Source organism: Rhizobium etli CFN 42 (genome assembly GCF_000092045.1).
Lineage (GTDB): Bacteria > Pseudomonadota > Alphaproteobacteria > Rhizobiales > Rhizobiaceae > Rhizobium > Rhizobium etli.
In genome coordinates this window covers 57,672-282,580 of sequence record NC_007766.1, presented here as the reverse complement: position 1 = coordinate 282,580, position 224,909 = coordinate 57,672, and the positions used below count along the sequence as shown (strand labels likewise).

Sequence of the window (224,909 nt, the reverse complement as noted above, 5' to 3'; positions counted from 1 at the left end):
ATTCCGTCCTAACGTCGCCGAAGGCTTCCCTTGACCAAAATGATATTCGGCCCCGCATTCACCGAAGATGGCGTTCTGTTTCGCCTTTGGGCTCCTCTGCATGAAAGCGTTTCATTGAAAATCGAAGGCACTGATCCGCGCCCGATGCAAGCGGCTGAAGACGGCTGGCATCAATGCACGGTCGCGGACGCGGGTCCCGGTACGCAGTATCGCTTCATCCTGCCGGACGGTCTTCAAATTCCCGATCCTGCCTCGCGCTTCCAGCCGCAGGATGTGCATGGTGCAAGTGAAGTGGTCGACCTTGCTGCCTATCGCTGGAACACGCGCGAATGGACCGGCCGGCCCTGGGAGGAGATGGTCATTTACGAACTGCATATCGGCTGCTTCACACCGCAGGGGACTTTCAAGGCCGCGATCGATCGTCTCGATCATCTGCGGGAACTGGGCGTCACGGCGCTGCAGATCATGCCGCTCAGCGACTTCCCCGGCCGCTATAACTGGGGCTATGACGGCGTGCTTCCCTATGCACCCGACAGCACTTACGGCCGGCCGGAAGATCTTATGGCGCTGGTGGATGCGGCGCACGAGCGTAGCATCTCGGTTTTCCTCGACGCGGTCTACAACCACTTCGGACCCGACGGGAACTATATTCCCTCCTACGCGCCGCTCTTTACCGATCATCACAGGACGCCCTGGGGCCACGGCATCAATTATGACGGCGACGGCTCTGAGATGATCCGCGAATTCTTCATCGAGAACGCCACCTATTGGATCAACGAGTTCAGGCTCGACGGTTTTCGCTTCGACGCCGTCCACGCCATCAAGGACGATAGCGCTGAGCATCTTCTTCACGCGCTGGCCCGCCGCGTCAGGGCTGCGGCCGGTGACCGGCATGTTCATCTGATCGTGGAAAATGAGGCGAATGACAGCGACCTTCTGAAACGTGACGCAGACGGCGAGGCAAGGCTGTTCACGGCCCAATGGAACGACGATGTCCACCATGTGCTTCATATTACCGCCACGGGTGAAACCTTCGGTTACTATGCCGACTATGCAGGTGACGCCGGCAAGCTCGGCAGGGCGCTGACGGAAGGCTTCGTGTTCCAGGGCGAGCACATGCCGTATCGCGGCCGAAGCCGAGGTCGGCCGAGCGGCCATCTGCCGCCCACCGCCTTCGTGTCCTTTATCCAGAATCATGACCAGATCGGCAACCGGGCGCTGGGGGACCGGATTATGGCTTCGAGCCCGACCGACGCCGTCAAGGCTGTCACATCAATCTACCTGCTGGCACCGCAGATACCGATGCTGTTCATGGGTGAGGAATGGGGTGCGCGAGAGCCTTTTCCGTTTTTCTGCGATTTCGACGAGAGCCTGAACGAGAAGGTCAGGAAGGGCAGGCGCGAGGAGCTTTCGCGCCTGCCGGGTTTCGACTCTGACGAGCTTCTAGATCCGACGGCGCCGTCGACCTTTGCGGCCGCCAAGCTCGACTGGTCGAAACGTACCTCGTCGGAAATGCTTGAATTCTACAGAATGCTTCTCGACCTCCGGCATCAAAGGATCGTGCCCCTGCTGAAGGGCGCCGGCGGCGGAAATGCGGTCTCTCGCTCCGCGGGTTCGACGCTTGTGGTGGATTGGGCCCTGGCCGGCGACCGGCGCCTTCATCTGGATGCCAATCTCGGCAGCGAGGCGGCGCCGCTTCTCCAGCAGCGCAACGAAGGGGAGATGATCTTCCGCCTCGGCGGCAGCGATGGAGGCAAACTGGCGCCCTGGACGGTGATCTGGAGCATTTCGAAAGGTGAGGGCATGAAGGCGATCGGACGATGAAATCTGCCGAGCTCGACAAGCTCGCCCGGCGATACGGGATCAGTCCGACCAGGCCCAGTCCCGAGGATCGTGAGGTGACGATTTCCGCCGACACCAAACGCAAGATACTCTCGGCTTTGGAAGTTGAACTTTCGGCAGATCGCGAGACGAGGGGACCGCGACGGGGGCAGGAGTCGGAGCGGGCGGATCAGACGATCCCTCAGTCATTTCTGCCGGACTTCCTGCTCAAGACGCGGGTCTGGGGGATCAGCTTGCAGCTTTACGAACTGCGTTCGGCGCGAAACTGGGGCATCGGAGATTTTGAGGATTTGTCCGATGCGGCCGACCTGGCGGGGAAGCTTGGGGCTGATTTCATCGGCCTCAATCCGCTTCACGCACCATTTCTTGCCGATCCCGATCGCTGCAGCCCCTATGAACCTTCAAGCCGTCAGCATCTCAACCCGCTCTATATCGCGGTCGACCGATTGCCAGGTTTTGTCGGTAGTGCCCAACTCGAACGGCAATTGGAGGGACTTCGCCGAAGCAACCTCGTCGATTATGCCGGAGTTGCGAGGGCCAAGCTTGGAACTCTGCGGGATCTCTGGCGCGCCTGGCTGCAGGCGGGCGCCGCCGATGAAACCTACGATCGCGTCGATTTCGATGCCTTCGTCGCGCGAGGCGGCAACAGCTTGCGGCGCCATGCGCTCTTTGAATGTCTTTCGCTTTTCATGGTGGAGCATGGGGCAGGCGCCGGCTGGCAGGCATGGCCGGCAGATTTCCGGCGCTTCGACAGCGCTGCCGTCGCCGAATTCGCGCGTGAGCATGAGGACGAGGTCCGTTTTCATATGTGGCTGCAGTGGCTCGCCCACGGGCAGTTGCTGCAGGCGGCGGACCGGGCGCGCGAAGCCGGCCTGCGGATCGGGCTTTATCTCGATCTTGCCGTGGGCGAGGCGGTCGACGGATCGGCGACATGGAGCGAGCCGGATGTCTATATCTCGAAGGCGACCATCGGCAGTCCTCCCGATCCGTTCGCGGTAGAGGGGCAGGACTGGCATCTCGCCGGATATCTGCCGTCGGCGATCGCTGCGGGAGACAGTTCTCCTTACCGGCGCATGGTGAGCGCCGCCATGCGATATGCCGGTGCGATCCGTATCGATCACGCCCCGGCGCTCCGGCGCCTCTTTCTGGTGCCTCTCGGCAGCAGGCCGGATGGCGGCGCCTATGTCCGCTACCCCCAGCATCGGCTTCTGCAGATCCTGGCCGAGACGTCCGCCGAGTATCGATGCCTCGTCATCGGTGAAGCGTTGGGAATGATCCCGCCCGATTTGCCTGACGAGCTCGCGGCGGCGCAGATCCTTTCGTATCGCATTCTCTCCTATGAACAAGACGGGAAAGGCTTCAAGCCGCCGGATGCCTATCCCGTTTTCGGCCTGACCTGCATTTCGACGCACGACCATCAGACGCTTGCCGGCTGGTGGCGCAGCGCCGACATCCAGGATCGTCGCGAGCACGGAATCGTGCCGCCCGATCTCACGGCAAAACATCTCCAGCAGCGCCGGCGCGAGCGACGAAGTCTGAAGGCGGCGCTCCGCGCTGCCGGCATCGATGTGCCGACTCGTCTCGGTGCAAGAGCAAGTCGGGAGACCTTGAGGGACTTGACTGTCAGCGCCTACCGCTTCATCGCCCGTACTCCATCGCTTCTCGTCGCGGTTAGGCTTGCCGACCTGACTGACGAGAAAAGGCCCACCAACATCCCTGGCACGAGCGATAGCTACCCCAACTGGAAGCCGAAGCTGTCGGTGTCGCTGGAGGGCCTGGCGTCGAACCCACTGCTGGATCGCATTACGGCGGCGATGCGGGAGGAAAGGCCACGGATTCACGCGGCAGGGGAACGATCAGGGAGCAGGCGGATTTCGAAGAGACAGGGATAAGGATCGCCGAGATGAAAGCCAAAGACCACTTGTCGAAGTCCCCGTAGAAATCGAGGAAGGACGAGTGCCCCTGGGCATCATGAACGCCACGCAGGCATTGTCGCTTCCCGACGATCTCCATGTGAAGGTATCGCATCCCGGAACCTCCATCTGCCTGGCGTGTTTGACTCCATAAATGGAAGGAGAAAATCATGGCACATGCCGACCGGAAACATATTGGCGCGAAGGGGAAGGGGGACGGAAGTGGCGCGATGACCAATCTCGACGGGGAAAAGCTTCCCGAGAACACGGTTCTTTCGAACCGCGACAAGAGCCGGCACTCCAAAGAGCGCGGCCTCGACGGCAAGACGGTGCAGACCGAGCAATACTCGGATCACAGCTCCAATCGGAATCCCAAATGAGGACAAGGTGATGAGCAGCAGATTACCCCCCCATTCCCGCCGACAACGTCAGCAACAAGGGAGCCGGCAAGCAGGCGCGGACCCAGGCAGAGGATCCTGCGATGGCAGTCGGCAGCGAAAACCCTGAAAAGAAAGGTCAACAAGGAAATACCAAAGTCAACACAACCCATCAGGGTTACCAGCAGGACAGGTAGGAGGCATTGATGTCTACCTCGAAGAAGAGCCCGTCGACTATCCGCCAGGGCGGCCCAGGCGCATCCCACGAAAACGCCAAGGCGCCGCTTGAGATACCAAAGCCGGCAGCCGAGCCCGACAGACGTACGCGAAGCAAGATTTCCGGCGGCGGCGGCGAGCATGATCGCCACCACACCCACGACGCAAGACAGAAGTGAGGAACCGACCTGGCGGTGGAACCTGATGAGCCCAAGGCACGAGGTCCACCGCTTCACATGATCAACATGACGGAAAACAGACCATGACGACCGCATTCATCCTTGTTGCACTGGCTCTCATCTTCATCTACGCCGGCCCGACATTGCTTTATCTCTGCGTCGGTTATGCTGACTACATGATCGAACGGCGCCGACATTTGCTGGCTTTAAAACACGCGGTAAAGCGTCGCAGCGACGAGCTTTAGCTGTCGGGTTGATGGCGGGTCAGGATTTCATTCACGCTTGGGATGCCGATGTCTTCGGCCGCCGCAGCGTCACTCGATTTCGTCGGCACGCTGGGTGATCGCGAAGTCCTGAAGGATGCCGCCCTTTTCGGATCCTGTTCTTTCATCCGATTTCGCCCGGACCCCTGTCTCAGATTTCCTCGAGATCATACTGAGGCGAATGGACTGCTTTACTTCCTCGATCGCGACAGCGACGCCTCTCCTTGTCGGCCCCGGCCGCACTTGGGCTGGGACAGTACGCCTTGCGGTTTTGCGCAAGTGAGATTCCACCTTTCGAGCAGACGTTAGTGGATCGACTGCGAGGTAGGAGCGTTAATCTTGAGCAGATCCGGGGCGGGAAACATCTCGATCAATCCTGCGGCGAGGTCATCGACATCGGTCTTCCCTTCATTGAAGAGCTGGATGGCGGCGCTGCACAGGATCTGGCTGTCGTGTTCGCTCACCGAGACGCCGAAATGGCGATACCAACTCATAACGGCCTTCGACAGGCATCTGAAATCCTGCGGTAGTACCGGTCTGTTGAAAATCACCATGAACGCCCGCCACGATTGCCGCTTGATGTCGTCCCCTTTACTTAATCAAGATAATGCCCGCCCTTTTTGATACCAAGCGGCTTGTTTCCTTGGTGCGTTAGCGCACGGACGAGCTACGTCGAAGCGGCGGGCCGAGCCTCTTTTGCCTCAGGCAAGAGCACCCGCGGCAATGGCGGCCTGGATGAAACGTTGGCGCGCCAGCTCGGCGCTTCCGCTTCGGCGAAGCGCATCGACGCAGCGCCGCAGAATGGTCTTTCGGAGGGGCGGCCCCTGGTCGAGCGACGCATGGCACGGTTGTTCCTGTTCTAAGAAGAACTCCTTCCTGGTGCCACCGGATTCTGGAACAATGTCCGCCGCGCCTTGTTACTTGTGCGACAGGCGAATGCCGAAGCAGCCGGAGGATTCGATGAGGCGGAGCATGGGGCTTGTGCTGGTTCTGGCCATCGCGCTGACGGATTGCACGACCAGCGCAGGCAGCTACTCGTCGCCGGGGCTGGCCCCAGTTCCAGGCAGCATTACCTATCAGGGGCAACCGCGCACAAAGTTGACGAGATCGCCGGTCGGTTCATCCTTCCCGCACACCTTCACGGATCAATGGGGGCGGCAAGTCGAGGAGATCTACATTATCCGGCCCGACCGGAGCTTGCTGATCGCCGAGCGCCATTACCGACCGGTTTTTTTGCTCGACGACGACTAGGAAGGAGACCTGATCATGCCGCGCCGCAAGAACACAGTGGGGACGACGCTCGACACCGAGGGAGCCAAGATCGGCGAGCCGGTTCCGAAAGGGATCGTCGATATCAACACCGCCGCTGTCGGGGTTCCCCGCCAGGCCGAGGACGATTTGCGCACAGAATTGAGCGCTCTGCGGCAACAGGTTGATAGGCTACAGCAACAGGTCATCAGTGCCGGGCGATCGGCGAAAGTTGGCGCCGGAAAGGCGGTCCTCGAGACCGAGGCTCTGGTGAAACATTATCCGCTCTCAACGTTCGTTCTTATGGCTGCTATCGCGGGTTTGTCGGTGTTTGCATCACGCCAGCTCTCCTCGCCGCGCCAGCGTGGACCGTCGGCCTTGCGCGATCTCAGGGATTTCTACGACAGGATGCGCGAGCGGATCTGACAAGATTTTAGGATTGCCAGCATCCCGATTCTGCCCGACTCTCAGTCAGGCAAGGAGGGACATGGATGCTCGACGTCCTTATACGAAGCGCTCTCGATATTGTCCGGCGCGCGGAGCGCTTGATCGAGGCGGCGAGAGGGCTGCTTGACAGGCATGATCTTGGTGAGGCCGAGCGACATGAACTCGACTATGAGATCGAGCGGCTGAGGGACGCGGTTCTTGCCGTGGAGGAGGCCGTCCGGTCGCTCGCACGCAGGAGCGAACGCTGGCCGCAGACCGCTCGTGTCCATGCGTTACAAACGACATTGCACTAAATGCGTGACTTTCGTAGGCGCTCGCCGCCTCCACAAGTAGCTTGGGGCTTCGCGATGATTTTGAAAACCTCCGGACAAATATCCGAGCCCGACGAATTCGTATTTCCGGTTCACACCCGGACGATCGCTGAGATACGCTATGGTATGCTCAACCAGGTCATGACGGTCGTTTATCACGACGGCCGCTCGCGCACGACAACCGGCATACAGGGCCCGGCGATGCTTAAGATCCTCGCCCAGCGTCCGCTGGAGCGTTCCCCGTTCCTGCTGCAGACGGTCATCTGATCGGGAAAGCAGGCGCATCCGCTGCTAAATCGTGTTGGTGGTGCATCCATTTCGGGGGAGCTGCGTTCATCCTGGGTAGCCAGACCATGAAGGGAACGCCGATGACCTTTCCACCGCCAAAAGCCGAGGCTCCCGCTCAGCGCTTCGAAGAAGCGAGCGCTGCTGCGCGCGACGCTTTGGAGAGGCTGATCGCCGCCGCTAACGAAGCCGGATGGGGAACCGAGGAAATCTCGGTCGCATTCCTCGAGGCGGCGCGGTTTCTAACCGAAGCCAACAGAAAAGATCCCGATCCTGCCGACGACCCCGCGATTAGCGACGTGCCAGGCAAGCGGGAGCAGATTGGCCACGGTGAACTTTTCGATTAGACCTCGCTTCACATCCTGCTTAGGACCAAACTCACCGGCCAATCCTTGCGACCGAACTGCGTATGACGAGGCTGGTGCTGACTCGCAGCCGTTCAACGGCAAGGGGGATCTGTTCAATGCGGGCGACGAGCCGCTCGCCGGCGAGTTTGCCCATCTCGTAAACGCGCTGATCGACGACGGTAATCGGGGGAACGGTAACGCTTGTCCAATCGGCATCCAGGAAGGAAATCATCGAGATATCGTCGGGAATTGAGAGGCCGAGTGATTGCAGCGACTTGAAGACGCGCAGCCCCACCAGGCTATCCGATGCGAGGATCGCCGTTGGCGGCGATGGGTCCGAGAGCAGACGTTTCATCACGGCGTCCGTCTGCGCTTGGTCGGTCGCACCGAGCCGCACATAGTGAAGGGGACTGGGCAAGCCTGCCTCCGTCAGGACGCTGACGAAGCCCTCCACGCGTTCACGCACGGCAGAATTCGATATCCGCGTGAGATCGGTGAGGCCGTCGCCTTCGGGGTCCATGGCCGAGACGTAAGCGAGACGTCGATGTCCCGCCTCGACCATAAACCGGGCGGCGGCGATGGCGGCCTCGCGATCATCGCCGGTCACGGCGTCGACAGCGAGCTCCGGGATACTCCGGTCGAAGAGGACCAGCGGCATACCGGCGCGGCCGACATGCCGGAGATGTTCGATGCTGTCGCAGCGGGCGGGCGTGACAATCAAGCCATCGACACGCTTGCCGATCAGGAGGTCGACGGCTGATTTCTCCGCTTCGAGCTTCTCGCCCGAATTGGAAATGATCACGTCGAAGCCTGCGAGCCGAGCCGCATCGCTGATGCCGCGCACTGCCAGACTGAAGAACGCATTTTCGATATCGCCGACGACGATCCCGATGATGCCGGACCGGCCAGTGCTCATGCTTCGCGCAAGTTCGTTCGGCCGGTATTCGAGTGCGGCCGCCGCCGCCATGACCTGATCCTTGATCTTGTCGCTGACGACGCCGTAGCCTCCAAGCACGCGGGCGGCCGTCGCTTTCGACACCCGTGCCGCCTTCGCGACGTCGGCGACCGTGACTGAACGTTTCGGACCAGCGGAATCTTCCATGCCGCAGCACTACAAGAGTTGTTGACGGGCGGTCAATTGACAGTTATCAAATCTGTCGTGAGACCGGTCTCTTTTGATTGGAGACCGGTATCATTGCGGGCCGACTTGCCGCGAAACGGCGGCAGGGGCGGATAAACAGCTAATGCCGACAAGAGCATTCCTTCCGGAGCGGAGAACGAACATGAAGATTTTTGAATCACTGCCGGCAGTCATTGCGCCTCTGCAAGCCGGCCTCGCGGCTTGCTTTCTGGCGATGGGAGCGGGTTTCGCAGCGGCGGCCGACAATCCCTATAATCTGATCGAGCCCGACGTCATCAGTGTCGGCACGATGGGCGATGCCAAGCCCTATACATTTGCGACCGCGGATGGCCAGTTCACCGGTTTCGACATCGAACTATTTCTCAACGTCGTGTCTCGTCTCGGCTTTGCAAAGGACAAGGTGACGTTCACCGGCCAGGAATTTTCTGCGCTCCTGCCATCGGTTGCAAACGAGCGGTTCGACGTTGCCGTCGCTGCGATCGGAACCACCGAAGCCCGCGAGAAGACCGTCGATTTCTCCGACGGCTATCTCGCCGGTTATCTGTCCGTGCTGACGCCGGACGCGGCCATCAAGGACGCGGCCGGGCTGAAGGGCAAGCGGCTCGGCGTCGTGCAGGGAACCTTGCAGGAAGTCTACGCCGCCAAGAATTTTGGCGAGACCGATCTCGTGAAATTTCCCGACAACAATTCCGCCGTCGCCGCACTCAACAACGGCACGATCGACGCGCATTTCCTCGACTACGAAGCGGCCAAGCAATATGGCGAGCGCTATCCCGCGCTGAAGGTCGCCGTCAACATTCCGTCCTTCGATGCGCCGGCGGGCTTCGTGGTCAGGCAGGGAAACGATGCCTTCCGCACGGCGTTGAACGGCGCCCTTCATGACGCGATGCAGGACGGCACCTGGAAGACGCTCTATGAGAAGTGGTTCCCCGGCTCACCGATGCCGGATCAATATCTCCCCAAGAAATGAGCCTACGGCCGTCCGCCGACCGCGGACGGCCGAGTCTCGGCGGTTGGCGTACCCGGCAAGGGTTTCATGGGGATCCCGATGAACTGGATAGACAATCTGCGCCGCAGCTTCTTCGATTGGAGCGCGATGGCGGACGTGCTGCCGAGCATGATCAGCATCGGTCTGAAAAATACATTGATCCTGGCCGCGGCCTCGACCGTGCTCGGCGTCATCATCGGCATGGTTCTTGCCGTGATGGGTATCTCCCAGTCTCGCTGGCTGCGGCTGCCGGCGCGCATCTATACCGATATCTTTCGCGGGCTGCCGGCGATCGTCACGATCCTGATCATCGGCCAGGGCTTTGCCCGGATCGGACGGGATATTTTCGGCCCGTCGCCATTCCCGCTCGGGATATTGGCGCTCAGCCTGATCGCCGGCGCCTATATTGGCGAAATCTTTCGCTCGGGCATCCAAAGCGTCGAGCGTGGCCAGATGGAGGCCTGCCGGGCGCTCAGCATGAGCTACGGGCAAGGCATGCGCCTGATCGTCATTCCGCAGGGTGTGCGGCGCGTGCTGCCGGCGCTGGTCAACCAGTTCATCGGCAACGTCAAGGATTCGAGCCTTGTTTATTTCCTCGGATTGCTCGCCTCCGAGCGGGAGATTTTCCGCGTCGGGCAAGACCAAGCGGTCGTGACCGGCAATTTGTCGCCGCTGCTTCTGGCAGGTGTTTTCTACCTCGCGATCACCGTGCCCCTGACCCACTTCGTCAATCATATCGACGCGAGGCTGCGATTGGGAAAGCAGGGGCGCGGTCCCGGTCCGGCGAGCGGATTGGTCGAGGTGAGCGAGCTTGCGGCGGCGCCATCGGGCCCCCACTCCATCACCGGCGTCGCGAACTGCGATAACCGGCATTTCAGGGGCGGGACCCTGCAAATCCGGGATTTGAGCATGGCCTACGGCGAGCTCGAGGTACTCAAGGGTGTCGATCTCGATATCCCCGCCGGAACCGTCACTTGCATCATCGGCCCTTCCGGTTCGGGAAAATCGACCCTGCTGCGTTGCATGAACAGGCTCGTCGAGCCGAAGGGCGGCGACATACGGCTCGACGGCGAGAGCATTTTGGCGATGAGGCCGGAAAAGCTCCGCCGCCGGGTCGGCATGGTATTCCAGCACTTCAACTTGTTTCCCGACCACACCGCTCTCGAAAACGTCATGCTTGCGCTGACGAAGATCAAGAAGATGCCGAGGCAGGAGGCGCGGCGCGTCGCCGAGGCCCGCCTGGCAGATGTCGGTCTGGCCGCACGCCGGGACCACCGGCCGGCAGGCCTCTCCGGTGGGCAGCAGCAGCGCGTCGCGATCGCGCGGGCATTGGCCATGGATCCGGAGATCATCCTGTTCGACGAAGTGACGAGCGCGCTTGACCCCGAACTGGTGAAGGGCGTGCTCGACCTGATGGCGACGCTCGGCCGCCAAGGCATGACAATGGCCGTCGTGACGCATGAGATGGGATTTGCCCGCCGCGTGGCCGACCAGGTGGTCTTCATGGATGAGGGCCGTATCGTCGAAGCCGGCTCGCCGCAGCAGATTTTCGACGATCCGCAAAGCGTGCGGCTGAAGCGCTTCCTTGCGGAAGTTCTCTGAGGCGCCAGCCCGTAACGCGTGCAATTCGGTTCGATCAAGCAAGAGCAGAAACAGGGTACCCGACATGAATGCATCCAGCAAACCTTCGAAGGTCGTTGTCATCGGCGGCGGTATTTTCGGCGTCTCGACCGCGCTCCATTTGGCGCGGCTCGGGGCTGATACCCTGCTTGTCAATGATGGCCCGCTTGCCAACGGTGCGTCCGGCCGGTCGCTCGCTTGGTTGAACTCGGCGCGAAAACGCTCCGATGCCTATCACCGGCTGCGTCTCGCAGGCATTGACCGCTATCGCACGCTAGCTGCTCGATATCCCGATGCGCCGTGGCTGCGCTTCGACGGCGGCCTGACCTGGGACGCGGACGACGCCACCAACGAGATCGCTGAAATCTTCGACTATGAGCGTAACCTCGGCTATCACGCGCAATGGCTCACGCCGGAGAAGATCGCTGCGGTGACGCCCGGCGTCGATCCAAGCACCGTGACGCCGCAAGGCGCAATCTTCAACCCCGGGGAGGGGTGGGTCGATCTTCCATCTCTGATCGGCAGGCTTGCGGAAGAATTCAGCGCGTTGGGCGGTGAGATCATCAGGGATGCCGGACGCGCGGCGGTCGATGTCAGGAATGCGCGTGCCCGCGGCGTCATCACGGCGGACGGCACGCGTCACGACGCCGACGCCGTGCTGCTCGCTGCAGGCAGCGAGGTTCCCGCAATTGTTGCGAAGGCTGGCCAGCAGATCGAGGATGCGACATCCGTCGCCCTTCTTGTCAGGACAAAGCCGATCCGCCACCCGCTCAAGGCCGTCCTCAACACCCCGCGCGTCGCCATTCGACCGATGCCCAATGGCGGCTTCGCACTGGATTCCGCCTGGTCGGAGGAAGAGGTGAGCGCCAACCCCGATGGTAGCTACAATGTCAGGCAATCGACGCTGCAGGGACTGCTGCGAGAAGCGTCGAGAGTCCTCGAAGGCAATCCGGTGCTTGAGATCGAAGATTATGGGATCGGGCCGAAACCTATTCCGGGTGATGGCGACCCTGTTTTCGGCGAGCTGTCATCAATTCAGGGTTATTTCGTCGCCTTCAGCCATAGCGGGGCCACCCTCGGCCTGATCGCCGGCGAGTTGTTGGCGGACGAGATCGCAATGGGCTGCCGCCACCCGCTGCTTGCGGACTTCCGCCCCGAGCGGTTCAGTACAGCGTCCTGATGACCGCCACGAGGTGGTCGTCCGCCTGACCGGCACGGATCAATTAGAGCTATCGAGCGTTCTGCCGGGAGGAACCAAAGGGAGACCCATCATGTCCAAGGATCAAGCCGCCTTCGACGCCGAAGATAACCGCGGCGATGCCGCCGCTTCGCTGCCGAATGGAGAAGAACCGACCATCAATCCGGATCTCATTCGGCGTGAGGGGTTCGTGAGCGAGGCAGAATACCGGGCCTACTTTGCCGAATTGGGCAGAGATGTGTCCGCTCCGACCGAAGATCAGGTGGGCGAACCGGTGCGGAGCTCCGGGGAGCGCATCCTGGAAAACCGGATGCAGGAATTGAGGTGGGAACTCGAAATACTTCGGGCTCGCCTTCATGGAATCCGACGCCAGGCCGCGACCGTCGTGACCGAAAACGTCCGATGGGCTGATTCAAGCGCCCATGCCCAACTCGGCGACCAGCCCTGGCTGAAGCTCGCCGGCGCGATGGCGGGTGCCTTCGTCATCACAAGGGGGCTGAGACGGCTGCCGTGGGGAACGGTCGTGACAACGGCGCTGCCCCTGGCGGTCGCTGCGATGAATCGAAAGCCTGCCCGGCGGTGACGGCGCGCGGATGGTTCTGCGTGAGATCGCGCGTCGGATTCTTCACCCTGGAACGGACGCCATCATCTCGCCGAAGTGTTCGTGACATGCTACTGCTTTAAACGGAGGCGAACATGGCTGGACATGACGATCGCTACGTCGAGATTACGACGCGTCTTCGCTCGGTACGGTCGTTCTGCGACTTCCTCTCGCAGGGCGGAACTGTCCGCGTCGCCGTATCGGAGAGCGAACCGTACAAGGATGTTACTGCAGTGCTGCTGGAGCGGAACCGCCGGGAGGCGGAATCGCTCGCCCGCACGCGCAGACATCTTTACCCGGAACTCGCCGATGAAGAGGTCGCGCCGCCGCTCTACAGCCATCACTGACGCACCCGCACACGTTTGAACATGGCAACGAAGGCGGAGAAACGCTCTAAGCGGCGGCAACGCGGCCTGCGCCGGCTTGATCCAGCTGGAACTGGTCGATCAGTTGCAGGAGCGTTCTGGTCTCATCGGCAAGTTCCTTCGTCGCTGCGCTGGTTTCCTCGACCATGGCGGCATTCTGCTGCGTCATATGATCCATCCTGTTGACGGAAGAATTGACCTCGTGCAGCGCGTTGTACTGCTCCCGGCTCGAGCGGGCGATGACATCCATCTGCTCGGATGCGGTGACCACTTTTGCGGAAATGCTTCCGAGGACTTCACTCGTTTCGCGAACGACCCGCGTCCCATTGGTGATCTCCGCTCGCGAACGCCCGATGAGTTCCTTGATCTTTTGGCCGGCCTCCGCGGAGCGCTGCGCGAGATCGCGGACTTCCTGGGCCACGACCGCAAAACCTTTGCCGGCCTCGCCCGCGCGGGCAGCTTCGATGCCGGCGTTGAGCGCGAGCAGGTTCGTCTGGAAGGCGATGTCATCGATAACGCCGATGATCTGCACGATCTCGTCTGAAGCCGCTTCGATCTTGCTCATCGCCTGGATGGCGCTCGCAACTACTTCGGATGAAGAATCGGCCGTCTTCTTGGTATTGGTGATGATCTCACGGGCATCGTCGGCGCGGGCCGCCGACGAACGAACCGTAGTGGTGATCTCCTCGATGGCGGCGGCGATCTCTTCGAGCGCTACGGCCTGCTGTTCCGTGCGCTTCGCGAGGTTGCTGGCGGACAGATCCATCTGACCGGCATTGCCCTCGATCATCCGCGTGTTGGTGCGAATCTGGTCGATCGTTTCCTGCAGACGAAGCAGCGACGAGTTGAAATCGTTACGAAGTTGCTCCAACCGGCCGAAGAAAGGCGTTGCGATCGTCTGGGAGATGTCGCCACGCGCCAGGCGCCCGAGCCCCTCGGCCAGTGCCGTCACCGCAAAATCGATCTGCTGCTCGACCGCGCGTTTCTCCTCGTCATTGCGGTGCCTTTCTTCCTCGGCCCTCGCCCGTTCGATCTCGCTGCGCTCCTCGATCTCGACCTTGGCGATCGCATTGTTCTTGAAGACACCAAGCGCACGAGCCATGTCGCCGATTTCATCGGCGCGGCTTTCGCCGACGATCGACGTTTCCAGCCTGCCGTCCGCCAGTCGCCGCATTGCCGAGGTGATCTGATTGATCGGCCCTTTCAGCGTCACGGTCAGGCCGATGCCGGCGAGAATTGCGCTCACCACGCCGAGGATCGTTGTTCCGAGCGACATGGAGTTGGCGTCGTCGCGTTCGTCGGCCGCGTTCTGCCGCTGCATTTCGGCGAAAGCCGTCAGCTGGGACCACATCCGATCCACGTCGGCGGCGGCGGCACGGAATTCGTCCTGGCGCTGCCCGCTGATACGGACGAGGTCGGCAGCGGATGTCTGCATCTTGTCCAGCGCCGGCAGAAGCTTCGGTTTGAGATTGTCGAATTGTGCAACGCCGCCGGCATTGGAAATCAACATGTCCAGCCCTTTTCTGACGGCGGTGATCTCCTGCGAAAGCCGCTGGAGATTTGCGTCGGTCGGGGCCAGCGTCAGCTTCGCCAGGACGATCTGGATCACGTAAGCCGAGGTCGTCAGCTTCTGACCGTCTCTCTGACTGGTCTTGGCGCGCTCGACCGTTTTGGCTGTCTCGGCCGCCTTGTCGGTCACCGCCTTCATCCGTCGCGTGGCGACCACCTGCAATTCGGGCAGCCTGCCGACGATCTGGCCAGTTTTATTGCTGAGCGGGGCTGCACGTTCATCGGTCTGGCCGGAGGTTTCGACGAGCAGCTTCAGGGAAGCGACGGCGTCGTCGATCGCCTTTTTGGCATCCGGCGCTTCGCCGCCCAGGGCCATTCCCACGATGCGCTGCTGCCGGGCGAGTTCCTCCATATCCGGGCCGGCAATGGTGCCCGCTGCCTGGACCTTGTCGTTCAGCGATTGGGCGAAGGACGCGAAGTCCGAAATACGCTGTGCGTCGGCGCGGGTGTTGCGGGATTCATCCTCCTGCAGATCGGCGTTACGCTGGAGAGCCTTGGTCCCTTCGACAATATCTGTCTGAGACGATACGACGACGCTCTGGGCTTTCTGAAGATCGGTGAGCAGCGCTGCCCTGCTCTCGTGAAACTGCCACAGCAAATTCATGCGGGCTTCAATTCCGTCAATGGAAGAGAGCGCCTGCTCCAGTTCCTCCCGGCCACTGCGATCTGCGCTGAGCCGCTCGATGCCGGATTTTAGAAGCCTGCGCTGGTCGGCAAGCCTGGTGTTGACCGCCTCCCGGTTTTCCTGCGTGGCATTGGCGAGGAACTCGGCCATTGCCGCCGACAGATTGCGAAAGCCGCTCAAGGATTGCAGGACGGAGTTGGAAATATCCATCCGTCCCTGAAGCAGACTTGATGCATAAAAACCCGTCGCGCCCACGGCCAGGATGCTCAAGACGAACGGAATGATGAACAGCATCACCTGCGTCTGGATGCGAACCCGCGATAACAGCCTTCCCAACATCAACCCCTCCACCCCTCCAGGAAGCAGCCGATCTCGAGTGAAGGTCCCGATCCGCTCGAATCGACTCTATCCGTCTCCGTCCCGACACATATTGACGGAATAAACATTTCATAATGCATAATTCGTGAAATATTCGTTTCAGTGTCGAGGGGCGCGTTGAATGTCGTTTTCTGCCGGAGACACCGGGGCCGCTCGGCGCCGGCGAGTGATCAGGCGAAACTGATTTCCGCAAGGAGAGGGAGGTGGTCGGAGGCGACCCTCGTCAGCCGGGTTTGGAGCACTGTTGCCCGTTGGACGACAAGGCCTTCGGTGACGAAAATGTGGTCGAGGCGCATCAGCGGATAGCGGGAGGGGAAGGTCGCTCTCGGCGCCGCGCTGCCCGCGAGCTGGGCGTCGGTCAATGAACGCGCGGCAAGCCGGTAAGTCGCCGATGAGGGAATGGCATTGAAATCGCCGCAGAGAATGCCTGGAACTGGTTCGTCCGACGGACCGCGCAGCCAGCCTGAATTCAAGAGCGTCGTCATCTGCCGAATGCGCTCGCGCCCTCGAAGGCCGAGATGAGTATTGACCACGAGCAACTTCCTGTCGCCGACCAATATTTCGATGGACAACGCGCCCCTCGCCTCGCCGATGGACGGCAGCGGACCGGCCTTGACCGCGCCGGTTGGCAACGCGGTGATGATTGCGTCGCCATACTGCTCCTCGGCAATTGAGAGCGCCGGGTGAAAATGAGCCTGCATCTTTAGAAGAGAGGCGATCACATGGGCCTGGTCGACGCCGCCGGTCCTACGCCTGAGGACGTCGACCTCCTGCAGAGCAACAATATCGGCTTCAGCCTCGGCGATAACCGAAGCGATCCGCCCGGGGTCGAGCTTCCGGTCGTTGCCGATGCAGCTATGCACATTATAAGTCAGGAGTTTGATCGATTTATCCGGCATAGGTTTGCTGAAGCTGATCTCCCCTCGAGAGACAGGACTCATTCTCCCCGAGGGGAACACAGAACTCTTTTGATCGTTCCAGATGATCGAGCCGTGGGGCTCGCACTTCGGAAACGGACAATCGATGAATCTGAAACGCATAATCTGGAATGGATTTCTCGTTGCCGCCCTTTGCGTCGCGGGCCTTCTTCTCTACCGAATCTTCCGTCAGTACAGCCTGGAGCAGATCGTCCAATCGGTCCGCAGCATACCTTTTGCAGCCTTCTGCACCGCACTTCTCTTCGCGGCGGCATCGTATCTATGCCTGAGCTGTTTCGACTTGCTGGCGATCCGTTCGCTCGGCAAATCCTTGCCTTACCGGAAGATCCTGCTCGCCTCCTTCATCAGCCTTTCGCTTGGCCACAATATCGGATTTGCGGGCTTGAGCAGCGGCGCCTTCCGCTATCGTTACTATTCCCGGTGGGGGCTGACGATCGAAGACGTGGCGAAGATCATCCTGTTCTGCGGTGTCACAGTGGGGCTCGGCCTCACGACACTTGCCGGCCTCGCCTTGGTCGTCAATCCGGATGATGCCGCACGTCTGCTACGCATCGACCCGGCGGGCACCCGCCTTTTCGGTCTGCTGGCGCTCGCCGTGCCGGGCGTCTATGCGGTGCTGGCGTTTTTCATCCGGGGCAGGCTGAGGCTCTGGCGCTGGTCGTTTCAGTTGCCCCGATTTCCGATTGCGGTTGCGCAGGTCGGGGTCGGGACGATCAATTTCGTGCTCGTGTCCGCTTGCCTGCACCAGATGCTCTCGGTCTTCGGCGACGTTGCCTTCTTCAGGTCGGTAACGGCTTACGTGCTCGCCAACTCCGCAATCCTCGCGACGCATGTTCCCGGCGGTCTCGGGGTCCTCGAGGCGACGGTCTCGTATGCCGTGCCGCAGGAGGCCTCGATCGGCGCGCTGATTGCTTTCCGCTGCACCTATTTCTTCCTCCCGCTCGCGCTCGGCGCCGCGCTTTTCATCGTCAGCGAAGTAATCTTCCGCCGCCAGTCACGCGGGGCGGACGAGGAGGCGGAAGAGCGCGCCGAGGCCCAGTCGGTTTAGCAGCTTGACGGGCCGCGTCGGGTCGAAGAACCCGGTGCCCCTTATCGGCGAAATACTGCCCGACAAATCAACGGCAAATTCCCGCAAGCCCCGAGGCCCATCATTGAGCATGTCGATTGCCTGGATGATCGAGCCGCTCTGCGCAAAGGCTGCGGCAAAGGTCTCGGTGGTCGTGCCGAGATATTCGGCCAGCAAATGGTGACGCAGATCCGCTATTCCGTCGCGCTGCTCGTCATTGACGGCCTCAAGAAGCATGTCGCATTCGGAATCCAATCCCTCCGAACGATTGTTGAGATTGGAGGAGCCGATGCGGATCAGTTCGTCATCTGCGATGATCAGCTTGGAATGGATGAGCACCTCCACCTCGTCGTTCTTTCCGGGCGCTGCCGGCCCGGGCACTGGCGGCCCGGGCACGACGGGATAATAGACCCTGAACCGGTCGGCACGATCGGTGCGCTTGAGACGGCGGATGACGCGGTCTCGATTGCCGCCCATAAAGAGCTTTTCGATCAGCCCATGAGAACGACGAGTGCAGATGACGATGATCTCGGGGCCATCTTCCTCTTGCAGTCGCGCGGCGAGAGCGTCGGCGACGCGGAAGGAGGCAAGATATTGCGCTTCGATGAAAAGCTGCCGCCGTGCTCGGGCGATGATGCCGAGTGTCGAGGCGATGCCATCGCTGATGCCGGCGCGCAATGTGGTTGCCGGCTCCGTCAGCACAAAGCTCACGGGGATATGCATCAGCGAAACGGCAAGATCGCGCGGCCATGTGAAGGAAGAGGTTTCGGCAAGCGCGTTATGCTTTTCGCCGGTGGCGCTTTGCCAGCGCCGCCGCGCGATATCCCCGATCAGTCTGGCCGCGTCGCCGGTGACCATTGCCTGAACGTCATGCAGCGGATCGTAGGACGCGCCTTCGGGGTCGCGTCGCAATGCGTCCCAGGCGCGGTGGCGTCTCGTATCCCATCGCCGCGACGTCAGGTCCATGCCGCCGATGAAGGCGACGGCGTCGTCGATGCAAACGAGTTTCTCATGGTGGCAGCCGCGCACCGTGCTTTGAAGATCGAAGCGCAGATCGATCCTGGCGTTCCTCGGGAAGTTTTTCTTGCGGAGCACCTGCAGGGATTTTTCCGAATAGATCGGCCCGAGGGCCCAGATGAGGATGCGTATTTCGAGTGTCGGATTTGCCGCTGCCAAGGCATGCAGCAGATCTGCCAATGTTTCGTCGGATTTTTCCGGCTCCATCCGGATGTCCGGATTGAAATCCCACCCGACGATCCAGACACTTCGCCGTGCCTGCCGCAGCGTGCGCGCCACCTCGGCGAAATATCGGTTGCCATTGATCAGGAAGGCCGCTTTTTCGGCGTAGCCTTCCAGTTCCAGGTTTTCACCGTCGCCTGGCTGTTGCGCTTTTGTTCTAAGCAGGTAGGGTTGATTGAGCATGGTTTCTAACGCGGTCATGGTTGCCTCAGCCTTTTGACTGAAAGCAAACGCCCGGAACTTTCGCGGGTTCCCGATCGCCGCCGGCGATGGAAAATGTAAGGAAAAGAAATGTCACAGCGAGCAGGTAGCGCCGATCTTCCCCTCCACGGGGGACGTGTGCCGCATTGGCTCGGCGAACGGATGACGCGGCTCGGCACGCTGATCACCGAGGCAATCATTCACCATTACGGGCGCGATGAGTTTCTGCGCCGGCTCGCCCATCCCTTCTGGTTCCAGTCCTTTGGTGCCGTCATGGGTATGGACTGGCATTCCTCCGGCATCACCACAAGCGTTCTCGGGGCCCTGAAGCGCGGGCTGAAGCCGCGCGCCGGCGAGCTCGGCCTGCATGTCTGCGGCGGACGCGGCCAGCACTCGCGCAAGACGCCGCAGGAGCTCGTCTCGATCGGCGAGCGCGTCGGCCTTGACGGGGAGGGGCTGGCGACGACCAGCCGTCTGATCGCCAAGGTCGACAGTGCCGCTCTTCAGGACGGATTCGACCTTTATCTCCACGGCTTCATCATTGCCGACGATGGGCATTGGGTGGTCGTACAGCAGGGCATGAACGGCGACCGGCGGCAGGCCCGCCGCTATCATTGGCTATCCGAAGGGCTGGAGAGTTTCGTCGATTCGCCGCATGCGGCGATCGAGGGACGGAACCAGGGCGAGATCGTCAATCTCGCCGACAGGCGCGCCGAGCGCTCGCGGCGAGGGCAGCTCGATCTGCTGGCGACCCTCGGTCCCGACAGGATCGTCCGCGAGGCGGCCGCGCTGCAACGCGCCGAGCAACCGGAGCCCGAGCCCGCCGAACAGCCGATGCTGCCGCATCTGATCATGCCCGCCCATCACGATGTCCGCGAGAGCGATGTCAATATGCGCCGCCTGCATGGAAATCTCGCCGCCGCGGCCGATCGCGGACCAGCTGATTTTCAGGAACTGCTGCTCGTTCCCGGTGTCGGCGCACGCACAGTGAAGGCGCTGGCGATGGTGGCGGAAGTCGTCCACGGCGCGCCCTGTCGTTTCTCCGACCCGGCGCGCTTCTCGGTTGCCCATGGCGGCAAGGACCGCCATCCGTTTCCTGTCCCGCTCAAGGTTTATGACGAGACGATCGGGGTGATGAAATCGGCGGTGCTGAAGGGCAAGCTTGGGCGCGAGGAGGAGTTGCAGGCGCTGAAACGCCTCGACGAACAGTCCCGGCAGATGGAGCGCTATGTGACCGGCCCCGACCTCAAGGAGATCATTGCCGGCGAGTTCCGTCAGTCCGCCGATTTCGGCGGCCGCAGCGTCTTCGGCTGGGAAGCGCCGCCGTCTCAGGACGATTGATCTCAATGGCCGTCGGGTGGGACCGCTTCGGCCGGCACCGTTTCCTTCAGGTTCTTCCGATGGAAGATGAAGAGGCCCGCAAAGACGATGATGGACGCGCCGATGACGATCTGCAGGTCGGGAATATCGTTGAAGAAGATGTAACCCAGCACGATCGCCCAGAGCAGCAGCGTATATTGCAGCGGTGCCAGCAGCGATGCCGGTGCGAGCTTCAGCGAGCGGGTGATAAGCAGATGCGCGCATGTGGCGACGACACCCAGCAGCAGCATGCCGGACCAATCGATCGGTGTTGCCGGCTGCCAGTGGTCGATGCTTAAGGCGATGCCGGTGGCGAGGGCTGCGACCGTCTGCCATGTCACCAGCGTCGTGTCGCTGGTGGAGCGCAGATAGCGGCTCATGACCAGCGAGAGCGCGAAGGAAAAGCTGCCCGCGAGGCCGAAGAGGGAGGGAAGCGAGAGCATCGCAGTCGACGGGCGAAGCGCAATGACGACGCCTGCGAAGCCGACCAGAACGGCGAGCCAGCGCCGCCAGCCGATCTTTTCTCCGAGGAAGAAGTGTGAGAGTGCGGCAATGTAGATCGGCCCGGCCATATAGAAGGTCATGACATCGGCGAGCGGCAGATAGGCGACGGCCGCATAAAACAGGGCGACGTCACCGGTCGCCATGGCCACACGCATGAACTGAAGACCTTTCTGTTCGACGCGGAACAAGGCCATCGGCCCTTGCCGTGCGATCATCGGCCCGAGCAAGATGAAAGCGCCGAGCGAGCGGATCACCAGCACCTGGCCGACGGCAAAGCTGGTCATCAACCACTTGCCCATCGCATCGTTCAGCGCAAACAGCAGATCGCCGAGCAGCATCAGCATGACGCCCGTCATGATCAGGTTGCCTGTATTGGCGACGGCCGTCTTGGTCTTCATTCCCGAATCCTCGCAAAAAAGGCCGCGCATGCGCGGCCGAGCGCGGCTTCGACCTTAACAAGGCCGATGTCAAGTGTTCACTTGTGTACAGACGTGGCGGACGGCCTGGCGGATCAGCCCCTCAGGGATGCCGATGCGGAAGACTCGCTGAAGAGCCTTCAGTATTTCCAGCTCGTAAAATCGTCTGCAACGCATCCAAACGGAGCGCGATCCTGGCCGAACCGCTTGCGCAATTGCATGCATCCCCATTTGTTCAATGGCGCCGGCATGAGATTGTTGATGTCCATCCCCGGCGACTGAAACGGTGTGCTGGCACTGGTCACATACCACAGCCAGAAACCGACCAAACCGCCGAATATCAAGAGCAGGGTGCCGAAAAACAGCCGTAGCCGCCCGCCGATCGACATCGTTTTTCTGGGGTGCTCGATCAACATCGGCGCGGCCTGGTCGGCGTCGGACCGGGCGAAGGGGGCAAGCGCAAGGTTTCGTTCGGCCTCCGTCAGTCCGACACGCTGCAGCCGATCGTCCAGAAGCACAGGCAGGGCTGTCTTGCCATGCCGGACGGCCAGCCCAACGGCTTTGCCATTTGCTTCACCGACGATCAAAGGCTCCTCGCCCTTTTTCATCCGTGTGTATGCTGATCGACCGGTTCTGTCGTTGGCGATTTTGTCGTTATAAGTAACAGAAAGAATGTTGCGCTTGCGATCGAAGGCCGTGATTTCAACCGGGATGGCGTTCAACAAGGCCGGCTGGCGTAGATGCCGTTTGACACGCCATATCCGCACAGCCTGGAACAGTGTTCCAAGGCTCATGCCGCCAAGCAACAGGGCAAATATGCTGAGGGTGATGATCCGGTTCCAGAGTTTGTCCAGACCGAGGCTGATCGTTGCCAATTCCGGATGGTCGGCCGAGATCACGACACCGGTTTCATAATCGCCGGTATGAAAATCGACAAACATCACCTCGACTTCCGTGTCATAGTTCCGTCCGCCGTAACTGTAGACGAGGCGCGCGCTACAGTCGGTAAAGAAGAGCTTGCGTGTCGTGCATCGCCCATTTTGGACATCGCCGTCGTCGAGAGCCAGGGGATTTTGGCTGATCTGAAAATCCCTGATGACGCCGGGTGCTTCCCAGACGAGCATCAACACCGTCAGTGCCAGCATGAACGGCGCGGCCCAAAAATAAGCTCGCGGTGTGGAGATCACATCGGGTGCAAGCGATAATGGGCGGCTGGGAAGAACGAGAGCGGGCACGAGGATGACGCCTTTCGAATATACGAGCTGACAACGGGCCGGGAAGATGTTTGATCGAATCGGGATAATGGCTTCAGTGCAATGATCGTATTGATACATTGTCCGCCAGCCAAATGTCACTCTGGTTGTATCGCGAGGATGGCGCGTGCTCACAAAAAAGAGCGCGCTATGGCTGAACCGCCGGCGGTCGTCATCGAAGCGGTCGTTGCCGGGACTTCCGGCGGTGACTGACAGGAGCGGGGCTAGCCCCTGCCGTACATCCTGCTCGCCCGCAGCAGTCGTTGCGAATAGGGATGTTCGACCGCGCCTCTTCTCAGTGCCTCGATATCGACCTCTTCGACGATCTCGCCCGCCTCCATGATGGCGACGCGGCTGCACATGTGGGAGACGACGGCGAGGTCGTGGCTGACGAGGAGGTAGGTGAGGCCGCGCTCCTTGCGCAGGTCCTGCAGCAGGTTGAGGATCTCGGCCTGGACCGACACATCGAGCGCCGAGGTCGGCTCGTCCAGGAGCAGGACGTCGGGATTGAGCATCAGGGCGCGGGCGATCGCGACGCGCTGCCGCTGCCCGCCGGAGAGTTGATGCGGAAATCGGTAGCTGAGCCCCGGATCGAGGCCGACCGATCTGAGAACCGTATTCACATCGATGGCGTTCCTGTCCAGCCCCTGGTTGCGCAGCGGCTCCTGCAATTGCGAGCGGATGGTCTTGCGCGGATGGAGCGATCCATAGGGGTCCTGGAACACCATCTGCACCCGCCGATAGAACGGCCGGCCGCGCTGGCGGTCCAGCGCCTCGCCGTTAAGGGCGATCCGGCCGTCATAGTTGGCGTTGAGGCCGGAGAGCGCCCGCAGAACCGTGGACTTGCCGCAGCCGGATTCGCCGACGAGCCCGAAGGCCGTGCCGCTGTCGATAGCGAGGTTCACGTCCCTGACGACAGGGCGCTGGCCGTGTCCGAAGCGGATGGTGAGATTGTCGATCCGGATCATCGCGGCGTCTCCGCTGTCAGGTCATTCAGCCAGGCGGGATCACGCTTCAGGATCGGCAGCCGCGCGGGCGGATCCTCGATTCTCGGCAGCGATGCCAGCAGACCTTGCGTATAGGGGTGTTTGGCCTTGTCGAGATCGCGTGCCTCGAGCACTTCCACGACGCGGCCGGCATACATGATGAGGACGCGATCGCAGAAATTGCGGATGAGGTTGAGGTCGTGGCTGATGAAGATGAGGCCGAGATTGCGGCGGGAAACGAGTTCATCGAGCAGCGCCAGGATCTCAAGCCTCACGGTGACGTCGAGCGCTGAGGTCGGCTCGTCGGCGATCAGCACCTCGGGTTCGGCGATCAGCATCATGGCGATCATCACGCGCTGGCCCATCCCGCCGGATATCTCATGCGGATAGAGGCGGGCGACGCGTTCGGGATCGCGGATCTGGACGGCTTCCAGCATGTCGAGCGCTTGGCCATAGGTCCTTTTCGCGCTGACCTTGGGATGATGGAAGCGGTAGGTCTCGGCGATCTGTTCGCCGATCCGCATGACGGGGTTGAGCGAGTATTTCGGGTCCTGCAGGATCAGTCCGATCCGCCGCCCCCGGACTGCCATCATCGTCCGCTCATCCGCTTTGATGAGGTCGATGTCGTGAAAGGCCATGCGCTCGGCGCTAACCATCGCCGTCGGAGGCAGCAGTTTCATGATCGCTCTGCCGACAGTGGATTTGCCCGACCCGGATTCACCGACGATACCGAGCTTTTCCTGGCCGAGCGCAAAACTGACGCCGCGCACGGCGCGCATGTGGCCGCCGCCGTAGGCGATTTCGAGGTTGCGGATATCGATCAGGGGCTCTGTCATTCCGAACCTCTCGGGTCGAGTACGTCGCGCAGCGCATCGCCGACGAGATTGAAGGCGAGGCTGACGAGCGCGATGGCGATGCCGGGCGCGGCGATCACCCAGGGGCTGTCGAGCATGAATTCGCGGCCGCTGGCGGCCATCGAACCCCACTCCGGCCATGGCGGTTGCGCGCCGAGGCCGAGAAAGCCGAGACCGGCGGCGGTGATGATGATGCCGGCCATGTTGAGGGTGACGCGCACGATCACCGAGGGAATGCACATCGGCAGGATCTGGCGGGTAATGATTGCGAGCGAGGTCGCGCCCTGCAGGCGCACGGCGGCGATATAATCCGCCTTGCGCAGGCTGAGCGTTTCGGCGCGTGCGAGGCGCGCGATCGGCGGCCAGGCCGTCAGCGAAATGGCGATGATCGCATTGGTGATGCCGGGGCCGAGAGCGGCGGCAAAACCGAGCGCCAGCACGAGGCCCGGGAAGGAGAGGAAAATATCGGTGATGCGCATCAGGATCTCGTCGACGATGCCACCGAAATAACCCGAGAAGGTGCCGATCAGCAGGCCGAGCGGAGCGACGATGATCGTCACCAGCATGATGATGTAGAGCGTCGTACGGGCGCCGTAGATCACCCTAGAAAAGACGTCGCGGCCGAAATTGTCGGTGCCGAGCCAATGCTCCGCAGAGGGCGGCGCAAGCCGCCCCGCCATGTCCTGAACGATCGGATCGTAGCTCGTGAGCAGGGGAGCCGCCGTTGCCACCACGATCAGCAATACGATAATGACGAGACCGGCGAGGCCGAGCGGGTGGAGGCTGAACTTATGCCAGCCCTGATGGATCTGTTGCGCCGATGATTGGAACCAGCCTTGTGGCTCGGACGCGTGCAGCCAATTGCGAAAGCCGCTGGCATGGGTGCTGTCTGCGTCTTCGGTGGAGATCGTCATGGCGTTACCGTGTTCTCGGATCAAGGATGCGATAGAGGACGTCGGACAGGATGTTGATCGTCAGGAAGACGGCGCCGATCGTCAGTACCGACCCCATGACGACGTTCATGTCGTTCATCTGCAGCCCGCGGGTGAGGTACTGACCGAGGCCCGGCCAGCCGAAAACCGTCTCGATCAACACCGCGCCTTCGAGCAGCCCGCCGAAGGTCAGCGCCAGGATCGTCAGGAGCTGCACGCGAATATTGCGGAAGGCATGGCGCCAGACGACCTTGCGGGTGCCAAGCCCCTTTGCTCGCGCGGTGATGATATATTCCTGGCTCAGCTGCTCCAGCATGAAGCTTCGCGACATGCGGCTGATATAGGCAACGGAGTAATAGCCGAGGATTGCCGCCGGCAGGATGATGTGGCCGAGCGCGTTCTGAAACACGTCCCATTGGCCCTGGATCGCCGCATCGATCAGCAGAAAACCGGTCATAGGTGTGACTAAGCCCTCGTAAAAGACGTCGACCCGGCCCGATGCGCCGACGAGCTTCAGCTTGGCGTAGAAGAGGAAGAGCGCCATCAGGCCGGTCCAGAAGATCGGGATGGAATGGCCGGCAAGCGCGACGATCCGGGCGATATGGTCGATCATCGTCCCGCGCCGGACCGCAGCGGTGATGCCCAAGGGAATGCCGACGATCGCTCCAATGATCATCGCAACGATGGCAAGCTCGATGGTCGCCGGAAAGATCGTCATCAGATCGGTCAGGATCGGCTGGCCGGTCGTCGCCGCCATGCCGAGATCACCGGTGGCGATCTTCCCGACATAGGAGAGGAACTGCATCCAGATCGGCTGCCCAAGGCCGAGCTCGTTATAGACGCGGTCGTAAACCTCCTTACTGACCTCCGCCCCGGTGATCGCGAGCACCGGGTCGGCAGGCAGCAGGCGGCCCATCGAGAAGGTCAGGAAGAGCAGGCCGAGCAGCGTCGTCACGACGGCCACCGCGCGTCCCGCCAGCCGCCGCAGCAGGCTCAGCAGAGGGTGCGGAGCCGCCTCGGCGAACCCGCTCCCATCCGGCTTCGATGTCAGATCGGCGCTCGCCACGCGCTCTACTCCTTGGTCACATCATGCCAGCGCGTCGACCAGGTCGTGTGCCCGTGATAGCCCTTCACGTTGGCGCGCATGACATAGGGGTCGGTTCGCTGGAAGAAGATGACGAGCGGGGAAGCCATGCCGGCATAGATGCCGTCCATCTTCTTGAAGATATCGGTGCGTTTGCCCGTGTCGCGCTCCTTCATCGATTGATCGATGAGCGTGTTGAGCTCGTCCACCTTCATGCCGGTACGCCAGAGATAATAGCTGCCGAGGCGTGCCTCGTCGCTATTGTCGGGATTGAAGGCATATTGCGTGGCGACGGCGAAAGGATCGGGCAGGCGGGCGCCGGAATTGCCGAGCAGCACTTCGAATTTGCGCTCGCGGAAGGCGGGCGTGAATTCGCCGGGCACGAGATCGAGATCGAAGCCGGCGGCCCGTGCGCTCGCCTGCAGCGCTTCCGCGAAGGGCAAGGTTGGTGCTCCCGAGGGATTGAGCACTTTCTTCAGGCCATTGGGATAGCCGGCCTCCACCAGCAGCTGCTTCGCCTTGGCGGGATCGTAGTTATAGCGAACATCAGCCGCTTCGGGAGCGCCGATCATCCCGCGCGGGATCATCGACTGCCAGGGAAAACCAGTGTAGCGCATGATGTTGCCGGAGATCGCCTTCCAGTCGAAGGCATGCTGGAAGGCCTCGCGAACCTTCGGCTTCTGCAGGTCGGGATCTTTCTGGTTGAGGGCGATATAATAGAAGCCAAGACCCGGAACGTTCTCGATGACCATATCCTTGTTGCTGGAGAGGGCATCGAGATCGCCGCTCGCCACGTACTGGCCGACATCGACGTCGCCGGCCTCCAGCTGAAGCCGGAGATTGCCGGATTCCGGGATGTGGCGGGCGACGACACGCGCCATGGCCGGCTTGCCGCCCCAATATTTTGGCTGGGCATTGAAGATCGCCACGTCGTTCGGACGCCATTGCGCCAGGCTGAACGGACCGCTGCCGGCGGAATTGGCCGAGAGCCAGGCGCCGCCGAAATCGCCGTTCGCCTCATGCGACAGCACCGTCTTTTTGTCGACAATGCCGATCGAGGAGCCTGCCAGCGAATAGAGCACAAGGTCGGTATTCACCGCCTGCGGCAGCTCGATCTCCAGCGTGTGTTCGTCCTTGGCGCGGACCAGCTTTTCGACATTATCGGCCGTGAAGCCCCAGAGCGCGACGTCCGTGGAGCCGACCTGACCCATCTTGATGACGCGCTGGATCGACCAGGCCGCATCCTCGGCGGTCACCTTGTTGCCGCTCTGGAAGACCGCATCGTCGCGCAGGGTCAGCGTGATGATCTTGCCGTCGTCCGATACGCTCCATTGCGTCGCCAGCATCGGCTTCAGCGTCTTCAAATCGTCCGGGGACAGTTGCACGAGGTTGTCGTAGAGGTTCGAGATCAGCTCGGAGACCGTGCGGGCATTGTTCTGGGCCGGATCGAGCGTGCGGATGCCGGTCAGATTCGTTCCAATCACCAGCATATTGGGCGGCGATGCCGCCAGGCTCGGCTGCGCGGCCATCAGGGCGCCGGTAACTGCGATTGTCGTCAATAGCTGTTTCAGCATCTCAAGACCTCCCAATCTCGTGGCGCCATCCCGCGCCGGTTGCTTGCAGAAGAATGTTCGAACTCAGCCGGCAGCCTTCACGGCCTGCCGGTCCTGCTGCGTTTGAATGTCGCCCTCGGCCTCCCAGCCTCGAAGCAGGCGGTGCAGCTCCTCGCGGTCCTGCTGATCGAGCTGCGGCAATCCCGGCACGCGCACCGGCCCGACATCGAGGCCGGAATAGGTGACGGCCTCCTTCACGACCGTGACGTTCGCGCCGTTGCGGAATTTGGTCCGCATCCGCTCGAAGGGTTCGAGCTTGCCGACGATTGCTCTCGCCGCGGCGAAATCGCCCTTTTCAAGCGAGTCCTGGACGGCGAGCGAAAGCTTTGGCGCGACGTTGACGAGGCCTGACGTGAAGCCGCGCGCGCCGGCTGCGGTGAATGTCGGCGCCCAGCTTTCTGCCAGGCCGCAGACGAACAGCGCGCCATTCGGATCGGCGGCGGGGATCGCGCGCGACAGCAGCATCAGGTCGGTCGTCGCGAATTTGATGCCGGCAATATTTCCGTGATTGGCGAGGCGGACGATCTCGGCGACGCTAAAACCCTCGGCCCTGACATAGGCGACGAGCGGCAGGGCGGACGCATCGGCGAGATTGCAGAAATAATCGATCTGGGCCGAAGGTGCTGCGAAGGGGTCGACGGGTTGGTGCGACATGACGGCTGATGCCCCGATCGCAGCCGCATCCTTAGCCATGCCGATCGCCTCGCGTAGCGACCGGCCGACCGCCGCCGTCACCGGTGCTTGCCCGTCGACGCCCGCGACCGCCGCTTCGTGGACGATGCGGATCTCTTGCGGCGTCAGCGCGTAGAATTCCCCGGTATTGCCGGCTGCGACGATGTTGTGAATGCCCGCCGCCGCCACCCGCGCATAAACCTTCGCGGTAATCCGGGGTTCGACTTCGCCCCCGCCGTCATAAGCCGTGACAGGCACGCCCGATACGCCCGTAAGCGCCTTGCGCATGATCGCGATGCTCATTTTTCTCCCCCGTTCGCTTTCCATCAAGATGATTGCTTGCCGAAGCGGAAAGGCGGCAGCCCCTCCGCATCCACGTCGAAGGCGATGACCGTGCCCGCCTCGAAACGGCCGGTCCGGTCGGTCGACAGGCTCGTGACGTAGAGGGTGTTGAAATCGGGCCCTCCGAAACACGGCATGGTCGGTGCTGCGACCGGCAGAATGTAGATTTCGACGATCTCGCCTTCAGGCGATATTCTGTTGAGGCGGCCGGCGGAAACGCCGGCGCTCCAGTAGAACCCGTCGCGATCGGTCGTCGCGCCATCAGGCCGTCCCTGTTCTTCAGTGAAGCTGCGAAGACGGCGTCCTTCGCCGAGTTCTCCCGTCCCGGGATCGAAATCGAAGGCCTGCAGGAAGCATTGCCGGCTGTCGGAGTGATACATGCGTCGCCCATCCGGCGACCAGGCGAGGCCGTTGGAGCTTGTCAATCCCGTCGCGATGGTCCGCGTGCTGCCATCGGCGCCGACACGGAACAGCGCCGCGTCGTTCACCTGCGGCTTGGCTTCGCTGATCGAGCCGACCCATAAATGCCCGTCCGGGCCGACCTTGCCGTCGTTGAGGCGGCCGATCAACTCGCGCCCGGTTGGATCGCAGAGAAATTCGAGATGACGATTAACCGGGTGAAAGATGTGGACTCCGGTCTGGAGACCAACGACGATCCTGCCGTCGCGGCAAAGCCCCAGGCAGCCGACCGCCGCCGGCATGTCAAACCGATCAGCCTTGCCCTCTGCCGAGATACGGACAATCGCCGGCGCCAGGATGTCGACCAGCCAGAGCGCGCCGGTCTTTTCGTCCCACACCGGCGATTCACCGACCGTCAGCGGCTGCTGCAGCACCGAACGGATCTTCGGTTCAACGATGCGGGGCGCCGTCACGATGCCGTCTCCAGGTCTTTGATGAGACCCTCGGCATCGCGCATGCGGATGTTGCCGTCATGGTTGAATTCGCAGAAACCGCCGCCCTGAAAGGCACGGGCGACCCGTCCCTCGGCGCCGTTCTCGATACGGGCGTGATCACGCGGCCGATCCTGCGGCTGGTAGCCGAGCCGCCTCGCCAGATCGTTGTCCCACCATTTTTCGTCCGTATCGGATACGCCGTAGACCACCGTCGCGGCGATCGAGGGATGGGTGAGCCCGATCTGCACCAGCTGCGCGAGATCCCGGGCGCTGATCCAGATCGCGATCGAGCGCTCGCTGTTGGGGTAGCTGCCGGCATTGCCGATGCGGATGGAAAGGGAGCGGATGCCCGATGTGTCGTAATAAAGCCCCGCCACCAGCTCGCCCCAGCATTTGGAAAGTCCGTAGGGACTGTCCGGTCGCATGGGATCGAGCGGCGAAATGACCTCGCCGCGGGGATAAAAGCCGGTCGTATGGTTGCTTGAGGCGTAGACGACCCGCTCGACCTTGTTGATCCGGGCGGCCTCGTAGAGATTGTAGGTGCCGAGCACATTCGCCTGCAAAATCGCGTTGATATCAACGCCGCCCGCAAGACCAGCCAGATGAACGACACCGTCGATGTCGCCCAAAGCGGCCTTTGCCTCTTCGAGCTTTGACAGATCGGCACCAAGGAAGCCTTCATTCTCGGCCAGATCCGCGGGCTCATGAATATCGATCAGGCGGAGATGCTCAAAATGCTGCCGCAGAAACGGGCGCAGCAGCGTCCCGACACGTCCGGCGGCACCCGTCATGGCAATCCGTCTCATCGTCCTTCCTCCCATTGTCGCTCAAACCCCCTGAAACATGCGGGCACGCGCATTCAGTATGTGTTTCTTCATCGCATCATGCGCTTCGGCTTCCCGCCGCGCGAAGATCGCCTCGACGATGACCGCATGCTCGTCCTGAACGCTGCGGATCTGCTCCGGAGTCCGTTTCAGGCTCAGGCTTCGCGTTACGGAATGGCCGATGGCGAAATGCGGCTTGAACCATTCGCGCACGGTGATGTGAAACTGATTGCCTGTCGCCATCGCGATCGCGTCGTGCAGGGCCTGGTCTTCGTCGGCGCCGAGTTCGCCGTTCCTCAGACATTGTTCGATCGCAAGAAGCGCCTCAGTGATCCGCTCCTTGTCAGCCGGCTGCCAGTTTCGCGCGGCAAGCTCCGCAGCTTCGGCCTCGAGACCGGCGCGGAATTCGAAGAACCGCTGGACATCGGCAAGCGAGCCGACCGGGACCATCTTCAGCATCGACGAATCCGGCCGCTGCCGGACATAGGAACCAGAGCCCTTGCGGGAAACGACGAGGCCATCGGCTCTCAGTCGTTCGAGCGCTTCTCGCACAACGGGTCTCGATGCGCCAAAATCGGCTGCAAGCTTGGTCTCCGACGGCAGCCGCTCGTTGACAGGAAAATTGCCGTCCGCGATCATCCCCACGATCTTCTCGTAGATGATGTCGCTGAAGCGCGTTGCGCCCCGGTTTGAAACGGCATCGACTGCAAACGTCATTATCGCTCTTTTCTCCCCCGCCAAGTGGCGAATTCGCCCCGTCGGCTCTTCGTCCGGCGAGCAGAAGCCGGATATGCCTTCTCGACCATGCGCCGGGATGGCGCCACGCCATCACCGGCCGCGACGCGGCCTGTATACAGCTTCTGACAGGTCTGTCTTCTTTCCCTATCCAAGGCAGGATTGCCAATAGCTTGGCGTTGTGTCTGATACGGCATGGCTATCGAATCTGTAATTATCTGTCAACTCTTGTAATCATTTGAGAACGTGTCTATGGTTTCGTTCCAGCGCCGAGGAGGGCGCAAAACGGCAAGTCGCGAGCCCGCCTGTGCCGGCATAAAAGGGGAGGAATCGATGCCCAATGAAATTCTGTCTCGCGGTGTCACCCGCCGCGCCGTTCTCGGCGGCATGGCTGGTGCTGCAGCACTGTCCATCGCCGGTCGTGCCTTCGCCGCCGACGGGGAAGCGCCTGCGCTGGCGCAACTGGTCAAAGACGGCAAACTGCCGCCGCTGGCCGAGCGCCTGCCGAAGAAGCCGATGGTGGTAACGCCGTTCGAGAAGGTCGGCACATATGGCGGGACGTTGCGCCGCGGCCTGCGCGGTTCATCCGACCATAACGGCATTCTGCGCATGGTCGGCAACCAGAGCCTCGTGCGCTGGAATCTGGAATTCACCGCCGTGCAGCCGAACCTCGCCGAGCGCTGGGAAGTCAGCGACGACGCGACGCAATTCACCTTCCACCTGATCGAAGGTGTGCGCTGGTCGGACGGCCACCCCTTCACGGCCGACGACGTTGTTTTCGCGATCGAAGACTGCGTGAAGAACACCGAGCTTTACAGCGCGACGCCGGCGCAGCTAGCCGTTGCCGGCAAGCCGGTCACTGTCGAAAAGATCGACGATTATACGGTGAAATTCACCTTCGCCGCGCCGAACGCGCTTTATCTCGAAAACCTTGCCACGCCGCTCGGTCAGCATCCGACGCTCTTCCCGAAGCATTACTGCAGCCAGTTCCTGCCGAAGTACAATCCCAACATCGAGGCCGATGCCAAGAATGCAGGCGTCACCAGCTGGACGGAGCTCTTCCGCAACCGCTGCGGCGACATCGAAATTCCGACGCGCTGGGGCAATGTCGTCAAGCCGACACTCGATCCTTGGGTCGTCAAGGAACCCTATGTCGGCGGCGCCACGCGCGTCGTCATGACCCGGAACCCCTATTTCTGGCAGGTCGATACGGCAGGCAACCAGCTTCCCTACATCGATGAGATCAATTTCGGCATTTCGCAGGACGTCGAGTCGCTGATGCTGAACGTCATCTCAGGAAAGATCGACATCCAGGAACGTCACATCAGCGTGCTGGCCAATAAGCCGACTCTCTCCCAGAACATGCAGAAGGGCGATTATCGTCTGCTGACGCTCGTGCCTTCCGCCTCACAACAATGCCAGATCTACTTCAATATCACCCACAAAGATCCTGCCATGCGCAAGATGTTTGCAGACAAGTCCTTCCGGCAGGCGCTCTCGATAGGCATCAATCGCCAAGAACTCATCGACATCGTCTATTTCGGGCAGAGTGAGCCTTATCAGGCCGGGCCGCGTCCGACCCATCCGTGGTATCACGAGAAGTACGCGCGTCAATTCACCGAATACGACGCCGACAAGGCAGGCGCGATGCTTGATCAGGCCGGCTACAAGAAGGGGCCTGACGGCTTTCGCGTGCGGCCCGACGGTCAGAAGGTGTTCTTCTCGGTCGACGTCATTCCGACGCTTTATCCCGATCTCGTCGATGCCCTGGAGCTGGTCAAGACGCATTGGTCGCAGATTGGCATCGACATGAAGGTCAATACGATCGAGCGGGCGCTCTATTATACCCGCGGCGATGACAATGCCCATGATGCGCAGGTGTGGCCGGGGCCGGGTGGTCTCGATCCGATGCTCGACCCTCGCGATTTCTTCGCCTTCCATCCGCAGGGGTCGCGTTACGCCATTCCGTGGACGCTCTGGTATACGTCTAACGGCGCGCGTGGCGAGGAGCCGCCGGAAAGCCAGAAGAAGCGCATGAAGCTGTTCGACGAAGCGCGTTCGACGGCCGATCTCGACAAACGCGGCGCGACCATGAAGCAGATCTTCGACATCGCCGCGGAGGAATTCGAGACCGTGGGCCTTTGCCTCGCGGTCGGCGGCTTCGGCATCATCCGCAATAATCTGCGCAATGTTCCCGAGAAGCAGCCGGATAGCTGGTCCTGGCCCAATCCGGGGCCTTCGATGCCGCAGCAGTTCACCTTCACGAGCTGATTTTGATCGAGCGCCGTACCGACGGTACGGCGCTTTCTTCGGTTCGCCTTCCGATGCCTCGCCGGCGATGAGATCCGGCAAGGCCCGGAGGGCGGGACTCAATGCAAGAGGCGCCCATGCTGGTCTTTATCGCCAAACGACTGCTATGGATGATTCCATCGCTCTTTGCCGTCAGCTTTCTCGCTTTCGTGCTGATCCAGCTGCCGCCGGGCGACTACGTCACGACCTATATTGCTACGCTGGCGGCCTCCAATGAAATCGTCGATCAGAACACCGCTGCACAATTGCGCGAACGCTTCGGACTCGATGACCCCATGCTCATCCAATATTTCAAATGGATTTGGGGCATCCTCTCGCGCGGCGATTTCGGCATCTCCTTCGAATGGCAGCAGCCGGTCTCCGACCTGATCTGGGAGCGAATGGCGCTGACCCTTGTTCTGGCTCTGGCGACATTGATTGCCACCTGGGCGATCGCGCTGCCCATCGGCGTCTATTCCGCCGTGCGCAAATATTCGATCGGCGACTATTTCTTCACAGCCTTCACTTTCTTCGGTCTGGCCGTTCCGTCCTTCCTGCTGGCGCTGGTGCTGATGTATGTCGCGGCGGTCGAATTCGGCCAGGATGTCGGCGGGCTGTTTTCTCCGCAATATGAGAATGCGCCCTGGAGCTTCGCCAAGATGGTCGATCTGTTCTCGCATCTCTGGCTTCCGGTCATCATTCTGGCCGTGTCCTCGACGGCGAGCCTCATCCGCGTGATGCGGGCCAACATGCTCGACGAACTGCCGAAGCCCTACGTGACGACGGCGCGGGCAAAGGGGCTCTCGGAATTCCGGCTGCTGATGAAATACCCTTTGATGATCGCGCTCAACCCGTTCATCTCGACGATCGCCTGGCTGCTGCCTAATCTCATCTCCGGCTCGGTCGTCGTCGCCATCGTACTCAATCTGCCGACGGCAGCCCCTTTGCTGCTGCAGGCATTGATGGCCCAGGACATGTATCTGGCGGGTGCCTTCGTTCTGCTGATCTGCGCGCTGACGCTGATAGGCTCTCTGATCAGCGACATCCTGCTTGCGCTGGTCGATCCCCGCATCCGGTTGGAATAGGAGCCTGATATGGCCGACATCGCCGTTACAAATATTCAGCCGGATCGCGCCGCCGTCGCATCGCAGTGGCAGCTGATCTGGTGGGCCTTTCGCCGCCACAAGCTGGCCATGGTGGCGCTCGTCGTTACCGTGCTGATGTATGTCGTTGCCTTGGTTCCGGGCTTCTTCGCCATCAACGATCCAAATTTGCAAAATGCGCGGGCGACCTTTCATCCGCCGCAGAAACTGCATCTGATCGATACCGAGAACGGGTTTTCATTCGGTCCGCATTATTATCCGATGAAGCTGACCCGTGATCCGGAAACGCTCGCCGCCATCTTCAAGGAAGACACGACGAAGCGCGTCGACGTCCAATTCTTCGGACGCGGCTACGAATATTCCGTTTTTGGCCTGTTCAACACCAACATCCATCTGATCGCCTCGCCCGACAAGACCACGCCGCTGCTTCTCTTCGGCGCCGACCGGCTTGGGCGTGATGTTTTCAGCAGGACGGTGCAAGGCTCGCAGGTTTCGCTGTCGATCGGCCTCGTCGGCGTCTTCCTGTCGTTGATGCTCGGCATCGTGATCGGCGGCATCTCCGGATATTACGGTGGCCGCATCGATTTCTTCATGCAGCGTGTAATCGATTTCGTGCTGTCGCTGCCGACGATACCGATCTGGCTCGCCATGGCTGCGGCCCTTCCGCAGGATTGGCCGGCGACGCTGCAATACATGATGATCACAATCATCCTGTCGCTGACCGGCTGGGCCCAGCTTGCCCGCGTCGTTCGTGGTCGTTTCCTGTCATTGCGCACCGAAGAATTCGTCGCTGCCGCCAGACTGGATGGCGTTCGCGAAGGCCGCATCATCTTTCGCCACATGCTGCCGAGCTTTGCCAGCCACATCATCGCGTCGATCACGCTCGCAGTGCCGGCGATGATTCTGGCCGAAACCTCTCTTTCCTTCCTGGGGCTCGGGCTGCAGCCGCCGACCATTTCCTGGGGCGTGCTGCTGCGCGAGGCCCAGAACATTCGTTCGATCGCCACGGCGCCCTGGCTCTTCCTGCCGGGCTGCGCCGTCGTGGTCGCCGTCATGGCGCTCAATCTCCTCGGCGACGGTCTGCGCGACGCGGCCGACCCCTACAACAAATGAGGCCGGCATGACCGACATCGTACCCATTGCCGGCAGGCCGCTTCTTGAGGTGAAGAACCTCACCGTCGAATTCCCGCTGCGCACCGGCGTCTTTCGCGCCGTCAGCGACCTGTCCTTTACAATAGAGCCGGGCAAAACGCTCTGCGTGGTGGGTGAAAGCGGATCCGGAAAGTCGGTGACGGCGCGCTCGATCCTGCAGATTGTCGACACGCCCGGCCGTATTGCCGGTGGTTCGATCACACTGAACCACCCGAAGGGCGGCTCGATTGATCTGACCAGCCTCAATCCGCGCGGGCGACAGATCCGGGCGATCCGCGGCCGCGATATCGCGATGATCTTCCAGGAGCCGATGTCGTCGCTGTCGCCCATCCATACCGTTGGCAACCAGATCATCGAGGCGCTTCGCCTTCACACCAGGATGAGCAAGGCGGAGGCGCGCGTCGAGGCCATATCGCTGCTCAAGCAGGTCGAGATCCCCGCGCCGGAGAAGGCGTTGGATCGCTACGCCTTCCAATATTCCGGTGGCATGCGCCAGCGCGCGATGATCGCCATGGCGCTCGCCTGCAAGCCGCAACTGCTGATCGCCGACGAGCCGACCACGGCCCTCGACGTGACGACGCAGGCCGAGATTCTCGACCTGATTGCCCGCCTGCAGAAGGCCAACGGCATGGCCGTCCTTTTCATAACGCATGATATGGGTGTCGTGGCGCAGATCGCCGATGACGTTCTGGTCATGCATAACGGTGTCGCCAAGGAATATGCGCCGGTCGAGCAGATCTTTCACGCCCCGAAGGACGATTATACCCGCATGTTGATTGGCTCGGTGCTGAAGCTGGAGCAGAAGGCGGAGATTCGCCTGGCACGGGCGCCGCTCGATCGGGCGGCGGCGCCGATCCTGGAATTGCGTAATCTTTCGATGGATTTCGGCGAGGTAAAAGCACTCGACGACGTCTCCATTTCGCTGCTGCCGGGCGAAACCCTCGGCATTGTCGGAGAGAGCGGGTCCGGTAAGACGACAATGGGCCGCTCGATCATGCGGCTGATCGATCCGACATCAGGCGAGATCCTCTATCGCCGCGCTGATGGCGGCATCATCGACCTGGCTACGGCAAAAGGCCAGACGCTTGCGGCCGCGCGGCGCGAATTGCGTATGGTGTTCCAGGATCCCTTCGGCTCCCTCAATCCGCGCATGACCGTCTCCCAGATCATCGGCGAACCGCTGCTGGTCAACGGCATCGCCAAGGGACGGGCGCTGGACGAGCGCGTCTGCCACCTGATGGAGCAGGTCGGCCTTGATCCAAGGGCGCGCGAACGTTATCCGCATGCCTTCTCCGGCGGTCAGCGCCAACGTATCGGCATTGCCCGCGCCATTACGCTCAATCCGCGCGTCATCGTCGCCGATGAGGCGACTTCGGCGCTCGACGTCTCGGTGCGTTCGCAGGTGCTCGATCTCCTGATGCGCCTGCAGGACGAACTCGGGCTCGCCTATATCTTCATCAGCCACGACATCGGTGTCATCCGCTACATGTGCGACCGCGTCGGCGTCATGTACAAGGGCCAACTCGTCGAAATCGGCGAGGCGGAGAAAGTCTGCCGCACGCCGGAGCATGCTTACACACAGGCGCTCATATCGGCCATTCCGCGGCCCGATCCACGCGACCGCGATCATTCGCGGCGCTTCCGCTACGTCGCTCCCGATAATCTGAAGAACGGGAGCTCTCAGCGATGAAGATCACCGGCATCAGAACGTTTCTCATGCACGCCGGTCAGCCCGACCCTTCGAAATGGGCTTCGGATGAGCGGTCGGGGGACGGGACATCCACGCAGCTGCGGGGCACCAGGAATTGGTTGTTCTTGAAGATCGACACCGATGAGGGCATCACCGGCATCGGCGAATGCTCCGGCTGGCCGCGCGTGATTGAAACGGCGATCAATGATCTGGCGCCGCTGCTGATCGGCGAAGATCCGGCTCATACCGAACGCCTGTGCCAGAAATTGCATATTGCGATGATGGGTCACGGCATGCTCGGCACGGTCGGTGGCGGCGCGATGACCGGCATCGACATGGCGCTTTGGGACATCAAGGGCAAAGCGCTCGGCGTGCCTGTCTGGATGCTGCTCGGCGGCAAGGTGCGCGACAGGATCCCGATCTATTCGCATGCCAATACGCCGGAACGTGCGCTTGCAGTCAAACAGCGCGGCATAAAGGCGATCAAGTGCGGTGGTGTGGCCGATCCGGTTCGCAAGGTCGCAGCACTGCGCGAGGCGGTCGGCGACGATATGGACATCGCCATCGACCTGCATGGGCCGCCATGGCTGACCCCTGCGGACGCCTGCCGCCTGGTGCGGGCGCTCGAACCCTATGAGCTGATGTGGGTGGAAGATCCGATCGCGCCCGACAATCTCGACGGCTACAAGCGCATTCGCGACGCCGCTGATGTGCCACTTGCCGCCGGCGAACGCTCGGCAACGATCTTTGGCGAGCGCGAGCTCATCGAACGAGAGCTGGTCGATGTCATTCAGCCCGATACCGGCCGGGCCGGCGGCATCACCCAAATGAAGAAGATCGCGGCCATGGCCGAAGCCCACCACGTCCAGATGGCACCGCATTCGGGCTCGCTCGGACCGGTGGCGGAATATGCGGCACTGCATTTGCTTGCGGCTATTCCGAACGCGCTGATCCTCGAGCGGCTCGACGACGACTGGGACGGCCGTCGCCGGACGATCGTGCCGCATCCCGAGCAGGTCGACGGGCTGATCACGGTGCCCGACGCCCCCGGGCTCGGCTGCGATATCGACGAGGAATTCGTCGGTCGGTTTCCAAGCGGCGGCAATGTCTCCGTTCCTGTGCCGGAGGCCGCCGACTCCTACAATCCCGGAACCTACAACGAGCATCTCTACGTGCAGACGCGCGTGGCGCGCCGCAGCTATTTCAATCGCTAGAAGGACAGAATGATGAAGATCGACAGAATGCGAGTGTTCATGACCCGCGATAAGGACCGTCCCCGCGTGATCGTCGCACTCGATACCGATGATGGGCTGACCGGCTGGGGTGAGTGCTACAACCACGGCCCTGACAAGGCGCTGCCGCCGTTGCTCGATTATCTCTACGGATTTCTCTCCGGACAGGATCCGACACGCGTCGAATACCTCGTCAATCTGCTGATCCAGCAAAGTCGATTCCCGCCCGGCGCGCTCGGCCTTGCCGCAATCTCCGCGCTTGATCATTGCCTGTGGGATCTGGCGGCCAAGGCTGCGAACGTGCCGGTTTACAAGCTTCTCGGCGGCGAGGTCCGTGACCGCATCAAGGTCTATGCCGGAGTCTACACCGCGCCCGACGCGCCGGCCGCCCGCGACGAATTCGACCGCCTGAAGGAGGAGTGGGGTTTCACCGCCTTCAAGCTCAGCCCCTGGCGGATCGACATGCATGCCCATCGCTGGGGGAATGTCGTGAAGGCGTCAGCGGATTATTTCCGGTCGCTGCGCGAGACGGTGAATGACGAATACGAGATTGCCTTCGATGCTCATGCCAAGATTTTCGAACCGATCGCCGCAAGGCAACTCGGCAATGCGCTGGCGCCCTATGACCCGCTGTTCTACGAAGAGCCGCTGCGTCCTGAGAATATCGAGGCCTGGGGCGATCTGAAACAGGGGCTCAATTGCGTGCTCGCAACCGGCGAGTCACTCTATAACAGGAACGAATTCCTGCGGCTGCTGCAGGTCAAGGGCGCCGACCTGATCCAGCCCGATATCTGCGTCGTCGGGGGAATCAGCGAAATGCGCCGCATCGCCACGCTGGCCGAAGCCTATTTCGTCGGCGTCGCTCCGCACAACCCGATGGGGCCGCTGGCGACGGCGGTCAATGTGCATTTTTCGGCCGCGGCCCAGAATTTCCGCATCCTCGAATACCGGCTGCCAAAGGGCCAGGCCTATGTCTATGGCGGCCTCGACATCGAGAAGCGGCAGGGGGAAACACGCTACGTCGTGGACCCCTATCTGCCGAAAGACGGTTATCTCGAACTGCGCCCCGACCGGCCCGGATGGGGAGTCGAAATGGATGAAAAGGCGATGGAGGAGGAAGGCTATATCCATTGGCAGCGGCGCGTGCCGAAGCGGCCGGACGGCTCTTATGCCTTCGCCTGAGGGTGTTACACGCTAAACCAGAGCTGGCCGCCGGAATGAGGCAGCCAGCTCCTGGGCGAAGTTTGCAGGCATTGTAGGAACATCGCGATCCCATGCCAAGCGCCCTTAGGCATCTTTCGGCAGCACTGAGCGAACCCTCGCGATGAAGAGATGGAAGTCCTGCATGAACTTGCGGAGGAATTCTGCCGTGGCCTCGTTCGTGACCTCGCCGTCATCGGTGATCAGCCCCGGAGTGAACTGGATGTAGGCTTCCGGAGCATTCATCTGCGGAGAGTTGCAGAAACTGAGCACGCTGCGCAAATTCTGCTGGGCGACGGCTGTGCCGATGGCGCCCGGCGACGTGCCGATCACCGCCGACGGCTTACGTGTGAATGAGTTGGTGCCGTAGGGGCGGCTCGCCCAGTCGATTGCGTTTTTCAGCCCGCCGGGAATGGATCGATTGTATTCGGGCGTCACGAAAAGCACGGCGTCGACGGCCGCGATTGCCGCCTTGAATGCCCTGCCGGCCGGAGGGTAATCGGCGTCGTAATCGTAACTGTAGAGTGGCAGGTCCTTGAAGGATATCTCTGACATTTCAAGTTCCGGTGGGGCGACGCGCACCAGCGCCTTGGCGAGCTTGCGGTTGATCGAGCCCTTGGCCAAGCTGCCGATAAGATAGCCTACTTTATGCGTGGTCATGGCGTTCTCCAGTATCCCGCATGATAGAAAACCTATCATACGCGGAATTCTCGACGGGGTCTCTGTCCTTTGGGCGCAAGCAACTATTCGCCGATAAACGTGACCGTCTCAGCCAGCGGGGCGCGGCCCGTACGGGCGTAACTTACCGCAGGGTCTTCGTAGCCGATCGACATGCCGCAGAAGAGGATCAGCCCATCGGGCGGCGACAGGACCTCGGCGACCGTCTCGCGAACCTGCGACCACGCCATCTGCGGGCAACTGTGCAGTCCTTCGGCGCGGAGTAGCAGCATCACGGTCTGCAGATACATTCCGACGTCGGCCCATTGGGGCAGACCCAAGTCGCGGTCGATGTAGCAGAACAGGGCGGCGGGCGCGCCGAAGCAATTCCAGTTGGCGATTGCTGCCCGCTGGCGCGCCTCCCAGTCCTCGCGCGCAATGCCGAGCGCGCTGTAGCGCTCCTTGCCGAAGGCGGAGCGGCGCTCGCCGTACGGCGGCTTCAGCACGGACGGGTACATCTCATACTGCCGCTCGTCCCAGGCCTCGCCATGCGCCACGCGCTCGACAGCTGACGTCTTGAGTTCGGTCAGCGGCGCACCGGTCATCACGTAGGTATTCCACGGCTGGATGTTCGATCCCGACGGCGACCAAGCCGCGGCGGTCAGCACGCGCTCAAGTATCTCCATCGCCACAGGCTGGTCTTTAAATCCGCGCACCGACCTCCGGCTTGTGACTGCCTCATATACGTCCATGACCGCCTCCATGCGCCGGGCCGTTCGTTCCGTTCCTGATGTGGTTCATTATCGCCATTCGCAATGGAGGCGTAATCACACCGTGGTCTAGGAGGCGTACATCAAACGTACATCAGCGCTCGATGTGGTCGAGGGGCATGTCAGCAGAATTGGAGACCAATCATGAGCGGCAGCATCAGCGTTCCGCCATTGGCGTTAGGTGCCCACGGCTCGGGTAGGTTCAGCCGCCGTACGGCGATGCGATCCGAAAATGTCCGCGAGCGTATCGAGCATTGCCCTGACCCCGTCCGATTGAAGTGAATAGTAGATCGTCTGCGCAGCCCTTCGCGTCTGCACGAGTTCCTGTTCTCGAAGAATTGCCAGATGCTGAGACGTCGAAGATTGGCTCAATCCCACTTCGTCAGCCAGGACGGTTACGGACATTTCTCCTTCGGTCAACAGATGCAGAATGTGAAGCCGTTTGGAATTCCCCATAGCCGACAGGAAGTTTGCTTCGTTGTCGAAGGCATTGGTTTTAGGGGAAGGCGCGACTGACGATTGATTGTTCAAGGCGAGATCTCCTTTGGGGAACCAAAGCCGGGTACGATGTCATATCCCCGAACTTTAATTTAGAGATAACGCAAGCGTGCGGAGCCGAAACCCATTGCCGGCGCCGCATCGTCTTTTTTGGCGTGAATCGGATACGGCGTGCATCAAATGGACAGCCGGCGCTCTTGGCTCCTTGATTAGACGCTATCGCGCCCCAGCCTGACGCATCTGCGCCGGCAATGTTTCCCAGGCCCGGATCAGTTCGCCGATCGAGGCGGCCTGCATCTTGTGCATGACATTGCTGCGATGTAGCTTGACGGTCACTTCGCTGATGCCAAGGTCGAAGGCGATCTGCTTGTTGAGGCGCCCGCGTGCCACTTGGTGCAGAACTTCGCGCTCGCGCTGCGTCAGCGTCTCCAGCCGTTCGATATTGCGATTGGCGATCGCCGCTTCCGCTCGTCGTTCGCCGTCCATGACGATGGCTGCTGTCACGGCATCGAGCAGCGTCTGATCCCGCGCCGGCTTGGTGAGGAAATCCACGGCGCCGGCTTTCATCGCCTGGACAGTCATCGGGATATCGCCATGGCCGGTCAGGAAGATGATCGGCTTGGCAATGCCGTTCTCGGCCAGATGGCTCTGCAGGTGGAGGCCGCTTGCCCCCGGCATGCGCACATCGAGGATCAGGCAGCCGGGTCTGTCCAATATATCCGCGTCGAGCAGTTCGCGGGTCGAAGCGAAGCTGACCGGCTGAAAACCGGCCGACAGGATCAGCTCCGACAGCGCCTCGCGAACGGATGCGTCGTCGTCCACGATCATGACGAGCGGCTGATCCTCTTCACGTTCACGCTGCGCTGACAAAGGCGCCGATCTACGAACGAACGGCTGGTCAACCCTCATGTCACCCTCCATCTCTCGATTTGTGTAAGGCATTGGCGATGGCCGCGATCAGGGCCTGGGCATCGAATGGCTTGCGGAAGAATCCGCCGGCGCCTTGAGCGCGGCCCTGATCCGCGATCTCGTGGCGGCCCGTGATCAGGAAAACCGGCAGCTCCGGACGTGATTTCCTGACGAGGTCACGAAGTTCGAAGCCGTCTATGCCGGGCATTCCGATGTCGGTGATGAGCAGATCCAGGTCCGACAGCCCGTTGACGAGCAGCGAGCCTGCCGACGAGAAGGCGCGGGCGACATAGCCCGCCGATTCCAGAAGGTCGCTCATCGATTCAAGGAGTCTTGGATCGTCGTCGACAATTGCCACGACATGTCTTGTCTTGTTCATGTTCAATTCCCTCCCACCCGGCGCGAGTGGGTTATCGGTATTTCCAGTTTCTCCGCGATGCGCACGAGGTCGGCGAGCGATGCCGCCGCCATCTTCTGCATCACGTTTCTTCTGTGGATCTGCAGCGTGACTTCGCTGATCCCCAGTTCTGCCGCTGCCTGCTTGTTGAGAAGGCCGCTGACGACGAGCGGCAACACCTCGCGTTCACGCGGTGTCAGGTCGAGATAGTGCTGCTTCAGCATGCCGAGTTCGGCGCGCTCGGTCCTCTTTTCCCGATCCTGGGCGATCGCCGCCTGGATCGCCGCCATAAGGTGCTCATCGCTGAAGGGCTTGGTGAGAAAATCGACCGCGCCGCGCTTGATGGCGCGCACGGAGGAGGGGATGTCGCCATGTCCGGTGACGAAGACGATCGGCGGATGATCGCCGTCGGCGATCTGCCGCTGTAGGTCGAGGCCGTTGATATCGGGCAGTTCGATATCGAGGATAAGGCAGGCCGGAACATCCGGCTTATCCGCTTGCACATAGTCGCAGGCCGACTCGAAGGCGATGGCGCGTATGCCATGCGAGTCCAGCAGCTCGCCGAGAGCCTCCCGGATGCGTTCATCATCATCTACGATGAAGACGATATGGTCATCGGTCGTCATGACGCCGCCTTCGTTTCAACCGGCAATGAAAAGATCAACGTCGCTCCGTGCGGTTGGTTCTTCTCCGCCCACAATCGTCCGCCATGCAGCTCGACGATCGAGCGGCAGATCGCCAGCCCCATGCCCATGCCGCTTTCCTTCGTGCTGAAGAAAGGCTCGAACATCTTTTCGGGAAACTCGATGCCGCGCCCCCGATCGCGGATCTCGGTCTGGACGGCATTGCCGACTAGGTGCGAGCGTATCTCGACCACCCTGTCGCTTGTCGTGGCGTCCAGGGCCTCGATGCCGTTGCGGATGAGATTGATCAGAACCTGCTGGATCTGGATGCGGTCGAGCGCGATGGACGGCAAGCTGTCGTCAACGTCGACGTCGATGCGGACGCCCCGCCGCCAGGCTTCGTCGGCGATCAGGCTGCGCACTTCGTCGATGACGTTGGAAAGCGTCGTCTGAACCCTTTTGTCCGCGGATTGTTTGAACAAGGCGCGAATGCGGCCGACGACCTCAGCCGCCGAATTGGCGTCCCGGATGATGCGCTCGACGGTTCTCTGCGCCCGCTCCATATTCGGCGGATCGGCCGTCAGCCAGCGCTGGCAGGCGTGGGAATTCGCCACGACGGCCGCCAGGGGCTGGTTCACCTCGTGCGCGATCGAGGCGGAAAGCTCGGCGAGGCTTGCTGCCTGGCTCGCCCGGGCAAGTCCTTCTTGCGTCAAGCGCAGTTCTTCCTGCGCCCGAACCTCGCCGTCGATATCGAGGCATATGACGTTCCACTGCACGATCGCGCCCTCGCCATCGCGCATTGGTGCGGCCCGCGTCTCGACCCAACGATAGTCGCCGTCGAACCGCCGCAGGCGGTGCCGGCGCGCATAGGGTTCGCCGGTGGCGAGCGAATGGGCGTATTTCTCCTTGACATCGGCGAGGTCGTCGGGATGAACGCCGGCATCGAGCGTGCCGGCCAGCCGTGACTTGCCGGTTCCATCAAGGTCTTCGAGTTTGTATCCTAGAAAGTCGCGAAGCTGCGGATTGCGATAGACCGGCTCGCCGTCGGGAGCCGCGCAGTCGATCATGATAGGCAGCGTTTCGACGATCTGCCACAGAGACCGTTCCCGCTCTCGCAGCGCCTCTTCGATGCGCAACTGGTCGTCAATGTCGTGCGAGAGACCGTACCACTGAACGATCCGCCCGCTTTCGTCTCGCAGCGGCTCGGCGCTGCCTTTCAGCCAGCGGTAGACGCCGTCGGCGCGCCGCAGGCGATATTGCTTCGAGAAGCGTTCGCCGGTGGCGAGGGAATGGTTGAGCGCTTCGGCTAGGCTCTCCGCATCGTCTGGATGGACGGCGACATCGATGAGGGCCGCCAGCCGACTCATGCCGGGTTTCTCCGTCTCGGCAACATCGAGACCGAGGAAATCGATCAGGCGTTTGTTGAAGAAGGTCGGGGCGCCTTCCGGATTGAGCCGCCAGAGCAGGCTCGGGACCATGTCCACCAGCTGGGAGAGCTCGTGCTCCCGGTTGCGCAGGGCTTCCTGCGCGCGCATCTCATCGTCGATGTCGACCGATATCACATACCATTGCACGATCGCGCCGTTCTGGTCCCGCAGCGGCTCGGCGCGGCCATCGACCCAGCGATAGGTTCCGTCGAAACGGCGCATGCGGTATTTTATCGTGAAGGGATCGCCGCTGGCGAGGGAGCGGTGGACCGTCTCGAGCAGCCTCGGTGCGTCGTCGGGGTGGACGAGCGTATGAATGACCGACGAGAGACGGCTCATGCCCGCCCTATCCATATCGCCGACGTCGACACCGAAAAAGTCGATCAGGCGCTTGTTGAAGAAGACCGGCTCGCCTGTCGGCGTCAGGCGCCTGATCTGGACCGGCACCATATCCACGAGCTGCGAGAGTTCGCGCTCGCGATCGCGCAAGGCCTCCAGCGCCCGCACCTCGTCATCGATGTCGAGGGAAACGCCGTACCATTGCACGACCTTGCCATCCTCGTCCCGCCGCGGCTCCACCCTGCATTCCGCCCAGCGATAGATGCCGTCCTTTTCAAGCCAGCGAAACCGCATCGCGGCGCCGCCGCCGCTTTCGAAACAATTGCTCAGCGTGCGCTGAACGTCGGCCGCCTCATCGGGATGGATCAGCTGCTGCAGCAACTCGTCGATGCGCGGTTCGCCGTCGGCGTCGAAATCGTCAATGACGGCGCGGAAGTGATCCTGATAGCGTTTGTTGAAGTAGATCGATCCGCCCGCCGGCTCCACGCTCCAGATGCGGACAGGAACGGCGTCGATCATCTGCTGCAACTGCTGTTCGCTCCGGCGTAAGGCCTCTTCGGCGTGGACTTGATCGTCGATATCGTGACAAAGCCCGTACCACTGAACGATGTTTCCCGCCTGATCGCGCATCGGCTCGGCGCGACTCGACATCCAACGATAGACGCCATCGGCGCGGCGCAGCCGATACCGCATGGCGAAATTCTCGCCCGTGACGAGGCAATGGCTGAGCGATTCTCTGAACGCCGCGGTATCATCGGGATGAACGATGGCTTGAAGGACTGCCTCCAGCCGGCTCATATCAGGCCGGTCTGAATCCGCGACGTCGATGCCGAGGAAGTCGATCATGCGTTTGTTGAAGAAGGTCGGCTCGCCGTTGGGTCTCAGGCGCCAGACGTGGCTCGGCACCATGTCCACGAGCTGCGACAACTCCCGCTCCCTTTCGCTGAGCGCGTCCACGCTCTGACGCAACGAAAGCACCGCCAGCTGATGCTGACGCGATATGGCGGCGACGATCAGCGCTGAGAATGCCGAGATCGCCAGAAAAAGCTGCAGCATGACCTGATTGTGTTTCTGGGACTCCGGATCGCCGGCGAATTGGCTGGCGCCGGTTATCGTGAAGACGGCGGCGATCAGGGCGAGGAGAGCGAGCGACACCGCGGCTCCCTTGAATTCGAAGCGGACCGCGGCCCAAAGAAGAGGCGGCATGATAATATAGGCGAAGGGAAGGTAGCCGCTCAGCGAAAGCACGGCGACGCCGAGAAAGATCAGCGCCAGTACGGCTGCTTCCACCCATTGCCCGGTCGAAAGCTGGGTCTTGCCGCGCCAGCTGTGGAAAAGAACCAGCGCCAGCGGCGCCACGATCAGGACACCGGTCGCGTCTCCGATCCACCATAAGGGCCAGGCCGTCAGAAAGGATTGCGACTGGATGCTGAACCAGGCAAGCGTGGCGCTTCCGATGGTCGCGCTGACGGCTGGCGCAATTCCGGCGCTGATGATGACGAATGCGGTCACTTCCTGCAGGGTTTCGAGCCGAACCGGGAGCTTCAAAGTCCGGTTGACGAGCCATGCCGCGACCACAGCTTCGAGAGCGTTGCCGACATAGATCAGGAAGGCCGCAGCTTGCGGACTATGGAACCATAGGACGTTACTGAACATCTCTCCCAGGCAGCCGGCCAGTATCCACCAGGGCCAGCTGGGTCGGGAGGCGAGGATCAGGGTCGCGATGAACAGCCCGGCCGGAGGCCAGATGGAAATACCGGTTCCCGGCACCACCGCGAGCGACTGGGCGAAGCCGCAGGCGAGCACATAGGCGAGGAAGAAAAGCGCCAGACGCAGGATTGGGGGGCGGTGAGACCAGACGCTTTCCATCCCTCGCTCCGGCCGGGCAGGCAAAGCCGGGGAATCGTCAGCATGTCCTGCAGCGGTTGTTTTCCATTTCGGGGCCGGCGCGCTCATGTTGAAACCGTAAACTTGCTGCACCACAACCGCAACTCATGGAAACCCATGCATTGCGCGGGAATGGAGCCGATTTTTCGGTCCCCGGCGTAGCCTTTTGTGTTTCCGATGAGGCTTCCTAAACGTTGGGCTGGCTTCCCTATGCCCTGCGTCTCGGACGTTTGACCTCAGGCATGATGGAAGGCGCTCGGCGTTCCGGTCATTCTGCGTCCGCGCAAGCACGAGGACGATGCAACAGAGGTGGCCGATATGAAAATAGTGGTAGCGGGAGCAAGCGGCCTTATCGGAACGCAACTGGCGGCGGATCTGCGGCGCTCGGGCCACGACGTCGCGGCCGCATCTTTGTCGCTCGGCGTCGATACGGTTACCGGCAAGGGCCTGGCAGCGGCAATGACAGGTGCCGAAGTCGTTGTCGATGTGACCAATGCCGCCTCCTTCGGCGACAATTCGGCGCTCGATTTCTTCAAGGCATCGACGAAGAACCTGATCGCAGCCGCGGCGGAAGCCGGCGTCCGGCATTATCTCGCGCTTTCTGTAGTTGGCACGCCGCGCCTCGTCGAAAGCGACTATTTCCGCGCGAAAGCGGTGCAGGAAAATCTCGTTCGGGCCTCGGCTCGCCGCTACACGATTCTCCGCTCGACGCAGTTCTACGAATTCATCAACGGCGTGATCGACATCGGCGCCGAGGGCAACGTCGTTCGTTTGCCTCCGGCCTCCGCGAGGCCGGTGGCGGCTCATGAAGTCGCCGCATTACTGGCGGAACTGGCGACAGGAGATCCCTTGGGCAACATCATCGAGATCGGCGGCCCCGAACAGTTCGGCATCGATGAAATCGCCCGCATCATCTCGCCGCCAACGAAGACCAGCGGCAGGTGATAACCGACCCCATCACCTCGTATTTCGGCGTCGAACTGAGCGGTGACGTATTGCTTCCGGGTGTTGGAGCGCGCATGGGGAGCCAGACGCTCTCCGACTGGCTCTACAAGTCGATGGCGGCTTAGTGCCCACTTTGAATTTTGCCGAATGTAGCAATACCTTCTGCCAAGAGAGTATTACAAAGGCGTCTGTTATGCCCACGACAGTTACCGCGAAAGGCCAAGTCACCAATTCGAAGCCCGTACGCAATATGCTCGGCATCGTTCCCGGCAGCCAAGTCGATTTTCACCGTGCTGCCGACGGAAGCGTGGTTCTGACGCGCGCCGACAAGAAACGACCTGCGAGCCGCTTCGAGAAGCTGCGCGGCCATGCCGGCAAGGGCCTCGACACGAACGCCATCATGGCTTTGACGCGCGGCGAAACGTGACACTCGTCGATACCAATGTGCTCCTGGACCTCGTGCCAAACGACCCGGAATGGGCGGACTGGTCTATCGCCCAGCTCGAGACGGCAAGTATAGAAGGCCCCCTCCTGATGAACGATGTAATTTAGGCCGAACTTGCGGTTCGATACGAGAGAATCGAGGCGCTGGAGGCTTTTGTGGAAGAGGCTGGGCTCGAGATGATCTCGATGCCGAAACCCGCTTTGTTTCTTGCCGGCAAGGTCTTCAGGCAGTATCGCAAGGCAGGAGGGACCCGAACCGGCGTGCTTCCTGATTTCTTCATGGGTGCTCACGCTGCCGTGCAAGAACTGCCACTCCTGACACGAGACCTCGGCCGCTATCGCAGCTATTTCCCCTCATTGAGATTGATCGCGCCCGGGGCCTGAGGCGAAGACTTGGATTATGCCAGGCTCCAACAAACCTTCCTGAAGCAGCGGCTCGAGAAGCTTTTGCGCGGCTCCAACACTGTCGGCGACAGCCGGTTCGGCCTTCGCACCAAAGGGTGAATCCTGTTCTATTGAATAACTAGAGAATGATGCCGACCGAGACGGGGATTATGCTCCAGCCGTGCGGTGCCCCGCCGGCTCGACCTCCAGTCTATCGCGGCCCATGCGCCCCATCGAAAATATGCCGCGCCTTGGCCCTCGGCGCAGCGACGGAATGACGATTGACCAGCGAGCATTCGAGCTTCGTAATTGGATAGCGCTTGCCGGGCATGGTCTGCAGGTTGAGATGTTCAATCGCCCACTGACCCATGGCGAGGTGCGGAAGGACCGAAGTGGTCAGTGCCGGTACCAGATGTCTCGAAATTTCTTCGTCGTCGTAACCGACCACCGACATGTCCTGGGGAATGCGAAGGCCAGCATCTTTGAGCGCTTCGTAGCATCCCACTGCCGTGCGATCGTTCTGGCAGAAAATCGCGGTCGGAGGGTCCTGCAACGCAAGCAATTGCATCGTAGCGGCGTAGCCGGCACCGGCCGACCAGTCGCCTTCAACGACTAATTCTGGATCGAAGGGTATATCGGCAGTCGCTAGTGCACGGCGGTATCCCGTCAGCCGGTCTTGTGCAGCCTGCATCCAGATTTCACCAGTGATCGTCCCTATGCGATGGTGGCCATGCGTGATCAGATGCCGGGTGGAGCTCTGGCCTCCGGCGATTTCACTTGGGACCACGGCTGGAAAGGCATGATCCGCCGTGTAGCAGTTCAACAATACAGTCGGCATGTTGAGTCCACAGACATAAGAAGGGAGTTGGACCTCTCTGGTATAGATTGTCATGTATATGAGTGCGGATATGCCCCCGTTCGTCAGGGCCCTGATTGCTTTTGGCTCCATGACGGGATCGCCTAGCGTTTGGGTAACCAACAGCACGTTGCCCGTATTCCACGACGCTTGGCGGGCGCCTTCGATCGCAACGATCGCTTCCGGGCTGGTAGCGAGCTGATCCACGGCGAAGCCAATCACGTTGTCCAGGCCCGAATAAGAGGCCTTCATGGTATAGCTTGTCCCCGTGTAGCCGAGGGCGCGCGCCGCCTCCAATACCCGGTCGCGAGTCTGCTGTGAGATGCGGGTGCCGGGCGTGTCGTTGAGCACGAAGGAAACAGCAGCCTGTGAGCAGCCGGCCGCCGCGGCGATGTCCATCATGGTCACGCGGGCGGGCTTATCAATTTCAGCATTCTTTTGGGTCTTAGGCTTTCGCATTCGGGGGAATGATCTCCGGATCTTGGAAGAAGTTGCGTGTTAGGTAATTAATATTAGCATTCGTCCGAAAGTGCTGGCAATTGCGCGAACGCCTACAATGCTTACGAATCCTCACTGTAAAACTTCATTCTCACTCTCCCGCGATGAAATGTTTTGATGTGCATTGATAATACTATTTACTAATTAAGATTCTTGTATACCGTCAGGGAGCGATCGGAACCAATGCCACTCGTCGCTTTTGCGGCGGCCCTAGGAGGGGGCGCGCATTCGGCCGGCCGCAATTCGCAAACGGGGCCATGCGACTGCGGCCCCTCGGGAGGTATATTATGAAACAGCTGAAACGGAATGCAGCCTTGTTCCTTGCCGGGCTGATACTGAGCGCGGCGCCGATTGCAGTATCCGATGCCGCCGACAAACCGACTCTTGCTTTCGTCGTCAACGGAGCGTCTGACTTCTGGAAAGCTGCGGAAGCGGGCGTGAAGAAGGCCCAGGCCGAATTGCCGGATTACCAACTGGAGCTGAAGTACCCTGAGCAGGCATCGGTAGCCATCCAGCAGCGCCTGATGGAAGACCTAGTCAGTGCTGGCGTAAAGGGGATCATGGTTTCCGCAGTCGACCCCAAAACTCAGACCGAGGGCTTGAACAAGATCGGCTCACAAACAGCTCTCTTCACGACCGACAGTGACGCGCCGCAGACCAACCGCGTCGCTTATATCGGCTCATCCAATATCGACGCCGGTCTGCAGGCGGCCGAAATCGCGAAGAAGGCAATGCCGGATGGCGGCAAGTGCATCGGTTTTGTCGGGCTCCTCGGAGCCGATAATGCCAAGGAACGCATTCAGGGCATGAAGGATGGTCTTAAGGGCACGAAGATCGAGCTGACAGATGTGCGCGGCGACGATATCGACCAGACGCGCGCAAAAAAGAATGTCGAGGATGCACTGGTGGCCAGTCCGGACGTGACCTGCATGGTCGGCTTCTACTCTTATAACACGCCACGCATCTATGAGGCGCTGCGCGACGCCGGAAAGCTCGGCCAGATCACTGTCGTCGGCTTTGACGACGATCCGATCACGCTCGGCGGCGTCAAAGAAGGCACGGTCGCGGCAACCGTCGTGCAGCAGCCATTCGAATGGGCTTATCAGGGGATGAAGCTGATGGCCGCCTACCTCAAGGGCGACAAGTCCGGTGTTCCCAGCAACGGCTTGATCATCATTCCGACAGTGATCATCGGCAAGGATGACGTCGACAAATATGCCGCTAACCTGAAGGCGATGGCTGGAAAGTAATTCTCGTTCGCGGCGGGGGTACTCCCCGCCGCGAAAGACGTTTCATGCCGCAGCACCCGCAGTCATGGACAGGCAATGAATCATAGCTCAGACATCCCGTCACCGGACGCGCCTGCAACGCCGTTCCTTTCGCTTTTCGGCGTTGGCAAGACTTTTCCAGGCGTTGTAGCGCTTGAGGGGTTGTCGCTCGACATCGTGCCGGGAGAGGTTATCGGCTTGGTCGGCGAGAACGGGGCCGGCAAATCGACGCTGATGAATATTCTTGGCGGCGTGATCGCTCCGGATCGGGGCACGATCCTGCTCGATGGCGCAGAGCTTCGCCACCTCACTGTGGAGTCGAGCATCGCATCCGGCATCGCCTTCGTGCATCAAGAGCTCAACCTCTTTGACAATCTCGACGTTGCCGCCAATATTTTTCTGGGCCGCGAGCCGCTGAAAGCGGGACCTTTCAAGTTTGTCGATCGCGCACGGCTTCGAGAGATGGTGACCCCGCTCTTGAAGCGGGTAGGGGCACATTTTTCCGCCGACACACCCGTTGCGTCGCTTTCCCTTGCCGAGCAACAGATGGTGGAAATCGCCAAGGCGCTGTCCATCAAGGCTCGGCTTGTCATCTTCGACGAACCCACTTCCAGCCTGCCGCTGGCCGAAACCGAGCGGCTGCTGAACATCATCAAATCGCTGAAAGCGGATGGTATCAGTGTAATCTTCATCTCGCACCGCCTCCACGAGGTTGAGTGCGTAGCAGACCGGGTGGTCGTCTTGCGCGACGGCACGCTCGTGGGTACGCTCGCCAAGAAGGACATTGGCCATGATCAGATGGTCAAGCTGATGATCGGCCGGTTGCTCGCAGCACGAACGGCAAAACCGCAGCGTTCGCCAGGCCCGGTCGCATTGAAGGTAAACGGCGTGCGCACCGAGGCCTATCCCAGCCGCCCCGTTGACCTGGAAATCAGATACGGAGAAATCCTGGGGCTTGCAGGCCTCGTCGGGTCGGGCCGCACCGAGCTTGCAAGGGTACTCTTCGGCATCGACCGGAGTTACGGCGGAGCCATTCTGCAGGACGGACGCCAAATCGCGATCGGTTCTGCTCGGGACGCTGTCGCCCGCGGCATCTTTCTGGTGCCGGAGGATCGCAAACGCAATGGCATTCTTCTTGATCTTCCGATCGCCCAGAACATCACCCTTGCCGATCTCCCCAGGATTTCCAGCCGCTTCATGGTCTCCGCTGAACGGGAGATCGAGGCCGCTGAAAAGCAGCGTGTTCGTCTCGGTATCAAAGCGCCGTCGGTTTCGACGCGAACCGGCACTCTGTCCGGCGGCAACCAGCAGAAGGTGGTTCTGGCCAAATGGTTGTCGATGAGCCCGAGGGTAATGATCTTCGATGAGCCGACACGCGGCATCGATATCGGCGCGAAGAACGAAATCTACGGCATGATGCGAGCGCTTGCCGATGCCGGTGTCGCGATCCTGATGATCTCCAGCGACATGGAAGAGGTGATCGGCGTTTCTGACCGTATTGCCGTCATGCACGAGGGCCAGATCGCCGGCATTCTCGAAGAGGACGAATTCAGCCAGGAAAGCGTCCTTTTGCTTGCTGTCGGCAAAAGCGTAAAATAGCGGCTGCGGCCATTAGGGTATCGGAGATGGGCCTCAAATGATCAAGAAAGATCTTGGACTGCTGCTTTTGATCGTCGTTGTCGGCGTCGTGGTCGCCATCATCAACCCGCGCTTCTTGCTGCCGATCAACCTTGCCAACACCGCCAACCTGATCGGTCTGTTCGGCATCCTGTCGATGGGCCAGGCCTTTGTCATCATTACGGGCGGTATCGAGCTTTCGGTGGGCTCGCTCGTAGCGCTTCTTGGCGTTTTATTCGTCGATTTCATTGCGGTACAATATATGCCCTGGACGCTGGCACTGCCGCTCATTCTCCTGCTCGGCGCAGTCATGGGCGCCGTCCACGGGTGGCTCATCACCCGGCTCAACTTGCAGCCCTTTGTCGTCACTCTTTGCGGCCTCCTGATCTATCGCGGGGCAGCGCGCTTCTATACGGCCGACGGGACGGCGGGATTTGCTTTCGGCCAGAATTTCCCGGAGCTCGAGTTTCTGACCGCCGGACGGTTCTATGGCATTCCGAGCACCTTCATTGCTATGGTCGTCATTGCCGTGGCCATGTGGCTGGTGCTTCATCGCTCTGTCTTCGGACGTTATCTTTACGCGGTTGGAAAAAACGAAGAGGCGGCTCGCTATTCAGGTATCCGGACTGACCGTTTGGTTATGACGGCCTATGTCATCTGCGGACTGCTTACGGCGCTTTCGGCGATCTATTTCGCCATGTACACGCGCTCGATCTCGCCGGCGAGCCATGGCCAGTTCTACGAGCTCTACGCGATCGCCGCCGCCGTGCTCGGCGGCTTTTCACTTCGCGGCGGTGAGGGATCGATCGTCGGGGTCGTGCTGGGCACAGTCCTGCTGCAAGAGTTGCAAAACCTTGTGAACCTGCTCGGCATTCCCTCGTCGCTGAACTTCGCCGTCATGGGTGGCGTGATCCTCATGGGAGTCCTGATCGACCAACAATGGCATTCGATCCGCGCAAAGCGACGCCTCGTCTCCGCCGCACGGCAGACTGAATCCCGTCTTCCAAACGAAGGAAGCTTGCCGGTGGTTGCTAATCGGGACTAAGAAACAGGCAGGCGGCTTGTCGGCTGCTCATAGGGCATAGTGCGATGACCATCGGCATGTCACCGAAAGACGGCAGTGGCTGACACTATTTGGACGGAAGCGATCGCGCATCGCCGCGGTGAAATTGCTCGGCTGCCGTACGAACCGCAGCCTAAGCATTCTCGAACCGAACAAAGGGTTTTGACGGGTCGTGATGACCAACGGCGACAACACCTGAAGGATGACGGGCCATGGTTACCTTGAGCCTGTCTGTGCCGCTGTGCCGCAAAATCGCAATGAATTTCACATGTATAATGAGAATCGAGGCCTTGCCTGTCGGCATCTTGCGCGGTGCGAATCACCGCCGTTCAATCCGTCAAACCTCCGGTTTCCGGAGCCCGTTTTGCCGGCTCTGATGCGCGTTCTGGTTAAGCATTTGTAATTCGGTCACGAATCGCGGCATATAGTAACTGCGCAACTGAAGCGCTTTCGTTCAAAATTGCGCAGTTACGCAGGAAAGAGATCATGCAGCCGAGTCTTGCTCTTCAAGATGATCAAGAGCACCTTCCGTCGCTTCTGGCAACGGATGCGAAGGAGTTGTCCTATCAACTTCAGCAGCATCAGGCCAAAATCTTTCCTCCGCTATCGCAAAAGACGATCAGGACATTTTCTCCGGCAGAGGCCGCGGCCTTCATCGGCATCGGCGAAGGTTATCTCCGGCAGGTGGCGGCCGACGGCCATGGTCCGGATCCGCTGGCAAACGGACGACGGCTCTATAGCGCAACCGACATGGATCGGATCCGCCGCGTCCTCGACGAGCGGAACGGAACGCCGAAATATGTGCCGGCCCGCAGGCCGGGCGAAAAGCTCCAGATCGTCTCCGTGATGAATTTCAAGGGTGGGTCGGGCAAGACCACGACCGCGGCCCATTTTGCGCAGTTCATGGCGCTCCGGGGCTACCGCGTGCTTGCCGTCGACCTCGACCCGCAGGCCTCCTTGTCCGCGCTGTTCGGCCATCAGCCGGAATTCGACGTCGGCGAGGGCGAAACGATCTACGGCGCAATCCGCTATGACGATCCGCGCCCGATCGCCGATATCGTGCGCGCCACCTATACGCCGAACCTGCATCTCATTCCCGGCAATCTGGAATTGATGGAATTCGAGCACGAGACGCCGAAGGCCATGGCATCGGGCACGGCGGAGACGATGTTCTTTGCCCGTATCGGCGAGGTGCTGACCGATATCGAAAGCCTCTACGACATCGTCGTCGTCGACTGCCCGCCGCAGCTCGGCTTCCTGACGATGTCGGCGCTCTGCGCGGCGACTTCGGTGTTGATCACCGTTCACCCGCAGATGCTCGACGTCATGTCGATGTCGCAGTTCCTGACGATGACGAGCGAACTGATGTCGGTCGTCGAGAGGGCCGGCGGGCGCACCAGCTATGACTGGATGCGCTATCTCGTGACCCGGTTCGAGCCGAATGACGGGCCGCAGAGCCAGATGACCGGCTTCATGCGGGCGATCTTCGGCAATCGCATGCTCCACAATGCCATGGTGAAATCGACGGCCGTTTCCGATGCCGGCGTCACCAAGCAGACACTCTACGAAGTCGAGCGGTCGCAGTTCACGCGCGGAACTTATGATCGGGCGCTGGAGTCGCTGAACCTCGTGAATGGCGAGATCGAAGCGCATATTCGCTCCACCTGGGGAAGGAGATAGAAATGGCGCGCAAGAACCTCATCGAAATCTCCGCTCCGAGCGCGGCAAGGGTGGAAGCGATCGCCCCCCGCGACAATCGCCCGATCGCCGGGTTCGTGCCGCAGGAACGTGTCGGCGTGCCGGTCGGCGGCATTACGAAGACGCTCGGCAACATTACCGAGAAGATGGAGCGGGCGGGTGAGCTGGAACGGCAGCTCGCGGCGGGCCAGATGATCATCGAACTCGACCCAAGCCTGATCGACGCCTCCTTCGTCAGCGACCGCCTGGCGATCGACGCTGCCGAACTGGCCGATCTCGTCGAGCAGATCCGCGAACACGGGCAGCAGGTTCCGATCCTCGTGCGTCCGCATCCTGAAGCCAAGGGTCGTTATCAGGTCGCCTACGGCCATCGACGGCTCGCGGCCATCAGGGACATCGGCATCAAGGTTCGTGCGGTCGTGCGCGATCTCACGGATGACCAGCTGGTCGTCAGCCAGGGACAGGAAAACAGCGCCCGTACCAATCTCTCCTATATCGAGCGCGCGCTCTTCGCGTCGCGGCTCGAGGAACGCGGCTTCGGCCGAGATGTCATCATGGCGGCGCTCAGTGTCGACAAGGCGGCGCTGTCGAGAATGCTGATCGTCATGCGGCAGGTGCCGCTCGACCTCATCAACGCCATCGGTGCCGCGCCCGAGATCGGCCGCCGCCGCTGGCTGGAGCTGGGCGATCGGCTGGAGAAAGCCGACGTCCGGACGATCATCGCGGAGTTGTCCGCGGACGACGCACGCAGGATTTCGAGCGACGAACGCTTCCACCGGGCATTGGTTCTGGCGACGAAGAAGACGGCCGCGCCAAAGCCGGCGGTGGCCAAAACCGAAGTCAACGGCGTGCCTGTGATGATCAAAAAGACAGCAGCCGGCGCTACTTTCGTCTTCGACGGCAAGACGGCGCCGGGGTTCGATCGATTCGTCCAGGAACGGCTCCAGGGCCTGTTCCAGGAATTCAAGAAGCACAGAGGAGCGTAGCGCGCAAAAGAAAAAGGCCCCCAACGACGCCGTCGTGGAAGCCCTTCTCAGATCTTAAGCACATCGAGAATCGCATTTCCACGAATCACAGTCAAGCGTCTTAGGCACCAAATTGGTGGATGGTTTTCTTTTGCCTGAACGAAGGTGAAGGCAATGGAGAGTGGTTATGTGACGACGCCCTTCGGGCGGCGGCCGATGTCGCTTGGCATGCTGGCAAGCCAGCAGCAGGCCGGGACGATCGAGCCGGGGATGATGCGCAGCAAGTGGAAGCTGTTTCGGGCAATTTGCGAGGCGCGACCGGCGCTCGGCGTGACCGATCGGGCGCTGACGGTGCTTGATGCGCTGCTGACCTTTTATCCCGACGATGAAATTTCCGAGGAGAAGGGCCTGATCGTCTTTCCCTCGAATGCACAGCTATCGCTGCGCGCCCGCGGCATGACGCCGGCGACGCTGCGGCGGCACTTGGCCGTCCTGGTCGAGGCTGGCCTGATCTTGCGCAAGGACAGTCCGAACGGGAAACGCTATGCCCGCCGCGACAGGGCAGGGGCCATCGGCGAAGCTTACGGCTTCAGCATCGCGCCGCTTCTGGCCCGTGCGGTCGAGATTGAAAATCTGGCAGCCCAGGCAGTTGCCGACCGGGAACTGCTCCGGGCGACCAGAGAACGCCTGACGATCTGCCGGCGCGATATTTCCAAGCTGATTTCGGCGGCCATCGACGAAGCGGTTCCCGGTGACTGGGAGCAGATGACGGTGATGTTTCGTGCTCTTGTCGCACGGATCCCGCGGGTGGCGAGCACCGAAGAACTGGCATCGCTGCTCGAAGAAATGGGGCTGCTGCGCGACGAGGCCGTCAACCTGCTGGAAAGACAGATAAAAAGAGAAAAATTGGACGCCAATGAATCTCAAATTGAGCGCCACAAACAGAATTCAAACCCCGACTCCACTATTGAACTTGAACCAAGCTTCGACACGAAGCAGGGCGAAAAGGCAGCGGCAAACAATGAAGGGGTGGCCGAGCCGTCGGATTCGCAAAGGCTGAAATTGCCGAGGCCTTCTGCCGGATCTGGTGGCAAGGCGCCGAATGCCGCCAATCCTATCGCCGGCCACAGCCTGAAATCCTTCCCGCTCGGCCTTGTCCTGCAGGCCTGCCCCGCCATTCTCGATTATGGGCCGGGTGGCGCGATCGCCAATTGGCGCGACCTGATGTCGGCCGCCGTCGTCGTGCGCTCGATGCTCGGCGTCAGCCCCTCGGCCTATGAGGAAGCCTGCGCCGGCATGGGGCCGGAAAACGCCGCGACCGTGATCGCCTGCATCTTGGAACGGGGAGGACACATCAACTCGCCCGGCGGCTATCTCCGCGATCTCACCCGCAGGACCGAAAGGGGCGAATTCGCGATTGGCCCGATGCTGATGGCGCTCGTCAGGGCGAATGGTGGGGCGAAGCGCCATGCCGGATAAAGGCCCCAGCTACAGCGCAGTTGCGCCGTTGCCTCATCTGGTAAACTCACCTGCTTCCAGTCCGATTGGCGGCTGGACGAAAGGTCTCGGCGACAGGAGCCGCCCAGTCAGCGCGGCGGCGCAGTGCTTTCTCGTAGGATCAGCTCGACCGGCCATAATTCATGGACCTCCTCAGCGGCGCGTCCGGCGATCAGCTGCAGCGTCAGTTCGGCGCAGCGTGTGCCCGCAGCACGCATGGAAGATCGGGTTGTCGAGAGCGACGGCACCATGTTTTCGGCCGTCAGATAAGGGAAGACGTCGTCATGGGCGATGACGGAAACATCCTGTCCCACCGTCATCCCGAGCGAGCGGACGGCGCGGTAAACCCCAAGCGCCGTCATCGTGGAACCGGCGACGATGGCGGTCGGTGCATTTGCTCTCTCGAGGAAGGAGCGGGCATGGCGAAAGCCGCTCTCGTCGGAGAATTTATCGCAGATCATCATGTTGGGGTCGGCGATGAGTCCACGCTCCTGATGGGCGAGCCGAAAACCCTGTTCGCGATGGATCGAATAAGTCTTGCCCCTGAGGCCATTGATCATGGCGATGCGGCGGTGCCCGAGATCGAGCAGGTGTTCGGTGGACCTGCGCACCGCATTTTCATTATCGATATCAAGCCAGGCGTGAACGTGCTCCGTCTCCGACCGGCCGTGAACCAGGAAAGGCAGACGCAGGCTACTCAGCATCTCGATCCGCGGGTCCCGAGGACGAGGTGAGTGAATGATCACTGCATCCACGCGGCGGCTTTCGACCAGGCGTCTGTAGGCCTGGATCTCGTCGTCGTCATTATGCGCGGTGATGGGCGTGATGAGAATATCGGTATCGGCCGTTTCCAGGCGCTGCGCCATGCCCGACATGAATTCAGCGAAATGGATTTCTCCCGACCGCGCCATCATCACGCCGATCGCTCCGGCTCTTCCGGTCTTTAGCCGCACGGCATTGATATCGGGGCGATAGCCAAGCCGCGTTGCTTCGCTTGCAACCCGGGCACGCGTGGCTTCGCTGACCTCCGGGTAGCCGCTGAGCGCACGGCTGACCGTCGTCGGAGAAAGCCCAAGCTGCTTTGCAAATTCACGAAGTTTCATCGGATGTCTTCTTTGTCCAGGCAATCAATGGACGATGCGTTGGCGATGCGCAACGGGCACGTGGCCAATCAGATGATAATTGAAATCGATTTCAATTAAGTCTGCCTGAGACGTGGCCTTGTGGGGCCTTCAATTTTCCTCTTAAGCTGCATATGACCCCAATTTGGCCAATAACTCACAACTGTGAAGGGTTCATTTGGCGGCTTGACGCCCTTCAAGCCTTCTGCAATGTTCTGTTGTCCAAATCGATTTCAATTTCTGGGAGGAGATCATGAAAAAGTTTGCTTTAGGCTTGTCGGCGCTCGGCCTGGCCATCGCCATCGCTGGTTCGATCCATGCCGCCGAAATTTCATTTGCCGCCAACACCACCGGGAAAAACGTCGAATTCCTCAATAAGCAGCTGGCGATTTTCGGGAAGGAGACCGGCAATCAGGTCAAACTCGTCACCATGCCCTCGTCGAGCAGCGAGCAGTTCTCCCAATATCGCCTGTGGCTAGCCGCCGGAAACAAGGACATCGACGTCTATCAGACCGACGTTATCTGGGCGCCGCAGCTTGCAGACCAGTTCATCGATCTGAAGGAAGCTACCAAAGATGTAGCAGGCCAGTTCTTCCCGTCGATCATTGCCTCGCAGACGGTCAACGGCCGACTGGTGGCGCTGCCGCTGTTTACAGATGCTCCCGCGCTGTTTTACCGGAAGGACCTGCTTGAAAAATACGGCAAGCTGCCGCCAAAGACCTGGGACGAGATGGCCGCGACCGCCAAGGAAGTTCAGGATAAGGAACGCCAGGCCGGACAGAAGGACCTTTGGGGCTACGTCTTCCAGGGCAACTCCTATGAAGGGCTGACCTGCAACGCGCTGGAATGGGTAAAGTCGTCGGGCGGCGGCCAGATTGTCGAGCCAGACGGGACAATTTCGATCAACAACGAGAAGGCGGCGGCAGCGCTTGAACGCGCCAAGGGCTGGATCGGAACGATCTCACCGCCGGGCGTGCTCGCATATCAGGAAGAAGAATCGCGCGGTGTTTGGCAGACAGGCAACGCCGTCTTCATGCGCAACTGGCCCTATGCCTATGCCCTCGGCAATGGTGCCGACAGTGCCGTGAAGGGCAAGTTCGACGTGATGACGCTGCCGGTTGCGGCCGCCGGGGACAAGCCATCCTCGACACTCGGCGGTTGGAACCTGGCGGTGTCGAAATATTCGGAAAAACAGGAAGCAGCCATCGCGCTCGTCAAATTCCTGGCGTCGAAGGACGTGCAAAAGGCGCGCGCCATCGAGCTGTCCAATCTGCCGACACTGACCGACCTTTATGACGACAAGGATATTGCCGCCGCGCAGCCCTTCATGCCCAACTGGAAGCCTATTTTCCAGAACGCGGTGCCGCGTCCTTCGGCGACCGCCAAGGTCAAGTACAACGAAGTGTCCTCGAAGTTCTGGACGGCCGTGCACAACACGCTGTCCGGCAGCGGCTCGGCCGCCGAGAACCTCGAGCTTCTCGAAGCCGACCTGACGACCCTCAAGGGCGACGCCTGGTAAGAACCGGGCCGGCGGCTGTGAAGCCGCCGGCCCGGTTTCGGACGAGCAACCGGGGAGGCGTTTCATGACTGAAATCGTAGTTTCGCAAGCAGTTGAACCAAGGATTTCCAAGCTCAGAGCTTCTACGGAGCTGCGATCCGAGCGTATTCGATCGGCCTGGGTGTTTCTGGCGCCGACGCTGTTGAGCCTGGCAATCGTCGCTGGCTGGCCGCTCTTCAGAACGATCTATTTCAGCTTTACGAATGCGTCGCTCAACGACCTTGGCAATGCGCAATTCGTCGGCTTTGCCAATTATCTGTCGTGGGTGACGCTGAAGAGCGGGAAGACCGTCTATCGGGGTCTGCTTGCCGATCCGGTCTGGTGGAATGCCGTCTGGAACACGGCCAAATTCACCGTCCTTTCCGTCGCGATTGAGACGATGCTCGGCTTGATCGTCGCGCTGGTGCTGAACGCTCAGTTCGTCGGACGTGGAATCGTTCGGGCTGCAATCCTCATTCCCTGGGCGATACCGACCATCGTTTCGGCCAAGATGTGGGCCTGGATGCTCAACGACCAGTTCGGCATTCTCAATGATATTCTGCTCGGCTTCGGCCTGATCACCGAGAAGATCGCCTGGACCGCTAATCCCGAAACGGCGATGGTCGCCGTGTTGATCGTCGACGTCTGGAAGACGACGCCCTTCATGGCGCTTCTGATCCTTGCCGGGCTGCAGATGGTGCCCGGGGATATCTATGAAGCGGCCAAGATCGATGGCGTCAATCCGATCAAGGTTTTCTGGCGTCTGACGCTGCCGCTGATCCGGCCTGCCATCATGGTTGCCGTGATTTTCCGGATGCTGGATGCGATGCGCATCTTCGATCTGATCTATGTTCTGACGCCCAACAATGCCCAGACGAAGACCATGTCGGTCATGGCGCGCGAGAACCTGTTCGACTTCGACAAGTTCGCCTATGGCGCCACCGCGTCTACGGTGCTTTTCCTCATCATCGCCTCCGTCACCGTCTTCTATATCTGGCTCGGCCGCGTCAAGCTCGGCGGGGAGGAACGCTGATGCTGCTTTCGATCACCAAGAACACGCTCTTCTACCTGCTCGTTACGATCATCGTCATCATTGCGGTTTTCCCATTCTATTATGCGATCCTCACCAGCCTGAAGACCGGTACTGCGCTTTTCGAAGTTGATTACTGGCCGACCTCGATCTCCTTCGGCAACTACGCTTCGGTGATGGGCCAAGGCAGCTTCGTCCGCAGTCTTGCCAATTCCGCGATGATCGCCTGCATCGTGGTTTCAACATCGCTGTTACTTTCGATCACCGCTGCATTCGCTTTGGCGCGGGTGAATTTCCGTGGGCGGGCACTGTTGATGCTGACAATCCTCTCGGTGTCGATGTTTCCGCAGATTGCTGTTCTTGCCGGCCTCTTCGAACTCATCCGCTGGATCGGCATCTTCAACACGCCCTTCGCGCTGATCTTTTCCTACGTGATCTTCACGCTGCCCTTCACCGTCTGGGTGCTGACGACCTTCATGCGGGAATTGCCGATCGAGATCGAGGAGGCGGCGATCGTCGACGGCGCTTCACCATGGGTCATCGTCACCCAGGTGTTCATGCCGCTGATGTGGCCGGCGCTGGTGACGACCGGACTGCTCGCCTTCATCGCCGCCTGGAACGAGTTTCTTTTCGCGCTGACGTTCACATCGTCCGATACGCAGCGGACCGTCCCGGTTGCCATCGCGCTGCTGTCGGGCAACAGCGAATTCGAGATTCCCTGGGGCAACATCATGGCCGCTTCGGTGATCGTCACTGTCCCGGTTGTCGTGCTTGTTTTGATATTCCAGCGCCGGATCATCTCGGGGCTGACCGCCGGCGGCGTCAAGGGTTAAGGGAGTAGGACATGGCAGAGATCCGACTGGAGAATATCCGCAAGAGCTTCGGCGCTTTCGAGGTGATCAAGGGCGTGACGATGGACATCCGCAGGGGCGAGTTCATGGTGTTCGTCGGGCCGTCCGGATGCGGCAAGTCCACACTGCTGCGGCTCATCTCCGGGCTCGAGGATATCACCTCGGGAACGCTTTCCTTCGACAACGAGACCGTAAATCGGCACGCGCCGTCGAAGAGAGGGATTGCGATGGTGTTCCAGTCCTATGCGCTCTACCCGCATATGACTGTCTTCGACAACATGTCTTTCGGCATGAAGCTTTCCGGGAGCAACAGAGACGAATGCCGCCAGCGCGTTGAGCAGGCGGCCGGTATGCTGCAGCTCTCATCCTACCTGGACCGCTTGCCGCGACAGCTTTCCGGCGGACAGCGTCAGCGCGTCGCAATCGGCCGGGCGATCGTGCGCGATCCCAAGGTCTTTCTCTTCGACGAACCGCTGTCTAACCTCGATGCGGCGCTTCGAGTCGCGACGAGGCTTGAGATCGCCAAGCTTCATCGCAGCATGCACGGCACGACGATGATCTATGTCACGCATGATCAGGTCGAGGCCATGACGCTGGCCGATCGGATCTGCGTGCTGAGGGATGGCGTCGTCGAGCAGATCGGCACGCCGCTGGAGCTTTACGAAAACCCGAATTCGGTCTTCGTTGCCGGCTTCATCGGTTCGCCGAAAATGAACTTTCTATCTGGCGGGCTGGCGCAGCCCTATGACAGCCATACGATCGGTGTACGCGCGGAGCATGTGCGCATAACGGCCGAGTCGCCGGTTTGGAGCGGCACGGTCATCCATTCCGAAATTCTCGGCTCGGATAGCTTCGTTTACTTGGATATCGGGGCGGATGAGCCGCTTGTCGTGCGGGAGGCCGGCGTCTCGCGTCATGAGCCGGGCCAGACGCTTGGCCTCGCGCCACTTGCCGGTCACATCCACCGTTTTGACCGGTCGGGCCGGGCGCTCGAACGTGAATCCATGCGGGCTGCCTGATCTTTCAGGCATCGATGTCCCGTCCGGGCTCGATCCGCTTTCAATACAAGGAGAAAAGACGTGACCATACGCACCGTTGTGTGGGGTGAAAACATCCACGAGAATACCAATGCGATCGTCCGGGGCATTTATCCGGAAGGCATGCATACGACGATCGCCAATGCGCTGAATGCCGATCCTGGCATCTCGGCGACCACGGCGACACTGCAGGAGCCGGAGCACGGATTGAGCGAAGCCCGCCTTGCCGAGACCGACGTCCTGACCTGGTGGGGCCACAAGGATCACGGCGCGGTCTCCGATGTCGTCGTCGAGCGCGTCGCCAAGCGCGTCTGGGAGGGCATGGGCCTGCTGGTGCTGCATTCCGGTCATTTCTCAAAGATCTTCAAGCGGCTGATGGGCACGCCCTGCGCGCTGAAATGGCGCGAGGCGGGCGAGCGCGAGCGGCTGTGGACGATCAACCCGCGCCATCCGATCGCCGCCGGCATCGGCGAGCATTTCGAGCTGGAGAACGAGGAAATGTATGGCGAGCAGTTCTCGGTGCCCGAGCCGCTCGAAACGGTGTTCATCTCCTGGTTCCAGGGCGGGGAAGTGTTCCGCTCGGGCCTGACCTGGCGCCGCGGCGCCGGCAACATTTTCTATTTCCGCCCGGGCCATGAGACCTATCCGACCTATCACGACGCTACGGTGCAGAAGGTGCTGATCAACGGCGTCAAGTGGGCCTACAACCCTGAAGGCGCGTTGACTGGCATTACCGACGCTCCAAATGTGCCGGTGGAAAAGGCATTGGAGCCGATCGTCGAACGCGGCCCCAAACTGCACCAGGCCGGCGAAGCCGGCTACCGATAACAGATGAATGCCGTGGGCACGGGGCCGTTTGGCCCCGCAAGACGCCGCGATGATCTCGCGGCCGCTCACGCTTTGATGGATAACGATGAGGACATAAGAATGCGCTTGATCATTCTCGGTACTGGAGGATGGGCAAATACCCATGCCATGCATTTTTCGGAGATCGCCGGCGTCAAAATTGTTGCTGCCGTCGATACGGACGAGGTTCGGCTGCGGGCCTTCGCGCTCAGGCATACTATCCCGCTGACGTTCACGTCGCTCGATGACGCCCTTGCCTGGGGAGAGTTTGACGCCGTCACCAATGTCACGCCGGATCGCGCGCACTATTCCACGACGATGAAGTTACTCGCCGCAGGCAAGCATGTCCTCTGCGAGAAGCCGCTGGCGGTCAACTACCGCGAAGCCAAGGAAATGGCCGATGCGGCCGCGGCATCCGGCAAGGTCACGATGGTCAACCTGACCTATCGGAACGTGGCGCCGCTGCAAGCCGCGCGCAAGATGGTGCTTGACGGGCGTCTCGGCGCGATCCGCCACTTCGAAGCGTCCTATCTGCAGAGCTGGCTGGTCTCGAAGGCCTGGGGCGACTGGACCAAGGAATCGCAATGGCTCTGGCGACTGTCGACGAAGCACGGCTCCAACGGCGTGCTGGGCGATGTCGGTATCCACATTCTCGATTTCGCGGTTTTTGCCGCGGGAAGCGACGTCAAGGCGGCGGCATCGCATCTCAAGGTGTTCGACAAGAGCCCCGGAAACCGCATCGGCGAGTATGATCTCGACGCAAACGACAGTTTCCTGATGATGGCCGAACTCGAAAACGGTGCCGCCGGCGTCATCCATGCGACGCGCTGGGCGACCGGCCATCTGAACGAACTGCGCCTGCGCCTGCATGGAGACAAGGGTGCCCTGGAGGTGGTGCACACGCCTGAAGGCTCCACCCTCAGGACCTGTGAAGGCGCAGATGCCGACAAGGCGATCTGGCGTACGATTGAAGTCAAACCGGTCCTCACGAATTTCCAGCGATTTGCAAACGCCGTGCAAAAGGGGCAGCCGGATGAGCCGGGCTTCGGCCACGCCGCCAAGCTGCAGTTCGTCCTTGATCACGCCGTGAAGACGGCGGGCGCTTTGACCGATCTTTAGGCAAAGACGCTACGGTCATGGGCGGCTTCTGCAGATTGCTCGGCGTCAGATCCGCCGGTTCAGATCGTCCTCGCTCACCCCGAAGTGGTCGAGGATGATGCCGACGTTGCGGCGGTGAGATTTGAAATAGACGTCGAAAATATCGCCGATCAGGGGAACCGTGCCGCAGGCGGCGTCGACGCCGAGGTTAACCGCCATGCGGGCGAGTTTGTGGGCGGGAAGGCCGAGCCGCCTTGCCTCGTCGATGATGAAAAGACCGATCAGGGATCCGGCAATGTCGCCGACAGCGGGGATAAGGCCGAGGACCGAGTCCGCGCCGATCCGCACGCCGACGACCGGCAATCGGACGGCGGTATCCATCAGACGGGCTATGCCAGCAGCGCGGCGAATTCGCGCGAGTTCGGCAGGGGTGAGATATGTGGTTTTGGCGGTGTCCATGGCCGTGAAACGCCGCTAAACCGATAAGGTTCGCCGGCGGCGTGATCGGGGAAGCGCACTATCTCTGGTCGGGTACCACGACCAATTTGCCGACGAAGTTCTTCGCCATGAAATCGGTCTGGGCGCGATGAAATTCCGACAGCGGATAAACACCGCCGACGAGCGGCCGGATCTTGCGGTTTTCGATATAGCCGACCAGCCGGTGGAAGTCGGCGCGGCTTCCCTGGCTCGATCCATGCAGTTCCAAATGCTTCAGGTACATGGTCCTGAGGTCGAGCTGGACGACGGGCCCGGCGATCGCGCCGGCCGTCGTGTAACGGCCCTCGGGACGCAGGATCTTCAGGAGATCGTTGAACAGCGGCCCGCCGACGAGATCGGCGACGACATCGATCGGCTGTCCGCGGCTTGCCGAATGGACGGCTTCGACCAGATCGCCCTTGCCGCGAGTGACGACCGCTTCGGCGCCGATCTCGAGCATCGCCGCCTCTTTGCCTGGGCCTGCGACCGCGATCGGGATGGCGCCGCGGGCACGGGCGAGCTGGATGATCGCTGAACCGACGCCGCCGGAAGCGCCGGTGACGAGAACGCGTTCGCCGGCGGCAAGCCTTGCCCGTTCCAGCATCCGTTCGCCTGTGAGATAGGCGCAGCAGAAAGTGGCGAGCTCGATATCGGTCAGATCGGTCGCGACGACATGGGCGTTCTCGGCAGGCAGCACCATATATTCGGCGTAGCCGCCATCCCGCCCGTGGCCCATGTAATCGATGTCGGCAAGACTGTCGTCGTCGCGATTGTAGATCGAGAAATCGACCATGACGCGTTCGCCGATGCGCTTCGGATCGACGCCTTTGCCGGCACCGACGATATGACCGACCGTATCGGTGCCCTGGATGCGCGGGAAGGTCAGCGTGTTGCCCTGCCTGCGCCAGGTGGAGACGGCGGAGGGATCATCCTCTGTGCCGTAGGCGCCTTGGCGCACCCAGACGTCGGTATTGTTCATGCCGCAGGCGGTAACGCGGATCAGCACCTCGCCCTCCGCCGGTGTCGGAACAGGAAAGTCCCTGTCGTAGACGAGCTTTTCCAGGCCGCCATGGCCGGTGAGCAACACCGCCGCCATCTTTTCCGGGATCGTCATGCGGCTCTTCTCCTCAGATGGTTTTGAAAACACTTTCGATCGCGTCCGCAGCCGCCTTGACGACGACGTCTGCTTCTTCGCGGGTGAGGCAGAGTGGTGGAGCGAAGCCGAGAATATCGCCCTGCGGCATGGCGCGGCCGATGACGCCACGTTCGAGTAGGGCGGATGCGACCTGCGGACCGATCTTGCGGCCGGGATCGAAGAACCGGCGGTCGTCCCTGTCCTCGACGAATTCGACAGCGGCCATCAGACCGTCGCCGCGGACTTCACCGACATTCCGATGGCCGCCAACCGCCTCTTGCAACTGCGACCGGAAATAGCTGCCGGTCGTGCCGGCATTGTCGACGATGCCGAGTTCGTCGATTAATTCCAGATTGGCGATACCTGCGGCAGCGCAGATCGGATGGGCGGAATAGGTCCAGCCATGGCCGATTGCGCCGAGCTGATCGGAGCCCTGCACCAGCACCTGCCATATTTTGGTTGAAACGATCGAGCCGGAAAGCGGAGCATAGGCCGAGGTCAGGCCTTTGGCGATGGTGATCAGGTCCGGCTTCATGCCGTAGTGATCCGAGCCGAACATCGTGCCGAGACGGCCGAAGCCGGTGACGACCTCGTCGGCGACCAGCAGGATATCGTATCTGTCGAGCACGGCCTGGATCTTCGGCCAGTAGCCCTGGGGGGGCGGGACGATGCCGCCGGTGCCGAGGATTGGTTCGCCGATGAAGGCGGCGATGGTGTCAGGCCCCTCGGCGATAATCATCTCCTCCAGTCTGTCGGCGCAATATTGCGAGAATTGCTCCTCGCTCATCGAGCGGTCAGGCCGGCGGAAATAATAGGGCGCTTCGGTGTGGAGGATCGGGGCGCGCGGCAGATCGAAGGCATTGTGAAAAAGCGCAAGACCGGTGAGGCTGCCGGTCATGACACCGGAGCCGTGATAGCCGCGCCAGCGCGAGATGATCTTCTTCTTTTCCGGCCGGCCGAGAATGTTGTTGTAGTACCAGATCAGCTTGATGTTGGTCTCGTTGGCATCCGAGCCGGAAAGGCCGAAGTAGACGCGGCTCATGCCCGCAGGTGCGCGGTCGATAATCATTTTCGCAAGCGTAATCGATGCTTCCGTGCCGTGGCCGACATAGGCGTGGTAATAGGCTAGGTTCTTCGCCTGTTCGGCGATAGCGTCGGCGATCTCCTGGCGGCCGTAGCCGACATTGACACAATAAAGTCCGGCAAAGGCATCGAGGCTTTTGCGGCCGCTCGTGTCGGTGATGTAGACGCCTTCCCCTTCGGCGACGACGCGCGTCGGCGTCTCGCCGCGCGCATGCATGCCCATGTGGGTGGAGGGATGGAAGAAATGATCGCGGTCCCAGGCGGTAAGTTCATTGCTTTTGTCGAGCATGTCCTGTCCTCTTCTTGAAATGGTGCGGTTAGTGCATGTCGCCCGGAAGTGTGCCGCGGTTCCGGGATAACGACATGCATAAAAACAAAGAGCTTTAAGCGGCGGTGTCGATGCAGAGATATTTGAGCTCGGTGAAGGCTTCGAGCCCGTGGCGTGAGCCCTCGCGGCCAAGACCGGATTGCTTCCAGCCGCCGAAGGGGATCGGGCCGCCGGTGATCTTCACGCGGTTGATCGCCACCATGCCGTATTCCAGCGCGCGCCCGAGGCGCATCTGCCGCGCGCCATTTTCCGTGACCACATAGGCGACGAGGCCATATTCGGTATCGTTGGCGCGGGCGACGACCTCGTCTTCGGTGTCGAACGTGGTCAGTGCCGCCACCGGCCCGAAGGTTTCCTCGCGCATGATCAATGCATTCGCCGGCACATCGGTCAAAAGCGTCGGCTCGTAGAACAGCCGGCCGGCCTTATGGCGCCTGCCGCCGGTGACGAGCCGGGCGCCGAGCGCCAGCGCGTCGGCGACCTGTTCCTCGACTTTGACGACGGCGCGCTCATGCATCAGCGGCCCGATCTCCGCTCCATTTTCAAGCCCGACGCCAACCTTCAGCGCGCCGATGCGGGCGGCAAAGGCCTTGGCGAAGGCATCGGCGATCTGGCGCTGAACAAAGATGCGGTTGGCAGCAAGGCAATCCTGGCCTGATGTGGCGAACTTGGCGTCGACGGCGATCTCGACCGCTTTGTCGACGTCGGCATCGTCGAAGACGATCAGCGGCGCGTGACCGCCGAGTTCCATGACCAGTCGCTTCAGGGTGGGCGCGCATTGGCTGACAATAAGCTTGCCGATGTTTGTCGAACCGGTAAAGCTCAATGCCCGTACCCGGATGTCTTCACAGAGAACGCCCACAATCGGCGCGGCTTGGCCGGTAACGACATTGAAGACACCGGCAGGAATGCCGGCCCGTTCGGCGAGCTCGGCAAGGGCAAGCGCGGAAAGCGGTGTCTCGGAGGAGGGGTGAGCGACGACCGTACAGCCGGCTGCAAGGGCTGCGGCAGCCTTGCGTGTGACCATGGCAGAGGGAAAATTCCAGGGCGTGACGATGCCGACAACGCCGAGCGCCTCGCGCCGCACGATCATCTCCGCGTCCGGCAGATGGCTGGTGACGCTTTCGGCATTCAACCGCTTGCCTTCCTCGGCATACCATTCGAGGAAGGAGGCGGCATAGTCGATTTCGCTGCGCGATTCTGAAAGCGGCTTGCCCTGCTCGAGCGTCATGATCAGCGCCAGATCCTCCTTGGCCGCGAGCATCAGCTCGTGCCACTTCCACAGGATCACCGCCCGGTTCTGCGGCAGCATGGCGCGCCAGGCGGCAAAAGCCTCTGACGCGGCATCGACCGCCGCCTCTGTCTCGTCCGTGCCAAGGCTTGCAACCCAAGCCAGCGTCGCCGAGGAGGCCGGATCGGTAACCTCGACACTTTCGCCGGTTTTCCCAGCGATCCAGCGGCCGCCGACATAGGCGAGATCGCGCAGGAGATGGCGGTCGGAAAGTCGCGACAGCGCATCATGATAGGCGGGGCGGGCAAAAACGGCGGTCATGTCCAATCTCCTCGTGGCGGTGACGCAAGTCTTCCACAGGAGCGGACGAGAGATTGTCCTTTGGCGATCGCGATAAGAGAGAAACGGTCTAAAGCACAGCCCCCGGATAGAGAGATTGTCTACGACGCGCTCTGGTCCTCGCCGGATGCGGCGAAGGAAGAGACAGGAAGCACCGTTTCCTCCTTCACCGTCTTGGTGACGATGTAGGTGAAATAGCGGTCGATGCCGAGTTCGCGGTCGAGAAGCCCGTCGACCAGCCGCTGATAGGCGTCGATATCGGCCGCCATGATTTTCAGGATATAGTCGACGCCGCCGCCGACCGACCAGCAGGCGACGATCTCGGGGGTTGCGGCAACGGCGCGCTCGAAGCGCTCGAAATCGGCCTGGCGATGATTGGCGAGCGTTACTTCCATCATCACGCTGGCCACCGGCGCAATGCGCCGCGGGGCGATGCGGGCGTGGTAGCCGGTGATCACGCCAGCCTTTTCGAGTTTGCGCAGCCGCATCCAGCACGGGGTCGGCGACAGCCCGGCCTTTTCGGCCAGTGCCAGTTTGGTGATGCGGCCGTCGCGCTGGACGGCGTCAAGAATGCGCAGGTCGATGGCGTCGAGCTTCATCCCACCTCCCCAAGATCAGCAGCTGCGCTCGTCAAATGCCCGACAACGTCACGGCCTTTTCCGCTTCCATCTCTGCGATATCCTGGAAGCGGTCGGCGATGCGCGCATGGGCGCGACCGCTATCCGAAGCGCCGATCGCCACGATGATCTCGTCAGGACCAGGCGCATCGGCAATCTGGAAATTGGCAGTCAGAAAATGCGATCGCTTGCCGTTTTCGCTCTTGTGCATCATCGGCAAGGAAAGGAGCGCCCCCGGTGCATTGCGCGTGTTGGCAAATTCAAGATAGTTCGTGCCACCGATCGCTTCGCGGAAAGGATTGCCGAAACGCAACGTGTGAATCATTGCCGAGGCATGCTCGATTTCGCCATTGATTCCGACCGCCGCCGCTTTCCCACAAGCCTCGATCTGCTCGGGGCCAATCTGGCGCAACAGCCGATTGGTCATTTCGTGGCTGAGCTCCCCGGCAATGCGGATGATCTCCGGCCTGAGATCTTCGACAAAGCCGCGGCCGGCCCAGGGATTTTGGATCACGGCTGCGACCACGACGATATTGACGGGGCGTGACGCTGCCCTGCCGCCTTCGACGAGGGTCTCTTCCAGGAAGGTGGTGAATTTTCTGATGCCGAGGGTCATGTGAAAAACCGCTAAAAATGAAAACTTGCGCTAGGCTACAGCGGCGTTGGAAAATTTCTTCCTATGTCCGAAGGAAGAGCTTGCGGAAAGATCCTGCGAAAGCAAGCAGGCTCCAGTGCTGAGGCTTGCTGCACCGGACAATGCCTTAGGTCAAAGGGAGAAAAATTGGCTTCGCTCTTCCTCCGCATGGAGCAATGCCCTGCCGCCGCCGAGATCATGGGCCGTCTACAAAACCGGATCGTGGGGTAAGGCGGTCCTACTTTTCGCCGGAAGATAAATCAGCGGCTTCCTATGGATCCAAGTAGATTTGTCCGCTGAGGGCGCGCATACTCGCTGACGGATGTCAACGAGGCGAAACGATTGGATCAGAGGTCCCGTGTACTGTCGCTACGAGACGTCGCCAGTCAGATCAACAGCGGCGGCGATCTTCAGGCCGTTCTGCAGCAACTGATTGCCGCCGCCTGCCGTCATGCGGACTGGGCGTTGGGATCGATCATGAGCATCGATGCCGCCCATGGTTACGCCTACGTCATCGTACGCTACGATCCGACACTGATAGAACGGCAGCTGCCGGACAAATGGGAATTGGCGACAAGCCCGTCCTTAATCGCTCTGCAGCGAAACGAGCCCGTCTATATCCCCGATGCACGCCAGTCTGCCGAGTTTCCCGGCTATCGGGCGGAGGCCTTCGATCGTGACTACCGCACCGTCTTGGTCTTGCCCATGAATTGCAAGGATGCGGAAGGCCGGCCGATGGTCCTCAGCGTCATCGCCCGACAGATCACCGAAGTATCGGAGGACGATCTTGCCTTCCTCGGCACCATCATCCATCTGGGTGCAATCGCCGTGGAGCGCGAACACCGGCTTGAAGCCGAGAAGCGGTCGGCGCAGCGGCTCGAGCGAGCCCTGAAAGCGCATACGTCGCTGCTCGAGCATGTGCTCAGCGACGGGTCGGTCGCACCGCTTTCGGCGATGGTTGGAATGATGCTGCCGAACCCGACGGTGGTGATCGACTTTACCGCCAATCAGGTGATCGCCGGGCGCCCGCCGAACGCACTATACGACGAGACCTCCTGGCCGGAAGCCGCTTCCACGACTCTCGCCCGGCCGTTGATGAAGGCGGCGCGTGATGCGATCGAACACGGCACGACGAATGCGGCCAACCTTTTTCTCGACGACGGCACACAACGTTTCCGGATCTCCGCCCGCATCGAGGAGCTGATGGTCGACAATCAGCTGGTCGGTGCGTTGATCATCTTCCCAACCGCCCGCGAATTCAGCGATCTCGACTTGCTGATGCTCGACAGCGCCAAATTCGCGCTGAGCGTCCAGATGATGCGTAGCTTCATCCGGTTCCGGTTTGAAACCCGGACGCAGACCGAACTGTTCTTCGAAATCGTCGAGGCCCGTTGGCGCGACGCCGGCGATATCGCGCAACGGGCTCAGCGGCTCGGATTGAGCTTCGCCATCCCGCAGCAGATGATTGTCGTCGATTTCCCCGATAAGACAAAGGCTTTCGGTGGGGCTTCCGTAGATGTCGAACACACGCTGACGCGCATCATGCAACAGGCCTCGGTGCAGGCGAACCTGATCGCGATCGACGGTGGTGTTGTTTGCCTCATGCCCTATGACACGAGCAAGCGTCAGGAGCGCACGGCCAAGCTCACCCGCCGCATCGCCGAGGAACTCGGCCGCTATTTCGGCGAGGCGCCCGTTGTCGTCTCAGGCAACCGCTGTGATGCGCTACCCGACTACTCGGCGGCTTGGGAGCGGTGCGGTCGCATGATCCGCATCGGCCGTTCCTTTGGATTGACCGGTGCTATTTCAGCTCAGGACTTCGGGCCGCTTCCGATGTTGGTTGCGGCCTCGGAAGCCGGCGACGTGCGTAGTTTTGTCCAGGAAAGTGTCGGGGCTATCGCCGAGCACGATCGCGAAAACGGGACGCCCTATATGGAAACGCTCTCCACCTATCTGCAGGAGGGGTGCCGCAGCCAGGCCTGCGCCGATACGATGGGCCTGCATGTTACGACGCTGCGTTACCGGCTCTCGCGCATTCAGGAGCTTTTCGGCGTCGATGTCGAGACTCCGGAAAAGCGCTTTGCCGTCGAATTGGCAATCCGTCTGCACGGCGTCATTGACAATCGCTCGACCGCCCAGAGATAGTTCTCCAGCCCTCATATACGCTCGTTCGAGGCTCTGCCCCCTCGCGCCGTTTTGTCTCCTCTGGATCGAGGCAGAAGTTTTCCACCCCATCCTACGATGCCAGGGAAGAACGGCCGAAGCGGTAGCGATAGCCTCCTTTCAACAAGCAGAGGAGGCTCGAAGGCATGGCGGAGACAGCGGCAAGGACGGATGCACCGATCGACCCGATCGCACTGCGCCGGGCCTTCGGAACCTTCGTGACAGGTGTGACCGTCATCACCACGCGCGACGAGGACGGCAGCCCGCGCGGAATGACCGCGAATTCGTTTACCTCAGTGTCGCTCGATCCGCCGTTGCTTCTCGTCTGTGTCGCGAAGGCGGCCTCCAGCCATCAGGCCTTCACCAATGCCGGCTGCTTTGCGGTCAATATCCTTCATGAAGGCCAAGTCGATATCTCTGGCACCTTCGCCTCGAAGTCTCCCGACAAGTTCCAGTCGGTCACCCACGATCACATCCATACCGGCGCGCCGGTTCTGACCGACAGTCTCACATGGTTCGACTGCACCACCCACAGCGCCGTCGATGCTGGCGACCATACGGTTCTCATCGGCCAGGTCCGCGCCTTCGGCACCAGCCCGACCGCACCGCTCGGCTTCTGCCGCGGCCGTTACGCCAGCGTCAAGGATCCGCTGCCGGCGGGCTGGCTTGCCTCGCACGGGGTGATCATCGGCTACTTGATCGAGGCCGGCGACGGCCTGCTGCTGCGCTCGGACGGGAGGGGCGGCTGGGTGCTGCCATCGGCACGCCGCCGCAAGGCCGACAGCCAGCTGGTGGTCGAGGGCGGCGATGCGCTGCGCCTCGTACCGGAAGAGACCTTCCTCTATTCCGTCTTCGACGTTGCCGATAGCGATCCCGGCTATCTCGTCTATCGCGCCCGGTTGGCAGGCGAGGGGGAAGAGGTCAACCTGCCTGCCGATCTCCGCTTCTTCGGCATCGACGATCTGCCCTACGAGGCGATCGCCACCCATGAACTGCGCTCCATGTTGCGCCGCTATGTGCGCGAGCGGCAGGCGGGCCGCTTCGGCATCTACATGGATTCCGACGACGGCGGCCGCGTCGCGATGATCGACGGCGAAGCCCGTGCCTGGATCCAAGCCTCCCAAGACCAAGGACAGTGACATGAAGACGACAGTCAGCTCCATCGAAGGTTCGCGACAGGGCCTGTTCATCAACGGCGAATTCGTGGCGCCGAAGGCCGGCAACTACATTGCCAGCTACGACCCGACCACCGGCGAGCGCTGGTACGATCTGGCCGCAGCCGATGCCAATGATGTCGCGGCCGCTGTCGCCGCAGCGAATGCCGCCTTCCGCAATCCCGCCTGGCGGCGCATGACGCAGACCGACCGCGGCGCGCTGGTCCGCAAGCTCGCGGAACTCGTCCGCGCCAATGCCGATACGCTTGCCGAAATCGAGACGCGCGACAACGGCAAGCTGCTGAAGGAAACCCGGGCGCAGATGCGCTCGATGCCGGATAGCTACCACTATTTCGCCGGCATGGCCGACAAGCTGCAGGGCGATACCATTCCGATCAACCGGATGGATACGCTGAACATCAACCTGCGCGAACCGCTCGGCGTCGTCGGCATGATCACGCCGTGGAATTCGCCGCTGATGCTGCTGACCGGTACGCTGGCGCCATGCCTGGCGATCGGCAACACCGTCGTCATCAAGCCATCGGAACATGCGACTGCCTCGACGCTTGCGCTGGCCGAACTCATTCACGAGGCGGGCTTCCCGGCGGGTGTCGTCAATGTCGTCACCGGCACCGGCAAGAGCGCCGGCGAGGCGCTGACCCGCCATCCGGGCGTCGCCAAGTATGTCTTCACCGGCAGCACCGCGACCGGCCGCCGCATCGCCGGCAATGCCGCGCAGAACCTCGTGCCCTGCTCGATGGAACTCGGCGGAAAGTCGCCGCATGTTGTGTTCGGTGATGTCGAGCTCGAGCATGCCGTCAACGGCGTCGTCTCCGGCGTCTTCGCCGCTGCCGGGCAGACCTGTGTTGCCGGTTCGCGCTGCTTCGTTGAAGCCAGCATCTACGACAAGTTCATCGATGCGCTGATTGCTCGTACCGCCCGCATCCGCGTCGGCCTGCCGACGCTCGATGATACCGATATCGGTCCGCTGGCGCTCGCCGACCAGCTCTCCAAGGTCGAGGGTTACGTCGCCTCGGGCGTCAAGGATGGCGCCAAGATCGCCGCTGGCGGGCGCCGTCCGCGGAAGGAAGATCTCTCAAACGGCGGCTGGTACTACGAGCCGACGGTCATGGTCGATGCGCAGAACGACATGGGCTTCATGCGCGACGAGATCTTCGGCCCTGTCGTCGGCGTCATGCCGTTCCGCGACGAGGCGGAGATGGTCGCTCTCGCCAACGATAGCCATTACGGCCTCGCCTCCGGCATCTGGACCAAGGATATCGACCGGGCGCTGCGCTTCGCCAACCAGATCGAGGCCGGCACCGTCTGGGTCAATACCTATCGCTCGGCCTCCTTCATGTCCGCCAATGGCGGCTTCAAGGAAAGCGGCTACGGCCGGCGCGGCGGCTTCGAGGTGATGCATGAATTCTCGCGCCTGAAGAACGTCATCATCGATTATTCCGGGGCGATGCAGGACCCGTTCGTCATCCGTCTGAAGTGACGGCACGCACAAAACTGAACCCGAAAGGGAGGCAAGCAGATGAAATTCGCAGTATCGCTGACCATGGAGCGCTTCTCGTCCGACATTCCGATGTCGACGGTCAAGAACAATCTCCTGCAATTGGCACGGATGGCCGACGAAGGCGGTTTCGAGGCGCTGTGGACCGCCGAGCACCACACGATCGAATGCACGATCTCTCCCAATCCGTTCCAGACGCTGGTCTGGCTGGCGCAGCACACGCAGCAGATCCGCCTGGGCACCTCGACGCTGGTTGCGCCCTACTGGACCCCGATCCGTCTCGCCGGTGAATCCGCGCTCTGCGATCATCTGACCAACGGCCGCCTGGAATTCGGCATCGCCCGCGGCTCGTACCAGTATGAGTTCGACCGGATGGCCGGCGGCATGCCGCAGCAGGAAGGCGTCGCCTACATGAAGGAGATCGTCCCGGCTGTGAAGAAGCTCTGGGCCGGCGACTACGCCCATGACGGGCACTACTGGAAATTCCCGACCGCCACGTCTGTGCCGAAGCCGCTTCAGCAGCCGCATCCGCCGATCTGGGTCGCGGCCCGCGATGCCGGCTCCTTCGACTGGGCGATCGCCAATGGCGCCAGCATCCTCTCCACGCCGCTCTCGCAGCCGGCAGCCGAGATCCAGGTCCTCGCCGACAAGTTCAACAAGGCGGTTGCCGATCATCCCGAGGTACCGCGCCCGCGCTTCATGATGCAGCGCCGCACCTGCGTCTACGACAAGGCTGACGGCTGGGAACTGGCGGTCAGGCACAGCATGGACTACGGCCGCGCCTTCGAAAATCTGATGCAGAATATCGGCATGGTGCGCGAAGGCTTTCCGGAGGCTGTGCCCTACGATGCGGTGAAGGGCAAGGACAACTACAATCCGGACAATATCCGCAGGAATCTGATGTTCGGCACGCCCGACGAGGCGATCGAGAAGCTGCTGGTCTATGAAGAAGCCGGTGTTGATCAGTACTGTCTCGGCCTGACCTTCAACCTGCCCTTCGAGCTGCAGAAGCGGACGATCGAGCTGTTCGTCGAGGAAATCATGCCCTTCTTCGCCGCGCGCGAAAAGGACAAGCAGCGCAAGGCGGCGGCAGGCTGACATGGCAGAGGCACAGCGCTATACCGTCGGAGACGTGACGCTCAACTACCGGATCGACGGTAGCGGCGAGCCTCTGGTCTGCATTCACGGCGTCGGCTCCTATCTGGAGGCTTGGTCGGGTGTGGTCGAGCGCCTGAAGGACAGCTTCACGATCCTGACCTTCGACCTCCGTGGCCACGGCCAATCGAGCCGGGTGAAGGGCCGCTACGAGATCGACGATTTCGTCAACGAGGCTCTGGCGCTCGCCGACAAGGCAGGCTTCTCGACCTTCAATCTCGCCGGCTTCTCGCTCGGCGGGCTGATCGCCCAGCGCCTGGCGCTGACCCACCTCGACCGGCTGCGCAAGCTGGTGCTGCTCTCCACGGTGGCCGGCCGCACGCCGGATGAGCGCACGCGGGTTCTGGAGCGCCTCGCGGCGCTGCGGGCCGGTACGCCCGCCGATCACCACAACGCCTCGCTGTCGCGCTGGCTGACCGAAGAATTTCAGGAGAACAACCCCGCGGTGATCGCGCGGCTTCGTGAGCGCGATGCGGAGAATGATCCGGACTGTTACGCCGCCGCCTACCGGGTGCTGGCGGAGACGGATTTCGGCGGCTTCCTCGACCAGATCCGCTGCCCCACGCTGATTGCAACGGGCGAGGAGGATGCCGGATCCAATCCACGCATGGCCCGCTACATGCACGAGCGCATCCCGGGCTCGACGCTCAGCATCCTGCCCGGATTGCGCCACTCCATCCTGATCGAGGCGCCGGAAACGGTTGCGAATTTGATCCACGGCTTCCTGACTCGCGAGGAGACGAACCATGGATGAGGCGCTCAGAAAGAGCGGCGAGGCCGTTAGGCGCAAGGTTCTGGGCGACGACTATGTCGATCGCGCCATCAGCGGTGCCGACGGTTTCTCGGCACCTTTCCAGGACGTTCTCAACGAATATTGCTGGGGTGCGGCCTGGACCGACGAAGGGCTCGATCTCAAGCAGCGTAGCCTTCTCAATCTCGGCATGCTGGCGGCGCTCAACCGCATGCATGAATTCGGCATCCACTTTCGCGGCGCCATTCGCAACGGGCTGACGGACGACGAATTGCGGGCCGCTCTCGTGCAAATCGCAGTCTATTGCGGCATTCCCGCCGGCGTAGAAGCCTTCCGGGTTGCCCGCTCCATTCGCGACGAGATGCGCCAGAAAGGAGAGTTCTGACTTCCCCGGTTTGAAGGAACGAGCGGTCTGCCGCTGCTTCCGATCGCCGGAAGACGAAAAGTCTCTTCGACTGCAAGATTGCATGACGGTACGGGAATGAGCCCGGACCAAAACCAAGAATGACAATAAAGGGAACCATCGCATGAACAGATTGACCAAGATGACTGCAGCCGCCGCGTCGCTCGCTATTGTGCTGGCTGCCGTTCCGGCCAATGCCGGCGCCGTGCTCGACCGCGTGATGGCGGACAAGGACCTGAAGGTTGCGACCGACGCCAACTGGGCGCCGCAATCCTTCATGAACGACAAGAACGAACTTGACGGTTTCGACATCGACGTTGCCAAGGATATCGGCAGGCGTCTCGGTGTGAAGGTCGAATTCGTAACGCCCGGCTGGGACATCATCACAGCCGGCAATTGGGCGGGCCGCTGGGACATGCATGTCGGTTCGATGACGCCGACCAAAAAGCGTGCCGAGATCTTTGACTTCCCGGCCGTTTATTATTACACGCCGGCTGCTGTCGCCGCGCACAAGGACAGCAAGGCGACGAAGCTCTCCGATCTTGACGGCAAGGTCGTCGGGACCACGGCCACCTCCACGTTCGAAGCCTATGCGAAAGGCGACTTGACGCTTGATGCCGCCGGCGCGCCTGCCTTCAAGTACGAGTTCAAGCCGAAGGAAGTGAAGTCCTACGCCAACTCGTCCACCGCCTTCGATGATCTGCGTCTCGGCGACGGCACCCGTCTCGATGCCGTCGTCTCGTCGCTGCCGAGCATTCTCGACGCCGTCAAGGCCGGTTACCCGATCAAGCAGATCGGCGACCCCGTCTTCTACGAGCCGCTTGCCGTTGCCATCGAGCATGGCGACAAGGAATTCAACGACAAGATCGCCGAAGCCGTGAAGGCCATGCAGGCGGATGGCACGCTGAGCAAGCTTTCCGTGAAGTGGTATGGCGTAGATTATACGGTCGTAAAGTAACCACCGCCAGAAGCGGGCGGTCCGAGCAACCGGACCGTCGATTTGCCGCAAGGGACAAGAGATGCTTTATCCCGATACCGTCGAGTCTGAAGTGCTCGTCCATAAGCCGTGGTTCATCGCGACGATGTTTGCGGTCGTGCTGGTTTTCTTCATGATGTTCAACCTGACCGGCACGGCGATGGGCGAATTGATGCGCCCCGTGATCGGCGATCCCTCTGCCAGCGGCATGTATGGACGTTTCGCGATCGCCTTCGTCATCGCCGTCATGTTCGTGCTCAATGTCGTGCTGATCGGCTTTGCGCCGCTCAGGGTGCAGATCGCCGTCGTCTGGCTGGAACTGCTGCTTCTGTTCCTCGCCTTCTTCGCGACATTTCATCTGAGCCTGCCGTTCATCGTCGAAAAGCTGCCCTTTATGATTAGCCAGGGCCTGATGACGACGATCTATGTGTCCGCCGTTTCGATCGTCATCGCCTCGGCGATTGCCATTCTCGGCGCCGTCGCCAAGCTGTCGACCAATGGCTTCGCCTATGCGATCGCCAGCTTCTACACGTCGTTCTTCCGCGGTCTGCCGCTCCTCATGCAGGTCTACCTGATCTATCTCGGCCTGCCGCAGCTCGGCTTCGTCATCGATGCGGTGCCGGCCGGTATCCTCGCCCTGTCGCTCTGCTACGGCGCCTATATGACGGAGATCTTCCGCTCGGGCATCCAGAGCATCGACCGCGGCCAGTGGGAAGCTTCGCGCTCGATCGGCTTCGGCTTCGGCATCACCATGCGCAAGATCATCCTGCCGCAGGCGCTGCCCGTCATCATTCCGCCGACCGGCAACCAGTTCATCTCCATGCTGAAGGACAGCTCGCTGGTCTCCGTCATAGGCGTCTGGGAACTGATGTTCCTGGCCCGCACGCTGGGCCAGAAGACCTTCCAGCACATGGAGATGCTGATTTCCGCTGCCATGCTCTACTGGATCATGTCGATCGGCCTTGAACTTATCCAAGCACGCATCGAACGTCATTATGCCAGGAGCAAAGTCCGATGAACGGTGACAAGATCATTGAAGCGAAAAATGTTTCGAAGTGGTACGGCGCCTTTCAGGTGCTGAAGGATATCAATCTCACGGTCAGCAAGGGCGAGCGGATCGTCGTCTGCGGTCCTTCGGGATCCGGCAAGTCAACGCTGATCCGCTGCTTCAACCGGCTCGAAGCCCATCAGGAAGGGGAGATCACCGTCAACGGCATCACCCTGCACGATAAGATGCGCAAGATCGGCGAAGTCCGGAAGAACGTTGGCATGGTGTTCCAGCACTTCAATCTCTTCCCGCATATGACGGTGCTGATGAACTGCATGGTCGGGCCGATGTGGATCAAGGGGGTGCCGGCGGCCGAGGCGAAGAAGACGGCGCTGAAATTTCTGGAGCGCGTGCGTATCCCCGAACAGGCCAACAAATATCCGATCCAGCTATCGGGTGGCCAGCAGCAGCGGGTGGCGATTGCCAGGTCACTCTGCATGCAGCCGGCGGTCATGCTGTTCGACGAGCCGACCTCGGCGCTGGATCCGGAAATGGTATCGGAGGTGCTCGAAACCATGACCGGCCTTGCCAAGGACGGCATGACCATGGTTTGCGTCACCCACGAAATGGGCTTTGCCCGCGCCGTTGCCGACCGCGTGATCTTCATGAACACAGGTCAGATCGTCGAGCAGGGCGCGCCAGAAGAATTCTTCGACAATCCGCAGCATGAGCGCACCAAGCTGTTCCTCAGTCAAATCCTTAAGCACTAGCAACATACGGCGGCAGCGCGGCCTGTCCGAGACTTTTGAGCGATCATCCCGTGCCGCGCTCCTTGCTGCAGATTACGCCTCACGCGGCGTCGGCCGATTAGGATCTCGTCACGATGTGGCTTGGCGACGGGCACGCTTGCCGTTTCCACCCTGACTGGCAGAGAGATTGTCTACGACGCGCTCTGGTCCTCGCCGGATGCGGCGAAGGAAGAGACAGGAAGCACCGTTTCCTCCTTCACCGTCTTGGTGACGATGTAGGTGAAATAGCGGTCGATGCCGAGTTCGCGGTCGAGAAGACTGTCGACCAGCCGCTGATAGGCGTCGATATCGGCCGCTATGATTTTCAGGATATAGTCGACGCCGCCGCCGACCGACCAGCAGGCGACGATCTCGGGGGTTGCGGCAACGGCACGCTCGAAGCGCTCGAAATCGGCCTGGCGATGATTGGCGAGCGTTACTTCCATCATCACGCTGGCCACCGGCGCAATGCGCCGCGGGGCGATCCGGGCGTGGTAGCCGGTAATGATCCCTGCCTTTTCGAGTTTGCGCAGCCGCATCCAGCACGGCGTCGGCGACAGCCCGGCCTTTTCGGCCAGCGCCAGCTTGGTGATGCGGCCGTCGTGCTGGACGGCGTCGAGGATGCGCAGGTCGATGGCGTCGAGCTTCATGGAGCTTTCTTTAGAAAGAAATCATTTCAAACGAGGCGAAAAGACAATGGAAGCGCATTTTGGCATTGTCAATTGAACTGATTTTCAGCAGTGTTGAAATCATGACAAATTGGCGCCCTGATCCCTCGCAACTCCGTCGGCCTGCCTATCTCTCGCTGGCCGAGCAGATCGCCAATGCGATCACCGACGGCAAGCTCTCCGACGGCACGCAGTTGCCGCCGCATCGCAAGCTGGCGGATGATCTGCATCTTTCCGTGCAGACGGTCAGCCGCGCCTATGACGAACTGAGCCGCCGGGGGCTGATATCGGGTGAGATCGGACGCGGCAGCTTCGTGCAGACGCGGCCGCGCGAGCCGGAGCCGCCTTATCTGCCGGAACGACTGGGGGAGGTGATCGATCTTTCGATCCTGAAACCGGTGTGCGAGCAGATCCATCTGGAAAGGCTGCGCCAGGCCTTTGGCTGGCTCTCCGAGAATCTGCCGTCCAGCTCGGCCCTGTCTTTCCGGCCGAACATGGTCTTTCCTCGCCATCGCGTTGTTGCCACGGAATGGTTGGCGCGCTGCGGGATCGACGTATCGCCGTTGAACGTCAGCCTGACGAATGGCGCGACCTCGGGCATGACGGTGGCGCTAATGAGTGTCGCCCCGCCCGGTTCGACCATTGCCACCGAGGCGATCAGCCATCATACGCTGGTGCCGCTGTCCACCTATCTCGGCCTGCATCTCGAGGGGCTGGCGATCGACGAGGAGGGGATGATCCCCGAAGCGCTGGACGAGGCCTGTCGGACGGGGCCGATCCGGGCGATTTTCCTGCAGCCGTCGGTGATCAATCCGATGGCGGCGCTGATGAGCGCAGAGCGCCGGCAGGCGCTCGCCACAGTCGCCGCCAAGCACGACATAGCGATCATCGAAAACGACATTCTCGGGCCGATGGTCGAGGACCGCGCGCCGCCAATGGCCGCCTTCGCGCCGGAGCGGACGCTCTATGTCACGAGCTTCACGAAGATCACCGTTCCCGGCCTCAGGATCGGTTATCTCGTGGCGCCCGACCGCTATGTCGCCGCCGTTGCCAACCGCCATCTCGTCTCCAGTTGGATGGCGACGCCGGCTATGGCCGAAATCGCCACGCGCTGGGTCAGCGACGGCACGGCGATGGAACTGGTCAACTGGCAGCGCCGCGCTCTTGTTGGGCGCCATGCGATCGCGGCGGAGATGCTGGCCGGCCTGTCCTATCGAACGCACCCGCAAAGCCTACATGTATGGCTGCCGCTGTCCGGCAGCCATACGGAGGATGGTTTCGTGTCACAGGCAAGGCTGCGCGGCGTGGCGATCGCGCCGGGCAAATCCTTCCACACCGCCGATCACGGCTGGACGCCGGCGGTGCGCATCTCGCTCGGCTCGACGACGGAAGGCGAGCTGCGAACCGGACTCGGGATCGTTGCCTCACTGGCGCAGGGAAATCCGGAAGAGCTGCTGCTCGCGATTTGAGGCGGGCGCCTCATTTGCCGGCAGGTGCAGAATAATTGTCATGATATTATTTTACGAATTGACATGATTTTCGTGGACCGTCATCGTTAGGTCATTGCTTGTCTCAACAAGGAGAGACATGAATGCCTTCGCCCATCATCCGCATCGACAACATCGTCAAGAAATACGGCCCGCTGACCGTGCTCGACGGCCTGTCGATGAATGTCATGCCGGGCGAGAAACTGGCGCTGATCGGGCCGTCCGGCTCCGGCAAGACGACGATCCTGCGCATCCTGATGACGCTGGAGACGATCAGCGGCGGCCATATCGAGGTCGATGGCGAACAGCTCTATCACATGCCGAACGGCGGCGGACTTGTGCCGGCCGATGAGCGCCACCTGCATCGCATGCGCGAAAAGATCGGCATGGTCTTCCAGCACTTCAACCTGTTTCCGCATAAATGCGTGCTCGACAATGTGACGCTGGCGCCGATGTTGACCAAGGGTATCAAGCGGCCGCAAGCCGAGAAGCGGGCGATGGAGCTTCTCGATATGGTCGGCCTTGCCGACAAGGCGAGTAGCGTCCCGGCGCAGCTTTCCGGCGGCCAGAAGCAGCGTGTCGCCATTGCCCGGGCGCTGGCCCTGTCGCCGAAGATCATGCTGTTCGACGAGGTGACCTCGGCACTCGACCCGGAACTCGTCGAGGAGGTGCTGAACGTCATGCGGAAGCTCGCCTCCGAGACCGATATGACGATGCTTCTCGTCACCCACGAAATGGGCTTTGCCCACGACTTTGCCGACCGCGTGCTGTTTTTCGATCGCGGCAGGATCGTCGAGGAAGGCAGGCCCGGCGACATCTTCCGCAATCCGACGCAGGAAAGGACGCAGACATTCCTGCGCAAAATCATCGCGGCAGGGCACCGCGTCTGACCTCAGACATTGCCCGCGAACAACAAAACGCAAAGAGAAAGCCACAGGAGTTGGGAACGATGAAAGCAGGATATTTTTTGAGCGCCGTCAGCCTGTCGGTGCTTCTGGTTACGGCGGCCGCTCCGGTATCCGCCGCCGATGACAAGCTCGAACAGCTGAAGGAACAGGGTTTCGCCCGCATCGCCATCGCCAACGAGCCGCCATTCACCGCCGTCGGCGCCGATGGCAAGGTTTCGGGCGCTGCCCCCGACGTGGCTCGCGTGATCTTCGAAAAGCTCGGCGTCAAGGAAGTGGTCGCCTCGATCTCGGAATACGGCGCGATGATCCCCGGCCTGCAGGCCGGCCGACACGACGCAATTACCGCGGGCCTCTTCATGAAGCCCGAACGTTGCAATGCCGTTGCCTATTCCGAACCGATCCTGTGCGACGCTGAAGCCTTTGCTCTCAAGAAGGGCAACCCGCTGAAGCTGACGAGCTACAAGGATATCGCCGACAATCCGAACGCCAAGATCGGCGCGCCGGGCGGCGGCACGGAAGAGAAGCTGGCGCTGGAAGCCGGCGTGCCGCGTGACCGCGTCATCGTGGTTCCGGATGGGCAGAGCGGCATCAAGATGCTGCAGGACGGCCGCATCGACGTCTATTCGCTGCCAGTTCTGTCGATCCACGACTTGTTGACCAAAGCGAACGATCCGAACCTCGAAACCGTCGCCCCCGTCGTCAATGCACCGGTCTATTGCGACGGTGCTGCCTTCCGCAAGCAGGACGTCGCGCTGCGCGACGCCTTCGACGTCGAGCTGAAGAAGCTGAAGGAATCGGGCGAATTCGCCAAGATCATCGAGCCCTACGGCTTCTCGGCCAAGGCGGCGATGTCGACGAGCCGCGACAAGCTCTGCGCCGCAGCCAAGTAACCTGATGTGAGCACACCGGCCATGCGCCCTGCCATGGCCGGTCCGCCCGCACGATCTCCAGAGAAGTGAGTTGCCGATGTCGGTATGGTCCGGCTATCTGACACTGATCCTTCAGGGCGCCCTGGTGACGCTCGAACTGACGGTCATAGGATCGGCGCTGGCGCTCGTCATGGCCTTCCTGGCCGGCCTCGGCCGCCTGTCGCGCTTCTTTGCCGTTCGGGCTCTGGCGACCGCCTATATCGAATTCTTTCGCGGCACCTCGATCTTCGTCCAGCTCTTCTGGGTTTATTTCGTGCTGCCCTTCGCAGGCCTGACGCTGACGCCGCTGCAGGCCGGCGTGCTGGCGCTCGGGCTGAATGTCGGTGCCTATGGCGCGGAGGTGGTGCGCGGCGCCGTCAAGGCCGTCGGGCGCGAACAGTCGGAAGCCTGCATCGCGCTCAACCTGTCGCGCTACCAGCGCATGCGCCACGTCATCCTGCCGCAGGCGCTGCCGCTGATGCTGCCGACCTTCTGCAACAACGCGATCGAGCTCTTGAAGGGCACGGCCGTCGTGTCGTTGATCTCGCTGACGGACATGACCTTCCAGGCGCAGGTGGTGCGGGCGCAGACGGGCAATACGCTGGTGCCTTTTGCGGCGATCCTCATCCTCTATTTCCTCATGGCCTCCGCCATCTCGGCGGCAATGCGCCTGCTGGAGCGGCGGATGACACGCGGCCTCGACGGCATGAGGACCTGATCATATGGAATGGGATTGGGAGTTCGTCTGGCAGATCATGCCGACCCTTCTCGAAGGGTTCAAGATCACTATTCTTGCCACCATCCTCGGCGCTGCGGTCGCCATGGTTGTTGGCCTCGGCCTCGCCATTGCGCGGCGATCCCCGGTCGCCGCCATTTCCCGGACGGTCGGCTTCGTCTCGGAATTCATTCGCGGGACACCGCTGCTGGTACAGCTCTACTTCATCTTTTATGTGCTGCCCGATATCGGCATCCGGCTGTCGCCGCTCACCGCCGGCGTCATCGGCATCGGCATTCACTACGCCACCTATACCGCGGAGGTCTATCGCGCCGGCATCGAAAACGTCTCGCGCGGACAATGGGAAGCGGCCAAGGCGACCAATCTGACGACGCGCCAGGCCTGGATCCACGTAATCTTGCCGCAGGCGATCCCGCCGATGATCCCGGCGCTTGCCAATTATTTCATCGCCATGTTCAAGGAAACGCCGCTGCTTTCGGCGATCACCGTGCTGGAATTGATGAACCAGGCCAAAAGCATCGCCAACAGCAACTATCGCTACATCGAACCGATGACGCTCGTCGGCGTCTTCTTCCTCGTCATCAGCCTGGTCTCGGTGGTGGGCTTGCGCTGGCTCGAGGAGCGCTACGCCAGGATGGATGACTGAGATGCCCGCAGCAATCGAAATCATTGCCGCCGGCCGGCGGCCACGGCTGGACGACCGGCCGCTCGAAAAGCGCATCGGCCTGATCATCCTGGCGACGGATCACACGACCGAAGTCGACTTCCGGGGCATGGTCGCCGGCGACCGCATCGGTGTCTATGTCAGCCGCATCCATTATGCCAACCCGGTGACACCGGAAAACCTCACGAAGATGCAGCCGTCGCTGACGGAAGGCGCAGGGCTGATCCTGCCGGGTGAGGCGCTCGATGCCGTCATGTATTCCTGCACCTCCGCGTCAGTCGTCATCGGCGACCGCAATATCGAGGAGGCGATCCACGCCTCCAAACCCGGTACTGCCGTGGTAACGCCGACGGCGGCGGCGGTGAGGGGCCTGAAGGCGCTCGGCGCCCGCCGGATTTCGGTGCTGACGCCTTATACGATCGAGACCAGCCGGCCGATGGCGGATTATTTCGCAGCTCTCGGCTTTGCGATCGACCGCTTCACCTGCCTTGGCCTGAGCGACGACCGCGAGATGGCTCGTATCGCGCCGGATGAGATCGCGGCCTTCGCGCGTGAGGCGCTGGCGCCGCAGTCCGAAGCGCTGTTCATCTCCTGCACTGCTCTGCGCGCCGCACAGGTCGCCGCCCGCATCGAAGGCGAGACCGGCAAGCCTGTGGTGACCAGCAATCTCGCAACCGCCTGGGCCTGCCTAAGGCTTTGCGGCGATGATCGGGCGCGGCCCGAGCTCGGTCAGCTGATGACGATGCCCTATGGGGAAGGCTGAGATCATGGTGAGCAGCTTGCCGGTTTCGCTGGAGGATATTCGCGCAGCGGCGCGGCGGATCGCCGGCTGGGTCGTCGAAACACCGATGGTGCTGTCGGCATCGCTTGCCGAGATTTCCGGCGTTCCGGTGTGGCTGAAGCTCGAACATCACCAGACGACTGGCAGCTTCAAACTGCGCGGGGCGACCAATGCGGTGCTGTCATTGTCACCGGTAGAACGCGCGCGCGGTGTCGTCGCCGCCTCGACCGGAAATCACGGCCGGGCGCTTGCTCATGCCGCGAAGGCGCAAGGCGCGGTTGCGACGATCTGCATGTCGCGGCTGGTGCCAGAGAACAAGGTTGCGGAAATCCGCCGTCTCGGCGCCGATGTGCGCATCGTCGGGCGATCGCAGGACGAGGCGCAGCAGGAAGTCGACCGGCTGGTGCGAGAGGAGGGGCTGGTGATGATCCCACCTTTTGACCATCCCGACGTCGTCGCCGGGCAGGGGACGCTCGGGCTCGATATCGTCGACGCCTTGCCTGAGGTGGCAACAGTGCTGGTGCCGCTTTCAGGCGGCGGCCTTGCGGCGGGCGTCGCCGCCGCGATCAAGGGTGTCAATCCCAAGATGAAGGTGATCGGCCTGACGATGGAACGGGGCGCGGCGATGAAGGCGAGCCTCGATGCCGGACGGCCGGTGCAGGTCGAGGAGGTGAGGAGCCTTGCCGACTCTCTCGGCGGCGGCATCGGCCTCGACAATCGCGTGACTTTCACTATGTGCCGGGCGCTTCTTGACGACGTCGTCCTGCTGACCGAGGCGGAGATCGCCGCAGGCATGCGTCATGCCTATGCCTGCGAGCGCGAGATCACCGAGGGCGCGGGAGCAGTCGGCATCGCAGCGCTGCTGGCGGGCAAGATCAGCCCCGGCGGCCCGATCGTTGCGATCCTTTCCGGGCGGAATGTCGACATGGAACAGCACCGCCGGGTGATCAACGGCGAGGGTGCGGCATTCACGGAGGATGGCCCATGAACCGCATGATCATTCTGACGGAAGCGGAATTGCGAGTGATTGTCGGGCTTGATCCCGACGCGGTCGCTTGCGTCGAGCAGGCCTTCGCCGCGCTTGCAACGAAGGCGGTCGCCATGCCGCCGATCCTGCGGCTCGACATTCCCGAGTATCGGGGCGAGGTCGATGTGAAGACCGCCTACATCCCCGGCATCGAGGGTTTCGCGATCAAGATCAGCCCCGGCTTCTTCGACAATCCAAGAATCGGTCTGCCGAGCACCAATGGCATGATGGTGCTGCTATCGAGCCGGACCGGCCTGGTGCAGGCGCTGCTTCTCGACAACGGCTATCTCACCGACGTGCGCACCGCCGCGGCCGGTGCCGTCGCGGCAAAACATCTGTCGCGACAAAATTCCAACGTGGCGGCAATCTTCGGCGCCGGCATGCAGGCGCGGCTGCAGCTTGAAGCGTTGACGCTGGTGCGGCCGATCCGTGAAGCCAGGATTTGGGCGCGGGATACGGCCAAGGCTAAGGGCGTTGCTGCGGAACTGGCGGCAAGGCTCGGCTTTCCCGTCAAGGCGAAATCTGACCCGCGGCAAGCAATGTCCGGCGCCGACATCGTCGTGACCACCACGCCAGCGGAAAAACCGATCATCGATGCCGGCTGGCTCGAACCCGGGCAGCATCTGACGGCCATGGGCTCGGACGCCGAGCACAAGAACGAGATCGATCCGGCGGCCATCGCCGGCGCCGGCCTCTATGTCCCCGACAGCCTGAAGCAGACGCGCCGGCTCGGCGAGCTGCACCATGCGATCGAAGCCGGCCTCGTCGAAAGGGATGCCGATTTCGCCGAACTCGGCCGGATCGTCGCTGGGCGGATGCCGGGCAGGACGGGCGACGACCAGATCACCATCGCCGACCTCACCGGAACCGGCATTCAGGACACCGCCATCGCCACGCTCGCCTTTGCCCGCGCCGGCGCGGCGAATGCCGGCACAACATTCGAAAGCTGACCGGCGCGGCGCCGGAGAAGAAGGGAAGAGACATGACCCAACCCCATCTGAAGTTCTCGCTCGGAGAATATGCCGAGCGCCTGGAAAAGACACGGCGTGCCATGGAGGCGAAGGGTGTCGACCTGCTTATTGTCAGCGACCCCTCGAACATGGCCTGGCTGACCGGTTATGACGGCTGGTCCTTCTACGTGCATCAGGCGGTGATCGTGCCGCCGCAGGGCGAGCCGATCTGGTTCGGCCGCGGCCAGGACGCCAACGGCGCCAAGCTCACCGCCTATCTCGGGCACGACAATATCGTCGGCTATCCCGATCACTACGTGCAATCCACCGAGCGTCATCCAATGGATTACCTTTCCGGCATCCTGACGGAGCGCGGTTTCGCCAAGCTGACGATCGGCGTCGAGATGGACAATTACTGGTTTTCTGCCGCGGCCTTCGCCGCGCTGCAGAGGCATCTGCCGAATGCGCGCTTCGTCGACGCGACCGCGCTGGTCAACTGGCAGCGCGCGGTCAAGAGCGAGACCGAGATCAAATACATGCGCAATGCGGCCCGGATCGTGGAAGCCATGCATGCCCGCATCTTCGACAAGATCGAGGTCGGCATGCGCAAGTGCGATCTCGTCGCGGAAATCTATGACGCCGGCACGCGCGGCGTCGACGGCATCGGCGGCGACTATCCGGCGATCGTGCCGCTGCTGCCGTCCGGTGTCGAAGCATCCGCACCGCATCTGACCTGGGACGACCGGCCGTTGAAGAAGGGCGAGGGCACCTTCTTCGAAATCGCCGGCTGCTACAACCGCTATCATCTGCCGCTGTCGCGCACCGTCTTCCTCGGCAAGCCGACGCAGGCCTTTCTCGACGCCGAAAAAGCGACGCTGGAAGGCATGGCAGCCGGTCTTGCGGTCGCCAAGCCCGGCAACACCTGCGAGGATATCGCCAACGCCTTCTTCGCGGTCCTGAAGAAATACGGCATCGTCAAGGACAACCGCACGGGTTACCCGATCGGCCTTTCCTATCCGCCGGACTGGGGCGAGCGCACCATGAGCCTGCGGCCCGGCGACCGGACGGAGTTAAAGCCCGGCATGACATTTCATTTCATGACCGGCCTCTGGTTGGAGGACATGGGGTTCGAGACGACGGAGAGCATTCTCATCACCGAAAGCGGTGTCGAGTGCCTCGCCGATGTTGCGCGCAAGCTGATAGTCAAGGATTGAGGCTGTCATGACAGAGACTGGCTTGCGGCCGTCGCCGATCAGCGCGACGGTCGATTTCACCGCCGAGGGCGTCCAGCACGGTTTCCTGAGGCTGCCTTACAGCCGCGACGACTCCGCCTGGGGATCGGTGATGATTCCGATAACGGTCGTCAGGAACGGCAAGGGACCGACTGCGCTTCTGACCGGCGGCAATCACGGCGACGAGTACGAGGGACCGATCGCGCTCTTCGATCTCGCCCGCGCGTTGCAGGCAGAGGAGGTGAGCGGCGCTGTCATCATCGTGCCGGCAATGAATTACCCAGCATTCCTTGCGGGAACCCGGACCTCGCCGATCGACAGAGGCAATATGAACCGCAGCTTCCCGGGTCGTCCGGACGGCACGGTGACCGAAAAGATCGCCGATTATTTTCAGCGTGTGCTTCTGCCGATGGCGGATATCGTCCTTGACTTCCATTCCGGCGGAAAGACGCTCGATTTTCTGCCCTTCTGTGCCGCGCACATTCTGCCCAACAAGCAGCAGGAGCAAAAAGCCTTCGACTTCGTCACGGCGTTTGCCGCGCCCTATTCGATGACGATGCTGGAGATCGATGCGGTCGGCATGTACGACACGGCGGCCGAGGAAATGGGCAAGATCTTCATCACCACCGAACTCGGCGGCGGCGGCACCGCGACCGCCAAGAGTGCGGCGATCGCCAAACGCGGCGTGATAAACGTGCTGCGACATGCGAGGATCGTCGCCGGCGCCGTCGATAGCGGTCCGACGACCTGGCTGGACATGCCGGATGGCCGCTGTTTCTCCTTCGCGGAGGAGGGTGGATTGATCGAAGCCGTCATCGACCTTGGTGACGTCGTCACCGAGGGTGCGGTCATCGCTCGCATCTATCCGACCGGGCGGACGGGTGAGGCGCCGCGCGAGATCCGCGCCGCCATGGACGGTATTCTCTGCGCCCGGCATTTTCCGGGGCTCGTCAAACCAGGCGACTGCGTTGCGGTGATCGCGACGGTGACGCGCTGAGATGACGGGCAGGCGCGGCGAGATGCGTTTCGCCGGCCGGCCATCTCAAGCCGCTTTCGGCGATCTCGATCCGGCAGCTGCCGCATCGATCTGGAAGCGGCTGACAACGCCTTCCAGCGTCTGCGTCTGGCCGCCGAGCGCGCGGCAGGCCGAGACGGTTTCCGCAGCCATGGCGGCGTTGCGCTGCGTGACCTCGTCGAGCGCATTGACGGAGGCGTTGATTTCCCCGATCGCCACGGCCTGCTCGGAAGATACCGAAACGATGCGGGCGATCAGGCCGGCAACCTGCTCGACCTGGCCTTCGATCTCCATAAGCGCCTTGCCGGTACGGTTGACGAGCTCCACGCCTGTGGAAACCTCAGACGATGATGTGGAAATCAGAGATCTGATCTCCTTGGCGGCGTTGGCCGAGCGGAGGGCGAGCTCGCGCACTTCCTGCGCCACGACGGCGAAACCCTTGCCCGCCTCGCCGGCCCGGGCGGCCTCGACGCCGGCATTGAGCGCCAGGAGATTGGTCTGGAAGGCGATCTCGTCGATGACGTTGACGATCTCGCCGATCTGGGCGGACGAGCCTTCGATCCTTTGCATGGCGTCGATCGCTTCGCGAACGACGGCGGCCGAATGTTCGGCGCTGCTGCGAGTCTCGGCCATCATTCCGGTCGCCTTGCCGGCATGATCGGAAGCGTCCTTCGTCTTGGCGTTCATTTCGCCGAGCGCGGCGGTCGCCTCTTCGAGCATCGCGGCCTGCTGTTCGGTGCGTGATGCAAGGCTGTCGGCGGCCTCCGTGATGCCGGCGGAAGAGCTGCCCACCTGCCTGGATGTCCGGGAGATCTCCGCCATCGAGGCGCCAAGCGCATTCATGCTGTTGTTGAATTTCGCCCGCAACGTCTCGTAAGCGGGGGCGAAGGCTGTGGTGATCCGGCAATCGAGATTGCCAAGCGAGAGCTGATCCAGGCCGTAGGTCAGCGCCTCGATCACCGCTTCGCGTCGCTGCTCCTCGGCAGCCTTTTCAGCCATCTGGCTACGCTCACGCTGGAATTCCTGATCGCGAAGCGCGGTTTCGCGTTTCTGTGCGTCTTGCCGTTCCAGCGCATTGCGGCGGAACACCGCCACAGCCTTGGACATGGCGCCGATCTCGTCGGAGCGGTTGGCGTAGGGGACTTCGGTTGAAAAATCGCCTTCGGCGAGGTTGCCCATATAGGCCTTCATGCCATCCAGCGGCACGATGGCTCGACGGCGCAAAAAATAGAGCCCGACCAGCAGCAGGGCGAAGGAACCGAAGCCCGCGGCGCCCGCATAGATCGTCCAGGTTATGATTTCCGAAGCGGCATTGCTCTCTTCGCCTTTCAGGAAAGCGTCGGAATTTGCAACGAGTTTCTCCACAGCATCCTGATGCGCATGGAAGGCGACGCGCAACTGCTCGATCGCACCATGCGCCTTACTTTCGTCCTTCGCGTTCAAGGCGGGGATGATTTCGCGGTTCATCACCTGCCAGAATACATCGCCCTTGGCGAGCACATCGTTTTCGAGCTCATCCTTCAAAGACTGCGGCAGCCGGGTGGTTTTCCAATAGGCGCGACGGTCGTCGTAAGCGGCTTTCAGATTGGCGATCTTCCCCAGATTGGTTTCGGTGAGTTCGGGGAATTTGCTGGCCTCGAAGGACAGCATGTAGGATTCGACCACAAAGAGAGGCGGCGGCAATATATCGGCGATGAGATCCTTGCCGTAGACTACCTGCTCGTAAACCGGGCCATTGACTTTCAGCCTTTGAAGCGCCGATTGCTGCAATCCAATCGACATGAAAAGACCGGCTGAAACGGCGATGCCAAACGCCACCAGGCTGCGCGCAATGGTAAATGCCAAGACTCTCTCCAAATAACTTTGGGCTTCTCTTCTTCGAGATGCCTGATCTACGTATGCCATTATTTCTCAAGAACGCTGAAATATGGTTAACTTCTTACCCGGACGCGAAGTCGACTAACTGTCCAGGGTCGAGTAACCGTCCAAAATTGGGGTGATCAGCCCTGTGGCTGTTCAGCTAGCCATCCCCAGCCATCTTGATGGCTGACGCGGATAACATCACCTTCGTTGCAGTGAGATCAGATGGCCGAACCGCAGCTTTCCGTCCGAAGCGCAAAGGCGCGGGATCTAGCGCACTTGTCTAGCCCGCCGCAAAAATCGCTCAACAGCCGACATTGTCGAGCAATCTCTGGAATCCTATGAAATAGGTGAAGCCGGGCGAGAGCCGGCGATGTCCTTCTATGCCCGGCTTTCAAAGCGGGACGGACATCGATCTTGAAGCCGTCATCAAGGACGGCAAGCAGCTTCATAAGGGCATTGAGCTTTGATTTTCCCGATTTCAACATTGTTCGGAAATTTTGGAAAATCGCCAAACGAAGCCGTGATCGCTTGGCTTGTCAGTCATGATTCTGAATTGGCCCTGTCGACCGTGTCGATCGCCTGATTTCTCCATGGGACCTCTGACGTCCCTTACCGGCCCGTCTGCTATGCCAGGCGTTTCAGCATTTCATTCAGGTCGCCGATTTCACGCAGAAGCTCGATCAGCTTATCCGTATCGTCCTGGCTGAGTCGGCCCATTCCGCCGCTTTTATCCCAGAGATCCTGGAATTCTTGGCTCATCTCGCGCGCGCTATGCATGATCTCGATGATTTGCGTGCGGTTTTCCCAGGTTGTGACGATGTTCGGTTCGTCCATCTCCATCGGCATCTCGGGTTTGCGTTCCAGCAAAAGCAATGTCTGTTCCTCTTGAGCGACGAGGGTTTGGTTCGGACGGGCCTTCGGGCGGAGGGAGCCATCCATGGTGAGGTTACTCGGGAACGCGGTGTTTGACGGTCGGGCAATGGGAGATCAACGATTGGCTAGCGGGTGTGGGGCGGTACCCGTTAGCCAATCGGCAAGCCCTATTTCGGAATCACCCGAACGAGAGCTCGCAAAGACAATAAATGGGAAAATTTCCCATTTGTCAAATGCTCAGTCGCGCCGTCAGGGCTGTCCTGGAAAATCCGGTGGCGGTCCCGGTGGCGGTCCCGGCGGCGGACCGTTCGGTCCCGGTTCCGGTCCCGGTCCCGGTCCTGGTCCGCCCGGGCCGGAAAAGCCGTCAGGACCGGCTCTGCCAAAGGGTGGGTGATCATGCGGCGGATCGCCCCAGAAGCCGCGCGGCGGCCGGGAATCGATGCCGCCGGGAGGATGCGGGTTTGGAAAACCGGTCAGTTTGTTCGAATCCCGCACGCCGATATCAACGAAGCCGTGACCATCCTGAGATAGCCGCATCGATCCGAAAGGCGGCGAACCCACGGGGCCTGACCTCGGTCCGTCCTTGTCGCTCGCCCGGAAGGTTTCGATATTGACGGTACCGCGTTTGAGGCCCGGCACTACCGGTTCGGGCTGAATGCGGGTGATCGCCAACCGATCAGCCGCCGTCTTGAGATAAACGACGGTTTGCTTGCCGACCAATTGGCGGTGCGTGCCTCCGAGCGAAAGGCCGCCGATCAGGACGCGATTGCCGCTCTTGACGGGGATCCCGCGGACATGGGCGCCATCCGAGACGGAGCGGGTTTCGATACGCCGGGCAACGATCGTGCCGTCTGGTTTGCGGATGCCGAAGACGGCGACCCGCTTGCCTTTCCGCAGGCCCTTCGTCGCCAGACCGGATATGTCGACGGTTTGCGAAAGGATGGTTATCGAAGCCTTGCTCAACCGGTCGATGCGGCCCTGGACTTCGCTGACGATGGTGATGCGGGCGGCACGCTTTCCCTTCAGCAGCACACGGACGACATGACCGACCTTCATCGCGCTTGCAGGAACATGCCGTCCCTCGATCTCGATCGGCGTGGTCGCGCTGAACGGTATGTGGATGCCGTTGACGATGATGCTGCCAAAACCCTGGATGGTCCCGACGATACCGGTTCCGCCGATGCCGTGGTCTTCATTCTCGCCGCCGCCCTGGTGGATCGAGGTGCCGGACCCGCCGATCCCATGGTCGTAGGTGTTGGTCGACTGCGCGGCGGCAAATCCCGGCTTCAAGATCTGAAGCGCTATGCCAGCCAGCAGAAACTGTCTTCTCGAGATCATCGAGGGGCTCATTCGTCCGCCTCCGTCTTGGAAGCGGCGTCTGCCTGGAGACCCGTCTCACCCTCTTCGGTCATGACATAGAGCCCTGCGATCCAGCGGCTGTTGCCGCCGGGATCGTTCTTGATTGCCTGATGGGCGACCTTGTTGAGCTTCAGGAGCAGCGCCATGGCTTCCTCGCGGGCGAGCGCATCGAGCCGGGCGGCGAGCGCGGCAGATATGCCGTCATAATGAACCGCGCGCTCGAAATAGGGCGGAGGGTCATTCATCAGGTTGGTGACGGAGGCCTGCACGTGGTCGCGAAGGTTGCGGGTGAAATAATGCCGGCGAGCGTCGTCGCCGGCATTCGGGACGATCGACGAGAGGTCGAGCTGGACGCGGCCGTCCTCATCGAGAACGACGATGCCCCTGTCCAGCCAGTCGTCCAAGATGGAGCGGGGGTGGACATCCTTGGTGATATCGCTCACCAGGCTCTCGAATGAAGGGCTGCCGTCGCTTGTGTTTCGGGGCAGGGCGCTCGGCCTGTCCGCGGCATCGCAATAGAGCGGGTCGGCCAGCCATCGGGCAAGGATGCGGCTCGTTTGCGAAACGCCGACAGTCAGCAATGATGTCGAAATCTCCTGTCCGCGCAGCCGGTTGACGTCCTTGCGGTGGACGCCTGTCAGAAGCGAGATGCGGCTGTCCGTCTGCTGCTTGTTCGGCAGCGCGAATTCCTTTTCGGCAACCTCGATATAGAGCCGGCGAAGAATGGCCGAAAAGGCGGTGAAGTTGAAGCCGGAAGCCAGCGCGAGCTTGACCAGCGGGCGCAGCACGCGGACGAGCATGGCCTGCAAGGTCTCTTCGGAGAAGGGTAGCTTTGCGCGCGGCTTCGACATCAAGAACACACTCGGTCTCTGAAAGACCATTGCCGGCAGACTTCGACAGCCGCCTTCACTCTCCTATGGCAAAGTCAGAAATGCCGCAACGGACCAGCGCCATGCAAGATCGACCTACACCCTACGTCCTGCCAACCTGGTCACGATCGTGCCGCCATAGGGAAGATATTTCGCGCCTTCTGTCAATGCGTTACCGGATGCGGCTCGGGCGAGAGCACCGCCCCGTGGCTCCAGTCGATCAGTCGGTCGATCCGCGCAATCTTGTGGAAAACCTCGAAGACGTCGAATGCCGCACCCTTTTCGATATGGCCTGCCAGCAACTCGCAAAGCTCGAATATTTCAGGCGGCGTGGTGGTCATTTCGACGCCGTCATCGGTGAAAACACCTGATCGCGGCCACGCCCGCGCCTGCTGCTCATCGAGCTTGCAACCGACGAATGGGATCGTATCGATGATGCCGGAGGCAAGCGCGAAGGCTGCTTCCGCCACGATTTCGGAGCAGGACGTGTTTGGCTCGTTTCTTAAGGCCGGTATCTGCGGCCGCTTGAGTTCGCGCATTTTCAATCCGTCAGAGATAGTTGACCAGGCTGAGATTCTGGAGTTTCGAGACGAGCGTGTAGGCGGTTTCCAGCTGCGTCTGCAGCTGGTTGACGAGCGTCGAAGCCTCATAGGTGTCGACGCCCTGGAGGTCGACGAGATTTCCCTGCAGCAGGCTCGACTGGGCGTCGAGCGCGTCATTTGCCTTTTCGAGCCGCTCCTGCGAGAGGCCGAGCTCGCTCTGCTGTGTCACGATGCCCGAAGTCGCCTGGGCCGCGTAGCCTATCGCCTTGGATGCGACGGTGCTCTGCGCGTCCGAGCTCAGATCCTGGCCGAAGAGGGCGGAGACGACGGTGGCGGCAAGTGCCAGGTAACGCATGCCTTCGGAATTGGCGTTGGTCGACGAGGTGATGGTCTCCGATGCGCTGACCCGGCTGGTCATGTCGGTGCTCGATGCGCTCGACCAGCCGCTCGAAGCGTCCGTCCAGCTGCTTTCGGAGAACATCGGCTCGACCGTATCTGTGATGAAGCTGCCGATTTCCTCGCCCGTCAGCTCGCTGACGTCTTTTCCGAGACCGGTTGCATAATCGTTGAGCGCCGTGACGATCGTATCCGAGACTGCGGACGACTGATCGGTCAGGGGCTGGCTGTCGAGGTTCGTTCCGCCGAACAGGAACTCGCCATTGACCGAGGTGTTGGCCGTCGAGATCAGCTGCGAAATCGTGGCGTTTGCCGATTGCAGGGCAACAGCAATGCTCGTCGTATCCTGGCTTGCCTGAAGTGCGGTCAGGTTGGAGACCAGGCTGTCGCCGGCATCCTTGAGGCTGGAAAGAGCGGTTTGCGACGCTTCCATACGCAGCGCGACGACGGAATTGCTCGTCTTGAACGAGGCGGCCTGGGCGATCGCGCTGGTGAGATTGATCGATTTTGCGGCGCCGCTTCCGAGGGAGACGCCGATATCGGCGTAAGTTCCTGTGGTCGCCTCCGTCGAGGCCTGCTGCAGCTTGTTTTGGGACTGGCTGATGGTGAGCCGCAAAACATTCTGCATCGCCGATGATGAGACAAAAGATGCTTTCATGACTAGCTCGCTATGTCGAGGAGCGACTGGAACATCTCGTCGATGACGTTCAGGATCTTCGTCGCCGCTTTATAGGATTGTTCGATGTCGAGAAGCAGCGTCAGCTCCTCGTCGAGATTGACGCCGGTTTCGTTGGAATAGGCCTCGTCGGAGCGAGACAGCGCGGCGGCCGTGGTTTCTGAGGCCGACGTCGCGTCGCTTCGATATTGTTCGAGCCAGCCGATGGGGCGCTGGCATAGTCCCTCAGGCTTTGCGTTGTGGAGAGACCGGCGTCGGCGGAGAACGAGCGTTGTTCCGTCAGCGCCTGATAGAGGGCGTCGAGATTGTCGGAAAAACCGCTATCTCCGGAGGTGTTGAGATTGGTGATGCCGCTGATCGTTCCGTCGCGCAGCTTGGTCGCATCGCCGCCTTCGCTCGTGACGACGGCGGGATTGACCGAGATGGTGGAGGCAATCCCGGTAACATCGTCGGTATCAGACGGTGTTTCTCCCGTTGTCCCCGATGCCGTCGTCCAGGTAAAAAGTCCCGGCGCGCTCGTGCTGCCGTCGGTTTCCGAGAAGACCTGGACGAGGGCCTTGGCGATCTGGTCGAGCTGGTCCTGGAATGTCGGGGCGATCTCGTCGCGGAGCTGCAGCAGCGCCTGCAGGCTGCCCGAGGCGCTCGTCGTCGAACCCTCGCCGGCATCGAGCGCCACGCCGTCGATATAGATGGCATTGCCCTCGGTTCCGGCGACATAAGTTGCCGTCGACGCGAATGTGACGGTGCGCGGCATGGTCTCGAACAGCACGGTGCCGTCCGAGGTATAGAGCGCCATGTCGTTATTGTCGCGCACGACGGAGGTGACGCCGACGATCGAGGAGATCTGCTTCAGGAGCTTCTCGCGCGCGTCGAGCGCCGTAGATGTATCGGCGCCGGTCGATGTCGCCAGCTTGACCGCGTTGTTGGCCGCCTCGAACTGCGACAGCAGCGTATTCAGCGTGGAGACCTGTGTGGCGATCTCCGCATCCGCCTCTGCCCTGATCGACTGGACGCCGTCGGTTGCGGTATTCAGCGAATTGGCGAGATCCTGCGCGGCGGTGACCGCCGATTGCGCTGCGGTCGTGTTGCTCGGCGACGTCGCATATGTCTGGAGCGCCTCCTGGAAGGCCGCGAGATAGGTGCTCGGCGATGTCTCGTAGTCATTGCCGCCCATCAGCGACTGCAGGCTTTCGAGACCGGTCACGAGCGTCTGCTGGGCGCTGTCCTTGGCGTTGGATTGCAGGTACTGGGCGAGCAGCGCAGTTTCCTGCGCCCGGCTGATGCTGACGACCTGAGCGCCGGAAAGAGACGTCGTGATCGACGCCTCCCGCCTGACATAGTCGGAATTTCCGACATTGGCGATGTTGGTCGAGACGACGCTGCTCTGCTGGCCGGTATTGTTGAAAATACTCTGCACGCTGTTCAAGGCTGACGTGAGCGACATCCAGGCGTTCCCTCTATCGCTTCAGATTGACGAGGACATCCATGATGTCGGAGCCGGTCTGAAACACCTTCGAATTGGCGGTGTAGCTGCGCTGCGCCTCGATCATCTCCGTCAATTCGCCGGCGAGATCGACATTCGAGCTTTCGAGCGCGCCGGACTGGATGGAGCCGAGCCCGTTCGTCTGCGGAAAGCCGGTGACGGTGACGCCGGACATGCCGTTGGCGGTGTAGACGTTGCCGCTGAGCAAGGTCAGATTGTCGGGGCTTGCGACCGTCGCGAGAGGGATCTGGTACAGGGATTTCGTCGTGCCGTTGGCATAGGAGACCGACACCACACCGTCCGTGCCGATCGAGACCGAGCTCACCGCGCTTGCGGCCTGGCCGTCGGCCGAGCCCGTCGCCGAGAAATCGGAGGCGAGCTGGGTGAAGTCGGAATAGTCCATCGTGATTGTCTTTGCCGTCACCGGATCGACAATGTCGGTGTCCGTCGCCGACGTCAGCTGGCCGTCGGCGTCGAAGGAGAGTGTCGCGACGCTGACGGCGCTGGAGGAGTAGGGGAAGGAGGTCGTGCCGCCGGTCGCCGCATCGGCATTGCGGTAGACCGCGACTTCCCAGGTGCTGCCGGTGACCGCGCCGCTGGCGTCGGTCGTGACACCCGTCTTGGTGAAGTAATAGTCGTACTGGACGGTGGCGCCGAGGCTGTCATAGGCGACCAGCGACATTTTCTGCGTATCGTCGGTGACGCCAGACGTATTGGCGCTCGGTAGCGTCGTCGTATCGGTGACGACGGTTGCCTCGGAATTCAAGTTGCCGCTGAAATAGGCGCTCGTCGAAGCGATCGCGCTCAGGCCCGACTGGGCGACGTTGACCGGCACCAGCCCGTCGAAGCCGTTGACGACAACCGCCGGAACGCCTGAGTCATAAGAATATCCCATCAGCGTGTAGCCGGCGCTGTTGACGAGATTGCCGTCGCTGTCGACCGAGAAATCGCCGGCCCGGGTGAGCACCGGCGTGCCGTCGGCGCTTTCGACGATGAAGAACCCATCTCCGGAGATCGCGAGATCATAGGCCGACGTCGTATAGGAAATATCGCCCTGCTGTGAAATCGCCTGGCGCACGGATGTCTGCACGCCACCGGAATTGTAATTGCCCGAGGAAGAGGGCAGGACAAGCGACGAAAAGGAGGTGGAAACGGCCTTGTAGCCGACGGTGTTGGCATTGGCGATGTTGTCGGAAACCGTGCTCAGCCGGTTTGCCTGCGCGCTCATGCCGGAGACGGCGGTTTTCATGCTTCCAAAAATGCTCATGGCTCGATCCTTAAAGGTTTGGGAACATGCCATGTAACGACAGGCTTCCAGGCCCGGATTGTGGGCGCAAGACATCGTCAGGCGCCGGGCATAAGCCGGCTCCGGTCGATGATCTGATTGTCTGGACTGACCCCGTGATGGCTCTCGTCGCGTCGGTTCATCCGAGCGTGTGACATCGTGCGCCTGATACCGCGCACCATTCGAATAATAAGAAGCGGCCCGGCCGAAGGCTCTGCCGGCTCAACCGCCGGGCCGCTTCAGACCGTCGCCATTGCAGTCCTCCAGAAACCGTAACGGCGACGACGTCTTGCCGGCGTCAGGCCGCGGACTGTGTGGACAATGAACCGGTGCCTGAGGCGTCGAGCAGATCGAAGAGCTTGCTCGCCTGGCTTTCGGTGACATCGTCAGGCTTGCCGGCCATGAATTCGTCAAGGCTCACCACCCCATCTCCATTCGTATCGAGATCGGAAAGCAGGGAGGCGAACTGGTCTTCGTCCTCGGACGGCGGCGGTCCCTGGGGACGTTCCGACTGCTGGGCGGACATGGCCTCGGTCAGCGCATCGACCGACAGCGAACCTGCGCCCTCACTGTCAAAGCTGTCGAACAGCGTTGCTGCCTGATCCTCGCTGACATCGGACGGCCGGGCCGCGACGAATTCGGCCTTGCTCACATAGCCGTCGCCGTCGGAATCCAGATCAGCAACGTCCATGCCTGCGCCGCCGTCGCCTTCGCCGGTTGAGCCGGACCGGTCGAAACGGTTCATCGCCAGCGTCATCAGCTGGGCCATCAGTTTGTCGGCGCTGCTGGACGTGTCTTCGTCGAGCTGCCCGCTTGTGGTTGATTTTTTCGCTGAAACCGTACTACAGGATAGGATGTCCTGGGATGCAGATGTCGAGCTCTTGCTATAGGAATAGGAAGAGACTGACGTGGCGGCCGAAATGGTCGTCATAAGCGCTCCATCGCTAGAGGGTGGGATGCAACGCATTACAGAACTTATGAGTTCTCTAAATCGAAATTGCTAATGCCACAACCGAAAAAATCACCCCTCAGAAATAATAGGCTGCTTTTCAGGGTCATCGGCATGCGTTTCGGCAAAGCGGTCTGATCGTCATGGATATTGCCGACGAGACTGCAGATGAGCCGCGCAAAAGAGGCCGGCCGAAAGTCTCCAGCGACGAAGACAAGCGCACTCATATCGTCGAAGTCGCCCGCCGCGTTTTCGTAAAATACGGCTATGCCGGAAGCACGACCGCGGTCGTCGCCTCGGAGGCGGGTGTTTCCAAGCAGACGCTCTACAAGCTGTTTCAGAGCAAGGAGGAGCTGTTTGCCGCCGTCGTCGGCGCGCATCGGCGGCTGATGCTCGACTTGCCGCGACCTGCGGAAGATATTCCGATCGCGGAAAGTCTAGAGCGTATCTTCATGCTCGACATGGATGAGGACACGGATGCGGAACGCGCCGGCTTCCTGCAGCTTGTCTTTCGCGAAGCCGCGCAGTTTCCTGAGCTTATCGACATTCTCCAGCGCGAAGGCATACTCGCCAGCCGGCAGCATCTCGCCGACTGGCTGAGTGATCGCCGGGCGGAAGGCAGGCTGTCGCTGGATGACCCCGATAGCGGCGCCCGCATGCTGATGGATATGATCTTTGGTGGCATGGGCCCACCGGAAGGCCGCGTGCAAGCCTGGCCCGACCGGGCCCTGATGCTTGCCCATCTTCACCGCTGCATCGCGATCTTCGCCGCCGGCGTCAGGGCCGCTTGAACTGATTGTGGAGACCCCTCCATTTCAAGCTTCCAATTCCCGATTGGATAATTTATAGAACTGTAGAGTTCCGTTAAGTCGATTCGGCCACATGTAAGTGGCTGTGCTTCGCCATGACCGGCGACGACATTCCCGCAAAGACGAAAAGTTCCACCGTGGCTGCCGGCAGGCTTTCGCGCGCGCTGACGCGCCTATAAAGAGGACGGACGTTGGTTTCTACGTATGTAAGCTATCTCGCGGTCGCGCGAAATCTCAACGCCAGTCTCTCCAGCGTGGCTTCGCAGGCAACGGTTGCCCGCGACAGCGCCTATTACAAGGAAAACATCGACAAGGTCACCACCGTCGACGAATTCATGGGCGATTACAAGCTCTATTCCTACGCCATGAAGGCCTACGGCCTCGAAGACATGACCTATGCCAAGGCCTTCATGAAGAAGGTGCTGGAAAGCGACCTCAGCGATTCATCGAGCTTCGCGAACAGCTTGAGCGACGGCCGCTATGCCGAGTTCGCCGCCGCCTTCAAATTCGCCGGCGAGACGAAGACGGCGCAATCGGATGAGCAGCGGGACAGCCTGCTCGACGCTTACGAAGACTCCTTCGATACCGAAGCCGAGAACATCGAGGATGAGACCGATTATTTCGAGGAGAATATCTCGTCGATCACATCAGTCGACGATTTGCTGTCGAGCTCGCGGCTGAAGAACTATGTGCTGACGGCTTTCGGCCTCAGCACCGAATACACCTCGACCAGCTTTCTGAAGGATGTTCTGACGAGCGATCTCGACGACTCCGAGAGTTTCGTCAACCAGCTCGACGACGATGTTTATGTCAGCCTGGCAAAGGCTTTCAATGTCAGCGAGGACGGCTCGACCGACGGCGACGTCATGTCGGAAGACCAGCTATCGCTGGTGACAAGCGCTTATGCCGTGGCTTCGTCGACGCTCGCTTCCACGGAGACCGGGGAGGCTTATGATACTTATTTCGCTGCACAGATCGGAAACATCACCTCCGTCGATCAATTAATGAGCGACGACAAGCTGGTGTCCTATCTCAGAACGGCCTACGGTCTTTCCGATACCGAAACTGACAATTTCATCTCCGCGGCTTTGAAAAGCGCCGATATCGCCGACGCCATCGGCTTGTCCGACCTGCACGACGCCTTCAATTTCGATGAGGACGGCGCGCTTGCAGACGGCGAGACGGCCCAGACGTCGGAACAGACGGCCGCGACGACGGCGGCATTCGATGAAAACTACCAGGTGCTGATCGCCAACACTGAAACGGAAGATGCGGTTGACAACTATACGACACGCATTGCCAGCATCACCTCGATCGATGATTTCCTGGTGTCAAACGCCGATGATGACGATGACGACAACGACGATCTCCCTGAATTGTGGGAAATGGCGCTGCGGGCATTTGGCATAGACTCCGGCGAGGTCTCGAAAAGCGAAGTCCGCAAGATCCTCGAAAGTGATCCCGGCGATCCGAAGAGCTATGTCAACAGTCTGAAGGACGATCGGTTCGAAGCATTCCGCAATGCTTTCAACTTCGACAGCGATGGCGATGTGACCGTTCCCCTACAGGCTATGTCGGAATCCGTCGTCGACGACTATGCCGCTTATTACAAGCAGAACAAGATCCGCTATCTCGAAGGCGACGAGCTGACCGAGGCGACCGACGCCGCGGACGAGGAGATCGAGTATTTCCGCGATCAGATGGCGACGATCACCTCTGCCAGCGAGTTTCTCGCTGACGACCGGCTGGTTGCCTTTGCGCTTGAGGCGAAGGGCTTGGATCCGGAGGACGTCACGTCGGACGACCTTGAGAAGATATTTTCCTCCGATCTCGACGACGAAGACAGCTACGTCAACAAGCTCGAAGACAGCCGCTTCGCCGAACTGGTCGGCTCGTTTAACTTTGACCGGGACGGCAATATCTCGGCTGATCCTACCGGGACGGTGCAGCAGCGCGGCGACGTCCTGGAGACGGTCGACGCCTATGTCAGGCTGACGCTCGAGGATGATCAGGGCGACAGCAACACTGGCGTGCGCCTTGCACTCTATTTCGAACGCGAGGCGCCGGAGATCTCGAGTGCCTATGACATTTTGGGCGACAGCGCACTGTTCGAATTTTTCACGACGAGCTTCAACCTGTCCAGCTATGTCTCGAATATGGACGTCGACAAGCAGGCCGAGATGATCGAGAATTTCATCGACATCAAGGACCTCGCCGATCCGGACAAGGTCGACGACCTGATCAAGCGCTTTACCGCCATGTACGATATGGCCAACGGTACCGGCGGCACGTCGACAGCGCTTTCCATCCTGACCGGCTCGGCGACGATCAGCGCCGATACGCTGCTTGCGATGGCGCAATTGAAAAGCGGCTGAGAAAGTCACTGCTCCGGCGGGTAACGCCTCTTCGAAAGAGACCGCGTGCCTAAACCCATCAAGAGGTCAGTGAATATTCGCGCTGCACGTCGAACTGGCGGCGATGGCACCTGTTGCGGGGCCTGAAAGGCTTCCGCTTCCATATACCCTGCCGCCCGATGTAGGGCGCCGCTGGCGAGGGTTACCGAAAACCGCAAAATGCTGCGCTGCCGAAAAAACTGTCATGCACACCGCTGCGCATTTTTTTGGCATGCCCCATTGACAATTCACCGCCAATGGCACTTGATGCGTTATTCCAGTAAAACAGACATGCGTCCATTATATTGGAATAAAGGAACCATCCATAGGGGAACGCCATGACCATTTCCTTTCGCACCTGCGCGATGTCGCTGGCCGCCGCCGCGCTCATGTCCACGCCTGCACTGGCTGACGGCAGCAAGCTCGACGAAGTGCTGGCCCGCGGCCATCTCGTGCTCGGCACGGGCAGCACCAATGCGCCCTGGCACTTCAAGAGCGCTGACGACAAGCTTCAGGGCTTCGATGTCGACATGGGCCACATCGTCGCCAAGGCCCTGTTCGGCGACCCCGATAAGATCGAATATGTCAACCAGTCCTCGGACGCTCGCATCCCGAACATCACCACTGACAAGGTCGACATCACCTGCCAGTTCATGACGGTTACGGGCGAACGCGCCCAGCAGGTGGCCTTTACTATTCCATATTATCGCGAGGGTGTCGGCCTGATGCTCAAGGGGGACGGAAAATATGCCGATTATGCCGCCCTGAAGGCTGCCGGCTCCTCGGTCACCATCTCGGTTCTCCAGAACGTCTATGCCGAATCTATGGTGCACGCGGCATTGCCGGAGGCGACCGTCGACCAGTACGAATCCGTCGACCTGATCTATCAGGCGCTGGAGTCGGGGCGTGCCGATGCCGCTGCCACGGATCAGTCGTCGCTCGCCTGGTACATGACGCAGAACCCGGGCCGCTACAAGGATGCCGGCTACGGCTGGAATCCACAGACCTATGCCTGCGCCGTCAAGCGCGGTGATCAGGACTGGCTGAACTTCGTCAATACCGCTCTTCACGAAGCGATGACCGGTGTCGAGTTCGACTTCTATGCCAAATCCTTCAAGACCTGGTTCGGCAAGGATCTGGCGCCGCCGCAGATCGGCTTCCCAGTCGAATACAAGTGACCGCGATGCGGGGCGGGAGCTTGCTTCCCGCTCCGCTGGATTAGGATGATCTTGGTCCAGGTCGGGCTAAGATCTAAGTCCACTTCTGACTCGAATGGTTGGACCATGACGTCTTCCGGGCCGCTCGCAGACTCGGCGACATGCTCCGGTCTGAAAGGACCCGTATGGGTTACACACTGAATTTCGCAGCCGTCTGGCGCAATTTCGACTTTCTCTTAAGCGGACTTGCCCTCAGCCTCGGTCTTGCCGTGATCTCGATCCTGATCGGGGCCGCGATCGGTCTTGTCGTGGCTTTCGCGCTGACGTCGACGAGCCGCTTCGCGCTCGTGCCGGCGCGCGTCTATGTCACTGTCATTCGCAACCTGCCGATTCTCGTCCTGGTGCTTTTCGCCTTTTTCGCGCTGCCGCAGATGGGCTTGCGCCTCGACAAAATGAAAAGCTTCGTGCTGGTTCTTTCGCTCTATTCCGGCGCCTATCTCGCCGAGGTGTTCCGCGCCGGACTGCTGTCGATTCCGAGAGGATTGACGGAAGCCGGCCTCGCCATCGGCCTGACGGCAATGCAGATCCGCAGCTCGATCATCGCACCGCTGATGCTGCGCAACGTGCTGCCATCACTCTCCTCGACGATCATCTCGCTCTTCAAGGACACCTCGCTCGCCGCCGCCATCGCCGTGCCCGAGCTGACCTTTGCCGCCCGCAAGATCAATGTCGAGAGCTTCCGCGTCATCGAAACATGGATGGTTACATCAGCCCTCTATGTCGCGACCTGTTTCCTCATCGCCGCTTTGATGCGCCTCGTCGAGCGCCGTCTGGCCCTGCCGAGATAGACCCGATGTCTCACACTTTTCTGGAACAGCTCTGGATCGCCCGCTACGTCATCATGAACGGCATTGCGATGACGGTGTCGATCTCCCTGCTGGCCATTCTCGCTGGCTCCGTCCTCGGCGTTTTCGTCGGTCTGGCGCTCGTCTATGGCGGCATCGTTTTGCGCCTGATCGTGCGGGCCTATACCGATATCATCCGCGGCACGCCGGTGCTCGTGCTGGTGCTGGCAAGCTATTACGTCTCCGCCGCGGTCGGTCTCGATCTCGGACCGTTCTCCGCTGGCGTGCTCGCGCTTGCCGTCTTCTGCTCGTCGCATGTCGGCGAAATCGTGCGCGGAGCGCTTCAGGCGATCCCGAAGGGCCAGACCGAAGCCGCCAAGGCGATCGGCCTGACCTTTGCCCAGACCTTTACTTCGGTGCTGTGGCCGCAGGCCATGCGCCAATGTCTGCCGGCATGGGTGAATACGGCGGCCGAGATGGTGAAGGCCTCGACGCTGCTCTCCGTCATCGGTGTCGCGGAGCTTCTCCTGCGCACGCAGGAGATCATTTCCCGCAATTTCATGAGCCTCCAGTTCTATTTTCTGGCCGGCGGTCTCTATTTCATCGTCAACTACGGCATCGAGCACTTCGGCAAATATGTCGAGCGCAAGACCGCACTGCCGTCCTGAGGAGCCTTCCGATGGCCAAGACCATTCTCGACATCAAGGGTCTGCGCAAGACTTACGGTATCCACGAAGTTCTCAAGGGGGTCGATTGCGCCGTTCAGGAAGGCGAGGTCATCTCCATCATCGGCTCCTCCGGCTCCGGCAAGACCACCTTGCTGCGCTGCGTCAACATGCTTGAGGAATTCCAGGGCGGCACGATCAGCCTCGACGGCGAGGAGATCGGCTATCACGTCGACGGCGCGACGCGGCGGCGCAAGAGCGAGAAGGAGATTGCGCGCCAGCGCGCCCTGACCGGCATGGCTTTTCAGCAGTTCAATCTCTTCCCGCATATGAGTGCGGCCGAAAACGTCATGCTCGGCCTCGTCAAGGTGAAGAAGATGACGAAGCCGGAAGCCCGCATCATTGCCGAAAAATGGCTCGACCGCGTCGGCCTTGCCGCCCGCGCCAACCATTATCCCGGTCAGCTCTCCGGCGGCCAGCAGCAGCGCGTCGCAATTGCCCGCGCTATCGCCATGTCGCCGCGGCTGATGCTGTTTGACGAGGTGACCTCAGCGCTCGACCCGGAACTGGTGGGCGAAGTCCTGCAGGTGATCAAGGGGCTTGCCGCCGACGGCATGACCATGCTGCTCGTCACTCATGAGATGCGTTTCGCCTACGAGGTTTCGTCCCGCGTGATCTTCATGAACCAGGGCGTCATCTGCGAGGAGGGCGATCCGAAGGAAATGTTTGTGCGCCCGAAGACCGAACGGTTGGCGGAATTTCTCAAGACCTCGAGCTTCAATTAGAGCTTTTCCGGGTTAGCTTGAAGCATTCTGCCGGAGCAGGTTTTCGTCAGGGCAGAGGCGATTGGCGATGGGCATACCCCCACAAGGTACGTCCGAGCCGATCGCCTCTGATTCTGGCGGAAACATGCCCGGCCCTTCGGGTTGGCTGAAACGGGCCGGCTGATAGACGGCCGGCTTGGCCGTAGAGCTGGGCTACGACGCGCGCCAGCCGGTCGACCAAAGTGCTGCCATCCGGATCGCGGAGATCGGGTCTTTGAGCGGCGGCGATGGCCGGGGGAGGGGCGGGCGCTCGCCCAAATTACGTCCAGTCTGCACCTCCGGCAGGCAGATTATGCGCCAAAAATTCGTGACGGTTGGAAAACCTGGAGCGCGGGGTTTTGGCACGCGCTTTGCTTCCCGTCTTGTATGCAAGATAGCCACACATCCGAGACCACGCAGAAATCCATTGAGGCAGCGATCGTCTCCGGGATCCTTTCTGCCAAGATCCGGCCGGGCACCCGTCTTGGCGAAAATCAGCTGGCAGTGCTTTTCGGCGTGTCCCGAACCCGTGTCCGTGAAGCCATGATGCGTCTGGAGACACGCGGCATCGTGCATGTCAGCCCCCGGCGCGGCTGGTTCGTCGTCGAGCCCTCCGCTGAGGATGCGATCGCCGTTTATGAGGCGAGGCGTGTCGTCGAGGCCGGATTGCTGCGCAGTATGGGCGTACTGACGGAGGAGGGGCGCAAAGCTCTCGACATCCATCTGAATGAGGAGAGGAATGCAATGGCGGCGGGCGACCGCCAGCGCTTGACCTATTTGATGGGCGATTTCCATATCCGTATCGCGGAATTGAGCGGGAACACGATCATCGTCGACATCCTGCGCGACCTGACCGCGAGGACGATTCTCATTTCGATGCTCTACCAATCCGAATTTCATGCGGCGCAGTCCCACGAGGGGCACTGCCGTATTTTTGAGGCCATGCAGTCAGGGGATTTCGTCAGAGCCGCAGAGCTCTCCGTCGAACATCTTGATGAAGTGGAAATGGGCCTCGACCTCACGGCGCGCCCGGATCCGCTTTCGGATCTGCGCAATTCCCTGTCGCTTCCGCTAAAGGCCGCGTCCGCCATCTCCCGGCAATCAGACCCCAGAACCACAACTTCAAAGGAGCAATAAACACATGCTGACAAGACGGATCTTCTTCGCAATCGCGACCCTGGCCGCGACCTTCGGCTTCAACGCGCCGTCTCACGCCGATGCTCTCGCCGATATTACGGCGCGCGGTACGCTGCGTGTCGCAGTCCCGCAGGATTTCCCGCCCTTCGGCAGTGTCGGCACCGATATGGCGCCCATGGGCTACGATATCGACATGGCCAACCTCATTGCCGAAAAGCTCGGCGTCAAAGCCGAGCTGGTGCCGGTCACGAGCGCCAACCGCGTCCCCTATCTGCAGACGAACAAGGTCGATCTCGTGATATCGAGCCTCGGCAAGAATCCGGAGCGCGAGAAGGTGATCGATTTCTCGGTCGCCTACGCGCCCTTCTTCAACGGCGTGTTCGGGCCGGCCGATCTTTCGGTCGCCAAGGCGGAAGATCTCGCGGGCAAGAGCATCGGAGTCACGCGCGGCGCCGTGGAGGATCTCGAGCTGACGAAGATCGCGCCGGCCGATGCCACGATAAAGCGTTACGAGGACAATAATGGCACCATCTCCGCCTTCCTGTCCGGCCAGGTCGACATCATTGCCACCGGCAACGTCGTGGCGGCTGCGATCCTCGCCAAAAATCCTCCCAAGCGCCCGGAGCTCAAGTTCCTGATCAAGAACTCGCCCTGCTATATCGGCCTCAACAAGGAACAGTCCGCGCTTCTGGAGAAGGTGAACGGCATTGTCGCCGCCGCCAAAGCCGATGGCACGCTGAACGCCATATCGCAGAAGTGGCTCGGTGCCGATCTGCCGTCCGATCTGTAAGGAAACCGGGGTCTCGCGCATGTCTCCTGCGGCCGCGGGATGACATGCGCTCCGTCACCGCAAGAGGGGACATTCCTTGAGCTACCATTTCGAATTCAGTTGGCTGCTTCAATATTATCCCGAGATCATCAAGGGTGTGCTGATTACCCTGGAGCTTATCGCGATTGGCGGTGTGCTCGGCATTTCGCTCGGCATCTTCTGCGCCTGGGTGCGGGCACTCGGCCCGGCCTGGCTGAAGCCGATCGTTGCGGCCTACGTCGAACTGATCCGCAACACCCCGTTCCTGATCCAGCTTTTCTTCATCTTTTTCGGTCTGCCGTCGCTCGGCCTCCACCTTTCCGAATTGACAGCCGCCAACCTTGCCATGGTCGTCAACCTCGGCGCCTATAGCTGCGAGATCATCCGTGCCGGCATCCAGGCAACGCCGAAAGGCCAGTTCGAGGCAGGCGAGAGCCTCGCCATGACGCGCTTCGAGACTTTCCGCCATGTCGTTCTCGTGCCGTCGTTACAGCGCATCTGGCCGGCGCTGTCGTCGCAAGTGGTCATCGTCATGCTCGGCTCAGCGGTCGTATCGCAGATCGCCGCCGAGGATCTGACCTTCGCCGCGAATTTCATACAATCGCGAACCTTCCGCGCCTTCGAGGCCTATATCGTCTCGACATCAATCTATCTCGCGCTGGCGATCCTGCTGCGGCAGGTGCTGGGCCTGATCGGCTGGTTCATCTTCCCCAGGAGGGCAGTGCGATGATCACGTTCACGCTTTGGGACATCCTACGCAACCTGCTGCTCGCCACCCGCTGGACTGTCCTTCTTTCGCTGGTCTCGTTCGTCGGTGGCGGCATGGTTGGCTTGTGTCTGCTATTCCTGCGCATCAGCAGGCGCAAGCCCCCCAGGGTACTTGCAAAATATTACATCGAGCTCTTCCAGGGCACGCCGCTGCTGATGCAGCTCTTCATCGCCTTTTTCGGTCTCGGCCTTTTCGGAATAGACGTGCCGGCTTGGCTTGCCGCGGGATTGGCGCTGATCCTGTGGAGCGCCGCCTTTCTCACCGAGATCTGGCGAGGCTGCGTCGAAGCGGTTGCGAAGGGGCAATGGGAAGCTTCCGCCAGCCTCGGCATGGGGCGTCTGCAGCAGATGCGTTACGTCATCCTTCCGCAGGCGCTGAGGATTGCCATACCGCCGACCGTCGGTTTCTCCGTTCAGATCATCAAGGGCACGGCGCTGACCTCGATCATCGGCTTCGTCGAATTGTCGAAGGCCGGCACCGTGGTCACCAACGCCACCTTCCAGCCCTTCACCGTCTATGGGCTCGTGGCGCTCATCTATTTCGCCCTTTGCTGGCCCTTGTCGAAAAGCAGCCAGATCCTGGAGAGAAAACTCAATGTCGCTCATCGAAATCACTGACGTCCGCAAGAGCTACGGATCCAACGAAGTACTGAAAGGCATCAACCTGAATGTCGAGCCTGGCGAGGTCATTGCCATTATCGGCAAGAGCGGTTCGGGCAAATCGACCCTGCTTCGCTGCATCAATGGTCTTGAGACCCTCACCAGCGGTTCCATCTCCGTGGCGGGGGCGCAACTCATCGATGACGAAGTCCATCTGAAGGCGCTGCGTCTGAAGGTCGGCATGATCTTTCAGCAATTCAATCTCTTCCCGCATCTGACTGCCGGCGGCAATGTCATGCTGTCGCAGACGGTGGTCAAAAAGACACCCAAGGCGGAAGCCGAGGCCACCGCCCGCAAGATGCTGGAGCGTGTGGGGCTGGGTCACAGGTTCGGTGCCTTTCCGGATGAGCTCTCGGGCGGGCAACAGCAGCGCGTCGCCATCGCCCGCGCGCTCGCCATGCAGCCGGCAGCCCTTCTCTGCGACGAGATCACCTCGGCGCTCGATCCGGAACTGGTGGCCGAAGTTCTGGCGGTCGTGCGCGAACTTGCCGCCGAGGGAATGACGCTGCTGATGGTCACGCACGAGATGAAGTTCGCCCGCGACGTCTGCAGTCGCGTCGTTTTCATGCATCAGGGCCGTGTCCATGAAGCAGGCCGGCCGGAGGATGTCTTCGCCAATCCGCAGACTGCCGAGCTCAGGCAGTTTCTCGGTGTCAACGCAGATATGCCCGGCAAATCTGCAAGACTTTAGAATGCCGGACGCACCTATCGCTCGCCACAGCGAAGCGGTGCTGCCTCGATGCCGGGCATTTCTCTAGCCAGGATCAAAGGCGATCGGCTCGGACGTACCAATGGATATGCCTTCGCCAATCGCCTTTGCCCTGACGAAAACCTGCTCCGGCAGAGTGCTTCAAGCTAGCCCGAAAAGGTCAACTCAGTGGCTCAGCATCTCCTCGGCGATCTGCTTACCACTCAGGCTTGAGGGGTAGTAGGTCGGCCAGTTGGTGACCTCATTCAGGAGCGCAGCGCGGTCATTGCCCCAATATAGATGGTAGTGGTCGGCCTTCTCGGGGGCGACGATGTGGTCGCTGAACTGTATGAACTGAGGTGCCGCGTCATCGCCGGCGCTTTTCCTGAAGATGAAACGAACCCCTCGATTGCCTTTCTTGTAGGTGAGGATTTCGTGCCCATCCGTCTCGTAGTCTCCGGTCACTGAGTCCTTGCCGCGGGAAAACGTAACCGTCTTTCCGCTGATGACGATCCGGTCGACGTCGGTCTTGTATCCCGTCTCGTAGTAGGCACGATATTCCCCGGCGTTCTTGTCGCCACGTTTCGCCTTGTCGCCCATCACCGGATCCAAGGTTCCGTCGACAAGATAGGGGTAGACCGACTGCCAGTCGCCTTCCCAATCCGACAGTTCGCGCGCCTTTACCAGATCGTCATCGAAACACCCATCATACACCGACCCCTTTTCATCGTGGGTATGGCTGTGGTTGTGGTTGTTTCCCGAGGATGTCCCAGCGCCTGCCATTCCTGCAAACGTCAATGTCGCGGAAACTGCCAGTGCGTAGCTGAGTGTTGTCATCGCCTTGTTCATTCACCGAAACCCTTTCGATTGGCCGTCACGGCTGGTTCTAGTCCGTAATGTAATAACATTACCAGTGCGAACTAGCGCGGTTTGACGGCAAGCGCAAGGCGAAAACCGCTGAGACGCATCGCTTGGGTCACCATGCACGACACCAAGTCAATTCAGGAGGCGCCCGTCGTTAGGCGCGGTCGGCGAGCACGTGATTGGACGGTCCAGTGACGGGATCACAGGCAGGAGCCGTCTTTTCCTCGTCGATCCGCTGCAGATCACGCTCGCTCATCGCAATCAATCCCATCCGCAATCTCCCACGTCAGCAAACGCGGGGAGTGTGACATTCCAACTTTGCAGAAACAGGACATTCTAACTTTGCGGCTACACTAACCTATCGCATAAGTTCTATTATGGAACTTAGTTCCTGACCTCTCTCAGGCAGCACTGGACCAAGCTTCACAGCACAAATCTATCGAGCGTCTGATGGTGAGATCGAGCCACGCACAGGGGGCGTTGGTATCTTTCCCAACGACGGCCGCTACTGCGCGAGGACTCCCGAACGGCGGCGGTTGGTCCTACGTCGCCGAGGCTGCAGCCAGCCGGCCAAACCGAGTGCGAGGGCAGAGAGTGTCATCTCAAGTTCCTGATGGTCCTCGCTTTCAGGCGCGAGTCGCCGGAAGCGGTGGTTGCGGATGAGAGTGATTGCGAACCCTTGCGGTCCGCCGCAGATTTCCGGCAACCCACCTTGGCGCAAGGTGGCCGGAGCTGGTGGTTGCGAGGGTCCTAGGCCACTTCAAAACCCAGCTGGCGCAATGCGGCGACAGCGGCATCCTGGTCCTGCTGGTAGTTGCCTCCGGAAATCCCGATACCGCCGATCAGCCTTCCATCCTCGAGGATCGGATAGCCGCCCCCGACGGCCACCATGCGCGGCCGGTGCGCAAGCGGTGCAACCTTCGGATCGCCGGTCACGTAGTCGTTCCAGACGTGGGTTGCGAAGCCGAAGGACGAGGCGGTCCAAGCCTTGTCGATAGCGACGTCCACCGTCAGAAATGGCGCGCCGTCCGTTCGCTCGAAAGCGCGCAGATTGCCGGTCGCATCGGTGACCGCCACGGCCGCCTCGATGCCGATGTCGCGGGCCGCGGCCAAAGCAGCCTCGATGAGGGCGGCCGCGGCCTGGCGGTTGATCGAGGCCGTCGAAATCGATTTCGTGAATTCGGGTGCAGTGCTCATGCGAGCCTCCTTGATGAGGGGTCGTTCGACTTTCTTGGATTTGTTCGAAAAGACGTGGAGCGTGGATCAGCGTTGCAGCCCGAAACCCTCGATCACTACCTTGCCTCTTGCGGTGCCGCTCTCCACTAGGGCGTGAGCCTGTTTTAGATTGGCGGCGTTGATCGGCGAAAGCCGGTTGGTAAGCGTCGTGCGCAACCTGCCCTCGTCGACCAGGCGCGAGACGTCGTTCAGAAGGCGGCCCTGCTCCGACATGTCCGGCGTGCCGAACATCGGGCGGGTGAACATCAGTTCATGATGGATCGACACTGCCTTGCGCTTGAACAGCATTATGTCGAAAGCAGAGGGATCATCGATTAGGCAGAACCGCCCCTGCGGGGCGATGAGGTCTGCGATTTCGGCCGCATGCTTGTCGGTGTGCGTCGTCGAGAACACGAAGGCAGGCGCTCCCAGTCCCAGCGCGGCGACTTCTGCCGCCAGCGGCTTGGAATGGTCGATGACATGATGCGCACCCAGCGATTTAACCCACTCCTGCGTCTCGGGACGCGATGCCGTGGCGATCACGGTAAGGTCGGTGCGTTGTCGGGCAATCTGGACTGCGATCGACCCGACGCCGCCGGCTCCGCCGACGATCAGAATCGCTGGCGCCGCGCCAGGCACCGGCTTATTCACGTCGAGCCGGTCGAAGAAGGCTTCCCAGGCCGTGATCGACGTCAGCGGCAAGGCGGCAGCTTCGGCCCAGTCCAGCGTTTTCGGCTTGCGGCCGACGATGCGCTCATCCACGAGGTGGAATTCGGCGTTGGTGCCTGGCCGAATGATCGAGCCCGCGTAGAAGACTTCATCGCCGGGTCGGAAGAGCGTGACGTCCGGGCCGACGGCGCTGACGATCCCGGCGGCATCATAGCCGATCACCTTCCAGTCTGTGCCATCCGGGGGGGTGCTACGGCGGACCTTGTAATCGACCGGGTTCACCGACACCGCCTTCACCTCGACCAGGATGTCATGTCCGGCAGGCGCGGGCTTCGGCAGTTCGATGTCGAGGAGTGATGCATCATCGGTAATCGGGGCGGGTTTGTTGTATCCAACGGCTTTCATAAAAGTATCTCCTGGTTGCCGGAGACACAGTTAGTTCGTATTGTAATTCTGCGCGATACGCACAAAAATTGCCTATAGTATCAGAAAGGATACCATTATGGCCAAGCCCCGCCACTCCCGCTTCGACTGCGCGCCTGGCTGTTCGGTTGAAGCGGCGATCAGCCTCATCGATGGCAAATGGAAATGTGTGATCCTCTTCCACCTGCTGGAAGGGACTATCCGCTTCAATGAGATCAGACGCCGCGTGCCCGCAGTCACCCAGCGGACGCTGACAAACCAGTTGCGCGAGCTTGAGATGGACGGGCTCATCGTGCGCAAGGTTTACGCCGAAGTGCCGCCCAAGGTGGAGTACAGCCTCTCGGAGCTTGGGCTCAGCATGGCGCCCGTGCTCAGCGCGCTCAAGGAGTGGGGCGACTTGAACATCAGCCGCTTCGGCAAGGCTCCGGCCTCGGCATTGGCCGCTTAAGTCCCGGAGATGGAAATCTCCGCTGACGGATCCATGATCGCCTCGCCATGTTTGCTGGTGTTTCCAATGAAACTGGAGCACCTGGAGCACATGGATGCAACGAAGGAAGTTCAGCCGCGAATACAAGCTCGAAGCGGCGAAGTTGGTGCGAGAGTGCGGCGTCAGTGTTGCGCAGGCAGCTAGCGAGCTGGACGCCTTCAGGAGCAGATCGGTCTGTCGCTTGTCCTCGCTGGCTCGTCTGCTCAACGGGTTCTTCAGCCAGGCATAAAATCCGCTCGGATGAACCGCAGAAGCCGACACATCGTCACGAAACAAGCGATGAAAGGCAATGAACGCGTACTTCACTTTGCATCCCTGGCGAAATACGCGGCCGCTTTTTTGGGACGTCTCGCTCCTCGGTGACGCGAGCCAGTTCCTTCTTCAGCCACCTGATCTCCTCGGCCTCGTCGTTGCCCTGGCGTTCGACGCAGCAAACTTCTTTTTCCATTCGTAGAGCGAATGCCGGCTGATGCCGAGGCGCTGCGAAACCTCCGCAACCCGATAGCCTCGCTCCGTGATCTGGCGCAAGCAGGTAGTCACAAAATTGCTCGCCCGGTTCCTTGACCAGGACTTCCATCCATTCATCTAGTCCGGCAGCCTGGGGTCGGATAGGATACTGTCAGGAGTTCGATGGTAAGATCAACCGGGCGCCTTTTGTCGCTACCGGTTCAGAAGGCGTAGATCAATTTCGTAACGCTGTGACACCGTCGCGCCTAGATACTCGAGATGATCACTCACGCGCGATCGTAGGTAAATGACGTCAGCAACGTGGTTACAAAGTTGCTCGCCCTTTCCTTGACAAGCACTTCCGTCCATTCATCCGTCCCGCGCAGCCTCAGCTCCGTATAGATGCTATCCACCGCTGCTTCTTCGATGCGTTTGATATGCGTCTTGAAGCTCGCTTCGCCTCCTGCGTGAGACATGTCACGAATGACCATGCGCAGGATCTCACTGTGGGCGTACATCCCAATGATCCAAGCGATCAACGAGAATCTACTGAAAATTCCGGCTCTTGATCTTCAGCGTATCGATGTGAAGATCCGGCGTGAACATATCCCTCGCCCGAACCCCCGGAGGCGCTTTTTCGCGTGAATCCGGGCTGCCGGGAGAGCCATGGGCGAATTCATCGCCGCGTCCCGTAGGCGGATGGAATGCTCCGTCGCGCCCGGCAAGCCCTGACAGATCTGCCGAAAGATCGAACAGTTGCTGGGCGACCAGGTGAACCACCTCACCTTCCCGCTGGATCCTGCCGTTGATCGCCATCATGCTGGCGCCGAGCACCACCCGGCGCGACCGCTCGAACAGTTTTGGCCAGACGACGACATTGGCAATGCCGGTCTCGTCCTCGATGGTGATGAACATCACGCCCTTGGCCGAACCCGGGCGCTGGCGCACCAGCACCAGCCCGGCCACCATAAGCCACTTTCCGTCGCGTGCCGCCATCGCCTCGGCACAGGTGACGATCCGGCGCTGGGTAAGATCGGCCCGTAGGAACCTCAAAGGGTGCTCCCGGAGCGTCAGCCCGACGTGACTGTAATCCTCGACGACGTTATGACCGTCCGTCATCTGCCTGAGCTCGACGTCCGGCTCCTGCTGCTCGGCAATCGCCCTTGCCTCGCGTTCGGCTGCGGCCGTGAACAGAGGCAGCGGCTCGTCGCGCAGCGCCCTGATCGCCCAGAGCGCATCGCGTCGTTCGAGGCGCAATGACGGCAGGAACGCGTCTGCCTCGGCAAGCTCGACAAGGGAGGCCACGGGCACACCAGACCGGCGCCACATATCGTCCACCGATGCGAAGGGCTCGTCGGCGCGGGCGGCGACAATGCGGGCGGCGTCGGCGGTCGCCAATCCGCGCACCAGACGCATGCCGAGCCGTACGGAATGCCGCTCCGTGCCTTCGACCTCCTCGAGCGTGGAGTCCCAACGCGACCGGTTGATGCAGACTGGTCGCACCTCGACGCCGTGTTTCCTCGCATCGATGACGATTTGGGCGGGCGCATAAAATCCCATTGGCTGCGAGTTCAGCAGTGCGGCGCAAAACACATCCGGGAAATGACATTTGATGTAGTTGCTGGCATAGGCAATCAGCGCAAAAGAGGCCGCATGGCTTTCGGGAAAGCCATAGGAGCCAAAACCTTCCAGCTGCGAAAATGTCTTTTCAGCGAATTCCATTGTGTAACCGTTTCGAATCATCCCGCTCACAAGCTTGTCCTGGAATCGCGAGACGCCGCCGGTGAACTTGAAGGTCGCCATGGATTTCCGCAGCTGGTCGGCTTCGCCGCCGGTGAACCCCGCGCAGACCATCGCCACCTTCATCGCCGACTCCTGGAACAGCGGCACGCCGAGCGTCTTGTGCAGGACTGCCTCCAGTTCGGGGGTCGGATACTCGACCTTCTCCTTGCCTTCGCGGCGGCGCAGATATGGATGGACCATGTCACCCTGGATGGGGCCGGGACGGACGATCGCCACCTGGATCACGAGGTCATAAAAGGTTTTCGGTTTCATCCGCGGGAGCATCGACATCTGCGCCCGGCTCTCGATCTGGAAGGTGCCAAGCGTGTCAGCCCTGCGGATCATTGCATAGGTCGCCGGATCCTCCTGCGGGATGGTGGCGAGCTCGAGATCTTGATGCTTGTGCTCGCCGATGAGAGCGAAGGCCTTGGCCATGCAGGTCAGCATGCCAAGCGCCAGCACATCGACTTTCATCATCTTGAGCGCCTCGACGTCATCCTTGTCCCATTCGATCACCTGGCGGTCGGCCATCGCGGCCGGCTCGATCGGCACGAGATGATCCAGCCTGTCATGGGTGAGGACAAATCCACCCGGATGCTGGCCAAGATGCCGCGGCGCACCCATCAGCTGCTGGGCGAGCCGGAGGGTCAGGGCGAGACGGCGATCCTCCGGATTGAGGCCGAGAGCACGCACTTGGTTCTCGCCGACCGTTTCCGACCAGGACCAGATGCCGGAGGAAAGCGCCTTGATCAGGTCCTCGGGCAAGCCCAGCGCCTTGCCGACGTCACGAATAGCGCCCTTGGCCCGATAGCGTGTTACCGTCGAGCATAGAGCCGCCTTGTCATGGCCGTAGGTCTTGTAAATCCACTGAATGACCTCCTCCCGCCGCTCATGCTCGAAATCGACGTCGATGTCGGGCGGCTCGTCGCGTTCCTGGCTGACGAAGCGTTCGAAGAGGAGGTCGTTTGTCTCCGGGTCGATCGAGGTGATGCCGAGCACATAGCAGACGGCGGAATTCGCCGCCGACCCCCTGCCCTGACAGAGAATTCCCTGCGAACGGGCATAGCGGACGATCGAGAAGACCGTCAAAAAATAGGGGGCATATTTCATCGTCTCGATCAGGGACAGCTCGTGCCGGATCGTCTTTTCGACATGCGCCGGCAGGCCTTCCGGATAGCGCGTCTTCACGCCTTCCCAGGTGTAGTGCTCCAGCGACTGCTGCGCCGTCATGCCCGGGATCAAAGCCTCCTCGGGATACTGGTAGACGAGCTCTTCCAGACTGAACCTGCAACGCTCGACGATTTCGGCCGTCCGTGACAGCGCTTCCGGGTAGCGGGGAAACAGACGCGCCATCTCTTCCGGTGGCTTCAGGTAGCGGTCCGCATGCCGCTCGCGCTCGAAGCCGACATCGTCGATAGTCGTGCCGGTGCGAATGCAGGTGACGACATCCTGCAGCTGCCGCCGGCCGGGTTCATGAAACAGCACGTCATTGGTGACGACCGTCTTCACCCGATGCTGCGCCGCCAGGTTGGACAGCTTGTGCAGCCGCAGCTGATCGTTCGGCCGCCGGCGTAGACAGAGCGAGACATAGGCGCGGTCGCCGAAAATCTCGGCCATCTTCCTCAGCTGCACGGCGCAGCCATCGTCCGGCATATCCGGGACCAGGATGCCGATCAGGCCTTCGGAATAGTGCGCTACATCCTTGAGATGCAGAATGCAGTTGGCTTTGCCGCCGCGGCCCTTGCCCAAGGTCAAAAGCCGCGTCAGCCGCGAATAGGCGGTGCGGTCGGTGGGGTAGACGATGATCGACATCCCGCCCTGGAGATCGAGCCGGCAACCTACGACGAGCCGCAGGCCGGTGGCGCGCGAGGCTTCGAGCGCCCGAACAATGCCGGCCAGGCTGTTGCGGTCGGCGATGCCGAGCGCCGCGATGCCCATGAGCTTCGCCGTCGCAAAGAGTTCCTCGGCCGAGCTTGCGCCGCGGAGGAACGAAAAATGCGTGGTGACCTGCAGTTCGGCGTAGCGCATTAGGCAAACACCCCATGCAGGAACCATTTGTGTGATCCGGTGTCGGCGTCAACGCCATCGCCGGAGCGGAAAATCCAGAAGCGCTCGCCGGCGTCATCCTCGACAACGAAATAGTCGCGCACCGCGATCCATTCGGAGCTGCGCTGCCACCATTCCCCGAATATCCGCTCAGGGCCGTCGGCGCGCTTTACCCGGCGCCGCTTGCCGCGCCAGGTGAACGAGACCGGCGGATGGTCCGGCAGCAGGGCAATCACCTCGATCGCTTCCGGGTGTCCCAGAAGCCTGGATGGCCGCTGCCAATGGAGCGGCCAGGTGGCGCCGCTCTCGTCGGCCGTCGGTGCGATCCGCTGGATACTGCGCTCGGGCACGTCGCTTGCGACAGGCGCGACACGGAAAATCCGCTGGCCGCCGCGGTTGCCGAGCACGTCGATGAGCGGCGTCACATCGGTCACCTGTTCTTCGATCAGGGAAGACGTTGACTGCATCTCGACGAGCGGCTCGGCGATGATGGCGGCGAGGCTCAGCTTCTCGATGCCGAAGCCGGGCTCGATCTTCTCGATCCGGTCGCGGAAGAGTTTTGTCAGCCAAGCGATATCTCGGACGGGCTTGGCCGTGCCGGCCCGAAGCGATTGGATTGTGTTGTCGACGCGGTGGACGATCAGATCGGCGCGCCGCACGCCAAGTCCGCGCTTCTCGAGCTCCAGACAGAGCTGCCGCACCAGGCGGCTCACATATTTCTCGATCGTCTCCGGTGCGCCGATCGGTTCGGCAAAGGATCTTTGGACCTCGACGATATCCGCCGGCCGGATGGGATCGATGGGCTCGGCGAGCCGGCCGAACATCTGGTCGAGGTGGCGCCCGACCTCGGGCCCGAAACGCAGCGTCAGTGGCGCCCGCGGCGTCACTGCCAGATCGCCAACGGTGGCGAAGCCGAGGGTTCTGAGGCTCCCGACGATCTCGGCCGGCAACCGCAGCGAGGATAGCGGCAAACGATTGACCGCTTTGGCGGTGTCGCCGCGGGGGATGATGACCGTCTCGCGATCCTTAGACCGGGCGAGCGCATGCGCGGCACCCCAGGTGTCGGCGATCGCCGCGCGCGCCGCGAGACCCCGGGCACGGAAGCGGTTGACGAGACCGGAGAGCATCAGGTCCTCGCCGCCCTGCAGGTGATCGGCGCCTTCGGTATCCATGACGATGCCATCAGGGGGATCCATGGCGACAACGGGTGAATATTGCGACAAGGCCCAGAGCGTCAGCCGTTCAAGTGTCGCGCTGTCAGCCATCGGATCGGCATCGATCATCGTCAATCCCTGGACCAGCGCCTGCGCCTTGGCAGCCGGCATGCCGACGCGCAAGCCCCGTTTGTGCGCTGCCCCGTCGGCCGCCGCCACCCATCGCTTCGACCCGCTCCTGGCGATCACCACCAGCGGCGTGTCAGGAGATAGCGAAGGATCGGCGCGCCTGATCCGGTCGGTCGGCAGTGTCGGAAGAAAGACAGATACGACCCTTGCCATCACATGCTCCGATAATGAATTCTCCTCCCTCGCCTGCCCTGACCCGCATCAGTTCTGCCAGCCAGCGCGCGCGGCCGACGCCCGGCACGGGGAGCGGCTCGGACGGCAGCACCGAGATCCGCCAACGGGTTACAGCTGCCGTCGGCATGCCGAAATCGGAGGCTTCCGTCTGGCGCCGCCATCGGCGGATCACCAGGCCTAACGTGCCCGACTTTTCCGCCGCAAGCTGCAGCCGGCGCGAAGCCGTCATCGGCAGGCGCACCAGTTCGGCGACGACGGCGCCGAGGCCGCCATACCGCAACGCCTCTTCGAAGCTTGCGAGCACCGTCTCTTCCTTGTCGCATTCGACGAAGATGACGCGATCGGGGTGAAGTCCCACCTGGGCAAGTGCTGGAAAGAACAGATCGAAGCGGGTGAGGCACCAGACCACCTTGCCGGTGGTCCGGGCCGCGATGCCGCCGATGAAGAGCGCCGCGGCCGCGCCGTCGATCGCATCGTTCCCGCCGCCGGCGACTTCGTGCAGGGCACCAAAGGCCAGGCCACCTCCGGGCAGCTGCGCATCGATCTCGCCAACCCCAAACGGAAGCACACTGCGACGGCGCGAGCCCGCTCCTTCCAGGCTGGCGATTTTCTCGCGCAACTCGTCGAGAACGGCATTCGAAGTGGCGACTGATGTGGTCATGATCTCCTTACGGCAACCCGTCTTGACTTGCGAAAATGCGATATGTTCTTTATTTGTTCTCAAAGCAAAAACGAGTCAATGCGCGCCGGACGCGTTCAAGTTGAGCGGGGCGTGGACCTGACGGATTCCATAAACGGATTCAATTCGATGGCTAAATTGGGAATTTTTTCACATGGCCCGACCAGACCTGTCGAGTGATGTGAGACTGAAGGATTATCGTGAGCCGGTTATCGAATTCAGCTGTCGGCGATGTGACCGCCATGGCGCGATCGAGCGCAAGTTGTTGGTGAAAGCGTTTGGCGCCGATGTGAGCTTCGCGGTACTCCGCCGGCGGATGGCCATGGGCTGCGAGCGCATGCAAACGCCGGACAAATGCGGCGCGCGCTTCCCATGTCTGGGGGACACAGATGGTCCTGATGGAAGCCAGTCATGACAAATGATGAAGGTCTCGAGCGGCCGCGCAAGATCATCCATATAGATATGGATGCCTATTACGCGTCGGTTGAGCAGCGCGATAATCCGGAATTACGCGGCAAGCCGATTGCCGTCGGTGGATCAGCCGCCCGCGGCGTGGTGGCGGCGGCGAGCTATGAGGCGCGCAAATTCGGCGTGCACTCTGCGATGCCGTCGGTCACCGCGAAACGGAAGTGCCCCGACCTCATCTTCGTGCCACCGCGCTTCGATATCTACAAGGCGGTGTCGCAGCAGATCCGCGAAATCTTCGCCGAATACACGCCAATGATCGAGCCGTTGTCACTCGATGAGGCCTATCTCGATGTCACGCACAATCTCAAAGGCATGGAAATCGCCACCGAAATTGCGCTGGAGATCCGCGCTAGGATCAAAGCGATCACCGGCCTCAACGCCTCGGCCGGCATCTCCTACAACAAGTTCCTCGCCAAGATGGCGAGCGATCTCAACAAGCCCAACGGCCAAGCGGTCATTACGCCGCGCAATGGGCCGGCTTTCGTCGAGGCCCTTCCCGTCAAGAAATTCCATGGCGTCGGCCCGGCGACGGCGGAAAAGATGCACCGGCTTGGAATCGATACCGGCGCCGACCTCAAGGGAAAGACGCTCGAATTCCTGGTCGAGCATTTCGGGAAGTCCGGTCCCTATTTTTACGGCATTGCCCGCGGCATCGATGAGCGCCAGGTCAAGCCGAACCGGGTGCGCAAATCCGTCGGCGCCGAAGATACCTTCTCGCAGGACCTCCACGCTTACGAGCCGGCCCGCGAGGCGCTTCAGCCGCTGATCGAAAAGGTGTGGGGTTATTGCGAGGCCAATGGGATCGGCGCCAAGACGGTGATGCTCAAGGTCAAATATGCCGATTTCAACCAGATCACCCGCAGCAAGACCGTTCCCATTCCTCTGGCCGCGATCGCCGATCTGGAGGAGATCGTGGGCCTGCTGCTGGCGCCGATCTTTCCGCCCCGAAAGGGCATTCGCCTGCTTGGCGTCTCGCTGTCGTCGCTCGAAAGGCGCGCCGCCGGAACGGAACCGCAACTGCGGTTGGCGCTTTAGATCGCGAGCATCGGCTGGGCAGGCTCGCAGGCGCGGCGCTTGACCCGGAAGGTGCCCGCCGGCAGCGGCCGCAGGATTTCCTCTTCGGGGACAACTCCATTGAGCCAGTCTATGCGCTGGTCGCGTGTCAGCACCGCCATCTGCCGATCGTGAATAGGCGCGATGTCGGCATTCGCCTCGATGGTCAGGATGGCATAGGCCTCCGGCCAATCCTCAGTCGCCGGGCGCCAGATTCCCGCGAAATAGAACCAGTCGCCGTTGGCGAGTGAAAAGCTGAAGCTCTTGTGGCGAAACTCCGAAGCCGGCACCAGGCAGCGGTAGCTCGGGAATGTCCGCCCTTCCGATCGGACGACGTTAACGGCGCGCGGGCCGCCGTCGCGGGGTCGCAGCCCCCATGGCAGCTCCACCATCTCCACATCGCCGTCATGGCGCCTGATGATGACACGGCGCTCGTCGAGCGGGGCATCGGACTGGAAAGCGGTCGCGTTCATTATGGATGGAACATATCAGGAACGAGCACATTAGACAAGGCTGATGGATAATCCTGTTCGGTTCGCTGAACTGCTAAACTCCGTGCATGCGCGCCGGTGAGACCGAACTTCAGATGGTCATGCGACACGTTCTAGATGGCGCCGCCATCGTCGCGCGGCAAACTTTACTTATCAAAAGGCCGGTCGCGCTCCGCCTGCCAACAAGGCAAGCCGAGGAACTCCTCGTCCTGCTGGAACACATTCAATCCGGGCATATATTGCACCTGCAGCGCCTGGGTGGTGCGGTAATGGGACCCCCCTCGAAGGGAAGAGCGATGTGCAATGACTATCGGCTGATGGTGGATGTCTCCTCGGTTGTCGAGGATTTCGCCGACATCAAGATCAAGATCCGCTTCGGCGAAGGCGCGCCGAACCTCGAAGCGCGCGAGGACATCAAGATTACCGATATAGGCCCGATAGTCAGACCGATCGACGGAACCCGTGACGAGGGAGAGCTCGTGCAGCGGCGCTGGAGCTGGCCGGGACCGAACAAGCGGCCGGTCTATAATTTCCGCTCGGAAGGACGGGAGTTCACCTCCAATCGCTGTCTGATCATTTCCGATGGCTTTTATGAGTTCACCGATCCGAAGGACCCGAAAAAGAAGCGCAAGGACAAGTGGCTGTTCACCAAAAAGGACGAGCCGATCTTCTGCATTGCCGGCATCTGGCGCGACACGCCGGACGTCGGTCAGGCCTTCACCATGCTGACGATGGAACCGGGTCCAGACATCGCGCCCTACCACGATCGGCAGATTGTTATCCTGGAACGCGGCTCCTGGGCCGACTGGCTCGATCCATCGGTTTCTGCGAAGTCGCTGATCAGGCCGCTTTCCGCGGGCACCCTCGCTGTAGAACAGGTCGGGTAATCCCGGCGCGGCAGCAATATTGCCTCGGTCCGTCTCGCAGCAAAACGGTTTGCTTGCCGTTTTCACAACGTCCCTAGAGAGACCAAGTCCTAGCACCATCGATTTGAGTCTCGTCGCACCGGCATCGCGTGAGTAATCCCTTGCGATCACTCAACTGAAGGAGTCGACTCTTCAGATCCACTCTGATGCACTGCCAGCATGACAAAGCCACCAGGAAAGAAGACGCAACCAAAAAAGGAGAGCCCCGCGGAGGGGGGCTCAAGTTGGGGACTTGCGACGAGCCGGGCGGAGGCATCATGAAGAGTTGGCTGCCATTCAAGCTCCGCGCGGCTGACCAAATTACTATTAGTGCTGCTGATTTGTTCCCGCCTGAAAAGCGTTTTTTGTCGGCACTGTGCGCGCAGCCTCATAGAAGTTGGTCGAGGCGGTCCCGAAGCGGTTGTAGCTCCCACCTGCCATGGCGACGAGTTTGCTACGATTACGGATGCTGACTTTGCCGCGCGTCGACCTGATCATGCCTTCGCCTTCAAGAAAGGCCAACGCCGTGGAAACTCCAGCGCGCCGGACTCCAAGCATCATAGCCACGAACTCGTGCGTCATAAGAAGTTCGTCGCTTCCGGCACGGTCATGGCTCATCAGGATGAGGCGGGCCAAACGTTGGTTTAAAGAGTAGTGGCCCAAGGCAAGTGCTGTCTCCGCCAATTGCACCATCACCGAGTGAGCGTATCGGAGAAGCCTCTCGCGCAGTGAAGGGCTACGCTCCGCCGCCTCCCGAATAGCCCATGTAGGAATGCGGATGGCAGAACCTGCTTCTTGAACAAAGCTCCGCCATGACGTTCTGTCGGCCCCCAGGAGAACAGAGACACCGGTCATGCCTTCCCGGCCCACACTGAAGACTTCGAGGCTTCGGCCGCCTTGTGTTGTCGTAACCGCGGCGACGATCCCGCGCTCGATGAAGTGGACATGCTGAATGGGAGCATCAGGCTCAACAAGGATATCTCCGACGTCGAGCTTGACCGGTTGAAGATCGGCCTCCAGCCATCGCATTTCGTCTGAAAACGAGTTCAGCAATTCATTGCGGAACATCGGCGGGACTTTTTGTAACATCGAGCCTCTCCGTTGCGACGGGATACAAGCTCTCATGATACCAAGCGATGGATCTTCATTACCATTAACTAATTTAAGCGTGGAACCGTCCAAACACAACGGGCTATAAGACGCGAGGGTCGATCAGATCAGGAGCCGAACTAAAGAATCCTCGTCTTTCACTCCATGCTGGAACGACTGGATTACTCGCATTGCCAGTTCTTCCCGATCGGCCGTGGTCACGATCTGCCGCGCCGAGCTGACGTGGTCAAAGACCCTTTGGCAAAGAGCAACCTCGTCATCGTTCAGCACGCTTTGAGTTTGGAATACAGTAGACAGGATCATAACGCCGTTGCTCCCGATGATAACCGTAGGGCGCGAGCGCGATGCTTCAACACGACAGGATATCACGACTTGTGTTTGGCCTACACAAAAGGCGTCGGGCCGCGCGGAGCGTCGCTTTGGGAGCAGACCGGGAAACTTACCTCCGCACGACCCAACATCCGGGGTCGATGGATCACTAAGAGGAAGCCTTTGCGAACAAAAAGATAATTGCTTTCTCCCGCGATCCAGTGAGCTAACCTGATTGTCAGTTTATGGTTCCCGTACGATGCCGGACGAAAAAACCCCGCACCGGCGGGGTTAGGGTGAGGGGGTTATTTTGTAAGCATTGCGCACCGAGGCGCTTACAACTATTTTGCGCGATGTTCTATTATGGAGCAATAAGTAGTACTGCACTCATTTCGAGTTATGTTTCTGGATGTAAAGTAACGTGTTGTACGTTTTCGTACAATAGGAGAAGTCAACTAGAAACCGAAGTAACTGGCCCTATGATATTAGTGCCGCCCGGCGATTATTTGCTACCCAGCACGTGTCTCCTGTTTGTCGGGCGGCCATCCGGCTTTTCATCAGTCACACCAATTATTGCGCCGCGTAGGGTTCAAGCTGTGAGCAAAGCCCTAGCGCCGCTCGACAAAGCAGGATCTGGAAATCGCCGCGGGAGAGTCCGTAATCAGATCAGCGGATGTTCGCGCGGAGTGGAGGCGCTGTTCACGAGAATGCTTGAGGCCTCGGCAAGAGCTAGTTGCGAGCCGCTTGGCAGCTGCGCGGAGGTAGCTGAACGTCAGAAATCAGCTTCGGAGAACAATTCGACGATCCAGTCGAGAAAGACGCGCACCCGCGGTGAAAGCTGGCGGTTCTGCGGGTAGAGCGCGGTAAGCGGTGTCGGCGGTGGAAGAAAGTCGGCAAGAACCTCGACCAGCGTCCCTTCGTCTAGGTCCCGCTGGAGGCGGTAACGCGGCGCTTGAATGAGGCCGAAGCCGAGGCGGGCGAGATCGGACATTGTGTCGGAGTTGTTGACCGTTAGCCGGCACGGCAAGGTTACCGAGCGTACAGTGCTACCGACCGTGAACTCGAGCGGCATGACCTGCCCGGTGCGGGACGATATGAAGCCAACGGCGCGATGCCCCTCCATCGCGTCGGGTGAGCGTGGCACTCCGTGCCTCGCTATATAGGCTGGGCTGGCACAGGTGATTTCAGCAATCATCCCGAGGCGACGCATGATCAGGCCGCTATCAGCAATCTCTCCGGCGCGGATGACGCAGTCGATACCCTCCCTGACGAGATCGACCAGCCGGTCGCCCTGCCCGATCTGCAGGTCCAGCAGAGGATAACGATCGAGGAATTCATTGAGCCGCGGCAACAGGAATGTGCGTGTCAGCAAGGGATGGGCGTCGACGCGCAGCAGGCCGCGCGGTTGCATGTCACGGAAGACGTTTTCCGCCTCGTCCACCTCCGCCAGGATCGCAACACATCGCCTGTAGAAGGCAGCGCCGTCCAGTGTCGGCGCGACATGGCGGGTGGTTCGCTCGAGAAGGCGAACGCCGAGATCGTCTTCCAACTGCTTGATCGCTTCAGTGGCCGTGGAACGTGCAAGCCCAAGGTCGGACGCCGCGGCGGCGAAGCTACGCCGCTCGACGATCCGGATAAAGAGCTGCATGCGGTCAAGCCGATCCATGTCTTTATTCACCATAGCCGAATTATGTTGTCAAATGTTGTCGGATTGTTCTTCTGGGTCGCCGGCAATACCTCCTGTCCGTAAAATAGGAGAAAGGTGACATGACCATCAAAGGACAGCGCGTCGCTATCGTCACCGGCGCATCGAAAGGCATCGGCCGAGCCATTGCGCTCCGGCTGGCGCAAGACGGCGTCGCCGTCGTGGTGAATTACGCAAGCAGCCTTCAGGCGGCTGATGCGGTCGTCGCAGACATTGAATTGGCCGGCGGAAAGGCTCTCGCGGTGCAGGTTGACATAAGCGGTCCGGCCGCGGCTGCCGATCTGTTCACCGCGGCCGAAGAGCGCTTCGGCGGGACCGACATCCTGGTCAACAATGCCGGGATCATAAAACTGGCTCCGATTGCCGATTCGGACGACGCGAGTTTCGAGCAGCAGATCGCCATAAACCTCACAGGGACATTCCGCGCCGTGCGCGAAGCAGCCCGTCGGCTCCGCGATGGTGGGCGCATCATCAATTTCTCTTCCAGCGTCGTCGGCGCTTACGGGCCGAGTTACGGTGTCTATGCCGCAAGCAAAGCGGCCGTCGAGGCGATCACGCACGTCGCCTCGAAGGAACTCGGCCGGCGCGGCATAACCGTCAATGCGGTCGCGCCCGGTCCCGTCGAGACAGAACTGTTCATGTCCGGCAAGCCCGACGAACTGGTCCAGCGAATTGTCGGCACCATTCCGCTGGGGCGCCTAGGCCAACCGGACGACATTGCCTCGGTCGTTTCCTTCCTTGCCGGTCCGGAAGGCGGCTGGGTGAACGGTCAGGTGCTACGCGCCAATGGCGGCATGATCTGAAGCAGAACCCCCAAGAAAGGAGAGTCCTATGCCATTCGTTAACATAAAGACCCCTGAAGGCGCGCTCAGCCGCTCCCAGAAGGAAGAAATCGTGCACAGAGCCACCGACATGCTGGTGGAGTATTTCTCGGAGGCGGCACGGCCACACACAATGGTGCTGATCGAGGAAGTAAAGGACGGCGGATACGGGCGCGCGGACGAGATTTTCATCCTTCCGGGTACCTATCGCGCGAAAGAAAATTAATTCCGAACGTGATCGGAAGCTGGTGCGGAGGTTCCGCACCAGCTCGCCCTACCGGGGGTGCCGGTCAGAAGACGCGAGGAGCGTGACCTGCCTGCCGGACATGTTCCCGGAGGCCCGGAATTAAGCACCTCATCCAATCTCCGCGAAGCAGACTCGCGGTTGGAGGCGCGGGAGAACGCCAGGACAAGCTCGGCGAGCGCATTCCTGGCTGGTGTTACCGGCATCCGTCAGGAGCCCGCCCACGCCTAATGCGAACGGCCGGACCCATAGCGGTGCCTTGGACTCGATTAGATCCGGGCACCACCTGTTGCATCGATCTTCTGGCCGGTCGTCCAGCGCGCATCAATGCGAGGAAAACGATGAGGTCGGCGACATCCTCCGCCCGCGCCTCATCGTGCCGCCGCCCTCGATCGAGAATAGCGGCGGACCTTCGTCGTAGCCAACGAACGTCATCTAGCGTCCCGAATCCGATTTGACTGCACGCCTTTCAATGAGTTTCCAGGCCTTGCTGTCAACCGCAGGCGCGTCGTCTTCCACGAGGACGCTATTTACATCTGAGGAAGGGCAAGATTGCCGAGGTGTTCTCCATAATCGATAAAGCAGCAATGGTCAGTCATTGGCTCTCTACTTGAGCCGGGTTGACTCAAGTTCCTGTCATGCCTGCAGCGTTCGGCATCGCCGAACAACAGAAATGCTTTGTGCCTACTAATTCGAACAGAGCTTCTGCAGTACATGATTGTCATCAACCCCGGCATCGAGGCCGCCTCAACAAAAGCAAAGGAAGTTATGATGTCCAGACTTGCAAACAAGACCGCCCTCATTACCGGCGGCACCAGCGGCATCGGGCTTGAAACCGCACGCCAATTCGTCGCCGAAGGCGCTCGGGTCGCTGTGACAGGCAGCAGCGCGGCCAGTGTTGAGAAGGCGCGCAAGGAACTTGGCGAGAACGTGATCGTCATCCAGTCAGACGCAGGCGACGTTGCCGCCCAGAAAGACGTGGTAAACCAGGTGAAGGAAGCTTTCGGTCAGCTCGACGTCCTATTTGTAAACGCTGGCGTCGCTCAATTCGGCCCAGTTGAGAGCTGGTCGGAGGACGATTTCGACAAGTCGTTTGCGACGAACGTGAAAGGCCCCTATTTCCTGATCCAAGCTCTCCTGCCTGTCCTTTCAAAGGGTGCCTCGATCGTGCTGAACACGTCGATCAACGCGCACATCGGCATGCCGAACTCCAGCGTCTATTCGCTGACAAAGGGCGCGCTTCTAACACTGGCGAAAACGCTGTCGGGTGAACTGGTGGGGCGCGGCATCCGCGTCAACGCCATTAGCCCGGGCCCGATCGCAACCCCGCTGTACGGAAAGCTCGGCATGTCGGAAGCCGATATGAAGGCTATGGCCGAAGGTGTGCAGAACCAGATCCCGGCCGGCCGTTTTGGTGACGTGTCAGAAGTGGCGAAGACCGTGGTGTTCTTTGCATCGGACGAGGCGTCCTTTATCGTCGGCAGCGAGCTCGTCATCGACGGCGGCATGAGTAACCTCTAATAGAGGTCCAACCTCTCAGGACCAGAATATGCAGATCGACCTTAAAGGAAGATAGCTCTGGTGACAGGATCCAAGGAAGGCATAAACTCGCTTCCAGCGAGGTCATTCAGAAGCGCCTCGCTTCGAGGCCGAAAATAGGCGCCGCCGGCGTTTGCTCGCGGGACCAACTTCGTCAATTTTGGTGTTTTGAGCGCCGCCGCGCGTCGTCGTCTGCGGCATCAAGCAATTTTAGCAGGTCTCCGAACAACTCGTTGGAATCCATAGGAGGCTCAAAATCCGGAAGGGCATCCAAATACCGCCTCATCTCCGGGTGGGATCCAATTGGCTTAAACCGCAGCACTGCGGACTTGTTCAGTTCCGATCTCATTCAGCCGAAACGGAGGCGCCGGAATTTGGTTCCCAAAAATTGTATTACTAATGAAGTGGCGATGGCTGTTTCGAACAGGTGGATGGCTCCCGTCAGATCATTTCTGCCGGCGGCGGCATTTCGGGAATTTGTTACCGGCCTTTCGCTGTGTTCGTCATCGCGGTCGCGCTGATGGCGTGACGGCCTGATTGCATTGATCGGCGCCGGGCTTTCAATCCTGGCCTTGGCGGCGACTACCGCTTTGGCTTACGGCGTCATCGCTGCATTTGCGTGAGCGAAAATACCAGGGCATCGAGTTGCGGAAGAGCTTTCCAGCGGCGTGACGGCGATGGGCGAAGGGAAGGACAATCGGAGGAGGAGACGTTCCGCCGCTTAGCTCGGAAGCCTGCCGCTGCGAGACGTCGTCGGCGCTTCATCAGACTAGCTTATCCAACCTGTCGCGAACGACCCCTGACGCAGGAAATCGCCGATGGCTTCGGAGGACATCGGGGCGCCCAAAAGATGTCCCTGCAGTCGATCGCATTTTTCTCTTCTAAGCCACGTCGCCTGGCCGGCCGTTTCGACGCCTTCGGCCGTAATCCGCATCCCCAGCCCGTGCGCAAGGCCGATGACGAAACGCACGATGGTCTGACTCTTCGGATTAGTCTCGACGTCTTTGATGAAGTGCCGGTCGATCTTGATCGTATCGAACGGAAAGCTCTGTAAATAGCTGAGCGATGAATAGCGGGTGCCAAAGTCGTCCAGTGCAATTCGAACGCCCAGGACCTCCAGGGTATGGAGTATGTCGAGATTTTTGGTGGTGCGTTCAAGCAGGACGGTTTCGGTTATTTCGATCTCCAACCTTTCGGCAGGAAACTCGGCCGCGTCAAGAATTCCGGATACGCGATCGGTGAAGCTGCGGCGCAGGAATTCAGCCGGCGATAAATTGACCGCCACGATGAAATGCGAAGGCCACGTCGACGCCTCGCGGCACGCCTGTTCAAGAACCCACGCTCCAATATCTCCCATGAGACCGTCGGCTTCGGCCATCGGGATGAAAACACTCGGCGGAACCACTCCGGCATACGGGTGACGCCAACGCAGCAACGCCTCGAAGCCGACGATCCCCTCCGATAGCTCCACCAGCGGCTGATACTCGATGAAAAACTGCCGCTCCTTGAGGGCCACACGCAAACTGCGCCTCAGCGTCTCACGCTGCTCCAGCATGATCATCATCGAGCGGTTGAACATTCTCGCCCGGCCGCGTCCGTCGTTCTTGGCAGCATAGAGTGCGATGTCGGCTGCCTTCATCAATTGTTCGCCGTCATTGCCATCGGTCGGCGCAATGGCAATTCCGACGCTGGCGCCGACAAATACATCGATCCCGTCGATGGTGAATGGCTCTTTGAACGCGCGGACCAGGGAACCAGCCAAATCTTCGGCCTCCGCAGGCTCCTGACCCCGCTGAATGACGGCGAATTCGTCGCCCGCAAGTCTGTAAGCTGTCTCGCCGTTGCGAAGCACGGCCTGGATACGTTCCGCCGTCATCTTGAGCACCGTGTCGCCGGCGCCGTGCCCAAGTGTGTCGTTGACCGGTTTGAAGTCATCCAGATCCAGCAGCATCAGCGCCAGCTTTTGACCCTTCGGCACGGGAAAGCTTATCTCGAGATCGCTGGTGAACTGGCGGCGGTTTGCCAGTCCCGTCAGAACGTCATGGCTGGCCTGATGAAGAAGGAGAGCGCGATCGGCCTCCCCGGTCGACGCCTCAGAATTCGCTCTTGCATCGTGCGTCTCGATGATTCCAAGGCCCCGGTCAGTAGCGAAAACCAGGAGACTGCGGCTCTTGCCGGGAGAACCGCCGATCGCGATGTTGCGCGGCAGGCCGCCGGCAAGCACGGTTTCGATCATCGATCTGTGGTCGGGGTCAAGCTCCGGATATAGATCCCAAAGGGTCGCACCCGGCGCCGCTGCGGTCTTGTAGGCCTTCGAAACCGCCAGAGAGCATTTCGCTAATTTTAGGCTATTGCCATAAAACGAGACGAGCTCATCAGGTTGACCGGACATGGGCGCTCCGTGTTGGATCTTTCATCCCCAACTCGTTGTGTCATGTGTGAACCTAACATGCCGGTGGCGATGTTCAATCTTACCTCGTTGATTAACAGAAATACAGCTTGCAAGTGTCTTGCTCGAGCCATTTGGCCAACCCCTTTGGGTCGCCTTCCGAGCTCGTCGAGAACGCGGACAAACCGCTTTATCTGGCCGAGAAACAACGCCGAAACAGAGTGGTTTTGCAGAAGGCGGCCTGAGGTTTAGAGACAGTGCTGCGCAAAGAAAGGCCGAGGCAGAACGAGAAGCATTATTGGCAGCGCCTAAGCAGGGAATGATGTCCAGCGCCCGGTACTGCAGGAAGCCTCGCGCGGATCTGGGGGTGAAATCACTGAAGACTATCGCGAGCTTTCCAGGTGGCTCTCGCCACGCAGAAGGTTCAGCCAGGCCTGCGACACTTTCTCCGCGCCTGAGCCCCCGATATGGCAATCGTCGTAGCGGTCATCTCCATCGAGTAACGCGTCAGAATTGACGCCCTCTCGGATACCGTGACCGCTTTTTGACAGGGCCAGTTGCGCCCGTACGATCGCATTGTCCGGAATATGCTCCTTGAAGCCGCCATTGCTCGGTTCCAGGCATTTCGATGCGATCGAAATGTAAACGGGTGCTTCGACGCCGTGCTGACGCAATGTGTCAACCATTGACATGAAATGTTTCTGGTAGGCCTCGGAAGTGGTGCCCATGACGAGGTCCGCCTCTCCCTGCACCCAGAGGACGCTCGTTATCCGATAACCGGAATCCTGAAGCTGTTTCATTGTGTCGACCAGCACAGGATTGAGGTCACCGCCTGCCGCCCATCGTGCGACCTCTGAACCGCCATATGCGAGAGGTGCGAGGATGACGCTGTCATTTTGTCCCGATCCGATCAATTTGTTCGCAAGAAGCGTCCAATACTCTCCCTTGGTATTAGTCGATCCAAGAAGTGGCGACGCCGCGATGAAGCACCGTTTGTCAAAGGCGTTTACAATGCGAGCGCCATAATCTGACTGGTGCCGTTGTCCACCGTAGTTGGCCGCGTTCGATTGGCCAAGAATGAGTAGGACAGCAGTTCGATCAGTTTGGGTCGGGCAGGTCACCGCGGTTTTTGATTCATCTGCGATGAGTCGTTCCTTGTCGTCGAAGGTATAACGGCTTGAAGCCGCCTCCTTCTCTGGGCCAATCATTTTCTTCAGCGCGGAAAGTTGTGGCCAGGGAAAGATCTCATGTCTCGCGCTCATGCCGCCGAGAACATAGAAGGCGATCAAGGCGGCCAGGCCGGCGGCCATTGTTTTGCGCATGTCGTTACCCTTTAAACATCATCCGACGACATGAAGCCCACGGACCGACCAAGGCTGCTCCAGCCATGACGGTTCCTTTATACCAGCCACATCTGCTTACTCTGGCACGCCCTTTTAAAAGATATTTTTTCGAGAAGATCTAGCCATAATCAACGACACTCTTCCCAAGATTGGTCAGAAACCTAGTATTACTACAAACTAAACCTGTAACGGCAATCATCCGGATAGGTGAGAGATCGTGCCTTCTATGCAGCCTCGTGGAGTATGAGTGAGTGGGACACAGGTGACCGAGAGTTCGCGCAAGCGGTCGCCGCAGCGGCGGAGTCGCCGGCGAGGGATGCCGTACGCTTCGGTGTTGCTGCACTTGGGCAGAACGGCCGACCGCCGTTGGCGAACCGTCGGAAGGCGCCGGGGGCCGAAGGCCACGTCGGACTGCTGCGCGCGCAGAGAGCCTGCAACGCCATCGGCGTCGAATGATAAGAAGGGTGACAGAGTGATCTTGTCGCCGCCCTGAACGCCTTGCAGGTCAGGTGGCAGAAGTGAGTTGACGAGCTCGATAGCGAACCGGCCGGCCACAAGGCCCGCGGATCCCGCTAACATCAGCCCGGGAGTCCCACTTCGCAGCCAACACGAACACTTCTACTTGTCTTCCCCTTCCGCCTGGATGCGATCCAGCACTGCTTCCGGCGCAATGTCTTTCTTTAGCTCTTCGACCTCATGGGCCTCGGTCGGAACTTCAAGTTTCTTTGCAATGGCTTCGACCATCGCAATCAGGCGTGTCGTTTCATGTTCGTTTAATAAGCTGATCTGGAGGTCGAGGTCGGCGCGGACATTGTCCTGTGCAGCCATTCGGTTCTGATTGATCAGGACAAACGTCGAGAGAAAGATCGCCTCGACCGACGCCTCCATCGCGAGGATAACCAGAGAGGGGTCCCAGAGTGGCACCTGTGGGATCCAACCCACATTTGCGATGATCCAGACGCCATAAAAAACGATGTGAATGTAGACGAACATCATTGAACCAGCAAACTTGCTGACCGCAGCAGCGGCACGCTCCTGAGCAGATGCTGCGTTCTGGCTCTGCCGGCGGCGCTGCATGATAGCTTCTATGTTGCGGGTTAAGGCGGGTGTTAGTCCTGCCGCGGCTGGTGTTGTTGGGCTTTTGCGGTCCGGATGGTCGTCATTCATTGCCTAATCCTGAGATATGGAAACTGTTGGCCGCGACTTTTCCCGAAAAGGCGCCTCGTGCAGTCCGATTCGATGATTAACTCGGTCCCAAGAGCAAGGTTGCTGCGCACTGAGCAATACGTAGAGCAAGGCTCAGGCTCACCCGGTCCACACGCTTTTCCGGAAATGCGGGGTGGGGCCCAGCGACGGCATCCTTTAGCGCGCTAGAGGTCTAGCCTCGTTCAAATCATTTCGGATCGCGGTGGCCGCTATGCCCGCCTGGCCCATCGCGGTCCCGATCTGATCCAAGCCAACGACCACATCTCCAGCTGCATACAGGCCAGGTAGGGTTGACCTTTGGTGACTGTCGACGATGACGCAGCCGTTCTCCGACAATTCTGCACCGGCCACAGCTGCCAGTTTCGACCGAGCGTCCGATCCAAGCGCCGGGTATATAGACGAAAACTCGCCGATACCGGAAGCTGTCGCGACTCTGATTGCATCGCGCCCGGGGTCGATGGACTTTACCGGACCTTTCTGGAGGCCGATCTGTAAGTCCCGCAGCCGATCGACCTCAATCTCCGAGAGCTCGTGTTCCTCCTGCGGTGTGATGATGGTCACGTGTGTCGTATAACTCCGCAGGAACAGCGCCTCCGCAAACGCTCTCGATCCGCAACCGATAACAGCCACACGCTTGTCGGTCACCTCGAACCCGTCACAGACAGGGCAGTAGCGGATAAGGCCGCCTGCAACAGCCTCGTCATGACGTTCGGCCAATATCGGTGGCTTGCGGTCGGTGACACCGGTGGCGAGAAGGACTGTTCGGGCCCGCATGCTGCCGCTGTTGGAGAGAACTCGAAAGCCGACCTGCTCCTTCCGAAGCTGGCTAACGCCCTCAGCCAGGATCTGAACTTTGTACCTTTGAAGCTGTGTGCGCATCCTGGCGAGAAGCTCCCTTCCGCTGATGCCCTCCGGGAACCCTGCGAGGTTATGGGAAATCGGAATGGTGGCGGCACGACTGCTATGGTCATCGAATACGGTTGTTGAGAGGTGATAGCGCGCAAGATAAATGGCCGCAGTCAAGCCAGCAGGTCCACCTCCGATGATAATGCAATCGCGCATCGTGTCTCCAGACCGTCGCCGCTTAAGATGTCGTAAGGCGCCACTTAGCGGGGAGCATTCTGATTTCCCTGGGCACGCCCAACAGCTGCTCGCGGGCGGTTAAGTCGGTTCCTCAACGGTTTCCCTCTATAAAGCTGGCGCCGATGCCGGATCAGGCCGTCTTGCTTCGAGATCGATGCCATCCCCGGAACTCAACGCATGGAGCTTCAGTCATAAATAGGCAAGGCTTGGTCCGCCGCTCAGGCGATGTTGGAATAACTGACATCGCCCGCATCGACGAGGGAGACCGCTCCGCGGAAGCGAAGGGCGTCCGGCGTCCTTTGCCCGTTACGCGGATATCAAGATGGCGATCATCGCTAGTGCGGAGCCAACGCCGGCCCCAGCGAGGCCCGTTGTCATATAGCCGGCAAATCCCCCGGCTTTGCCGTGCCTGATCTCCTCAGCGGTCCCGAGAACGGCCGCCAGGCCGGCAGCAATCCAGCATGTAAGCGTCAACGTCCCCAAAAGTATCGCCCAGTGCGGTGCGTCGATTGAAAGCACGGTCATGCGAATACCCTCGCGGCGAGCGCCGCCTCCATGAACGCCCTGCGGGCTCTCTCGGCACTTCCACGACGAGCGATGGCATCGACGCATCTGCGCTTGGCGACGCCGAACTCACGAGAATTGGTCGACGGCCAGCGATGGAGAAGCGCCGCAAGCGCCGCGTCCGGACCCTCAATGCGCTCACGAATGCCGTCGCCGATCCGGACGTATACCGGTGGCTTCCAAATGACATGGAAGTCGATGTTGATAACCTTTTCCATTGCAGACCTCATTGCCAGGTTTCCCCGACAACCGCCTTCAGCTGTCCGAGTTCCCAAGCCGCAATGGTTGGTCCGTTATCGGACAGCTTGGAAGAGAATATAGGGAGAAGGACGCGATCGTTAATGATCTTACACGAGCGTCGATACTGAAGGATTCGCTGGAGTGTGCAATCTGAGCATATTTCGACGGCGTCCGCGATGACGCCAAGTTCGTGCGGCGGCGGTGGAGCTGGCTGGCGCCGAATAGGCGGGGCCAGTCTACATCTCCCGGTCGGACAGGCGGACCGAGGCATGCGCAGGTGCAAAATCGAAAAAGGGGGTCAAACCCCCATAAACGGTTGGACTTAAGGTGCATCTCACCGCGATTGCATTGGTGAGCTTCAACAAATGCGCACCCTGACTATCCAACCGGGCGCGTGATCATCAGCCAGAGAATTCCCAGCACTGAAGCAAAGGCCGGAAAGCCAAAACAGAACCAGGTCCAGAACAGCCGATGGTATAGCGCCGGCAGCGGCTCACCATTTGCAGCTGCTTCTTTCGCAATCTTGCGCATCTCCATCTGTATCCAAACGACCGGCAGCCAAAAAGCACCCGTGATGAGATAAAGAACGATCGACCAAACGATCCAGCGCTCCCAAAGGGAATAACCGACATGCCAGGCGAGCGCTATGCCGGTGACCGGCTGAGCGATCACGGCGGTTGTGGTGAAGACGAAATCCGCAAAGACCACGATCCGCGCGACCGCGGCCACAGTCTTTGCATTGCCGGTGCGATGCGCGACCAACATGAAAAAGGCGATGCCCGCGCCAGTGCCGAGGAGAACGGTGGCGCCGATGATATGCAGGAATTTCAGCACGAAATAGGTCACCGCTCCTCCAAGATCGCGAGAGCAACCAGGTGCAACACAAGGATCGGCCATATCTTTGTCAACGGGCCGAGCGGCTCATTCCATAACTCCGGCAATACCGCGGTTGCGGCCGCCGCATAGAAGAGTGACAGCAGGACAGCTGCGTAAAGGCCCCATCGCGCAGTGCGGCGTATGGCGATGGCGCATCCTATCGCGATGTCTGTAAGTGCCCCGGCAATGACGGTTGGTGCGGCCAAACTACTTGCCCCGCCCCCCATCATCAGTTCGACACCCTGCTCGAAACCCGATGTCAGCGAGATTATTCCCGTCGATATCCAGAAGAGGGGCAGCAGCACAAAGGTGACGGGCTTCAGGAAGTAAAGCTTGGCAAACCAACGCTCCTGAACCGAAACCGGTCGACGTGCCAAGGCATCGTCCAACGACGATGGCCGGATTCCGGTGGCGGCTATCCATTCGCCTGGATCACCGACGGCGCCGCGCGCGATCTCCCTTGCGGCCGTACTTCGAACCGGCGGCCGCCAGCCCAGCAATCCCGCAATATCGCCCAACCAATAGAGAAGGCTGGCGAGCGGGCGGGGCAGCAGATAACGCTTGGCCGGACGCCAGCCAAGCCATCTGCGGTATTGCGCCACAATCTCTTCAAACTCGAGCACCTGCGGGCCGACGATTTCGAACGAGATTTTCGACGGGGCCGTTTTGTCGAGCAGCCGAATGACGGTTTCGGCGACGTCTTCGAGCTGCACCACCTGAAGTTTCCCGGTCGACGGCATCACTGGCAGAAACGGCAGCGCCGCAAGTCCGCGAAACAATGCACTGGAGCCGAAGGCCGCATCACCAAGGATCACGGACGGACGCAGTATTACCCAGTCGAGATCCGTCTCCATCAGGGCCATTTCGCCGGAAAGCTTAGTGCGCGAGAACGTCGATGGCTGCTGCCGATTCACTCCAATTGCCGAGAAATGGATGACTCGACGTACACTGGATTGCTCGCATGCAAGAAACAGCGCTGCCGGTCCCTGCGCGTGGACGCCCGCCATGTTGTGGGTCACTCCGTCCTGCAGTGCCCCGGCGCAATTCACGACGGCGTCCATTCCCTCGAGATGATGCAGCCAGGCAGACGGCGCCACTGCTTTGGCCACATCGACTTCAACCCAACTGCCGGTGCCTTCAACCGGGCGTTTTCCAGGACGCACCACACAGATGATTTCATGTCCGCATGCCACTAGCCGGGCGCAAACGGCACTGCCAACAAGTCCTGTTGCGCCGGTAACAAGGATTTTCATACGGACGACCTTCGCACTCAAAAGCCCCGAACCTGTGCTTGCAGGATTTCGTTCCAGCGCCCTTCCTCGTGTCAATGCCTGGATAACATTTGAAATGCGTCAAGCAAGCAATTCCGAGTGCTTGAGTTCCTAGATCGCGTCTGCTCAATGCCGGCGGCTTGACTGATGCACGAAAGACGGTCTCACAACGGCGCTTGCCTGGAATGACAAAGCCTGAGCAGTTGAACCAGTTCGAACCGGCGACCCGTTGATTCTCGGCGCCGGCGCTGCAACTGATTGGGTCTATTTATGCTTCAGTAGCCACATCTTTCCGGCCATCGTGATGCCGTGCGGCGAGATGTCTGGGTCGGCGCCGGTATCGAGGGTCTTGAGAAGACCGCTGGTTCTCAATTTGCCTACTGTCGCCGTTGTCACGAACTTGATTTTGATCGGCCGCTCCTGAAAGCGATCGGCTTTGGCGAAGGTAATCGTCGCATCGAGATGCGTCCACTTCTTGCTCTCCTGAAGGTACAGGTCCCCATCCCTTGCAAGTTTCAGGCCTCTGATCTGGGGAGGCGTCAAAGTGACCCTCAAAGCGGCCGTATTGGGACTTATTTTAGCGGTGGCAATCATCTTGGATCCTAACATGCTATTCAAACGAACCGCATAAAGCGGTCAGATATCGACGGGCCGAGGCTCTCGGCCTCGCGGAAGGAGATGAGCCTGCCGCTCTGTTCATCCCATAAAGCAAGCCGGACACATTCGAGGCTTTGCCAAAGGGTGACGCGGCCAATGGCCACCAACTCGGGGTGATTGCGCAGGACTTCCGGAAGCCGGTAATACGGAATGCGGCTTGAAAGATGGTGGATATGGTGGATACCGATATTCCCGGTCAGCCATCGAAGCACGAGCGGAAGATCGTAATGTGACGCGCCGTGAAGAGCGGCCTGCGGAAATTTCCATTCTCCGGTCTTCGACCAGTGCGTTTCCTCGAACTGATGTTGGACATAAAATAGCCAGACGCCGGCTGCCCCTGCCAGCAGAACGACGGGCAGATGAACCAGCAGGAAGGGGATAGGTCCAATCGCCCATATTACCAGGCCGCCTACGATCGCGATCGCTACATTCGTGGCCATCGTGGAAACCCAAGGCAGGGCTCCCGCTTGCATCATCCCGATCGGCAGGCGTTGCTTGAAGATAAAGAGCCAGGCGGGTCCAATGCCAAACATGACGATCGGATGCCTGTAAAGTCGGTAGGCGAGTCGCCCGGTTCGAGAACGGGCGCGGTATTCCTCGAGCGTCAAGGTCGTGATGTCGCCGATGCCACGCTTATCAAGATTGCCAGCAGATGCATGATGTTCGGCATGTGTTTGCCGCCAATAATCGTAAGGCGTTAGTGTCAAAACGCCGAGTGCCCTTCCTGTCCACGTATCCAGCTTTCGCCGGGCGAAGAATGAACCGTGCCCGCAATCGTGCTGGATCATGAATAACCGGAGCAGGAAGGCGGCGGCTGGCAGGATCAGTATGTAGCCGGGCCAAAAGTCTTGCAGCAAAGAGGCATACGCGCCGACCCATAGCAGCGCGAACGGGACAGCTGTCACAGACAACTCGAACGCGCTGCGCCAAAAGCTCGGTTGCCGGTATTTCGCGAGGATCTTCAGCCACGCACCGGCGGAGTCTTCAAACGGCTCGTGCAACTGGCCGGCTTGGCTTCTCATAGGTTTTCTGATTTCCTTTTGGACGACGATGCAAATTTGCGGGAGCCACGGTCGGATGTTCCGGCCGTCAAGCGCGACGAGCCTTACGCGCGGCATAGCGCCGGTCGCGCTCGGCCTTGCGTGCCGCTTCATCGGCGACGACACGTGCGATTCGGTTATTGGCTTCCAATTGGCGAGCCTCCGCCTCTGCTCTGTGATGAGCCTCGGCAACCTCGGCTAATGCGGCAGCTTCCCGAAGGAGGCGGTCATTTTCCACCGCCTTCATCGCATCGCGCTCGGCGCGACGCGCGGTCCTGGCCGAAGCAACTGCTTCGCGCGCCGCCAAGCGTTCTTGCATTACAGGGTCTGTCGGCTTTGGAGCCGACTCAAATTTTGCAATTAGCTGACGTCTGGCGCTTTCAGCGGACTTACGACGTTCTGAAAAGCTGTTGTCACTTGGGTGTTTCAATCGATGTCCTTGCCCAACAGGATAGCGCGGGCCGCTGCGCTTCAAGTCTCGGTACGAGCGGCGGGCGCTGTTCGGTCTTCTTGAATGAAAAAGGCCAGACATCTGCCTGGCCTTCAACTGACCTTGCCAGCCACGCCAGTACGTCCGTGGTCGCAGCTGCTACAGGAGCTTTTTAGGCCGCTTGGAGCTGGCCCGCAGACATTTTGCCGGACTTACGGTCATGCTCCAATTGAAAGCCGAGCTTCTGACCTTCAGCGATTGAACTCATTCCCGCGCGTTCAACGGCAGAGATGTGAACGAAGACGTCGGCACTCCCGTCGTCAGGTTGTATGAAGCCGAAGCCTTTGGTGGAGTTGAACCATTTTACTGTGCCAATGGTCATGATAAACCCTTTCATCGGCATACATTTAATTGCCCGCCGAGCGGCGCGCGGCGGTGTTTCGACTTTTGAAGGGAGAGTTGATCAAGAGGCGCAGAGCGCAGCCAAGCAAATATCGGCAAACAAAGTATCGATATCTGCAGGGATAGACTGGAGATCCTTCCCCGTCAACCTTTTGTTTTCAGCTTCTCGCAATTTCCACTTTTGCGGGCAATCACGTGATGCGTTTCAGGTCGGCGCGTCAGCGGATAAGCGTCGGCTTCATAGAGTTTGCGCATCTGCAAACCATCGAAGCGCGCCTCCTCGACTTCGAGCACGGATCCACGAAGGAGAGAAGCCGGCATGTCCTCGATCGCAAAGCGAAGAGCTTCGGCGACGGAATCGAACCTCTTGTAGCCGAGGCTACCTCTTCTGTTGATTGTCTTGCACGGGTAAAGCCCCGCGCCGGCATTATAGTCGAAAACGGTCATAACCTAATCCTTGCGGCGTGAGCGATCGTCGAGGACGTCGATCTTTGCCCTCCCATCTTGCGGTATCAACGGAAAAATGAAGTCAGTCCAACCGTTCCAGCAGTCCGTTTATCGAGACGCTGCTGCATCTCGGCAAGCTTCATCGCTCGCCTCCGGGGAACTTGCCTGCTGAGGAAATCCTGCAGCTTTGCTGCATCCGATCCCTGTTCTGGCTTGGAGCGCTTGAACATGCTTTCGGCGGCATGGCGGGTGGTGTTGGTCATTATGGCATCCTCAGGGTGGCTGGTGGACGAATACATCGGGAACAAACCGCTCCAGCCAGTATGGCGGAGTTCGCAACGTTCGCAAAATCAGGGTTTGCCAAGCAACCGACGCAGCCGGGAGGATCAGGTAGCCGAAAGGCTGAAAACGTGCCCTGTATGTAACGCTTTAATCAGCCTCATTCAAGGCACCACATGAATAGCAAAAGCTTGCTTGCCAAAGGCGGAAATGAAGTCCAGGGTGCGATGTCGGCTGCAACTGGTCAGGGCGCTGCCGCCTGAGGGACAAGAGCGCGCCCTAACCCCGACAAGAGGAGGACGCGACGACGTCCCGGTCCTCGCATGCCTGCTTCCTGCTCTACTTCCAGAAAATGCTCCTGAACGCCAACGGCGAAAGCAAGCGCAAACCAGGCAATCGGAAAGTCCACAGGACCTTTCTCATGGTCCGCAACAGAGGACAGCTTCATGGCTCGTCACCTGTCGGTCGTGAGTTGTGGGCCGGCGCTTTTTTCCTGAGAAAGCTCCCGAGAAAAAGCGAAGGCTCTGGTAGCGTCGCACGGTATCTGTCCTTCCCTCTTTACTGCCCATCAGCGTTATATCTTTGAATTAGGACCAGGAGATCGCAGATGCAGGCCTTTGGAGACAACTTATGCGCCAATCATATTACAGGGCGCTGGCCCTGATGATGACCATCCCCCTGCATTCAGCGTATAAAAGCGCGGTGCTAAGGACTTTGCCGCGGCGAAGGCGATACCGCAGGAATTACAGTTGGCTGCTTTGAAAAGCGGGCTCGCTTTCAGCTTCTCAAAGCGAGCCTTCCGAGTTGCTACTATCAGACGTCTATTTGCGTCCACCACTAGGACGGGATTTGGCACCTGTTCCGCCTGCGGTCTTGGCGTCGGCAGCTTGCCCGAAGTTTGTTCCCCCCAAGTGCCCGCCACCGCTCGTGTTCGCAACCTGGCGTTCGGTTCTGCGCCGGATCTCAGCCGCATTGGTTTTGCTCATTTTCGATTCCTTTTCGTCGTATGAGTGATCGCTGCCGGACGGCGCCCGGAAGACCGAAGTTCGATTTTGAGAGAAAAGGTTTGCTTGACGCCAATCGGCGCGAAACGAAGCTCGACTAGCAAACTCGGTGTGGCAACGTGGGCCGCCATTGTGTTTAAACGAAGTTCTCGGCCAGCGGGCCGGCCAACAAAAAAGGCCGGGGCGAGACCGCGCCGACCTTCCTCACATCGCTGCCGTACCAGTGCCAGTACATCCGTGGTCAAAAGCAGAAAGCGATTGCGGCAATTGCGAGCGACAGATGTTTTCCAGCGCTCATCAGCGATGCCGATGGATGCCATGTAGGCACTCGCTGCAGGAAACGCAACCGCAATTTTCGGTTTTGTTATAGATATCTTATAAAAATTGAAATTGCGTGTTTCACATTGCATCCGGAGCCGCGCTCAGGCATGGTCACTTCGTCAGCAGCCAATGTTACGGGCGCTGCTGCATCAGGGCTCAGAGCCCTCGCCCCAAATTGAAGGAGGACCGGAAATGTCTTCCGAACACGTCCATATCTTAAATTCCAGAGACCTCTCAATGCTGCGAGGCGTTTTGGATTCGGCTGGATACAATTCAGCCAGAAGCGTCGCCCATCCTGAGCGATACAGCGCGGCAGCGAAATTGCTTATCCAACGTTTCCAATATGGGATGACCTCCGCCGACGACCTTTCCAGGGAGCTGGAAAGGTGTTTTGGCGAGCCAATTTCGTCGAAGTCTCCGCCAAGCTTTGAGCGGACACGCGCCTCCATTCAGGGAGGGCCTGTTCGGTAACCTCCGACAAACCGTAGTTATCGGTCCTCCCAGTGTATGAGGCGATAGATGGAACAACGCGTCAAGGTGGTGGTTGGGGGCGTGGATTGCACGGGTGAGGAACGTTTCACCCTCATGTCGTACTCCGGCTAACTGTGAGATCCATCATTTCTCAAATGAGGAATCGGAGACTGTGTGTCGACATCGGCGTGGCTGCTCTTAGTGGTTGAACGCAATCAGGTGCGGCATACCATTGCGTCCGCAGATGAAGCCCTTGACATGCTTTTTAAGAATTGGCCGGTGACGAGCGGTAGCGCTTTCTTCATGGCAATGGAGGCGTGTGCGGGCACGGTAGAGGGCATAGTAACCGCAGGGGAAGCCCAGTCCGCATTCCTTGCAGCAGCTTTTGACGCGCGAGTCGTGGTTCGGATCGCCTAGCTCTTTACTTAAAAGGACTGCCAATTTCCTCGTCTTCGGTCAGAACAACCTGGATGCGGCGTCCGAGGCAGGTCACGGAGGGCCGCAATAGTAAGCGCAAATCCCCGCCTCTGCGTGGCTTGGACGGCGTCGAAAACTGAGAATGTTAAACCGGTGCGGAGGTATCTCGCCACTTTCGCCAGGCCGGTCCGCAAGCATCAGAATCAATGCATCGCGTTCTGGCCCTATGGGCGCCGAACGCCTCGCGCGGCGTCGGTTGCTCAGCGGTAGCATACTGATGGATTTTTTGAGTGCTCATTCGCTACGCCAGGATTTTGCCCTCTCCACCTCGTCGGAGGAAGCTCGCGCAGTTGACGAACGCCGTTAAGCAAAGAAGCCGCGGCATAGCTTCACAAAGCGCTAAAGCACTGAGGTCGATGACAGAGCATTGGTGTCCGGGACCTTCACACAATGAGAGAACTCGAGCAGGCGCGGACCGATCACAGCCGGAAGATCGCCAGCCAGGAAGCTGAGAGGCGTGCCGAGGAGCCTAACGAGAAGGCTTCGGAGTGAACAAGCGGGAAACCCATCAACCGCCCCGAGTGCGCCGGCTCAGCGTTCCAATCGGATCGACGCCTGAATCAGATCCTGATGGAAGCAATGGTTGCGCAAATCCTCTGTCAGCTTGACCAGCCTTTCGCTGGCCAGCCCCCGGGTTCGCCTCGCGTCCGCATTCCGTCGATCAGGCTCTGCTGAGCGCATATCATCTGCCGGTCTATGATCACTCGCCGGCGCGCAACTTCTAAGTCCTGCAGGGAATAGGTCATGAGAGACTATACCACGCAGGCGGCGATAATGAGATTCATTTCGCGGCTCCCCCGATCGTCGCGACCGCCGGCTTAGTTTACCGTCGCTGAACGAGCCGAGACAGAGCCCGCGCCTCTCGCCCGTGACCGAGTGGCCCCGCAACGAGAATTATATGGTTGCCTGGCACTGCGTTCGCCGCTTTCGCCTTGGATAAGGCGCAATCAACGCGCATGTTGGCATATCGGCAGCCAATGAAACGGGCGCTGCCGATCAGGGGGTGGCTCCCTTCGCCCCAATCAAAGGAGGACAAGATGTCTTCCACCTTCAAGCACTCTTCCCATATCGCGGCTTATGGCGACTTCTTATTCAGGGCTTCCATCCTGGCGAGCTTCGCCGTCATCATCAGTTTAATTTTGAGAGGCTGGTTATGGTAGTAATCATGACAAGCGGAATTTCGACGAAACGCGACCAAAATTGGCGGCTCCGGTCCATCCTCAAGCGCGCGGACTACGCGACGACAGATCTCGTTGCTTCAGAACATGGCGACCATCACGAAGAGGTGATGGTGATAAGGCGCATCAAGGCGGCGACGATTCCCGCGCCCGCCTACCCCTCTTCGAGACGGCGGAAGCTGCATGCCGATCCTGAGGCTTTGGCATCATGGGAAAACGAAGGAGGCGCCACGCGAGCTGTGGACGCGCCTGCGGACAAGAAAAATTGATGACCCAGCGAGGCAATTGAGCAAGGAATGCCGAATTGGCGATCAGGGCTCGCTGCTCGAAAGCCCATTCCATCTTATTCTTTGGTGATGCTGAGATTCCGCCCAGTGGCTCATTGCAAAGAGCTGCAGCGACCACGCCATCGCAGGCCTGATTGCCCGCATGCTGTCGGGCAGCATTGCTCCACCGAGCGATTTCCGGTGCACCGACTTCATTCGGCCTCCGCACGGCATGTGTGTGGTGGCTTCATCAAAGCGATATCGCCGCCATTTTCAACTCGATGGAAAAGACGACGAACAGACAACACAGGCATGTCAATTCCGTCGGACTTTTCACGTCGTTCTGGCCCTGATGATTGAACCTGGAAAAACAAGAGTGCGAAAATAACCACATTTAAAAGGCGCAGGCCTGACCGCTTTCTGCTCATTCCCGGAATATACAATTTGCCAGCCGTATTGATTAGGCGCATGGTAGGTCTTCAGTAGCTGTTTCTCAGGGCGCTACTGCTTGGAGGTCGGTTGTTGCCTTCGCCCCAAATTGAAGGAGGACAGCATGTCTTCCAATCTCAACATGTCTGTGCGGACCTCTGACCTGGCTGTATTGCAGGCTGTCCTTGACGACGCAGGATACGACTGCACAAGTAGCCTTGCAGACCCGAGATATTACAACGTTGCCGTCAGACTGCTGTTCAAGCTTTATCACGACGGAATGACCTCGCCCGCCGCCCTCTCTAGCGAACTCAGCCGGCACTTCGGAAAAACACCACTGTCCTCGAAATCATCCGCGGAGTTCGAAAAAAATCGCAAGCGGATTCAGGGTATCCGTTCAGCCGTTAAAGTTAGGTCGCCTACCGGCGCCTGAACAGACCGCGTTGAGTAACTTCTCGCAAAGCTCATTCGACGAAGCCCATACCAACGCGGTGGCGGGTTGCATGCCGACGCCGTTCGAACAGCCAGACGAGCTTCTCATCGCCCCCCGCGCAAGCGCCGGAGGCGCAGGAAGTCATTGACTCTCTGTGCCATGAACTACCTGCAACGAAAGTTACACGGCGCCGGATTGCGCCGGCGGTCCAAGCCGTTCACTCAAGACCTTGCTGCTGCGCTTGCCAAGCGGCACAATAGGCACCGTCAGAGGAGGCTAGAATGCCAGAAGCACCAAACGAATTTGCGGCCAGTGCAAACGGAGACAAATGGTATCTCGACCATAACGAAACAGCGGACCAGCATACTGTCATCCATCGCGCCAACGATTCCTCCGGCGGCACTGTGACGAGATGGCCGATTTCGAGCTTTCTGGAGTACTTTGGCGATCATCCGCAAGGTCAGGCTCTTCGCGGGGCATTGCACGATGCTGGATCAGCTGAACAGGAAGTACCGAGTGAACATACGCCCGTTGAGCAGAAACCGGTGACTTCTTTCCCTTGGTCGCGCAAAACGCAACACGTTGAGGATTGAGTACGCTCTCACTTACCTTAAAGGGTAGCCCCCACGGGCGGTCTCAGGCTCGGTCATAGCCAAACGATGTCAGCAGGGTCGTCGAAAAATTGCTGGCGGTCCTTGACGAGGACCTCCGTCCACTCGAGGGACCTCTTCAAGCAACTGGAGATTGCCAGGCCGACATCTTGCCGGACTTGTCGTCACGCTCCAAGCCGTAGCCTTCTGGCCTTTGACGATTTCGCGCACGCCAGCGCGTTCCACGGCAGAAATATGGACGAACGCGTCCGGCCCGCCGTTGTCCAGGCTGAATGGAACCGAAGTTCTGGTGTGGAATTGAAGCATTGCGAACGTCGGACCCTTCCATTCCATGCTCGTTTGCAGTTGAAAGGACTCGAACCGTCGCAACTGTAGTTTCGGTCAAACCGGCGATTGTCTCAGAAGACATAGCGCCTGCGCGTCAAGCTCGAAACTTAGCTGCCGGGCAAAGTGTCGGGCCATTCCTGCGATCCATGAAGAACGCGCAGGACACGAACTGCTGTTTCGGTAATGACTTATGCAGCGATATATGGCGATCCGTTGATCACCAGTTCGCGTGTCCCAGCAATTCTTCCAACGCGACCGCTTGCTGGAAAATCGACCAAACGGCGCGTGGCGGCCAAGATCCGTTCGCCGACCATGATAGCGGCCGAAGGATTGTCTGCCTCGATAGGCGTCGCGATCCGACAGTGCGAACACAGACCATGTAAGTTTCACGACTTGGCGGCACCTGCTTTTACGCGCGCTATCGCCCGGCGCTCCGCAAAGTGTCCTTCGACCTCAACATCTGAAATGTCCGGTCGAGTGTCGTTCAGCGCTTCGAGCACCTTCGTGCGAAACCAAGCATCGTGAGCCTCGCTTCCGTAAAACAGTTCAAGAGGCAGCGCACCTTCGTTAGCCGTCGGGGTGAGTACGATGCGGACCGCGTCCGATATTAGTTAAAACGATCTTCCTATTGCCGGCGATGATGTACTGAGGACGGCGCGGGAGCATTTTGGAGCGTTGACGGAACTCCTCGCAGCCGTCGAACCCCTGCGAGGACCGCGACAGCAGGCTAATGTAGCCTTTGGCCATGGGGGCCGGGAAGGCTCGGCTCCTGACATGGAGCCGAGCGGGTTTGAGCAGCGAGACCGCCAGTCGAGCGGTAAGCAATGCGTGAACAGGCTAACCTTCCGACCGCACTGACCTCTCGAAAACCCTCGCCAGCCGTTGCGCGAATTTTCGGGGATCTTGTGGCCGTTCGCCATCGAGAATTCGCGCTTGATCGAGCAACAGGAACGTTGCGTCCTCTTGATAAGACGCGTCGTCCTCGACGGCCGCGATGGCTTTAATCACGGGATGTGCCAAGTTGATTTCGAGGATCGGTTTGGTGGCTCCCTGGAGACGACCTGCGTTTTGCAGGATCTTTTCCATCTGCCTGTCATAGCCGTCCTCCGGCGCAACCAGGCAGACCGCGCTCTCCGTCAAGCGGTCGGATGCCCGAACATCGGCGACTTGACCGGCCAGTTTTTCTCTTGCGAAGCCAATAAATGTCGCCAAACCGGCGCTGTCCTGTTCCGGTGGCGTTTGATTGTCGAGCCTTGGAAACTGCGCCAGATCCGCAGTTCCCTGCGTGATCGATTTGAACGCCTTCCCTTCGAATTCCGGCGCGTTCACCACCCAGAAGCTGTCGACTGAGTCGGTCAGCAGCAGCACTTCGATGCCTCGCGCGCGGAAACCTTCGAGCTGTGGCGACGCCTTCAACTGGTCCAGACTGCCACCCGCAAGATAGTAGATGGCGTCCTGGCCTTCTTTGGCGTCTTTGACGTATTCGGCAAGTGAACGGTGCCCTTCCGGCGATGCCGACGTGTGAAATCGTGCAAGCGCCATCAATTGTGCGCGCCGCTCGTAATCCTCGTAGATGCCCTCCTTCAAGACGGGTCCGAAATTCTTCCAGAACGTGAGATAGGTCTCCGACTCGCCGTCAGCCAGTTTCTCGATCGCTGTGATAACCCTATTGGTGACACCCTTGCGGATTGCCGCCAGGATGGGGCTCTCCTGGATCATCTCGCGAGACACGTTGAGCGGCAGGTCAGCCGTATCGATCAGCCCTCGAACGAAGCGCAGATATCTGGGCATCAGTTCCGCATCGTCGGTGATGAAGACCCGCTTGACGTAAAGCTTCATCCTTCCTTTGCGTTCCGGATCAAACATGTCGAACGGCTGCGTTCCCGGTACAAACGCCAGGGCTGTGTATTCGTGCCGCCCCTCGGCACGAAAGTGCACAGTGAGCGCCGGTTCGTCGTATTGCCCAGATAGGCCGCGGTAGAAGTCGGTATAGTCTTCCTTGCTGACTTCGCTCTTCGATTTGGTCCACAGCGCAGTCCCGTCCGTTATCTGGACCGGCTCGCCACCAGGTTTGTCCACAATGCGGATCGCGACCGGGACATGACCGGATTGTTCTTTGACGATTCGTTCGACGGTCCACCTTGAGGTGTATGTCTTGGCATCCTCCATCAGATGCAGGACGATGCGCGTGCCGCGGGCTGGCGCTTCGACGAGGTTTGCTGCCTCGACACTATAGCTTCCCTTCCCGTCCGAGGACCATTTCCACGCCTCTTCTGAGCCGGCGCGACGGGAAATCACATCGACATGCTCGGCGACCATAAAGCAGGAATAGAAGCCGACGCCGAACTGTCCGATGAATTGTGCGCCTTCGGCGGCCTTGTTCTCTGCAATACGCTCCATGAACGCCCGCGTCCCCGACCTCGCAATCGTGCCGAGCGCCTCAATCATCTCGTCACGCCGCATCCCGATGCCGTTGTCCTCCACGACAAGCTGCCGGCTCTCTTCGTCAAGCCGCAGCATGATGCGGCTCTCGGCATCGGCTGCCAGTAGCGAAGGCGTCTCGATCGCCTCATAGCGCAGCTTCTCGCAGGCATCGGCGCCATTCGAGATCAATTCGCGCAGGAAAACGCCCTTGTCCGAATAAACGGAGTGGACCATCATATGCAAAAGGCGGGCAACATCGGCCTCAAAGACGTGGCTTTCAGCGGTCTGTTCGACAGTTGTCGTCATGTGCTCGGATTCTCCAAAGAAATGCAATTTGCGCCGATCAATTGGCGAAACCAGGCTCAAAATTCAAGATCCGAAAACAGCTGGCCGCGGCCGAAATATACGTCGTGCAGTTGCCATTTTCATCGCAACGGCTGAATGGTCAGAACCTGTCCTGTGCCTCGATTGCATGGGATTATTGGCACCGAAGCGGTGACCGCGAAAGAAAATCGACATCCTGGCCCGATCAGACCGATGAGTTAGCTCTATCCTCTGGCCTATCGGTTGATGGAATAGTGGAAGGAGCGCCTCGGCCAACTTGATCAAAGGCTGCACGCATCGGAGCGGACGAGGCGCCCCTCGTGCCCATCTCGGAAGGATTACCAGCAAGTGAATCCTGCATCGACGTTGACGATTGCCCCGGTCATCAGGCTGGCGGCGCCCGATGCGAGGAAGAGGACCGCGCTTGCAACCTCCTCCGGCGTTCCCATCCAAGCCATGGGCGTGTCAGCGAGCGATCGGCTTCGACGGGCACCACCATCGGTGTTATAGGTGGGCGCGTCGGCGTTTACCCTGATGCCGCGAAGCGCCCACTCGGCGGCCTACGAGCGCGTGAGATGATCGACCGCCGCCTTGGAGACATTATAGGCCGGCTGGGGCTGAGGCCGGTTGCAGATATGTCCCGACATCGAGCCGAGGTTCACGATGGCGCGGCGTTTCAGCGAAATCATGAGACGACCGAAGGCGCGCGAGCACCAGAAGACGCCGTTGAGATTGACGTCCATCATGCGCGGCCAGTCCGCCTTGGTGAACTCCTCCGCCGGGATGCCACTCTGGCCAATTCCAGCATTTTTCACGAGGATCGTCGCCGGCCGCCTGCATCGGCAAGCTCGGTCGCGATCGCGTCCATGCGGGCCGCATCGGTGACGTCGCCCACCCGGGCTTCGACGTCGCAGTCCTTGTCGCGGAGCGCACGGGCTTGCCAGGCATCGGTCTCGCTGCGTTCGATGACAACCACGGCAGCACCGGCCTCCGCCAGCGCCACGGGGCGGCACAGGATCGCCTCAGCTTGCTATGCTTGTTGGCGAACCTGGTTCTCGCTGCGATCAGCTCGATTGATAACCTCAGGGCAAAGCTGGCAAGCTACTGCACGGGGCGGCACGCGACCTTGAGGGGCGAGTATGGAACGGTTTCAATCATGCCGCCCTCCAATATTTCGGCAGTATCGTCCGCTTGGAACAGATCGTTCTAATATACGTTTGTGGGGAGCCTGCCCACGGAGGACGCCATGATCAGCATCTGGGACGCGAACGTCGAACTGAAGATAGATGGCCGTGTTCACGTCATCAGGAACGCTAGAGAGGCGGTCGCGTTCTTGAAGAAATACTGGCCCGATAACAGAAGCCATCCGAACTATGCGACAGCGTGGAAGGTATGCCTGGACGCGGCGAGTGGCGTTATTCCCGATGCGGAAGCGCGATCTGCGTTTGAGGCTGCGGCAAAGGAGGCTGGCATCCTTCGACAAACTTGAGGTCGCTTCGTAAGGAGCAGTTAGCCTGGCGTTTTCATAGTCTATCGCCGACTAGCCGATGGGCAGAGGCGGCAGTCAGCGCGCAATTCAATCGGCAGCCAGCAGTCCTGAATTGAGGCTACTTGGACGAATGTTCGGGTCACCGCGATGTATTCGGCTCTGTAGGTATCCTCTCAGTCAAGTTTGATTGCGAGGCTCCACGCATAGCGTCGTAACACTCGGTCGCCAAGCAATCGGATGCCCAGTCTTCGAAGACTGCACTTCAGCTTCTGCCTTTGTTAGATCGCCATGGCGAACCGCCGTGTAGAGATGCGACAGCACCGGCGATCGCAACAGCGTAGGGACGACCACGTGGTGGGTGTCTGGTTACGTGTGCCGCATCTTTCGCTAACCGGAGGGCGGTGTCGACAGCTATCGCAAATCGCTTTATTACGATCTTCTCCCTGAGCCCGTACTAGTCTAGAGACTTGCCACCGTTCAACTTCTCCAAGACCTCCGCCGCCTGATAGAGCCGGATGTCGCTACCCCAGAATGGGTCCCGGTCAACGATGCAGCCTACGTTGATGCGCATTGAAAATCGCGCTTAACCTTAAATCCTGCAGATCCCTTCTCTGATGGTCCGTTTCCTGACGGATCAGGACGTACCCTGGGATGGGGTGTATAACTATCGTAACTTCCTCCACAACAGGTGCCGCCAATGCGTACTCCGGCTATTCTGCTTCTGGAAGACGAAGCGCTGATTGCGATGGATGTCGAGAGAACGCTTGACGATGCTCAGGCAGGAACTTCGACTAGTCTTGCATCCTGCGCTGCCGCGCTTGCATGGCTGGCAGATTATACTCCCGATGCGGCGATCATTGACATTTTCCTGCGAGATGGCGAGTGCATTGAGGTTGCTGAGATACTCGTAGCACGGGGTGTTCCATTTGTCGTCCACAGTGCTCGAAGAGGCGTGGAGAGGGAAAGTCATCAGGTTTTCCTCAACGGCACCTGGGTGCCTAAACCTTCAGACCCTGCTCGCTTGGTCAAGGCTGTGAATGATTGCCTCAGCTCGAAAAGCCGGCATCTACCTCCGATACTTTCCGATGGAAACGAAAAAGGACACCGGCGGGCGTGACATTTGCAACGGCCGAGATCATGATCTTTTTTCCAGCCGCTCAGGACGTCGCCTCACCATTCATCCGCGCGTCGAAACTAACCTTCGTAACGAAGGCTGATCGTTTTCGTCGCTTGGCGCGCGGCTATCTCTTATGTCCGCCCGTGTCGAAGCCACTCGGTGTCGGTAATACCGCGCGCCGAGAAGGTCAAACGCGACGCCGGTGTACTTCAGTTTTTCGGAGGCTTAAACGAGATGCTGTTGATGAAAGCCTTTGGCGTTGTATTCGGACTGAGATCTTCCTGGCATGAACCAGACCGGCTTCGGTCTGGTTAGCGCGATGATATAGGGAGCCTCGGTTCTGCTCGGTGTTCCACCATCGTCGCCGCGTTGTGGGCTAACGGAGCGCCGAAGAGGAGCCGGTATTCTTCTTCAGGTCCGCCGTAGGCATCCGAAGCGAACTCTTCCATAGCGCGGCGGTTGCGCACCGTAATGCGTTTCCGCTCTGACTTGATAAAGCCCTTGCCCTCAAGAACGTGAAGAGCATCGGTGACGCTCGGACGTCTCACGGCAAGCATCAGCGCGATGTAGTCGTGGGTAATGACAATCTCGTGGCCGCCGAGGCGATCGTTGCACATCAGGAGCCAGCGGGCCAGCCGAACGTCAACCTTGTGAATTCCGTTCGATAGTGCCGTGTAGGAAACCTGCGTAGACAGGTTATGCGAGCAGCGGTTAAGCAAGCTCGTGAAGATAATGCAGTCCTCCCGTAGTTTGCTGAACGATCCAATCTCGATGCGGTAGCCCTTTCCTGGAGACTGTACGACCACCTCATTCAGGCTTAAACCAAATCCGACAGCGGGAGGCGTGGGCGCAAATCCTTCACGACCAAACATCCCCGCTTCCGCCTTTCGACCCTTGGGGGAAACGGTAACGATCGAGCCCAGGCCGCTTTCAAGGAAGTAGACGTGCTCGATTTTCTGACGCGCGGAAACGATAAGGAAGGCGAGGGGAAGCTCGATTGGCTCAAGGTGGGGGATGACTGCGGACAACTCGTCGGCAGGGAGGCGAGCGAGTAACTGATTTTCAAAACGGGGGAACTGGGGCACAGAGGCAGCTCTTAACTTGGGGCAAGAGCTGTGATCTCCCTGCCGTCCGCGCCCTAAAGATCAGCGAACGATAAGGAACTGTACCAGAACTACACCAGCCTGTCGACTGATCGATCTATAGTGCGAGGGAGCGGTTCGTCGCCAGCCTGTCGTTATTAGGCGCTTCATCCTCCGATAGAGGAAATAGCGGTGGCGAGCATGGCACCGTGTCAATGCCACCATTCGCGGCCGGCGAACGTGTCAGCGGCTGCTCCGCCGATCAGGATGTCGTCACCTCCCCCACCCACGAGGTCAACCACGAGGCGTGAATCCACGTAAGCCCTGAGGGCGAAAAGCCGGAGGCTTTGCCGGGGCAAAGTGACAAAACCTTGGCTAGTTGAAGCCTTCGTGACGTCTTGAGGTAGGCTAGCGTCCGCATTTTGAGCGTCCTGCACGACTTAATCGAGGAATTGTTTTGCTCGCCTGGGCACCAGTTCCCTTCGATCCATTATGCGATCTTCTTGGCCCAGAACGTGAACAACTAAGCAACAAGCCGTGGGCTGGGGTGGCCTCATAGTCGCGAAGTCGCCCAAACACGCGGAGCTCTTTTCGCTATTACGTCGAAGGCTTGTGACGGAACATCGTCGACGCTAAAGACGCTATCTTTTCTATGTTTGTATTCACGCGAGGAACCAGCCACGTGCTCCCATCTTCCACCGTTGCCCTCGCCGAAACGCTATCGGCGAAACTTCCAGACGATTTCTCTCGGAAGGTCCTAGCCGGGTCACTCGGAGCTTCCTGGGACAGCGCTAACCCGATCCGCGCCAATCTCTTTGCAGCTGGCCTGCGCGAACTGGTGACCTATGTCCTGCATAGTCTGGCGCCTGACGAACTCGTCAAGGCCTGTGGGTGGTACCAGGACCAGCGGCCCAGACGTGAAGCGGATGCAAAGAAGAGAGGGGCCGCTTATCAAGATAGGCCGACCCGCATCGACCGAATGGTCTATGCGACGCAAGGGGGATTGTCCGATGACTTCCTCGAAAAAATCGGCCTCGATGTGGACGCAGACCATAGGACCCTTCGCGAGATGGTCGACGAGCTTTCGAAATACACCCATATGCGTCCCGGCTCGCTCGTTGAAGGCGATCAAGCCGTTAGCGCTTTCATGGAAGCCGCTATTCACGCCGTGCTTCGCTTTCACAAGGCCATCGAAACGGTGCGGAGCGCAGTGATCGACCTCGTCACCGAGGATATCAATAAGGAAGCAGACGCAAAACTAACCGAGACAATCGTTCAGGAACTGGATGAGCTCTCGACGCACACCACCGTCGAGGAGGTCGTCGCCGACGAAATTCGGGTGACAGTACTCGGTCCCAGGGAGATCGAGTTCTACGTCAAGGGAACCGTGTACGTTCAGCTGAACTACGGCTCTTCATCAGACTTCAGACGCGGTGATGGCGCATCGATGAGCGATAAATACCCCTTTTCGGTACGCATGGGCGCCGCGATGTCCGACTTTATACCGTACGCGCTCGAGGCCGTCTCGGTCGATAACAGCAGTTTTTACGAGTAGGTGCCGACGTTCAGCAACGCCTGCGTTCGACCGGCCCCTTGACCGGATATTTTGGCCGGTGGAATCCGGTCATCCGGAATCGTCGCGCCTCCGCAAGGTCAATCCTCGGGCAAATCGTGCAGCAACTCTGCTTTCGGCGTTTCCGGCCGCAGGACTTCCAGTGCCGAAAGCTCATCCTTGAGTTTGAGCCTTGCTTCGTAGACATCAACAGCGCGCTGCAGATTGAGCCAATAGTCACAGGTGGTACTCGTGACCTTCGACAAACGCAGGGCCATTTCGGCTGTGAGGGACCGTCGACCGTTTACGATCTGATTCACCGAGAAGCGGGAAACGCGCATCGCCTGCGCCAATTGATCTTGCGTTAGATTGACCAGAAACTTGTCGCGAAGCACATCGCCAGGAGAAATCGGGGGAGCCGGGATCATGTTGGTTTGAGATGTCATCGACCCCCCTTTTGAAGTTTCATCGTCGCTCGAGCTGTATTTCGAAAGCTCCCTGCCCTTCGATCCACTCGAAGGTCAGATACCACTTGCCTTCGACCCAGATGCCGAGTCGACCGGGCAGTTTCGGCCAATTGTAGATTGGACCATAGACGTCGACGTCCTGCAGGCTGCATGCAGCCACAAGAGGATGGAGGAGTTTGTGCGCGGCGACGGAAAGATGCTGTTCGACACCCTTCGCGAACCGCCACTGGTAAATATCTGCGACTGTTTCGCTTGCAAACCTGTTCATGCTTCACCTTCGATGCCTGAATGAAAACAGCAGGCACCGCGACGGCGCCCTTGCGTCGTTCGTCGGAGTCGAAGGGAGGAGGATTGCCAGTACGCAGTTCAAAGCCAAGGACGTGCTCCCGAACCATCTCCGGGGCCGGAGCGGAGGGCGGTGTCTTCTTGAAAACGATGCGCCATCGCACGCGTTGCTGAACTTCGAGTGACAGAACCTCTCGCGTCAGCTGAAGGAGCGAAGTAACGGACGTGGTCTCAGCACTTGCGATCTGATCGGCGGCGCGTTTCGTCAAAGCACGGATTGCGCGCAGCGACAGCGTCCGGACCAACTTTGGATCAAAGATATGATCCACGTTGATTGCGGACATCCTCTGCTGTCCATCAATGATGAACAGGTTGGGCGCAATATCCGGCTCGATCGCGCGAATTCGGGTCGAGAAATCGAACGATCCCGCCTCATAGTCGCTCAGATCTGCGGTGGTGAAAGAGCTCGGCGCAGAAGCCAAAACCTTCTCAATGTGCTTGTCGAAACACGCGTAGGACCGCCAGAAGTTGCTCTGCGAAACATCCTTTAGACTTTGCCCACCCCAGCTAGAGATTTCACCGACGAGCGTATTTCGCCATTGCTCGACGAGATCGGCCTCGCTGGTGATGGCCCGGAGCAGAACTGACACGCTGGAATGGGTGTCTTGCCAACGCGATCGCGATCGCCACCACTTCACTGTACGGATCCAATGGACGAGCTTGTCGGAAGTCGTCTCCTCGAGGGACTTCGAATTCTGCCGCCTATAATCGTCAAACTGTTCCATGTGTTTTAATGTAATGCACATCATTACATAGGTCAACTCCCGTCCCGTACGTGACTAAGAAATCTGAAGATGGCGCAATGCCCGGAGCACGTTCGCGCCTAGTGCACAAACAAGCGCGACAATTTTCGCCGCCAACGCAGCCCATCGAATCCGAAAAAGTAATAAGTTTGTCGCGAGCTCATCCACCGCCTTGAAGGGATTTGAACCTGCGGCCTTGTTATTTACAAAAGTCCCTCGCCGCAAATTGATCAATAGCATAGTCGGCTCAACCTTGATGGAGTAACTGATTTTGCGCCGGAAGCGGATTAGCAGCTTTCGAAGGTTACGAGGAGATTCCTTGCCTTCGTTCAGGTGATCGCCCACCGTGAAGATAGACACTAGCGAAGGATTCGGTGGGTGCGAGAAATTGAGGATTTCACTGACGATCGGCTGAAGGCGTGGTGCATCCACTGTGGCGCGGTGATTGCCGACATCAAAAACAATCGCGACCATGTTCCGACCAAGTCGCTCCTGACGAAGACACTTCGAAAACGGGGCGCCGACTATGACAGCGGCGCGGGGGAGGAAATGGACTATCTGCCGCAAGTTATCGTCTGTCGGCGCTGCAATTCCAGCTTCGCGCCAGACGAGAACTACCTTCTCTGCGTGCTTCATGCGGTTATCGCTGGAAGCCTCTATCCTGACCCGACGAAACATCCCGAAGCGGCGACCATTCTGCGGAGTAACCGGCACGTAGTCCGATCCCTGAAAAGAAGGCCGGATGGACAGCTTCTTCTGTTCGAAAACCTACAGCCATTTACCCTCTTTCCCGACACCGACAAGATACGGCGCGTCGTTGTAAAGAACGCTCGGGGCCACGCCTATCACGAGATCGGCGAGCCGCTGCTCGAAGCGCCTGATCACGTTGCATTTGTACCGCTGGAGCAGTTGAGTCGAGAGCAGCGCGACGCTTTCGAGACTGTAGGTACCGGCGCGGAACTTTCAGTCTGGCCAGAAGTCGGAAGTCGCATGACCCTTCAACTGTTCAACGAGGAAGCGATGGTCGGCGGCTGGATTACGGTCGAGCCCGGTCGCTACCGCTATTCTATAGACTGATCCGATGCCGTGACGGTGAAGACTGTCGTATGGGAATATCTCGCTACCGAGACGCGCTGGGAGCGCTAGACATTTGCACCCGCTCAACGAGGATGGTCATGAAGGCCTATGTGATCGACAGCAATATGCTGCAGTCGGACGAACTCCGCCGTTACCTTAAGCAAGAAAGCGGCAATATGGCGATACTCCCGGATTTCGCGTGGTCGAACTCTACAAGCAGCAATCCTTGGAAGGGCTGAGATTGGGGCTTTCTGTCGTCGGCGATCATCCTGAGCAGGTGATCCTCCTTCGGCCCGGGGGCGATATATCGCGGTTGGATCCAGCGGTCGCTGAGGAACTGACCCGACTGGTCTTCGACGGACCTGAAGGCGAGATCAGCGAACTGGTTCGCCTCGTAAGATCTGACGAACCAATGGGCGATCTGGCGGCGGCTCAATTGAACTCGTTGTGGGACTGGGCAAGGACCCTGCAACCTTCGTTGATCGAAGGCGCGACGGATATCGCCGTGTCTTTTCCTGAAATGCAGGAGCAGATGTTCAATCACAAGGAGATTCGGATTATCAGGACGACCGGCAAATACACCGAAGCGATGGTCTTCACCATCTTCGGCGCCGCGCTACAAATTTGGGAAACTTTGGCAGGCCATTACGAAATCGAGTGGGAGGGCCTCGACGAAACGGTCGTATGCCGGGCCTATCTCTTTCGGTACGCGCTGGGCATAGTGATCAATCTGCTCTGGTGGATCCGGGGCGGTAGTCAAGCGGTGATGCGCATGGATCGAATGAGCAATGACCTCATCGATCTCGGTTTCGCTGTGTATGCCACGTACTTCGACGGACTTTTCAGTCGTGACGAGAAAGCCGCCTGGGTTCATGCCAATCTCGTCGCAGCAATCACAAGTTTTCGCGACATTCACAGCGCGGATTGAACTCCTGCCGCACATGCTTCCCAAGGGCCGCACGACCGTCGACGGTCGACACCGGAGGCTAATGGCGAGGCACTAACCTGGCTGGGGCATGAATAGCGCCGCTCGCGAAAGGGTCTTTGCTGCAAGCCCCACATACCAAGCATTCGTCCGCCTGTCCCAGCTGCGAACCTCGCAGAACGTTTTCCAATCGAACTCGTAGACTGCCAGCAGTTGCCAATCGGGATCAATGCGCACGACAAGCAAATATTCGAACAGCTGCTTCTCCCGGTCATCGCGATCCGGATAGACGGTGCCAGTCTTGCGCGCATCAAGTACACCCTTAATCGAATAGCGGTCCCCGCGCCGGGAAAGAGCATCGACATTCTGCGTTCCTGTCGGCGCAGGCTGTAGATTAGGACGACCGGGAGTGCCATTGTATAGGGCGATAGCAAGGCTTTCCGCGACCTGCCCGACGTTCGAGGCCAGCCCGCGCCGCTTAAGTTCGGCCGCGACCCTGCCGCGCAGTCGAAGCAGCGCAATGTCGCTCAGGCTAGCAAAATCATCCGATGGATCTGCAGACAGAGCTGGCGGGGGTTGGCTCATAAAATCTCCTCCGCTGTGGGTGAAATACGGTTCTCCGCAATCTCGTCGAATATGGCGCCGCTGTTCAGGAAGGCTGTAACCTGCTCCGCGAGCTGGCTTTCCGGCAGGCGGCCGCGGCCCTTGAGCGCGCATTCCCAAATCCACAGGCTGCGCCAGCCGAGATCTTGGAGGGAGATCATTGCAGCGGCATCGCGCTCACGGTTGACCCCGATCTTAGCTGACCAAAACTCCGTGCGAGTTGCCGGCATACGAAACAGCGAGCAGGCGTGACCATGCCAGAAACAGCCATGCACGAAGACCGCCGTGCGAAACCGTGGGAAAACTAAATCCGGCTTGCCCGGCAGGTCCCTTCGATGAAGCTGGTATCGGAAACCTCGGCTGTGCAGAAGCCGACGTATTATCCATTCTGGCGCTGTATTCTTAGCGCGGATGCGGCTCATATTGAGCCGGCGCTGCTCCGGGGTAAGTCTATCGGCCATCGCTCCCAGCCGCCTGCTCCGGGGGCACGGCATCATCCTCAACCAGAGGCGCGCCGATCGCCAGATCAGCTGGCACGGCAGGAAAGGCAGCTGAGAGCGCGTTGAAGGCATCCGACCCTACTGAGACCATGGCCACGCTATCCCGGAATTCGTTGACAAGGCTGGCAACGATCCCTGCGTGGAGAAGACGCTCGCGTTGACGGCCGATGAACGTCATCAGGATTGGCTGAACGCCGTCATTTCCCGCAACAGATCGCAGCAGCACGAAATCCTTGCTGTCGAGAAAGGCGCAAGCGTTGGCGGTGATCTTGCGGCCGCCCAGCCGCCAGTTCTTGCCGACTTTGCCGATGTTCCTGAGTTCCCGGTTTCCGTAGCCGCCATAGACACAGATCAAATCCATGTCCGCGCCGCCTTTTTCGAACAGCTGCGCGCTCAAGAGCTTGCGCGCGACAGGTGTGGTCAGTGCGATCGCGCGCTGCTTGCTGGTGGCGCTAAGGCGGTGCGCCGAGAAGAGACCCAGGTCCGATTCCGCAAGTGACCTGACGACGATAATCTCCTCGCGCCGGCTCATCAGCGACCTGCACCTGCCACGCGCGGCAGGTCCTCTGTTGCCACTCCTCGGACAAGCTGACTGCGCAGGGTCTGGGCGATCGCGCGAGCGAGCAGCGGCGGGACCGCGTTGCCAATCTGACGGAATGCCGGGTTCATCGTTCCGGCAAAGCGGAAGCCATCAGGAAACGACTGCAGGCGCGCTGCCTCGCGTACCGAGATCGGCCGCGCCTGCCGGCTATCGTAATGAATGTGACTGTAGCCATCCTTGCCGAGATGCGCGAGGAGGGTGCGGGCAGGCGTAGTTGCTTCCATTTTGCGCCACTTGTTCGGAAACTTCCCAGCATCGTATGGAGGCACGAAAGCTGCCTTGAGCGCGTCCCATTCGGAACTGCCGTCTTCCGGGCGTTTACCCTGGGCATGAAGTCGTTCGAGCTCCGCTTCGAACAGGCTCAGCGCATAGCGATGTGCCTCAGGATATTGATCGCCCGGCTTCAGGCCGGCGAAGATACGATAGTCGCGCGGGAGATATCGGATCACATGGTCACGCACATGCGAGCTACCCTCGAACCCGGGCCAGGTTCGCATCTCCTTCACATAGTCGTTCTGCTGATTGTGCCCGCCATAAGGGAGCATGGCGTCGAGACGACGCGTGCCACGTCGAAGCGCCCCTTCGGCAAGTAATTCTCGCGCCATTATTTCCGGAAGATCCCCGATGGCCTGTTGGGTGGACACCGCGGGCGCCAGTGTTTCAACAGCTTCCGGAGCGGCCTTGTATGCACTGCCGCCGGTTGCTTCGGTGAGCAGATCCCTTCCTGTCGCCAGTTTGAGCGCTACAGCGCGCGAACCCTGATAGCCGGACGGCAGGTCAATCCAGTGTGTCGGTGCGGGAAATTCGACATCGTCCGCAAGTTCTTTGCGGATTGCGATGAGGATCATCCGCTCACGCATCTGCGGCACACCGTAGAATGCTGCGTTGAGCAGCGTGTAGCGAACGACATAATCCTTACTCGCTAGGATCTCACCGATCTCTGCGGCGAGGTTGTGTCCCCCATGATTGAGCATGTCTGGCACGTTTTCGATCACCACGGCGAGTGGTGCACAAGCTTCTACGTACGCCAGATACTCGATATAGAGCCGGGCGCGAGAATCATGTCGAAAGGCCTCCGGATGTTCGGCGATCTCGCGCAGTTTTGAGCGCCCGACACGCGCAAATGCCTGGCAGGGAGGGCCGCCAACGATCACATCGAACGCGCTTGCCGCGGCGCCGAGGCCGAGCGCCGTGGCAAGGGCGGCTGGCGACGTTACGGTGATGTTGCGTGGGATACTATGGCGGTCCTCGCCATGATGGAAGTTGAGGCCGTGCGAGCGGGCCGCGTCGGGATCATTCTCGACCGCTGCGACGATCTCAAAACCCGCCGACTGAAAACCAAGCGAGATCCCACCACAGCCTGAGAAGAGATCCAGCACACGAGGGCGAGCGCCGGCGTCTAATCGCTGGATTTTCTGGCGGATAAGTTTCGGATCAACGCTCATGACCGATCGCTTCCCAACGGCAGCTCGGCTTGGCCGGCTTTCGTGGCAAGATAATGGAGAACTGCCTGCCGAATCACCCAGGCAGCTGATACATCATTAGTAACGGCCAACGCCTGCACTTGGCGATACACGCCTTCTGGCAATAATACTGTAGTGCGAACGGTCTTACCTGTTGCTAACATTGCGATACTCCCTGACTCCATGCTACACCAGAGCGCACCACTATGCACCACTTTTCATCACAAAGGACGCGGTTGTACAGGATCTGATAAGTCACCAAGCTGGCTGGTAGAAGGGCGAAAATCGCAGTTTCGCTCCGTCGGCCCTGCTCTCCGCATTTTCCGACCTGGTGCGCATCGGCGTAAATGCTTTCCACTCTCTGCCACCGGAGGCTGTCTGTTGCGTCCCGTCGAGATTGCGCCATCGCCGTATGCATTGCTGAGATCCTTACGGGGCCTCGGCTATTCACCCGAAACCGCGCTCGCTGACCTGATCGACAATTCGCTCGCCGCTGGCGCGCGGCAGGTCCGCATTCACCTTGATTGGCGCGACGGCAACCCGCTCGTTGAAATTCTCGATGACGGTACCGGAATGAACTTCGACCGGCTCGTTGAGGCAATGCGCTTTGGGGGTGCCGGACCCAGCGCCGAACGGCAAGGGGGCGATCTCGGCCGATTCGGACTGGGATTGAAGACCGCCTCACTCTCGCAGTGCCGCGAGCTGACCGTGGCGTCGCGCCGGGAAGGCTTAGTCGCGCGGCTGACCTGGGATGTCGATCGCGTTGGTGAAGGGTGGTCCGCGGTCGAGCCTGATGCGTCGCCGTCGGGTGAGTTGGCGACCGAATTCCAGTCGTCAGGCAATGGCACGCTGGTGAGTTGGAGCCGAATGGACCGGCTCGGTGGCCTCTGGGGCCTCGACCGCGATACCTTTAATGACCGAATCTCCGATATACGCGCGCATCTCGCAATGACCTTTCACCGCTTTCTCAGCGGCGAGACACGGCGGCTTGCCATGAGCGTCAACGGCCGTGCACTCAACGCCTGGGATCCATTTTGCAGATGGCATGATGCGACCATGGCATTACCGCGTGACATCATTCGCGGTTCTGACGGCGCAATCACGGCACGACCGTATATACTCCCTCATCGCGACCGGTTCGCGAATGAGCGCGAATGGGAAGATGCTGGTGGGCCGGGCGGCTGGGTCGAACGGCAAGGATTTTACGTCTACCGGGGGGACCGCCTCGTGTCGGCCGGCGGCTGGCTCGGGCTTGGTGGCGCTCGGGCCTGGACTCGCGAGGAATCGAGTCGACTCGCCCGCATCGCTCTCGAGCTACCCGCCTCGATGGACGAGGCATGGCGGATCGATATCCGCAAATCTGTTGCTCGACCGCCAGCCTGGGCGCGGGGACGCTTGGCAGGTCTTGGCGCGGACTGCCGGCGACGCGCCCGCGAGGTCTTCGCTTGGCGCGGTGTCGGAGCGGGTCGCAAGGGCCGCCGCAGCAACACTGATGGGGAAGCATGGCCATGGGAAGCGCGCAGCGCCAAAGCCGTTCCGCGATATCGTGTACGACGGGAACATCCTGCAGTTTCTGCTGTGGCGCAGGCGCTCGGCGCCGAATCGGGACTGCTCGAAGGACTGCTCTCTGCCCTCGAGCTTACCGTTCCGGTCGAGCGCATTTGGCTGGATGTCGCCGAGCAGGGGGGCGCAGAGCTTATGCAACCGGCAGCCACAGAAATTGCCGAACTCGCCACACCGCTTGCCACGCTGGTGCGCAGCATGGATAACATGGACAATACTGGAGACCGACTCGACTCGGTGCTGCGTTCCCTTGGGATCACGCAGCCCGCATTGCGCGCCGCAGTCATCCGAATATTGGGGGAGAATTGAGCGGATGGATCCGGTTACGCAGCTTGCGAATACTGCCCGCGTTGCACTCGGTCAACGAGCCGGCGATCGCACGCTGGGCACAGATGAGATCATGGCGGTGGTGCGCGCCACGGCCCCGCTTGTCGGATTAACCAGCGGGCACAACTTCACCGAGGACGAAATTCAAGCAGCGACACGCGATCTTGAAGCCCTTTTTGTGGTTGCACAGGGACCGTCGATCCGGCTGCTTGGTGAAACACAGCCACCACCGTGGTATCTTGGCGAACGCCGTCGGCCAGGCGCCTTTTTTGCACGTTATCTGCAGAAGCTGGGCGAGAGCGGATGGGCGCCGCGTGCGCTCGAGGCGCTTGAGGAAAGCACTGCTGATGTACTCGAGCTGCTCGATGATCCAAATCGGGATGTGCCATGGAATTGGCGCGGCCTCGTAGTCGGCAATGTTCAGTCGGGCAAAACCGCACACTATGCGGGGGTCATCAATCGGGCAGCTGATGCCGGCTATCGCGTAATCATCGTTCTGGCGGGCATGCACAAGATCCTGCGTCGCCAGACCCAGCTGCGTCTCGATCAGGATTTTCTCGGCTTCGATACCGCCGGTGTTGCCGGAAGCGGAGGGCGCCGGCCAGTCGGCGTGGGCTTATTGCCGGGACCGGTACAGCTGGTCGACAGTCTGACCACCTCTCAGTTGAACGGTGACTTCAATCGAACTGTTGCGCAAAATTCCAACTTCGCGCCCGCCAACCGGCCTTTTGTGTTTGTCGTGAAGAAGAACGGTGCAGTTCTCAAGAACATCAATCGGTGGATCGCACGACTGCCCGAAGAATCGCGCAACGCGCCACTGCTCGTGATCGATGATGAGGCGGATCAGGCATCACCTGACACGGGAGATCAGGGCTTTCTACCGGACGGAAGCTTCGATGAGGATTACGATCCGAAACGCATCAACGGCGAGATCCGCAAACTGCTGAGTGGGTTCAGGCGCAGTGTCTATGTCGGCTACACCGCGACTCCTTTCGCGAACATCATGATCCATGATGAGCGTGCGGCTGAGGACTATGGCGCCGACCTGTTTCCTTCCACCTTCATCGTGTCGCTGTCCGCCCCGGACGACTATTTCGGGCCACTCGCGGTGTTCGGTCGCGACGACGACGCTGATGCAGTGGGACTGCCAGTCATTCGCCATCTCGACCAGACTGCTGAGAGTTGGATACCTGACCCGCACGATAAGACGTGGCGGCCGACATACCGGGGTGAGGCACGCGTCCCGCCGAGCCTTTTGGAAGCGATCCGCAGCTTTGTCATCTGCTGCGCGGCACGCGCCGCGCGCGGCCAAGCCAATGCACACAAGACCATGCTGGTGCACGTTTCCCGTTTTCAGGATGTTCATGACCCGGTTCATGCTCAGGTCGAAGGTGCGCTTCGCTCGATCCGCAATGCAATCGCTGCGGCCGATCCGTTCGAAATGGCAGAACTCGAACGGCTATGGCACGAGGACTTCGAACCAACAACCGAGGCAATGGCGTCCTCCGTATTCACGCGTTCTATTCGACGGATCCGCTGGGATGAGGTCGCGCTGCAGCTTGGAGATGAGGCTGACCGCATTCAGGTCGTGGTATCCAACGGCCGCAGCCGCACCGGCATCGATTATGATGCTGCCGACGCTGCCGGACAGAGCCTCTCAGCCATTGTCATCGGTGGTGATAAGCTGTCACGCGGGCTGACGCTTGAAGGCCTTTCGACCAGTTACTTCCTACGCGTCTCCCGGCAATATGACAGTCTGCTGCAGATGGGGCGCTGGTTCGGTTACCGACGCGGTTATGCCGATCTCTGCCGGCTGTACACTACCACCGATATGGAAACCTGGTTCCGGCACTTGGCCACGGTCAACGAGGACCTCCGCGCGCAGCTGGCACATATGCGCGTCACCGGTGGCACGCCCAAACTCTATGGCCTCAGCATCGCTGACCATAGTATCATGAACGTCACGGCGGCGAATAAGCGGCGCCACGCTGTCCTCCGTCCCGTCACCTATGCCGGCGAAGGCAAGATCCAGACCGTCCTATACCGGGACATCGACACCACAATTGCAAACGCTGCGGCTGTCAACGGCCTGCTCGAAGAACTGGGAGAGCCGGAGATCGATCCGGCCCGGCCGGGAGACCGCCCGCCGGCAGCGGGCTTCATCTGGCGGAATGTACGTGGTAACCGCGTCGCCGCGCTGCTTGAGGCCCTGGCATTTCCGCCCGAGAGCAGCGACGTCGATGGGAAACGCATGGCGGCCTACATCACCACGCAGCTTCACCTGGGCGAACTGAGCGACTGGACGGTGTTCGTACCGGCTGGTGTCGGAGCCACGGTTCAGGTGGCCGGACGCGACCTGCGCAGTGTTCGTCGCTCGCCAATCGTCCGGTCGACCACCGCGCGCTTTATTACCAAGTCGATCCTCAGCCCGCTCGACGAGGCAATCGATCTGAGCGACGACCAGTATCGTCGCGCGCAGGAAAAAACCGATCAGGTGCTGGCCGACGAGGGGGGGCCACCCGCTGACCGCCCGGCCGGCCCTTGGATCCGACGGGTCCGTGGTGAAGATCCGCGTCGCGGTCTGCTCCTTCTCTATCCGATCGATCCGGCTGGCGTTAGCCCGGAAGCAGGAATCCCGCTCTGGGGAGTAGTGGTGAGTTTCCCAACCTCCCCGACAGCATCGGCCGAGTGGCGCTGGGAAAATACCGTCCAGCAGCGGGCGGCGCCATGAGCGTCACTCCTGACGCGGCGGCGTTACTGAAGGAATGGGACGAGTTGGCTGCCGTAGCCCGGGGGGACCGGCTGTATCGCAGCCGACGGCTTTCTCGCCCGGTGCAGCTCGATCTCCGCGCGGGTCTGCGGGAAGCTGACGGCGCGCCATGTCTCGTTGCGTTGCCGGGTGGCGCTGGCAATTCCATTACTTCTTTCGAGACCGCAGGCCTGAGGCTATCCCGAGCCGCTGATCCCGCCGGCCTCCTGCTGGTTCTTTCACTCGAAGAGACCTCCCGACGTGATCTTTTCGCCGAGATCTGCAGCGACTGCGTCCGCTCGGTCCTACGCGCTGAGGATGAAGGCGAAACTGAATTGGTCACAGTCTTCGCCGCCCGTCTCGCTGCGTGGCGCGCGTTTCTGCGCGATCAGACCCCTGGTCTGTCGAGAAACGAGATAGTCGGGCTGATCGGTGAACTCCTCGTCCTCGATCGGATGCTGGACGAAAACACTGAAGCGGTCGCCGCGTGGAAGGCTCCCGATGACGGGCTACATGATTTCGTGCTCTTCAGTCATGGCCTTGAGGTCAAGACTGCGCTGGGCGCGGCGCGCCGACTCCATATTTCGACACTCGATCAGCTTGACGACGCCGGCCTTGTTTCCCTTCACGTTGCGCACGTCCGTCTGGTGGAGTCGGTTGCCGGCGAGACCCTCGGCCAGATCGCCGCACGGATTGAACAGCGGCTAAATGGCGAGCGGGCGCGTGGCACGTTTCGCAACGCGCTTTTGCGTCGCGGCCTTGCACCCCGGGGCGATACGATCTCCGGGCCGCGGGTTGCTTGCGTAGGCATGGATTGTTACGCGGTCCACGATGGTTTCCCGCGGCTTCGAAGGAGCGATGTAGCGCTCGGGATCGCGGAAGCGACCTATCAGATCGACGTGCGCGCGCTCGTCAGCTTTGCCGTCGATGCGGCGGCGGTATTGAATACGTTCGGGGGGACGGGCGATGAGTGAGGATGGGACGTCGGAATTCGCTCGAGCGCTGGCGGCCGAGGTGGATGAGGCGCGTGACGATCCAACAATAGATATCCCGTCGACGGAAGCGCTTTTCACACGCATCGTCATCGATGAGCTGGAGGAGATCGGTCACTTCGAGGCGGCCTTTGATCTTCCTCAGGAGGGAAAGGTCGGCCGGTCACCCTTCCGGATCAGCGGGTATGCCATTGATGAGGACGCTGGCCAGCTGACGCTCTTCGCAACGCATTACTCTGGCGACGTGCCGCCGCGTCGGGTTCCCGCCTCGGACCTGCTGAAGACCGCAGAAAGGGCCGGGACGTATGTAGCCGCCTGCATTGGTGGTCTGGCGGATCGCATTGAGCCGTCCAATACAGAAGCCGGGGACTTGGCGCGCCGCGTGGCAGCGCTCGGCGAGCGCATCGATCGCTTCCGGATCGTCGTGCTGACCGACTGCATCGCCGGTGGCACGCTGCCGGCGGCGGTCGACAGCCATGGAAAGACAGTCGAGATCGAACTCTATGACATCGTCCGGCTACACAGGGTTCTTGGAGAAGGTCAGACCCGCGCTGATATCGACGTTGACCTTGTCGCTTTTGCCGGCCACCGCATCGCCTGTTTGCCGGTGGCTTCCGGCGCAGGGCACTACGAGGCGTTCCTTGCAGCTTTCCCGGGTGAGGCGCTATCGCGCATCTATGATCGGTACGGCACGCATCTCCTTGAGCTGAATGTTCGCGCATTTCTCGGACTTTCCGGGCGCAAGTCGGTGAATGCCGAGCTGCGCCGCACGCTGGTCGAACAGCCGGAGATGTTCCTCGCCTTCAACAACGGCGTGGTCGCAACGGCGGACGAAGTGCGGCTCGAGCATGAAGGCGGCGCGGTGTACCTGACCGGCCTGCGGGGCCTGCAGATCGTTAACGGGGGACAGACGACAGCGTCGCTGCACCGCGCCCGGCGCAAGGAAAGCGTCGCACTTGGCGCAGTGGAGGTACCGGTCAAGATTATCCGCGTGACAGAGGGGGATCTGGAGCAAATGGTTTCCTCGATCTCTCGCGCTGCCAACCGGCAGAATACTGTGCAGCAGGCCGACTTCTCGGCCAACGATCCGTTCCATCGCGAGGTAGAGACGCTGGCCAACAACGCGTGGCTCGAAAACGGGCGCGGGCGCTGGTTCTATGAGCGCGCGCGCGGATCATGGCTTGCCGCCGAGCAAAAAGCTTCTTACCGCACCACCGAGCAGCGCGCCTTCCGGGAGCAGACGCCAAAGGCTCGACGTTTCGGCAAGCTCGACCTCGCGCGTTATCTGTCGGCATGGGACGGCTTCCCTTGGCGCGTCGCTTTTGGCGGCCAGAAGAACTTCCAGGCGTTCATGCAACGGCGTAAGGAGCAGACGGCTCCGCCTCCGGACGCTGCCTGGTTCCGTCGTCTGATTGCGCTCACTATCCTCTATCGTACAACTGAGCGATTAGTCCGAACGATGAAGTTTCCGGCGTACGGCGCCAATATTGTTGCGTACCTGATCGCCGCGCTGGGCGAACGAACGGGCGGCCGTATCGATTTCGACTTGGTGTGGCGCCAACAAAGGCTCTCGATGGAGATGGAAACACTCATCTCAATCTGGGCGCCGCTGATCGATCAGGCGCTACGCGCCAGTGTCGGTAGTCGCAATCCGACTGAGTGGTTCAAGAAGGAAGACTGCTGGGTCGAAGTCCGCAATCACCTGCCGACGCTGACGGATCCGCTCCCGGCGGAGCTGGACGGCACCTCGCCAAACGCGGCCGGCTCCGTGGCTGAACGGCACGGACCGACTCTGCAGGCCGCTGACTATGATCGGATCGAAGAATGTATGCGTGTCCCGTCAGCGGTATGGGTGGCGACAGCTGAGGCCGGGCAACGCAGCGGGGTGCTTCATTACAAGCTCGCCAGCATCTGCATAACACTCGCCAACTATGCGGCAGGCGGTTGGAGCCGGCGTCCTTCAATCAAGCAAGCGAAGCATGGGCTGGAGAGTGTTGCCAAGGTGCGCGCCGCTGGCCTATTCGATGAGACCCAGCGCGAAGTTGGATAGAGAAGCAGTCATTGTCGGCCGGTGAAGCAAGCTTTTATTCGCCTTGCGCAACCTCTTCCCGAATGGAGCTTATCGCGTCCAATCCGATTGGACATATTCAGGAAACGCTAAAGCATGACCGCACGCAAAACGCAGAGATCGGCAACAAACCAAAAATGCACAGAATATAAGCCTACTCCGCGCGAAGTTAGAGAGCCGCATTGGGGCGCAACTTTCGGCTCCGCGCGTATAGAAAGCTTAGAGGGCAAAATAGTCAACTTTCGGTCGAGGGATATAGTTAGATATATCTCTATAATATCCCAGCACGCTTTCATGAAATGCATCGAAGCAATGTTTGATGTCATGCATATCATTAACAGCATCGTGTGCTGCAGCGGCATCGATATGTTCTGTTCCCTGCAATGCATCGGACAGCAGGTTCGAATGACCCAGATCAATGTCTGCCTTCATATGATCAATGAAAGCCTCCACAAGCTCGGGCAATTTGTAACGATCTGCGATAGATCGCAAGTTGCTCTCCGCTTCGGAAACCTCGGCCTTTCTTGCTTCAATCAACTGCAAGCAACAGACCAAGGAAAGATCGCTCTTTCGCCCAATAGACTCAAAGTTTCTAATCAGAGACAAGGTCCCAACCGTTGGATGAGATGTCGACAGAGAGTTCCCTATTTCCGCTACAGTGGACAGAGCCTCCCGATAGGCAATGTAGTGATCCATTTCTTCGTGCGCGTATTCAGCGACTACACCTTGGAACCGCGTAGGTCTCATAAGCTGAGATAGGGAAAGCAGTGTCCGCGGGAGCAGATACACATAATGATATGTTTCAATTAGAAGTCCCAGGAAGACCTCCCGTCGATAGTCTCCTTTCGTCAGCCCAGCAAAAATCCGGTGGAGGCCGATCTGACGACGCCACATGATAGAAGTGGCTTCAATTTTTTCCAGGAATTCGGGCACTGAAATCCAGGGCGCGTCTGAGCGAACTTGAAGGAGCCCAGCTCCTTGGAACTCTTTAACAACCTGCTCGATGTCGGCGAGCGAGATTCCTGTCTTTTGCTGAATCTGCGCTAGAGTATGGCGGCCGTCCAAAAGGCTTTTCAGCTTTAGGAGATCATCTCGATGCCCATCAGTTCTTTCAAGCACAAAATAGTCTTTACCGACAACAAGCACTGTCTTGTTGGATGTTGGCTCATCGATAAGTGTGCAATGCCGAAGTCTAGGTCTCTCAATATTCAGCATTGCACAATCTCCCAAAAAAAACGCTTTTTTCAGCCGCACATCAGAACGACGGAAGCTCGCGCGGTAGTAACATTATCATCAGATCGCTTAATCGCGATCTTGAGTTCTTTATCCGTAGAGATGATGACATTTCTATCATTTGGAACACGAGGATCATCATCTACGAGGCTATCAACCTCTTCAACGTTCACCTTAGTCCCCTTGGGCACCTGTACTGTCAAATTGCCAGACATAGGGTTAGCCTCCTTGAGTTTAACTTCTACAAATTACTTCAATAAAACATACCGTGCAATCATCGCGCGAAAATTTAATTACCAATTAAACCAATATCTTGCAGCACCGGAAAGCTATCCGATTACATGAGCTATTTGCCTTTACCGAATTGGTGACCTCGGCTCCGAAGTGTCGCGATAACCGGCCTCGCTGCCATCCCATCGGTTTTTTGATAGAGGATTTTTCCGCGCTGCGGTTCGTCCGGGCCGGGCGGCTAGGCAACTACCTTTTTCGAGAACCTCGATCTGCTCGCCGACCCTGACGAGCCGCGCGACCTGTTCGGGATGCTGCTGCGACGCCAGTTGCTGACCTCTATCTCGCGCTCATCGTGTCTCAACATCAGCCGAGGGAACGACTGGCGGAAGCCGTCAGACTGAACGCGGAGATCGCTGCACGCCAGGAACGCATTCGCGACAGGATGTTGCATCGCATGTACGATCAGGCCACGAAATAATCGCAGCCGTCGAAAGAGGACATCAACGAGGGCCGCCGCAGCCCTCGTTGTTATTAGAAGTACCTATCGGTTTGCCCAAGCTGTCCCCTCTCCCGATGAAAATGTTGCTAGCAAGGACGCACCGTCGTTCATCGTCGCAATTCCTCGGCGGCACTGCTATCGACGGGCTGTGAAAACGCGAGAAACGGCGACTTCTCGCTTGTCAACCAGAAGTTCGAAATCATCCTTTTGAGTATGAGCAGTGAGATCGCCACCGTCATTTTCTGTGCGGGCTAGCCGGAAGCCGGCCGGATCGAGCCATTCCACTGCTCCCTCGGTGTCGACAGGAATGACCGGGTAGCGGCGTTTCCGGCCGTCGGTTCCGAGCAAGGTCGCGGCGTCCGGCAATTCCTCGAACACATCCTCAAAACGGCCTGGGAGACTGCTCTCCCATTTCAAAAAGAGCTGCGGGTCAATCTTGTTTTCTGCGTCGACGTCATACCCTTCGGCAGAAAGCCATGCATTGAATTCCGCTCTTCTATTCGCTGCTTGCTCTCGCGTCTTTGCGATGCCTTGAGCGAGACTAAAAGCCACAAACGGGTCGAGCGTCCCCCATCTCAGGAGTTCCCGAGCCCAAAACGCACACCATGGTAGGCCCGTCGTCTCGCGCCAGTCCTCCAGTGTGGGGACCTCTGCGCCATCGTCAGCGCCGTTGGACCAGGTCTGGGCGACAACTGCTCCGATAACCGTGCCAAGCCGGAACTCGAGGTTATCAGATACGAAACGCTGCCAAGCCCGCAGTGCATCAGCATTAGGTGCAGCCGCGACGCCAGATCTCATCCACCAAGCCAAAACGCCATTCCAGTTTGCAAGCAACCTTTGATCCGTCTGCGTTTGCCTTACACGGAAGCCATATCCGCGGTCGTTTTCGATCAGCTCACCGATGTCTTTGAACACCTGAAGTCGAGCTTCATCGTTGAAATTTCCATAATCGGTTGCTTCGGATAGGATTCTCTCGATCTCATCTGCGACAGCCGCAAAACGACGGCCCACGTGCGGCGTAAATCCATACTGGTAGAGGCGCTCGCGCTCTTCAGGGTCGGGATAGATCGTCTCTACGATCGCTCTTCCGCGCCTGATGAATGCATCTTCCATCCACTGCTCCTGACTGGCAGCAACCTTGGTGAACGTGCGTTGCCAAAGGCTGACCAAAAAGGCTTCTGCTGCGGCACCATCGAGTTCTCGTCCATCTCCGAGATCAAGCTCTTCAAGCGCAGTCAAAAGGAAGCCGTCCAACTCATCGAGACTATCAGCCAGCCGGGCTGCCGGCGTCGTCGCTGCCACGCCGGCGCTTGGACTGATCGCTGCCGGTGTTATCCTATCGAGCCAATCTAGGAAGTCGGACGGGCGAACGCCGATCGATGCAGCGCGTTGCGCGATCGCGTTAAGCAGGAGTGCTAGTGGACTTTGAACTGAACCATCTTGCCGCTCTTCTCTTACAACTTTCAACAACAGATTGTCGTAGTCTCTTTGCATCTGTCGACGCTGACGGTCCTGCGTCGACCGAGCAGACGCCCTCTGACTTGAATTCGCCTGAGGGACCGCCACAAGCGTCATTCCTTCAAGACCACTCGAGGCACCGGGTCTTCCAGCGCGCCCCGCAAGGTTGCGGAATTCAGCGACCGAGAGTGGCGTGATCTCGCGCGTATCATTGACGACATCGAAAGACTCCCTCCGCAGAGACGTCAGCAAAATGATGTCAAACGGGAGATTGACGCCCTCCGTGAGGGTCGCTGTCGCCACGGTGATAGGGCAAATCCGCTTGTCGATCACTTCGACCATGAGACGGCGAAGACGCTGGGGCATCTGCCCGTGATTTGTCGCGATACCGCGATCGAGAAGGGCCAGCTCGTGTGAATCTTCGCCACAATAATCTATCGTCGCGTTGCGCGCTTCCTGAAAGACTTCCCCCAAGGATCCTTCAGGGACCTTGAAGGGTGGAATGCTGGACCACTCCTCAAGCTCCAAAGCTTTCCGATACCATCGCATCGTCTGTTCCGGCTCCTGCAGGACCGAAATCAAGATGCGCCGCTCGGTTTCAAGAAGGTGTAGCGCCGTCCAAAGCACTGCCAACTCATTAAATCGAAAAACGCTTTGTTGCCACTGATTTGGTAGCTCCGGCATGACCGGCGTGCGCAAAGGTAGATAGACCGGTTGGTCTCGGTCCCGCACGAACAGCCGCCGGCCATTCAGGATTTCGAGCGAGACGCGGTCGGACGCCTTTGGCGTCGTTTCTAAGACGCCAATCAGCTGGCGTGTGCTGCGATACCGCGTGCCGATCGCCGACGCGTCGTCCCGTTTTTCGATCCACTTCGCGACCGGAGGTGCTGCCCCTCCGGCGACAGCTGTCAACGCGATGCGGACAATTTCGGGTGCCCGAGCCAGCAGCCTAGAAACAAAGCTTTCCAGACGAATTGCTCGATTCCCGTGTTCAGCGAGGTCAGCTTTGGTCCGGTCATCATCCACGGCAACAACTTGGTGTGCCTCATCGACGATCAAGAGCCGCAAGCGTGCAAGCAGAAGAGGGCCGACGTAACGCATGAGCGCCTCGGCCTTCTCGACAGTGGCGATCAGGACCGTCGGCGTTTCAGCTTGCAGCCAATAGTCGGTAATTCCCCAGTCCGTCCCGCCGTAAAGCCCGGTGATCGTCAAGTCTTCACCGAGTTCGCTCTTAAGTTTCCCTTCGACTTCACCTGCCAATGCGCGCGATGGAACGAGATAAAGCGCAAGTGGTGACCTTTCTAGACCTGTAGGGAGCAGCAGTTCCTTCACCAGCGCGAGATTAGCAACAAGCGTCTTGCCGGATCCGGTCGGTGTGCAGAGAGCGAAGGAGGATTCGCTCAAAAGACGGTCAAGCCCAGCCCGTTGCGACGTCCACAAAATGCCGCGCCCGCGACTGAATTGCCCGCGTGCAAATCGGGTGAGACGTCGACTTTTGCCCGGGTTGAGCGCCGATAATTCCACGATCGGCCGATGGATCGAAGCCTGCACGTAGCCGTTCGCCACCGCCCGGAGAAGCGTGATCAGAAGCGAACTGTCCTCACTGAAGGTGCGCGTTGCCATCCGTTCCAAGGCATCGAGCTTTTGTATCGCCCGATCCAATCTTTCGTTCTGCCCCCGTCGAAGAGTATCTGCGAAAAGACCGAGAACTCGGACCAGTTCGACCGTGAAATACCATGACACCCCACCGTCGCTCTCGGCGTCTAGCAGTCGTCGCGGTGCCTCTTGATCGGTCAAGTCAGGATGACGAGCCCAGAAGGCTGCAACGGCTTCAAGGACGCTGTCGAAGTCGGCTCGCAAAAAGGCCCCATATAGCCGCGTACCATCGTCCAGCATCTCGACTTCGCCCATGAGACCACTTGCCATCGCTGGAAGACCGCCCAACTGATAAGCCGCCGCTGCGAACAGTTCGATGGGTGCGGTCGTCCGGGTCCGGTCTTTGGCTCTAGAAAGCCATTCAAGCAGCTCACCGGCCCGCCTATAACATTCGATAGCGGCTTCGGAGTCCGCGCCCTCGACTTCGCGATAGATCTCCGCGACGTGCAGAAGACGGCGTGCATCGGCGAGTTCAAGCAGCGACTCATTGGCGCCCCATTGGATCAGCGGCACCTCCCAAGCGGTCTGCAGGCATCGGACGAAGGAGCGAGCCTGCCTAGCCGACAAAACATTCTCAATGCCGATCTCTGTTCGAACGGTGTTTGCGACTTCCAAGCGTTCTTGATCCCGTTCAGCCATGATCATACCGTCCAGAGAAGGTCGTAAATTTCATCGATCAGGTCTTCACCATCCTTCAGGATGACTTCGACGACCTGGAGATCGTGTCGAGAGGTATATTCTTCGGGTATGGTCTTCCATACTAGTAGCGGCTCGCCCTCGTCTCTCGTCGCCTTACCGTTACCAACGATCATAATCAGGTTGGTGCGAGGCATTGGGACCGGGTTTTTCAACGCCAAGGCCTTGTCCATAGAAACGATCGCTGCGGCATGGCCATCTCGGTCACGCTCCTTCAGAAGCCTCTGCAGCTGGCGCACCCCATGCGGGACATCGAGATCGCGGTTGATCTCGAACCATATTCCTCCCGCGCGCTTTCGCTCCCCGGTGCGCTTATTCTTTCTCCACTTACCGAGCATCAGCGTCTCGACCTCGCTGTCGCTCAGTTCCGCTCTCCACTTTGCTTCCCCGACAATCAATCGAACGACCGCACCGTCGTCATCGAGTTTGAGGCCAATAAAATCAGATCCGAACCGCCCAAAGACCGCACGCTCGCGTGCAGCGTCACGAGCTAAATCAAACAGGTATTTTTCGACGTCGGCATGGTACCGAAACAAGAAAATCGGGACCTTCCATTCGTGACCCCCGACGAATTCATAGTGCTCGGTGACCAAGCCGGCCATTACCTCGCCAAACAGCCCGCGTTTGGCTGTGTCGGGGAGACAGCCGGGATAAAGCAACGACGCGTCGTCATCATCTTCATCGGCGTCCGGGTGAAGAGATATTCCAATTTCTCCAGCGAAATACTCGCGGGCATCGCCATGGGCTGACTCGAAGTAGGGCCTGAGTTGGTTGCCGAGGTCATCATCTCTCTCGGGATTTTCAACGAGGAGCAAATGCCCATATCTGCCGTCAACCGGGTCTGAGTCAAAAATTTTAAGCCACCGCCGTAGTGCGCGCGATGGCGGTCTGCAGTCATGCATAGGCTTGAGGCCTCCCCCAATACAATTTCTACGATAGCCAATACTGAGGTTTGCTTGTCTTTTGAAGAGCGAATGGAACTTGTCGCCCGCGCGAAGGTTTTTGCATTTGAAAAAGGCAGCTTTTCCGCAAGGTTAAGCGATCTTGGTTTGCCGATTCAGGCGCGGCCATGTCAGATGATCCCCCACGCCCGAAACCTCCCCCTCCCCGTCATCTCCCTCAATCCCAGATCCTCGACGATCCTGAGCGCCGCCAGCGGCGTCAATTTCAGCGTCTCGGCGACCATGCCGGCCGAGACGAGCGGCCGGGACATCACGAGCTCGATCAGGCCCGGCAGATTGGAGGACGATCGCCGGCCGACCAGGCGCCGCTCCATCATGGTTCGTGCCAGCGCCAGCCGGTCGTGCTCCTTCAGTCCAAGTTCGGCGGCCGCGATGATGCCATGGACGATCGCCAGCAGGCGCGTGTCGCGAGCCCGATGCCGGCGGCGCTCGACGGGGATGGATTTGAGGCCGAGATTGACGACGGTCAGGTGCGCCGCTGTCGTGAGACCCGCTTGCCGCAACGCTTCGGCGGCGAGCAGCCGGCCCAGCCAAGGCGCATGCTGCAGGACCTGCAGCTCGCTCCAGGCATCGAGCAACAGCGCCGCACGCAACACGGGCGGCAGCCCTTCGGTCTCGGTCAGCAACACGCGCCATTCGTCAAGCCGATCGTCTTCATTCCAATCGGGATCGTAAACCAGCGAATCTTTGTCCCGGGCGGCCGGCCGGCCGGGTAGTTTTGACTCGGCCAGCACCGCGTCGGCGCGGGCGAGCACAGCGTCGATTGCCGAAAGTTCCGCGGCCAGCGGATCGGACGCCTCCGGCTCATCTCCCTCCCCTCCCCCGACGGGCGCCGCAGCCGGCGCGGCCGGCTGATCGACAACCGCGGTTGCCGGGTCGTGCACCTCGTCGCCGTCGTGGTTCCCGGCGCCGTGCCCGCGCAGCCAACGCACGCCGTCCGGACCAAGCGCCCAGCCGGCCGGCTGTGCCGCGATCCGCCGGCGGCTGCGCAGCACGTCGCGGGCAATTGTCAGATCATGGGTCGGGGTACGAATATCGGCGCCGGCGTCGTGCAGCACCAGGTCCTCGAGATGCACCAGCTCGCCGTCGATCCACAGCGAGGCGCGGGCATCGGCGAAGTGCATCCGTTCGATCCAGCCCTCGCCGACCGTCGAACGGGCGATGCGTTCGTCGAGGCGCGACAAAACGGATGCGGCGTCCGAGAGCGGCCGCAATAGGCTCTGGTGGGACAGTTTCGACAAATCATAACGCATTGAATTTATGGTAAATGATTTGCTAAACGGACGCTATCTTATAGTTAGTGTCCGTCACAGCATGATGTTATGGAGACAGCGTCTCACTTCCGATAAGTACTGCTTATCGGAAGTGATTGATTTGAAGCCGCAAATCAGTGAAAGCCGCATCATGGGCGGCCAATGCGCCGTGCTGACGCCCGGTTTTCGCGCCTCAGGAGGCATTTTGGACATTCTTGCTCCGAACACGGCAACAGACGCGATCGCCCGCCGGGCTGAAGCCTTCGACACCATCGCCGCTGTGATGCCGATCGACCGGCGCGATAAGCTCGCCGAGATTCTGTCCGACCAGGACGTCGAGACGCTGCGGCACCTGGTCAACGAGGGCATGGGCGCCAACACGCTGCGGGCGCTGGCCTCCGCGCCTCATCTACTGAGCTCGATATCGCTCACCTTCTTGGAAAACGCGGACCTTCCAATCCCGCAGGGCATCGCAGACCTGGGCTCTGGTGGGTGCGCCGATGCGTCCGCCGAACACCTGGCATTTGAGGGCCGCCGCCATGGATGACAATCGCATCGTCTCTTCGATCGGCATCCCTTCTGCGATCGCCAGCGCGAAAGCGCCGTGGAAGATGTCGCCGGCCGCAAGCGTGTCGATCGCTCTCACCTTCGGAGCGGCAAGGTGACGGATGTCACCGCTTTGGTCGTCGAACCACAGGGAGCCGTTTTCGCCAGCCGTGACGCTGATGAAGGCATGTTCGAATTTCCGCTTTAGCAGGCCGACGCTCTCCACAAGATCCGCCGTCCCGGCAAGCCGCACGGCCGCAGGCTGTGAGAACACCATGTGGCTGGCCGCCGGCGCCAGCATCTCGATGACGCCCTCACCGGCAACGTCGCCGTCGAGTATGGCCGGTTTCCCAGCCTTGCCGGCTGCAACCAGCGCCCGCAGCGCAAGCTCCGGCCATCGGACATCGACAAGCACCGCGTCGAAAGCAGATATCTCCCTCTCGGTGACCGGCCTGACCGTATCGTGGAGCCGCTGATCGTAGAAGGGCACGATCAGGCGTTCGCCCTCGTCATCGATGAGGATCGTCGAGATGGCCGAGCGGGCGCCCTGCACAACCGTCATACCGCTCGTGTCTATGCCGCTATCGCCGAGGTCGGAAAGGATGCGTTCGCCCGTGGCATCGTCGCCGACCGCGCCCCAGAGGCTGGCATGGCCGCCAAGCCGGGCGACGGCGAATGCTGCGCTCGAGGCCATGCCTTCGGCGACCTGCAGCATCTCATAGGGCAGGATCTTGCCCTGGCCCATGGGCAATGAGTGCACGCGGAACAGGGTGTCGAGCACCGCCGCGCCGATGCAGAGCACGCGGCGTGGCGGAACTGGCGGAGGGCCAATGGCAGAGGAAGTCATTGGCGGTCGCCTCACGTGCTCACTTGACGGCCCCGGCCGTCAGACCGGCCACGATCTGCCGTTGCGCAAACACGGTCAAGATCAGCACCGGCAAGGTGACGATCAGCGCGGCTGCCGCGAGCGGCCCCCAACTGACCTGTTCGAAAGACAGCATATTGTAGACGGCGACGGGAAGCGTGCGCGTCTCGCGACTGGCGAGCACGATGCCGAAGACGAAATTGTTCCAGGAAAAGATCACCGACAGGATGAAGGCGACGACGATGCCGGGCCTCGCGATCGGCAGGGCAACCAGTCGGAAAACCTGCCAGGGCGTAGCGCCGTCGATGCTTGCAGCCTCCTCCAGCTCCATCGGCGTCGTCTCGAAATAGCCGATCATGATCCATACGACGATCGGCACGGTGACGACGAGATGGATGATGATCTGCGGCATCAGCGTACCGAGCAGGTTCAGCCATTGGAACAGCAGGAACAGCGGAATGAGGAAGGACAGGCCCGGCGTCATGCGGGCGATCATGATGATCATCGCCGACTTCTCCGCCTTCAGGCGCGCGATGCCATATCCGGCCGGCACGCCGATCACGAGCGCCAGAAGCGTGGCGGCGCCCGTCACCAGCAGTGAATTCCAGAGATAGAGAAAGAAATTGTTCTCCTCGAAGACCTTCACATAGTTCGACCAGGCGAAGCGCTCGGGGATGAAGATCGGCGGATAGGCGCCATTGTCGATCTCATATTTCAGCGACAGCGAGATCATCCAGAGGAAGAACAGGACGACCGGCGAGATCATCACCAGCGCAGCGAACAGCAGTCCGATGCGATCGAGCGTCTTGCGCTTCATCAGCGTGCCTCCCCGTCGGACCAGTTCACGCGCTGCCGGATCATCATCAGGACGAACGAGAGCAGCACGATGAGGATGAAGAAGACGACCGCCATGGCTGAGCCATAGCCGATATCGTAGTAGGCGAAGGCGGTGTTGTAGAGATAGATGTTGATCGTTTCCGATGCCGTGCCGGGGCCGCCCTGGGTCATGGCATAAATAATGTCGAAGCTCTTCACCGCATCGATGCTGCGGATGATCACGGCGATCATCAGGAAGGGCGCAATCATCGGCAGTGTTAGATAGCGGAATTTCTGCCAGACATTGGCGCCGTCGATCTCAGCGCTCTCGTAAGGTTCGCGCGGAACCGCCGCCAGGCCGCCGAGCACGATCAGCATGACGAGCGGCGTCCACTGCCAGCTTTCGACCAGCACCAGCGAGGGAATGACGCTGTGCTGATTGTAGATCCACTCCTGCGGGCCGATGCCGACGAAGGAGAGGAGATAGTTGAGCACGCCGAGCTGCGGATGGTACATCATGGTCCAGACGAGCGCGATGGCGACGGGGGTCGCCATCATCGGCATCACGAATATGCCTCGTATGAGGCCGCGCAGCGGGAATTGGGCATCGAAGATCAGCGCGGCGAGCGTCCCCAGAAAAAGGGGAAGCAGCACGGAGAGCGCCGTATAAAGCACCGTATGCCACAGCGACTCCCAGAAGCGCATGTCAGTGGTGAGCCTGATATAATTGTCCAACCCCGCAAAGACCTGCGACTGGCCGAGCGTCCAGCTGTTGACACTCATCCACACCGTAAACACCCATGGAAAGACGATGACGGCTGATATGACGATGAGCGCTGGGATGACGAAGGGCCAGTAGTTGGGAGCAAACCGATCCGGTTTGCTCCTTCCTTTCGACGCCTTGGCCATGGCGGCCGTTTCGATCCCTGCCGAAGCCATTATCCCTCGCTTTTCGCCAGGACGGGTTCGAACTGCGCCGTTGCCGCCTTCAGTTCGGTTTCAGGATCGGCGCCGCCGATCATGTTGGTGAGGCCGACGCCATAGATGTCGCGGAACTCGGTGACCGGAATGATGACCGGCAGGGCGAGCTGCGAAATCTTGCCGGAGCCGGCAACGGCATCCAGCCATGTGCCGGGCATCTTTACGCCTTCGCGGACCTTCGCATCCTCGAGCACGGACTGGCGGAACGGAACGCCGGCGCCGGCTTGCAGCAGGCGCGCGCCCATGTCGTGCGAAATCGCCCATTGGCAAAACAGGTAGGCGGCTTCCTTCTTCTGGCTTGCCGCGACGACACCAAGGCCGTCGCCGAAGGTGCCGGCGGCCTGCGCCTTCGGTCCTTTCGGCATGACGCCGTAACCGACCTGGCCGACGACGCGCGACTTTTCCGGATTTTCGATCGGCGGGGCGAAACCGACACCATCCAGCCACATGCCGATCTTGCCCTGCAGGAAGGCCGACTGCGCCTCGGCCCAGTTGAAACCGGAAACGCCGGGAGGAGCGGTCTTGGTCATCAGCCTCTGATAAAGCTTGGCCGCGTCGATCGCTTCCTGCGATGTCGTGCGCAGCTTGCCGTCCGGGCCGAGCGGGCTTGAGCCATAGCCAAGCAGCAACGTCGTCCAGACCGGCGTGTTGGCGTTCTTCAGGCCGCGGGCGACGAAGCCATAGGTGTTGGTCGAGGGATCGGTCAACGCTTCTGCGGCGCTTGCCAGTTCTTCGAAGCTCGTGGGGTAGGCAAGCCCCTTCTTCTCGAACAACGCCTTGTTCCAGTAGATGATCCAGTAATCGACCGAGAAAGGCAGCGAACGCAGAACGCCATCGGCATCCTTGGCGAAGGCGAGACCTGCTTCGGCGAAATCGCTTTCCACCAAGGAGGGGTCAGTCAGCGAGGCGTCCTTGAGAAAGCCGCTGATGTCGGCAAGCCAGCCGCCTTTCTCGAACTGCCGCTTCTGGACGTGGTAGCTGAGGTGCACAACGTCGAAGCTCGGTTTTCCGGAGCTCAGCTCGATGGTTGTCTTCTGGCGCTGCTGCTGTTCAGGCGTTGCTTCGGCATTGACCTTGATGCCGGTGAGCTCCTCGAACTCGGACAGATACTTGGTCAGGATTTCGCTGCGCGGGCTCTTGACCAGATTGACTTCGAGCGTGGTGCCGGCGAAGCGCTTCCAGTCGACCGCAGCCGCTGCCGGCCGCATGCCGAGCACGCTGCTGGCCCCAAGAGCGGCCGTGCCGGCCAGAAAGCCGCGCCGCGTCGGGTTGAAGAATGATGGCATGTAATCCTCCTCCTTTTGCCGGCGATCTCCTCATCTCCGGCTGTTCATTCTCGATTATATCCCGAGCGCACGATCCCTTGCATGATTGATGTGTGCGACAAGGCTGTTGACGGCGTCCTCCGCCGAACGTCGTTCGATCGCCTCGAGCACCTTCAGATGCTCGCCCATGACGGGTCCGACGTGACCGTCGATGCGAAAGCGGTCCTGGCTGATCAGGCGCATCTTGATCGAGTTCACGCGGTAGGCATTCGAAATGATAGTATTGCCAAGGGCGTCAATAAAGGCATCATGCATGCCCCAGTCGACAGCCTGCGCGCGCAGCTCCAATTCGTGCGATCCGTCGCCGCTGCGGATGGCGTCGGCGATATCCCGATGCTGTTTCACGAGCTTTGCGATCGTCTCGTCCGACGCGGACCAGGTGAAGAGGGCCACGGCTTCCTTCTCCAGGAACACGCGCAGCTGGAAGGCCTCGCGGATGAGATTGAGATCAATGTGAGCGATCTGCAAACCCCGCTGCGGCACGGTCTTGATCAGCCCTTCGGCTTCAAGCCTGGGGATGAGCTCCCGGATGGCGCCAAGCGGCAGTCCCGTCAGTTCCACGAGGCGGCGCTGGGAAACGAACTGGCCAGGGCGCACGTCACGTGCAAGAAGATGACGCGTAAAGCTCGCATACGCCTTTTCCCGCAGTGTCGGCTGCTCCTCGGTTCCGTCCATCGCCTTCTCCAGAAACATGCCCGACCTATGCGGCTTTCGAGCGGAAAAGATTATCGAATGCCAGAGCGAGTTGCGCCCGCGCTTCACCGGATATCGAAGTAAGCGGCGGACGGACCGCGATCCATGTCTCCTCCGACGTCGTGCGCGCGACCATCGCCTTCACGGCCGGAACGACAGGATGTTTCAGCAATTCAAGGACGAAATCGGCGACGCGGCTATCGTCCTTACCCTCTTCGGCCATCGGCTTGAGTTCGTGGGGCACGAAATTCGCCATGCCCGATATAGCACCCTGGCCGCCGAGCCGCACGGCCCTTGCGAGGTGCCGCTCGTCGCCGACCAGGATGATGAGATCACTATGGGCTTCCAAAAGCGCTTCCGTGTACGGCCAGTCGCCGGAGGAATCCTTGACGCCCGTGACGATATGGGGAAAGGCGGTCCGCAGCCGGCCTATCAGCGACACGCTCAGCGGCACCATGGTGAGCGAGGGAAGATTGTAGACGATGATATCCCGCGCCGTGTCGCCCAGAAGAGCGAACACGTTGGAAAACCATTGAAAGACGCCGTCGTCACTGACGTTCTTGAAATAGGACGGCGGGGCAAGAAGGATGTTGCGGGCGCCCCTGGACAGAGCCTGAGCGGCCTGCATCGCCGCATCCTCTGCGGCATCGACCAGCACGCCGACGATAATGTTGCCAGGCGCAATACCGGCATCGAGAAAGGCGGCCAGCACGCGTTCCCGTTCGCCGTTCCCGACGGAGGAGCCCTCGCCCGTCGTCCCGAACAGCGTCACGCTGGAGCATCCGGCCGCAAGGCTGCGTCGCGCCTGCGCGATCATCGCCTCGATCGCAATATTGCCATCGCTGTCGAACGGCGTGGCGAGAGCGACGGAAAGCCCGAATCTTGATGTCAACTTCATTCCTCCCAGCTAACGGGTCAGAAGTAGCAGGCTGACATGTTAGTTGTAAAGGGGTGATTGTTCGGTCGCGCCTTTTAGCAGATTCTTCTCGACGACCGAGGTTTCCAAACGTTCCGCGGCCGGCCCGATTTACGAGACTACTCCTTCACCGCGCCCGTCATCGAGGACACGTAATAATCGACGAAGAAGGAATACAGGATCACGACAGGCAGCGAGCCGAACAGCGCACCCGCCATCAGCGATCCCCATTCGAAGACGTCGCCGCGGACCAGTTCGGTCAGGACGCCGACCGGAATAGTCTTGTTCTCCGAGGACTGGATGAATGTCAGCGCGTAGATGAATTCGTTCCAGGACAGCGTGAAGGCGAAGATGCCGGCGGAGATCAGGCCCGGCACCGCAAGCGGCAGGATGATCTTGACCAGGATCTGCCATCGGTTGGCGCCGTCGACCAGCGCGCTCTCCTCCAGTTCGAACGGGATCGAGCGGAAATAGCCCATCAGCAGCCAGGTGCAGAAGGGAATGAGGAAGGTCGGATAGGTGAAGATCAGCGCCAGGCGCGAGTCGTAGATCCCAAGCTTGAAGACGATGAAGGCGAGCGGGATGAAGAGGATCGAGGGCGGAATGAGATAGGCGAGAAAGATGACGAGGCCGATCTGCCGTGCGCCGGTGAAGCGCACGCGCTCGATCGCATAGGCGCCGAACACCGAGGCGACCAGCGACAGCGCCGTCGACCCCGCCGCCACCAGCATCGTGTTCCACAGCCAGCCGGGATAGGACGTCTCGAGGAACAGGTATTTGATGTGGTCGAGCGTCGGGCCGACCACCCAGAAGGGGCTGTAGTTGTTGTAATCCGTCAGCTGCTCGTTCGGTTTTACGGCGGTGATCGCCATCCAGTAGAAGGGAAAGAGCAGCACGAAGACGAAGACCGCCATCGGCAGGTAGAGCATCACCACCCGCCGCGGCAGGCGGTTCAGATAGCTCATGCCCTCGGCATTGTCGGTCAGGCCCTCATCGGCCGTTTTGAGATTGGTCGACATCTTTTTCCCCTTAATCCTGGCCGCCCTGCTGCCATTTGCGGCGTTGCAGGCCGAAGAAGCTGAACATGATGGCGCCGAGCAGGAAGGGTATCATGGCGACCGCGATGGCCGCCCCCTCGCCGAGCTGCCCGCCCGGAATGCCGCGCTGGAAGGAGAGTGTCGCCATCAGATGCGTGGCGTTGACAGGCCCCCCCTTGGTCAGCACGTAGATCAGCTGGAAATCCGTGAAGGTGAAGAGCACCGAGAAAGTCATGACGACGGCGATGATCGGTGTCAGCATCGGCAGCGTCACATAGCGGAAGCGCTGCCAGCTCGTCGCGCCGTCGAGCGAGGCCGCCTCCTGCAGCGAGGCCGGAATGGTTTGCAGGCCTGCGAGCAGCGAGATCGCCACGAAGGGGATGCCGCGCCAGACATTGGCTACGATGACCGATATCCGTGCATTCGTGGGATCACCGAGGAAGTTGATTGGCGCGCTGATCAGCCCGAGCTTCATCAGCGACCACGAGATGATCGAGAACTGGGAATCGTAGATCCACCAGAAGGCCAGCGCCGAAAGCACCGTCGGCACCACCCAGGGCAACAGCACGATCGCGCGAAAGAAGGATTTGAACGGAAGGTGCTGGTTCAGGAGCAGTGCCAGCCAGAGGCCGAGCGCAAATTTCAGAGCCGAGGCGATGACCGTGTAAAGGATGGTGTTGAAGACCGACAACCAGAAAACCGCGTCATCGGCCAGGAATTCATAGTTCTCCAGGCCGATGAAAATGCCGTCCCGGCCGATCCGCGTGTCGGTAAAACCAAGCCAGACGCCGAGCCCCAGGGGATAGGTGAGAAAGCAAACAAGGAACACGGCAGCCGGCAGCATGAAGAGGAAGCCGAGCACGTTGTTGTTCTGCATCAGCGAGGGGCCGCGCTTATCCCCTGAGTTCAAGGTCGACATTGCTTGTCTCCAGATTGCATTCAGTCCTTGAGGAGCTCGCGGCATGCCGGATATCAGGCATGCCGCATGTCCCGGCTCCGGATCAGACGCGGTAGTAGCGGTTTGCCCGGCGCTCGGCTTCCTTCATCGCGTCCTCGGGCGACTTCTGGCCGGTGACGGCGGCGGCATACATGTCGACCAGCACGTAGTCGGCCATGGTAGCCGCCGAGGCGTAACCGAGCGGGCCGGCATAGCCGTTCGGGCGCAGCCTTTCCGAGGCGCGCGCATAGGGCGCGTGAACCGGATCGGCGGTCCAGACCGGGTTCTTGGCGAAGGCCTTGAGTGGCTGGCAGCAATAGGCGCTGGAGCCCTGGATCCAGGCGTTCATCTGGTCGGCTTCCATCATGAACTTGATGTAGGCCTTGGCCGCTTCCGGATATTTGCTGTGCTTGAAGAGCAGCAGCGAGCTCGTCTGGAAAAGCTCGACGCTCTTGCCGACCGGTCCGATCGGGAAGTTCGTCGTGCGGATGTCCTTGGCGATCTCGGCGAGCTTCGGGTCGTTCTTGGCCGTGTAATAGACCGAGACGCCGTTGGCGATCAGCGATACCTGGCCGGCGAGGAAGGCGCGGTTGTTGTTGACATCGAGCCAGCTTTCCGTGCCCGGAATGAAGGTCGCATAGAGCTCCTTAGCGTAGTTGATCGAGGCGAGCGTCTCCGGGCTGTTGATCGTCACCGCGCCGCTTTCGTCGACCATTTTGCCGCCATGGCTCCAGAGCAGCCAATGGGCATAGTTGTTGCCGTCGCCGACCGCCTTGCCATGCGGGAAGCCGGCGGGCGTGCCCTTTGCCTTCATCGCCTTGCAAAGCTCGAGGAAGCCTGCGGTATCGTTCGGGAATTCGTTGAAGCCGGCCGCCTTCACGTGGCTGTCGCGATAGACAACGGCATTGCCGATCGTCGTCAGCGGCATGGCGATGAACTTGTCGTCACGGGTGGCATAGCCCTTCAGGCCGTCGTACCAGCCCTCGTACTTGTTACCGAGATAGTTGCCGAGTTCTGTGAGATCGACCAGCTTCTCCGGATATTGATGCGCGTCGTCGAACCAGCACATGATGAGATCCGGACCGGAGCCGACATTGGCCGCAACGGCGGCCTTCGGGCGAATGTCCTCCCAGCTCTCCTTGTCGATGCGCACTTCCACGCCGGTGGCTTCGGTGAACTTCTTGGTATTGGCGACCCAGGCATCTTCATCGCCCTTCACGAAAGGCGTCCAGCGCAGCAGCCGCAGGCTGGCGCCGCTTTCCGGCGTATAGGTCGGTTCGGCCTGGGCAAAGGACGGCTTGATGCCGAGGCCGGCGACACCGGCAACGGCTGCCGATGCAGCAAGAAATTCACGTCTCTTGATCGTCATGAGATTCCTCCTCATTGAAACAGCGGGAGCAAGTCTCCGGCATTCACCTCCCGCTTGGTGAACGGCGGCCTGGCATCCGCGATTGGGCTTGCGCCCGTGGGCAACTCGCGCCTCGAATGCTTGCGTTCGGGCGGAACGGGAGACTCCTCCTCTGCCGTAATCCGCCTAGTGGCGTCAGTCGGTCAATCTCCTGCCGCCTTCGGCGTCGAAGAGATGGACATGTTTGGCGTCGATCGTGACGCGAATGGCTTCGCCCGGGCGGGCATCGACACGTTCGCGGAAGACGCAGCTGACCTCGCTGCCGCCGAGGCGGACCGTCAGATGCGTCTCATAGCCGGTCGGCTCGATCACCACGATCTCGGCCGGCAGGCCGTTGGGATCGAGTGAAATATATTCGGGGCGCAACCCATAGACGAGATCGCGGCCGATGGCGTTCGCCGGCGGATTGGCCACAGGCAGCCGCGTGCCGTTGGCGGCGACGAACTGGCTGGGGTTTTCCGGATCGAGCCTGCCATGGATCATGTTCATCGCCGGCGAGCCGATAAAGCCGCCGACGAAGAGATTGGCGGGGCGATCGTAAAGCTCGAGCGGGCTGCCGATCTGCTCGACGACGCCGTCATGCATGACGACGATCTTGTCGGCCATCGTCATCGCCTCGATCTGGTCATGAGTGACGTAGACGGTCGTCGTTTTCAGGCGCTGGTGCAGTTCCTTGATCTCGGCGCGCATGGCGACGCGCAGTTTCGCATCGAGGTTGGAGAGCGGCTCGTCGAACAGAAAGACTTCGGGGTCACGCACGATGGCCCGGCCCATGGCGACGCGCTGGCGCTGGCCGCCGGAAAGCTGGCGCGGATAACGATCGAGCAACTTGTCGAGGCCGAGGATGCCGGCGGCATATTTCACCCGCTTTTCGGCTTCCGCCTTCGGCGCCTTGTTGAGCATGAGCGAGAAGCCCATGTTCTGCTCCACCGTCATATGCGGGTAGAGCGCATAATTCTGGAAGACCATGGCAATGTCGCGGTCTTTGGGCGGAAGTGTATTGACGACCCGCCCGCCGATCTTGATCTCGCCACCGGAAATGTTCTCGAGGCCTGCGAGCATCCGGAGAAGCGTGGACTTGCCACAGCCCGAGGGCCCGACGAGGATGACAAATTCGCCGTCGGCGATATCGATGTCCACCCCCTTGATGACGGGATGCGCGCCGAACGATTTCCGGACATCCGCGAACTGAACGTTTGCCATACTCCCTCCTCCCAGATCATGAGCACTGCATAATGCATATATGTCGCTTCGGCCGCGACAGCAGGCCTTACCCCCGCCCGACGAAGGGCATTTTCGTCGCCATCACGGTCATGGTCAGCACGTTGGCGCTGAGCGGCAGGCCGGCCATGTAGACGACCGCGTCGGCAATATAGGCCGGGTCGATCGTCGCCTCTGCGGCGATGCTGCCGTTCGCCTGCAGCACGCCCGCCGCAATCGTCGTCGTCATGTCGCTGGCGGCATTGCCGATATCGATCTGGCCGCAGGCGATGTCGAATTCGCGCCCGTCGAGGGCGGTGGATTTCGTCAGCCCCGTTATGGCGTGCTTGGTCGCCGTATAGGGCGCCGAATTGGGACGCGGTGTGGTAGCCGAGACGGAGCCGTTGTTGATGATGCGGCCGCCGCGCGGGCTTTGGCTCTTCATCAGCCGGAAGGCCTGCTGGGTGCAGAGGAAGGCGCCGGTGAGATTGGCGGCGACGATGGCGTTCCACTGCTCGAAGGACACCTCCTCGAGCGGCACGCCGGGCACGGTGACGCCGGCATTGTTGACCAATAGGTCGAGCCGTCCGTATCTCTGCGAAATCGCATCGAAGAGAGCCCGCACCGAAGCGGGATTGCCGACATCGGCGGGAACCGCGAAAAACTCGCCCCCCGTTTGGCTGCCTAGCTCGTTCGCCGCCTTTTCAAGCACATCGGCCCGCCGCCCTGAAATCACGACCCTGTACCCGGCAGCGCCGAGGCCTCGTGAGATGGCACGCCCGACGCCGGTGCCACCGCCAGTGACAAGCGCGATCCTTGCTTCTCCGCTCGCCGATACGCTCACACAATCCTCCCGCCGAGTTCATCCTCGATATGCACCTGCAGAATTTCGTCGAAGCTCGTTTCCGCCGTAAAGCCGAGCGAAGAGGCTCTCATCGCATCGAACTGGGTCGGCCAGCCGGCGACGATGCGTTCGATCACCGGATCGGGCACTCGTTTGATGAGGGCGACCGCCTTGTCGCCGGCCACCCGGCGCAGCGCGTCGATCTCTTCGGAAACCAGCGCGGAAAGGCCCGGCATGGTCAGGTTGCGACGGGCGCCTATCCTCGCCGTATCGATCGTCGCGGCATGGACGAAGAAGCCGACGGCCGCCCGCGGACTGGCAAACCAGTGCCGCACGCTGTCGCTGACCGGCAATATGGCTTCCTTGCCGACGAGCGGCTCGCGCAGAATGTTGGAGAAGAAACCGGAGGCCGCCTTGTTGGGCGCACCGGGGCGCACACAGATGGTCGGCAGCCGTATGCCGATGCCGTCGAAGATGCCGCGGCGAGAATAGTCGGCAAGCAGCAGTTCGGCGATCGCCTTCTGGGTGCCGTAGCTCGTTAGCGGCGTGGTGAAGAACTCGTCCGGGATGACCTCCGGGAACGGCGTGCCGAAGACGGCGATCGAGGATGCAAAGACAACGCGCGGTACATAGGCGCTTTTCAGGCCGAGCTGGCGGATCGCGTCGAACAGGGCGCGCGTGCCGTCGAGATTGACGGCGTAACCCTTGTCGAAATCAGCCTCCGCCTCACCGGACACGATGGCGGCCAGGTGAAAGATCAAGTCCGGACGGCTTTCGATCAGCCTATCGGCCGCACCGGCAGCGGCAAGGTCGACCGTCTGCGTCGTGGCGACGGGCCGAAGCGTTTCCGGCACCGGCGGCTGAAAGGCATCCACCAGCGTCAGGCGAGTGACGGGCCGGCCGAAAGCGAGCGGCTCGCGCCCAATCTTCTCGACCAGCTTGCGGCCGACCATGCCGGCTGCTCCCAAGATCATCACATGCATTTCGGCTCTTCCTCCCGCCGGCCGCTCTCTTCGGTCAAGATCGCGCTGCTCGTCTTGTTGTCCTTGTGGTCACTCCCCGGCCGGCGCGCGACGCGATCTGAACCGGTCCGATTGGCATATGCCCGATCGAATTCAGATAGGTTTGCAACCTGCGGGTCAAGTCACCTTTCCTGATCCACAGATCTTCGCTTTCGAACATCAATCAGAAGTCAGCACCCCAGAAACTCTGCCTGTCCATCTATCGATTCCGATTCGATGACCGTGGCCTTTCCCGTCTCCGCATGGCTTCTCTACTGTTTCCGATGAGTGTTATCGATACCGGTATCGGTAACAACGCCCATTTTTAGCATTGATGTCAAGTAGCGAGCGTTTCCCTTTTTTTGGAAAAGAGCCTATGAGTCTGACGTGCCCGCTGGCGAGGCAGTTCGACGATGGGGTCGGTGCGATGCGTAAATCCACTTTAGAAGAGGTTGCCGCTGCGGCAGGCGTCAGCAAGATGACCGCATCGCGCGCCCTTCGCGGGGCCGCCGATGTTTCCAAGGAGACGCGCGAAAAAGTGCTCCAGCAGGCCGAGCGGCTAAACTATCTCGGCAACCGGTTGGCGCTCTCGCTGTCGTCGCAGCGCACCAACCTCGTCGCTGTCGTGGTCCCCAGCATGTCCAACATCGTCTTTCCCGAAATGTTGGCGGGGATTTCTGCCGGGCTGCGCGGATCCGGAATGCAGGCAGTCTTCGGCATCTCCGACTATGATATGGCGAAGGAACGCGAGATCATTCGCGACATGCTCTCCTGGAGGCCTGCCGCCATTATCGTCACAGGTCTCGATCAGCCCGCAGAAACTGTCAGAATGCTGCAGAATGCAGCCATCCCCGTCATTCAGCTCATGGACCTAGACGGCACGCCGATCGATTTCAACGTCGGCCTTTCGCATGGCAAGGCTGGAGAAGAGATGGCAAAAGCGCTGTTGGCCGCCGGCCGACGGCGGTTCGGCTATATCGGCAGCGCGATCGACAGGGATTTGCGCGCCGGCAAGCGAAAAGCCGGCTTCGAGAAGGTGCTGCGCGAGAGCGGCCTCTCTTTCGTGGATGAGCGGTTCAACGCCGCCTATTCCTCGGTGGCGCACGGCAAGCGGCTATCGCTGTCGATGCTTGCGGCGACCAGGGACCTCGACTGCATCTATTATTCCAACGATGACATGGCGACGGGCGGCGCCTTTGCCTGTCTGGAGCTCGGCATTTCCAGCCCCGCGGAGATCCTGATCGCCGGATTCAATGGGCTCGATGTCGCCAGCGCCCTCCCCTTCAGGATCGCAACCTCGATTTCACCACGGCGTCAGATGGGCGAAGTCGCCGCCGCGCTTCTGCTCGCTGCGAGTAGCGGTGAAGGAAACGAAATATCCGAAAAAATTATTGCCTTCACTCCGGAGATAACCGGCGTGGATTGAGGTCTGAATGCCTCGTGCTCGGCTCCAGCCCGCTGGCCGCGTCGGGTTGGCGATTCGCAGCCTCCGTGTGCGCAAAAGCTCCAGGCGGTTGAGCGCTCCTTCTTCCCGTCGAAGCCGAATGTGGCAGAGACTTGCAGTCACCGGCCTCGACCGAGCTGTGTGGCGAGATCGGCAAGCATTGCAACCTGGCCTTTGAGAATCTTGATTTCAGCTTCTGCGGCGGGGAACCACCCGGCGCGGTCGACCTCGGGGAAATTCTGGATGCGGCCCGATCGCGGCGGCCATTCGATCTGAAACTCTGAACTCCGCACCGTCTCGACATCAAGCGCGGCGTCCGCCTCCACTGACCAGACGACCACCACCTTTCCGCCGGGTTGGCGATATTCTCCGAGCGGGGCGAAGCTTCCTTTGATTTCGACGCCGAGCTCTTCCTGCGCCTCCCGGATTGCTGCCGACAGTTCGTCTTCGCCGGCTTCGATCAATCCTTTCGGGATCGACCAGGCGCCCTCGTCCTTCTTCGCCCAGAAGGGGCCGCCGGGATGGACGAGCAGGACCTCCGGCCCGGTCTCGCAAAGGCGGTAGATGAGAAGCCCGGCGCTACGGACCGGCATCGGCAACTCCCTCAATGATCATGGTCTTTCCTCGATGACAACTTTCCGCGCGGTGGCGCGTTAGAGGTGACAGCCACACGGACGCGCGGAGAATATCATGCCCAAAGGATTTCGTTTCGACCTGCTTGCCAAGAGCGGCTATGTGGCGCGAGGTGCCGTGTTTCTCCTTGTGGCGGGCCTGGCCCTTTTCTCCGGCGTCGCCGGGGGGAAGCCGGAAACGAAGTCGGCACTTTCGACGCTTCTCGGACAGCCCCTCGGGCGCATCTGGGTTGGGCTCATCGGCATCGGACTTCTCGGTTTCGTCGCCTGGCGACTGGCGCAGTCGCTGGCGGATAGCGACGGCCACGGCCGCGACACCAAGGCCATCGCCATCCGCACGGTTTTCTTCGGCAGCGCCGTCGTCTATCTCGGGCTTGCCGGATACGCACTGGGTCACGCACTCTTTAGCGGCGGCGGAAGTGAGGGGTCGGGTGAGAAGGGATTGGCAGAATGGATCATGTCGCAGCCGTTAGGCGCCTATCTAGCCATGGCCGTCGGTCTCGGCTTCATCATCGGCGGGTTCGTGACGGCAGCCAAGGGCATCACCAGGAAATTCGAGCGCTATCTCAGACTCGCCGATGCCAGCGGCGTGGTGACCATGGTCTGCGTCTACGGCCTGGTTGCCCGCGGCGTGGTCTTCGCGATCACCGGAATCTTCTTCGCCTATGCAGGTTTTCGCGTTGACCCCGAGCAGGCAGGCAGCATGGCGGACGCGCTCGAATGGGTGAGACGGCTTCCCTTCGGCGCGATTCTCTATATCGCCGTCGCGGTCGGACTGGCGGCCTTCGGGATCTATAACCTCGTCGAAGCGCGCTATCGCGTCGTGCACAGCCCGTCCCTTGACGACGTGAAACATTCGATTCCCACGCCTGGCCATTAGCCAAACACGTCGGCTTCCCAAGCGGGCGGACTGCGCCATCTCTGTCAGATGATCTATTTTACCGGCGATACCCACTTTGCAGATCCCCGCGTCCTTCGCATCGACCGACGCCCCTTTCCCGACATGGCGTCCCACGACGTGACCCTGATCCGGAACTGGAACGAGATCGTTGATGCGCAGGACGACATCTGGCATCTCGGCGATTTCATGTCGTTCCGCGGTGGCGACTGCGACCAGCTCCTTTCGATGCTGAACGGGCGGAAGCACCTCATCATCGGAAATAATGATCCGTCAACGACGACCGAGGCGACAGGCTGGGCAAGCGTTCAGCACTACAGCGAGATGACGCTGGACGATCATCTGCTGATCCTGTGCCATTACCCATTCCGCACCTGGAACAAGATGGGTAGGAAGTCGATCAATCTGCACGGACATTCCCATGGCCGCCTCAAGCCCCTGCCCCGCCAGTACGATGTCGGCGTCGATGCGCAGAGACTCAGGCCGGTGTCGCTGCAAACCCTGTTGTCAACGAAGCCGGAGTCATGATGCCGCTGAAAAGCGCTAAGCGACAGAACGAAATGACGGCCTGGTTCTCTTCGCTGGCTCCGGTCCAGCCGATCGAGATGCTCGGCCTGTGGCGAGGTGCGGGCATCCCATCGGATCACCCGCTCGACGGCGTTCTCGAGAACCTCGGCTGGTTCGGCAAGCGCTTTCACGCTGACATGCGCGCCGACGCCCTCCTCTTCCAGTGGCGGTCGGATCGGCTGGTGGCGATCGACCCCGGCATTTTCCCGATCAGCCTGGCCATCAAGGCGGCGCCGTTCGGCCGCACTCGGATCGCTCGGAACTGGTTCTCTTATCTGCAGAAGGCGCTCCGGGCGCGGGGTACAACCGCGTCGCTGAGGCTTCAGACCGTCGATAACCTCACCACAGCCGCTATGATCTACGACAGGCAGCCAATCGCCGACTATTTCCGCAGGACGGGAGGCGACGAGGTCGCTGGCATGATGTGCGTCGATGACGATGCCCGTCGTTATTTCTTCAAGCTCCGGAAGATCGACGCCGCATCGCGGCGACACAGCGAATGAGGCGCGGGCAATGGTTGCACGAGTGCCGCGGCGGGGAACAATCTGCTCCGCTCATGTGTTAAGCCATGCAACTCCGGGGGATTTCATGCGTGCTGCTCTGATCGCGACTTTGCTCTCGCTCTCCTGCTTGCCGGCCGAGTCAACGGCGTCGGAGGCAGGATTTCTCCAGTCTTTGGCCGGTGAGTGGAGCGGAACCGGAATGGTGCTCACCAAGATAGGCGGCGCGAATCTGAAGGTCTCCTGCACCCTGCGATCTGATGCGGGTGCATCTGCCGTCTCGATGAATGGGACGTGTCGCGGCCTTGCCGTTTTCACCAGGACCTTCTCGGCGACCGTAAATGCCGCCGGAGAGCGTTATACCGGCAAGTACGTGGGACCATCGGGGCTGCCGTCGAAGCTTGCAGGGAGCAGGAAAGGCGCCGCCCTCAACCTGCGTGTGACCTGGGCGCGGCTGGTCAACGGCGATCGAGATGCAATTTTAACGATCGAGAAGGTCGGGCAGAACAGGCTTCGACTGCAGACCGTCGACAAAGACCCTGCTTCCGGCCAACCGGTCGTAACCAGCCGCATCGATTTGCAGCGGCCTTCCATGGCAGAACGATAGCCGGTCGGGCCGCTGCACTCAGCGGAGCGACGGCTCGTTTCAGTGCCTTTTGACGTGACGGTCGCCGCGGTCGCCTTCTCCGGGCTTCGCATCATTTTTTGCCCTGCGCCGCTTGTCTGCCGAGAGCGAGCGGCTGACGTCCGCTGACTCGGTGAAGCGACCCTGATCGTCGCGGCGGACGTAGCGCTTGTCGGTGCCTGTGTCGATGAGTTCGCGTTTGGACATGGTGGTCTCCTGCTGTTGAAGCAGGCAAAACGCGCGAGATTCCAAAAGGATGCATTATCGCGCGTCATTTCCAGTCGAGCAGCCTATGCCGGGGCCGAAGTCCTACGCGGCCATGCTGACGAGCGCATTGGTAAGCTGCCGGATATCGTAGGGCTTGGAGAAGAAGACGACGCGCTCGGGCAAAGCGCCCGCGTCCGGCTGCTTCATGCCGGAGACGATGATGATTTCGACGGGCGGCCAGCGGTCACGGACAGCCTTTGCGAGCATCAAGCCATCCATGCTGCCCGGCATGTCGATATCTGTAAACAGGATCCGGATGCCGGGCACTCTTTCGAAGAGCATGATCGCCTCGTCGGCATTGCGTGCCTCAAGCGCTTCAAAGCCTGCCTCCTCGACGATGGCGACCGCCGTCATCAGCAGCAGAGCCTCGTCCTCGACCACGACAACCTTGGTTTTCATCTCTAGCTCGTATGCTTTACGTCCGGCTCAGAGGGTCAACTTCGCCTTTGGCAACCGGTTCCCCGATCGAAAATATTACTTCGAAGATGAGGCCTTCGGTGCGGTAGTCCACGCGGAATCGCGCCTGCGCCTTCGACGGGAAGGCACGTTCGATGAGCACCGAGCCGAAGCCCTTTTTCGTCGGCGTCGAGACCGGCGGTCCACCGGCTTCCGTCCACAGAAGGAGGACACGTCCATCGTCGTGTTTCCATTCGATGGTGACTGTTCCATTTTCGCTGCCGAGGCTTCCATACTTGGTTGCGTTGGTCGCCAGCTCATGAATCACGAGCGAGAGCGGCAGGGCGGTGTCCGCCGGAAGAACGACGTCCGGCCCATCGAGACGAATGCGATCGGCTTGCGAGGCGACATGCGCCCGCAGCGCTGCGGAGAGGATATCCCGAATGGGTGAAGCCAACCCCTCCCGAGACAGGATGAGGTCATAGGTACCGGCGAGGGCTGCGAGCCTCTCGGCAAAGGAACTGTATCTCTCCGGATCGGACCGCGAGAAGGTTTGTCTGGCAATCGCCTGCACGAGCGTGAAGCCATTCTTGACGCGATGCGCCAGCTCGCCGACGAGCAGGCTCCGCTCCTCCTCCGCCTTCTGATTTTGGCGCCTGCGCTCTTCGAGTTCGTCGAGCAGCCGATCGAAGGTTGCGCCGACGAGCCCCAGCTCGTCCGGTCCCTTCATGCCGGTCCGCGCTGTCGTCTGACCGCTGCGCCAACTTTCCATCACATCTGCGATCCTGGAGATCGGCATCAGGATGAAGCGGTTGCCGATAAAGATCGCGGCGACGAAGGCGAAAAGCGCACCGCCGATGATGGCGAGCGTATTCATCAGCGTCGCCCGATCGATCGGCGCGAAGACCTCCGTTTTCGAAAAGCCGGCGCTGACATAGAGGGGACTGGAAGGCAAGGCTATCGGGCGGTAACCGAGGATGCGCGCTGTTCCGTCCTGGCTGGTGATCTCGATTACATCAGGCTGTTCGGCGTGGATCAGCCGCTGGTATTCCTCGGGCAAGATCGTACCGACGAACTGATCGGGAGAGGGGACGTGCGCGACGATGGTTCCCTTGCCATCGGCGATGGTCACCTCATTGCCGGGAGCAACCCCGCGCTCGGTGATGCGGTTCTGCAGCCAGTCAAGCCGGATTCCGCTGACGATGATGGCCTTGATGGTATCGCCTTCCATCAGGGGTATCGCGAGCGGCAGCACCGGGCGGTCGGAAAGGCGGCTCTGCGTATAGGTACCGACGGAAAAGTCTTTGGTCTCCAAAGTCTGCTGGAAATAATCGCGGTCGGAAAAGACCACGCCCTTCGGGAAAGCCATGCTTCCGCAGATCGGCCGCCCATCGAGCCCGGCGACGAAGATGGTGCGGATGTTGGGAATGTTTTCGGCAACCGATTTCAGCGCGTCGTTGCAAGCCTGGACGTCGAGGTGCCTGACGGACGGCATCGAGGACACGGAGACGAGAAGGGCGTGCAGGCCCTCTATGATCCGTTCGACTTCCGACGAGGCTTGCCTCGCCGCCTGTGCAGCCGAGGTGCGCACCTCCTCGTTGCGCTGGTGGCGGAGCGCGACTTCGTTGTAGAAGAGCATTGCAACCACCGGCGCCAGCGCCGCGACCGCAACTGCAACCAGTTTGAGTCTCATACTGTCCCCTCTCGGAAAAGGGTTGGTAGCATGATCGAGACGATCCGGCCCAGACCGCGCGCGCAATCTTGTTTACAAAATATCAACATACGAATCCCGATGCGGTTGCGTAAGCCTTGCCGAGCGCTGCATCGCGGCTAGTTAAATCAAAGATGAGAGATGCCAAAAGCACTTCCTCTGAAACCTCTCCAGCCGGGTCTGTGCCGCCACGGCCGTTGACTGGCGCAATGGCGGATGAGGTCGAACGTCTTTTATCGGGCCGAACCCGCGATATCCGCCTGACGGGCGAGCTGCGCCGCCGTTTTGACGAAAGGTTATGGCGGCAGACGGCGAAGGTCATCCGTTCCTGGATGATTTGGGTCGCATTTGTCGATGTCCTGACGCTGGCGCTGAACGCCGCCCTGCTTCCGAGACAGGTCGTGCTGTCGATGATTGCTCCCGCCTGCCTTTTGCCGCCGGCGGCAATTTTGACGGCTGTCGTTTGGAATAAGCCGCGCCCGGCGGCCGTTCAGCGGGCGTCGCTGCTTCTAGGAATGTTCCTTATTCTCCTCTCGGTCGGGCTTGTCGGCGTTTTTGCCGGCGGCGAATTTTACGAGCGGCATCTGAGCATCATGTTGTTCGTCGCGACGAGCGCAATCACCATTTTCAGCGTGCCGCTGGCCTGGACGATCGCAATCGCCTGTTATGCCCTTTGTCTCTACCTCATCCTTCAATGGCACAACCCGCTCTTGGAAGCGGGCAGTGTCGTCGCCGCGACCCTGTTCTTCTCCTGTGGGATCATCGCGACGGTGGTCGCCAGGCGAACGATGAACATCCTGGCGCAAAAGACATTTCTTTTGGACTGCAGGGATCAGCGCCGTGTCGCGGAGCTTGCCGACGCGAACGCCCGATTGGAGCGGCTGGCCAGAACCGACCCGCTCACCGGGATCGCCAACCGCCGTTGGATGATGGAAACGCTCGAGAGTCTCTGGCGCCACGGCCGTGAAACCGGCATCGTCGCCATGCTGATGTGCGACATCGACCACTTCAAGGGGCTGAACGACAAGCTCGGACATGGCGAAGGCGATCGCTGCCTCGTCAAGGTTGCCGGCATCATCCAGAGCTGCGTGCGCGCCGATCGCGATCTCGTCTCGCGACATGGCGGCGAGGAGTTTCTCGTCGTTCTTCCTGATGTCGATGAAGAAGAGGCCGTCGCGGTCGCCAGGCGAATACGCGAGAGCGTGGAAGCAGCCGCCCTGCCGAACCCGGCCTCCAGCGTGGGCCCCTCGGTGACGCTGAGCGTCGGCGTGGCGTTCAAGTCTAGGGCCGACACCGGTGTTTCACTGGCAAATCTCCAGCACGAAGCCGACATGGCGCTTTATCGCGCCAAGGAAGCCGGACGCAACCAGGTCTCGGTCTTTCGTCGTCCGCCTGTCGCCACCGGGCAGACCGCCGCGCGACGCCAGGGGTAGTGGATCGGCAGATCGATCAGAGCTCCTTCTCCCGAACGATCATCCCGCCCGGAGTCAAGATAATTGGCGAGCGGGAAGGTCGGCTCTATGGCCTTTCGGGTGATTGAGGTCATCGGATCACCAGCATCAATATCATCGCGACGGCCGAGATGAAGCCGGTGACGCTCAGACCGAACGTCAGATATTCGGCTGCCTTTTGCCCGTGATGGCCAAGTTCCACGTTTCCAAGTACGGCGGCGAAGCCTCCGGCTAACCAACTCGCCAACGTCAATATGCCGAGGAGAAGCGCCCAATGAGTTGCTGTGTCCATCGTCTTGCTCCCGTTCCGGCTACTTTCCTGCGCGTCCCTATCAGTAACAACAAAGGCGCCGTTTTGTTTCCGTGCGGTATCCCGCTCCTCTTTGCGAACCTTATCGCCGATTCAGGACATCGGTCGCATCGGAAAAACATCGCTTGCTTCCAACGACCAGCAATTACCGTTTCCTCAGGTCAATATTAGGCGCATGATCTGCCGCGGGAGGAAAGGAGGTCCACATGGACCGGACAATGGTGGAGAAACATTTGCAGCAGGCGCGTGAGCATGTCGCTACGGGAGAACTGCACCTGGCTCGGCAGCGTGAGATCCTGGCCGAGCTGATCGACCGTGGCGCCGACGTCACGGAAGCGAAGCGGCTTCTGATGAATTTCGAAGAGTCTCAGATCATGCATGTTGCTCACCTTGACAGGCTCAAGGCCGAGCTTCTTGCGTTGGCAAGAGAGACATGAGGCAAGCGGAGCCCGACCTTTGCAGCGCCAATCGACGGACCGGCAATTTGTCCGCCGACAGTGGACATGGGATTATGCCTGGTGTGCGGCGGTGATTGCCGCTTGCAGCGTTTCTATCAGCCGCGACATGTCGACGGGCTTGGCATAGCAGCTCATCGACTTGAACCTCGCCGGTAACGCGGAGGCGTCGTAGCCGGTGGTGAACACGAAAGGAACATGGCGCTCCAGAAGCGTGTCGGCAATCGGATACACCTGCTTTCCATGAAGATTGACGTCCAAAACCGCCGCGTCGAGGGCATCGGCTGCGGTCAGCAGCTCGAATGCGCGCTCGAGAGATTGCGCCGGTCCGAGCACGAGCGCACCCGCCTCCGCCAGTTGCTGGGACATGTCCTCCGCCAACATGAACTCGTCCTCGACGACGAGCACGCGGCGTCCGCGCAGCAGCCCTTCAGCCATAGGCTTCGGCCTCGATCAGATTACTGAGAGAAACCGGAATTGCGATCGTGCAATGAACCCCGTCCTCACCGAGAACGTAGGAGGTCTTCGCATCAAGCTGATAAGGGAGCGCTCGCTCTATCAGTTCGCGACCCTGACCACCCCCTTGCAGCCCGGAATCCGCGGCTGGCATCTTCACCCCGCTTTCCTGCCAGTCGACATGCAGCCATGGCTTGCCGCCTTCGCCGGATTGCTCGACGCGCCAGGTGATGGCCAGATGCGCTCGGGCCTGGCTGAGCGCTCCATATTTGACTGCGTTGGTGCCGAGTTCGTGCATGGCCAATGCCATGGTCTGCACGGTGGTGGAACGAAGCCTGACGCCATCAGGACCTTGCAGGCTTATCCGGCTGTTTTCGCCTTCCAGCATGCCATGTGCGGCCAGTTCCGAGCGGATGAGCTGGTCGAAGGTGATGCGATCGCCTTCCTGCAGCCGCGACAAAAGACCCTGTACTCGAGCCAGCACGTCCAGACGGTCCCGGAACCTTTCGTGGAAGTCGGCCAGATCGGTGCTGGTGCGCATGGTCTTCTCGGCCATAGACCGGACGACGGCCATCAGGTTGCGCGTGCGGTGCTGAAGCTCGGCGACGAGAACCTTCATCCGCTCGGCGGAGGCTTTTTCCTCGGTGATATCGCGGCCGATACCGCCGATCTGCTTGACGTTTCCTTCCTCGCCGAAAAGCGGGAAATCGGCATTCCGCAGCCAGCGGATCTCGTGGTCAGAGGCGCGTCTGATGCGGTACTCGAATTCGACGCGCTCGCCCTCCCGCACCCGGCCGATCTCCGAGAGCGCCTGTTCTCGATCTTCGGGAATGATCAGTTCCGCCCAGCTGCGGAAATTGTTGCCGGTCATCGCCTGCTCGCGGTCGACACCATAGATGGTCTCGAAGGCCGGCGTCAGATAAACCCATTGCAGCGTCTCCGCGTCGCGGATCCACAATACGTCGGAGGAGGCTTCGCCGAAGAGGCGGAACTGCTCCTCCCCCTGCCGCAGAGCTGCCTGGGCCTGTTTTCGTGCCGAGATATCGATGCAGAACTCGGCGACCGTGCCGTCGCCAAGATCGCGGCCGGCAAACAACATCCAGCGACGCGTCCCGTCGGCGAGAAAATACTCTTTCTCATAGGGGCCGATTTTCCCGGTTTCTTTCAGAGCTTCCATCTGTGCCTCGCTCTCGGCGTGGTGCTCCTCCGGGGTCAGCCGGCGCCAGTGCAGCTCGCCGCGCTCCATTTGCGAGCGGGTGTATCCCGACATCTTCAGGAAGACTTCGTTGGCGTCGAATATGACACCATCCCGATTGAGAAAAATTACGCCGACCGCATCCGTCTCCAGGACTCGCTGGAGGCGCTCTTCACTGCGTCGAAGCGCGACCTCCGCCTCGTAGGTAGCGGTCAGGTCGGTGAAGGTGACGACAGCACCGCTGATATAATTGTCGACGCTGCGGTAAGGCAGGGCGCGTGCGGCGTAATGCCGGTTGTTGGTGGGATCGCTGACCTTTCGGTCAGTCGGCACAAGCGTTCTGAGTACGAGGCGAACATCATCCAGCAGTTCCGGATAGGCAACGCGCGAGACGACATGGTCGAGCGGCCGGCCGACATCCGTGTCGAGCAGATGGAATATTTCGGTCGCCGCAGGCGTGAAGCTTCTGACGCGCAGATCATTGTCGAGGAAAACGGTGGCGATCTGCGTCGCCTCCAGGAGGTTCTTCAAGTCGGAATTGGTCCGGTCAAGTTCGGTAACACGGTGGGCAAGCTCGCCGTTAACAGTCTGCAGTTCCTCGTTGACGGACTGCAGCTCTTCCTTCGAGGTTTCCATCTCCTCATTGGCCGACTGCAGTTCTTCGTTGATCGACTGATATTCTTCGTTCGAGGATTTGAGCTCCTCGTTTGTCGATTCCAGCTCCTCGATCGTCGCCTGCAGCCGGTCGCGCGTCACCCGAAGATCAGTCTCGAGACGTTGGACATGCTCTTCGCTTGTCAGCCTTCCGCCATCGGGCGCAGTGCCCTCGGCCACCTGCCCCGCGTCTTGGAACAGCACGATCAGCGAGGTGACGTCGCCGCTGCCGAGCGGTTCGACGATGATGTTGACGGCGTAGGTGCGGTCATCCTGGCGCAGCAGTACCCTCGGCACCTCGACCTTGACGGCTTCGGTCGTCGCACGCTGCAGGGCCGAACGCATGTCGAGTCGGAGGTCGCGATGGGCAAGGCTCAGAAGATTGAGCGTCGCCGTCCCCGACGCGGGTTCGAGATAGCGGCCTGTGCGTCCGGAGAAGTGCAGCACGTCATAATGCGAATCGACGACCACATAGGCGGGGGCGAAGCGCTCGGCGACGACCTCCGCCTGCCGGCTGATCGTGGCCGACAGCCGGCCGGTCTGCAGCATCGGAGCCGGTGCTGAAAGCGGATGATCGGGGCTGCGCGGGCGTGGACTGAGCGGGAAATCGGGAATGATGCGGGTTGCCGTTTCCAGCCTTCGAAACAGCCGGTTTTTGCGGTCGACGGGCGCAAAAAGCTTGGCGTGGCGGGTGACGTTTTCCGAAGAACCCAAAAACAGGATACCGCTTGGCCTCAAGGCAAAGTGGAAGATCGGGATCACCCGGTTTTGCAGCTCACTGTCGAGATAGATCAGCAGGTTCCGGCAAGACAGGATGTCGATGCGCGAGAACGGCGCATCCTTGACGATATTGTGCGGCGAGAAGATGCACATCTCCCGCAATTCCTTGACGACGCAATAGGTGTCGCCCTCACGCACGAACCAGCGGGCCAGCCGTTCGGGCGGTACCTGTGAGGTTATTGCAGCGGAATAGCGGCCGCCGCGGGCAATCCCCAGCGCGCGCGCGTCAAGATCCGTCGCGAATATCTGCACATCAGGGGGGTAATCCATGGTGGCCATATGCTCGCGCAACAGCATGGCGATCGAATAGGCTTCCTCGCCCGTGGCGCAACCGAGCACCCAGACGCGCAACTGGTCTCCCGGCTCCTTGCCTTCGAACAGCCTTGGAATCTCGCGCTCAAGCGCTTCGAACTCGGCCGGATCCCTGAAGAACTGCGTCACGCCGATCAAAAGGTCCTGAAAAAGATTCTGGACCTCGTCGCGGCTGGCACGAAGCCGCTCGATATAGGCCTCGATGCTGGCGATCTGCAGCACCTGCATGCGTCGCTGAACGCGCCGCGTGAACGTGCCGCGCTTGTATCCATGGAAGTCATGGCTGGTGACGTTGCGAAGAATCGTTGCAATCTGCGTGATCTGCGCCTCGAGCACGCTTGGCCGCTCGTCATCCAGACCAGCGTCTTCTTCCTCGGTCACATTGCCGGCGTACAGTGCGATATGCGTTGCGATCCCCTGTGCCGGCAGGCGCAGGTCGGCAATTGCCAACGCCCCTCCCCCTTCCTCGGTGGATCCATCGGTGCCTTCGCCGGCCTCCACAATCGACAGGCCGCCAAATTTCTTTGTCGCTGCCACACCGGCTGTTCCGTCACTCTCGAGCCCCCTGAGGACTACGGCAATGGCGCGCTCCTGGGCATGCTCTGCGAGTGAGATCAACATCGTGTCGATCGTGCCCCGATGGCCGATCGGCTCCGATGCCGGCCGAATGCGGATGTGACCGTCTTCGAGGGTCATCATATCGTCGGAGCCGGCGATGTAGACGTGATTTGGAAGGATCCGCTCTCGATCGACTGCGACTGTCACCGCAAGGCGATCCTGCCGCCCCAGCATATCAAGAACGGCCGTGGCATCGACCCCCTCCTGGCGCACCGCCACAAGGTAGGATGCGCCGAGATCTACGTCGATCTGCGAGAATATCTGTTCGAGTGAACTAACGGACTGCGCACACACCGCTATGCCGACGATCACGACCGGCTGCTCGTAGCGGCCCGGGTCAGGCGCGGTTGCCTGCTGCTCCATGCTTTCCTGTTCGTCGTACGCCATCATCGATCCATGCCTCTGCTGCGCCGACTCTAGACGTTCGGCACAGCAGAAAGATACAACTTTATCAGCTATCTTGGAAACGCGATGCGCGACCGAGGCGCAGAGACGTCAGGGCAGCTTGCCGCAAGGTCTCGGAATACTGCTTGTACTCGACAGCCCTGGCCTCGTAGAGCTCGGCGACCGCGGTGCGGCCGGTGTCGCGCGCGTCCCGCGCCATCCGCTCCACCAGCGTCAGCCGCTCCTCCATCACCCGCATGGCAATCCTGATCGCCGCGTCGAGCTCATCGATATGCGCAACAAGCGCGTCGGCGGTATAGGCATGGCCGATCTGACAGCGAAATCGCAGCGGCTGCGAACCCCGGACCTCGGAAAGCACGCCATGACAGTCGGGACAGGTTAAGGCAGTCGGAGAGGCGATCTTGCGAAGTTCGGCACTGCCAAGTCGTGCGCCAGCCGCAATTTCGACCTCCAGCCGCAGACCGGCCGATGGCGGACCGCGAGCCGGCCCTGCATCGCTGCCTGCGATGCCGGCGAGGAGCTTGCCAAGGTCAGCCGCAGGCGCCACATGATCGACCTCCACTGCCTCAAGCGCTGCCAAGGGCATCTGATCTGCCTCCGCATCGAGCGGGTGCTGCACCGCGGTCGTCCCCCCATTGGATTTGATCGCGTGCAATCCTGCCGCTCCGTCGTTCAGCATTCCGCTCAGCACGAGCCCGACCACGCGCGGGCCGAAAGACAGGGCAGCAGAGCGAAACATGGGATCGATCGATGGCCGGACCATGTTTTCCCGCGGGCCGGCACCGAACTTGATCGTCTCGCCCATGAGCAACAGGTGGCGATCGGGTGCAGCGAGATAGATGTGGCCCCGCTCGATCAGTTGCCCGTCAATCGCCTGCGTGACCGGAAGCTTGGACCGTGCTGATAGGATCTCCGGCAGATAACCCGGAGAATTCGCGGGAATATGGGTGCTGACGAAGACGCTTGCGGGAAGGTCGGCGGGCAAATCAGCGACCAGGGTTTTCAAGACGACACCGCTCCCAGCCGACCCGCCGATGGCAATGATATCCTTGGTCGCGCTGGAAGACATCGTTTTTGACCTTTGTTGTTCAGGTTCAACAGCCGACAAGCCCGTTGGTTCCGCCGGGCGGCAAATCCACCCGGAATTGACGCTCGTAGCTGAATGCACCCGGGCGCGGCTACGGTGATCAATTCAGCCGTTCGGAACCTGACCGGCCAAAGAGCGCGACGGCGATCTTTTCGAGCTCGGTCGGTTTTTCGCAGAGCGCAAACCCTTGATACTTTGCGGGGATGTATGACCGGTCGTAGCCGGTAGCAAAGACAAAGTTGATTTCTCGTTCCTCCAGTTCATCGGAGACAGCAAAAACCAGCTCGTCGCCAAGAAAGACGTCCAGGATCGCCGCATCGACGTGTTCGCGATTGATAAGGTCAAGCGCGCGGCCAACATTCGCCGCAGGGCCAATGACCGTCGCGCCGAAATCCTCCAATTGCCGGCGGGTGTCGTCGGCAAGAAAATACTCGTCCTCAACAATCAGGATACGCTTCCCCGAGAAGAGTTTCGTGTAATTGCCTTTTTCCACTGGGTTCTTTCCAATCGGGCCAGAGATCAAATAGAGCGATGGAGCCCAGGCCGCCGCCGTACCGGCAGACCAGCCAGGACCGTCAGCAGCTCTTGTTCATCGCAGGGTTTGTTGAGACAGGGCATCATGCTGAATGGCTCGGGCACGGAACCGCAGTCGTAACCCGTGACGACAACGAAGGGGATCCCTTCCTCGGCAAGCCTCTCGGCCGCCGGGTGAGCCATTGTCCCGCGCAAGTTGATGTCGAGAATTGCGGCCTCGAATTTGGACGCGCGCTCAGAGACGAGCTTCAAAGCGCCGGCGACATTGGATACAGGCCCGGCGACTTCTGCTCCTGCGTCCTCCAGCGCCATAACCATGCTGGAAGCGGCGAGGTACTCGTCTTCGACGATCAGGTAGAAACGCCCCGCGAACGAAAATGGTCTTTGCATGATCCAGCTCCTTCGCGTGTCGAACTCCCGCTGAAGGCGAAAGTTGCACCGTCGAACGGATAATCGTTTCACGAGGTTCCGACCGATCTGATTACAATCTAATGGCGTCCTTTCGGCCCACGTATGGGAGGCGCGAAGTCGGGCGCTTGATTGACGGTGTTTTTCCCAGCACTCCTTGTACCGTTTAATGGGAATCCCATCAGGCGCTCGTATTCAGCTTCCGGAATGCCGTACGAACCGTGAGCCTTGAGGATGAGTCCGGCCCGGTCCACAATGACGACCTTTCCTCGCACGGACCTGATGAGCTTCTCGCCCTCAAGGACGTGGAGCGCGCCTGTCACGCCGGAGCGCCTGACGCCGAGCATGAACGACATGTATTCGTGAGTGAGATGCAGCACCGGGTTGTCTGTTCGGTCGAGGAGCATCAGCAACGAACGCGCCAGTCTCTGTTCGATGGAGTATCGCCCGTTGGCCAAGGCCGTGTAACTGATTTGAATTCCGAGCGCTCGCGAAAAGGAATGCGAAAGAGAGCGCAACTGCGGGGCTCGGCGCGTAAGACGAAGGAAACTATCGACGTCGATGCACTGCGCGGCTCCTTCGATCTGCACCATCAGGTTGTAAGGCGTTCGCCAATCGCCCTCCAGCAACCCGGCGCCGGTCACGCCTTCACGCCCGATCAGGCCGGCTTCGACCTGTCTGCCATCGAGAGACGTGGCGACAAGGGAAACGACACCGGTTTCGATGAAGGACACAGTTGTTATTTCTGCAAACTGCTGCTCGAGGATCTCACCTTGGATCAGCACCACCGGTTTCAGATGTGGCCCGATGATCTCGCTTTCGCGGCGAGAAAGCATCGAAAGGATCAAGTTCTTTTGGCCACCCGCCGCCTTTTCGATTGAGCGCCGGCAATCGGAAAGCGCATCGTAAACCGCGCTCTTGTCCAACGGCTTTTCCACGAAGATGCGATCTGCAAAACGCGGAGGAACAACGTCTCGGCTGTAGCCGGTTGCAAAGAAGAAGGGAATATTGCGCTTTGAGAGCTCGTCGGCAACCGGAAATACCATGGTTCCCGCCAGATTGATGTCTAAAATGGCAACGTCGATCTGGGAGGAGTCGTCAATATATTTCAGTGCCTGCTCGACGTTTGGGGCAGGGCCGACAACCTTGGCGCCGATTTCGCTGAGGTTAGAAGCGAGATCACTCGCCAGGACATAGTCATCCTCGACGACCAGGACAACCCTTTCCCGAGGTTTGTCAAAAGTCGTATTCATGCAGATCTGTCTCCCAGCGCCGTATCGATTTATACTGGAAACGTTCGCATTGCGCACCTGTTCCGAACAGCCGCCACGAGCGACCATAGACCGCAGAATCGCCGATAGGATCAATAAGCTGAGGGGCGCCGAGTGCTGCCCTTTTTGTCGCCCGCGAAAACGTCCGTGCTCTATAAGGTCAGCTGCACCTTGCAGGCAGCCGTACGGTCGCCGGCAAGGATGAAAGCGGCGTCAGCCTCTTCGAGAGGCAGGCTGTGACTGATGATTGGCCGCACGTCGATCTCGCGACTTGAGATCAGCTCGACGGCGGCAGCGAATTCCTCGTGGAAACGCTGCGTGCCGTGGATATGGAGCTCCTTGCCGACGATGGCATTGAGCGGGACCGGGATCTCTCCCGTGACGCCGACCTGCACGATCGTGCCACGCGGCCTGATGGCGGCAATGGCGCTGCGGATGGCGGGTGCGGCGGCCGAGCATTCGAAGACGAGATCGAAATAGCCCTTTCCGGTCTCGAATTCGGCAAGCGCCGCAGCCTCCCGAGACACATTGATCGTCCGGTTCGCACCCATCGCCTCGGCTCTCGCCAGCGCCGCATCGGCCAGATCGGTCACGATGATCTCCGCCGCGCCGTGATGGTGGGCGGCGGCAACCATCAGGCAGCCGATCGGGCCAGCGCCTGTGACGAGGACACGCTTGCCCGAGATCTCTCCCGCACGCGATGCCGCGTGCAGGCAAACGGCCAAGGGCTCGCTGCACGCCGCTTCCGCGGCCGTCGTTGCCGCTCCCACTTCGAAGCACTGCCTGGCCGGCACCACCAGCCATTCCCGGAACATGCCCTGCTCATGCGGCAGGCGCATCGCGCTCCCCATGAAGCGCATGTCGAGGCAGTGGATCGGCAGTCCCTTCCCGCAATATTCGCATTGGCCGCAGGGCTGGCTGGGGTTGATCGCCACAAGCGTCCCGGGTTTCAGATCTGTCCCTTCCCCCACCCTCTCCACGATTCCCGATGCCTCGTGGCCGGGGATGATCGGCTCGCGCACCCGGATCGGTCCGAAGCCGCCGTCCTGATAATAATGCAGGTCGGAGCCGCAGATGCCAGCGGCCGCCATTTTCAGCAGCACCTGGCCCGGACCGGGGGGCGCAACGGTGTCGGCCTCGATCCTGAGATCGCCCTTTTGGTAAAGCCGTGCCAGACGTGTTCGCATCATGGCCATCCTATCTCAACAGTCCGAGTTGCTGCGGCAGCCAGAGCGATACGGCGGGAATGAAGGTGATCAGGATCAATGCCAGGAAGAGCGGCACCAACCAGGGCACGATTGCCATGGTGGTGCGTTCGACCGAGAGTTTCGCCACTCTGGACAGCACGAAAAGCACCATGCCGAGCGGCGGATGCAACAGGCCGATCATCAGGTTCAGCGTCATGATCAGGCCAAACTGAACCGGGTCGATATCGAACTTGGCGACGATCGGCAGCAGAATCGGCACGAGGATGGTGATCGCCGCGATCGTATCCAGGAAGCAGCCGACGAACAGCATCAGCAGGTTCACCAGGATCAGGAACACCCATTTATTGTCGGTGATCGACAGGATCGCATCGGAAAGCAGCTGCGCGGCCTGGCTGGCCGTCAAGAGCCATGCGAAGACGGAAGCCGCGGTGACAATGAAGAGAACGGATGCCGTCGTCTCGATCGTATCGAAGCTCGCCTTGGCGAGTGTCGAGAGCGTCATCGTGCGGTAGCGCACGAGGCCGAGGAAGAGCGACCAGAGCACGGCCGCGACCGCGGCTTCGGTCGGCGTGAACCAGCCCATCGTCATGCCGCCGATCAGGATAACCGGGGTCATCAGCGCCATGACGGCGGAGAAGCCGAAATACCAGTCGAGCGCCAGAAGCACGAGGAGGGCAATACCCGCCGCGGCGTTCATCGAAAGACCGGCGCGCATCATCAGATAGATCGCCACAGGCACCATCAGGACAACGACGATTTCCATGCCGGCCGACAGGAGCTCGCGCACATTGAACGGTGCGTCCGAGCCCCAGCGTTTGCGATAGGCGAAGGCGGCGACGGTGATCATCATCAGCAGCGTCATGACGACGCCGGGCAGGATACCGGCCATGAACAGAGCGCCGATCGAGACGTTCGCCATCATGCCGTAGATGACGAAGGGCAGCGACGGGGGAAAGATCGGGCCGAGCGTGGCGGAGGCCGCCGTGACGCCGACCGCCGCTTCGACCGGATAGCCGTGGTCCTTCATTGCCTTGATTTCGATCGTGCCGATGCCGGCGGCGTCTGCGAGCGCGGTGCCCGACATGCCGGAGAAGATGACGGAGCCGATGATATTGACCTGCGCCAGCCCGCCCTTCATCCACCCGACTAGGGCGACCGCAAAGGAGTAGATGCGGCCGGTCACACCCGCCGAGTTCATCAGATTGCCCGCCAGAATGAAGAAGGGCACGGCGAGCAGGGGAAAACTTTCGACGCCGGCGATCATGCGCTGGGCGACGATGATGTCGGGCGCCACGCCGTAAAGGACGATGTAAAGCACGGAGGCGACGGCCATCGAAATGGCGACGGGCACGCCGACCAGCATCAGCAGCAGAAACGAGCCAAGAAGCAGCAGCATCGGGTCATCCTTCGACGGATTGGAATTCTTCCGGGCGCTCCAGGACGGAGTAGCCACGGCGCATATTGGCGATGAAGACGATCACGGCGCGGATCAGCATCAGCACGAAAGCGACAAGCACCGAGTAGAAGACGATGTTGCGCGGCAGCTCGATGGTGACCATCTGCTCGTCGGCGACGATATCGACGTAACGCCACATCAGATAACAGCCATAGGCGAAGAAGCCGATGCGGACGATATCGACGAAAGTGGCGAGCACGCGCGCCAGCCCCGCCGGCATATAGTGATAGAACACGTCGACCTGGATATGCCGCGAGGTGCGCACGCACATGACGGCGCCTAGAAAGACGACGCCGATCAGGCAGTTGATCGCGATTTCCTCGGTCCACGCATAGCTGTCGTTCAGCACATAGCGCGTGAAAAATTGCAGAAAGACGCAGCCGGCCATCAGCCAGAAGACGATCAGCGTGATCCAGTCTTCGACGGCATAGTCCGCGACGTTCGCCGTCGGCGCGTGCCCTTCGAATTCGTGACCGATTTCCTCGGCCGTGATTGGCGTGTGAATTTCTTGCGACATGATCGGCCTTGTTCCTGTTGGTGAAGGAGGGCGGAGGATGCAGATGGCACCCGGCTTGAGGCTGCTGGGCTCGCTCCTCGCTCGACGTCATCCTCGGCCTTGTGCCGAGGATCTGCTGCCCCATCGATCTGAGGCAGATGCTCGGGACAAGCCCGAGCATGACGAAGGAAGAGTTGGCGGACGTCGCGCCCAAGGCGCTTACTGGATCGCCCGGATCGCTTCCCAATCGGCCTTCTCATAGCCGAAGTCCTCGAACTTCACCTTTTCCATCACGTTCTTCTCGAAATCGCTCTTGTCGACCTCGGTAACGTTGAGGCCCTTTTCCTTAAAGGTGGCGACGAGGCTGTTTTCCTTGCCGGCGATCGTCTTGGTGGTGCGCTCGGCGGCCTGCTGCATCACTTCGCCGAAGATCTTCTTGTCTTCGTCGGAAAGGCTCGCCCACCGCGTCTTCGAGATCACGGTGTTCAGGTGATCGACGATGTGGCCGGTGAGGATGATGTTCTTCTGGACCTCATAGAACTTCTTCGCCTCGATCGTCGTCAGCGGATTTTCCTGCGCCTCGACCGTGCCATTCTGCAAGGCGAGATAGACTTCAGCAAAGGCGATCGGCGTCGTGTTGGCGCCGCAGGCGCGCGGCATGGCGAGATAGGCGGGAACATCAGGCACGCGGATCTTCAGGCCCTGCATATCGGCGCATTTGGCGATCGGCTTGTTCGAGGTGGTGTGGCGCGTGCCGTAATAGCTGACGGCGGCGATGTGGTTGCCGATCTTGTCCTCATAACCCTTGGCAAGCCGCTTGAAGACGTCGCTCTTGGTGTAGGCGATCAGGTGGTCCGGGTTACGGAAGATATAGGGAAAATAGGTGACGCCGATCGGCTTGTAGTCGCGTGCGGCAAAGCTTGACCCGGAGATGATGATGTCGACCGTGCCGAGCTTGAGGCCCTGGTTGATGTCGGCTTCCTTGCCGAGCTGCGAGGCCGGATAGACCTCGATCTTGTAGCGCCCGTCGGTGCGCTTGGCGATCTCTTCGGCAGCCCAGACGGAATCCGTGTGGAACGGCTCCGAGGTTTCGTAGACATGCGCCCATTTCAGGACGGTCTGGGCATGGGCGACCGCCGTCGTCGCCATGATCGCGGCTGCGGTGCACAGTATCATTGCCAGTCTGCTCTTCATTGCTCTCTCCTCCCGAGCTCGGGTTTAAGTCTTGGTGGCTCCTTTCGCAGCCGCCTTGTCGCGGCCGCGCTCCTCCTCTCCCGAAAACTCCTCCCCGAAGCTCTCGGAAAATCTTTTCTGCGACAGGGTGAGATGGGCACGCATCGCAGCTTTTGCGCCTGCCGTATCGCCGGCGGCTATTGCATCGCGGATCGCCCGGTGCTCATCGACGGCACTGCGCCATGTCGGCGGCCCCTCGAAATGGCTGGCCAGCTTCGCGAAATAAGGGGTCATGCGCATGTCGAACATCTCGCCCGTCACGCGGATCAGGGTGGCATTGCCGATGATGGCGGCAATTCCTGTATGGAAGGCGCGGTCGGCGGCGAGCACAGTCGCCGCGTCGTCGAGGCCACCGCTCATGCGCCTCAGCGCCTCGTCGAGCACAGCGATGTCTTCCGGCCCGGCGCGGGTTGCCGCCTCTTCGGCGATGGCGCACTCGATGATGGCGCGCGCCTGCAGCAATTCGAAGGGTCCCTCCACCGGCTCGCTTTCGCTTGTCGCCATGCTGATGCCCTGCCGGCGCACCACATAGATGCCGGAGCCCATGCGGATGTTGACGAGACCTTCGACCTCGAGAACGATCAACGCCTCGCGGACGGTCGGGCGTGAGACCGACAATTGCTCCGCCAGCTCGCGCTCGGCCGGCAACTTCTGACCGACGACAAGCTCGCCGCCGGCGATCATCGAACGAATCTGATCCGCTACCTGCCTGTAGAGGCGGCGCGATTCAACGGGCGAAAACATTCCGGCCTCCTCGGCGGGCTTCTCCTCAAGCGCGCAGCTGGTCAACTGGCCTGACCAATTCGATTGGTAACATCCTCGCAGTTGTGCGTCAATGCGTCGCATGAAATTCGAACGGGCATAGTCGGCGCGTCGGCAACCGCGGGAACCTTCACCGACTTCACAGGTTCGAGGCCCGACACTGGGAGCATCACGATGAATTATCTCTGGCTTTTTGCAGTGGCGGGAGGGGCGGCCCTTCTCGGAATTGCTCTTGCTTTCGGAATGATCAAGCAGGACGGGCGCCGATCGGTTGCCGCCATCGCCGGCGCTTTCGTGGTGGCCATTGGCGCGCTCGGACTCGGCATCTACGTCCAGAAGGCGCCCACAGCTCCTTTGCGCGCGTCCGATAGGGAGGGGTCGCAGAACCACCTTCCGGCGGCTGCAACGACCGAAAAGGATCTGCCGGGAAAGTGACCCTTGAGAGATCGTCGATCCCGGTGCGCGACGTGCTTCAGCGCCTCAGTGCCAGAGACGGGCGTTCGATCACCGTCGAGCCGCGTCCTGTGATGCCAGGCAGGTCGTAGGCGTCTGCTGCGAAGGCTTCCAGGGATGCGCGGTTGCGGATGATGACCAGGCCGCGGGTGGAATAAATGAGATGCTCACTCTCCAGGATGTGTAAGGCATCAATGACGCTAGAGCGGCGAACTCCCAGCATTGTGGCCATATATTCATGTGTGTTTCAATCACTTCTCTATCGAGGCGATCATGGCACATGAGAAGCCATTTCGCCAGGCGAACGTGGAACTTGTGAACGGGGTTCGACAGCGCAGCGTTGGCGACCTGCACGACAAACGTATGGAGAAAATGCGAAAGCAGCCGGCGGACGGCGGGCCGGTCGGCGAGGAAACATGCCAGAGCGCCGGCTTCCACACGGCGCCCATGACCGCCAATCTGCATCATGACGTCGAATGAAAACCACTCCGCGTCCACTGTCAGGGCCGGCGGCGACATTCCGTCCCTGCCGAGCACGCCGATCTCGGCCTTCCTACCCTCGGGACTGTCGCCACCATGGAAGCAATGCCGTTTTCCAGGAAATAATAATCGCTGACAGTCGTGCCCAAATGGACGAGCGCGAAATCGCGTGGAAGAAGAAGAGGTTCCGGTATGCGTTCCAGAGCCAGAAGCTCCGGATCCGCCAACTGCGACAGAATGAGATTTTCACTTTCGAACGCACGCGTCGCTCTGCCCTTGTTTGGCAAGAGGACACTGTCTTCCGGCCGCCAGCGCCACAAGGTCCGCTTGACCGTACCAAAATTATGAACCGCGGGATGGCCGATTGCAAGGCACGTCGCCGTACTCCTATGTTCGACAGAAGGTTTCGCAGGCCACTTTTGTACGCAAGCGCACTTGGTCGAGAAAGTTTCTGTAGTAAATGCTAATGTAGCTGACGGTAATTCCATGGGGCGCAGGCATGGACCAATATCCCCTTTCGAGCGACGAGGCGGAAATCTATCGGCACATCGTCGAGAGCGCCCGGGACTATGCGATTTTTGCGATGGATCGCGACGGCACCGTCGTGACGTGGAGCGCCGGTGCGACAAATCTCTTCGGCTATTCGGCGCCCGAAATCATTGGACAGAGCAGTGCCGCCATCTTTACGTTCGATGATCAGCTTGCAGGGGCCATGCTCAAGGAAATCAGGCTTGCGTTAGCCACCGGACGCGCGGACGACAATCGCTGGCATGTGAGAAAGGACGGCAGTTCGTTTTGGGCTTCGGGCCTGATGATGCCGCTTCGCAACAATGCCGGCGAGACTTACGGCCTTCTGAAAATCGTCCGCGACCGGACGCAGATGCTGCATGAGGACGAAGCTCGGCGCGCCAGCGAAGAGCGTCTCCAGCTTATTCTCAAAAGTGCGATCGACTATGCGATCTTCGCTTTCGACCGGGATGGGCGGATCATCAGCTGGAACACCGGCGCCTGCCGAATCTTCGGGTATGAGGAAGACGAGATTCTCGGTTGCGACGCCCATATTCTCTTTCTTCCCGAGGACCGGGACGACGGCGCCCTGGAACGGGAGATGAAGACGGCGTTGGAGCGCGGCCGCGCCGAGAACGAGCGGTTTCACTTACGCAGGGACGGTTCGAAATTCTGGGGCAGCGGCTTGACCATGCCGCTTCGCTCCCAGCGCTCCGGCTACCTCAAAGTGCTCAGGGACGATACCGCGCGTCATTTTGCCGAAGAACACCAGCAGATCATGCTGCGAGAGATGAGCCATCGCGTCAAGAACAGCCTGGGCCTCGTCGCGGCCATGCTTGCCATGCAGGCGCGTTCGACCAAACAGGAGGAGGTCGGACAGGCCCTTCGCGATGCGGAAGCGCGTGTCGGAACCATCGCCCAGGTGCACGATCAATTATGGCGTCAGCCGGATATCGAAACGGTAGATCTGGCGGATTTCCTGTCGAGCCTCTGTCAGCGCCTGCAGCAATCGACCTCCCGCCACGCGGTAACCGTCGACGCTGATCCATGCATGGTCGATGCCGATCGGGCGATCCAGATCGCTCTCCTCGTCAACGAGCTGGTAACCAATGCCTTCAAACACGCTTATCCCGATGTCTCAGGCGCCGTCACCGTCAGTGCCCGCAGCATTGCCGATGAGATCCGCCTCGAGGTCGCCGACGACGGGCGGGGTCTGCCCGCGGAAGTGCTATCCTTCGAAAACGAGGGGAAAAGCCTGGGAATGAAGATCGTGCGCGCGCTCGTGCAGCAGCTGAAGGCGGAGATGCATATCGAGGATCGTGTGCCCGGTACGGGGTTCGTGATCCGCTTGCCGAGGGAAGGGTGAAGGCTTCTTTCACCGTTTTCCTTCATCTCCGGCATCTCCAAAATGAACATTTCTACCGGCAGCTGCGGCATTCCGAAGCGGGAATATGAACGTTTGAACGCCCTGCCGGTCCACGGCTTCTCTATTCGGCACTCGTGATGGTATCGGCGAAAGGCACGATCAAAAGCAGGGTGGCCTGTTCATCGCAGATGTGAATCTTTCTCGCTGAAATGTCTTTTCCAGAAAGAACCGCTTGGCTCAAGAGGGTTCTCGCATCCTGAACGGCTTCGCGCCTGGCGTCTTCGATGGTTGCCAGCCGCGAACCTTCGGGATCGACGACCGTGCCGGTGTTTGAAACGACGTTAAAATAAAATCTTGGCATCAGCTGCCCCGTCGTTGCAGAATCAATGCCATAACGTTGGGTAAGGTTCGGCGGAACCTGGCCGGCTTCTATCCATCGTGACGCTCCGCCCGTCCGGCGTTCTCATGCGCAGTTGCGCAGAGCGGTGCATCCGATGTGATCAGCAGGTCCTCCGGATCCAGATGCACATGCCGCATCAGGCCGGCGAGCTTGTGCTTGTCCCGGATGCCGCATTCGAACCAGGATACGAGTTCCCTGGCAACATGTTCGGCGGCCGGACTTGCGATCACGCATGAATTCTCCTGACACCATCCCTCAAGGACCGTGGTCAGCATTGCCACGTCATCAGGCTGTAACCCCGGCTTCGTGATTCCCGAGTGCTGGATCATCCGCTTCCTCCCATATATGCAAGGATCCTAAACTTCGGATCTTCGATTTCAACGGCCGGTGCGGAAGCGTACGGACAGGACGATCGGGGCTTGATCCGGTCCGCCAGGGGAACAAGGCGACCCGGCTGCGGTTCGGCGATCACGACGAATGAACGTCGCCTGATAGGCTCGAATCGGGTAGGCACGGTGCAGGCGCGGACCGCCTGATGCTTCGAACCGCCGTTGAACAGCATGATCACCCTAAAGCCAGGATTACATTAGGCAGTTCGCCATGAAATCGCTCAGCCCGATTGCCGGCAAGACGATCCTTATCATCGGTGAGGCCGGCTTCCTTTCGGACGATGCGAGAAAGGCATTTGTCGCGCTAAAGGCTGTGCTTGCCGGTCCTGTCGTCGTTTCCAGCGCGATGGAATGTTTGAGCGAGGGCCTCTTGTTCGATGCCGTGATCATCGACGTGACGATTTCCGACGAAGCCATGCTCTGGATGAACGAATGGCTGGAGACGCGCCGAATTCCTTTCATCTTTGCCCATAGCGAGCGGTCTGAAACACCGCCCGGCGGCTTTGTCGTCAGCGGGCGTCCTTCCGATATCGACGCGATGATCGCCGCTCTGTTTGGAGCAGACCCGTCCTATTATCACTAGAACGCCATGTGTCCGTTCGGATGCACAAAGGACGTGCTAACGATTCTGATTTTCGGGCCGATACTATAGCACTTTGGGTCGACTGTTCAGTTCCGTACAATTGGGGACGAAGAGTTGTTTCAGCCCCAATTGAGTCCCATTATTCAAAACGCACGGTGAAAGCTTCGGGACCAGGGTCATGCTCGATTCTCAGTCCATCCATCTGAAAGCGCTTGATTCAACCGATCTTCAGCGTCTGCAGACCGTTTTGAATGTGATCGGCCGCGAGGCCGACATGCCCTTGCGCTCGCCTGACATGCAGGAGGTCGCCGCGCTGCTCATTCGCCTTTATCGCCACGGCTTGACCGACGAGGACAAGCTGTTGTCTGTCGGGCGTTTGGCGTCGGCGAAAAAGGGGCTCTGCCCAACTGCTGCAATCACGGCGGGGCGGAGATCGAAACGACCGGCCGGTCATCTCAGTCTGACGAGGAGCAGCTCATGAACGACGGTGAAAAAGCGCGGGCCGACGTCGAAGGAACCGATAAGGAAACCGCGGATGCGAGGAAAAACCCGCCGGCCGGTCCTCACGCCAAGGATCATCTCATAGACGAAAGCAAAACGCCCGGCGCCGGCTCGCTGCCCGAGAAGGACGAGCAGAGCACCACGCCAGGATCAGGCTGAGCGGGCGAGATCCTTTCCAATCAGCCGCCGATATTCCTCCTCGGCAGCGCCATAGGATCCATGCGCCTCTTCGATCAATCCCCGCCTGTTGAGGATGACGATCTGGCGCCGCGTGGACCGGATCAGTCCTTTGCCTTCCAGCAGATGCAGCGCGACCGTGACGCCGGCGCGGCGTACCCCGAGCATCACCGCAAGAAACTCGTGGGTCAGCCAGATGGTCGCGCCATCGGTCCGGTCATGAACCATCAGCAGCCATCGCGCCAGCCGCTCCTCGAGCCTGGCATGGCCGTTGGCGAGCACCGTCGACGTCGTTTGGGCAAGCAGCGCCTGGATATAGGCGAGAAGCAGGCTACGTAAGGGGCGGCTTTCTTCCATCGCGGTGGAAAGGACCACTGCCGGCAATTTGAAGCCATGACCGGAGACTTGCATGAACGTCCGGTTCGCGGATTGATTCCCGCCGAGAATCACTGCCGCGCCCGTCATGCCCTCGCGGCCGACGATGCCCACTTCGATATCGCGACCGCCCGGAAACCTCGCCACAATCGAGGCAAGCCCTGATTCGAGAATATAGACGTCGCTGACCGAACTATTCTCCATTTCAAGGATCAAAGGCACCTCGAGATCGACCCGCTCCAGATGCGGCAGCAGGAGTTCCTGCTCCTGCGGGCCCATTGCGCGCAAAAGTTCATTGCGAAACTTCAATTGTTGGTCATCCATGTCCATCCGCGCATCAGTGATGCGACCCTTGCTGCGGGCGAACCTAACCGTCTAGAATTGAGCAATACATTGTGCAATAGCGTACAGACTCGTAGGCCTGCGCTCGATCAGCCCCTACCCGCACTCGCAGTGCGGTCGAGCGTCTGCGATATCCACGCTCTGACAAGGCTTTTTGCTCTGGCTGCCAGTTTGGTCGGGAAGCGGTTGAAGCCGTGCGGGGCCTCCGGGAAGACGACGCAGTCGGCATTGCCGTTTTGGCTCTGCCATCGCTCATACATCAAGATGCTGTCGTCGAGGATCGGATCGAGCGCCCCCGCGACCAACAGGGCCGGAGGCAGGCCCGAGAGATCGGCAGACAACGGACCTTTCGCCTCGCGCCCGGAAAGGCTTGGCGTCAGTCGCTGCAGATTGCGGAGCGCCGATTGCCCGTCTATCACCAGACTTCTGCCCGTCGAGAGCCGCAGGCTTTGTGAACCGCCGAGATCGAAAGCGCCGCACACCGAAACAAATCCGACGACGGCCTCCGCCTTGCGGCATTGGCGCAGATGAAGAAGCGCTTCTGCAGCGAGTTGAGCGCCTGATGACTCGCCGCCGAGGACGAGATGCTCGACCTCGAACTCGGCGAGATGATCGGCCAGCCATTCGATCGACGCCTTGCTGTCCAGAAGAGCAAGGTCTAGCCGGTCGTCGGCGGCATTATGAAAATCGACGCCGGCCACCACCACCTGACAGTCTTTGGCGATCGGGCGGGTGATGCCGTCGTCAAGGCGGGCGTTGCCCATGACCCAGGCGCCGCCGTGAAAATGGACGTAGAGGCCGCGGCGGGCTCCGTTCGGATGGATTAGCCTGAGGCGGATGCGCTTGCCATCGGCCAAGACAGCGCGAGTGACAACGTCCCTGTGGCGCCCCAACCCGTCCGGCACCAGGAGTTGCGCTATGTGGATAGCGGCCTGCACAGTCTTGGCGTTCCAGCGTCGATCGGTATTATAGCTGGGAAGGAGCCGCAGCAGGGCATTGAGCCTGCGGGCGCCGCCGACCTCGTGGGAAGTGAGCGACGCCAGCCGCGGGTGCGATGCTGCTCCCGGAGACACGTCCCTCACTTCGCTGCCAGCCCTCGGATTCGCGTTAGATGCATTCTAAGGTCCGGCAGGATCTTCTGCGACGCGCGCTTCAGCGCCCCATCAGGCCCATTCTGCGAATAGTCATCAAAAAGCGCCACTGCATCCTGATGCGCCGTCACTTGCGTCGAGAGATAGGCCTGGTCGAGATTTTCCAGGTCGCTCTGCTGAAGCGCTTCAAGCTTCTTTTTATGCTCGTCGTCAATGGCTGTCGGTAGCTGCACGCCGTCCTTCTTGGCTGCATCGGCAATTACCGCACCCGCGCGCTCATGATCGTTCAGCATGTCGTCGGCGAACTGTTTGGCGTCACCTGCCGCCCCCTTAGCAATTTCGATTTTTGCGGCATCCACCTCGAACATGTTCGAGATTGTGGCGGTGGTGGCGAAATCGCTTGCCGCTCGACGGGCCGCCTCTTCGGCAGCCAAGGACGGCCCCGTGGCGAAGAAGAGAAGGCAAAGGTTGAGTAAGAGCCGCATCATCGTTCTCCGTGTTCACTCGGTTGAGGCAGGCAATGCGCCCCAACAACCGAACCGGGGGACGGTTCCCATAATCGAAGACAGTTGCAGTCAACCTTTTAAACGCGGGAACCAGGAGGAGTCGTTGCGGTTAGGGACTTTCAAACAAAGGAGGCCAGCTATGCCAGAGAAGGAAATTCGTGACGTCTTCGTCGTTGGACTGAGGAATGCACATGCGATGGAAAACCAGGCGCTCAGCATCATGAAGCCCCAATTGAAACGGATCGACAATTACCCGGAGGTCGCAGCAAAACTAGATCAGCATATCCGCGAGACTGAAGGGCAGATCAATCGCTTGGAGGAGATTCTCGACGGTCTTAACGAGGACAAGTCGACGCTGAAGGACTTGGCGCTGTCGTTCACCGGATCGATGGCAGCGCTTGGCCACACGGTCGCCGGCGACGAAATACTGAAGAACGCCTTTGCCAATTTTGCTTTCGAGCACTACGAAGCGGCGGCTTACAAGTCGCTGCTGGCAGTTTCCGAGGCGGGTGGATACGGCGCCGCCATGACCGGGCTTCAGGCCAATCTGGCAGAGGAGTTGGCGATGGCGGAATGGATCAACGACAATCTCGCCGCTCTGACGAAGAAGTTCCTCTCGCTGCGCGAGGCAGGTGAGACGGCAAAGGTTTGAGAACAATAGGCGGACGGAATGAGCGTCCTGACGGCGATCGCCTGTCGAACGATGTCATCGTCAACGCCGTCTTTGTCGACCCCACCGGCAAGTCCTGCACGACGCCTTTCGTCGATTCCGCTCAAAGCGGGAACCAAGGGAGGGTTCGTGAGTTGCGTGCGTGGAGAGCCGGATAACCAGCCGGTTTTCCCATCTGATTCGATCAGGCTGCCTCCAAACCTCACACTTCCCGGAGGGCGAGCATTGACAGAAGCAACGACACCGACCAAGGAAAACCGGTTGTTCGCCCTCTTGCCTGAGGGAGAGCTTGCAACTGTCGTTTCTCATCTCGAACCGTGCGACACCCCTCGCGGCTTTGTCATGGCCAACGCCGGCGCAACGATCGACTACGCTTATTTCCCGTGCTCGGGAGTAGGTTCGATCATCAACATTTCCCCCGAGGGCAATCGCGTCGAAGCCGGGTTGTTCGGTCGTGACGGGTTTCGCCTACGGCAGGGCGGAGGAGGAATATGAGCGGCTGATTGGACCTCTGAGAAAATCGAAGCGATGGGCTCTTTCGGGCCGATCGTCTGCTCAGGGATAACAGCGGCAGCTATATCCCCGCATACCATTCGTAGCCGCGATCCTCCGAGAATCCACCATTGCCGCCGCAAAGCTCCCCGAGATCCGTGAGTGCTTCGATCCGGGTCAGTAGCTTTGCCTGCTTGTAACCAAGCGACCGTTCGAGGAGGCGGCCCTTGCAAGCGAGAACCACGACGACGTGCAGGCTGCAAAGGCTGTAAAAAAGCTTTCAACCGAAATCTCCTAAATCGGATTGCCGTGTCCGCGGCGCCTGCCGGTGGCTGACGCCTCTCCATTCGACAAGCGTCGGAATGCGTTACAGCTTGACGTGCATGTGGTAGAGCTGCAGTTCAAAAATCTTTGTTTTTCGCTGTAACCGATTGTCCGTTTTCACGAATGAGCTCTTTGACAGCATGACCACCGCCCATTCGGAAGAAGCCCTGAAAGCATTGATGCTTCTGTCCCTTGACGGGGACGAGGCTGCCTATCGGCGTTTGCTGACGGCTTTGCGCGTGCTGCTTGTCGGCTATTACAGCCGCAGGATGGCTGCGGCGACGAGAGCGGACATGGAAGATCTGGTCCAGGAGACATTGCTGGCACTGCATTCCCGGCGATCTACCTATGACCGGAACAGACCTTTTACCGCCTGGTTTTTCTCGATCGCCCGGTACAAGCTGATCGACCATCATCGCGGCCGTGGCGGACGCAGGCTGGCCGAGACCGAGCTTGATGACGAGATCGAAAGCGACTTCAGCGAGGATCGGCTGACCGCCCGCATGGATGTCGAGCGGTTGCTCGACGGCTTGCCGTTGAGACAGCAGGAACTGATCCGGCAGGTGAAGCTCGAGGGCAGCTCGGTCGCGGACGCCGCAAACCGCACCGGTCAGTCCGAGTCGGCGGTGAAAGTCAGCATCCATCGGGCGCTCAAGGCGATTGGAGAAAGACTGCGAGGCACATCGTGACAAAGACAGACGATCTCATCGAACGATTGGCAAGCGACCTCAAGCCGGTG

The 224,909-nt window shown here is 60.4% G+C and carries 221 protein-coding genes and 15 pseudogenes (1 of these 236 only partly in view); 110 read left to right on the top strand and 126 right to left on the bottom strand.

Annotated elements, in window-relative coordinates:
• Positions 1-30: 30 nt before the first annotated feature.
• The 6 genes and pseudogenes from treZ (at position 31) to RHE_RS33920 (ending at position 4,772) form a co-directional block, all read left to right on the top strand.
• Complete coding sequence (gene treZ, locus RHE_RS27800) at positions 31-1,824, top strand: malto-oligosyltrehalose trehalohydrolase (RefSeq protein ID WP_011428570.1); 1,794 nt, start codon at positions 31-33, stop codon at positions 1,822-1,824.
• Positions 1,821-3,734 carry a 4-alpha-glucanotransferase gene (gene malQ / locus RHE_RS27795; RefSeq protein ID WP_011428569.1) on the top strand — a complete coding sequence of 638 codons (1,914 nt, stop codon included), beginning with the start codon at positions 1,821-1,823 and terminating at the stop codon, positions 3,732-3,734. The genes treZ and malQ overlap by 4 nt, the downstream gene beginning before the upstream one ends.
• Positions 3,735-3,925: 191 nt before the next feature.
• On the top strand, positions 3,926-4,135 hold the full coding sequence (locus RHE_RS27790) for a hypothetical protein (protein ID WP_011428568.1): 210 nt from the start codon (positions 3,926-3,928) through the stop codon (positions 4,133-4,135).
• A gap of 10 nt (positions 4,136-4,145) precedes the next feature.
• Positions 4,146-4,329, top strand: a pseudogene (locus RHE_RS35165) (hypothetical protein).
• Positions 4,330-4,338: 9 nt separating this feature from the next.
• On the top strand, positions 4,339-4,527 hold the full coding sequence (locus RHE_RS27785; RefSeq protein ID WP_020919668.1) for a hypothetical protein: 189 nt from the start codon (positions 4,339-4,341) through the stop codon (positions 4,525-4,527).
• Positions 4,528-4,610: 83 nt separating this feature from the next.
• Positions 4,611-4,772: a hypothetical protein gene (locus RHE_RS33920; RefSeq protein ID WP_020919669.1), complete on the top strand. Its 162-nt coding sequence runs from the start codon at positions 4,611-4,613 to the stop codon at positions 4,770-4,772.
• A gap of 323 nt (positions 4,773-5,095) precedes the next feature.
• Here the strand turns inward: RHE_RS33920 and RHE_RS33915 are convergent, their stop codons facing one another.
• Positions 5,096-5,344 carry a hypothetical protein gene (locus RHE_RS33915; protein ID WP_020919671.1) on the bottom strand — a complete coding sequence of 83 codons (249 nt, stop codon included), beginning with the start codon at positions 5,342-5,344 and terminating at the stop codon, positions 5,096-5,098.
• 406 nt (positions 5,345-5,750) lie between these two features.
• Here RHE_RS33915 and RHE_RS27775 point away from each other — a divergent pair, with 406 nt between their 5' ends.
• The 5 genes from RHE_RS27775 to RHE_RS27755 all read left to right on the top strand — a co-directional run bounded on the left by RHE_RS27775 (position 5,751) and on the right by RHE_RS27755 (position 7,428).
• Complete coding sequence (locus RHE_RS27775) at positions 5,751-6,041, top strand: hypothetical protein (protein ID WP_041679324.1); 291 nt, start codon at positions 5,751-5,753, stop codon at positions 6,039-6,041.
• Between the two features lie 15 nt (positions 6,042-6,056).
• Positions 6,057-6,464, top strand: coding sequence for a hypothetical protein (locus RHE_RS27770; RefSeq protein ID WP_011428564.1), 408 nt, complete (start codon positions 6,057-6,059; stop codon positions 6,462-6,464).
• A 65-nt stretch (positions 6,465-6,529) separates the two neighbouring features.
• Positions 6,530-6,778: a hypothetical protein gene (locus RHE_RS27765; protein ID WP_020919673.1), complete on the top strand. Its 249-nt coding sequence runs from the start codon at positions 6,530-6,532 to the stop codon at positions 6,776-6,778.
• Positions 6,779-6,832: 54 nt separating this feature from the next.
• Positions 6,833-7,063 (top strand): hypothetical protein, encoded by a 231-nt coding sequence (locus RHE_RS27760; protein WP_042119993.1) that lies wholly within the window; start codon positions 6,833-6,835, stop codon positions 7,061-7,063.
• A gap of 101 nt (positions 7,064-7,164) precedes the next feature.
• On the top strand, positions 7,165-7,428 hold the full coding sequence (locus RHE_RS27755) for a hypothetical protein (RefSeq protein WP_020919675.1): 264 nt from the start codon (positions 7,165-7,167) through the stop codon (positions 7,426-7,428).
• Positions 7,429-7,459: 31 nt separating this feature from the next.
• Here the strand turns inward: RHE_RS27755 and RHE_RS27750 are convergent, their stop codons facing one another.
• Positions 7,460-8,530: a LacI family DNA-binding transcriptional regulator gene (locus RHE_RS27750; RefSeq protein WP_011428563.1), complete on the bottom strand. Its 1,071-nt coding sequence runs from the start codon at positions 8,528-8,530 to the stop codon at positions 7,460-7,462.
• A 181-nt stretch (positions 8,531-8,711) separates the two neighbouring features.
• Here RHE_RS27750 and RHE_RS27745 point away from each other — a divergent pair, with 181 nt between their 5' ends.
• The 5 genes from RHE_RS27745 (at position 8,712) to RHE_RS27725 (ending at position 13,323) form a co-directional block, all read left to right on the top strand.
• Positions 8,712-9,539 (top strand): ABC transporter substrate-binding protein, encoded by an 828-nt coding sequence (locus tag RHE_RS27745; protein WP_011428562.1) that lies wholly within the window; start codon positions 8,712-8,714, stop codon positions 9,537-9,539.
• Between the two features lie 78 nt (positions 9,540-9,617).
• Entirely contained in the window at positions 9,618-11,159 is a 1,542-nt protein-coding gene (locus RHE_RS34910; RefSeq protein WP_011428561.1) for an amino acid ABC transporter permease/ATP-binding protein, read from the top strand.
• Between the two features lie 64 nt (positions 11,160-11,223).
• The gene (locus tag RHE_RS27735) at positions 11,224-12,357 is read left to right on the top strand and encodes an NAD(P)/FAD-dependent oxidoreductase (protein WP_011428560.1); all 1,134 of its coding nucleotides are present in this window, start codon (positions 11,224-11,226) and stop codon (positions 12,355-12,357) included.
• A gap of 91 nt (positions 12,358-12,448) precedes the next feature.
• The gene (locus tag RHE_RS27730) at positions 12,449-12,958 is read left to right on the top strand and encodes a hypothetical protein (RefSeq protein WP_011428559.1); all 510 of its coding nucleotides are present in this window, start codon (positions 12,449-12,451) and stop codon (positions 12,956-12,958) included.
• Positions 12,959-13,071: 113 nt separating this feature from the next.
• Complete coding sequence (locus RHE_RS27725) at positions 13,072-13,323, top strand: hypothetical protein (protein WP_041679325.1); 252 nt, start codon at positions 13,072-13,074, stop codon at positions 13,321-13,323.
• A 46-nt stretch (positions 13,324-13,369) separates the two neighbouring features.
• Here the strand turns inward: RHE_RS27725 and RHE_RS27720 are convergent, their stop codons facing one another.
• Together RHE_RS27720 and RHE_RS27715 are read right to left on the bottom strand one after the other, a co-directional pair.
• Positions 13,370-15,874: a methyl-accepting chemotaxis protein gene (locus RHE_RS27720; protein WP_011428557.1), complete on the bottom strand. Its 2,505-nt coding sequence runs from the start codon at positions 15,872-15,874 to the stop codon at positions 13,370-13,372.
• 209 nt (positions 15,875-16,083) lie between these two features.
• Positions 16,084-16,812, bottom strand: a complete 729-nt coding sequence (locus RHE_RS27715) for an endonuclease/exonuclease/phosphatase family protein (RefSeq protein ID WP_011428556.1) — start codon at positions 16,810-16,812, stop codon at positions 16,084-16,086.
• Positions 16,813-16,936: 124 nt separating this feature from the next.
• On the opposite strand from RHE_RS27715, the gene RHE_RS27710 reads away from it, so the two are divergent.
• Complete coding sequence (locus RHE_RS27710; protein ID WP_020919684.1) at positions 16,937-17,899, top strand: lysylphosphatidylglycerol synthase domain-containing protein; 963 nt, start codon at positions 16,937-16,939, stop codon at positions 17,897-17,899.
• Here RHE_RS27710 and RHE_RS27705 read toward each other — a convergent pair.
• The gene (locus RHE_RS27705) at positions 17,846-19,357 is read right to left on the bottom strand and encodes a phospholipase D-like domain-containing protein (protein WP_011428554.1); all 1,512 of its coding nucleotides are present in this window, start codon (positions 19,355-19,357) and stop codon (positions 17,846-17,848) included. The genes RHE_RS27710 and RHE_RS27705 overlap by 54 nt on opposite strands.
• A gap of 90 nt (positions 19,358-19,447) precedes the next feature.
• On the opposite strand from RHE_RS27705, the gene RHE_RS27700 reads away from it, so the two are divergent.
• A complete protein-coding gene (locus RHE_RS27700) occupies positions 19,448-20,698 on the top strand; it encodes a DUF763 domain-containing protein (RefSeq protein ID WP_011428553.1) in 1,251 nt (416 codons plus the stop codon).
• A 2-nt stretch (positions 20,699-20,700) separates the two neighbouring features.
• Here the strand turns inward: RHE_RS27700 and RHE_RS27695 are convergent, their stop codons facing one another.
• The 11 genes from RHE_RS27695 to RHE_RS27645 form a co-directional block, all read right to left on the bottom strand.
• A complete protein-coding gene (locus tag RHE_RS27695) occupies positions 20,701-21,618 on the bottom strand; it encodes a DMT family transporter (protein WP_020919687.1) in 918 nt (305 codons plus the stop codon).
• Positions 21,619-21,776: 158 nt separating this feature from the next.
• Positions 21,777-22,871, bottom strand: coding sequence for a hypothetical protein (locus RHE_RS27690; RefSeq protein ID WP_042120053.1), 1,095 nt, complete (start codon positions 22,869-22,871; stop codon positions 21,777-21,779).
• Positions 22,872-23,113: 242 nt separating this feature from the next.
• Positions 23,114-23,857: an ABC transporter ATP-binding protein gene (locus RHE_RS27685; protein WP_011428550.1), complete on the bottom strand. Its 744-nt coding sequence runs from the start codon at positions 23,855-23,857 to the stop codon at positions 23,114-23,116.
• A complete protein-coding gene (locus RHE_RS27680; RefSeq protein WP_011428549.1) occupies positions 23,854-24,711 on the bottom strand; it encodes an ABC transporter ATP-binding protein in 858 nt (285 codons plus the stop codon). The genes RHE_RS27685 and RHE_RS27680 overlap by 4 nt, the downstream gene beginning before the upstream one ends.
• Entirely contained in the window at positions 24,708-25,643 is a 936-nt protein-coding gene (locus tag RHE_RS27675; RefSeq protein WP_011428548.1) for an ABC transporter permease, read from the bottom strand. Before RHE_RS27675 ends, RHE_RS27680 begins: the two co-directional genes overlap by 4 nt.
• 4 nt (positions 25,644-25,647) lie before the next feature.
• Positions 25,648-26,727, bottom strand: a complete 1,080-nt coding sequence (locus tag RHE_RS27670; RefSeq protein WP_011428547.1) for an ABC transporter permease — start codon at positions 26,725-26,727, stop codon at positions 25,648-25,650.
• 5 nt (positions 26,728-26,732) lie between these two features.
• The gene (locus RHE_RS27665) at positions 26,733-28,319 is read right to left on the bottom strand and encodes an ABC transporter substrate-binding protein (RefSeq protein ID WP_011428546.1); all 1,587 of its coding nucleotides are present in this window, start codon (positions 28,317-28,319) and stop codon (positions 26,733-26,735) included.
• A gap of 63 nt (positions 28,320-28,382) precedes the next feature.
• A complete protein-coding gene (locus RHE_RS27660; protein WP_011428545.1) occupies positions 28,383-29,333 on the bottom strand; it encodes a dihydrodipicolinate synthase family protein in 951 nt (316 codons plus the stop codon).
• Positions 29,334-29,356: 23 nt separating this feature from the next.
• Complete coding sequence (locus RHE_RS27655) at positions 29,357-30,244, bottom strand: SMP-30/gluconolactonase/LRE family protein (protein ID WP_011428544.1); 888 nt, start codon at positions 30,242-30,244, stop codon at positions 29,357-29,359.
• On the bottom strand, positions 30,241-31,071 hold the full coding sequence (locus RHE_RS27650; protein ID WP_011428543.1) for an NAD-dependent epimerase/dehydratase family protein: 831 nt from the start codon (positions 31,069-31,071) through the stop codon (positions 30,241-30,243). The genes RHE_RS27655 and RHE_RS27650 overlap by 4 nt, the downstream gene beginning before the upstream one ends.
• Before the next feature lie 21 nt (positions 31,072-31,092).
• Positions 31,093-31,806, bottom strand: coding sequence for a FadR/GntR family transcriptional regulator (locus RHE_RS27645; protein ID WP_011428542.1), 714 nt, complete (start codon positions 31,804-31,806; stop codon positions 31,093-31,095).
• 351 nt (positions 31,807-32,157) lie between these two features.
• Between RHE_RS27645 and RHE_RS27640 the strand changes: the two genes are divergently transcribed.
• The 6 genes from RHE_RS27640 to RHE_RS27615 all read left to right on the top strand — a co-directional run bounded on the left by RHE_RS27640 (position 32,158) and on the right by RHE_RS27615 (position 40,472).
• The gene (locus RHE_RS27640) at positions 32,158-34,095 is read left to right on the top strand and encodes an ABC transporter substrate-binding protein (RefSeq protein ID WP_011428541.1); all 1,938 of its coding nucleotides are present in this window, start codon (positions 32,158-32,160) and stop codon (positions 34,093-34,095) included.
• A 116-nt stretch (positions 34,096-34,211) separates the two neighbouring features.
• Entirely contained in the window at positions 34,212-35,198 is a 987-nt protein-coding gene (locus RHE_RS27635) for an ABC transporter permease (protein WP_020919699.1), read from the top strand.
• A gap of 9 nt (positions 35,199-35,207) precedes the next feature.
• Entirely contained in the window at positions 35,208-36,329 is a 1,122-nt protein-coding gene (locus RHE_RS27630; RefSeq protein ID WP_011428539.1) for an ABC transporter permease, read from the top strand.
• A gap of 7 nt (positions 36,330-36,336) precedes the next feature.
• Positions 36,337-38,058: an ABC transporter ATP-binding protein gene (locus RHE_RS27625; RefSeq protein WP_011428538.1), complete on the top strand. Its 1,722-nt coding sequence runs from the start codon at positions 36,337-36,339 to the stop codon at positions 38,056-38,058.
• Positions 38,055-39,272, top strand: coding sequence for a mandelate racemase/muconate lactonizing enzyme family protein (locus RHE_RS27620; protein ID WP_042119991.1), 1,218 nt, complete (start codon positions 38,055-38,057; stop codon positions 39,270-39,272). The genes RHE_RS27625 and RHE_RS27620 overlap by 4 nt, the downstream gene beginning before the upstream one ends.
• A 12-nt stretch (positions 39,273-39,284) precedes the next feature.
• Positions 39,285-40,472 carry a galactarate dehydratase gene (locus RHE_RS27615; protein ID WP_020919703.1) on the top strand — a complete coding sequence of 396 codons (1,188 nt, stop codon included), beginning with the start codon at positions 39,285-39,287 and terminating at the stop codon, positions 40,470-40,472.
• Positions 40,473-40,577: 105 nt separating this feature from the next.
• On the opposite strand, the gene RHE_RS27610 is transcribed toward RHE_RS27615, so the two are convergent.
• The 7 genes from RHE_RS27610 to RHE_RS27580 form a co-directional block, all read right to left on the bottom strand.
• On the bottom strand, positions 40,578-41,150 hold the full coding sequence (locus RHE_RS27610) for an NADPH-dependent FMN reductase (protein WP_011428535.1): 573 nt from the start codon (positions 41,148-41,150) through the stop codon (positions 40,578-40,580).
• Between the two features lie 83 nt (positions 41,151-41,233).
• Positions 41,234-41,899 carry a nitroreductase gene (locus RHE_RS27605; RefSeq protein WP_011428534.1) on the bottom strand — a complete coding sequence of 222 codons (666 nt, stop codon included), beginning with the start codon at positions 41,897-41,899 and terminating at the stop codon, positions 41,234-41,236.
• 195 nt (positions 41,900-42,094) lie between these two features.
• Complete coding sequence (locus RHE_RS27600; RefSeq protein WP_011428533.1) at positions 42,095-42,448, bottom strand: ArsR/SmtB family transcription factor; 354 nt, start codon at positions 42,446-42,448, stop codon at positions 42,095-42,097.
• 183 nt (positions 42,449-42,631) lie between these two features.
• Positions 42,632-43,324 carry a response regulator transcription factor gene (locus RHE_RS27595; RefSeq protein ID WP_011428532.1) on the bottom strand — a complete coding sequence of 231 codons (693 nt, stop codon included), beginning with the start codon at positions 43,322-43,324 and terminating at the stop codon, positions 42,632-42,634.
• Between the two features lies 1 nt (position 43,325).
• A complete protein-coding gene (locus tag RHE_RS27590; RefSeq protein WP_011428531.1) occupies positions 43,326-43,703 on the bottom strand; it encodes a response regulator in 378 nt (125 codons plus the stop codon).
• 2 nt (positions 43,704-43,705) lie between these two features.
• Entirely contained in the window at positions 43,706-44,347 is a 642-nt protein-coding gene (locus RHE_RS27585) for a response regulator transcription factor (protein WP_011428530.1), read from the bottom strand.
• Entirely contained in the window at positions 44,344-47,979 is a 3,636-nt protein-coding gene (locus RHE_RS27580; RefSeq protein WP_011428529.1) for a PAS domain-containing protein, read from the bottom strand. Before RHE_RS27580 ends, RHE_RS27585 begins: the two co-directional genes overlap by 4 nt.
• A gap of 336 nt (positions 47,980-48,315) precedes the next feature.
• Between RHE_RS27580 and RHE_RS27575 the strand changes: the two are divergent.
• From RHE_RS27575 to RHE_RS27565, 3 genes and pseudogenes are all read left to right on the top strand, one after another.
• Positions 48,316-49,067, top strand: a pseudogene (locus tag RHE_RS27575) (SDR family oxidoreductase).
• A 68-nt stretch (positions 49,068-49,135) separates the two neighbouring features.
• Positions 49,136-49,369, top strand: a complete 234-nt coding sequence (locus RHE_RS27570) for an AbrB/MazE/SpoVT family DNA-binding domain-containing protein (RefSeq protein ID WP_011428527.1) — start codon at positions 49,136-49,138, stop codon at positions 49,367-49,369.
• A pseudogene (locus tag RHE_RS27565) lies at positions 49,366-49,770 on the top strand (type II toxin-antitoxin system VapC family toxin). Before RHE_RS27570 ends, RHE_RS27565 begins: the two are co-directional and overlap by 4 nt.
• Positions 49,771-49,981: 211 nt before the next feature.
• Here RHE_RS27565 and RHE_RS27560 read toward each other — a convergent pair.
• Positions 49,982-51,085: a LacI family DNA-binding transcriptional regulator gene (locus RHE_RS27560; protein ID WP_011428526.1), complete on the bottom strand. Its 1,104-nt coding sequence runs from the start codon at positions 51,083-51,085 to the stop codon at positions 49,982-49,984.
• Between the two features lie 326 nt (positions 51,086-51,411).
• On the opposite strand from RHE_RS27560, the gene RHE_RS27555 reads away from it, so the two are divergent.
• The 6 genes from RHE_RS27555 to repC all read left to right on the top strand — a co-directional run bounded on the left by RHE_RS27555 (position 51,412) and on the right by repC (position 59,214).
• Entirely contained in the window at positions 51,412-52,374 is a 963-nt protein-coding gene (locus RHE_RS27555; protein ID WP_011428525.1) for a sugar-binding protein, read from the top strand.
• A 75-nt stretch (positions 52,375-52,449) separates the two neighbouring features.
• On the top strand, positions 52,450-53,991 hold the full coding sequence (locus tag RHE_RS27550; RefSeq protein ID WP_011428524.1) for a sugar ABC transporter ATP-binding protein: 1,542 nt from the start codon (positions 52,450-52,452) through the stop codon (positions 53,989-53,991).
• Positions 53,992-54,028: 37 nt separating this feature from the next.
• The gene (locus tag RHE_RS27545) at positions 54,029-55,054 is read left to right on the top strand and encodes an ABC transporter permease (protein ID WP_011428523.1); all 1,026 of its coding nucleotides are present in this window, start codon (positions 54,029-54,031) and stop codon (positions 55,052-55,054) included.
• Positions 55,055-55,558: 504 nt separating this feature from the next.
• Positions 55,559-56,752, top strand: coding sequence for a plasmid partitioning protein RepA (repA, locus tag RHE_RS27540; RefSeq protein WP_011428522.1), 1,194 nt, complete (start codon positions 55,559-55,561; stop codon positions 56,750-56,752).
• 2 nt (positions 56,753-56,754) lie between these two features.
• Positions 56,755-57,756, top strand: a complete 1,002-nt coding sequence (gene repB, locus RHE_RS27535) for a plasmid partitioning protein RepB (RefSeq protein WP_011428521.1) — start codon at positions 56,755-56,757, stop codon at positions 57,754-57,756.
• 153 nt (positions 57,757-57,909) lie between these two features.
• A complete protein-coding gene (repC, locus tag RHE_RS27530; RefSeq protein ID WP_011428520.1) occupies positions 57,910-59,214 on the top strand; it encodes a plasmid replication protein RepC in 1,305 nt (434 codons plus the stop codon).
• A 107-nt stretch (positions 59,215-59,321) separates the two neighbouring features.
• Here repC and RHE_RS27525 read toward each other — a convergent pair whose 3' ends face one another.
• Complete coding sequence (locus RHE_RS27525; RefSeq protein WP_011428519.1) at positions 59,322-60,335, bottom strand: substrate-binding domain-containing protein; 1,014 nt, start codon at positions 60,333-60,335, stop codon at positions 59,322-59,324.
• A 271-nt stretch (positions 60,336-60,606) separates the two neighbouring features.
• On the opposite strand from RHE_RS27525, the gene RHE_RS27520 reads away from it, so the two are divergent.
• The 6 genes from RHE_RS27520 (at position 60,607) to RHE_RS27495 (ending at position 66,773) form a co-directional block, all read left to right on the top strand.
• Complete coding sequence (locus tag RHE_RS27520; RefSeq protein WP_011428518.1) at positions 60,607-61,872, top strand: ABC transporter substrate-binding protein; 1,266 nt, start codon at positions 60,607-60,609, stop codon at positions 61,870-61,872.
• 64 nt (positions 61,873-61,936) lie between these two features.
• Positions 61,937-62,923, top strand: coding sequence for a carbohydrate ABC transporter permease (locus tag RHE_RS27515; RefSeq protein WP_011428517.1), 987 nt, complete (start codon positions 61,937-61,939; stop codon positions 62,921-62,923).
• Positions 62,923-63,753, top strand: coding sequence for a carbohydrate ABC transporter permease (locus RHE_RS27510; RefSeq protein ID WP_011428516.1), 831 nt, complete (start codon positions 62,923-62,925; stop codon positions 63,751-63,753). Before RHE_RS27515 ends, RHE_RS27510 begins: the two co-directional genes overlap by 1 nt.
• A gap of 11 nt (positions 63,754-63,764) precedes the next feature.
• Positions 63,765-64,790, top strand: coding sequence for an ABC transporter ATP-binding protein (locus tag RHE_RS27505; RefSeq protein ID WP_011428515.1), 1,026 nt, complete (start codon positions 63,765-63,767; stop codon positions 64,788-64,790).
• Between the two features lie 60 nt (positions 64,791-64,850).
• Positions 64,851-65,636: a ThuA domain-containing protein gene (locus tag RHE_RS27500; protein WP_011428514.1), complete on the top strand. Its 786-nt coding sequence runs from the start codon at positions 64,851-64,853 to the stop codon at positions 65,634-65,636.
• 99 nt (positions 65,637-65,735) lie between these two features.
• Complete coding sequence (locus RHE_RS27495; RefSeq protein ID WP_011428513.1) at positions 65,736-66,773, top strand: Gfo/Idh/MocA family protein; 1,038 nt, start codon at positions 65,736-65,738, stop codon at positions 66,771-66,773.
• A gap of 45 nt (positions 66,774-66,818) precedes the next feature.
• Here RHE_RS27495 and RHE_RS27490 read toward each other — a convergent pair whose 3' ends face one another.
• From RHE_RS27490 to RHE_RS27465, 6 genes are all read right to left on the bottom strand, one after another.
• Positions 66,819-67,211, bottom strand: a complete 393-nt coding sequence (locus tag RHE_RS27490; protein WP_011428512.1) for a DUF4112 domain-containing protein — start codon at positions 67,209-67,211, stop codon at positions 66,819-66,821.
• A gap of 58 nt (positions 67,212-67,269) precedes the next feature.
• A complete protein-coding gene (locus RHE_RS27485) occupies positions 67,270-68,343 on the bottom strand; it encodes an alcohol dehydrogenase family protein (protein WP_011428511.1) in 1,074 nt (357 codons plus the stop codon).
• A 13-nt stretch (positions 68,344-68,356) separates the two neighbouring features.
• Positions 68,357-69,736 (bottom strand): aspartate aminotransferase family protein, encoded by a 1,380-nt coding sequence (locus RHE_RS27480; protein ID WP_011428510.1) that lies wholly within the window; start codon positions 69,734-69,736, stop codon positions 68,357-68,359.
• A 94-nt stretch (positions 69,737-69,830) separates the two neighbouring features.
• Positions 69,831-71,327 carry an NAD-dependent succinate-semialdehyde dehydrogenase gene (locus RHE_RS27475; RefSeq protein WP_011428509.1) on the bottom strand — a complete coding sequence of 499 codons (1,497 nt, stop codon included), beginning with the start codon at positions 71,325-71,327 and terminating at the stop codon, positions 69,831-69,833.
• A gap of 119 nt (positions 71,328-71,446) precedes the next feature.
• Positions 71,447-71,944 carry an Lrp/AsnC family transcriptional regulator gene (locus RHE_RS27470; RefSeq protein ID WP_011428508.1) on the bottom strand — a complete coding sequence of 166 codons (498 nt, stop codon included), beginning with the start codon at positions 71,942-71,944 and terminating at the stop codon, positions 71,447-71,449.
• 31 nt (positions 71,945-71,975) lie between these two features.
• Positions 71,976-72,578, bottom strand: coding sequence for an amino acid synthesis family protein (locus RHE_RS27465; protein ID WP_011428507.1), 603 nt, complete (start codon positions 72,576-72,578; stop codon positions 71,976-71,978).
• Between the two features lie 360 nt (positions 72,579-72,938).
• On the opposite strand from RHE_RS27465, the gene RHE_RS27460 reads away from it, so the two are divergent.
• From RHE_RS27460 to RHE_RS27420, 9 genes are all read left to right on the top strand, one after another.
• The gene (locus RHE_RS27460; RefSeq protein WP_011428506.1) at positions 72,939-74,741 is read left to right on the top strand and encodes a helix-turn-helix domain-containing protein; all 1,803 of its coding nucleotides are present in this window, start codon (positions 72,939-72,941) and stop codon (positions 74,739-74,741) included.
• Positions 74,742-74,905: 164 nt separating this feature from the next.
• Entirely contained in the window at positions 74,906-75,898 is a 993-nt protein-coding gene (locus RHE_RS27455; RefSeq protein ID WP_011428505.1) for a flavin reductase, read from the top strand.
• Between the two features lies 1 nt (position 75,899).
• Positions 75,900-77,414 (top strand): aldehyde dehydrogenase, encoded by a 1,515-nt coding sequence (locus RHE_RS27450; RefSeq protein WP_011428504.1) that lies wholly within the window; start codon positions 75,900-75,902, stop codon positions 77,412-77,414.
• Positions 77,415-77,453: 39 nt separating this feature from the next.
• Positions 77,454-78,530, top strand: coding sequence for an LLM class flavin-dependent oxidoreductase (locus RHE_RS27445; protein WP_011428503.1), 1,077 nt, complete (start codon positions 77,454-77,456; stop codon positions 78,528-78,530).
• 1 nt (position 78,531) lies between these two features.
• Positions 78,532-79,341, top strand: a complete 810-nt coding sequence (locus RHE_RS27440; protein ID WP_011428502.1) for an alpha/beta fold hydrolase — start codon at positions 78,532-78,534, stop codon at positions 79,339-79,341.
• The gene (locus tag RHE_RS27435) at positions 79,334-79,723 is read left to right on the top strand and encodes a carboxymuconolactone decarboxylase family protein (RefSeq protein ID WP_011428501.1); all 390 of its coding nucleotides are present in this window, start codon (positions 79,334-79,336) and stop codon (positions 79,721-79,723) included. Before RHE_RS27440 ends, RHE_RS27435 begins: the two co-directional genes overlap by 8 nt.
• A gap of 142 nt (positions 79,724-79,865) precedes the next feature.
• Positions 79,866-80,699 carry a transporter substrate-binding domain-containing protein gene (locus RHE_RS27430; RefSeq protein WP_011428500.1) on the top strand — a complete coding sequence of 278 codons (834 nt, stop codon included), beginning with the start codon at positions 79,866-79,868 and terminating at the stop codon, positions 80,697-80,699.
• Between the two features lie 61 nt (positions 80,700-80,760).
• On the top strand, positions 80,761-81,735 hold the full coding sequence (locus RHE_RS27425) for an amino acid ABC transporter permease (protein WP_042119990.1): 975 nt from the start codon (positions 80,761-80,763) through the stop codon (positions 81,733-81,735).
• Positions 81,732-82,475, top strand: a complete 744-nt coding sequence (locus RHE_RS27420; protein WP_011428498.1) for an amino acid ABC transporter ATP-binding protein — start codon at positions 81,732-81,734, stop codon at positions 82,473-82,475. Before RHE_RS27425 ends, RHE_RS27420 begins: the two co-directional genes overlap by 4 nt.
• Before the next feature lie 170 nt (positions 82,476-82,645).
• Here the strand turns inward: RHE_RS27420 and RHE_RS27415 are convergent, their stop codons facing one another.
• On the bottom strand, positions 82,646-83,143 hold the full coding sequence (locus RHE_RS27415) for an Lrp/AsnC family transcriptional regulator (protein WP_011428497.1): 498 nt from the start codon (positions 83,141-83,143) through the stop codon (positions 82,646-82,648).
• A 101-nt stretch (positions 83,144-83,244) separates the two neighbouring features.
• Between RHE_RS27415 and ehuR the strand changes: the two genes are divergently transcribed.
• The 10 genes from ehuR to doeB all read left to right on the top strand — a co-directional run bounded on the left by ehuR (position 83,245) and on the right by doeB (position 92,851).
• Positions 83,245-84,630 carry a MocR-like ectoine utilization transcription factor EhuR gene (gene ehuR, locus RHE_RS27410; protein WP_011428496.1) on the top strand — a complete coding sequence of 462 codons (1,386 nt, stop codon included), beginning with the start codon at positions 83,245-83,247 and terminating at the stop codon, positions 84,628-84,630.
• A gap of 122 nt (positions 84,631-84,752) precedes the next feature.
• Positions 84,753-85,538 carry an ectoine/hydroxyectoine ABC transporter ATP-binding protein EhuA gene (ehuA, locus tag RHE_RS27405; RefSeq protein ID WP_011428495.1) on the top strand — a complete coding sequence of 262 codons (786 nt, stop codon included), beginning with the start codon at positions 84,753-84,755 and terminating at the stop codon, positions 85,536-85,538.
• Between the two features lie 59 nt (positions 85,539-85,597).
• The gene (ehuB, locus tag RHE_RS27400) at positions 85,598-86,446 is read left to right on the top strand and encodes an ectoine/hydroxyectoine ABC transporter substrate-binding protein EhuB (RefSeq protein WP_011428494.1); all 849 of its coding nucleotides are present in this window, start codon (positions 85,598-85,600) and stop codon (positions 86,444-86,446) included.
• Between the two features lie 76 nt (positions 86,447-86,522).
• Positions 86,523-87,182 (top strand): ectoine/hydroxyectoine ABC transporter permease subunit EhuC, encoded by a 660-nt coding sequence (gene ehuC, locus RHE_RS27395; protein WP_011428493.1) that lies wholly within the window; start codon positions 86,523-86,525, stop codon positions 87,180-87,182.
• Positions 87,183-87,186: 4 nt separating this feature from the next.
• Complete coding sequence (gene ehuD, locus RHE_RS27390) at positions 87,187-87,846, top strand: ectoine/hydroxyectoine ABC transporter permease subunit EhuD (protein ID WP_042119989.1); 660 nt, start codon at positions 87,187-87,189, stop codon at positions 87,844-87,846.
• A gap of 1 nt (position 87,847) precedes the next feature.
• Positions 87,848-88,627 (top strand): ectoine utilization protein EutA, encoded by a 780-nt coding sequence (eutA, locus tag RHE_RS27385; RefSeq protein WP_011428491.1) that lies wholly within the window; start codon positions 87,848-87,850, stop codon positions 88,625-88,627.
• Positions 88,628-88,631: 4 nt separating this feature from the next.
• Positions 88,632-89,633: a hydroxyectoine utilization dehydratase EutB gene (gene eutB, locus RHE_RS27380; RefSeq protein ID WP_011428490.1), complete on the top strand. Its 1,002-nt coding sequence runs from the start codon at positions 88,632-88,634 to the stop codon at positions 89,631-89,633.
• The gene (eutC, locus tag RHE_RS27375; RefSeq protein WP_011428489.1) at positions 89,630-90,622 is read left to right on the top strand and encodes an ectoine utilization protein EutC; all 993 of its coding nucleotides are present in this window, start codon (positions 89,630-89,632) and stop codon (positions 90,620-90,622) included. Before eutB ends, eutC begins: the two co-directional genes overlap by 4 nt.
• Before the next feature lie 32 nt (positions 90,623-90,654).
• Positions 90,655-91,836 (top strand): ectoine hydrolase DoeA, encoded by a 1,182-nt coding sequence (doeA, locus tag RHE_RS27370; RefSeq protein WP_011428488.1) that lies wholly within the window; start codon positions 90,655-90,657, stop codon positions 91,834-91,836.
• 7 nt (positions 91,837-91,843) lie between these two features.
• The gene (doeB, locus tag RHE_RS27365; protein ID WP_042119988.1) at positions 91,844-92,851 is read left to right on the top strand and encodes a N(2)-acetyl-L-2,4-diaminobutanoate deacetylase DoeB; all 1,008 of its coding nucleotides are present in this window, start codon (positions 91,844-91,846) and stop codon (positions 92,849-92,851) included.
• A gap of 45 nt (positions 92,852-92,896) precedes the next feature.
• Here doeB and RHE_RS27360 read toward each other — a convergent pair whose 3' ends face one another.
• The gene (locus RHE_RS27360; RefSeq protein ID WP_042119987.1) at positions 92,897-94,714 is read right to left on the bottom strand and encodes a methyl-accepting chemotaxis protein; all 1,818 of its coding nucleotides are present in this window, start codon (positions 94,712-94,714) and stop codon (positions 92,897-92,899) included.
• A 240-nt stretch (positions 94,715-94,954) separates the two neighbouring features.
• On the opposite strand from RHE_RS27360, the pseudogene RHE_RS34600 reads away from it, so the two are divergent.
• Positions 94,955-95,199 (top strand): annotated as a pseudogene (locus tag RHE_RS34600) (plasmid stabilization protein).
• 157 nt (positions 95,200-95,356) lie between these two features.
• On the opposite strand, the gene RHE_RS27350 reads toward RHE_RS34600, so the two are convergent.
• The 8 genes and pseudogenes from RHE_RS27350 to RHE_RS27315 form a co-directional block, all read right to left on the bottom strand.
• Entirely contained in the window at positions 95,357-95,605 is a 249-nt protein-coding gene (locus RHE_RS27350) for a hypothetical protein (protein ID WP_042120052.1), read from the bottom strand.
• A 249-nt stretch (positions 95,606-95,854) separates the two neighbouring features.
• The gene (locus RHE_RS27345) at positions 95,855-96,955 is read right to left on the bottom strand and encodes a DUF5666 domain-containing protein (RefSeq protein ID WP_011428484.1); all 1,101 of its coding nucleotides are present in this window, start codon (positions 96,953-96,955) and stop codon (positions 95,855-95,857) included.
• Positions 96,952-97,845, bottom strand: coding sequence for a DUF6502 family protein (locus RHE_RS27340; protein ID WP_011428483.1), 894 nt, complete (start codon positions 97,843-97,845; stop codon positions 96,952-96,954). Before RHE_RS27340 ends, RHE_RS27345 begins: the two co-directional genes overlap by 4 nt.
• 152 nt (positions 97,846-97,997) lie before the next feature.
• A complete protein-coding gene (locus RHE_RS27335) occupies positions 97,998-98,372 on the bottom strand; it encodes a DnaT-like ssDNA-binding protein (RefSeq protein WP_042120051.1) in 375 nt (124 codons plus the stop codon).
• Between the two features lie 10 nt (positions 98,373-98,382).
• A complete protein-coding gene (locus tag RHE_RS27330; RefSeq protein WP_011428481.1) occupies positions 98,383-99,429 on the bottom strand; it encodes a flagellar hook-associated family protein in 1,047 nt (348 codons plus the stop codon).
• Positions 99,430-99,431: 2 nt separating this feature from the next.
• Positions 99,432-100,891, bottom strand: a pseudogene (flgK, locus tag RHE_RS27325) (flagellar hook-associated protein FlgK).
• A gap of 13 nt (positions 100,892-100,904) precedes the next feature.
• Positions 100,905-102,197, bottom strand: coding sequence for a flagellar hook protein FlgE (locus RHE_RS27320; protein WP_011428479.1), 1,293 nt, complete (start codon positions 102,195-102,197; stop codon positions 100,905-100,907).
• A gap of 316 nt (positions 102,198-102,513) precedes the next feature.
• Positions 102,514-103,146, bottom strand: coding sequence for an EF-hand domain-containing protein (locus RHE_RS27315; RefSeq protein WP_011428478.1), 633 nt, complete (start codon positions 103,144-103,146; stop codon positions 102,514-102,516).
• Positions 103,147-103,307: 161 nt separating this feature from the next.
• On the opposite strand from RHE_RS27315, the gene RHE_RS27310 reads away from it, so the two are divergent.
• Complete coding sequence (locus tag RHE_RS27310) at positions 103,308-103,955, top strand: TetR/AcrR family transcriptional regulator (RefSeq protein ID WP_011428477.1); 648 nt, start codon at positions 103,308-103,310, stop codon at positions 103,953-103,955.
• A gap of 209 nt (positions 103,956-104,164) precedes the next feature.
• A complete protein-coding gene (locus tag RHE_RS27305; RefSeq protein ID WP_011428476.1) occupies positions 104,165-106,348 on the top strand; it encodes a DUF1217 domain-containing protein in 2,184 nt (727 codons plus the stop codon).
• Between the two features lie 181 nt (positions 106,349-106,529).
• On the opposite strand, the gene RHE_RS33900 is transcribed toward RHE_RS27305, so the two are convergent.
• Positions 106,530-106,706 (bottom strand): hypothetical protein, encoded by a 177-nt coding sequence (locus RHE_RS33900; protein WP_020919746.1) that lies wholly within the window; start codon positions 106,704-106,706, stop codon positions 106,530-106,532.
• Here RHE_RS33900 and RHE_RS27300 point away from each other — a divergent pair.
• From RHE_RS27300 to RHE_RS27260, 9 genes are all read left to right on the top strand, one after another.
• Entirely contained in the window at positions 106,705-107,544 is an 840-nt protein-coding gene (locus RHE_RS27300; RefSeq protein WP_011428475.1) for a transporter substrate-binding domain-containing protein, read from the top strand. The two genes, RHE_RS33900 and RHE_RS27300, sit on opposite strands and share 2 nt — an antisense overlap.
• Positions 107,545-107,708: 164 nt before the next feature.
• Positions 107,709-108,371 carry an amino acid ABC transporter permease gene (locus tag RHE_RS27295; protein ID WP_011428474.1) on the top strand — a complete coding sequence of 221 codons (663 nt, stop codon included), beginning with the start codon at positions 107,709-107,711 and terminating at the stop codon, positions 108,369-108,371.
• 5 nt (positions 108,372-108,376) lie between these two features.
• Positions 108,377-109,036 carry an amino acid ABC transporter permease gene (locus RHE_RS27290; RefSeq protein WP_011428473.1) on the top strand — a complete coding sequence of 220 codons (660 nt, stop codon included), beginning with the start codon at positions 108,377-108,379 and terminating at the stop codon, positions 109,034-109,036.
• Positions 109,037-109,047: 11 nt separating this feature from the next.
• Positions 109,048-109,818 (top strand): amino acid ABC transporter ATP-binding protein, encoded by a 771-nt coding sequence (locus RHE_RS27285; RefSeq protein WP_011428472.1) that lies wholly within the window; start codon positions 109,048-109,050, stop codon positions 109,816-109,818.
• A 405-nt stretch (positions 109,819-110,223) separates the two neighbouring features.
• A complete protein-coding gene (locus RHE_RS27280; protein ID WP_011428471.1) occupies positions 110,224-110,973 on the top strand; it encodes a GntR family transcriptional regulator in 750 nt (249 codons plus the stop codon).
• Positions 110,974-110,977: 4 nt separating this feature from the next.
• Complete coding sequence (locus RHE_RS27275) at positions 110,978-111,763, top strand: transporter substrate-binding domain-containing protein (protein WP_011428470.1); 786 nt, start codon at positions 110,978-110,980, stop codon at positions 111,761-111,763.
• A gap of 76 nt (positions 111,764-111,839) precedes the next feature.
• Positions 111,840-112,511 (top strand): amino acid ABC transporter permease, encoded by a 672-nt coding sequence (locus RHE_RS27270; protein ID WP_011428469.1) that lies wholly within the window; start codon positions 111,840-111,842, stop codon positions 112,509-112,511.
• Positions 112,508-113,167: an amino acid ABC transporter permease gene (locus RHE_RS27265; protein WP_011428468.1), complete on the top strand. Its 660-nt coding sequence runs from the start codon at positions 112,508-112,510 to the stop codon at positions 113,165-113,167. Before RHE_RS27270 ends, RHE_RS27265 begins: the two co-directional genes overlap by 4 nt.
• Positions 113,145-113,900: an amino acid ABC transporter ATP-binding protein gene (locus tag RHE_RS27260; RefSeq protein ID WP_011428467.1), complete on the top strand. Its 756-nt coding sequence runs from the start codon at positions 113,145-113,147 to the stop codon at positions 113,898-113,900. The genes RHE_RS27265 and RHE_RS27260 overlap by 23 nt, the downstream gene beginning before the upstream one ends.
• A gap of 183 nt (positions 113,901-114,083) precedes the next feature.
• Here the strand turns inward: RHE_RS27260 and RHE_RS27255 are convergent, their stop codons facing one another.
• The 3 genes from RHE_RS27255 to RHE_RS27245 all read right to left on the bottom strand — a co-directional run bounded on the left by RHE_RS27255 (position 114,084) and on the right by RHE_RS27245 (position 117,050).
• Positions 114,084-114,746 (bottom strand): ZinT family metal-binding protein, encoded by a 663-nt coding sequence (locus RHE_RS27255; RefSeq protein WP_042119985.1) that lies wholly within the window; start codon positions 114,744-114,746, stop codon positions 114,084-114,086.
• A gap of 765 nt (positions 114,747-115,511) precedes the next feature.
• Positions 115,512-115,958, bottom strand: coding sequence for a GlcG/HbpS family heme-binding protein (locus RHE_RS27250; RefSeq protein WP_011428465.1), 447 nt, complete (start codon positions 115,956-115,958; stop codon positions 115,512-115,514).
• Between the two features lie 66 nt (positions 115,959-116,024).
• Entirely contained in the window at positions 116,025-117,050 is a 1,026-nt protein-coding gene (locus RHE_RS27245) for a zinc-binding alcohol dehydrogenase family protein (protein ID WP_011428464.1), read from the bottom strand.
• 97 nt (positions 117,051-117,147) lie between these two features.
• Here RHE_RS27245 and RHE_RS27240 point away from each other — a divergent pair, with 97 nt between their 5' ends.
• Positions 117,148-117,516 carry a winged helix-turn-helix transcriptional regulator gene (locus RHE_RS27240; RefSeq protein ID WP_011428463.1) on the top strand — a complete coding sequence of 123 codons (369 nt, stop codon included), beginning with the start codon at positions 117,148-117,150 and terminating at the stop codon, positions 117,514-117,516.
• Positions 117,517-117,610: 94 nt separating this feature from the next.
• Positions 117,611-117,709: pseudogene (locus RHE_RS27235) on the top strand (transposase); the annotation flags it as partial.
• Here RHE_RS27235 and RHE_RS34595 read toward each other — a convergent pair.
• The 5 genes and pseudogenes from RHE_RS34595 to RHE_RS27215 all read right to left on the bottom strand — a co-directional run.
• Positions 117,703-118,140 (bottom strand): annotated as a pseudogene (locus RHE_RS34595) (transposase); the annotation flags it as partial. The pseudogenes RHE_RS27235 and RHE_RS34595 sit on opposite strands and share 7 nt — an antisense overlap.
• A 149-nt stretch (positions 118,141-118,289) precedes the next feature.
• A complete protein-coding gene (locus RHE_RS27230) occupies positions 118,290-118,520 on the bottom strand; it encodes a hypothetical protein (protein WP_042120049.1) in 231 nt (76 codons plus the stop codon).
• A gap of 28 nt (positions 118,521-118,548) precedes the next feature.
• Positions 118,549-121,812, bottom strand: coding sequence for an error-prone DNA polymerase (locus tag RHE_RS27225; RefSeq protein WP_011428460.1), 3,264 nt, complete (start codon positions 121,810-121,812; stop codon positions 118,549-118,551).
• Positions 121,812-123,326, bottom strand: coding sequence for a Y-family DNA polymerase (locus RHE_RS27220; RefSeq protein WP_073990431.1), 1,515 nt, complete (start codon positions 123,324-123,326; stop codon positions 121,812-121,814). The genes RHE_RS27225 and RHE_RS27220 overlap by 1 nt, the downstream gene beginning before the upstream one ends.
• Positions 123,247-124,008, bottom strand: coding sequence for an ImuA family protein (locus RHE_RS27215; protein WP_011428458.1), 762 nt, complete (start codon positions 124,006-124,008; stop codon positions 123,247-123,249). Before RHE_RS27215 ends, RHE_RS27220 begins: the two co-directional genes overlap by 80 nt.
• 172 nt (positions 124,009-124,180) lie before the next feature.
• Here RHE_RS27215 and RHE_RS34590 point away from each other — a divergent pair, with 172 nt between their 5' ends.
• The gene (locus RHE_RS34590) at positions 124,181-124,441 is read left to right on the top strand and encodes a hypothetical protein (protein WP_073990430.1); all 261 of its coding nucleotides are present in this window, start codon (positions 124,181-124,183) and stop codon (positions 124,439-124,441) included.
• Positions 124,438-125,529: a DNA polymerase IV gene (gene dinB, locus RHE_RS27210; protein WP_011428457.1), complete on the top strand. Its 1,092-nt coding sequence runs from the start codon at positions 124,438-124,440 to the stop codon at positions 125,527-125,529. Before RHE_RS34590 ends, dinB begins: the two co-directional genes overlap by 4 nt.
• Here the strand turns inward: dinB and RHE_RS27205 are convergent.
• Entirely contained in the window at positions 125,526-126,023 is a 498-nt protein-coding gene (locus RHE_RS27205; protein WP_187331746.1) for an SOS response-associated peptidase family protein, read from the bottom strand. The two genes, dinB and RHE_RS27205, sit on opposite strands and share 4 nt — an antisense overlap.
• Positions 126,024-126,334: 311 nt before the next feature.
• Between RHE_RS27205 and RHE_RS27200 the strand changes: the two genes are divergently transcribed.
• Positions 126,335-126,925: an SOS response-associated peptidase family protein gene (locus RHE_RS27200; protein ID WP_042119982.1), complete on the top strand. Its 591-nt coding sequence runs from the start codon at positions 126,335-126,337 to the stop codon at positions 126,923-126,925.
• A gap of 345 nt (positions 126,926-127,270) precedes the next feature.
• On the opposite strand, the gene RHE_RS27195 is transcribed toward RHE_RS27200, so the two are convergent.
• From RHE_RS27195 to RHE_RS27185, 3 genes are all read right to left on the bottom strand, one after another.
• Positions 127,271-128,032 carry a Crp/Fnr family transcriptional regulator gene (locus RHE_RS27195; protein WP_011428454.1) on the bottom strand — a complete coding sequence of 254 codons (762 nt, stop codon included), beginning with the start codon at positions 128,030-128,032 and terminating at the stop codon, positions 127,271-127,273.
• A gap of 123 nt (positions 128,033-128,155) precedes the next feature.
• Positions 128,156-128,356 (bottom strand): hypothetical protein, encoded by a 201-nt coding sequence (locus RHE_RS27190; protein WP_016736083.1) that lies wholly within the window; start codon positions 128,354-128,356, stop codon positions 128,156-128,158.
• Between the two features lie 778 nt (positions 128,357-129,134).
• Positions 129,135-130,028: a LysR family transcriptional regulator gene (locus RHE_RS27185; protein ID WP_042119981.1), complete on the bottom strand. Its 894-nt coding sequence runs from the start codon at positions 130,026-130,028 to the stop codon at positions 129,135-129,137.
• A gap of 101 nt (positions 130,029-130,129) precedes the next feature.
• Here RHE_RS27185 and RHE_RS27180 point away from each other — a divergent pair, with 101 nt between their 5' ends.
• A complete protein-coding gene (locus RHE_RS27180; protein ID WP_011428452.1) occupies positions 130,130-130,870 on the top strand; it encodes an SDR family oxidoreductase in 741 nt (246 codons plus the stop codon).
• Between the two features lie 28 nt (positions 130,871-130,898).
• On the top strand, positions 130,899-131,114 hold the full coding sequence (locus tag RHE_RS27175) for a tautomerase family protein (protein ID WP_011428451.1): 216 nt from the start codon (positions 130,899-130,901) through the stop codon (positions 131,112-131,114).
• Between the two features lie 287 nt (positions 131,115-131,401).
• On the opposite strand, the pseudogene RHE_RS35015 reads toward RHE_RS27175, so the two are convergent.
• Positions 131,402-131,499, bottom strand: a pseudogene (locus tag RHE_RS35015) (short-chain dehydrogenase); the annotation flags it as partial.
• A gap of 404 nt (positions 131,500-131,903) precedes the next feature.
• On the opposite strand from RHE_RS35015, the gene RHE_RS27170 reads away from it, so the two are divergent.
• The gene (locus RHE_RS27170; RefSeq protein WP_011428450.1) at positions 131,904-132,653 is read left to right on the top strand and encodes an SDR family oxidoreductase; all 750 of its coding nucleotides are present in this window, start codon (positions 131,904-131,906) and stop codon (positions 132,651-132,653) included.
• A 787-nt stretch (positions 132,654-133,440) separates the two neighbouring features.
• Here RHE_RS27170 and RHE_RS27165 read toward each other — a convergent pair.
• The 15 genes from RHE_RS27165 to RHE_RS32310 all read right to left on the bottom strand — a co-directional run bounded on the left by RHE_RS27165 (position 133,441) and on the right by RHE_RS32310 (position 146,222).
• Positions 133,441-135,063 carry a putative bifunctional diguanylate cyclase/phosphodiesterase gene (locus tag RHE_RS27165; protein WP_011428449.1) on the bottom strand — a complete coding sequence of 541 codons (1,623 nt, stop codon included), beginning with the start codon at positions 135,061-135,063 and terminating at the stop codon, positions 133,441-133,443.
• A 380-nt stretch (positions 135,064-135,443) separates the two neighbouring features.
• Positions 135,444-136,382, bottom strand: a complete 939-nt coding sequence (locus tag RHE_RS27160) for a sialate O-acetylesterase (RefSeq protein ID WP_011428448.1) — start codon at positions 136,380-136,382, stop codon at positions 135,444-135,446.
• Positions 136,383-137,021: 639 nt separating this feature from the next.
• Positions 137,022-137,570 carry a DUF1003 domain-containing protein gene (locus RHE_RS27150; RefSeq protein WP_011428446.1) on the bottom strand — a complete coding sequence of 183 codons (549 nt, stop codon included), beginning with the start codon at positions 137,568-137,570 and terminating at the stop codon, positions 137,022-137,024.
• 195 nt (positions 137,571-137,765) lie between these two features.
• On the bottom strand, positions 137,766-138,671 hold the full coding sequence (locus tag RHE_RS27145; protein WP_011428445.1) for an NAD(P)/FAD-dependent oxidoreductase: 906 nt from the start codon (positions 138,669-138,671) through the stop codon (positions 137,766-137,768).
• Between the two features lie 327 nt (positions 138,672-138,998).
• Positions 138,999-139,217, bottom strand: a complete 219-nt coding sequence (locus RHE_RS27140) for a hypothetical protein (RefSeq protein WP_016736089.1) — start codon at positions 139,215-139,217, stop codon at positions 138,999-139,001.
• Positions 139,214-139,474 carry a DUF982 domain-containing protein gene (locus tag RHE_RS27135; RefSeq protein WP_042119979.1) on the bottom strand — a complete coding sequence of 87 codons (261 nt, stop codon included), beginning with the start codon at positions 139,472-139,474 and terminating at the stop codon, positions 139,214-139,216. Before RHE_RS27135 ends, RHE_RS27140 begins: the two co-directional genes overlap by 4 nt.
• 400 nt (positions 139,475-139,874) lie before the next feature.
• On the bottom strand, positions 139,875-140,342 hold the full coding sequence (locus tag RHE_RS27130; protein WP_020919963.1) for a DUF2269 family protein: 468 nt from the start codon (positions 140,340-140,342) through the stop codon (positions 139,875-139,877).
• Positions 140,339-141,625: an SDR family oxidoreductase gene (locus tag RHE_RS27125; RefSeq protein WP_042119978.1), complete on the bottom strand. Its 1,287-nt coding sequence runs from the start codon at positions 141,623-141,625 to the stop codon at positions 140,339-140,341. Before RHE_RS27125 ends, RHE_RS27130 begins: the two co-directional genes overlap by 4 nt.
• 282 nt (positions 141,626-141,907) lie before the next feature.
• Positions 141,908-142,237, bottom strand: coding sequence for a hypothetical protein (locus tag RHE_RS27120; protein WP_011428441.1), 330 nt, complete (start codon positions 142,235-142,237; stop codon positions 141,908-141,910).
• Positions 142,238-142,257: 20 nt separating this feature from the next.
• Entirely contained in the window at positions 142,258-143,322 is a 1,065-nt protein-coding gene (locus RHE_RS27115; RefSeq protein ID WP_011428440.1) for a fatty acid desaturase, read from the bottom strand.
• 67 nt (positions 143,323-143,389) lie between these two features.
• Positions 143,390-143,770 (bottom strand): DUF6481 family protein, encoded by a 381-nt coding sequence (locus RHE_RS27110; protein WP_042119977.1) that lies wholly within the window; start codon positions 143,768-143,770, stop codon positions 143,390-143,392.
• A gap of 172 nt (positions 143,771-143,942) precedes the next feature.
• Entirely contained in the window at positions 143,943-144,152 is a 210-nt protein-coding gene (locus tag RHE_RS27105) for a cold-shock protein (RefSeq protein WP_011428438.1), read from the bottom strand.
• Positions 144,153-144,316: 164 nt separating this feature from the next.
• Entirely contained in the window at positions 144,317-144,619 is a 303-nt protein-coding gene (locus tag RHE_RS27100) for a hypothetical protein (RefSeq protein ID WP_011428437.1), read from the bottom strand.
• Between the two features lie 65 nt (positions 144,620-144,684).
• A complete protein-coding gene (locus RHE_RS27095) occupies positions 144,685-144,882 on the bottom strand; it encodes a hypothetical protein (protein ID WP_042119976.1) in 198 nt (65 codons plus the stop codon).
• Between the two features lie 998 nt (positions 144,883-145,880).
• Positions 145,881-146,222, bottom strand: coding sequence for a hypothetical protein (locus tag RHE_RS32310; RefSeq protein WP_166486955.1), 342 nt, complete (start codon positions 146,220-146,222; stop codon positions 145,881-145,883).
• Between the two features lie 730 nt (positions 146,223-146,952).
• On the opposite strand from RHE_RS32310, the gene RHE_RS27090 reads away from it, so the two are divergent.
• A complete protein-coding gene (locus RHE_RS27090; protein ID WP_244425840.1) occupies positions 146,953-147,111 on the top strand; it encodes a DUF982 domain-containing protein in 159 nt (52 codons plus the stop codon).
• A gap of 1,213 nt (positions 147,112-148,324) precedes the next feature.
• Positions 148,325-148,618, top strand: a complete 294-nt coding sequence (locus RHE_RS27080) for a hypothetical protein (protein WP_042119973.1) — start codon at positions 148,325-148,327, stop codon at positions 148,616-148,618.
• A gap of 209 nt (positions 148,619-148,827) precedes the next feature.
• On the opposite strand, the gene RHE_RS33890 is transcribed toward RHE_RS27080, so the two are convergent.
• Complete coding sequence (locus RHE_RS33890) at positions 148,828-149,085, bottom strand: hypothetical protein (RefSeq protein ID WP_166486954.1); 258 nt, start codon at positions 149,083-149,085, stop codon at positions 148,828-148,830.
• An 83-nt stretch (positions 149,086-149,168) separates the two neighbouring features.
• Here RHE_RS33890 and RHE_RS27075 point away from each other — a divergent pair, with 83 nt between their 5' ends.
• Complete coding sequence (locus RHE_RS27075) at positions 149,169-149,477, top strand: hypothetical protein (protein ID WP_011428434.1); 309 nt, start codon at positions 149,169-149,171, stop codon at positions 149,475-149,477.
• Between the two features lie 281 nt (positions 149,478-149,758).
• Positions 149,759-150,070 carry a hypothetical protein gene (locus tag RHE_RS32295; RefSeq protein ID WP_011428433.1) on the top strand — a complete coding sequence of 104 codons (312 nt, stop codon included), beginning with the start codon at positions 149,759-149,761 and terminating at the stop codon, positions 150,068-150,070.
• A 136-nt stretch (positions 150,071-150,206) separates the two neighbouring features.
• Here RHE_RS32295 and RHE_RS32290 read toward each other — a convergent pair.
• The 6 genes and pseudogenes from RHE_RS32290 to RHE_RS35160 all read right to left on the bottom strand — a co-directional run bounded on the left by RHE_RS32290 (position 150,207) and on the right by RHE_RS35160 (position 154,139).
• Positions 150,207-150,416: pseudogene (locus RHE_RS32290) on the bottom strand (cold-shock protein).
• A 106-nt stretch (positions 150,417-150,522) separates the two neighbouring features.
• Positions 150,523-150,805 (bottom strand): annotated as a pseudogene (locus RHE_RS34585) (type II toxin-antitoxin system RelE/ParE family toxin).
• Positions 150,802-151,023: pseudogene (locus RHE_RS34580) on the bottom strand (type II toxin-antitoxin system RelB/DinJ family antitoxin); the annotation flags it as partial. The pseudogenes RHE_RS34580 and RHE_RS34585, both read right to left, overlap by 4 nt.
• A 229-nt stretch (positions 151,024-151,252) precedes the next feature.
• Positions 151,253-153,145, bottom strand: coding sequence for a molecular chaperone HtpG (htpG, locus tag RHE_RS27070; RefSeq protein ID WP_011428431.1), 1,893 nt, complete (start codon positions 153,143-153,145; stop codon positions 151,253-151,255).
• Between the two features lie 356 nt (positions 153,146-153,501).
• Positions 153,502-153,978, bottom strand: a pseudogene (locus RHE_RS27065) (SDR family oxidoreductase).
• Positions 153,975-154,139: a hypothetical protein gene (locus RHE_RS35160; protein ID WP_406867032.1), complete on the bottom strand. Its 165-nt coding sequence runs from the start codon at positions 154,137-154,139 to the stop codon at positions 153,975-153,977. The pseudogene RHE_RS27065 and the gene RHE_RS35160 overlap by 4 nt, the downstream one beginning before the upstream one ends.
• Before the next feature lie 270 nt (positions 154,140-154,409).
• Between RHE_RS35160 and RHE_RS27060 the strand changes: the two genes are divergently transcribed.
• The gene (locus tag RHE_RS27060) at positions 154,410-154,652 is read left to right on the top strand and encodes a DUF982 domain-containing protein (RefSeq protein ID WP_042119972.1); all 243 of its coding nucleotides are present in this window, start codon (positions 154,410-154,412) and stop codon (positions 154,650-154,652) included.
• Positions 154,653-155,349: 697 nt separating this feature from the next.
• Positions 155,350-155,769: a response regulator gene (locus RHE_RS32275; RefSeq protein ID WP_011428430.1), complete on the top strand. Its 420-nt coding sequence runs from the start codon at positions 155,350-155,352 to the stop codon at positions 155,767-155,769.
• A 311-nt stretch (positions 155,770-156,080) separates the two neighbouring features.
• Here RHE_RS32275 and RHE_RS27050 read toward each other — a convergent pair whose 3' ends face one another.
• The gene (locus RHE_RS27050; protein WP_011428428.1) at positions 156,081-156,854 is read right to left on the bottom strand and encodes a Crp/Fnr family transcriptional regulator; all 774 of its coding nucleotides are present in this window, start codon (positions 156,852-156,854) and stop codon (positions 156,081-156,083) included.
• Between the two features lie 649 nt (positions 156,855-157,503).
• Between RHE_RS27050 and RHE_RS27040 the strand changes: the two genes are divergently transcribed.
• Positions 157,504-158,406 carry a pPIWI-associating nuclease domain-containing protein gene (locus tag RHE_RS27040; RefSeq protein WP_042119969.1) on the top strand — a complete coding sequence of 301 codons (903 nt, stop codon included), beginning with the start codon at positions 157,504-157,506 and terminating at the stop codon, positions 158,404-158,406.
• Positions 158,407-158,504: 98 nt separating this feature from the next.
• Here the strand turns inward: RHE_RS27040 and RHE_RS27035 are convergent, their stop codons facing one another.
• From RHE_RS27035 to RHE_RS27020, 3 genes are read right to left on the bottom strand one after another with little or no spacing between them, the layout of a single operon-like run.
• Positions 158,505-158,849 carry a HigA family addiction module antitoxin gene (locus tag RHE_RS27035; RefSeq protein WP_011428426.1) on the bottom strand — a complete coding sequence of 115 codons (345 nt, stop codon included), beginning with the start codon at positions 158,847-158,849 and terminating at the stop codon, positions 158,505-158,507.
• Positions 158,846-159,964 carry a hypothetical protein gene (locus RHE_RS32265; RefSeq protein WP_011428425.1) on the bottom strand — a complete coding sequence of 373 codons (1,119 nt, stop codon included), beginning with the start codon at positions 159,962-159,964 and terminating at the stop codon, positions 158,846-158,848. The genes RHE_RS27035 and RHE_RS32265 overlap by 4 nt, the downstream gene beginning before the upstream one ends.
• Positions 159,965-159,994: 30 nt before the next feature.
• Positions 159,995-160,432, bottom strand: a complete 438-nt coding sequence (locus RHE_RS27020) for a hypothetical protein (RefSeq protein ID WP_011428424.1) — start codon at positions 160,430-160,432, stop codon at positions 159,995-159,997.
• A 75-nt stretch (positions 160,433-160,507) separates the two neighbouring features.
• On the opposite strand from RHE_RS27020, the gene RHE_RS27015 reads away from it, so the two are divergent.
• Together RHE_RS27015 and RHE_RS27010 are read left to right on the top strand one after the other, a co-directional pair.
• On the top strand, positions 160,508-161,035 hold the full coding sequence (locus RHE_RS27015) for a hypothetical protein (RefSeq protein WP_011428423.1): 528 nt from the start codon (positions 160,508-160,510) through the stop codon (positions 161,033-161,035).
• A gap of 199 nt (positions 161,036-161,234) precedes the next feature.
• Entirely contained in the window at positions 161,235-161,963 is a 729-nt protein-coding gene (locus RHE_RS27010) for a hypothetical protein (RefSeq protein WP_166486953.1), read from the top strand.
• A gap of 72 nt (positions 161,964-162,035) precedes the next feature.
• Here RHE_RS27010 and RHE_RS27005 read toward each other — a convergent pair whose 3' ends face one another.
• Genes RHE_RS27005 through RHE_RS32260 form a run of 5 tightly spaced genes read right to left on the bottom strand, consistent with a single transcriptional unit; the run spans position 162,036 to position 165,291 of the window.
• Positions 162,036-162,545 carry a hypothetical protein gene (locus tag RHE_RS27005; RefSeq protein ID WP_011428421.1) on the bottom strand — a complete coding sequence of 170 codons (510 nt, stop codon included), beginning with the start codon at positions 162,543-162,545 and terminating at the stop codon, positions 162,036-162,038.
• Positions 162,542-163,024 carry a very short patch repair endonuclease gene (locus RHE_RS27000; protein WP_011428420.1) on the bottom strand — a complete coding sequence of 161 codons (483 nt, stop codon included), beginning with the start codon at positions 163,022-163,024 and terminating at the stop codon, positions 162,542-162,544. Before RHE_RS27000 ends, RHE_RS27005 begins: the two co-directional genes overlap by 4 nt.
• Positions 163,014-163,595: a hypothetical protein gene (locus tag RHE_RS26995; protein WP_011428419.1), complete on the bottom strand. Its 582-nt coding sequence runs from the start codon at positions 163,593-163,595 to the stop codon at positions 163,014-163,016. The genes RHE_RS27000 and RHE_RS26995 overlap by 11 nt, the downstream gene beginning before the upstream one ends.
• Entirely contained in the window at positions 163,595-165,109 is a 1,515-nt protein-coding gene (locus tag RHE_RS26990) for a DNA cytosine methyltransferase (RefSeq protein WP_011428418.1), read from the bottom strand. The genes RHE_RS26995 and RHE_RS26990 overlap by 1 nt, the downstream gene beginning before the upstream one ends.
• Positions 165,106-165,291, bottom strand: coding sequence for a ribbon-helix-helix domain-containing protein (locus RHE_RS32260; protein WP_015241387.1), 186 nt, complete (start codon positions 165,289-165,291; stop codon positions 165,106-165,108). The genes RHE_RS26990 and RHE_RS32260 overlap by 4 nt, the downstream gene beginning before the upstream one ends.
• A gap of 217 nt (positions 165,292-165,508) precedes the next feature.
• Between RHE_RS32260 and RHE_RS26985 the strand changes: the two genes are divergently transcribed.
• From RHE_RS26985 to RHE_RS26970, 4 genes are read left to right on the top strand one after another with little or no spacing between them, the layout of a single operon-like run.
• A complete protein-coding gene (locus RHE_RS26985) occupies positions 165,509-166,999 on the top strand; it encodes an ATP-binding protein (RefSeq protein ID WP_042119965.1) in 1,491 nt (496 codons plus the stop codon).
• Positions 167,000-167,003: 4 nt separating this feature from the next.
• Positions 167,004-169,748 carry a Z1 domain-containing protein gene (locus RHE_RS26980; protein WP_011428416.1) on the top strand — a complete coding sequence of 915 codons (2,745 nt, stop codon included), beginning with the start codon at positions 167,004-167,006 and terminating at the stop codon, positions 169,746-169,748.
• Positions 169,745-170,740: a PD-(D/E)XK motif protein gene (locus RHE_RS26975; protein ID WP_011428415.1), complete on the top strand. Its 996-nt coding sequence runs from the start codon at positions 169,745-169,747 to the stop codon at positions 170,738-170,740. Before RHE_RS26980 ends, RHE_RS26975 begins: the two co-directional genes overlap by 4 nt.
• Positions 170,733-172,808 (top strand): AIPR family protein, encoded by a 2,076-nt coding sequence (locus tag RHE_RS26970; protein ID WP_011428414.1) that lies wholly within the window; start codon positions 170,733-170,735, stop codon positions 172,806-172,808. The genes RHE_RS26975 and RHE_RS26970 overlap by 8 nt, the downstream gene beginning before the upstream one ends.
• 237 nt (positions 172,809-173,045) lie before the next feature.
• Here the strand turns inward: RHE_RS26970 and RHE_RS26965 are convergent, their stop codons facing one another.
• Complete coding sequence (locus tag RHE_RS26965) at positions 173,046-174,041, bottom strand: hypothetical protein (protein WP_011428413.1); 996 nt, start codon at positions 174,039-174,041, stop codon at positions 173,046-173,048.
• Positions 174,042-174,070: 29 nt separating this feature from the next.
• On the bottom strand, positions 174,071-174,274 hold the full coding sequence (locus RHE_RS33885) for a hypothetical protein (protein ID WP_166486952.1): 204 nt from the start codon (positions 174,272-174,274) through the stop codon (positions 174,071-174,073).
• A 200-nt stretch (positions 174,275-174,474) separates the two neighbouring features.
• Here RHE_RS33885 and RHE_RS34575 point away from each other — a divergent pair.
• Positions 174,475-174,691: pseudogene (locus tag RHE_RS34575) on the top strand (hypothetical protein); the annotation flags it as partial.
• Positions 174,692-174,924: 233 nt separating this feature from the next.
• Here RHE_RS34575 and RHE_RS26955 read toward each other — a convergent pair.
• The 3 genes from RHE_RS26955 to RHE_RS26945 all read right to left on the bottom strand — a co-directional run bounded on the left by RHE_RS26955 (position 174,925) and on the right by RHE_RS26945 (position 180,814).
• On the bottom strand, positions 174,925-178,542 hold the full coding sequence (locus RHE_RS26955; RefSeq protein ID WP_042120046.1) for a DEAD/DEAH box helicase: 3,618 nt from the start codon (positions 178,540-178,542) through the stop codon (positions 174,925-174,927).
• Between the two features lie 2 nt (positions 178,543-178,544).
• Positions 178,545-179,501, bottom strand: a complete 957-nt coding sequence (locus tag RHE_RS26950) for a hypothetical protein (RefSeq protein ID WP_011428411.1) — start codon at positions 179,499-179,501, stop codon at positions 178,545-178,547.
• A 170-nt stretch (positions 179,502-179,671) separates the two neighbouring features.
• Positions 179,672-180,814, bottom strand: coding sequence for an RHE_PE00001 family protein (locus tag RHE_RS26945; protein WP_042119963.1), 1,143 nt, complete (start codon positions 180,812-180,814; stop codon positions 179,672-179,674).
• 151 nt (positions 180,815-180,965) lie between these two features.
• Here RHE_RS26945 and RHE_RS34570 point away from each other — a divergent pair.
• Positions 180,966-181,214, top strand: a pseudogene (locus RHE_RS34570) (hypothetical protein); the annotation flags it as partial.
• Between the two features lie 9 nt (positions 181,215-181,223).
• Here the strand turns inward: RHE_RS34570 and RHE_RS26935 are convergent.
• From RHE_RS26935 to denD, 12 genes are all read right to left on the bottom strand, one after another.
• Positions 181,224-182,207, bottom strand: coding sequence for a sugar kinase (locus tag RHE_RS26935; RefSeq protein WP_011428409.1), 984 nt, complete (start codon positions 182,205-182,207; stop codon positions 181,224-181,226).
• Positions 182,208-182,226: 19 nt separating this feature from the next.
• Positions 182,227-183,042, bottom strand: a complete 816-nt coding sequence (locus RHE_RS26930; protein WP_042119961.1) for a carbohydrate ABC transporter permease — start codon at positions 183,040-183,042, stop codon at positions 182,227-182,229.
• Positions 183,042-183,980, bottom strand: a complete 939-nt coding sequence (locus RHE_RS26925) for a carbohydrate ABC transporter permease (protein WP_011428407.1) — start codon at positions 183,978-183,980, stop codon at positions 183,042-183,044. Before RHE_RS26925 ends, RHE_RS26930 begins: the two co-directional genes overlap by 1 nt.
• Positions 183,980-185,308 (bottom strand): ABC transporter substrate-binding protein, encoded by a 1,329-nt coding sequence (locus RHE_RS26920; protein WP_011428406.1) that lies wholly within the window; start codon positions 185,306-185,308, stop codon positions 183,980-183,982. Before RHE_RS26920 ends, RHE_RS26925 begins: the two co-directional genes overlap by 1 nt.
• Positions 185,309-185,362: 54 nt before the next feature.
• Entirely contained in the window at positions 185,363-186,040 is a 678-nt protein-coding gene (locus RHE_RS26915) for a GntR family transcriptional regulator (RefSeq protein WP_187331743.1), read from the bottom strand.
• A gap of 7 nt (positions 186,041-186,047) precedes the next feature.
• On the bottom strand, positions 186,048-186,932 hold the full coding sequence (locus RHE_RS26910; protein WP_042120045.1) for a dihydrodipicolinate synthase family protein: 885 nt from the start codon (positions 186,930-186,932) through the stop codon (positions 186,048-186,050).
• 143 nt (positions 186,933-187,075) lie between these two features.
• Positions 187,076-187,975 (bottom strand): carbohydrate ABC transporter permease, encoded by a 900-nt coding sequence (locus RHE_RS26905; protein WP_011428403.1) that lies wholly within the window; start codon positions 187,973-187,975, stop codon positions 187,076-187,078.
• Between the two features lie 10 nt (positions 187,976-187,985).
• The gene (locus RHE_RS26900) at positions 187,986-188,912 is read right to left on the bottom strand and encodes a carbohydrate ABC transporter permease (RefSeq protein WP_011428402.1); all 927 of its coding nucleotides are present in this window, start codon (positions 188,910-188,912) and stop codon (positions 187,986-187,988) included.
• 82 nt (positions 188,913-188,994) lie between these two features.
• The gene (locus RHE_RS26895) at positions 188,995-190,299 is read right to left on the bottom strand and encodes an ABC transporter substrate-binding protein (RefSeq protein ID WP_011428401.1); all 1,305 of its coding nucleotides are present in this window, start codon (positions 190,297-190,299) and stop codon (positions 188,995-188,997) included.
• Between the two features lie 174 nt (positions 190,300-190,473).
• The gene (locus RHE_RS26890) at positions 190,474-191,541 is read right to left on the bottom strand and encodes an ABC transporter ATP-binding protein (RefSeq protein WP_011428400.1); all 1,068 of its coding nucleotides are present in this window, start codon (positions 191,539-191,541) and stop codon (positions 190,474-190,476) included.
• Positions 191,542-191,608: 67 nt separating this feature from the next.
• On the bottom strand, positions 191,609-192,382 hold the full coding sequence (locus RHE_RS26885; protein ID WP_011428399.1) for an SDR family oxidoreductase: 774 nt from the start codon (positions 192,380-192,382) through the stop codon (positions 191,609-191,611).
• Positions 192,379-193,365, bottom strand: a complete 987-nt coding sequence (denD, locus tag RHE_RS26880; RefSeq protein WP_042119960.1) for a D-erythronate dehydrogenase — start codon at positions 193,363-193,365, stop codon at positions 192,379-192,381. The genes RHE_RS26885 and denD overlap by 4 nt, the downstream gene beginning before the upstream one ends.
• A 445-nt stretch (positions 193,366-193,810) precedes the next feature.
• Between denD and RHE_RS26875 the strand changes: the two genes are divergently transcribed.
• Positions 193,811-194,809 (top strand): LacI family DNA-binding transcriptional regulator, encoded by a 999-nt coding sequence (locus RHE_RS26875; protein ID WP_073990435.1) that lies wholly within the window; start codon positions 193,811-193,813, stop codon positions 194,807-194,809.
• 137 nt (positions 194,810-194,946) lie between these two features.
• Here the strand turns inward: RHE_RS26875 and RHE_RS26870 are convergent, their stop codons facing one another.
• Entirely contained in the window at positions 194,947-195,420 is a 474-nt protein-coding gene (locus RHE_RS26870) for an NUDIX domain-containing protein (protein ID WP_011428396.1), read from the bottom strand.
• Between the two features lie 97 nt (positions 195,421-195,517).
• Between RHE_RS26870 and RHE_RS26865 the strand changes: the two genes are divergently transcribed.
• From RHE_RS26865 to RHE_RS26850, 4 genes are all read left to right on the top strand, one after another.
• The gene (locus tag RHE_RS26865) at positions 195,518-196,339 is read left to right on the top strand and encodes a DUF1206 domain-containing protein (protein WP_011428395.1); all 822 of its coding nucleotides are present in this window, start codon (positions 195,518-195,520) and stop codon (positions 196,337-196,339) included.
• 48 nt (positions 196,340-196,387) lie between these two features.
• Entirely contained in the window at positions 196,388-196,885 is a 498-nt protein-coding gene (locus RHE_RS26860) for a metallophosphoesterase family protein (protein WP_011428394.1), read from the top strand.
• Positions 196,885-197,427 carry a GXWXG domain-containing protein gene (locus RHE_RS26855; RefSeq protein ID WP_011428393.1) on the top strand — a complete coding sequence of 181 codons (543 nt, stop codon included), beginning with the start codon at positions 196,885-196,887 and terminating at the stop codon, positions 197,425-197,427. The genes RHE_RS26860 and RHE_RS26855 overlap by 1 nt, the downstream gene beginning before the upstream one ends.
• Positions 197,428-197,512: 85 nt before the next feature.
• Positions 197,513-198,031 (top strand): hypothetical protein, encoded by a 519-nt coding sequence (locus RHE_RS26850; RefSeq protein ID WP_042119959.1) that lies wholly within the window; start codon positions 197,513-197,515, stop codon positions 198,029-198,031.
• 39 nt (positions 198,032-198,070) lie between these two features.
• Here RHE_RS26850 and RHE_RS26845 read toward each other — a convergent pair whose 3' ends face one another.
• From RHE_RS26845 to RHE_RS26835, 3 genes are all read right to left on the bottom strand, one after another.
• Positions 198,071-198,256, bottom strand: a complete 186-nt coding sequence (locus tag RHE_RS26845; protein WP_011428391.1) for a hypothetical protein — start codon at positions 198,254-198,256, stop codon at positions 198,071-198,073.
• 102 nt (positions 198,257-198,358) lie between these two features.
• The gene (locus RHE_RS26840) at positions 198,359-198,715 is read right to left on the bottom strand and encodes a response regulator (RefSeq protein ID WP_011428390.1); all 357 of its coding nucleotides are present in this window, start codon (positions 198,713-198,715) and stop codon (positions 198,359-198,361) included.
• A gap of 16 nt (positions 198,716-198,731) precedes the next feature.
• A complete protein-coding gene (locus RHE_RS26835) occupies positions 198,732-200,405 on the bottom strand; it encodes a sensor histidine kinase (RefSeq protein ID WP_011428389.1) in 1,674 nt (557 codons plus the stop codon).
• 152 nt (positions 200,406-200,557) lie between these two features.
• Here RHE_RS26835 and RHE_RS26830 point away from each other — a divergent pair, with 152 nt between their 5' ends.
• Positions 200,558-201,856, top strand: coding sequence for a GGDEF domain-containing protein (locus tag RHE_RS26830; RefSeq protein WP_042119957.1), 1,299 nt, complete (start codon positions 200,558-200,560; stop codon positions 201,854-201,856).
• A gap of 109 nt (positions 201,857-201,965) precedes the next feature.
• On the opposite strand, the gene RHE_RS26825 is transcribed toward RHE_RS26830, so the two are convergent.
• Positions 201,966-202,166, bottom strand: a complete 201-nt coding sequence (locus tag RHE_RS26825) for a hypothetical protein (protein ID WP_042119956.1) — start codon at positions 202,164-202,166, stop codon at positions 201,966-201,968.
• A gap of 224 nt (positions 202,167-202,390) precedes the next feature.
• Between RHE_RS26825 and RHE_RS26820 the strand changes: the two genes are divergently transcribed.
• Positions 202,391-202,621 (top strand): hypothetical protein, encoded by a 231-nt coding sequence (locus RHE_RS26820; RefSeq protein WP_020919132.1) that lies wholly within the window; start codon positions 202,391-202,393, stop codon positions 202,619-202,621.
• Positions 202,622-202,693: 72 nt separating this feature from the next.
• Here RHE_RS26820 and RHE_RS26815 read toward each other — a convergent pair whose 3' ends face one another.
• The 11 genes from RHE_RS26815 to RHE_RS26765 form a co-directional block, all read right to left on the bottom strand.
• A complete protein-coding gene (locus tag RHE_RS26815; RefSeq protein WP_042119954.1) occupies positions 202,694-203,077 on the bottom strand; it encodes a response regulator in 384 nt (127 codons plus the stop codon).
• Positions 203,070-207,041, bottom strand: a complete 3,972-nt coding sequence (locus RHE_RS26810; protein ID WP_042120044.1) for a CheR family methyltransferase — start codon at positions 207,039-207,041, stop codon at positions 203,070-203,072. The genes RHE_RS26815 and RHE_RS26810 overlap by 8 nt, the downstream gene beginning before the upstream one ends.
• A gap of 64 nt (positions 207,042-207,105) precedes the next feature.
• Positions 207,106-208,128 carry a chemotaxis protein CheB gene (locus tag RHE_RS26805; protein WP_011428385.1) on the bottom strand — a complete coding sequence of 341 codons (1,023 nt, stop codon included), beginning with the start codon at positions 208,126-208,128 and terminating at the stop codon, positions 207,106-207,108.
• Between the two features lie 118 nt (positions 208,129-208,246).
• Positions 208,247-208,639, bottom strand: a complete 393-nt coding sequence (locus tag RHE_RS26800) for a response regulator (RefSeq protein WP_011428384.1) — start codon at positions 208,637-208,639, stop codon at positions 208,247-208,249.
• Between the two features lie 26 nt (positions 208,640-208,665).
• On the bottom strand, positions 208,666-209,070 hold the full coding sequence (locus RHE_RS26795; protein WP_011428383.1) for a response regulator: 405 nt from the start codon (positions 209,068-209,070) through the stop codon (positions 208,666-208,668).
• A 98-nt stretch (positions 209,071-209,168) separates the two neighbouring features.
• Positions 209,169-210,341, bottom strand: a complete 1,173-nt coding sequence (locus RHE_RS26790; protein ID WP_011428382.1) for a helix-turn-helix domain-containing protein — start codon at positions 210,339-210,341, stop codon at positions 209,169-209,171.
• Positions 210,342-210,511: 170 nt separating this feature from the next.
• Positions 210,512-211,546, bottom strand: coding sequence for an L-idonate 5-dehydrogenase (locus RHE_RS26785; RefSeq protein WP_011428381.1), 1,035 nt, complete (start codon positions 211,544-211,546; stop codon positions 210,512-210,514).
• A gap of 10 nt (positions 211,547-211,556) precedes the next feature.
• Positions 211,557-212,963, bottom strand: coding sequence for a TRAP transporter large permease (locus tag RHE_RS26780; RefSeq protein WP_011428380.1), 1,407 nt, complete (start codon positions 212,961-212,963; stop codon positions 211,557-211,559).
• 4 nt (positions 212,964-212,967) lie between these two features.
• The gene (locus RHE_RS26775) at positions 212,968-213,540 is read right to left on the bottom strand and encodes a TRAP transporter small permease (RefSeq protein ID WP_011428379.1); all 573 of its coding nucleotides are present in this window, start codon (positions 213,538-213,540) and stop codon (positions 212,968-212,970) included.
• Positions 213,541-213,738: 198 nt separating this feature from the next.
• Positions 213,739-214,713, bottom strand: coding sequence for a sialic acid TRAP transporter substrate-binding protein SiaP (locus RHE_RS26770; protein WP_011428378.1), 975 nt, complete (start codon positions 214,711-214,713; stop codon positions 213,739-213,741).
• A gap of 24 nt (positions 214,714-214,737) precedes the next feature.
• Entirely contained in the window at positions 214,738-215,496 is a 759-nt protein-coding gene (locus RHE_RS26765; RefSeq protein ID WP_011428377.1) for a FadR/GntR family transcriptional regulator, read from the bottom strand.
• Positions 215,497-215,688: 192 nt separating this feature from the next.
• Between RHE_RS26765 and RHE_RS26760 the strand changes: the two genes are divergently transcribed.
• Positions 215,689-215,949 carry a hypothetical protein gene (locus tag RHE_RS26760; protein ID WP_020919121.1) on the top strand — a complete coding sequence of 87 codons (261 nt, stop codon included), beginning with the start codon at positions 215,689-215,691 and terminating at the stop codon, positions 215,947-215,949.
• Between the two features lie 37 nt (positions 215,950-215,986).
• Here the strand turns inward: RHE_RS26760 and RHE_RS34565 are convergent, their stop codons facing one another.
• Entirely contained in the window at positions 215,987-216,199 is a 213-nt protein-coding gene (locus RHE_RS34565) for a helix-turn-helix domain-containing protein (RefSeq protein ID WP_244425837.1), read from the bottom strand.
• A gap of 41 nt (positions 216,200-216,240) precedes the next feature.
• Between RHE_RS34565 and RHE_RS34560 the strand changes: the two genes are divergently transcribed.
• Together RHE_RS34560 and RHE_RS26750 are read left to right on the top strand one after the other, a co-directional pair.
• A complete protein-coding gene (locus RHE_RS34560; RefSeq protein WP_244425835.1) occupies positions 216,241-216,447 on the top strand; it encodes a hypothetical protein in 207 nt (68 codons plus the stop codon).
• Between the two features lie 499 nt (positions 216,448-216,946).
• Positions 216,947-218,320, top strand: coding sequence for a sensor histidine kinase (locus RHE_RS26750; RefSeq protein ID WP_011428376.1), 1,374 nt, complete (start codon positions 216,947-216,949; stop codon positions 218,318-218,320).
• Between the two features lie 121 nt (positions 218,321-218,441).
• Here RHE_RS26750 and RHE_RS26745 read toward each other — a convergent pair whose 3' ends face one another.
• Together RHE_RS26745 and RHE_RS26740 are read right to left on the bottom strand one after the other, a co-directional pair.
• On the bottom strand, positions 218,442-218,681 hold the full coding sequence (locus RHE_RS26745; RefSeq protein WP_011428375.1) for a DUF6894 family protein: 240 nt from the start codon (positions 218,679-218,681) through the stop codon (positions 218,442-218,444).
• A gap of 68 nt (positions 218,682-218,749) precedes the next feature.
• Positions 218,750-219,049, bottom strand: a complete 300-nt coding sequence (locus RHE_RS26740) for a hypothetical protein (protein WP_042119952.1) — start codon at positions 219,047-219,049, stop codon at positions 218,750-218,752.
• A 271-nt stretch (positions 219,050-219,320) separates the two neighbouring features.
• Between RHE_RS26740 and RHE_RS26735 the strand changes: the two genes are divergently transcribed.
• The 3 genes from RHE_RS26735 (at position 219,321) to RHE_RS26725 (ending at position 220,352) form a co-directional block, all read left to right on the top strand.
• Positions 219,321-219,692 (top strand): hypothetical protein, encoded by a 372-nt coding sequence (locus RHE_RS26735; RefSeq protein ID WP_011428374.1) that lies wholly within the window; start codon positions 219,321-219,323, stop codon positions 219,690-219,692.
• Positions 219,693-219,870: 178 nt separating this feature from the next.
• The gene (locus RHE_RS26730; protein ID WP_011428373.1) at positions 219,871-220,173 is read left to right on the top strand and encodes a hypothetical protein; all 303 of its coding nucleotides are present in this window, start codon (positions 219,871-219,873) and stop codon (positions 220,171-220,173) included.
• On the top strand, positions 220,170-220,352 hold the full coding sequence (locus RHE_RS26725) for a hypothetical protein (RefSeq protein WP_020919114.1): 183 nt from the start codon (positions 220,170-220,172) through the stop codon (positions 220,350-220,352). Before RHE_RS26730 ends, RHE_RS26725 begins: the two co-directional genes overlap by 4 nt.
• Here RHE_RS26725 and RHE_RS26720 read toward each other — a convergent pair.
• The 3 genes from RHE_RS26720 to RHE_RS26710 all read right to left on the bottom strand — a co-directional run bounded on the left by RHE_RS26720 (position 220,344) and on the right by RHE_RS26710 (position 222,663).
• A complete protein-coding gene (locus RHE_RS26720; RefSeq protein ID WP_011428372.1) occupies positions 220,344-221,069 on the bottom strand; it encodes a Crp/Fnr family transcriptional regulator in 726 nt (241 codons plus the stop codon). The two genes, RHE_RS26725 and RHE_RS26720, sit on opposite strands and share 9 nt — an antisense overlap.
• 107 nt (positions 221,070-221,176) lie before the next feature.
• Positions 221,177-222,160 carry an alpha/beta hydrolase gene (locus tag RHE_RS26715; RefSeq protein WP_011428371.1) on the bottom strand — a complete coding sequence of 328 codons (984 nt, stop codon included), beginning with the start codon at positions 222,158-222,160 and terminating at the stop codon, positions 221,177-221,179.
• A 5-nt stretch (positions 222,161-222,165) separates the two neighbouring features.
• Positions 222,166-222,663 (bottom strand): DUF4142 domain-containing protein, encoded by a 498-nt coding sequence (locus tag RHE_RS26710; RefSeq protein ID WP_011428370.1) that lies wholly within the window; start codon positions 222,661-222,663, stop codon positions 222,166-222,168.
• Between the two features lie 160 nt (positions 222,664-222,823).
• Here RHE_RS26710 and RHE_RS26705 point away from each other — a divergent pair, with 160 nt between their 5' ends.
• Together RHE_RS26705 and RHE_RS33880 are read left to right on the top strand one after the other, a co-directional pair.
• Complete coding sequence (locus RHE_RS26705; RefSeq protein WP_011428369.1) at positions 222,824-223,336, top strand: ferritin-like domain-containing protein; 513 nt, start codon at positions 222,824-222,826, stop codon at positions 223,334-223,336.
• A gap of 243 nt (positions 223,337-223,579) precedes the next feature.
• A complete protein-coding gene (locus RHE_RS33880) occupies positions 223,580-223,849 on the top strand; it encodes a cyclic nucleotide-binding domain-containing protein (RefSeq protein WP_244425833.1) in 270 nt (89 codons plus the stop codon).
• Between the two features lie 79 nt (positions 223,850-223,928).
• Here the strand turns inward: RHE_RS33880 and RHE_RS33875 are convergent.
• Positions 223,929-224,063: pseudogene (locus RHE_RS33875) on the bottom strand (molybdopterin-binding protein); the annotation flags it as partial.
• Positions 224,064-224,310: 247 nt separating this feature from the next.
• On the opposite strand from RHE_RS33875, the gene RHE_RS26695 reads away from it, so the two are divergent.
• Entirely contained in the window at positions 224,311-224,859 is a 549-nt protein-coding gene (locus RHE_RS26695) for a sigma-70 family RNA polymerase sigma factor (RefSeq protein WP_011428367.1), read from the top strand.
• Positions 224,856-224,909, top strand: partial view of an NrsF family protein gene (locus RHE_RS26690; protein ID WP_011428366.1) — the beginning only. Its footprint extends 591 nt past the window's final position; only the first 54 of its 645 coding nucleotides appear in the window; the start codon lies at positions 224,856-224,858; its stop codon lies beyond the right edge, outside the window. Before RHE_RS26695 ends, RHE_RS26690 begins: the two co-directional genes overlap by 4 nt.

What these genes read in the sequence shown, in the direction of transcription:
- malQ (WP_011428569.1), top strand. Translation starts at nt 1,821, where the DNA reads ATGAAATCTGCCGAGCTCGACAAGCTCGCCCGGCGATACGGGATCAGT.
- RHE_RS27790 (WP_011428568.1), top strand. Translation starts at nt 3,926, where the DNA reads ATGGCACATGCCGACCGGAAACATATTGGCGCGAAGGGGAAGGGGGAC.
- RHE_RS27785 (WP_020919668.1), top strand. Translation starts at nt 4,339, where the DNA reads ATGTCTACCTCGAAGAAGAGCCCGTCGACTATCCGCCAGGGCGGCCCA.
- RHE_RS33920 (WP_020919669.1), top strand. Translation starts at nt 4,611, where the DNA reads ATGACGACCGCATTCATCCTTGTTGCACTGGCTCTCATCTTCATCTAC.
- RHE_RS33915 (WP_020919671.1), bottom strand. Translation starts at nt 5,344, where the DNA reads ATGGTGATTTTCAACAGACCGGTACTACCGCAGGATTTCAGATGCCTG.
- RHE_RS27775 (WP_041679324.1), top strand. Translation starts at nt 5,751, where the DNA reads ATGAGGCGGAGCATGGGGCTTGTGCTGGTTCTGGCCATCGCGCTGACG.
- RHE_RS27770 (WP_011428564.1), top strand. Translation starts at nt 6,057, where the DNA reads ATGCCGCGCCGCAAGAACACAGTGGGGACGACGCTCGACACCGAGGGA.
- RHE_RS27765 (WP_020919673.1), top strand. Translation starts at nt 6,530, where the DNA reads ATGCTCGACGTCCTTATACGAAGCGCTCTCGATATTGTCCGGCGCGCG.
- RHE_RS27760 (WP_042119993.1), top strand. Translation starts at nt 6,833, where the DNA reads ATGATTTTGAAAACCTCCGGACAAATATCCGAGCCCGACGAATTCGTA.
- RHE_RS27755 (WP_020919675.1), top strand. Translation starts at nt 7,165, where the DNA reads ATGACCTTTCCACCGCCAAAAGCCGAGGCTCCCGCTCAGCGCTTCGAA.
- RHE_RS27750 (WP_011428563.1), bottom strand. Translation starts at nt 8,530, where the DNA reads ATGGAAGATTCCGCTGGTCCGAAACGTTCAGTCACGGTCGCCGACGTC.
- RHE_RS27745 (WP_011428562.1), top strand. Translation starts at nt 8,712, where the DNA reads ATGAAGATTTTTGAATCACTGCCGGCAGTCATTGCGCCTCTGCAAGCC.
- RHE_RS34910 (WP_011428561.1), top strand. Translation starts at nt 9,618, where the DNA reads ATGAACTGGATAGACAATCTGCGCCGCAGCTTCTTCGATTGGAGCGCG.
- RHE_RS27735 (WP_011428560.1), top strand. Translation starts at nt 11,224, where the DNA reads ATGAATGCATCCAGCAAACCTTCGAAGGTCGTTGTCATCGGCGGCGGT.
- RHE_RS27730 (WP_011428559.1), top strand. Translation starts at nt 12,449, where the DNA reads ATGTCCAAGGATCAAGCCGCCTTCGACGCCGAAGATAACCGCGGCGAT.
- RHE_RS27725 (WP_041679325.1), top strand. Translation starts at nt 13,072, where the DNA reads ATGGCTGGACATGACGATCGCTACGTCGAGATTACGACGCGTCTTCGC.
- RHE_RS27720 (WP_011428557.1), bottom strand. Translation starts at nt 15,874, where the DNA reads ATGTTGGGAAGGCTGTTATCGCGGGTTCGCATCCAGACGCAGGTGATG.
- RHE_RS27715 (WP_011428556.1), bottom strand. Translation starts at nt 16,812, where the DNA reads ATGCCGGATAAATCGATCAAACTCCTGACTTATAATGTGCATAGCTGC.
- RHE_RS27710 (WP_020919684.1), top strand. Translation starts at nt 16,937, where the DNA reads ATGAATCTGAAACGCATAATCTGGAATGGATTTCTCGTTGCCGCCCTT.
- RHE_RS27705 (WP_011428554.1), bottom strand. Translation starts at nt 19,357, where the DNA reads ATGACCGCGTTAGAAACCATGCTCAATCAACCCTACCTGCTTAGAACA.
- RHE_RS27700 (WP_011428553.1), top strand. Translation starts at nt 19,448, where the DNA reads ATGTCACAGCGAGCAGGTAGCGCCGATCTTCCCCTCCACGGGGGACGT.
- RHE_RS27695 (WP_020919687.1), bottom strand. Translation starts at nt 21,618, where the DNA reads ATGAAGACCAAGACGGCCGTCGCCAATACAGGCAACCTGATCATGACG.
- RHE_RS27685 (WP_011428550.1), bottom strand. Translation starts at nt 23,857, where the DNA reads ATGATCCGGATCGACAATCTCACCATCCGCTTCGGACACGGCCAGCGC.
- RHE_RS27680 (WP_011428549.1), bottom strand. Translation starts at nt 24,711, where the DNA reads ATGACAGAGCCCCTGATCGATATCCGCAACCTCGAAATCGCCTACGGC.
- RHE_RS27675 (WP_011428548.1), bottom strand. Translation starts at nt 25,643, where the DNA reads ATGACGATCTCCACCGAAGACGCAGACAGCACCCATGCCAGCGGCTTT.
- RHE_RS27665 (WP_011428546.1), bottom strand. Translation starts at nt 28,319, where the DNA reads ATGCTGAAACAGCTATTGACGACAATCGCAGTTACCGGCGCCCTGATG.
- RHE_RS27660 (WP_011428545.1), bottom strand. Translation starts at nt 29,333, where the DNA reads ATGAGCATCGCGATCATGCGCAAGGCGCTTACGGGCGTATCGGGCGTG.
- RHE_RS27650 (WP_011428543.1), bottom strand. Translation starts at nt 31,071, where the DNA reads ATGAGACGGATTGCCATGACGGGTGCCGCCGGACGTGTCGGGACGCTG.
- RHE_RS27645 (WP_011428542.1), bottom strand. Translation starts at nt 31,806, where the DNA reads ATGACGTTTGCAGTCGATGCCGTTTCAAACCGGGGCGCAACGCGCTTC.
- RHE_RS27640 (WP_011428541.1), top strand. Translation starts at nt 32,158, where the DNA reads ATGCCCAATGAAATTCTGTCTCGCGGTGTCACCCGCCGCGCCGTTCTC.
- RHE_RS27635 (WP_020919699.1), top strand. Translation starts at nt 34,212, where the DNA reads ATGCTGGTCTTTATCGCCAAACGACTGCTATGGATGATTCCATCGCTC.
- RHE_RS27630 (WP_011428539.1), top strand. Translation starts at nt 35,208, where the DNA reads ATGGCCGACATCGCCGTTACAAATATTCAGCCGGATCGCGCCGCCGTC.
- RHE_RS27625 (WP_011428538.1), top strand. Translation starts at nt 36,337, where the DNA reads ATGACCGACATCGTACCCATTGCCGGCAGGCCGCTTCTTGAGGTGAAG.
- RHE_RS27620 (WP_042119991.1), top strand. Translation starts at nt 38,055, where the DNA reads ATGAAGATCACCGGCATCAGAACGTTTCTCATGCACGCCGGTCAGCCC.
- RHE_RS27615 (WP_020919703.1), top strand. Translation starts at nt 39,285, where the DNA reads ATGAAGATCGACAGAATGCGAGTGTTCATGACCCGCGATAAGGACCGT.
- RHE_RS27610 (WP_011428535.1), bottom strand. Translation starts at nt 41,150, where the DNA reads ATGACCACGCATAAAGTAGGCTATCTTATCGGCAGCTTGGCCAAGGGC.
- RHE_RS27605 (WP_011428534.1), bottom strand. Translation starts at nt 41,899, where the DNA reads ATGGACGTATATGAGGCAGTCACAAGCCGGAGGTCGGTGCGCGGATTT.
- RHE_RS27595 (WP_011428532.1), bottom strand. Translation starts at nt 43,324, where the DNA reads ATGAGGGTTGACCAGCCGTTCGTTCGTAGATCGGCGCCTTTGTCAGCG.
- RHE_RS27590 (WP_011428531.1), bottom strand. Translation starts at nt 43,703, where the DNA reads ATGAACAAGACAAGACATGTCGTGGCAATTGTCGACGACGATCCAAGA.
- RHE_RS27585 (WP_011428530.1), bottom strand. Translation starts at nt 44,347, where the DNA reads ATGACGACCGATGACCATATCGTCTTCATCGTAGATGATGATGAACGC.
- RHE_RS27580 (WP_011428529.1), bottom strand. Translation starts at nt 47,979, where the DNA reads ATGGAAAGCGTCTGGTCTCACCGCCCCCCAATCCTGCGTCTGGCGCTT.
- RHE_RS27570 (WP_011428527.1), top strand. Translation starts at nt 49,136, where the DNA reads ATGCCCACGACAGTTACCGCGAAAGGCCAAGTCACCAATTCGAAGCCC.
- RHE_RS27560 (WP_011428526.1), bottom strand. Translation starts at nt 51,085, where the DNA reads ATGCGAAAGCCTAAGACCCAAAAGAATGCTGAAATTGATAAGCCCGCC.
- RHE_RS27555 (WP_011428525.1), top strand. Translation starts at nt 51,412, where the DNA reads ATGAAACAGCTGAAACGGAATGCAGCCTTGTTCCTTGCCGGGCTGATA.
- RHE_RS27550 (WP_011428524.1), top strand. Translation starts at nt 52,450, where the DNA reads ATGAATCATAGCTCAGACATCCCGTCACCGGACGCGCCTGCAACGCCG.
- RHE_RS27545 (WP_011428523.1), top strand. Translation starts at nt 54,029, where the DNA reads ATGATCAAGAAAGATCTTGGACTGCTGCTTTTGATCGTCGTTGTCGGC.
- repA (WP_011428522.1), top strand. Translation starts at nt 55,559, where the DNA reads ATGCAGCCGAGTCTTGCTCTTCAAGATGATCAAGAGCACCTTCCGTCG.
- repB (WP_011428521.1), top strand. Translation starts at nt 56,755, where the DNA reads ATGGCGCGCAAGAACCTCATCGAAATCTCCGCTCCGAGCGCGGCAAGG.
- repC (WP_011428520.1), top strand. Translation starts at nt 57,910, where the DNA reads ATGGAGAGTGGTTATGTGACGACGCCCTTCGGGCGGCGGCCGATGTCG.
- RHE_RS27525 (WP_011428519.1), bottom strand. Translation starts at nt 60,335, where the DNA reads ATGAAACTTCGTGAATTTGCAAAGCAGCTTGGGCTTTCTCCGACGACG.
- RHE_RS27520 (WP_011428518.1), top strand. Translation starts at nt 60,607, where the DNA reads ATGAAAAAGTTTGCTTTAGGCTTGTCGGCGCTCGGCCTGGCCATCGCC.
- RHE_RS27515 (WP_011428517.1), top strand. Translation starts at nt 61,937, where the DNA reads ATGACTGAAATCGTAGTTTCGCAAGCAGTTGAACCAAGGATTTCCAAG.
- RHE_RS27510 (WP_011428516.1), top strand. Translation starts at nt 62,923, where the DNA reads ATGCTGCTTTCGATCACCAAGAACACGCTCTTCTACCTGCTCGTTACG.
- RHE_RS27505 (WP_011428515.1), top strand. Translation starts at nt 63,765, where the DNA reads ATGGCAGAGATCCGACTGGAGAATATCCGCAAGAGCTTCGGCGCTTTC.
- RHE_RS27495 (WP_011428513.1), top strand. Translation starts at nt 65,736, where the DNA reads ATGCGCTTGATCATTCTCGGTACTGGAGGATGGGCAAATACCCATGCC.
- RHE_RS27490 (WP_011428512.1), bottom strand. Translation starts at nt 67,211, where the DNA reads ATGGACACCGCCAAAACCACATATCTCACCCCTGCCGAACTCGCGCGA.
- RHE_RS27485 (WP_011428511.1), bottom strand. Translation starts at nt 68,343, where the DNA reads ATGACGATCCCGGAAAAGATGGCGGCGGTGTTGCTCACCGGCCATGGC.
- RHE_RS27480 (WP_011428510.1), bottom strand. Translation starts at nt 69,736, where the DNA reads ATGCTCGACAAAAGCAATGAACTTACCGCCTGGGACCGCGATCATTTC.
- RHE_RS27475 (WP_011428509.1), bottom strand. Translation starts at nt 71,327, where the DNA reads ATGACCGCCGTTTTTGCCCGCCCCGCCTATCATGATGCGCTGTCGCGA.
- RHE_RS27470 (WP_011428508.1), bottom strand. Translation starts at nt 71,944, where the DNA reads ATGAAGCTCGACGCCATCGACCTGCGCATTCTTGACGCCGTCCAGCGC.
- RHE_RS27465 (WP_011428507.1), bottom strand. Translation starts at nt 72,578, where the DNA reads ATGACCCTCGGCATCAGAAAATTCACCACCTTCCTGGAAGAGACCCTC.
- RHE_RS27455 (WP_011428505.1), top strand. Translation starts at nt 74,906, where the DNA reads ATGGCGGAGACAGCGGCAAGGACGGATGCACCGATCGACCCGATCGCA.
- RHE_RS27450 (WP_011428504.1), top strand. Translation starts at nt 75,900, where the DNA reads ATGAAGACGACAGTCAGCTCCATCGAAGGTTCGCGACAGGGCCTGTTC.
- RHE_RS27445 (WP_011428503.1), top strand. Translation starts at nt 77,454, where the DNA reads ATGAAATTCGCAGTATCGCTGACCATGGAGCGCTTCTCGTCCGACATT.
- RHE_RS27440 (WP_011428502.1), top strand. Translation starts at nt 78,532, where the DNA reads ATGGCAGAGGCACAGCGCTATACCGTCGGAGACGTGACGCTCAACTAC.
- RHE_RS27435 (WP_011428501.1), top strand. Translation starts at nt 79,334, where the DNA reads ATGGATGAGGCGCTCAGAAAGAGCGGCGAGGCCGTTAGGCGCAAGGTT.
- RHE_RS27430 (WP_011428500.1), top strand. Translation starts at nt 79,866, where the DNA reads ATGAACAGATTGACCAAGATGACTGCAGCCGCCGCGTCGCTCGCTATT.
- RHE_RS27425 (WP_042119990.1), top strand. Translation starts at nt 80,761, where the DNA reads ATGCTTTATCCCGATACCGTCGAGTCTGAAGTGCTCGTCCATAAGCCG.
- RHE_RS27420 (WP_011428498.1), top strand. Translation starts at nt 81,732, where the DNA reads ATGAACGGTGACAAGATCATTGAAGCGAAAAATGTTTCGAAGTGGTAC.
- RHE_RS27415 (WP_011428497.1), bottom strand. Translation starts at nt 83,143, where the DNA reads ATGAAGCTCGACGCCATCGACCTGCGCATCCTCGACGCCGTCCAGCAC.
- ehuR (WP_011428496.1), top strand. Translation starts at nt 83,245, where the DNA reads ATGACAAATTGGCGCCCTGATCCCTCGCAACTCCGTCGGCCTGCCTAT.
- ehuA (WP_011428495.1), top strand. Translation starts at nt 84,753, where the DNA reads ATGCCTTCGCCCATCATCCGCATCGACAACATCGTCAAGAAATACGGC.
- ehuB (WP_011428494.1), top strand. Translation starts at nt 85,598, where the DNA reads ATGAAAGCAGGATATTTTTTGAGCGCCGTCAGCCTGTCGGTGCTTCTG.
- ehuC (WP_011428493.1), top strand. Translation starts at nt 86,523, where the DNA reads ATGTCGGTATGGTCCGGCTATCTGACACTGATCCTTCAGGGCGCCCTG.
- ehuD (WP_042119989.1), top strand. Translation starts at nt 87,187, where the DNA reads ATGGAATGGGATTGGGAGTTCGTCTGGCAGATCATGCCGACCCTTCTC.
- eutA (WP_011428491.1), top strand. Translation starts at nt 87,848, where the DNA reads ATGCCCGCAGCAATCGAAATCATTGCCGCCGGCCGGCGGCCACGGCTG.
- eutB (WP_011428490.1), top strand. Translation starts at nt 88,632, where the DNA reads ATGGTGAGCAGCTTGCCGGTTTCGCTGGAGGATATTCGCGCAGCGGCG.
- eutC (WP_011428489.1), top strand. Translation starts at nt 89,630, where the DNA reads ATGAACCGCATGATCATTCTGACGGAAGCGGAATTGCGAGTGATTGTC.
- doeA (WP_011428488.1), top strand. Translation starts at nt 90,655, where the DNA reads ATGACCCAACCCCATCTGAAGTTCTCGCTCGGAGAATATGCCGAGCGC.
- doeB (WP_042119988.1), top strand. Translation starts at nt 91,844, where the DNA reads ATGACAGAGACTGGCTTGCGGCCGTCGCCGATCAGCGCGACGGTCGAT.
- RHE_RS27345 (WP_011428484.1), bottom strand. Translation starts at nt 96,955, where the DNA reads ATGAGCCCCTCGATGATCTCGAGAAGACAGTTTCTGCTGGCTGGCATA.
- RHE_RS27340 (WP_011428483.1), bottom strand. Translation starts at nt 97,845, where the DNA reads ATGGTCTTTCAGAGACCGAGTGTGTTCTTGATGTCGAAGCCGCGCGCA.
- RHE_RS27335 (WP_042120051.1), bottom strand. Translation starts at nt 98,372, where the DNA reads ATGCGCGAACTCAAGCGGCCGCAGATACCGGCCTTAAGAAACGAGCCA.
- RHE_RS27330 (WP_011428481.1), bottom strand. Translation starts at nt 99,429, where the DNA reads ATGAAAGCATCTTTTGTCTCATCATCGGCGATGCAGAATGTTTTGCGG.
- RHE_RS27320 (WP_011428479.1), bottom strand. Translation starts at nt 102,197, where the DNA reads ATGAGCATTTTTGGAAGCATGAAAACCGCCGTCTCCGGCATGAGCGCG.
- RHE_RS27315 (WP_011428478.1), bottom strand. Translation starts at nt 103,146, where the DNA reads ATGACGACCATTTCGGCCGCCACGTCAGTCTCTTCCTATTCCTATAGC.
- RHE_RS27310 (WP_011428477.1), top strand. Translation starts at nt 103,308, where the DNA reads ATGGATATTGCCGACGAGACTGCAGATGAGCCGCGCAAAAGAGGCCGG.
- RHE_RS27300 (WP_011428475.1), top strand. Translation starts at nt 106,705, where the DNA reads ATGACCATTTCCTTTCGCACCTGCGCGATGTCGCTGGCCGCCGCCGCG.
- RHE_RS33900 (WP_020919746.1), bottom strand. Translation starts at nt 106,706, where the DNA reads ATGGCGTTCCCCTATGGATGGTTCCTTTATTCCAATATAATGGACGCA.
- RHE_RS27295 (WP_011428474.1), top strand. Translation starts at nt 107,709, where the DNA reads ATGGGTTACACACTGAATTTCGCAGCCGTCTGGCGCAATTTCGACTTT.
- RHE_RS27290 (WP_011428473.1), top strand. Translation starts at nt 108,377, where the DNA reads ATGTCTCACACTTTTCTGGAACAGCTCTGGATCGCCCGCTACGTCATC.
- RHE_RS27285 (WP_011428472.1), top strand. Translation starts at nt 109,048, where the DNA reads ATGGCCAAGACCATTCTCGACATCAAGGGTCTGCGCAAGACTTACGGT.
- RHE_RS27280 (WP_011428471.1), top strand. Translation starts at nt 110,224, where the DNA reads ATGCAAGATAGCCACACATCCGAGACCACGCAGAAATCCATTGAGGCA.
- RHE_RS27275 (WP_011428470.1), top strand. Translation starts at nt 110,978, where the DNA reads ATGCTGACAAGACGGATCTTCTTCGCAATCGCGACCCTGGCCGCGACC.
- RHE_RS27265 (WP_011428468.1), top strand. Translation starts at nt 112,508, where the DNA reads ATGATCACGTTCACGCTTTGGGACATCCTACGCAACCTGCTGCTCGCC.
- RHE_RS27260 (WP_011428467.1), top strand. Translation starts at nt 113,145, where the DNA reads ATGTCGCTCATCGAAATCACTGACGTCCGCAAGAGCTACGGATCCAAC.
- RHE_RS27255 (WP_042119985.1), bottom strand. Translation starts at nt 114,746, where the DNA reads ATGAACAAGGCGATGACAACACTCAGCTACGCACTGGCAGTTTCCGCG.
- RHE_RS27250 (WP_011428465.1), bottom strand. Translation starts at nt 115,958, where the DNA reads ATGAGCACTGCACCCGAATTCACGAAATCGATTTCGACGGCCTCGATC.
- RHE_RS27245 (WP_011428464.1), bottom strand. Translation starts at nt 117,050, where the DNA reads ATGAAAGCCGTTGGATACAACAAACCCGCCCCGATTACCGATGATGCA.
- RHE_RS27240 (WP_011428463.1), top strand. Translation starts at nt 117,148, where the DNA reads ATGGCCAAGCCCCGCCACTCCCGCTTCGACTGCGCGCCTGGCTGTTCG.
- RHE_RS27230 (WP_042120049.1), bottom strand. Translation starts at nt 118,520, where the DNA reads ATGTACGCCCACAGTGAGATCCTGCGCATGGTCATTCGTGACATGTCT.
- RHE_RS27225 (WP_011428460.1), bottom strand. Translation starts at nt 121,812, where the DNA reads ATGCGCTACGCCGAACTGCAGGTCACCACGCATTTTTCGTTCCTCCGC.
- RHE_RS27220 (WP_073990431.1), bottom strand. Translation starts at nt 123,326, where the DNA reads ATGGCAAGGGTCGTATCTGTCTTTCTTCCGACACTGCCGACCGACCGG.
- RHE_RS27215 (WP_011428458.1), bottom strand. Translation starts at nt 124,008, where the DNA reads ATGACCACATCAGTCGCCACTTCGAATGCCGTTCTCGACGAGTTGCGC.
- RHE_RS34590 (WP_073990430.1), top strand. Translation starts at nt 124,181, where the DNA reads ATGGCCCGACCAGACCTGTCGAGTGATGTGAGACTGAAGGATTATCGT.
- dinB (WP_011428457.1), top strand. Translation starts at nt 124,438, where the DNA reads ATGACAAATGATGAAGGTCTCGAGCGGCCGCGCAAGATCATCCATATA.
- RHE_RS27200 (WP_042119982.1), top strand. Translation starts at nt 126,335, where the DNA reads ATGTGCAATGACTATCGGCTGATGGTGGATGTCTCCTCGGTTGTCGAG.
- RHE_RS27195 (WP_011428454.1), bottom strand. Translation starts at nt 128,032, where the DNA reads ATGTTACAAAAAGTCCCGCCGATGTTCCGCAATGAATTGCTGAACTCG.
- RHE_RS27190 (WP_016736083.1), bottom strand. Translation starts at nt 128,356, where the DNA reads ATGATCCTGTCTACTGTATTCCAAACTCAAAGCGTGCTGAACGATGAC.
- RHE_RS27185 (WP_042119981.1), bottom strand. Translation starts at nt 130,028, where the DNA reads ATGGATCGGCTTGACCGCATGCAGCTCTTTATCCGGATCGTCGAGCGG.
- RHE_RS27180 (WP_011428452.1), top strand. Translation starts at nt 130,130, where the DNA reads ATGACCATCAAAGGACAGCGCGTCGCTATCGTCACCGGCGCATCGAAA.
- RHE_RS27175 (WP_011428451.1), top strand. Translation starts at nt 130,899, where the DNA reads ATGCCATTCGTTAACATAAAGACCCCTGAAGGCGCGCTCAGCCGCTCC.
- RHE_RS27170 (WP_011428450.1), top strand. Translation starts at nt 131,904, where the DNA reads ATGTCCAGACTTGCAAACAAGACCGCCCTCATTACCGGCGGCACCAGC.
- RHE_RS27165 (WP_011428449.1), bottom strand. Translation starts at nt 135,063, where the DNA reads ATGTCCGGTCAACCTGATGAGCTCGTCTCGTTTTATGGCAATAGCCTA.
- RHE_RS27160 (WP_011428448.1), bottom strand. Translation starts at nt 136,382, where the DNA reads ATGCGCAAAACAATGGCCGCCGGCCTGGCCGCCTTGATCGCCTTCTAT.
- RHE_RS27150 (WP_011428446.1), bottom strand. Translation starts at nt 137,570, where the DNA reads ATGAATGACGACCATCCGGACCGCAAAAGCCCAACAACACCAGCCGCG.
- RHE_RS27145 (WP_011428445.1), bottom strand. Translation starts at nt 138,671, where the DNA reads ATGCGCGATTGCATTATCATCGGAGGTGGACCTGCTGGCTTGACTGCG.
- RHE_RS27140 (WP_016736089.1), bottom strand. Translation starts at nt 139,217, where the DNA reads ATGACCGTGCTTTCAATCGACGCACCGCACTGGGCGATACTTTTGGGG.
- RHE_RS27135 (WP_042119979.1), bottom strand. Translation starts at nt 139,474, where the DNA reads ATGGAAAAGGTTATCAACATCGACTTCCATGTCATTTGGAAGCCACCG.
- RHE_RS27125 (WP_042119978.1), bottom strand. Translation starts at nt 141,625, where the DNA reads ATGAAAATCCTTGTTACCGGCGCAACAGGACTTGTTGGCAGTGCCGTT.
- RHE_RS27120 (WP_011428441.1), bottom strand. Translation starts at nt 142,237, where the DNA reads ATGATTGCCACCGCTAAAATAAGTCCCAATACGGCCGCTTTGAGGGTC.
- RHE_RS27115 (WP_011428440.1), bottom strand. Translation starts at nt 143,322, where the DNA reads ATGAGAAGCCAAGCCGGCCAGTTGCACGAGCCGTTTGAAGACTCCGCC.
- RHE_RS27105 (WP_011428438.1), bottom strand. Translation starts at nt 144,152, where the DNA reads ATGACCATTGGCACAGTAAAATGGTTCAACTCCACCAAAGGCTTCGGC.
- RHE_RS27100 (WP_011428437.1), bottom strand. Translation starts at nt 144,619, where the DNA reads ATGACCGTTTTCGACTATAATGCCGGCGCGGGGCTTTACCCGTGCAAG.
- RHE_RS27095 (WP_042119976.1), bottom strand. Translation starts at nt 144,882, where the DNA reads ATGACCAACACCACCCGCCATGCCGCCGAAAGCATGTTCAAGCGCTCC.
- RHE_RS32310 (WP_166486955.1), bottom strand. Translation starts at nt 146,222, where the DNA reads ATGGCATCCATCGGCATCGCTGATGAGCGCTGGAAAACATCTGTCGCT.
- RHE_RS27090 (WP_244425840.1), top strand. Translation starts at nt 146,953, where the DNA reads ATGCTTTTTAAGAATTGGCCGGTGACGAGCGGTAGCGCTTTCTTCATG.
- RHE_RS27080 (WP_042119973.1), top strand. Translation starts at nt 148,325, where the DNA reads ATGGTAGTAATCATGACAAGCGGAATTTCGACGAAACGCGACCAAAAT.
- RHE_RS33890 (WP_166486954.1), bottom strand. Translation starts at nt 149,085, where the DNA reads ATGCGCCTAATCAATACGGCTGGCAAATTGTATATTCCGGGAATGAGC.
- RHE_RS27075 (WP_011428434.1), top strand. Translation starts at nt 149,169, where the DNA reads ATGTCTTCCAATCTCAACATGTCTGTGCGGACCTCTGACCTGGCTGTA.
- RHE_RS32295 (WP_011428433.1), top strand. Translation starts at nt 149,759, where the DNA reads ATGCCAGAAGCACCAAACGAATTTGCGGCCAGTGCAAACGGAGACAAA.
- htpG (WP_011428431.1), bottom strand. Translation starts at nt 153,145, where the DNA reads ATGACGACAACTGTCGAACAGACCGCTGAAAGCCACGTCTTTGAGGCC.
- RHE_RS27060 (WP_042119972.1), top strand. Translation starts at nt 154,410, where the DNA reads ATGATCAGCATCTGGGACGCGAACGTCGAACTGAAGATAGATGGCCGT.
- RHE_RS32275 (WP_011428430.1), top strand. Translation starts at nt 155,350, where the DNA reads ATGCGTACTCCGGCTATTCTGCTTCTGGAAGACGAAGCGCTGATTGCG.
- RHE_RS27040 (WP_042119969.1), top strand. Translation starts at nt 157,504, where the DNA reads ATGTTTGTATTCACGCGAGGAACCAGCCACGTGCTCCCATCTTCCACC.
- RHE_RS27035 (WP_011428426.1), bottom strand. Translation starts at nt 158,849, where the DNA reads ATGACATCTCAAACCAACATGATCCCGGCTCCCCCGATTTCTCCTGGC.
- RHE_RS32265 (WP_011428425.1), bottom strand. Translation starts at nt 159,964, where the DNA reads ATGATGTGCATTACATTAAAACACATGGAACAGTTTGACGATTATAGG.
- RHE_RS27020 (WP_011428424.1), bottom strand. Translation starts at nt 160,432, where the DNA reads ATGGTCGCGATTGTTTTTGATGTCGGCAATCACCGCGCCACAGTGGAT.
- RHE_RS27015 (WP_011428423.1), top strand. Translation starts at nt 160,508, where the DNA reads ATGGACTATCTGCCGCAAGTTATCGTCTGTCGGCGCTGCAATTCCAGC.
- RHE_RS27005 (WP_011428421.1), bottom strand. Translation starts at nt 162,545, where the DNA reads ATGAGCCAACCCCCGCCAGCTCTGTCTGCAGATCCATCGGATGATTTT.
- RHE_RS27000 (WP_011428420.1), bottom strand. Translation starts at nt 163,024, where the DNA reads ATGGCCGATAGACTTACCCCGGAGCAGCGCCGGCTCAATATGAGCCGC.
- RHE_RS26995 (WP_011428419.1), bottom strand. Translation starts at nt 163,595, where the DNA reads ATGAGCCGGCGCGAGGAGATTATCGTCGTCAGGTCACTTGCGGAATCG.
- RHE_RS26990 (WP_011428418.1), bottom strand. Translation starts at nt 165,109, where the DNA reads ATGAGCGTTGATCCGAAACTTATCCGCCAGAAAATCCAGCGATTAGAC.
- RHE_RS32260 (WP_015241387.1), bottom strand. Translation starts at nt 165,291, where the DNA reads ATGTTAGCAACAGGTAAGACCGTTCGCACTACAGTATTATTGCCAGAA.
- RHE_RS26980 (WP_011428416.1), top strand. Translation starts at nt 167,004, where the DNA reads ATGGATCCGGTTACGCAGCTTGCGAATACTGCCCGCGTTGCACTCGGT.
- RHE_RS26975 (WP_011428415.1), top strand. Translation starts at nt 169,745, where the DNA reads ATGAGCGTCACTCCTGACGCGGCGGCGTTACTGAAGGAATGGGACGAG.
- RHE_RS26970 (WP_011428414.1), top strand. Translation starts at nt 170,733, where the DNA reads ATGAGTGAGGATGGGACGTCGGAATTCGCTCGAGCGCTGGCGGCCGAG.
- RHE_RS26965 (WP_011428413.1), bottom strand. Translation starts at nt 174,041, where the DNA reads ATGCTGAATATTGAGAGACCTAGACTTCGGCATTGCACACTTATCGAT.
- RHE_RS33885 (WP_166486952.1), bottom strand. Translation starts at nt 174,274, where the DNA reads ATGTCTGGCAATTTGACAGTACAGGTGCCCAAGGGGACTAAGGTGAAC.
- RHE_RS26955 (WP_042120046.1), bottom strand. Translation starts at nt 178,542, where the DNA reads ATGGCTGAACGGGATCAAGAACGCTTGGAAGTCGCAAACACCGTTCGA.
- RHE_RS26950 (WP_011428411.1), bottom strand. Translation starts at nt 179,501, where the DNA reads ATGCATGACTGCAGACCGCCATCGCGCGCACTACGGCGGTGGCTTAAA.
- RHE_RS26945 (WP_042119963.1), bottom strand. Translation starts at nt 180,814, where the DNA reads ATGCGTTATGATTTGTCGAAACTGTCCCACCAGAGCCTATTGCGGCCG.
- RHE_RS26935 (WP_011428409.1), bottom strand. Translation starts at nt 182,207, where the DNA reads ATGACTTCCTCTGCCATTGGCCCTCCGCCAGTTCCGCCACGCCGCGTG.
- RHE_RS26930 (WP_042119961.1), bottom strand. Translation starts at nt 183,042, where the DNA reads ATGAAGCGCAAGACGCTCGATCGCATCGGACTGCTGTTCGCTGCGCTG.
- RHE_RS26925 (WP_011428407.1), bottom strand. Translation starts at nt 183,980, where the DNA reads ATGGCTTCGGCAGGGATCGAAACGGCCGCCATGGCCAAGGCGTCGAAA.
- RHE_RS26920 (WP_011428406.1), bottom strand. Translation starts at nt 185,308, where the DNA reads ATGCCATCATTCTTCAACCCGACGCGGCGCGGCTTTCTGGCCGGCACG.
- RHE_RS26915 (WP_187331743.1), bottom strand. Translation starts at nt 186,040, where the DNA reads ATGTTTCTGGAGAAGGCGATGGACGGAACCGAGGAGCAGCCGACACTG.
- RHE_RS26905 (WP_011428403.1), bottom strand. Translation starts at nt 187,975, where the DNA reads ATGTCGACCAATCTCAAAACGGCCGATGAGGGCCTGACCGACAATGCC.
- RHE_RS26900 (WP_011428402.1), bottom strand. Translation starts at nt 188,912, where the DNA reads ATGTCGACCTTGAACTCAGGGGATAAGCGCGGCCCCTCGCTGATGCAG.
- RHE_RS26895 (WP_011428401.1), bottom strand. Translation starts at nt 190,299, where the DNA reads ATGACGATCAAGAGACGTGAATTTCTTGCTGCATCGGCAGCCGTTGCC.
- RHE_RS26890 (WP_011428400.1), bottom strand. Translation starts at nt 191,541, where the DNA reads ATGGCAAACGTTCAGTTCGCGGATGTCCGGAAATCGTTCGGCGCGCAT.
- denD (WP_042119960.1), bottom strand. Translation starts at nt 193,365, where the DNA reads ATGCATGTGATGATCTTGGGAGCAGCCGGCATGGTCGGCCGCAAGCTG.
- RHE_RS26875 (WP_073990435.1), top strand. Translation starts at nt 193,811, where the DNA reads ATGCGTAAATCCACTTTAGAAGAGGTTGCCGCTGCGGCAGGCGTCAGC.
- RHE_RS26870 (WP_011428396.1), bottom strand. Translation starts at nt 195,420, where the DNA reads ATGCCGGTCCGTAGCGCCGGGCTTCTCATCTACCGCCTTTGCGAGACC.
- RHE_RS26865 (WP_011428395.1), top strand. Translation starts at nt 195,518, where the DNA reads ATGCCCAAAGGATTTCGTTTCGACCTGCTTGCCAAGAGCGGCTATGTG.
- RHE_RS26860 (WP_011428394.1), top strand. Translation starts at nt 196,388, where the DNA reads ATGATCTATTTTACCGGCGATACCCACTTTGCAGATCCCCGCGTCCTT.
- RHE_RS26855 (WP_011428393.1), top strand. Translation starts at nt 196,885, where the DNA reads ATGCCGCTGAAAAGCGCTAAGCGACAGAACGAAATGACGGCCTGGTTC.
- RHE_RS26850 (WP_042119959.1), top strand. Translation starts at nt 197,513, where the DNA reads ATGCGTGCTGCTCTGATCGCGACTTTGCTCTCGCTCTCCTGCTTGCCG.
- RHE_RS26845 (WP_011428391.1), bottom strand. Translation starts at nt 198,256, where the DNA reads ATGTCCAAACGCGAACTCATCGACACAGGCACCGACAAGCGCTACGTC.
- RHE_RS26840 (WP_011428390.1), bottom strand. Translation starts at nt 198,715, where the DNA reads ATGAAAACCAAGGTTGTCGTGGTCGAGGACGAGGCTCTGCTGCTGATG.
- RHE_RS26835 (WP_011428389.1), bottom strand. Translation starts at nt 200,405, where the DNA reads ATGAGACTCAAACTGGTTGCAGTTGCGGTCGCGGCGCTGGCGCCGGTG.
- RHE_RS26830 (WP_042119957.1), top strand. Translation starts at nt 200,558, where the DNA reads ATGAGAGATGCCAAAAGCACTTCCTCTGAAACCTCTCCAGCCGGGTCT.
- RHE_RS26825 (WP_042119956.1), bottom strand. Translation starts at nt 202,166, where the DNA reads ATGGACACAGCAACTCATTGGGCGCTTCTCCTCGGCATATTGACGTTG.
- RHE_RS26820 (WP_020919132.1), top strand. Translation starts at nt 202,391, where the DNA reads ATGGACCGGACAATGGTGGAGAAACATTTGCAGCAGGCGCGTGAGCAT.
- RHE_RS26815 (WP_042119954.1), bottom strand. Translation starts at nt 203,077, where the DNA reads ATGGCTGAAGGGCTGCTGCGCGGACGCCGCGTGCTCGTCGTCGAGGAC.
- RHE_RS26810 (WP_042120044.1), bottom strand. Translation starts at nt 207,041, where the DNA reads ATGGCGTACGACGAACAGGAAAGCATGGAGCAGCAGGCAACCGCGCCT.
- RHE_RS26805 (WP_011428385.1), bottom strand. Translation starts at nt 208,128, where the DNA reads ATGTCTTCCAGCGCGACCAAGGATATCATTGCCATCGGCGGGTCGGCT.
- RHE_RS26795 (WP_011428383.1), bottom strand. Translation starts at nt 209,070, where the DNA reads ATGCAAAGACCATTTTCGTTCGCGGGGCGTTTCTACCTGATCGTCGAA.
- RHE_RS26790 (WP_011428382.1), bottom strand. Translation starts at nt 210,341, where the DNA reads ATGAATACGACTTTTGACAAACCTCGGGAAAGGGTTGTCCTGGTCGTC.
- RHE_RS26785 (WP_011428381.1), bottom strand. Translation starts at nt 211,546, where the DNA reads ATGCGAACACGTCTGGCACGGCTTTACCAAAAGGGCGATCTCAGGATC.
- RHE_RS26780 (WP_011428380.1), bottom strand. Translation starts at nt 212,963, where the DNA reads ATGCTGCTGCTTCTTGGCTCGTTTCTGCTGCTGATGCTGGTCGGCGTG.
- RHE_RS26775 (WP_011428379.1), bottom strand. Translation starts at nt 213,540, where the DNA reads ATGTCGCAAGAAATTCACACGCCAATCACGGCCGAGGAAATCGGTCAC.
- RHE_RS26770 (WP_011428378.1), bottom strand. Translation starts at nt 214,713, where the DNA reads ATGAAGAGCAGACTGGCAATGATACTGTGCACCGCAGCCGCGATCATG.
- RHE_RS26765 (WP_011428377.1), bottom strand. Translation starts at nt 215,496, where the DNA reads ATGTTTTCGCCCGTTGAATCGCGCCGCCTCTACAGGCAGGTAGCGGAT.
- RHE_RS26760 (WP_020919121.1), top strand. Translation starts at nt 215,689, where the DNA reads ATGAATTATCTCTGGCTTTTTGCAGTGGCGGGAGGGGCGGCCCTTCTC.
- RHE_RS34565 (WP_244425837.1), bottom strand. Translation starts at nt 216,199, where the DNA reads ATGGCCACAATGCTGGGAGTTCGCCGCTCTAGCGTCATTGATGCCTTA.
- RHE_RS34560 (WP_244425835.1), top strand. Translation starts at nt 216,241, where the DNA reads ATGGCACATGAGAAGCCATTTCGCCAGGCGAACGTGGAACTTGTGAAC.
- RHE_RS26750 (WP_011428376.1), top strand. Translation starts at nt 216,947, where the DNA reads ATGGACCAATATCCCCTTTCGAGCGACGAGGCGGAAATCTATCGGCAC.
- RHE_RS26745 (WP_011428375.1), bottom strand. Translation starts at nt 218,681, where the DNA reads ATGCCAAGATTTTATTTTAACGTCGTTTCAAACACCGGCACGGTCGTC.
- RHE_RS26740 (WP_042119952.1), bottom strand. Translation starts at nt 219,049, where the DNA reads ATGATCCAGCACTCGGGAATCACGAAGCCGGGGTTACAGCCTGATGAC.
- RHE_RS26735 (WP_011428374.1), top strand. Translation starts at nt 219,321, where the DNA reads ATGAAATCGCTCAGCCCGATTGCCGGCAAGACGATCCTTATCATCGGT.
- RHE_RS26730 (WP_011428373.1), top strand. Translation starts at nt 219,871, where the DNA reads ATGCTCGATTCTCAGTCCATCCATCTGAAAGCGCTTGATTCAACCGAT.
- RHE_RS26725 (WP_020919114.1), top strand. Translation starts at nt 220,170, where the DNA reads ATGAACGACGGTGAAAAAGCGCGGGCCGACGTCGAAGGAACCGATAAG.
- RHE_RS26720 (WP_011428372.1), bottom strand. Translation starts at nt 221,069, where the DNA reads ATGGATGACCAACAATTGAAGTTTCGCAATGAACTTTTGCGCGCAATG.
- RHE_RS26710 (WP_011428370.1), bottom strand. Translation starts at nt 222,663, where the DNA reads ATGCGGCTCTTACTCAACCTTTGCCTTCTCTTCTTCGCCACGGGGCCG.
- RHE_RS26705 (WP_011428369.1), top strand. Translation starts at nt 222,824, where the DNA reads ATGCCAGAGAAGGAAATTCGTGACGTCTTCGTCGTTGGACTGAGGAAT.
- RHE_RS26695 (WP_011428367.1), top strand. Translation starts at nt 224,311, where the DNA reads ATGACCACCGCCCATTCGGAAGAAGCCCTGAAAGCATTGATGCTTCTG.